Origin of the sequence: Pseudoalteromonas phenolica, from assembly GCF_044788725.1 — a bacterium.
In the GTDB taxonomy this organism is placed as follows: domain Bacteria; phylum Pseudomonadota; class Gammaproteobacteria; order Enterobacterales; family Alteromonadaceae; genus Pseudoalteromonas; species Pseudoalteromonas phenolica_C.
Genome location: NZ_CP173161.1, coordinates 1,729,426 through 1,960,111, shown reverse-complemented (window position 1 = coordinate 1,960,111; position 230,686 = coordinate 1,729,426). Strand labels below are relative to the sequence as shown.

Genomic DNA, 230,686 nt, shown 5'->3' with positions numbered 1-230,686 from the left:
CAAGAGTTAAACTTTTAGCAGCAATACATATGGGAAGCCCTAGAAAGTACCAAGTTAAGTTAACCTGGGAAAATGAGAGTAGTGAGAAATATGAAGAAATTTTTTGGCCTACTATATAGCACGTGTAACAAGCGCATAAAAAATGACGTCTAAAGCTTGGCTGGCGCTCATTCTTCGCTAATTTTAGCCAAGCTTAATCCGCAAATTATGCGGGCGTTATATGCCAAGGGAAGGTAAGTGAAATCATTCGCTATTCAATTAATTTCAGCTCTATTAATTCTGGGAGCACTGCTTCTATCAATTCCACCAGTACCTTCTGTAGATGTTGGTCATGGCTATGACTCTTTTCCTAGTCCGTCATTGTTTATTGGTTTGCTTTTATTGGTGATTTCAGCTTGTATCACTATTAAATATTTAAATTTTCCAAAGGCTTATTGGCTATTGATGCTAATTATATATGTATTGTTTTCGTTTGCTATACACGCTAGAGTTTGGTGGTAAAGGCATATAACAAGCCAATCAAGTCGGACGTATAACAGTTGGCTGCGTTCACTTCGCTCACAATTATAGCCAACTATTATTCGCCGCTTATTGGGGCGTTATACGTATCGATGTATCGGTGTAGTAATATGAAATACTTTTCAATTTTTTTGATTCTACTTTCAATTGTTGGCTGTAAATCTACTCGAAATACCATCGAATACACTGACCCTGGTTTTTATCTTAAACCAGTCTTAAAAATGAAAGTAGTACCTACTTTTTCGAACCCTGTTATCTATGAGGTTACTAGGCACAAACCCTATCAGTTAATAACTACAACTTATGAGGGCGCTGGTGGTTATGACTGGAAAGGTATTAAATCAAAGAAACGTATTGAATTAACAGAAGAACAGTACTCAAAGTTAGTTAGTAAGTTAGAGAAAACACTGGTGTTTCCGAAAGATAAAACTCTAGGAATGGATGGAGATACTTGGATGCTAGAAAGCTCTTTGTATCAATACACTGCCGTAGCGTATTGGGAGCCAGAATATCAAACAGATAAACGTGGGCTTGAAGATTTTGTAAGATTAAAAAGTTACCTTGAGCAACTAAGCAGCGATAAATAGCTGTAAAATACGTATAACAAACAGTTTAAAAGCGGACAAAATTCAGTTGGCTGGTTTCGCTCCGCTTCACATTATAGCCAACTAAATTTTGCCTTTTAACTGAGGCGTTATGCGTCACTTTAAATCGCTGTCTTTAAAACGGTTTTTACCTTGAGCCTTTTCTTCAAATCGGCTTTTAGGTACAGTGGCGTAAGTAAGTTTCAAGTTGGTCTTGGCTTTTCGTTTTTCAATTTAAGCAGTGACCAGAAAGGTCATTCACCAGTCGAACGCTTCTTTGCAATTTTGGGTTTGGTGAGTGTTTTTTAATTTTTAGTTTGGCTTATAGGTGCAGGCGCAAGCGCTTTGAAAGTGGTGTGTCAACGCATAACAAGGCGCTCAACTAGGACAAAATTAAATAAGCTCGTCGCTTCGCTCGATTTTAGCTTATTTAATTTTGCCTGTTAGCTAAGCGTTATGCGTCATTTCAATTAACTGAATCTAAATCGGTTTTTTCCTCAAGTCTTTTCTTCAAATCATCTTTTAGGTACAGTGGCGTAATCAAATTTTAAGTTGGTCTTGGCTTTTCGTTTTTCAATTTAAGCTGTGACCAGAAATGTCATTCACCAGTCGAACGCTTCTTTGCAATTTTGGTTTGGTGGGTGTTTCTATAAATAAAAGTTTAGCTCGCTGGTGCAGGCGCAAGCGCTTTGAAAGCGGTGTGTCAACGCATAACAAGGCGCTAAACTAGGACAAAATTAAATAAGCTCGTCGCTTCGCTCGATTTTAGCTTATTCAATTTTGCCTGTTAGCTAAGCGTTATAAGCACTTTGGGATATGAGTAAACTTTTTAGCATAATTTTCTTAATGACAGCATTTTCTAGTATTGCAGCTGAAAAAGTCTCTTTTGTAAGCTTATTGTCATCACCTGACAAGTATGACGGTAAATGCGTCCAAACAGTAGGCGTGATAAGCGTAGAGTTTGAAAACGGAAGTTTATATCATGATCAAGCTAGCTACATAGCAAGAGCCTATGAAAATGCTATTTCTCAACCATTTGAAGCAGCGCAGGTTGTTTACAATAGCAATAATGCAGAAGCTCATATTCAGAAGTTAGCTGATGCATATGAGGGTAAGTTGGTTAGGGTTGTAGGCAAGTTTAAAGCCTTTAACATTTCAAAACGAATAAATAGCACTAAAAGTAATTTTAGTTCAATAAGTTATATCCAAACTCTTGCGCCAAATGAAGGGGCAAGATTTGGCAATCAAGCAAGGTGCTTATAACAAGTGCCTAAACCAAAGGACGCAAAGCAGCAGGCTTGCGCTCCTTCGTCGCTAATTTTAGCCTGCTATTTTGCGCCGGTTAGGCAAGCGTTATATTTCTATTGAGTCACTGGCATGAGTATAAATCAAGAATTGCTACCACTAGCGATTGAAAACTTCAGGAGCATATTGAATTCAGGCTTTAGCTCCATATTGGCTTCATATGAATCATATGCAAAAGAAGCTGATTCAAGAGATAGAGACTTTGCCGTTTGCTTTGATGATTATTTCCATGATTGGGCGCAATCAAATTGGGAATTAATTGTTGAAAGAACTGTTTGCTCCAATGAATCCAGCTTAGTGATATACGGTTGTGGTAGTGACTATGAAGCTGCGGCACATAGCCGAGTTTTCTTTCACTCAATTGCTCCTACCCATGAAATTACTTGCAATAAAGGCCAGTTGGTGACTGATTTGTTCACTAGTGAGGGTGTTGACCTTTTAAAGTATGACTTTGAAGGTTTTGTATCTTTTAGAGATGGAATTTATGATTTAAGCCCGCCTTTTGACCATATACTTTTCACTGAAAAAGAGTTTGAGGGTTGCGAAAGGCACGTAGTTATTTCTCTAAACGGAGTGATTTGGAGTGCAGTAGAAATATAACAAGTTAATTAAACAATGGACGTAAAACAGCAGGCTTGCGCTCATTCTTCGCTTAGTTTAGCCTGCTATTTTTCGCCGTTTATTAAGGCGTTATGCGTCACTTTAAATCGCTGTCTTTAAAACGGTTTTCACCTCAAGCTTTTTTTTCAAATTAGCTTTTAGGTACAGTGACGTCATTAAGTTTTAAGTTGGTCTTGGCTTTTCTTTTTTCAATTTAAGCTGTGACCAGAAAGGTCATTCACCAGTCGAACGCTTCTTTGCAATTTTAGGTTTGGTGAGTGTTATTTAATTTTAAGTTTGGCTTATTGGTGCAGGCGCAAGCGCTTCTAAATCTGAGTGTCAACGCATAACAAGGTCGTCAACGAGGACAAAAAACTGTTGGCTGTTACGCTTCGCTTCACATTTTAGCCAACAACTTTTTTGCCGGTTACAACGGCGTTAGTTACCAACGAGGAAAACTCAGCTAATGCAGAATATTTAGGGTTAATGTCCGTGTATTTTTGGCTAGGTTGCCGTATTTCAATTTCTAGCGATTTGGGTTTGTGAAAATCGTGCTTTAGTTTCTTGTGTGGTTTGGGGTTTCTGTTTCAGAAGCCGATTTACTTGTTAAAAGCTCGCTCTGTTGCATTGTCTTCTTAGGTTTTGTCAGTCCGCTTTCTACGGCGTTGTGTGTTCCAAGTGGTTTAAGTGACAGTCGCTTTGAAGCTGCGCCTGATTTAAGTTTCTTAAAACACGTAAAGTTCGTGTTGGCAAAGCTGCAATTAACTTCAAATCAAAGCGTTAGGCTTGGCAACTAACAAAGCATTTAAGAGGGACAGTCAACGCGTGGCGAGTTTAGTTTAAATCTTGGCATCTGTGTTTACGGTGTTAAAGTGAATTTTGGTGGCAGCGCGTTGCTGCCCCTTAATGCGGCGTTAGGTTTTAACAGGAGTTTGAATGAAATTAACTGAAGAAAAACTAGATCTTATCGTGGCAAAAGGCATGGCGTTTTCTTTACGATATACAATACCACTGTTGGTTTTTAGTGAGGGAAATATTAATCCTCAAACAGCAACAGGAATTATTATACGTACAGACAAAGGTCCTGCATTAGCTACTGCACGCCACGTAATTGACGGTTACTTGGGCCTTAAAGATAAGGGACGAATTCAAATCGGCGCCATGGCGTATGTGTTAAAACACTTACCTAGCGAACGCATCAATATCTCTGAAAATGTTGATTTTGGCCTCATTTACTTGACTGATATAGATGTTCACAAAATAGGTTGGCCAGTTTTAGAACAGGAACAAATATCATTTAAGCACCCTAAGAAAATGGATTTAATTGCCTATTCGGGCTTTCCCGGTTGTTGGAAAACCGCTCATGATGAAGAGAAAGTTATGGGTTTGGGGCAATTCAAGTGTGTTGGAATGATTGAAACAGTAGAAGACGATCAGTTTTCCGTACGGTTGGATGATATGCGGTATGAACTTGAAGGAAAAAGTTCTTTAGACACAAGCTTATTTCATCCTGGAGGGATAAGTGGGGGACCTGTGTTTAGCCTGTTTGACTTTTGGAACTCAAAAATGAGAGAACCACTTTTAATAGGTTTCATTTCCGAAGGTATGGCATGGGATTATCTTGCTCAGAAACATTTTGCTGTGAACACTAAATCGGTTGAGGCGTTAATAAAAACCTAACAAAGCGTTTAAGACGGATTCCCAACGCTTGGCATTTTCAGTTTGATTCAGCTTTAGTGTTTACGGCACAATAGTTTAGGTCGGGTGGTAGCGTTGCTCACCACTTAACGCGGCGTTAGCTTTACGAAGATTATTGGAAATAAAAATGAAATTAAAAGCTTTTGTATTAGTTCTGTCTGTTTTGTTAAGTGGATGTAGTACTACATCATTGAAAAAACCGATTTCCAGCAAAAATATAGGTATCCACATTAAATACAATGCTCCCTATAAACTATGTCAAGAGTATTACGGTGCGACTGTTTTTAATAATCAAAGTAGTCGTTATGCTATTGATTCTAACTTAGAGAGCTTAACTATCAATGCGATAAGCCAAGCAATTAGCGAATCTGATAACACTCCAGTAATAATTCCAGTTGAAAAGGATCTTTCACACTCTGACCTTATGACCTTTAATTCTTGGAATGGCGAACCCACTCTAAATGCTTTTGGTGCAAGCTACCTTAAGAGGTTAGTTGAAACGCATAGCGTTGAGTATATTTTTGTGCGCTTTATATATGAGCCAATAGAGTGTGATATTAGGCTATCCAACCAGTATTCCGATTATGGTCAAGTTAACCTATATAGTTTGTCTTCATTCAACCTGTTTGATGTTAAAAATGCTAAATACCTAGGTATGGCACAACCTAAATTTGGTGAAAGTTACTTTCTAAACATGCCTAAAGATATAAATAGTCTTAGCAAAGATGAATTACTCAAAGCAGTTAAAACTCATTACAACAAGACGTTAGACTATAACTTCAGATTTCTTTCTAAATCTAAAAACAAAGTATCAACAAAAAATTAAAGCTAACAAGTGCCTAAACCAAAGGACGCAAAACAGCAGGCTTGCGCTCCTTCGTCGCTAATTTTAGCCTGCTATCTCGCGCCTGTTAGGCAAGCGTTTTACTTAAGCTAATTTTAGTGCATCAACTCCAGCATACGCAAAATCCTCCGGCCAGTGTTTATTTTTCTTATTAGTCATTTGTATCTAAATTACTTTACACTTTTTCTAATGGCTCAATTTCGTAAGCTTCATGCAGAAGTGCTATTAATTTATTACTGTCCTTAAAGCTTTGTGACGAAATTTCAGTAACGCCAATACCTGGTGTCCATGAGTTCATAACTGCGGCTCCTTTTAGATCCAAAAGGCGATCGAGGGTAATGGGTTCGCTCCGCTGTGGAATATTTAGCTGAGTTAGTTGTCGCTCTACAGCTGCCATCATAGTACCTTTTAGCATACGTGCTTCTGGCCAAACAACAGATTCGCCATCCCAAAAAGCCAGGTTCCATATGGTTCCTTCTGTTAGATGGCCATTTTGGTCAATAAACACTGCGTCATCAAAGCCTTGTTGTACAGCTTGGTGTAAGTAATAAGTCTTGCCTATTTCACCGACGTGCTTAATTTCAGCAAGTGGCCTTTCATGGTTGATTGCTGCAAGCCGTAAAGGACCTTTAGGGCCATGGGCTGGTGAACTGGTGCGGATTAATACTTTGGGCTCTATATTCATGCTATCAGCGTTAAATTCCCCCTTTGGTGAATATATTGTGATAGTTAAAGATTGATCTACAGGCCCATTCTCTATGGCCGAACAAATATATGACCGTATTAGAAAATCTGGTAGAGCTCTGCCATAGAGTTTTATTGAAGCCATACGTAGTCTGTCTAAATGAAGATCCAGCCCCTTTACCATTCTATTTCGAACCTGCAGAGCTGTGAAATGAGCAAACCCAGAAAATGCCAAATTGGTGATTTCTGAGCTAGGAATAACTTGTCCGTTTAGTATTGTTTGATCTGTGATAATTCTCGTTTTCAAAGTATTAGCTCCAAATTGAAATAATTGTCTAGAGCTAATAATATAAACCCTCACACCGGTGTTAGAGTCAAGAGGGAATAGTGAAAATAGGTGAATTGTCGAAACAAACAGGAGTGAGTATCCGTATGCTGCGTTACTACGAAGAGCAAGGGCTGCTCAAGCCTACACGTACCATTTCGGGATACAGAGATTTTGGCGAGGGAGAAGTTCGAACACTTGAAAGGATAAAACTACTTAGTGCAGCGGGTATGAAGTTAGGTACCATTTTGCTATTTCTACCCTGCGTGAGAGGTGAACGACCTGTTTTTGAACCTTGTGATGAGCTTAGAAAGCTTTTACACGAGCAAATTCGTGTGGCCGATGAGAAGGCCGCTAAACTAGCTGCTAGTCGGAAAATACTCGATAGTTTTTTGTCCGAGATTGAACAGCACTGAATGAGCACTAGTTTGGCTTCTAAGTTGAACAAGGGTTACCATTTCGTTATGCAAAATATTACAAAACCATTCAATCGACTCAGCATTGCCGCCCTTTTTTTGCTAAACACACAGAAAAAGCGGGCACAGTGTTCCACGGCTGATGGCAAGTGTTAGGTTAATATGAGAATTCAGTTTTCTTGGGCAGAAGCGCCTAATGCTAAAAGCTGGGCTTTTAACGATTTTAAAGTGAATTATCAAAAAAAGCTCAAAATTTCGCTTTTGGAAATCGTATTTTTGAGTTTTCCTTATTTCTTTTTTTCTCAAGAGCAACTCGCTCAAATCGATTATCAGGCGTTTTCAATTTTTGGTTACCTTTTGTTTGGATTGTTGCCAATTCTGTTTATTGTAGTTTGGATAATGGTTTTCTTTGATTTAGGCGAACCCAGTAAGTTTTATATCTCAGAATCAGGTGTATACACTGATTCTCGAGGGCATAAAGGTGAATATGAGTTGATATTCTTGTTGTCTGATATAGAAAGTACTCAACTCGATAAAGTAGTTTTTAATGAACACGAGTTTTATAAGCTTGAGTTTATCTTCAAGCCACTAAGAACCATAGAGGTTGATAAATATGTCACTACTTTATCTTGCGAATTTGTAGAGGAAAAGTATCAAGAGCTAGAGGAAGCCTTGTTTTATAAAGCTGATATTAAGCAAGTTTTGTCAGAAAGTGCATTTATAGATTAACCTAATATATGCTTTAACCAAAGGACGCAAAACAGCAGGCTTGCGCTCCTTCGTCGCTAATTTTAGCCTGCTATTTTGTGCCGTTTACGGCAAACGTTAGGTCTAAAGGTGATTGAGGTGACACACGGAGGGGCAGGGGCAATGTTTCCACTACTTATTTTGTTATTGGTATCTTTACCAATCAACTTGATTTGGGTCTTTCGTGGTCAAGGTAATGCTAGAAAAAGGCGCGTTATAGGTTTCTCACAAATAGCCATTTTCACTGTAGCAATAATTTTATTCTTTTCTGATGTTACTTATTTTCAAACCATTGGATTTGTGGCTACTTTTATTGTTTTAATAGCTATGTTGTTTACACCAGTAGTTTTAAAAAACAGAGTGTAATATACACCTAACAAAGCAAATTAAAGGTGCGAACAAAAAGCAGATGGCTTTGTTCGAGTTCCAGAAATTATAACCAAGTATTATTATTCGGTTAGATCGATACCTATGGAAGACCTATGATAAATTCAAATTTAGTGAGACATAATTTACAGCTTATTGAAAAATCAGTTTGGATTACTGCATTTGGCTTTTGTGCTTTAATAGCTCTAATTTTTAATTATGATATAGCCAATTTTGCAATATTAATAGGCATTGCGATGGGGCTATTGATTGGAATTGTTAGCCCTTATCTATGGAGAAAAGATTACAAATTTTTAAATCTCATAATCCCAAATTTTTTGTTAATTTTTCCTGGGATTCATTTCATAAATTCATCAGATAGCTTTAGTGTTGCATTGCAGTTCTATTCGAGTGCTATTTGTATTGTGGGATGTTACTGGTTTGCTTTTAAATCAAAATTAGTCAGATATTTAAATTAGCCTTATAACAAACTGTTGAAGTTATTTACCTTTGCTGTATCACCAAATGGCAGGACGTTTGTTGCTTAAGAAGTTAAAATGAAAACTTGAAAAATAATGATGAGAGTAGAATAAATCCGTTAGTATTTGGTCTTATTATAGGTATCGCAATTGGTTCAGGTATTGGTGTAGCTCTTGGGAGTCTATCTCTAGGTGTTATTTTCGGCATTCCTATTGCGTTTGCTTTGTTGTTAACTCAAAAGGAAGACATCAATAGAGATAAGTAGCTTAATAGTCTTCAATTAAAAATTAAACTTTATACAACAGTAGGATTTACGCGTACCTCATAATATTAGGACATTCTTGTGTTTTGTTTTTACAGATTAATTCATCTGATATGGAGAGTTAGTGAAAATATCAAGATTAAATAAGTACTTGATTCTTGCATTTCGAAAATCATTTCTTCCCTCATTCTTTCTATTAGTTTTATGTGCTGTTGCAGGTTACTTTAAGGCTTCAAGGCGAGATGGTATCGACTTGTCACCTGAGAATATTGAGCGATTAATTTATATTCTACCTGTAGCCTATTTGTGTTTTTACCTTTTTATCTTTTGCGGTACGATGTGGGATTACTACATCAAGGACGGTTTCGTTAAAGATGAAGAAATAAAGTAAAGTGTGACGAATAAATCTTGCACTGAAGTGTTCGTTTTTTCGGTAACCCGATATAAAATAACTACAAAAATATAAATCTAACGTTTTGTAAATTAAGCTAATCTGGAGCGCATATTTACAAGGTTACAAACGTTGGGGTTAAGGACAAATTTATGAAAAAAGCTTATCTATTGATACCTATCACATTTATTTTAGCTGCGTGTAACTCAACATCAGAAAATAAAGTACAAATGAAATATTTAGACTTGTCTGCAAAAGAGAAAGTTCAGCATGTGGATAATTACTGGACTCTTTTAAAAAGAGTCGAGCCTAGGTACCCAATATCTGCAGCAAAAGACGATGTTTCAGGGTGTGTTGATTTGATAGTTGGTATTGGTCAAGACGGCAAAGTTAACGGCTATAAAGTACGCTCTTCTTTTCCAAAAGGCGTTTTTGAGAATAATGCCGCGGCCGCGCTTTCGAAGTGGAAGTGGCAAGCTACAGAAAACAATAAAGAAAGTGTTCCAGTTTTAACGTCTGTACGTTTAGATTTTACAACTAGTAGAAACCCAACTGATGTTGAGTATCTAAAAAATTGCCCGAAAGTTGATAGTTAATTTTAAAAAGCTTGTAACGGAAACTTAGTTAACTGGTGCGATTTATAACACATTGTTGCAGTGTGAATTATGAAATTGCTTATAGGTATGGGCTTTAAAATAAGGAAAAACTCTCACATGCGCGAATTTATTTTTATCGTCTTTTTTATATTCTTAATCTCTGGATGTAATTTTGATATACCAGAAGCAGATAATAAATTTGGTATGCAGAATTTCGTGTCTGCTGTTTCTATGATCGAGTTACATAAAGTTAGAAACGGTGAATATCCGACAGATTTAGAACAGTTAGAATTTTTAGGTGACTGGGATGGTATTTGGCTTTCATCGGTCAAGTATGAAAAGCTACAAAATGGTTATAACCTTTATGTAGAAAGAGGCTGGACTAGTAAACCGACTTTGCATTTACCCGTAAAATTTAAGCAAGGATTAGGTATTTTAGATACAAATGTAACTTGGGTAGAGTGACAGAAAGCTCCTATAGGTGGAGCTTTCAACTTAATTACTTAGTTAGCTAAACCAAGAACTTCAAGTCTTTGTTTTGCTAGTTCATACCTTTGACGAACATCGTCAATTTGTTCAGGTGTTAATTTCTTGCCAAGTGTGCGTAGTCCACCTTCTGCATCATTATGATGTACACCAAATGCGAACTTTAAATATTCTAAAAGAAGAGGCTGTGCATCAAGGTAAGAAATTGAGTTCATGGCTTGTGATATTTGATTAGCTTCTGCCCACTGACCATTATTGACATATTCTTGCATGGTGACGCTTGCTTTTGGGAAAATACATCCAACACCTGTAATACCTCCACATGCACCAGCAAGACCTGCATGTACAGTTACGGTATCTACGCCAGCTAAAACTTTTAAGTTTTTATCTTCTAACATGAGAGTTTCGATAACCGACACATCTGTGGTAGAAATTTTTAAGGCCGTTACCTCAGGTAACGCAGCAAGTCTTTTTAAAAGCTCAGTTGAAAGTGCATGGTATCCTGCTGCATCAGGGTTGTTATAAGGCATAATAGTCACACCCGAAGCTCTAGCCGCTGAAGCTGAAAGTGCATAATACTCATACATTTCATCGTCAGAAGGGGCTACTTTAGTTTTTGGTGGCATCACCATCACGGTATCAACACCAACCTTTGCTAATTGTGTCACTATGTCTGCTAGTTCTTCTTTAGTCTCTGCAGCAGCTCCACTGATTAAAGGTACGTTGAATTCTTTGGCAACTTCTGAAAGCGCATTAAGTAAAGAAAGGCGTTGTTCATTGCTAAGATAGCTATTTTCACCAAGTGTACCTGAGCCTACGAGTCCGCCCATTCTAGTTCCGGCCTTACCTTCGACTCTTAAAATATCTGCAGCATATTTTTTTGTCGCAACTAGATCAATTTCTAGGGCGCCAGTTTCAGACTCTTTTAACCAAGTGAACACGGCTGGCATCACAGTGTAACGCCAATCTGTACTATTTGTTTCCATCGTATAACCTTTTTAATTAAAACGTACCATACAAATAAATCATATAAAATATACAAAGTGATTTTAACAGGTAAATCTCAATCGTCAAACCCTCTGTTTTATTGCTATATCAAATGCGTTAATAATTGCCTTACTTTTCTAATCATAAGAAATTGGTGAATGAACTATTAAAAGAATTTGGCTCGGTGTAACTTTAAAAAAAGTGTGTTGAGTAGATAAATATTGATTGTGTTTATAGTTATTTTATATACGATAGCGGCTTCTTAAATCACTCATTTTTAAAAGAGGAATCAAATGAGTAAAAACAAAAAACATCAACACGATCATCATCGTGGCGAGATTAAAGACAATGCGATAAAAGCGCTTGTGACGAGTGTACTTTTTAAAAGTAAAGTAGAAAAGCCGAAGAAAGGAAAGGGGAGTTTTCAACGCAACAGCAAGCATAAAGGCCGAGAGCCTTATCTTAAGGCAGCCTAAGTTTTAAGATAAGGTTTTTGGTTACAAACTCGATAAGGACTATCTATGTTTATTATTTCTTTACATTACTGCGTACCACTCAGCATCATTGATAAATATATTGCAGATCATAAGGCGTTTCTAGAAGAGCATTATGCTAATGGTAACTTTATTTTATCAGGTCGTAAAAACCCAAGAACGGGTGGGGTAATTATTTCAACGATACAAGAGCGAGAGCATTTAAATATCGTGTTAGCGCAAGATCCGTTTCATAGAGCGTCACTTGCGCATTACGACATTATAGAAATTGAGCCGACTATGTGCGCTAAACCATTAGAGTATCTTATTAAAAGCGAGAACGAAGCTAAGTGAATTGTGAGTCATTTTTATCCTAAGACGTTTATTGACTTAGGACTAACTCTACGACTTCTTTGTTAGCAACACCGCTTGATCATTAAAGGTCATGAAAGAGAATATGATATTTTGTTTGAAGCGTTAAACAAGATTATTCCAGCATTTTTGTAACTGACTTTTAGCCACTTTTATGGCCGCTTTTTGAAATTAATCTAGATGTGTCCGACTAATGATTCAAAAAGCGGTTATTATAGAAATGTATAAACTCTTCGGTAAATTGCTCGTTGCCCCACCATGAAGTAACGGCTTCTTTATAACTTTGTTTTCGCTTCACGTTTTTTAAGACTCTATTGACCTTGTTGATCACTTCTTTACCCCAAGCATTTTTCGGGCAAGCAACATAGCCAAGTGTAAACTTTGGGATATCTTTAATGTAATAACTGACAAATACATCATCTTTTATTTTATTTTTTTCGATAAAATAGTTAAGTTCAAAAGGGAAGGCAATTGTAAAATCCACCCGACGCCTTTCTACCATATGAAATAATGTCCCAAGTTCAGTACTGGCCAATAATTGGGATTTACTGTCGGTTAAATGTTTGCTGATTTTATCATCGACGACTTGCCCGTAAGAGCGCTTTTTTATCAAACTAAATGCATATTTTTGACTCGAAAGTAGCTTTTTAAGATCTATATAATTACCTTCGGCTATCTCATCTAATGTGCCCTTGCGTGCAATGACTCTATTACCCGGGTTAATGATTGTTGCTTCAGAATAAGCAACATACTCTTGTCGCTCTTTTGTTTTATATAAGGCGGGGTGGCACACATTCTTATACAATTTAATATTAGTTAATGCCCGAGTTAAAGAGGCTATAGGAAATTCATGTTTGTACTCAGGCATTTCTTTTATAATGAGTTTTAGCGCTTTTTCGACAAAGCCTGAACCTTGTTCAGTCCCTTCTTTAATAATTCCTGGGGGCCTGTGGTAGGTTTGCCAGTAGATTGTGCCTTTATCATTGTTGGCTTGTGACGCAAACGCACTGGTCGAAAAATTACCTACTAATGCAAATGATATATAAAATAGAATTTTCTTTTGCATTTAGCTTCTCTTGTAAATATTAATACAAACAGTATAGACAACTTAAACAGTTACATAGCAAAGATCTAGATTGTTCAAGGTGTAATTCTTGAGTTTTTAATAGAAAGTCATCCTATCTTCTAAGTTTTTACTGGTTTTAATCGCATTCAGCTTTTCTTTCATAACTTTATTTTTGTACTCTTAGCTGGATTAAATTTAGGAAGGAAATTCGCTATGTTGCGAACTATATTATCTGTCAGTTTAGGTCTGACTTTTAGTGTTGGTGCATTTGCCACTGAGGTAATGACACCTGAAAAGCTGTGGGAAGTAAAAAGAGTCAGTGCTTTAGGCCTTAATAAAGACAAAACTCATGTTATTTATAAAGTTACGACACCAAGCATTGAAAAAAATAGTTTTGATAGCAAAGTTTATCAAGTTTCTTTGAAAGGCGGCGATGCACAATTATTAGAAAACTATCAAGGCGTTGTGATCGACAAAAGCCTTTCACCTGATGGCACTAAAAAACTTTTTCATAAAAAAGTGCAACTTGAAGAAGTGCTTGCAACCGATCGCCATAAAGAGCTAAACAAAGCTAATGCGTATGTATTTGATGATTTAAATTACCGTCATTGGGATACGTGGAAAGATGGCAAGTTTAAGCATGTGTTCTACCAAGACCTTAAGACTGAAGAAAAAGTCGACATCATGAAAGGCATGCCTTTTGATAGTCCAACATCGCCGTTTGGTGGTGTTGCTGATTATACTTGGGGTCCAAAGGGTGAAAACATTTACTACGTAAGTAAAAAGCTAACTGGTACTGAGTATGTAAAAAGCACCAATACAGATATTTATCGTTATAACCTGAAAAGTAAAAAGACGACCAATATCACTGAAAGTAACTTAGGTTACGATAAGTACCCTGCGTTCTCTGCAAAGGGCCATTTAGCGTGGCTACAAATGGATGAAGCTGGCAACGAAGCGGATAAAAACGATATCATCGTTAAAGTTAAAAATCGCGAGTTTAACTTAACTGAGCATTGGGATGGCACAGTTAATAGTTTTAAGTGGAGTCACGATGGTAAAAGCATTTACTTTATCGCGCCTATAGATGGCACAGTTCAGCTTTTCCAAGTTGCTGTGAATACTAAAACAAAAGCACAACCAAAAATCAAACAACTTACTAAAGGTCAGTTTGACGTAAATGGCATTGTTGCTGTGTTAAAAGACAAACTCGTTGTTACCCGTAACAGTATGAATGCGGCACGTGAGATTTATCGCTTTGACCTTCGCAGCAAAAAGCTAACTGCGCTCACCAAAGAGAATGATGCTTTCTATGCGGGCCTTGATTTACCAAACGTTGAAAAGCGTATGGTTAAAACGACGGATGGTCAAGAGATGCTAACTTGGGTGATTTACCCACCTAACTTTGATAAGAAGAAGAAATATCCAACACTTCTTTATTTACAAGGGGGCCCTCAGTCAGCACTTTCACAGTTCTATTCTTTCCGTTGGAACTTCCAAGTAATGGCTTCTCAGGGTTATATTGTTGTTGCTCCTAATCGTCGTGGTATGCCAGGTCACGGTGAACAATGGAACAAAGACATCAGTAATGATTGGGGTGGTCAGGTAATGGAAGATTACCTTGCCGCAATCGATGATGTTGCGAAAGAGTCTTATGTTGATAAATCTCGAATCGGTGCTGTGGGTGCGAGTTACGGTGGTTACTCTGCGTTTTATTTAGCAGGCAACCATGAAGGTCGCTTTAAAACCTTTATTGCGCACTGTGGTATTTTCGATTTACGCAGCATGTATGGCACAACTGAAGAGCTGTTCTTCGTAAATAATGAGCTGGGCGGTGCGTATTGGGAAAATAACGCTTCTACAAATAAAGCATACGGTCAATTTAACCCAATCAATCACATTGATAAGTGGGATGCGCCTATGTTTGTGATCCACGGAGCAAAAGATTACCGTGTACCACTTGAGCAAGGTATTGCGGCATTCCAAGCTGCTAAGCTTCGCGGCCTAAAGAGCCGTTTCATGCTATTCCCAGAAGAAAACCATTGGGTACTGACACCGCAAAACGGTATTGTGTGGCAGCGTGAATTCTTCAAGTGGCTAGAAGATACACTGTAATTTAACTGTTTGAATGGTTAGCTTAGATGCCAGAGTAATGTACTCTGGCATTTTTATTTCTATGCGCGTATTTTGACAATTTAAGTGCGCCTTTACATACATCTTTGTCGCTTCATTTGAGCATTTGATTAAGGAACTAGCTTGTTTATTAAATTTTTAAAAAAGTTATTATTAGTTGCTGTTATTTTTTCTGTGTCTGGTTGCGGTGGCTCTGGTTCTAATGCCTCTGATAATAGCTACACGCCTGAGCCTACCTTACCATTTGAAGCTGGTATTCGCTCAGTTTTAGAACCAGTCGCATCTAGCTTCACTGGCGTTGAATATCCTATTCAACTTTATTTACCTAAAAATCGTATTACTGGGAAAAAATATCCTGTTATATATGTTCTGGATGCTGAGTGGCACCTAAAAAGAGTTGCAGATAGCTTAGATAGGTTAGAACTTGAGGCAATTATTATCGGTATTGAGAATTTTGTTGATGCACAATACAAACATCGAGAAGATTACTCGCAATGGCCTTTGGCACAAGACTACTTTGATTTTATCGTTAATGAATTAGCACCAAAGTTAGAGCCCAATTATCCAATAGATACATCAAAGCGAGCTATACTCGGGCATTCTTATACGGGATTATTTACAGGCCTTGCCATGATTATGGATGATCCTCAATCACCATTCTTTTCACGCCATGTGTCGTTTGATGGTAGTTTTTGGGCGCATACAGAAATAACGCCGCAGTTGATCTCTGATAGAGGTGTACTTGATGAGCGTTTAAAAAGTAAAGCCATTTTAATCGCTGCGAGAGGCCGTGTTAGTAATGGTCGCTATGTAGATTGGTTTCAAGAGATGCTTGAATATGAGCAGTTTAAAGAACTTGAAATTATAAAGCTAGAATACGATGTTGATCATATCCCTGTTGTGGAGCATGCAATGGATGACGCGATGAAAGCGTTACTCATAGATTAATACCAACTCTTAATAATGCTCAAACAGTTTGAGTGACTAAAACTGACGCGCGCTTTGTTAAAAAGGCCATATCACTGTATGGCCTTTTTAATATTTATTTAATTTGTCTTTTCTGACTTTTCTAATAATTTTTCTTTAATTAATCTCAAACCCATAACCAGTCCGCCGATGGCACCAATTAAGTGTGCTTCTATAGCGACACGCGATTGGATCAGTGCGCCTACTTCAGCGCTTGGTCCAGAATACTGCTCCCAAGCGAGTTTTCCCCAAATTCCTATAAATAATAATATGCCAGAGCGCATACCGACCTGAATATCTTTAATTGCACCCCAAACAATAACCCCATGTAACAGACCACTTAGGCCGGTATAGATTTTTATATCTGGCACAAATAACCAAATGCCCAACCCAGTCCATAAGGCTAAGAAAGCGGTATGCATATAATACTGCTGTTGTGTTCTGTGCTCTGCATGTAGCAGCCAGATAAAACCAATGCCTACAATATTTAGGAGTAAGTGGGTTAGATTGGCGTGAACAAATTGGCCCGTAAAGATGCGCCAAATTTCACCTGCTGCAATTTTGTCACGATGGAACTCTAATAAGTCATTAGTATTTAAAACCATTAATACACAGCTTAATAATGTAAGCAGAATGGGTGGCAGTATGTATTTTCTTGCTAGTGGTAGTTGGATCATCTAATCGGTATTCTTTTTTATTTTTTGCATATTCTGCCCGTTTACTCTTATCATGCAAACCAGAACTTGAAAATTAATGATAACAACTATGACATTCAAATCTCTGCCTTTCGCCTTATCTATTTGCTCATTGGCTTTATTAAGTGCCTGCTCTAGTCAAATCTCACCAAATCAAGAAGTAAGAGAGCCTGAAGCTGCCACTGGTTTTACAAAAAAGCAAAAGCAAATTGCTGATGAGTATATGATTGCTGCTGCTAACCCTTATGCAGTAAAAGCGGGTAAATTAATGCTTGATAAAGGTGGTAGTGCAATCGATGCGGCCATCGCCACACAATTAGTATTAACGCTTGTTGAACCTCAATCTTCTGGTATCGGTGGTGGTGCATTTATTTTGCATTACGATAAGTCTCAAAACTCGTTAATTTCACTTGATGGTCGCGAAACTGCACCAGGTAAGGCTACTTCTGGTTTATTCTTAGATGAAAATGGAAAAGCCGCGCCTTGGATTAAGGCCGTCGTAGGTGGACGCTCTGTTGGTGTACCCGGTATTCTTCATGCTTTTGATAAAGCGCATAAAGATCATGGCAAATTGGCATGGGCAGATTTATTTGAACCCGCAATTGAGTTAGCAGAGCAAGGATTTATTGTCTCTCCTCGTTTGAATATGTTGCTATCTAAAAAATTAAACCCAGGTTTGACTCAGCTACCTGAAGCAAAAGCGTATTTCTATCCAGATGATCAACCATTGTCTGTGGGCAGCATTCGTAAGAACCCCAAATTAGCCGCGCTATACAAGAATATATCAAAGCATGGCATTTCGGCGTTTTATACAGGTCAACATGCACAAAATATGGTTGATGCAGTGCAAACCTCTAAGATTGCCCCAGGGTTACTGTCTTTATCAGACCTAGAAAATTATCAAAGTAAATATAGAGACGCTATATGTACGTCTTATCATGCTTACAAAGTGTGCTCTATGGCACCACCGAGTAGTGGTGGCGTTGCTGTACTGCAGATTTTGAAATTACTCGAAGGTAAAAAATTAAACCAATATCAGCCTAATGACCCTAAAGCGTTGCACTTATTCACCCAAGCTTCACGATTAGCATTTGCAGACAGAAATCATTATGTGGCGGATCCAGATTTTGTGACTGTACCAACTGATGCATTACTTGATGACACATACTTAGCTGAACGCGCAAAACTTATCTCAGATAAAGATAACCACAAGGTACCTGTTGGCAAACCGCTAAACGGCGCATTAAGTTATGCCGAAGATAATAGTTACGAGTTACCTTCAACGACGCATGTTTCAATTGTAGATAAAGAAGGCAACGCTATATCTATGACCAGTTCAATTGAAATGGCCTTTGGCTCTACAGTCATGGTTGACGGCTACTTGCTAAATAATCAATTAACTGATTTTGCGTTATCTCCTAAAAAGAATGGCCAGTGGCGTGCTAACCGTGTTGAAGCTAATAAACGTCCGCGTAGTTCTATGTCGCCTGTTATGGTGTTTAATAAAGATGGCAGTTTACGCTTAGTTGTTGGCTCTCCAGGTGGCAGTCGTATTATTAATTATGTTGCGCAAACAGTGATTGGCGTGCTTGATTGGCAGCTAGATATACAGTCTGCCATTAATCTTCCTAAAGTAACTAACCGCAATAAAGTCACGACTTTAGAAAAAGGCACTGAACTTGAAAAACACCAAGATTATTTCGAAAGTTTGGGCCATAAAGTCTTTATTCGAGATTTGAACTCAGGTTTACACGGCATCGAACTGGTCGGAGGTCGCCTTGTAGGTGGCGCAGATCCTCGACGAGAGGGTATTGTGCTCGGTGAATGACGGCTAAACCCATAGGTTTAGTGATATTTTTAAGATATACTGCAAGGCTCTTTAATTATTTAGTTGTGTTAAAGCGCCTTTTTTATTTACAAGCAATTTTTTGCTTTCTTGCTTATTCACAGCTAAGTAATAATAAAATCAGCCAGACGTATCATTACAAGTAAATATGACTAAACAAACCGATCCAAATTATCTATATATTCCATACGCAGGTCCTAACCTGTTAGAAACGCCTTTACTAAACAAAGGTAGTGCATTTAGTCAATCAGAGCGTGAGAACTTTAACTTAAATGGTTTATTACCACCACGTTTCGAAACCATTGAAGAGCAAGTCGAGCGTTGTTATCAGCAGTACTCTTCATTCAGAGATAACTTAAATAAACACATTTATCTGCGTGCAATTCAAGATAACAATGAAACTCTTTACTACCGTTTAGTCCGTGATCATTTAGAAGAAATGATGCCTATCATTTATACGCCGACGGTAGGTGATGCATGTGAAAAATTCTCTGATATTTACCGCAGTTCTCGTGGTCTATTTATTTCATATGAAGAGCGTCACAATATCGATGATATTTTACGTAACGCGACAAAAGGCAAGGTAAAAGTTATTGTTGTTACCGATGGCGAGCGTATTCTTGGTTTAGGTGACCAAGGTATCGGTGGTATGGGTATTCCAATCGGTAAACTATCTCTTTATACCGTTTGTGGCGGTATTAGTCCTGCTTACACGCTACCTGTTATGCTTGACGTGGGTACTAATAACGAGAAGTTACTTGCTGATCCTATGTATATGGGCGCACGTCATAAGCGTATTAACCAAGAACAATATGACGAGTTCTTAGACTTGTTCATTAAAGCGGTTAAACGTCGCTGGCCAAACGTACTTCTTCAATTCGAAGACTTTGCTCAACCAAATGCAATGCCTTTACTTAAGCGTTATAAAGATACAATTTGTAGCTTTAATGATGATATTCAAGGTACTGCGGCGGTTACTGTAGGCTCTTTACTTGCTGCTTGCCGTGTTAAAGACGTAAAACTGAGTGACCAAAAAGTTGTGTTTGTAGGCGCTGGCTCTGCGGGCTGTGGTATTGCTGAGCAGATCATCAGTCAAATGGTGTCTGAAGGCATTTCTGATGAGCAAGCACGTAGCCAAGTGTACATGGTTGACAGATTCGGTCTACTTACTGAAGGTATGGAAGGGCTACGTGATTTCCAAGCTGCGCTTGTACAACAAAAAGATGCTTTAACTGATTGGCAGTATAGTGGTGATTTTGCCTCTTTATTAGATGTAATGCACTGTGCGAAACCAGATATTTTGATAGGAGTTTCTGGTCAGCCAGGTTTGTTCACTGAGCAAGTGATTAAAGCGATGCATGCAGGGTGTGAGCAGCCAATTATCTTCCCTTTAAGTAATCCTTCACGCCAAGTTGAAGCACATCCACAAGATGTTATCGAGTGGACGAATGGCCAAGCGATTGTTGCAACTGGTAGCCCGTTTGGTGAAGTGGAATATAACGGCGAAAAGTTCATTATTCCTCAGTGTAACAATAGCTATATTTTCCCAGGTATCGGTTTAGGTGTTATTGCAGCGAAAGCCAAGCGTATCACTGATGCTATGCTAATGGTTTCAAGTGAAATGCTTGCTGAAGCTTCACCTCGAGCAAATACGGGTAAAGGCAGTCTGTTACCTGCGCTGGTGGAGATTGAGCCATTAAGTAAGAAGATTGCGTTTGCTGTTGCGAAGAAAGCGATGGAAGAAGGCGTTGCATTAGAAATGTCTGATGAAGCTATTCTTAAAGCAATCGATAAAAACTACTGGTACCCTGAGTACCGTAATTACAAGCGTTGTAGCATTTAATACTTAGCTTGTAATATAAAAGGAGCCAGCAACTTTGCTTAATGCCAGTCAGTTAAGAATTGACTGGCATTTTCTTTTATACGGATATTTCCTTGGTTTCTTTCTAACCTCTCTTGGGTATCTCCTATCAGGAAGCCGGTCTGGTAATACAAACAATCTTAGTGTTGTCAGCAGCTCTTCATAATGTACTGGCAACTTACTCGCACTGTGGATAGGAGTGAGCATAAAAAATGCGATGATATGGCGCATACATAAACTAAAACTAAGTTGTCTGGGTATCAGGATTTCTTCCGCTTTCGTTGCATCAATCATTGCAATGCGGATTAAGTTGTAAGCTAACAGTAGTCCCCATAACTCTTGACGTACCATATCTGGCTTTTTACTTCGTAATGCATGTTTAGACTGATGCAACCCTTGTTTCATTTCTCTAAAGCCCAACTCTATTTCCCAACGCTGAGTATAGACTTCTGTTAATTCATCATATGGATAACGCATGGGATCGATTAATGAACTCAGTACACGGTAGCTTTTCCCATCAACTTTATACGTAGTGAGTCGGGCGGTTATTTGCTCTGGTAAATCTTTAAATTTACTTTTAGCTTGAGGGCTAGTATGTAAAGAGATTATTTTATCTTCATCGCTGATATGACGTTCAACTTGGTATTGTAAATCCTTGCGAGCTGGTAACATCCAATGTGTATTTTTACCTTGTCTTTGCCACTGATATAAAAGGCCTAAAGAGTAATAGCCACGGTCAAATAGCGTTAAAGAGTCATCTGGGACAGACGATAAAAGTCTTTTGGCAAGTGTCATTTCCCCTACATGGCGTGCATCAAAGCTACTATCCAGTAATAGATGGCTTGATACCTCCATCAAACTACACATCCTGATTTGAGGATAACTGCCTTCACCAAATTGATTACTGTCACTACCAAACGCAATACGATTTTCTTCGTTATCTTGAGTTCTAAAGCTCACTCCATCAACAGCTAACAAATTCAGTCCACACCACTGCTCAAAGGCATGCTTGTAAAATGCTCTTTGGGCCAACAATCGAAACGAGTGACACACTGCATCAACCCCTAAACGTTGACGGCCTTGAACCAAAGCGCTGGGCGCAACCAGTTTATTTTTCCCCGGCAGCGTAATATCTAATCGGCTTGCGATATCCCATACTGTTTCGTTACGAAATAGGCTCATACCAATGACTGACCACATTATAGCTTCTAACGGCAACCTTCTTCGACGCACGGTTGCAACTCCAGCATATTCGAACGCCTGTTCAAGTATATCGGCATCAAGGACATTCTTTAGTTTATCCAGGGTGTGTACATCATCTAAAAACGAAGTTAGGTCGTCACAGTGATTAGAAAGAGGCATAAAAAAATCCGATATTAGTTTCCTAATATCGGATTCTGAACCCTTTAAAAGATCGGTCAACTGATCTATTTGTTTCTTAACTGATCAGCATTGAGCAACTTTGCTGGCTTTTTTTATGCCTAATTTTACCAAGCCTCTATAATTACCTTAGCGATGACTTGGGGGAAATTGATGAAGTATGCGCTAGTGTTCTTGTTAGGACTATTCAGTATCGGACTTTATGGTGCGCCATTAAAAGTGAATATCGCTTCTGACTATGTGCCAAGTTCAGATAGCAGTGCTGACATGGTCACACGTTTATTAATCGATATTTCGAAAAGACTTTACCCGCAATTAGAAATAGAATTTATGCCTGCAAGTCGTATTCGAGAATGGCGTGCACTGAATATGTATCCAAATACGTGTTTATATAACAAAGTTAAAAAACCAGAGCGCGAAGCCTTGGCTTATTTCTCTGCCAGGCCAATTACGGCATTTCCTGCAAATAGACTAGTTTTAAGAGATAAAAAAGGGTTTTCTGCAGATGTTTCTTTAAATGATTTACTCAAAACAGATTTTAAAATCGCAATAACGAAAGGCCGTAGCTACGGGAAAAGCATTGATGATTTTATTAAGTCCTTTCCGCAGCTATTTGTAGTGAGTGAAGGAGAAGAGAGTGCCAAGCGTCTACGAAAAATGCTCATGCAAGGTCGCTTTGATGGCATGATCGAATATACGTCTGTCATTATCAATGAATATGTAGAGGTACTGGGTGAAAATAAAATTAGTTTTCATCGCATAATTGATCAAGCGCCGAGTGTATTTGGCTATATTGCTTGTTCAAAAACACCGCAAGGAAAACAAGCGATTAATTTATTTAATAAAAAAATGGCCGAATCTGAGGTTCAAGAACTAATAATTGAAGCGCACAGAGGTTTATTTTCACCTCATGAGCGCGACTTTATTAGTGACTCTTTGAAAATTGCCTTTTCTATTCAGCCATAATTAATCAAGTTTTTACTTTAATAGCGCATCTTCGGTCAAATCAGGCATTTTGTCGCTTGTGATGGCTTAATACCTATAAATGGAGCAGGTATGTTTAAAAAATTACTAGTCGTATCGTCTTTACTATTATCTTCAAGTTTTAATTACGCTTATGCAGAGCCAACCAGTCCACATTTAAGCGTAAAAGGGTACGCAGAGCAGCTTGTTCAGCCAGATCAAGTTGTTTTAAGTGTTGCGATTTCTCACTCCGATAAAAACATCAACAAAGCAAAAGATGAAGTTGATAATGTGATCGCGCGAGTTATTAAAGTTGCCAATACTTTTAATGTCAGCAAAAACAACATTGATGCATCGCAGCTTAATATTTATCGCCGACATGAATACAACCGAGGCACGCAACAGCAAGAGTTTACGACTTTTCAGGTAACACGTAATGTTGAGTTAAAGCTGACAGACGTTGATAAATATGCGCAATTCTTACAACAGCTTGTTGAAGCCGGCGTCAATGAGATTGGTTTTACGCAGTTTTCTTATTCAAAAGCTGATGAACTGCAAGATAAACTAAAAAAACTGGCTATCAAAGACGCTAAATCTGAAGCAAAAGAGCTTGCTAGCGAGTTCGATGCGAAATTAGACCGTGTTTATTCTGTAAATTTTGCACATTCGCCATCTATGCCAACACCATATGCAAGACAGACGATGATTGAATCAGGTCGAGTACATAAACAGGCGTATAATGTCTCTGATATCGTTATTTCTTCAGAAGTTTTCGTGACTTATTTAATTAAGCAGTGATACCAATCCTCAATAATACTCAATCATTCTGAGGGACTAAAACTGACGCTAGCGTCGTTGAAAATTTCTTATTTACGACTGCATGGACGCAGAAGGTAGAGCAATGCAGGAGCAATTGCCGAGAACAACTAAATAGCAAAATTTCGACTTGCCTATATGGATGTAGGTACCTCAGCGAGAGCAGGACGCGTTAGCGGTGCTATCGACAAGTTTTTCTCGACTCAAAATAGATCGCTTAATTAAGAGGATTGGTATAAATTTTTCGTTATAATGCGCCTTTACTATTGTAGGGCGCATTATGAGTAAAATCTTTGTTATCGGGTTACCGAGAACAGGCACGACAAGTTTATGTGCCGCATGTATTGAACTTGGTTTAACGACGGCACATACCGCTTATACAATAGAGACATTTAATAACGCACAAGTCATTGCCGACACCCCTGTATTTAATGATTATGCGTTGCTGTATCAAAAATATCCTGATGCTAAATTTATTTATTTAGAAAGAGACTTAGCGCTGTGGTTACCGTCTGTTTCTAAATTATTAACGCGCATGTCAGGCAACCTGTTCTCAGGTAAAGGTGGCTTTAACGACACCATTAAGCGCTGTTTTTTAGACTCCTTTTCGGGATTAGATGCCGAGCAGCTTGATAACTTCGAATTTCTTACTAAGTGTTACGAAACACATAAAGGCAAAGCCATTGCGTTTTTCGAGAATACTCAAGCGCAGCATTTGTTTTTGAATGTTAGCAAGCCAAACAGTTTTACAAAACTGTGTAATTTTCTAGAAGTTGATGCTGCTAGCACAGAAATTACAGACATGCCTAAGCTCAACGTGAATGGTAAAGTTACGGCTTGGAATGACTTAAAGCACCCACTTAAAATCAGCTCTACGCGCATGGGGAAAGTAGATAAAGATGCCGATTTACTCACATTTATGCAATCGGTTTAATTCATGTAAGTCCTACGCTAAAATACCCGCAGTTTATATTGATTAAGAATGTTTATGTTTGAACTGAAGTACCACACCCCGTTTAATTGGACTGAAAAAGTACTCGCTGATTTTGATACCTTTTTACAAGATCATGCTGCCGCAGAGAAAAAAGCGTCTGGCATGGCGATGTCTATGTTGGGTCATTACCCTGACAGAATTAAGCTTGTGAAAGCGATGACCGATTTAGCCATCGAAGAAATGATCCACTTTAAACAAGTGTTGAAATTATTAACAGAGCGTGGGGTTACCTTAGGTAACGACCAAAAAGACCCATATATTAAAGGTATGCGCGCTTTATTTAGACAGGGTACTGATGAATTCTTAATCGACCGTCTATTAGTGGCTGCAGTGATTGAAGCGCGAGGCCACGAACGTTTTTCTTTAGTTGCGGAAGCTTTACCAGAAGGCAAAGAGAAAGACTTTTATGTTGCCATTGCTAAATCAGAAGAAAAACATAAAAACCTGTTTGTAGAATTGGGCTACGAATACTTCGATAAAGATATTATTGATGCACGCCTAGCAGAAATACTTGAGGCGGAAGCTGAGATCTGTAAGAAGATCCCATTTACAGCGGCGCTTCATTAATCAATTTATGGCGGCTGAATAGATAAGGATTAGCGAATGAAAACCATTATTTTTGGGAACTCGGGCTCAGGAAAATCAACACTTTCAAGGCGTTTAGCGCAAGAACATTCAGCCGTACATTTAGATTTAGATACACTTGCTTGGTTGCCAACGTCACCACCAACTCGGGCACCACTTGAGTCTTCGCTCTATAAAATCAGTGAGTTTGTTCGGTCCCATTCAGATTGGGTGATTGAGGGTTGCTATAGTGACCTAATTAAACCGATCGCAGAGCAATGTCAGCATTTGGTGTTTATCGATTTAGATATTGAGACCTGTAAAGCCAATGCAAAATCGCGCCCTTGGGAGCCGCACAAATACCCATCAAAAGAAGCACAAGATGAAAATCTAGCCATGTTATTGGCTTGGATTGAAGACTATGACACCAGAGATGATGTATTTTCAAAAGCGGCTCATACAAAACTATTCGAAACTTTCACAGGTAATAAGGTGCGTTTAGAAAGTAATCAGCAAAGTAGGGCGTTTAGCTTGAAGTAGTGCGGAATAAAACCAATCTCTCAATAAAGCACTTTATGTTTAAAAAAATTCAGCGGCTTGGTGAACACTAAGCCGCTTTTTTTTGCCAACATTATCTAATACCAATCCTCAATAATACTCAATCATTTTGAGGGGCTAAAACTGACGCTAACTTCGTTGAAAATTTCTCATTTAAAGCAACGAAATAGCAAAATTCCGCCTCGTTATCGACAAGTTTTCCTTACCTAAAAATAGATCGCTTTTTTAAGAGGGATGTTATCAATGCTCTTCATAGTTCCACTTGGTAGCGCTTTTGCTGGCGTTGTTAAGCTTGCCGATATAGTAAATTACACCTATACTGTATTTATATACAGTATAGGTGTTTTAGTGCAGTATGAAAGTCATTCCTGTTAAAGCCGCAGCGGGGATCACCGGTTTTGAGTCTCCCGCAGCCGAATATAAAGAGCTCGGTTTATCACTCGATCAACTCCTTGTCAGCGATCCAAACGCCACTTTTTTGGGGCTCGCATCTGGCGACTCAATGCAAGGGATTGGTATCTTTGATGGTGACTTATTGATTGTAGATAGGGCGGCTGAGCCAAAACATCAAGATGTCATTGTCGCTAATTACAATAATGAGTTTGTGTGTAAAATCCTTGATATACACAACCGTAGTTTGCTGTCTGCATCGCCTTTTTTTAAACCTGTGTTGATCAGCGAGTGTGATGTATTTCAGCTTGAAGGTATTGTGATTGGTTCAATCAGAATGCATCGGCAAAACATGAGATTAAAACAATGTATGCGTTAATCGATGCCTCCTCATTTTATGCTTCAGCCGAAAAAGTATTCGACTTATCAATACGTAAGCGACCCGTTGTGGTGCTTTCTAACAATGATGGTTGTATTGTTGCTGCATCTCCAGAGGTTAAAAAGTTGGGAGTCCCAAAGTTTGAACCTTACTTCAAATTAAAGCCCATTTTAGATAAGCATAATGTGGTTATTCGCTCCTCAAATTATGAGTTATACGCCGACTTAAGCGACAAAATGATGTCTATTATCAACCGTTTTAGTGATCAACATTATGTATATTCCATTGATGAGTCATTTCTAAAGTTTGATGGCTATAGTGATTTGGTGAGTTCTTGGTATGAATATGGTCATCTTATTCGTCGCACAGTCTGGCGAAAAACCAAATTACCAGTGGGGGTAGGTTTTGGGCCAACACCGACACTTGCGAAAGCTGCCAATCATGCTGCTAAGAAGTTTGTAGGCGCAACAGGCGTTGCCGTTATTGACAGTGAAAAGTCTCGAAAGCACATTTTAGCCAATATGGCAGTATCGGACATTTGGGGCGTAGGGCGCCGATTAACCAAGCAACTTAAGTTATTCGGCATCGAAAGTGCGTTAGATTTAGCTAAACAAAACCCAAAAATGATGCGAAAACAATTTAGTGTTGTGCTTGAGCGAACGATATCAGAGCTTAACGGGGTATCATGTTTATCATGGGATGACGTAAAACAGCGCAAAAAAGAAGTGTTCAGCACCCGTAGTTTTGGTGAGCGCGTCGAAAATCCATTCGCACTCAAGGCATCATTGGTAACGCATTGTTCAATAGTAGCCAAAAAACTACGAAAACAAGGCTCTTTAACGAAGCGATTAATTATCTTTGCTCATAGTTCACCACATGAAGATAATTACTATAAAAGGTCGTTTATTCAGAAACTTGCTGTGCCATCGAATGATAGTACGGTATTTGCCAAACAAGTCGAATTGGTTTTCAGCCAATTATTCCAACCTGGTGTGCGATATTACAAAGCGGGTATTGGCGCCATTGAACTCGAAGACGATATGCACCAACAAATTGATATGTTTAATGTTTCTGACGATAAGCCTGAGCTTATGCAGTGTTTAGATGCAATAAATAAACGCTACGGCAGCAGTAGTTTACGCATTGCGACCGAATTACAAAGTAATCAGTGGCAAATGAAAAGGGATTGGTTATCGAGAAGGTCTACAACACGGTGGCCCGAAATCCCACTAATTAAGTGCTAATAAAAACCCTTTATTTGCGACTGCATGAATGCAAAAGATAGAGCCTGGGGGTGTAATTGCAGAGAAAGGATTTTACCTTGCTAACGATGTGTATTCATTGCCTCAAAATAGACCGCTTAGTTAAGCGTATTGGTATAAGAAAAAACTACATGAAAATATCAACTTGAAAAAACAATCTATACTCATAAAAGTAAAGTTTTACGGTGAAGGATTATGTTTAACAGGTTGATTTTGGCAATTGTAATGTTAGTTGATTCAAATGTAGCAAATAGTGCAAGCAATGAAATTTCAATTGGTATTGCAGTGAAAGAAAATAAATACATTGCAGATATAAAAGAGATTGTCACGCAGGCTTATAGCGAATTAGATAAAACCGTTATTTGGAAAAAGCTACCAACAAACCGATCTCTGAGAATGACAAATACAGGCAAACTTGATGCGGAGTTCTTAAGGGTAAACACAGTTGCTGAAGAATACAAAAACTTAATAAAGCTGGAAACACCGCTAATTTACGCAGCTATTAATTTATATTGTGAAACACCTAAAGATTGCGAAATGGCATTATTAGGTAGAATTCCTGTTGGCTATAACATCAGTTACAAAATTTATGAGCAAGTGTGTAAGAAACAAAATTTATCATGTTATGGAGTTAATACTGACGGAGATCCAAGTATTTTATTCAAGCATAACAAGTTAGCTGTAATTTTATCGAATGATCTTGAAATAGCAGCAAGCTTAGTCAATTTAGATAGAGTACTTTTTAAAAGTACAAAGTTAGAAGAAGCAACTGGGCATCATTACATAAATAAAAATCATAAAGACTTAGCTGTGAAATTAGAAGCTCAATTATCGAAAAGAATAAAACAGGTAAAAGCCAATTCGAAATCAATTGCAGACCTGGTAAAAAATAACAAAATGATAGAAGAGTTAAATTTCTAAGAGCTACTTACCAGAAAAAGACTCGATAAAAGAGCAGTAAAAGCTTAAATAAAACAAAGGCAATACCACTTTGACTTATATTTTTAGCTTATTTAACATAACGTAAATTATGCGATATTAGCTGTATATTTACTTGGGTTACTATCAAACACTTCACAACCTAAATAAATTACTTAAAATGTCCAATACTAGACGGTATCGGACATTTTAAAGCGGTGTAATCTATTGTTTAATCTTTCTTGTTATCTTAGTATGAAGAAAAATTTTTTAAGAAGTAAAAACATATGGAATTTGTTAGACCACTAGAACCCATTTTAATTATCGACGACTCAGTTGAAGCCCGTGAGTACTTAAGCAATATATTAGAAAACCTCGGGTTTGAAGAAGTATCTGGTTCTGAAGACTTCGAGTCTGCAAAACATCTCCTTGAAAAAAATCCTCCTAACTTAATTTTCCTCGATATTGAACTACCTGATACTGATGGTTCAGGCATTTTAGACTATTTAAATGATCACTATCCTAAATCACATGTGATTATGTGTTCTGGTCATAATAGTCTGGAGTGTGTACAAAATACTTGGGAATGTGGTGCTAAAGATTTTATAGAAAAACCATTTAATGCCAAAAAAGTTGATACCGTATTAAAAAGATTAGAACTGGTTACATGAATACAAAAATAAATACGCTCCTAGAAGCGCTTTCAACCGTTATCTATGACAAACAGCCACAAGTAAAGTTAGCGATCTGTAGTCTACTATGTAAAGGTCACTTATTAATTGAAGACTTACCTGGTATGGGGAAAACCACTTTATCTCATGGTTTAGCTGAAGTGTTAGGTTTAACCTATCAAAGAGTTCAATTTACCAGTGATTTACTGCCTGCTGATATAACTGGCTCAACTATATTTAATACCGATAAACAAAGCTTTGTATTTCATGAAGGACCTGTTTTTACACAAGTTTTACTGGCTGATGAAATAAATCGAGCGAGCCCAAAAACACAAAGTGCATTACTTGAAGCAATGGAAGAAAGACAAGTAACTATGGATGGTCAGACTCATCACTTACCTGAACCGTTCTTTGTAATAGCGACACAAAACCCACTTCATCAATCAGGTACACACCCCCTGCCAGAATCTCAATTAGACCGCTTTTTTATGCGTGTAAGTTTAGGTTACCCGTCTAAAGATGCTGAGAAAAAACTTATACTTGGCGACCATGGTAGAAAAACAACGCTCACACAATTGATGGAATTAGGCACCCTATCAGAATTGCAATCAGCCATTGAAAAAATGGAAATAAAAGAGCAAGTTGTTCAATACATACTAGATTTAGTGAGTTTCACTCGAGAGTCTGGGTTATTTAAAGATCCCCTATCCCCACGGGCAAGTATTGCATTGGGAACAGCTAGTAAAGCATGGGCAATGATCCACGGTAGAGACTATGTGACCCATGATGATGTGCAGGCTGTTTTTCCAGCAGTGGCTGGCCACAGGCTCAACTTAGATGCCACAGAGCAATTTAGAATAATCGACGATATATACGCACAAGTACCGGTTCAGATGTAATGATTAAACTGCCCCAACCTGCTTGGTTTGATGCTTTGTTATTAAAAAAGCATCAAGGAGACAGTATTAAACTCAAGCATGACACCATTTATGTTTCACCATCTAAATCAGGGCTGGGGTTTTTAGGGATCGCAGTCTTAAACTTTATATTAGGGATTAATTATCAAAATAATTTGATCTTAGCTGTCTCTTATTTAATGTTTGTTCTTCTACTCATGTGCTTGATATATGCTTTTAGTAATTTCAATGGCATGCAGATTGAAGTCGCAGCAATTAAAGATGATTTTGCAGATAAGCGACCATCGGTGACCTTCAAAATTGAAAATCAAAAACAACGTTACGATATTCAAATTGAGCATATTGCAACAAAAGAAAAAAGTATTTTAAAAAAAATAAAAAGTAACGAGTTTCTCGACGTGTTCTTGCCTGTAAAACGTGGTAAGCATACACTCGGTCGTTTTAAAGTTCTGACTCACTATCCGTTTGGCTTAGTTACTATTTGGAGCTATTTAATAAGCGAAAAACACGTCTATGCCTACCCAGCACAAATCGAAACAGAGCTTCCGAAAGATAGCTTCATTATTTCCGAAAAAGGCGAAAAAGCACTTGATGATCACGCTTTAGCTGAAGACTTTAATGAATTAAAAACTTATCGCGAAGGGATGAGTATACATAGGATATCTTGGAGGCATTTTGCCAAGAATAAAGAGCTCTTAGTTAAAGACTATCAATCTCCTGATAAATCAGCCAGTTATGGCTTTGATTTTGATAAAGTATCAGGCACAAAAGAAGATAAACTATCACAGCTAAGTTTTTTAGTCGTACAGGCAGAAATCGAACAACAAAGTTACGCCCTTAAATTACCAAATCGACTCATAACTTTAAGTCAAGGAAGCAGTCATAAAAAGCAATGTTTGGAGGCGCTAAGTGAAGCTTAATCAAATTGCTTGCTCTGTGATTTATCTATTACTTGCTTGGATAATGGCCAGCGACCTTGGCTTCGTTATCGTATCTTATATTACGGGTTTATTTGTAGCTTACGAGTTGAACAGAGTAATCTATAAAAAAACCATAACTAGCAGTATTATCAATGGCAGTGCTTTGGCGGGTATTGCACTGTTAATGGGGTTTGTTGGTGTAAAAAACTCAGTCGCATTTTTTGTGTCTATGATGTTACTTGCATCATTGCTCAAAATCTATCAAGCGCAAAGCGAAAGGCAGACCATGCAGGTTTTTGTGCTTAACTTTTTCACAATCCCCTGTTTATTTATTTTTTCACAAAATTTTTTTTCAGCATTGCTGGTATTTATATTGATTGGGTTTAATTTAGCCTTAATGCTGATCCATCAATATGAATTTGAACCAAAAGAAGCCATTAAAAACGCATTCAGTAAACTGGCTTTTACGATTCCAATCAGTGTACTGTTGGTGCTTTTTATTCCAAAACTACCGGCATTTTGGCAACTACCTGGACCTAACTCTGCTAAAACTGGCTTATCAGAGAACGTTGACCCGTTTGAAATATCAAAATTGTCCGAGTCAAATGAATTAGTCTTCCGAGCGATTTTTCCAAAAGAACGAAATATAGAAGGCCCCTTTTATTGGCGAGCACTTATGCATGATGAATTTGATGGTACAAGATGGAATATGTCGTCATTGCAAAGTGTTTCAGCGAATTATCAAGCTAGCGATAACTCTCATAGCTACACTATTATTGCTGAGCCCAGCCATTTAAAGTGGTTATATGCGCTCGACAAAATGACAACAGAGCAAGACTTAGTCGCTACTAATGTATTCGGCCTACCATATCGAAAGCGCCCTGTCAGTTCAGCATTTGAATACCAGGTTTACAATGTGGTTGACACTCAAGATACCAGTATTACCCGTTGGCAATACAGACAAAATATTCAATTACCAAGTGATTTAAACCCACAAGCAGTAGCACTGGCTGAGCAGTTTGATAAGCAAAGTAATGATACAGCTGGATTTATTGCTTTATTGAGAAACTATATTTTAGAACAAGGCTTTACATACACTCTTAACCCTCCTATCAGTCAGTCGAGAGACAAAATTGATGAATTTTTGTTTAATAACAAAGCGGGGTTTTGTGGGCATTATGCTTCTTCTGTGGCTATGATGATGCGAAGTGTTGGGATCCCTGCAAGATTAGTATCGGGTTACTTAGGTGGAGAACTCAACACAGAAAATAACTATTACAGTATTTATCAATATGATGCACATGCTTGGCTTGAATATTACGTGCCTAATCAAGGTTGGCTTGAGTTAGATCCAACAGCATGGGTTTCGCCTGAACGACTAAACGGTTCTTTGTCACAGCATAGTCAATTGTCTGAAGAGTTAAAAAATAACATAGGGATGACACTGATGGGCTTGTCGGATGTCGCATTAGTTAATTGGCTTCGTTTGCAACTAGAAGCATTTGATTATCAATGGACACGTTGGGTTTTAAATTTTGACGACCAGAAGCAAAGTAGTTTTCTAAAAGATATATTTGGTGAAAAAGCTAAAATGCTTTCAGGTATCGCCGTGATAATAGGCCTTAGTCTATTATTCTCATTAGTTTATTGGGTATTACAACGCAATTCACACCTACCCACTCCCTTGCCTGTTAAACTGTTACGTAAATTACAAGTTAGCGCTTTTGGAGAATTTGATAATACTAAAACGCCAGGGCAAATCATTTCGGCTATTCAATCAAAATATCCAAAGCTAGAAGCAGAACTGAGTATTTTTTTATATGAGTTCGAAAAAGTCCGATACGGAAATAAAAGTGAATTAGCAGAACTAAAGAAACACTATTTAGCATTAACAAAACAATTTAAAAACAATAAAAGAGATTAGTATGAATTCAGTATTAATTGGGGTTTTACTCATGTTAGGCCTGTCTTTGGCCAGAGTGAACGTGATTGTTGCAATGACAATCAGTGCACTTTCTGCAGGTTTGATTGCAGGTCTCGGTTTAGGAGATACATTACAAGCATTTAACAGTGGTTTATCTGGTGGTGCAGAAATCGCTTTAAGTTACGCTATGCTAGGTGCATTTGCAGTAGCCATATCAAAATCTGGCTTAACGCTCATTCTTGCAGATAAATTACTGTCGAAAGTAGACAAAGCACACTCTAAACATATGCAAACGTTAAGTATGCTGATCATGACCATCATTTTGGCATGTGCGATTGCGTCACAAAATTTGGTCCCCGTACATATCGCATTTATACCTATTCTGATCCCGCCATTGTTGGTGGTCTTTAATAAGCTACAGCTTGATAGACGTGCTATTGCTTGTATTCTAACGTTTGGACTTGCGACTTCTTATATGGTTCTCCCTTATGGCTTTGGCGGTATTTATCTTTACTCGATTTTACATAAGAACTTAGCCGAAAATGGCTTAGAAATAGTAAATACCGATGTACCTGAAGCCATGATAATTCCAGCACTAGGTATGCTAGTCGGCCTGATCATCGCCGTATTTTTTAGTTACAGAAAAGATAGGCACTATTCAGACAAAGAGTCAGAAAAATCATCGACCAAAATAAATGTCGAGAACCCTAAAAAAGTGATGATTATTGGTGGTATAGCCGTTATATGCTCGTTACTGGCACAAAATGTCAGTGGTTCAATGATCTTAGGTGGACTTGTTGGTGTGATGATTTTTAGCATATTCGGCATCGTAAAGTGGGAGCAAAGCTCTGATGTATTTAGCCAAGGTGTTGCTATGATGGCTATGATTGGCTTTATTATGATCTCAGCTCAAGGCTTCGCTTCAGTGATGAAAGCAACAGGCGATGTCGCGAGTTTGGTCAACACCACAGCTGATACAGTCGCGGGTAATAAGCCTTTAGCAGCTGCAATGATATTACTGGTAGGTTTATTGATCACAATGGGCATAGGTAGTTCGTTTTCTACAGTGCCAATTATTGCTACTTTATTCGTGCCACTTTGCCTAACTATCGGCTTTTCTCCAATGGCAACTGCTGCTTTAGTAGGCACAGCGGGCGCTTTAGGCGATGCCGGCTCCCCTGCTTCTGATTCGACCCTAGGACCTACCTCAGGACTTAATGCTGACGGTCAACATGACCATATTAAAGATTCAGTGATCCCGACATTCATCCACTTTAATATTCCATTGCTGATTTTTGGATGGATTGCAGCCATGGTCTTATAAACCAAAAATATAAAAAACAATATTAGCCGCATTCATTTCTGATGCGGCTTTTTTATGAAAAGTACGACTTTTGATATGACTAAAATAACCAAAGAAACGCTAAATGGCAGTTGAAGTTGCAGTGGTTTGAAACATCTCTTTTCAAGAAGAATAAAAAAAGGCCGCTAAACGCGGCCTAAAACACATCATGGGTAAACATGAGGGATAAGTGTGAAAACAAGATTATTCTAACTATCCCTATGTAAAATAAAACCACATTATAACGTCTAATTTAATCGTAAAAACCTGATATTAAATCGCAGGTGCAATTTCAACACGATTACGGCCATGGGCTTTTGCAAGGTAAAGCGCTTTATCAGCTCTAGCAATAAACTCATCTTTACACTGTTTAGAGCCATAAAAAGCAATACCAAAACTAGCGGTAATATTACGTATTGATTTACCCGTCTTTTTCCCTTTTACAGACAATTTTTCAATGTCTTGTCTTATACTTTGGCAAAAGTTTAATGCTTCGCTGACACTTTTAAAGTTTGCTAATATACAAAATTCCTCTCCACCAAACCTGTATGCGTTGGCTTTGTTGATACAGTGACGTGAGATTTTATTGGCAACAACTTTTAAAACGTCATCCCCTTTTTGATGACCAAAGTCATCATTAAATTGCTTAAAGTGGTCGATATCTATAAAGATCAATGTTTTGGAAATTTGTAATTCACTATTAAAAGTTTTGATATGTGCCTTTATATCATCGTCAAACTTGCCTCTGTTCAGCAGGCCTGTGAGCGGATCTGTAATAGCAGCCTCTTGTGTATTAACTAAAGCTTGCTTTAGTTCTGAAATCTCACTATAAGCGGCCTGAAGTTTGACCTGAAAAGAGTGTGCAGTTTGTTGCATAATTACTGACTCTTCGGTCAGCTTATCAACAAAATTAAGTACATTATCAAAACTACTTATATCACTTTTATCTAAAGCACTGATATCTGAGCGACATTGAAGTAAAACACTATTAAAGCTTTGAGAGCAGGCAAGCGTTGTATCAATCTCAGACTGAACATTATCTAAAGTGCCCTGAAAGTTTTCAGAAATTTGATGAAAAAGCTCTAAGTCCTTATCAGACAGGTATTTATCAAACAGATAACGGGATAATGACGCTGGGCAAGTACCGTGCTCGGCTAAAATGTTATCAAGTTCAACATTTAAAGCGAGATTACTGCCTAATACATAGCAATACCATATTGCATAATTTATGGGTGTTACAGGAATTTTATATTTTACCAGTAGCGGTATAGCTTGCTTAAGACACTGGGCAGAATGAGATAACGAGGTATTAAAATCCATAGTTGAGAGAACTCATATTGGCATTAAAAAAGTTAATGCGCTTTATTTTTATACAATGGCAAGAAAAAACTAACCCTTAAGTGCTAAATTAATTGAAAAGCGGCACTATATCAATTTAATTTTCTAGGATTATGAGAGAAAAGGATAAAGATATTAGGGACTAAATAAAAAACTAATACTTTTAACTAGTTAAATTAGAATTTTCTCTGTGCCCCTTTATTAGAAAAAACACAACCAATTGAAAAATAATAACTTTAACAAATTAGTTGATTTATAATTATTTTATTATTCACAAGACTGACCTCAGCGTTTGAACCGTTCACTAGGGTGAAATTAGGAGAAACGTGGCCAATATCTAGGTTTCCGAAAACCGGTATGTTTAGATCAGCAAACACCTCATTCAAAATAACTTCTTCACTTCCAAGTGAGTTATTCGAATACTCGAATTTATTTCTTCCGACTAAAATACAACAACACTTCGAAAAGAACCCTTTAATTTTAAGACTCAAAAGTGCACGTTTATATTGTGTTGGACTTAACTCTGCATTTTCTAAATAAACTATGATGTCTTTTGAATCGTCCTTATTCTTAAGAGACAAAAACTCTGAGCCCATCGTTAGCTGGAGTGTGTCAATACATCCACCAATTAATGAACCTTTTAGAGGCGTTTGTTCATTATTATTAATGATGATTAATTCACTCAATGTATCTAAAGAATAAGAAGACAACGGCTTAGTTTTATAATCAGGGTAATCAAATTCATGAAAAGAAGATGACTTCTGTTCAAACGAATAACCCTCTGCTGCATTAAAAAGTAAATCAAACAGTGATTTAACATAATTACAGTTTTCATTTCCTGCAATTTGCATCAAGTTAGCACTATGAATGGTATACCAGCCTACTCGACTTGTGATAGTAGTAGTCAAAGTGCTGATATCAGAGAAGCCAAAAATCCATTTAGGTTTCGATTTTGTAATCATGTCCCAATTGAGTAAAGGCAAAACCTCTAAAGCAAAATCTCCGCCCCAAGGTGGAATAACCGCATCATACTTATCGCCACATAGATATTTATTTAATGAATTAGCAATGCATTGTTTTGAAATGGATACATCAGATAAGACATTTTCATCTACATCCACGTTAAGTCCTTTTGACTTTAAAGTCTTAATGCATTCATTAAAACGCTTTTCTAAACTCAGAGGTACAGGTGATGAAAAGGTGCAAATTGCAACATTACACCCAGCTGTTAATTTTGTTGGGATCTTCATTGGTTTCCTTGTTTAATTATAACATTTATAACACTGTTCTATTTAACACACAAATAGTATGATGTGTTCCATTCATATCATATAGACACAACCGAATACAACAAAACTAGAGATTAATAATAAACAAGGTTAAGATACTTTAAATTTAATTAAGCCGTAACCCAATGAGCAGCAACTTAAAAGAAGAATTTAGTGCCTATTTTCAAGTAGAAGAAGCAAATCAAGTCAATCTGTTTGCTGTAGAAGAAAATGAAGTACCACAAACTAAACAAGCGCTAGAACTTTCCATCCCTCCACTTTTTAGATTGGCAAACGAGGTCAATGAATTAGACGTCAATGCATTAAGGCCACTTAGAAATTTAGGAGACGTTGCTTCTGAGCTTGCTGAATATTTAAAAGCACAGTCTAGAAAAATAGACCTAATAATGAGTCATATTCTCGCAACAGAACAACCCGACGACAGCAATCAATATTGTGATAGTTATGGCGGTGGCGGTCTTAAAGTAACGTGTGCTACCCCCTTCGCTGTAGGTCAAAACTTAAGAACCAAGATTTTTTTAAATCATGAAGCCTGTGCGATTTATTGTTATACACAAGTTATTGACGTTGAATATTTAGGTGAAAATCAATATCAGCACACTTTGGCTTTTGTACAAATAAGAGACGACGATCAAGAGTTAATGGTCAGAGCAAGTCTACACGCACAAACCCGCCAGCTAAAAAAGAAGCAAAATAAATAACTAGCAGACAAAAATACTGACAGTTCGAGTGTAAATGATAAAATAGAGAATTATATTTCTTTTATGTCAATCGCTAATGCAATTTACACTTTTACCAGAATGGGCCGAGCAAGATGCTGTTATGCTAACTTGGCCTCATTTAGACACTGATTGGTCTGATATTTTAGACAAAGTTGAGCCTGTTTACGTCGCTTTATGCCAGCAAATTTCACAAGTGGAAGATGTGGTAATTGTTGCCCACGATGAATCACTTAAAGCTCATATTTCGAACTTACTAAAAAACCATGAAGTTGACCTTACAAAAGTTCATTTTGTAGTTACCCCATGCAATGATACTTGGGCACGAGATCATGGCCCTATCACAACCCAAAATGCTGAGGGTAAGTTATCCATTAAAGACTTCACCTTTACAGGTTGGGGCAATAAATTTGCCGCTGAACTAGATAATAAAATCAATAAAGTACTGGTCAATGAACTTTCCAGAACAGAAAATGATTATGATGTCGTCGACATGGTACTTGAAGGTGGCGGTATTGAAATTAATGAAGCGGGTACATTATTAACAACTACCGAGTGCTTGTTAAATGATAACCGCAACCCAGAATTGTCAAAAGATGACGTTGAAGAAATCTTAAAAGATAAATTAGGCGCTAAAGATTTCTTATGGGTCGATCACGGTTATTTGGCAGGTGATGACACCGACAGTCACATCGATACCCTAGTCAGATTTGCACCGAAAAATACCTTAGTTTATGTTGGCTGCCATGATGAAAATGATGAACATTATGCTGCTTTGACTAAAATGGCTGATCAGTTACGCTCATTTCGAACACCTGCAGGTGAGGCTTATAAACTAATTGAGCTACCTTGGCCAAAAGCCATCTTTGATGATGAAGGCTGCCGTCTACCAGCAACTTACGCAAACTATTTAATCATGAATAAAACAGTACTCGTGCCTGTTTATAATGATGAAAAAGATGCACTTGCTCTTAAACAAATTCAGCTAGCTTACCCAGAGCATACCGTGATTGGGGTTGATTGTGTTCCAATCATTCATCAATTTGGTAGCTTACACTGTATTACCATGCAATTGCCGAAAGGCTTTTTAAAGAGGATTTAACATGTCTAACAAGTTAAAAGTGGGCATTGTTCAACACAGTAACTCAAGTGACGTTACAGAAAACACCAAAAAAACAGTCGCTGAAATTAGAAATGCCGCAGCGCAAGGCGTTAAGCTTATTGTGCTTCAAGAGCTTCATCGAAGTCTCTATTTTTGCCAAACAGAAGATACAGAACTGTTCGATTTAGCAGAAACAATCCCTGGACCTTCGACTGAACTGTACGGTGAGCTCGCGAAAGAGCTTAAAGTTGTTATTGTAACCTCTCTATTTGAAAAGCGTGCTACGGGTTTATATCACAATACTGCGGTTGTATTAGACACCGATGGCAGCATCGCTGGTAAATACAGAAAAATGCACATCCCTGATGATCCAGGCTTTTACGAAAAGTTCTACTTTACGCCTGGTGACTTAGGCTTTGAACCAATTGAAACGTCGGTTGGTAAATTAGGTGTATTAGTATGTTGGGATCAATGGTTCCCTGAAGCTGCACGTTTAATGGCAATGGCTGGCGCTGAGTTATTAATTTACCCGACAGCGATTGGTTGGGACCCTCGCGATGATAAAGATGAGCAAATTCGTCAACGCGACGCATGGATCATCTCACAGCGTGCACATGCTGTTGCAAATGGAGTGCCTGTTATTTCAGTGAACCGTGTAGGTCATGAAGCAGATCCATCAGGTCAAAGTGAAGGCATTCAATTTTGGGGTAACTCCTTTGTAGCAGGCCCTCAAGGTGAAATGTTAATTCATGCTGATGAGCAAGAAGAACAAACCTTAACGGTAGAAATTGATCAGGCCCGTAGTGAATCTGTTCGCCGTATTTGGCCGTATCTACGTGACCGCCGTATAGACCATTACGGTGACTTACAAAAAATTTATAGAGATTAAACAGAGGTGGTGTTAACCACCTCTATACAAATCCTCATAATTATTAAAACAAATAGGAGCTTTCATGGCGTCTGCGCATTGGCAATCTATGCCTTGGGTAAAAAATAACAAAGATAAAATTAGTTGGGGCCAGTTAACAGGCAGTGGCTTAGCACTCACCATCAGTGCAAACATTGCAGATAAAAAAACCATGACGGTTATTGTCACCCCCGACACCCCTTCTGCTTTGCGCCTTGAAACAGAGTTAGACTATTTATTACAAGAACATAAGGTGATGACTTTCCCTGACTGGGAAACACTTCCTTATGACCACTTCTCGCCACACCAAGATATTATTTCACAGCGCCTTGAAACACTGAATGCGTTAAAGCAGCAAAGTAAGACTGTTTTAATTATTCCTGTTTCGACACTCATGCTCAGAACAGCACCACCAAGTTTTATTTATGGTCAAGCGCTTAAATTTAAGTGTGGTGATACTGTTGATGCGCAACAATTAAAAGATTCATTAACAGAATCTGGTTATCGTCATGTTCAACAGGTCATGGAACACGGTGAATTTGCAGTAAGAGGCTCTATTGTAGATTTATACCCAATGGGCAGTAAAACGCCCTACCGCATTGATTTTTTCGACGACGAAATAGATTCAATTCGTTTATTCGATATTGAAACTCAGCGCTCTAGTGATACCGTCAAAGAAATTGACCTATTACCTGCCCATGAATTTCCAACTAATCCAGAAGATATTGAAAGGTTCAGAATTGCTTATCGAGCTGAGTTTGGCGCAAGCTCTGAGCAAGACTCTATCTACATGCAGGTTAGCAAGGCAAATTGGCCGGCTGGTATCGAATATTATTTACCCCTATTCTTTGAGTCACTTTCTACCATTTTTGATTATCTTCCAGAAGATACGGCAATTATGCATCTTGCAGACATAGAACATGCTGCAAAGAGTTTTTGGGATGATGTTGAAAAGCGATATGAAAACCGACGCGTTGACCCTTTAAGACCGCTATTATCGCCAGAAAAGCTCTACTTACCAGTAGAGTCGCTGTATCAACAGTTTAAACAATTCGCTCGAGTCAATTTAACTCAAGCCAATTTGCCAACAAAAGCGGGGAATACAAATTTAGATGCTGCCTTGATTGATGGCATCCGAATCGACCATAAAAAAGCCGACCCATACGATTCTATTTTGAAATTTGTTGCCGAACAAAAGAAGCAAAAAGCACGCATTTTATTTAGTGTAGAATCTGACGGTCGTCGAGAGTCACTTCTTACATTACTTAAAACAACAAATCTAAAGCTTAAGCAATTCGAGCATCTCAACGACTTTATCGCTGCCTCTAATGACGTCGGTATCATTGTCAGTCCACTCGAACAAAGTATTTCACTTTCTGGTAAGCCCAAACTTAACATAATTACTGAGCAAGAATTGCTTGGGGTTAAGGTTTCACAACGACGTCGGAGAAAGCATAAATATGAGCAAGGCCAAGATGCTTTAATTCGTAACTTAGCCGAGCTTAAAGAAGGTCAGCCCATTGTTCATTTAGATCACGGTGTGGGTAGATACCTAGGTCTGCAAACAATCGATGCAGCAGGTGTTGCAACTGAATTTGTTACCATCACCTATGCTAATGAAGCAAAACTATATGTACCGGTATCAGCTTTACACATGTTAAGCCGTTATTCTGGTGGTGAAGAAGCATCCGCACCACTTCATAAGCTAGGCTCAGATGTGTGGGAAAAAGCGAAGAGGCGCGCCGCAGAAAAAGTCAGAGACGTTGCCGCTGAATTACTTGATATCTATGCAAAACGCCAAAGTAAACCTGGCTACAAATTCAAGCTTGATGGTCAGGGTTATCGTGATTTTGCCGATAGCTTCCCATTTGAAGAAACGGACGATCAACGTAACGCCATTGAAGCTGTACTTGCAGACATGCAATCTAATCAAGCGATGGATAGATTAGTGTGTGGTGACGTAGGCTTTGGTAAAACAGAAGTGGCGATGCGTGGTGCATTTGCCGCGGTTAACGATGGGAAACAAGTTGCTGTGCTAGTACCAACCACACTACTTGCTCAACAACACTTTGAAAACTTTAAAGACCGTTTCGCAGATTTGCCTGTTGAAGTCGGTGTCTTATCGCGATTTAACAGCACAAAAGAGCAAAAAGAGACATTAGCTAAGTTAGAAAATGGCACCATTGATATCGTCATCGGCACACATAAACTGATCCAAGACAATATTAAGTTCAGTGATTTAGGCTTACTCATTGTTGACGAAGAGCACCGCTTTGGTGTGCGTCAAAAGGAGAAAATTAAACAGCTCCGTGCTGACGTTGATATTTTAACGCTGACAGCCACACCAATTCCAAGAACGCTCAATATGGCGATGAGTGGCATGCGCGACTTATCTATTATCGCTACACCACCGGCAAAACGCCTAGCTGTAAAAACATTTGTTCAAGAGCGTAATGATGAGCTAATAAGAGAAGCCATTTTGCGTGAAATTAAACGTGGTGGCCAAGTTTATTTCTTACATAACAATGTTGAAACCATTGAAAAGACCGCATTTGACATTTCAGAGCTTGTGCCTGAAGCCAGTGTCGCCATTGCCCATGGTCAAATGCGCGAACGTGAATTAGAAAACTTGATGAGTGATTTTTATCACCAAAAACATAATGTACTTGTGTGTACAACCATCATCGAAACGGGTATTGATATTCCTTCTGCAAATACAATTATCATGGATAGAGCTGACAAACTTGGTCTTGCACAACTTCATCAATTAAGAGGTCGTGTTGGCCGAAGCCACCACCAAGCTTATGCTTATCTTTTAACGAGAAATAGCCAATCTCTCAGTAAAGATGCAGTAAAACGTTTACAGGCCATAGAGTCGCTTGAAGACTTAGGCGCTGGTTTTGCGCTGGCAACTCACGATTTAGAAATTCGTGGTGCCGGTGAGCTGTTAGGAGATGATCAAAGTGGTCAAATCCAGTCTGTTGGCTTCACTCTATATATGGAAATGCTTGAACATGCTGTTCAAGCGCTACGCGATGGTAAAGAGCCAACACTTGAGAACTTGTTACAACAACAAACTGAAGTAGATCTTAAAATACCTGCACTACTACCAGATGACTATATTCCTGATGTGAATATTCGACTCAGCATGTATAAACGTATCGCCTCTATTGCAAATGCCGATGAAATCGACGAAATGAAAGTTGAGCTCATTGACCGTTTTGGACTGCTACCAGATGCAACTAAAAACTTGTTTGCTATACAGCAAATTAAACTTCAAGCGAACAAAATTGGTGTGAGTAAAATAGAAGCGAACATCAAAGGCGGCTACTTCGAGTTCAGTTCTGATACAAAAGTTAACCCAACGTTCATCATTGCTTTGATACAAAGTAATCCGTCAGTCTATAGAATGGAAGGTGCAAATAAGTTACGCTTCAATATAGAAGAAAAAAATGGCCAAGAAAGACTAAAATTAATCAGCGCCATGATAAATGATTTTGATAAAAAGGCATCTGCATGAAGCATAAGCTTTTAAAGCTCACAACATTGACGTTTTTAACTGCGTTTGCAGCCAATGCAAACGCAACTCGTTGGTTTGAAATTGAACTCATTGCTTTTGAGCAAAAACCAACGCCTGAGTTACGAGAAGATTTTAAACTTGAGCGTAAACCGATTCAGGCGCGAAAAACATTGGATATGATAGAAACAGGACTAAACAATCAAGGTCAGATCCAATGTTTGGCAGGTGAACAACAATTTGATCCTAGAGAATTAAGTCAGCAAATTGTGGCAACATCCAGTTCTTGGCAATGTGATGATGATAGAAATTATCTTGAACAAATGCAGGCCTTGCCATTAACACCCTTTGCAGAGCCGCAAGAGCATATGGATTCAATGTATTTGCTTGCTGAAGAACAGTTTCAATTTGAATCTGTTTTAAATAAATTAAAGCGAAAAGGGTTGGATCCAATTTTACATACCGGCTGGCGCTTTCCTGAAATGAGTAGCCGACGCGCGCCAAGTATTGAAATCATAGCTGGCCAAAAAATCGCTAAACCAACCAGCTATAAAGCAATTAATAACATCAGTAATGATGGTTACATTAGCCTTTTAGATAAGCCCATACAACATCAAGCGATTAACGATGAGTTCAAATGGCAAGTTGAAGGGCTAATGAAAATTCATGTCAGACATTACTTGTTCGTTACTACAGACTTAGATATCAATTTCATTGATAACGAAGGTGAATTACAACAAGCAAGAATGTCTCAATATACTCGTGTTTATAGTGGTGATATACATTACTTAGATCACCCTAGACTCGGGATAATATTTCAAATAAGAAAATATAAACATTAAGCACGAGGGGTTAATATGAAAAAACTACTACTAGTTGCAGCACTACTTACTTTAGCAGGCTGTTCGAAAGTAAATAAAGAAAACTATGACAAAATCAAAGTCGGCATGGACAAAGCTGAAGTTGAAGCAATTATAGGCTCTGCAGATTCGTGTGAAGAAAAAACATTACACACAAATTGCGTATGGGGCGGTGAAGAGAAAAACATCACTATCACACTCGTGTCAGATAAAGTGACCTTATTCTCGAGCAAAGGCTTAAAATAATTTAAATAAATTAACAGCTCACACGAAAATCCCCACAAATGTGGGGATTTTTCATTTACACTCTATATTCATAAAATCAGATGGTTAAGCCGCATCAGATATAACCCGATCTCTCCCCTGCTCTTTTGCATCGTATAATAGCTCATCTACACGTTTAAAAATGTTCTCTGTTGTTTCGCCAAAGCGATATTCAGTTACACCAATACTTGATGTTACACACAATGATTGCGCATCACTCACAGCAATAGGTGTTTCTCTTAATCGTGTAGCAATTTCGTGTGCAAGTTTTAAAGCCTGAACATTTGACTTATGTGGCAGTACTATTAAAAATTCTTCACCGCCATAACGTGAAACAATATCAGTACTTCTTACCGAATTTGATAAGACAGAGGCAGCCTCTTTCAGTACCTTATCGCCAGCAATATGACCAAATGTATCGTTGATACGCTTAAATCTATCTAGGTCAAACATAATAACAGAGAACTTTATTGCTTCAGATTTTAAGTGTTCGATCGACCGTAATAAAACACGTCTGTTTATCAATTTAGTTAATGGATCAACTGTGGATTCTCTATAGAGGTGCATCAACATTGAAAGTTGCGCTATTTGCAGCCATAAGCTAATTCCGGCGAATAGTACAAATAGCCAAGTATTATTAAACAGTGACCAAACATCACCTTGATAGAAAAGACTTTGTACAATTGCAAATGGACAAAATATAAAAGCCATCAGAATAAGGCTTCCTCTAATCGTTAGAGGAAATAATCCGACCATAGCTAAAATCAAATAAGGTAGCATGGAGAAAATAAATGGCACCTCATTGAGACTATCAAAGGTCATCATTGAAGCTAAATAAAACAATGAAGGTAAGAAAAAAGACAGTGCGACCACTTTTTTAATGAGTAAGGCTGAGCAACATTTTTTAATAAAATAAGCCATTGCGAACAGACTGGCTGACAGTACAAGTCGACTAATTAATATGGTAGTTGCTTGCTCATATTCGAAGGCGTAAAAATCATAAATTGAAAAAAAAGGCACCGAAATGGCAAAGAAAATACACATTACCCAAAGTCGTTTTCTGATATAAATAGAACGCTTTTGGGTAAAGTCGTTCGAATGATTACTTGAACTCAATAAATCTAATAATGTGTTCTGTTCAAGCCCTAGTAGTTTCAAAATCGAGCTTAACTGCCACCACCTTATATTATCACTGTTAAAGTTTACTGAACCTGTTGAATGCACCATGCCTAATACTCATATCAATATGTACTTAACATTATTAGGACGAGATTTTAGGCTGGACAAAAAAAGTACTGTTAATTTAGATCAAGTTTATTGCAGAATTTAGTTTAAACTTGGAGAGTAATAATAAGACACTATTGCTCCCAAGTTTTCATTTTTCGATAAATTGTAGAAGGGCTAAGCTCCAACATGGCCGCTGCTTTGGGGATATTGTTACCACAAATTTCAATCGCTTGTTCAATATATTCTTTTTCAACAATCCACATCGGTCTGATGTCAAAATGGCTTTGCATTGTGGTAGCTGCTTCATTTGGAGTTGTGACAGGTGACCCTGTTTGCACTTCATCAAATGAAGGGTTAGGTGTTGATAGTGCATTAGCTTGATTTGGAGGAGCTATTTGTTGGACGTTGCTATTAGTAACTGGGAAAGCAGGAAACATATGCGCGTCAATGACTTCACTATGATTCATGACTAAGGTATTGCGGATCATGTTTTCTAGCTGACGTACGTTACCTGGCCAATCATAGTTAAGCAGTTTTTGCTTTGCGTTTTCAGTTAACTTTTCAAAGAATTTGCCTTCTTCTTTTGCAATGCGTTCAAACATAGCTTGGGCTATTTGCACAACGTCCTCACCGCGGTCTCTTAGCGGTGGAAGCTGAATCGGAATTACATAAAGACGGTAATATAAGTCTTCTCTAAAACGCCCTTCTTGTACTTCTAACCAAGGGTCACGGTTTGTTGCACATACAAACCTAACATTTACTGTCTGTAAGGTTTCACTACCCACTTTTTGGAAAGTACCGGTTTGTATAAAACGGAGTAACTTACTTTGCAGTCCAAGGTCCATTTCACATAATTCATCTAGAAATAATGTACCGCCGTCCGCTTGACCAGCTGCACCTTCTCGGTTTGAGGTCGCGCCCGTAAAAGCCCCCTTGACGTGACCAAAAATTTCACTTTCTATTAAATCTTTAGGGATCGCTGCACAGTTTAATGCAACAAAAGGGGCTTGTTTTCGATCACTACACTCATGCACCGCTTTAGCACATAACTCTTTACCCGTGCCACTTTCACCTGTAATAAAAACAGTAGCTTTGGAGTTCGCCGCATTAGAAATGATTTGATAAACACTTTGCATTGCTGAAGATTTGCCTATCAACTGGCAAAAACGACCGTTTTCAAACGTTGATTGATACTCTTCAACTTTTTTGCTGAGTGTTTTTAATTTTAAACCATTGTTTACGGTGATCCTAAAACGCTCAGCGTCAATCGGCTTTTCGAGAAAATCGATAGCACCGTGACGAATTGCTTCTACAGCAAGTTCTTTACTCGCATGAGCTGTTAGTACGATAACATCCGGGCGATTTTGTTCTGGTAATTGCGCTAAGATATCCATGCCGCTCATATCAGGTAGCATGATATCCAAAATGATTAAATCAGGTTGATTAGCATCTAAATAATCTAATGCAGCTTGTCCTGTACCGGCCACAAAGGTTTTTAGCCCTGTTGGAATAAGGTAAGACTGATACAGTAATGCAAGGGACTCTGTATCTTCTACAATTAAAATACTCGCTGGCATAGCAACCTCCTGATTGCAAAATCATTTCCTATACTTTATTAAGAACCAGTAATGTTGAATCGTCAATCTCTTTTGTTAATTCAGGTAGGCATTTTTGCCAAAGTTGTGTTTGAAATTCAGTGCTTTGAAAACTCATCTCACTCAGCTTATTTTTAATAAATTCATTTGATGCACTAAACTTGTCACTATTCTCGTGAAGACCATCAGTAAAAGCGACGATGTAAGCTGACGTGGGTAAAATCAAAGATTTTGAGTTATATTGATATGAAGAGTTTAACCCTATGATAGGCTCGCTAGACTCTAATGACATCACAGTGTCGTTTAGTTTATCAATGAGTAAAAAACTAGGTTGACCGATATTGATGTATTCAAGCGTGTCGTCGACAAATTTAAACCCCAGCAAAGTGAAAATTTTGTCTTTATTAATACAAATTCCGTTAATCACTGCGTCGTTCAAATCATTCACCATGCTCGATAAATCATTTGAGTTCTTTACTAGCCCATAAATAAAGCCTTTTAATTCACTCGCAGTGTTTGCAGCAACTTCACCATGCCCCATGACATCGACCAAGAATACAAAGTGTTCACCTTTTTCTTTGTTGCTGTAATTTAGAACAAAATCTCCACTTCTTTCGTGTGTTGCACTGCCAAACACAGACAATGATTTGTGCGGATCTAACTCTATTAAGTTATTGCTGTATGCATTTTTAACTTTTGCTCTGAGTGTATCTTTTTTTCGTCTTAAAACACGTTCACAAATAAGTTTAATGTCTTCTTTATTTAGCGGCTTTATTACATAGTCGTCAATACCCACAGACACTGTTTGCTTGATCGTATCAATCGCATTATCAACAGACATCACTATGATCCCAAGGTTGGCTAAATGCTGATAACGATTTATTTGTTCAATGAATTTAGTTGCCAACATCTGATTTAAATTCAAGTCTATCAGAAGTAAGTCAACGTCATGCTTTGAGATAAAAGAATGTGCTTTATATTCACAGTCGAATGCATACACGTCATAATCATCTTTTAAATAGCACTCGATTAATTTTAAGGTTGATAGTTCGTCCTCGATTATGACGACCTTGGTTTTATCTGAAGAACTGGTGAGTGTGATTCTAAAATGGTTTTGCTCTGACTCTTCAAAATATTGATATTTCGGAAAGTAGTGATTGATCAGTGCCAAGCCCATCCCGCCTTCTCTTAACTGTCCATCATTTATCACTGCACTTCGATCGTTCTGTTCAACTTGAGCAAATTCAGCAAAAAATTGTGTATTATCAATGATTGTTAAGGCAACGCCCCCTTTTATGTTGTCTATAACTAGGGTCATTACACCATCTTCACCTTCTGAATGACGTATTAAATTAGATAGATACTCTGTTAATACAAGACCCGTATTATCAATGTCTTCATTTGATACCTTCATCTGCTTAAGATAATGATGCAATATTTCTCTCACTGACTGAATTGCTGGCCAGACTAAATTAAACCTTCTATAAAATAGTGTCGACATAGTCACCTCAGACCGCTTCAAATAGCCATTTTTGTTTCTTAATCGCGGTGATTAATTTCACTTTGAGCCATGGGAAGCGATTTAATCTATGTTCAACACTTTCTATCAATCGCGGGCCTAACGGAGGTAGAGCAAACTGGCTAACAACGACTTCAATATGCTTGAAATTGGCTTTTTTAATTTTATCGACACTGACCTGGACTTGTTCTTCATTGTTAATGCCAAGTGCCACATTCAAAATCGCCATATCTGTTGCACTTGAAATAACATGAAGCGGGATATTTTGCCGATTATTTTGCATCAAAGGTGGCATATCAAAGATGATATAAGTGAACTCCTGCTCCAGCATTAAAATCGCTTGCTGTAAAATGCCAAACTCTCTTACTTGTGCGTCTTCTTTCAACTCTTTCACCGTTAGAAAGTCAAATTGCTTTAAACGTTTTGTGTAAAGCTGACAGCTTATATCATCAAAACTCCAACCTTGGTCGTCCATCTGTTCTTCTAACCAATCAAATGACATTGGGTTATAAGAGTTTAAGTCGACTAATAACACTTTCTTGTCGATGGTTTGTAGTCTTCTTGCTAGGCAAACCGAAATTGAACTTGTGCCCTCTTCTCCAACAGGAGAAAAAACACATAAACACTTGGCTTTTTTGTCTACAATACTTTTATAGACAGCTTCAACTTCTTGATATTCTGTAGGAATTAACTTCATAGACCCACCGCTAATGCAAGTATTGTTAAGAAATCGACAATTGAACTTTTCGCTCTTTGTCCAAAATCTTGTCCTTGGTCTGGTATATATACGGTATCTCCTGCACGTAAAACAGGAATGCGCATCGAGTTAGGTTCTCGTATAAACTCTTCTAGGTCGAAACGTCTTGCCTGCTCTTTACAGCAAGAGTGATTTATCACGACAATGTTTTCGATTAAAGCACTTCCTGTCGGTCCTCCAGCTTCGGCTAATAAATCAAGTAAAGTCATAGAGTCATCAAACGAATAACGCCCGGGAGTTTTTATCGCCCCCATCACACGAACGACATTTTCTTTTTTTCGACTTAACCAATCTCTGGATTTTTCAGGAATATAAATTGTGTCTCCAGGGAGTACTTTCGGAAAAAGCGTTTCGTCTCCAGTCTCAAAATAAAGTGCAAGATCAAGTTTACTCACTCTGGCTTCATAGCCATTACGGTGCGTGATGCGAATATTTCTAATATCAGCATTACTGTTAGGACCATCAGCTGCAGATAAAATATCAATGAAATGCAGTGACTCATCAAATGCATATCGGCCTGGGGCACCAACTTGTCCCATGACATAAATTGAAGTATCTGGATCTTGTCTTACCCATTGAGATTTATTGTCTTTAGGGTCGTGCGGTAATTCTTCAACGATAATTGTATCTCCCGCTTGTATGCTAGGTAGCGGATAACTACCATCTGGACTGTTTACATAATCGTCCATACTAAAACGCTGTAAAACTTCGCCGGCTCTAAAAATCTTAATATCGTTTACATTAGCCCCTTTAGTTGGGCCACCAGCGTGAGCAAATAAATCAGTAAAATCCATTTCGTCACTCCATTCATAACGCCCTGGACTATTCACAGCGCCCATCACTTTTACCGCACGTTGTGGCGGTACTTTCAGCCAGCTTTTTTCATTGATATCAGTTTTTTCTGGTACAAATACCACATCACCTGGGTTAATTGGCGGGATTGGAGAAGTCGCTACGCCATCACTGTATGATTGCAAATCAAAGTAAATACTTTCACCCGATGGCTTCAAAATCCGTATTTGCCGTGTTTCAGCAAAACGAGTAGGTCCACCAGCATTAGCTAGAATATCTAAAAAGCCTATTTTATCAGTCGACTCATAGGCGCCAGGCTTTTGAACTTCACCCATGATATATACGGTTCTTGCCGTGGTATTCACATCTTCAACCATAATCGGCACATAGATAGTGGTCCCACCTTCTATTCTTGGTAATAAAGATTCTTCGCCCGAGTCTAAATACTGTTTTAAATCGAATATTTCAGGCTCGCCGTTACGTATAACACGGATCTTTGTTACATCCGCATAGCGCGTTACCCCTTCTGCACGCATTAATGCATCAATAATATTCATATCTTCTTTGTAAGAAAAACTGCCGGGGCTGTGTAACTCGCCAAATAGCGTTACGGCTTTTTCATTGCCTTCAGCATCACCTGATGCAGAAAGCGTTTGGGCGTCAAAATCGATTTGTACATTACCAAGCAGCGGTGAAACTGGAACAAAGACAATATCCCCCGATTTAAGCGCTGGAAGCTTATCTGGGTCGCCACTGTCTAAATATGCCTTGTAATCGAAACTAATGCTTTCGTCACCGCGACGGATCTGAAGTTTATTTAGCTGCGCACCTGGTTTTAGCCCACCGGCTTGTGAGATAACCATTTGTATATTGCCATCTTCAGGAATACTTACTTGAGAGGGCTCATTGACATAACCTAGAACGGTAACCAGTAAGTCTCTTGCTCTGATTTCTACATAAAACTGCTCAAGACCTTTGTATACTCCACTCAACTGTAATTTAATTTCATTTTCAACACGTTGAATGGTTTTACCCGCCACCGTTACCTTGCCAATTTCAGGCACATTGATTTGGCCTTTTTTATCTACCTCAAATACATCAGCGAAATCTGCTTCATTGGGCATATTCAAAAATAGTTTATTGCCGACTTCTATAATCGTCGTCTTACCTTCCGTTGAGGCTGTTTCTTCTGCAGAAGAAGGCAAAGCAATGTTCGAAGCAATAATTAAAAGCCAAAAAGGGATCAGGCTACTTAGATTAATTTTTACCATCACTACGCTCCTTAGTCAGCTCATCCGTCCAAAATGTAAGTGGTTTTAGCTGAGTTTCTGCATCAATTTGTGATTCAGCATTCAGAATATAAGCATTTACACGTCTATCTGAATGGCGGCTTACCGCGTTGTTATCGCTTTCGCTGTAAGGGGAAAGACTACCTTGTGTGACTGTGGTAATCGTTGCAGGATTAACACCATATACACTTAACCAATGCTTTACCTTTTCTGCCCGCTTAAAGGCGAGCTCATAATTATCAGAGTCAATGCCCTTCTTATCTGTATGACCGACAAGAAGTAACTCAATTTCAGGAACTAGTTTCAATAGATCAGCGGCTTGGGTAAGCCTTTTCATGTATTTAGGTGTGACTTCGAAACTATCAAATGCAAATTGATTGTCACTGTTCAACAATGATTTGATCTGTTTAATTATTTTGAGTGAATCGTCTTTGCTCGTGTCGTTATTTGCCATAGCACACCCCGTGAGCTTCAGAACACGTTCAAAGTGGTTTTGTAATAAATTCAGTTGATGGTAAAAAATTCTTAAATCAGCCTGTGCATCTGAATACATTTCAGCTGCAAGCATTCGCTTAATTCGATTAGATAACATTTCAGCTTGATATACTTGTGCGGGCATACATTTGTTAATTCCACGCACTTTCAACCAATCTAATTTCATTTGGATATGTTCATACTCGTTTGCAATGTGCATAGGTGCTGATGCATACCAGGTTTCGCTATTTGTCTCATTGTCAGGGTGATACTCTTCAGCCCAACCACCTTTGCCTTGCTCGGGCCAAGTACTACAGCCCGAAACCACTATCAGCATTAGTAAAATATACATCCATCTCATAGCAACTCTCCTGGTTTTAATTTTATCTACTCATCAATAAAATCAATGGTTAAGTCTACTCTTAGTAAGGTCATTAATTTTCTTGGTTGGCCGTTTACTTTTAGTAATTGCATATTCACGCCACGTTGCTCAATCCGCTTGAATAAGAACACCATTGCACCTATACCTGACGAATCAATAAACTCTGTCTTATTGAAATTTAGTACAATGTTGTCCTGATGTGTATTCGCAAGTGAATCAAATTGTTCTCTATATCTGTCTACAGACATACCTGAAAAGTCACTTGGTAGTTCTACAATGATTTTGTCGTCGATTACTTCTGTTGGTAGTTGCTGATACATGATAGTTATCCTCTTGTTAGGTTTATCTTTAACTATCAAGTTGAATGCCAAACTTTAAAGCATTGAAATAAAAGAATTTAAAAGGTGATGAATTTTAGTTTTCGCATATTGCAATTGGCGAAACAGTAAACAATTGCAAAATGCGAGTCACTTGTGAATTAAGAATTGGATATACGCGAAAGTCTCAATCGAAAGGGAAAAAAGCCAAGTAAGAACTTGGCTTGGATTTATATCAAAGCGACAATTTATATAGATTACTTCCCTTTCCCCATAAGCACGACTTGAATGGTTTTAACTAAAATGCTCATCTCTGTTCTGTACCAAGATGAAAAGCTAGACAATGACAGAGCATAAGCATAATCCCAGGCAATTTTTCTTCTTACACCTTCAATATTTTCATCGTAGCCGTTCATTACTTGCGCTAAACCTGAAATACCCGGTTTTAATTGATAAGTACGGTGCGTGAAGTAAGGTACGTTTTCTTCTAAGTTTTTATAAAATACTGGACGTTCAGGGCGCGGACCGATTAAAGACATTTCACCTTTTAATACATTCCATAATTGTGGTAATTCATCTAAACGTGTCTTTCTTAGAAAACGACCCACACGTGTGATCCTAGGATCGTTATCAGAAGCCCATACAGCGCCACTGCGCGCTTCTGCATCAATATACATACTTCTCAACTTATAAACGTAAATTAAGCTTACAAAGTTGTCTGTAGACTCGCCAACTCTTAGTTGTTTGTAGATGATGCCCCCTTTTGAATCTAGCTTAATGGCAATGGCTACAAGTAAAAGAATAGGTGCAGTTAGTACCAGACCAACTGAAGCGCCAATGACATCGATAATGCGCTTGGTAATTAAAATGCGTTTTTGCTCTGAGTTAATTTTTTTAGGCACACGAGACCAACTTTGTTTATAGACACCTTTATGAAATTGTACGATTCCGTATAAACCCACTAGATAACTAAACAACATATAATTCACAGAGTCGATTACAGATAGCTTAAAGCTGAACAGTCCACGGATTTTAGCTAAACCAATCAAGTTGGTTATTAGTAACCCCATTGCAGCAACCGAATATAACCCCCCTACCAATAGAGCCTGGCTGATTAAAGAAATATAAAGCACAGCGATACAAATCGGCATGACACCTCTTAGCCCTTTGCTAGAAGTAAAAATAAGTTTTTGCCACATGTTAAAAGATCCGAACTTCTTAACTAGCAAGCCAAGTTGTTGCCAGTTTCCTGCACAAATACGAACACGGCGTGTATAGTCTTTGTCTAGCGCGTCTTCTTCCATCTCAACCATGTTTATGTCTTCTGAGATTGCAATCACGTGCTCTTTATCAACTGCTTGCACCGCTTGAATGAAGTCGTCATTAATGGTGCCTTCATCGAGAGGTTTAACTAAGTGACTTTTAATTGCAAGTAAAGAGCCCGAAACACCATTGACCGCGCCAAAGATACTTTCATCTAAACGCGTTTTGTTTTGCAGTGCCCAGTAGCCGCTCTGTTCATTGTTAGCTTGGTCATATACTTGATATAAGCCTGAAACAACGGCAACTTTCTTATCTGCCATCTTGCACGCGACTTCTTGAAAAGCGTTTATACTTAGCATGGCGCTCACATCAGAAAACAGCACCACATCATAATCACTGCTGTATAAGTTAATGAGATGATTGATTGCGTTTAACTTGCCTTTATTCTCATCAAACACATCGATATGACAAAATATGTTTTGTTCAGCAAGTCTATCTAGTGCTGGGGTTGCACACGCCAATGTGTCATCGGTGCAACCATCTAGCACAAGGTGAATGGCAATTTTTTCATTCGGGTAAATTTGACTGGCGATATTGATGAGCTTGTCATAAATATAAGCTTGCTCATTATGAGCTGCCATGAATACCGCAATTTTTGGCTGATACGCTTTAATACAATCGCTTTGCAAATTGCGACGCTGTTTGTATTTTGCAACAACACTAAGTGCCAAAGGGTACACCCCATGGTGATAGATCACTAAACCGATACAGGTGATGAGAATGATATCCATGGTATTCATAACTTACTCCTAGCTTTTTATGCTTTCATATAAGTAGTCATAACGTTTTGTCATTTTTTTCGAACAACCAAGCTCTAAAGCATGTGCTCTGACCTTAGTGCCTTTTTGTAATGATAAACCTCTCTGTATAGCATCTGGCAAATAATGGGCCATATTTACATTTAGTAAAATACCACTTTGTTTGCTCACAATTTCTTTAACGCCCCCAACATCAGAAGCAATGACAGGAATGTTACAGGCCATGGCTTCAAGCAAGGTAAGCGGTAAACCTTCACGCTCTGAAAATAAACAAAAAACATCAATAGCAGAATAAAACAGCGGCATAGCATCGACTTTACCGAGCCAATGAATTCTATCTTGTAGTGACTTTTCTATACCGTATTTAGTGTAAAACTCACGTTGACTGCCATCTCCCGCAAAAACAAGGTGAACGTGGTCTGGCAAAGATTTAAGACTATCAATTAAGGCTATATGACCTTTCCCCTTCTCGACTCTTGCAGCACAGCCAACCAGTTTAATACCGCTTGGTAAACCTAAGCGACAACGAGCAAGATACTTGGAAAAAGGTCTGAAAAGCTGAGTGTCTATGCCGTTGTGCACCACATAATCCGCTTTAATAGAGGTTTGATGTGTCAGTTCAGATGCCACCGCATTGGCGTCTGTCACTATGGTGACTTTAGTCAGACTATGAACTAACTTAGTCAACAAACGTTGTTTAAAGCTATTTAAATACCAAGCATCATGCATTGTGTGAATGTGTTTAACATGTGGTCTGTGCATTTTGACCATGGCACCGTAAAATAGAGGACCAACATGATGACTATGAATAGTATCAATGCCCCACTCGTCAATGAGTTTGATGAGCTTTTTAACTGTTTGGTAAGAAATACCAGGTTGTTTATCTAAACATTCAAAATTTGAAAGCTCTTTTAACGCTGGCCACGCTGATAACGCGCGATTTGTTGAACCCTCAAGGGCAACTAAAGCCATTTTATTTGAGAACTTACTTTGCTGACACAGGGTAAGAACCATTTTCTCTAAGCCACCTACAAGTGGATGCTGAATTAGCTGTAGTACGTTATTCATAAGAACTCCTCGATGCTTCAATGATGATCTCTCGTTCAAACTCTTGATGAACTATCGGCATGACGGTCAGTACTGGTTGCTCTGTTAGATGGGCCACTGTCTTCATGTCTTTAATGCGTGTATCAAGTAGTGCATAGACAAATACAAGTGCTATGCCACAAAATAGCCCAAGGACAATACCAAGGACGACACTGATCCATAATGGGTTATTAATTGGCACGCTAGGGCTATAAGCACGTTCAATTGTCTTAACTTTATCTGGGCCTTCGTAGCGAACAAGCTGACCCGTGACCTTAGACATTTCATAACGCTCTAACATATCTTTGTAGAGATTTTGTTTTACTTCTAAATCACGTTGCAATTTGCGAAGCTTTTTATCTATGTCAGTAGTACTACTTAAACGGGCTGCAATAAGTCGAATTTGCTCGTCTAACATATCTAACTCTTGTTGGTGTTGAGCCAAACTATTCTTAGCTTCTTCGAGCGTTAATAGTTGAGAGACCAACAAGGCGTTATTTTGTTTTTCTCCATCTTGGGGCAAGGTATTGGCGATTTGCCAAAGCGAATCTAGGTCCGTTGAATCAATTGATTGGTGTTTTTCGCTTATGGTTTGCTTATGCGCTTTTAGGTTTTCAAGCTCTTTTAATTTAGCCTGTAATTTGCTGTGCTTATCGGTATAACGAGTTCTTAAAAGTGCAATTTCAGCCTCAGTACGAAGAATTTTATCTTCAATATGACCTAGAATTGGGTTTGCTTTACTCATTTTCTTTGCAAGCGTATTAAACTTGGCCTGCGCCCCACTGAGTACCACGGTTTTCATTTGCTTTTGCTGTTCAAGGCGTGACATGGTTTCCTGGTTCACACTCATCAGCTCTGGTAAAGCATCTCGGTTATCTGCTTTAAATTGTGCTAATTGATCTTCCGACTTTTCAAGCTCTGTTCTCATTAGCTCAAGTTGATCTAAAAAGAATTGCTCTGAGGTATCTAAAGACGATTTAGTGGGTGCTAGTAGTCGCTCGATAAACTTTTCAACAACAAGCTCTAGAATTGGTTTCATTTGCGCTTGGTTGTTCCATTTAAAGCTTATTTTTACAAGTTCATCACCAACGACTGAGATAGAAATTGCCTGGCCTAACTTCTGACGCATTTGCTCAACTTCTCTAATCGGTGCACCCTCAGGGACTAATTGCATTTCTTCAACAATTTCAGCTAAATTATTTCTACTCAATACCAAAGTGCGTAGTGCATCTATGCGCTCTGATAGCTCGAATGAAAAAGACAATTCATCTAGATAAGGATTTAATAGCGCTGATTCTTCAATCAGGATACTGGCGTGATTGGTATATTGCTTTTCAGCCGTTGCACTCAAGCCTATGACAATGATTGGTACTATGATAAAAGGCAGCAAAACTAACTGATAGCGTTCATACACGGCGTATAACGCTAAATACAGTAGTCTTTTAATTTGAGCTTGTGCCAATATCATACAATTCATCCGTTTTGCATTTTGCAAAGCAAAATTGAACCCGCTTGCAAAATGTCAGTTAAAAACAAAGATTTCATATCTTTGTTATGAACAGTCGCAAGAAAAGAACCAACTTTAAAAATAGAATGGAATTTTATATTTGAAAGATACTAAGGACTGCATACCAACCCACTAATAATTAATGCGCTTTAATTCAGTGGGTTGGTATGAAAGTTTTTGCACTCTGATAGAACAAATTGGGCTTTATGATCCCAGCTATGGCGTTTAACTAAATCACTCGAATGAGATTTCCAAGCGATTTGTGGGAAATGATTTATGGCAACGGCAATATCAAGTCGGTTCAAAAAACCTTCTGCAGAATTGGATATTAAAACCGCGTCTTGAAATCGTCTTACTGCAGGGAAATCGGTTGCCACAATCGGCACTCCTGCAGCTAAATACTCTTTCAGCTTTAATGGATCGCATGACTGAATTTGACCATTGTCTTTAAAAGGCAAAATTGAAGCTTGCCAGTGCTGTGAAAAACCAGCTAATTTTTTGTGGTCAATTGCTTGATGATGCGTGACATTATTCAGGCAAAGTAATTTTGAAATATCTACCTCAGCTTTACCAACCAATACAAATTGGTATTCAGGCCTTTGTCTCGCGCAGTACTCGAGTAAATCTATATCTAACCAGCTTGAAATAGAACCATAAAAGCCAATGACATTATTCTTACCTAATAATTCATTTGCTTTGGGCTTTGGCTGATTAAACAAGTTAAAATCGACACCATGTTCAAGTAGTTGTGTTTTATGTGCCGGCATCTTTCGCATCAACTTATCACTGATCACAAAGATCCTATCAGCTTTTTCAATTAATCCTTTTTCAAACGCTTCAACCATTTGGTGATCAACGCCTGCAAGCGATGAAAAATCATCACCACAATAATAAATAAGCTTGTCTTGCGGTCTTAGCTTAATTGCATTGATGGCGGTGGCGACACTTAACCAATAAATTATTGGCTCTTCGTTTGATGTATCGATTAATTGATTTATTTTGAATGAGTTAAATGCTGAACACAGTGTATTATCATGCCATGGCAACACCAATGGGTTCTGCACTTTGGGAGAATGTGATGTATCTACTTGATTTGCTTTATCATGTGTTTTGCTTGCATGAATAAACTTATCTTTTATCATCAAAGAAAGCTTTGTAACAATGCGATTCATGTCTTTTAAATTTAATCTTGGCTTTCTCATACCAATTGAATTAAACCAAATGACATCATGCTCTTTTGCAATCCGCGTAAAAAGGTGCTGTGTGCTGCTTGGGTGACTGCCCCAATCTTCAGCGAAAACGACAAAACGCATGATAACCTCCTATAAAGCTCTGATGACTTTAGCGGGATTGCCACCTGCTAGTGTGAATGGTGGTACATCCTTAGTGACAACAGAGTTAGCAGCAATAATGGCACCTTCACCAATTGTCACACCAGCGATGATGGTTGAGCCTGTACCAACCCATGCGCCTTTTTTAACTATGATGTCACCTACTTGGTCGTCGGTGTCTGGTAAACCTTGTGCGCGTAACTCACAATCAACGGGGTGACCAGGAAATCCGGCGAGAAAAATCTTCCCTGCAAAACGAACATCGTCTTCAATAATGACTTTGCTGCCAACCGAAATCGCATTTTGCCACCCAATGTCGACATTGTTACCTATACGGAGCTCTGGGGTTTGTTTAGATACCGCACGACCGCAAAATGTTGTAATACCAGACATACGTACATCGTCACCAACAGAAATCTCTAGTGGTCCAAAAATTTGCGGCATACCGCAAAATAATGAGAGTCTTTTTTTGCTACCACTTACTCGAGATTTAAACATGGGTGTGAAATAAAAGAATTGCGTTGCAGAATGCAAAAGGTTTTGCATAAAGCGATGAATAGCATAAAGGCCTTTGTGAAATAGAGGGATCACTGGGAATTCGATATGTCTAATACCAAATACAAGTTTACGAACTAATTTACCGAGTTGAGAATTATCTGTTTTAACCCAATTTTTCAATGCAATATACATAACTTACCCCTTGTCATCTTCCTCTTTCGTCAATAAACGCTCTAGTGCAATTGTTAACGAAAGTACTATGTATAAAGGCCAAGTGAAGGCTTGTGTTAAAAATGTACCTGACACCATAAAACCAAATAGTCCAGCTTGAAGAATATGAACATTAACAAGCAGCGATTCTTTGTTCTTACTTTTGCAGTACAAATTACTCCGTCTTAAACTTTTAAATATGGATACTATGAGCATCACAAAAAGTATTAGACCTACAAACCCCATTTCACCTAAAACCTGAAACCATGTACTGTGTACTGCATGATTCTTGCCATCCCAATGTGGACTATAGAAAAAATAATTTACGTAGAAATTACTGATCCCGACCCCGGTAAATGGGTTAGATAATGCCATGTTAATTGCAGCCTGCCATGCATAGATACGCCCCATCGCTGACGCATCAACGCCTTCTTCGGCTGCACCACCACTTTGTCTATCACTTATGCCTGCAACCGCTAATAAGAACAGCCCTGCTACAGCGCCTATGCCACCAAGCACAATAGGATTTTTAATTCTTTTTGAAATAAAAAATCCCATAATGGTTAATATACCCAGTAAGCCACCACGGCTTTGCGTTGCGATTATTCCCCAGCACATAAGCAACATGCCTAGTAATGCAAGGAACCTGAAAAAAGGTTTATTATTTGAGTTGAAAACTTCGCCAGCAAAAAATGCCACAGGAAAAAGTAACACTAAAGATAAGTCGTTTGGATCACCGATCTGTGAACGATATTCTCGAGATATTGTCACCCGAGTGCCTTCAATAAGACCAATACCATTAAGTTTGTTGTAAATGGCGACACCGGCTAATAGTGCGCCAGAGATCATTATACCTATACGGGTATAAGTCATAAGCTTTGCGGTATTAATGAGCCAACTAATAACGAACACCATCAAGAATACTTTTGATAAGGTGCCTGTGTACATCGACATCGCCTCTGAGCGGTTAGTTGCCATAAATACACAAACAGTGATCCAGAAAAAGAAGATGGTGAACATGGCATGACAAGTATGCCAAAAAGGTTTGAGTTTCAAGCTAATGAATAAATGCCAGACAATGCCAAGCATGGCAGCCAGAGCCAACATTTTTGGAATTTTGAAGTTATATAGAACAGGAAATGCCTCGTGGAGTCTGAAATAACTAAATAAGATAAACAGTATGACAAAGGCTGTACTTGCTTTTATTGTGCTGTAAAGAGCAAAGGGCAAAAGCAGCAAGGCAAAAACTGATATAACCCCAAACGTGGTGTACAAAACATACGTCAACATACACAACATGGCGGCAGCAGACCAATATTGTAATTTTTGATTCTTACTTTGGTTTATATCCATATTGCTACCCTCTTAGAAGATGCATGACTTGTTTACGTTGAATAAAGCCAACACTTAAAACAATCAGGCAAGCACTTGCAAAAAGTATCAATGCATACAACTGATAATGGGAAACTAGCAATGTCTGCGCCACTAACAGGCTTATCATGCAAATCAAATATTTGTATTTATAAGGTAAGGTTACCAATATTTGACTTCTGATTAAGAACATCAAACTACGGATCGTATGAACTGCAATGAGTACATAGAGCATTATGAATAAATCATAATATTTTAAACTCAAGTAGCAGCCTAAAATGGCAAGCACAGCACAAAACCCATTTATGATGGGTGCTGCCTGTGCATTGTTTTTGTAATAACAACCAAGATTGAGTAATTCAGATATAGTTTTAATAAAGAAAACAACGCATAACCAAGGTAGTATTTTTTTAGATTCTGCATATTCGTTAGGCAGCAGTAAATCAATCATAAATGGTCCTAGCGTCATCATGGTTATCACTATGAGTAGCGCATACGCTAAACCATAGAGTGGGATATCAGCTGCTTTTTGCTCATTATTTTGAAACGTATTGAATCGTTGTGGAAACCACCACAGTCTGAATGGCTCGAATGCGATAGAAGTTACAAGCGCAAATTGTGTTGCAACAAAATACATAGCGAGTGTTTCTTTGCCCTGAAACGACACTAAAAACCAGTTTTCCGCGCCATTTAAACCATAAGCGAATAAAGAAGATAAAGTAATAGAAAGAATATAAAGGCCATGTTCATTCGTTATGTTTGTTCCACCCTTTTCGTTTACAGGGATAAAGGCTCTATATTTCCAAGTTAGAAAAAAGAGAATAAACCATACAACTGCAGCGCCAGAGAACATCACGCCAACAACACCGTACCCTGCTTCTAGTAAAAGCAATGTCAAAATGGCTTGCAACACTCCTTGTGATACAGAGGTAAACATAAATGCTTTTGCTTTGCCGTGTATCCTCAATATTGCAAGTGGTAGTGCCAACACCACACTGCCCCCTAGATTTATGAATAGCAGTCTTAATGCCTCATTCGACACCTGAGTTGGTAGTAGTGTTACTAAGATATCAACAAAGAAAATTGCTAATATGAAACAGAAACAAGCGCTACAAAGTGCAATTTTTAAGCATGATTTGTAAAATCGTAAGCGCTGTGAATTATTTTTAATTGAATTGAATCTATATAACAATTCACTAAGACCAAGAGACAAAACGATACTCAACATACTGGCAATACTGACTAGGAAATTCAGCATGCCGTAATCAGATACACTCAGATAGCGAGTCATTATCGGCATCATAACCAAGCTAATGCCTTTAAGGCTCAAAATTGCCAACCCATAGTAAAGTATGTTTGTCGTCTTATTCATGATTAAGCCTGCTGTATCCAATTTGAAAGTTGCTTGGCTTGTTTAAATGCATCAAATTTTTCAAGTACACGCGCTCTAGCTGCAAGACGCATTTTAGCTCTCTGTTCTTTACTTAAATGCACATATTGATTAATTGCGCGTGTTAAAGCTTGTGTGTTACGACTTTCGACAAGATAACCCACTGAATCATCGACTATCTCAGCACACCCCATCACATCACAGGTGATCACAGGCAAAGACATAGCCATGGCTTCTTTTAGAACGACTGGACCCGTATCTTTGTCACCGTTTTCAGCAATACAAAATGGCGCTAAGAATCCATCATAATGCTTTGCCATGCATCTAATATCTTGTGGTTTTTTTGCACCTAAGAACTGAATATAGTCATTGAGTCCCATTTCATCGACTTGATACTCTAAAGCACTTCTAAGCGGCCCATCTCCCACAATGTCTAGTTTTGGTCTGATCTCAACAGGTAGGTTAGCAAGTGCACTGATCGCATAACTGAGCCCTTTTTTTTCTACTAACCGCCCAACAAAAAGAAGTTTAACTTCTTTATTAGCTTGTAGTGTGTCGGGTTGGAATATTTCAGTATCTACACCACAGTGCAGCAACTTTGCTTTGGAAGGAGAAAATCGATGTAACAATTTAAGCATGTCTTCGCATACCGCAACGCAAAAGTCACATTCATGTACTTTTGCTTCTAAATCCGCACTGTTTACATAGATATCATGACCATGACCAATTGATGACACACTGATATTGGCAAGTTTTGCTGCAACCACTCCATATGCCAAACTGTTATGCATAAAGTGACAATGAATATGCTCGATTTGGTTTACTTTTATTATTTGCGCTGCTTTAGTCGCGAAGAATAATAATGAGGTAGTGCTAATTGCACTTTGTCTCACTGATGCCTTAATGCCTTTAGCTATTAAAGCAAAAGGCAGTTCAGTGAGGTTAAATACTGTGTCTATTAGATGCGTTTTTTTTAAAACATGCACATCACAAGGCAACTCAATGTCGTTGTCACATTGCTCAAAAGTAATAACAGATACTTTATGACCTGCTCTTTGTAATGCTTTGATCTCTGTAATTACAAATGTCTCAGAAGGTACGGGAAAGCTTGGGACCATAATTGCGATATGTTTCATTTTTAAAACTCCACCATAAGATATGGTTAACTACCGCAATCTCTGTGCCGCTTAAAAAGTATCTCTAATTGCAAATAACCATCTTGATTTTGCAATTTTTTTGCATTTTGCAACGCAATATCACAAATACGACTAAAAAAGGCACTTTAAAGGCTGGAACAAAGCTTGCCGTATCTAATGCAAATATGAATTGGAGATACGATTATGCAACCAGATGTCAGTGTGATAATTCCGAATTACAATTGCTTAGAGTTTTTACCTAAAGCCATTGATTCTGTAATGATGCAAAATGGTGTTAATTGCGAAATCATTATTGTAGATGATGGTTCAACAGATGGTTCTGTAGACTGGCTTTTAAAGCAACAAGTCAGAAATCCTCAGATCCGTTTAATCACACAAGCTAATCAAGGTGTAATCGCAGCAAGAAATCGCGCGATTAAGCCTGCAAGCGCGCCATACATCGCCTTTTTAGACGCTGATGACTTTTGGTATAAAGATAAATTAGAGAAACAAATTAACTATTTAAAAGCCAACCCTAATTGCGGGTTATCTTTTACAAACTATGACCATCTCACTATGGATTATGAATACATCATTGATTGTTATGGTTATTGGCCCGAGTTTTCGAAATATAAAAATAAGAGCCAAGGCAACTATGTAAATTTAGATGACGCAGTCAACTTTCTACTTACAACTAATGTCATCGGTACGTCTTGCGTTGTAGTTAGAAAATCTACAATCTTAGAAGCAGGTGGTTTTGACCCAAGCCTCAGAAGCGCCAGCGATTGGGATTGCTGGTTGAGAATTGCCCTTATTAGCGACATTGCATATACCGCAGACAACACCATGGGCTACTTGATGAGACCTAATTCAATCACTTCTAACAGACAAAAACGCTTAGATGCCATTGAAGACATCATCAACCGAATTGGGCAACACGAAACAGTCTCTGAAAAAGCCAAAGAGCATGCTCAGGCTTGGTTATTAGAGTCATATGGTGAAATGTATCGTGAAAATCATAACTACTTAAACTCAATGAAGTTTTCACTTAAAGCATGGCGTCTATACCCACACATGAGACACATAAAACAATGCGCCCATGATTTAAAAGCGCTATGCAAGCACAGTCTAAGTTTGTCTGTTTAGATTTTTTATTCTAGCATTTATATAGATACTCAGGTATCTGAACACTAAGGAGTTATTATGGCACACATATTACTAGTAGATGATGAGCCTGAAGTACTAAACGCCATTAGTCGAGTACTAAGAAAAGATTATAAAATCAGTAAGGCCAATGGAGCACATGAAGCGCTCAAACTTATAGCTGACAACGAATTCGATATTATTTTGTCAGATATCAGAATGCCTAATATGGATGGTATCGAGTTACTGACTCAAATAAAACGAACGAACCCAGAAATTGCCAGAGTCTTACTATCAGGTTATTCGGATATGGATGCATGTCAAAAAGCCATAGAAGATGAAGTGGCAAGTATCATTTTGACAAAGCCTTGGGATAACTTTGAGTTAAAAAACATCCTCAAGATAACGCTTAAAGCTCAGCAACTTGAAATTGAAAATAATCAGTTAAAAGCCCAGCTCAGAGCGCAAATCGCGTAATATAAAATAAGCCCCTATTAAAAGGGGCTTATTACTTTTGCTTTCTAATTATCTAGATTTTAAGTCGTTGCAGTTTGTTTGCTACTGTTACCCATAACTCTTTCAACAAGCATGTAATTCACTGGTACCAACACCAAAGTGATCAAAGTAGCAAATACAATCCCAAACCCGAGTGATACTGCCATAGGGATCAAAAACTGTGCTTGAGTTTGTTGCTCGAATAACAAAGGCATCAAACCAAAAAATGTTGTGATGCTGGTTAACATTACAGGTCTAAAACGCGCAACACCCGCATGCAATACCGCCGTATCGACAGATTTGCCCTGCTGCTTTTGCTTGTTTATATAATCCACCAAGACCAATGAGTCATTTACTACCACACCAATAAGCGCCAACATACCCAATAAGCTCATAATGGTTAAATCCATGCCCATGATCCAGTGACCTATTACCGCGCCTATCATGCCAAATGGGATAACGCTCATCACAATGAGTGGCTGTATGTATGATTTAAAAGGAATAGCTAATAGCGCGTAGATGATGAAGAATACAAATATTAACGCCCAGCCAAGTGAACCAAAAGATTCTCTTTGCTCTTTCGCTTCACCTTCTAATGAGTGATTAATCCCCGGATACTGTGCAACAAGATTATCTAAATAGACTTTTAGTTCTTGCTGTAACACCGTCATATTTGTGTTGTTCTTCTCAACATCCGCCACAACATTTACTGTACGGTATCTATCAATACGATAAATCGTTGAAGGGCTCTGTCCTGGTATGAGCTCGGCAACATGATTTAGCGGTACGACTCCACCATTAGGTACTTTTATAAGTAACTCATTTAGCGTTGTCAGCTTGCTTCTTTCTTCAAGCGGCAAACGCACCATGACTCTGACATCATCTCTTCCGCGCTGAATACGTTGCACTTGCGCTCCAAAAAAAGCACTTCTAATTTGCCTTGAGATTTCCGTGCGTGTTAAGCCTAAAGCTTCGCCTTGCTCCGTTAATTCAACTCTTAATTCATCTTTACCGTCACTAAGACTATCTGAAATATCAAATATGGTTGGATAAGTAGCTAGATGTGTTTTGATCTTTTCAGCAGCCTCTTTTAACTGAGTTAAAGAGGCACCTGTTAATTGCACATCAATCGGATCGCTAGAACGGCCGATTTCGGCTCTGAAAGTAAAAGATTCAGCTCCCGGTATCACACCAATCAGTTGACGCCACTCTCTAACAAGTTGTCTTGAATCTATATCTAGATTTCTAGACTCAGGTGGCGTAATTTCAAAGCGTACACCACCAACATTACTTGCGCCGCCTCTACCTCCTGTGGTCGCTAGTATATGGATGACGATACTTTCACCTGTTTCTGGATCTATATATTTGTCTTTTAGAACTTGAGCCTTATCAGCCATTAAATCGATATATTTTGCCGTCACATCAAATGGAGTACCAGCAGGCATAGTTAAATTTGCTCTGACTGTCTCGCTCGGAATACGAGGGAAGAAAATGAATTTAGTCCACCCAGTCATAATAAGTGTCAGAATGACAAAGAACACGCCAATAAAGCCTACCAGTGTCGCTAACTTATATTTCAATGCTTTTTTGAGCACAGGTTGGTAGTTCTTTAAAATAAACTGTTCAAAACCGTCGGCAAATCTTTGCTGGAATAAGCTGAACTTAATGACGCTTTGTTTCTCATTTCTTAGTTTTAAATATTTAAGGTGTGCAGGTAAGACGAATTTAGACTCAACAAGCGACATTAATAAAACAGGGATAACAACCACAGGTATTTGTGCGAATAATGCTCCACGATTTCCCTCTATGAAGGCCAAAGGTAAGAAGGCTGCGACTGTGGTCAATACACCAAATGTAACCGGTGTAGCCACCTCTTGTGTACCGCGTATCGCTGCCATTTCGCCGCTTTCTGAAGTTTTAAGGTGGGTATAGACGTTTTCTCCAGTCACAATGGCATCATCAACGACAATCCCGAGCACAAGAATGAAACCGAATAAGCTCATTATATTAAGGCTAATGCCAAAAATCGGCATCGCGATAAACGCCCCCATAAACGAAATAGGAATGCCAATGAATACCCAAAACGCAATTGAAGGACGCAAAAATAAAGTAAGAAGCGCAAGAACTAAGATCCCCCCTTGGATGGCATTAGACGTTAAGGTTGCAATTCGATTTTTTACTATCACCGAATCGTCATCCCAATAACTCATTTCAAAGCCAACCGGAAGATTTTCCTGAGCATCACTGATGTAGTTTTTAACTTTATCAGCGACATCAATGGCACTTTGATCGCCAATGCGGTAAACCTCAATAAATGCAGCTTGTTTGCCATCGAAACGAGTTCTAACCGGTGTTTCTTCAAAGCCATCAAGGATAGTTGCAATGTCTTTTAAACGAATTATTGAGCCATCACTGTTGGTTTTGATTGCAATGTTTTCAAATTCGTTCTTTCTGTAAGCTTGTCCTTTAGAGCGAAGTAATATGTCACCACCTGATGATTTAAGATTACCTGCCGAAATATCCGTACTTGAACTGGCAATTAAATTAGAGATCTGAGCAATAGTTAAATTGTATTGTCTAAGCTTATCTTGGCTGATTTCGATGGCAATTTCGTAATTACGTACCCCATCTAGTTCAACTTGTGTCACACCAGGAATACGTAAAATGTCATCTCTGACTTGCTCAGCAAATTCTCTGGTTTCAAGCTCACTGTAATCAGAAGAAATCGTGACATTGATGACATCTCTTCTGCGCTGGGCAAGCGATACAATCGGTTTTTCTGCATCAGCAGGAAAAGTGTTAATTGCATCTACACGGCTTTTTATGTCTGCCAACATTTCTCGTGGGTCGTAGCCAGATTCAATTTCGACGGTCACACTCGCTGAGTTCTCAGAGGAGCGAGACGTGATGCGTTTGATCCCTTCTAAATCTTGAACCGACTCTTCAATACGAATAGCAATGCCTTGCTCGACATCTTCAGGGGTTGCACCACGTAAGCTCATTGAAATGCTGATGCGATCGGTTTCAAATGACGGAAAGATCTCTAAAGGAATCTTATTTGAGAGTGAAAACAAACCTGCAAATAAAATTGCAATCATTAAAAGGTTTGCCGCCACATGATTTCGCGTAAACCAAGCTATCATGTGTTTTCTCCGTTATCTGCATCACGTTCCTTTTTACTTTTATCTCGTTTTCTTTCACCTTTATTATGACCCTTGTCGTCACCAATTAGAGTAACAGGTGTGCCTGAACTAACTTGACCAAGCGGAGTTGTGATCAAGGTATCTCCGAGCTTAAGGCCATTTTGCACTAAAGTGATAGATTCGTTTTGCCAGTCATAATCAATATTAACGCGTTTTAATAAATTACCTTTTTGTAGCACATAAACATAAGTGCCTTGATAAATGGCTTCGTTAGGTATCAATAAAGCATTGTTAATCGTTTTACCTTTGATTGTCGCATTGACGTACTGACCGATTTTAATGGCATTTTTAGTTGAATCGAATGGCGATAAGATTTGAGCAACAACATAGAGCTGCTGAGAATTATTATCTATGGCGCTTTCTGTTCTTACTAACTTACCGCGCCACTTTTGCTGACCAATTAAGTTAGAAGTAAATAGCACTTCTGTGTCTACAGCATTACTTTGCCCAAATCGATTTTGCTCAGGTAAATCTATATAAGCGAGATCTCGGTTATTGATTGGTAGACGGACCTCAACATAATCTGTCGCATAGATATCAGCAAGTTGAGTATTACCATTGACGACCTGACCAACATCGACTTTCTTCGACAAAATTCGACCTGCATAAGGTGCAATGATTTTTGTACGTTCGAGAGAGAGTTTTGCTTTATCTAATTTTGCTTTGGCCGATAACACATTAGCTTGCTGAGCGGCTAGTTGGGGTTTTCTTAAAACCAGATCGTTTGCTTCTGAGCCATCACCGAGTCTTTGCCAATCAGCTAGAGCTTGTTTACTTCTGGCCTGCTCTTCTAGTAATGATTGCTCTGCATTCAGTAATGCAGCTTTGGCAATATCGACTTCAGCTTGGTAATCCCTTTGATCAATTTTTACAAGCAACTCACCTTTTTCGAAAAACCCGCCATCACGGAAACTGTCACTGATATAACTGACTTGCCCAGAGACTTGAGCAACAAGCACACTTTGAGTTCGTGGTTTCACAACTCCAAAACTGGCGATAGATACTTGAAAGTCTTGGCTTACAATTTTTTTTCCTTCAACCAAAATTTTTGCACTTGCTTGTGGGCGGCCTCTTTCATTACTTGGTTTATTATTAACGATAAGCAGTATGATCATGGCACTAATAACAACCACCAATATCGGTAGTACAGCCTTTTTTAAATTTGTTTTACGATCATTCATTATTGTACTTCCTGAGAATCGATTAGGTATTTACCACCAATTGCTTGGTAAAGAGAAAAACGATTTTGTAATAATTGGTTATTAAGAGAAATGAAATTACTTTGCGCATCAAAACTTCGCTTCTGCGCATCTAATACTGTGGTATAACTGACGAGCCCTTTTTGGTATTGCTCAAAAGATAATATCGCGGCAAGTTTGGCGTTTTCAGATGAGTGTTTTAATTTCTCAAGTCTGGCAATAAGCGTTTGCTCGTTAGCCAAACTGTTTTCAATGTCTTTAAAAGTCGAATTAACATCCTCTAAATAACTCAGCTCAAGGCTCTTTAAGGTTAGCCTTTGTTTTTCTTCATTGGCAGCAAGTCTCCCTGCATTAAAAATTGGCGCTGTAATACCAGCTAAGAAATTCCAACCGATTTGATCGAATCGGATTACATCAGAAAACTTTTCATCCGATGAATCAACACTCAAAGACAAATTAAAACTTGGGAAGCGCTGTTTGTGTGCATAAGCCAATGCTGCATCTTGGGCTAATAATTTGAACCAAGCAGATTGAATAGCCGGCTTTTGTTTGATCACCTCGCTTGGCAGACCAAGCGAATTAAGTGAGCTCAATTCTGGAAAATCAGCATCAGTAATTACATTAGCATCAGGATATTCGGCCAACAAAGTTTTGAGGTTACGTTGTAAACGCTTATTACTGTTTTGCAATTCAAATAATTTAGCTTGCTCGTTATTTAGTTCCGTTCTTGCCAAGTACACGTCGAGCGCACTGTTTAAGCCTTGTCTGTAACCCTTTTCTATAATATCAACGCTTTGTTTAGTGAGTTCTGCTCGTTCTTTTTGCAATTTGATTTGTTGTTCTGATTCAACCAAAGAGAACCAAGATTTAGATACGCTTGTGACTAAATTGATTAGCTGTTGTTCGTAGCCTGCAAGTGCTGATAGATAATTTAGATTAGCTTGACGACTATTGGCACTGAGCTTTCCCCAAACATCAAGTTCATACTTCAAATCAAAGCCGATACCATAACTTGATGATGTACTATCTTGGCTTGCTTGTTTTCTTTTGCTGTAATCGAAACTAGATGAAAGACTTGGTAAAAAGTTTGCATCTGCAATAATGAGTTGTTGCTTTGCAATGTCTAATTCTAATCGTGCTTTACGAATTGAACGATTATTGGAAATTGATTGCACTATTAGCGTGTGTAAGTGCATATTTTTATTGATTTCTTGCCAGCTGTCAGAGGCTTTTCCATCAGACTCATATTCGAACCAATTATTCGGCACGTTGTCTTGAGGTAATTTATTTGATTCGAATGTCGAATTACATCCAGCTAAAGCTGCACATATTATCAACACAAGGCATTTCTTTTGCATCTTTGAACCTATTAATTCATGTCCATTTTAAAGTCTATATTTGAAGAAATCTGTCAACAATCATCTTTACAAAGACTTACATTGAACTGTTAAGGCTGAATACGTTATAAACGCTAATTTAGTTTTGATGCTTTGATTATAGAAATAGAAGAGAATATTTTGAGAAAAGCGCGATGCGCTTTTCTGTTAAAAGATTGAAAGGTATAAAATTGAAATAATCGAGACCAGCATAGTTGAGAATGTGAGTAACATACCTGATACACGAAACTTTAAATTTTCTTTGATTTGAGAAACACCATAAGCATGAAGTACTCGTCCAATTAAAAGCGCTGTGCCAAGACAATGCACAAGAATAAAATGCCCTTTTAGTAATTCAACTGATAAAATTAATATCAAAGTGATTGGCACGTATTCAGAAAAATTAGCATGCACACGCATGGCTCTTAGCAATTCTGGGTTGTCTCCTGTACCAACACCGATTTGTAATCTTTTTCTGACTTTGATCGTTTTAAAACTTAAGAACAAAAATAATATCGCCAATAAGGCAACGTAAATTGGGGTGATCATCTTGATTCCTTTTTTTGTTGTTTTCTTTCATCGCAAGTATTCATAATTACTTGTTTTTCATTATCAGACAATGAATTCCACTTTAAAATTTCATCTAAGGTTCTAAAGCAACCAACACAAACATCATTCTGATCCAAGCAGCATTGCCGGATACAAGGTGATTCTATGTTTGAAGGTTTTTCATTGCTCATGTTTAAAAGCCTATAAAAAAGGCCCCGTATGGAGCCTTAATAATTAAACTAAATTGTTTTCTGTATGTTTCACTTCATCTTTCATTAAAAAGCTCAACAAAACAGGAACCAGGATCAGAGTAAAAATTGTTGAGACAACAAGTCCTCCAACAACGACCGCCCCTAGCCCACGATATAATTCACTCCCTGCCCCTGGCATTAATACTAGTGGTAACATGCCACCGACAGAGGTAAGCGTTGACATCATAATTGGTCTTACTCGGCTTTCAACAGATGAACGTATTGCAAGCTGCCCGTTCATTCCGCGCTCTTTTTGGTTATTTAATGCTTGGTGCACAATTAGAATCGCATTGTTTACAACCACACCTGCCAAAATTACAAAGCCAAGTAATGTGAGTACATCAAGGTTTTGAATTGGTGTGTATCGATCAAATACACTTGCCCAATGCACAGCACTTAAGCCCATAAATCCGCCTAATGTTGCCAGCGGTACTGTAACCAAAATAACCAGTGGATACTTCCAGTTTTGAAACAGGATTACCATTACCAAATAAACCACAAACATAGCTAAGAACATGCTCGAACTTAAAGTACCAAATAAGCTGCCGTCACCTAACAATGCATTTTTTAGGTCCGCTAGTTTACCCGCACTGCCCGCCATATTTACATCAACATACTGAGACATCGCACCTTGGCTTTTTAATTCGCTCACCATAGCGTTAACCGAGTTAATGGCTTGTTCAAGTGGCATACCTGCTGGTGGTGTAAATTGCAGAGTAATCGCCCTTTGTCTAGCAACGTGTTTTATTTGGTCTGCTGTCTGAGTTCGCTCTACAAGTGCAATAGACTGAAGATCGATTACAGCGGAACCAGGTGTGGCAATGGGTAATTGCATTAAAGATTCAATTGGATAATCTGATTGTTGAGCTTGCGTGACCACTTTGAGATCTTTTAGCTCTCCACCTATGGCAAAGCTGTTCATTAGTATCACACCATCACCATTTGTTTGTACAGCTAAACCCAGATCTCTTCGGGACATATTTAGTTCAGCCAAACGCTCATCTAATGGTTTAATACTTAACTCAGGGGTCGGTAAAATGAAATTAGCAGGCTCAGGAATGGTTGCATAAGGACCATAAGTACCAATCAATTTAAATAACAAGGCTGTCGCGCTTTGCGTTATTTGCTCTAAGTCATCTCCTACCAAATCAATTTGAATGGCTGACCCCGTTGTACCACCAGTGCTGAACAGAGGAAACTGAAAAGCAAAACCGATAACATCCGGCGCGTTTACGCCCATCAAAGTTTGGTTAAGGAAATCAACTGAATCGACAGTTTTGATAGGGTCTTGTGGAATAAGGCCGTGCAAAACTTGCCCACCCATTGCCACTAAGAAGTAATGATCAACTTTTGGCGCATCTATCATAGAGCCATCCATTAATTGAATAGTAGGTCTATCAGCTTCGGTTGCGCGTTCACCTTGTCTCAAATATTGCTCGGCTTGATATTTATCTTCCGTTAGCTCCCAAGCAGGACGTAGCTTTTGTTCGATTCGGTCGCCAATTTCTGATATTTGATCTAAGTTGTAGCCAGGTGGTGGTACCATAAAGCCAAATGCAAAGTTACGGTTACCTTTAGGCAAGTAATCTAATGGCGGAATTAAAATTGCGATACCAGCAAGTGTGATAACGGCAAAGCTTGAAATTACAATTAATTTACGTTTTGTTGTTTCTGTCAGATAAGTAAATATTGCACCAATTGTTTCAGGGAGTTTTGCCGCTTTTGTCTCAACCGCTTTAAACCATTTAAAGTTTATTTCTACTTGCTTAGACTCAGTACGCATTCTCAAAAAGTAGCTCCCTGCGACAGGAATAACTAAGATTGAAACAATAAAACTGATAAAAACCGCAGCCATTATGGCAAGCGAAATATCTCTGAAAAGCTGACCGGCACTATCGCTGATTGTCAAAATAGGAATAAACACCACGAGCGTTGTCATAGTTGAGGCAAATACCGCCCCAGCAACTTCTTGGGTCCCATCGACACTGGCTTTAAGAGGTCTTTTACCCATTTCAAGGTGTCTAAATATGTTTTCAATTACAACGATGGCGTTATCAACCACCATGCCTACCGCGAAAGCCATACCTGCCAAAGAGACAATATTGATAGATCGGCCAAGTGCAACTAAAACCACAACAGATGCAATAACAGAAATTGGGATAGCAATGGCAATTACGCCTATGGTTCTGAGTGAGCGTAAAAATAACAATAAAGTGAATACGGCTAACATGCCTCCAACGACAATATTGCTTTGTACAAGGTCAATGGCATTTTCTACATAAGTTGATGAATCCCATGTCAGAACTAGTTCAAATGTGCCGTTTATGCCAAGTTTTTTCGCATGTTGCTCAAGCATCCCCCCCGGTTTATTAAGTTCAGCCATTTCTGCTTTTAAGGCATTCATGGCTTCGAGCAGGTTCGCACCGCGAGTTAACTGAAAATTAAAAAATGGCATTTTTACGCCACGGGCTCTCACCCAATCAGTCATATCTTTATAATCAATGACAACCTCAGCAACATCGCTGATATACACAGGGCCATTGTTATCTCTGCGTAATACAATGTTTTTAACTTCAGACACATCACTGAAACGACCATGGGCTTTAACACGAATATCATTTTTACCATCAGGAAGTCTGCCTCCTGAGTAGCTTGTGTTGCTCAGTTGTATGGCATCAACAAGTTGGCTGTAAGTCACACCGAAGTTTGCCAGTTTAACTGGATCTACTCTGATCTGAAGCTCCTGCTCACGCGCGCCCATCATGCCGACTTTAGATATGCCTTTGATGTTTTCAAGACGAGGTCTTAATCGTCTTTCCATAAAGTCATATAATGTCGTATTGTCAAAGTTCGGATCGGTTGCAGCCAAGCCTACCCATGCAATGTAATCAACAGACATGGGATCAACGCCTTCAACCGTTGGCTGAGAGACTCCCATTGGATATGCTGGTACTTCATTAAGTTTTTGCACCACTTCAGCTTGCGCTTTATTAATGTCAGTGCCAGTTTCAAACTCTAATCTAAGTTGTGCCGCTGAGTTTTGACTAATACTGGTTAACGAAACTAAACCCGTGACATCAGAAAGCACTTTCTCTTGTTCAATAACAACATCAGATTCAATTTCTTCTGGACTAGCGTTCTCCCAAAATGTACGCACACTAACGACAACCGAGTCGACGGTTGGGGTCATTTGCACAGGGACTTTTGTGAATGCCAATATGCCTGCAAGCACTGACAGAATAACGGCAACCACAACTGAAATTGGTTGTTTAACCGCAGCTTTAACTACATTCATAAATATCCTTTTTAGTTCACATTTTCTGAAACAGACTGTGAACTGACTTGCGTGTCTGGTACAGCCACAACAGGACCTGGCATTAACCGCTCATTCCCCTCTGTCACCACTTTATCGCCATTTACTAACACGGCACTATCAATAGCAACCCAACCAGAACTATGAAACTTAACTTTTACAGGCACTGATTGCGCAGACTGCTTGTCTCCGTCAGTATTCACTTTATAAACAAAATAACTACCACCACGTTGGATTAAGGCATCTTTTGGTACCATCAATGTTGACGATTTTGCATTTGTAGCAAGCCAAGCACTGACGGACATACCAGGCATAAACCCAGGATGGCTAATTTCAGCAATGACTTTAAAAGTACGCGCTCTAGAGTCAATTTGATTGATGACTTTCACTTTATTTGAGGTCGCTAACGCACTAGCACTTTGCAATGGAACTGATAACGCCTCACTATGCTTAAGGTGAGAAAGTCGTTCAGGTACATCAAGCCATGCTTCTAGTTTATCGAAAGAAGTGACTGTAAATGCTGTATCACCTGCTGATAGCCATTGCCCTAGTTCAGCGTGACGCGCTACAACTTGGCCACTAAATGGCGCAAATAACTGTGTGTCAGAAAGCTTTACGTTTGCAAGTGTTAGGCTTGCCTTCACTGCATCCACGTTCTGCTTCGCTGCTAACATATTCGCTTTCGCAGAGTTAGCATCTGCACGGCTTCTTTCAAGCTGCTGTTTAGATACCGCATTATTTTTTTGTGAAGTTAAATAAGCTTGATAGTCACTTTGCGCTCGTTCAAATTCGGCTTCGGCGGCTTTTAAGTTTTCTTTAGCTGCAGCATGCTCTGCACGCAATTGGTCAACTTGCGCTTTAAGGCGTCTATCATCAATTTTTAGAAGTTGATCACCTTTTTTAACGTAATCGCCGTCATTGACCAACACTTGTGTAACCAAACCTGATTCACTGATGGCAATATTAGCTGTCTGGTAAGCTTTTAGCGTTCCGACTACTCGGATCTGCTCTTGCTCTTCTTTCTCTAGTACTTCGCTATAACGTACCACTTGTGCATGGACGTTTGAGATAAACATTAACGATAAAAACAAGAGCGACTTAGTCAGTCGTTTTTTTCTAAAAAATAAGTTTGCCATTAGGGTTCCTTGTAAATACACCAGTTTTGGCAACTGAACTCAGTACTGCTATGCAGCATTACATCGCTATAAATAAAAGTAGCAAATATGTGATTTGTACACTTGTACTAAGTATAGAATGAAATAAATTATTGGTTTTTTGGTGGGTTAATTTGATAACTCATTATCAAGCCTCTTTATTATTCTAATGAATGGTTAAAAAATCAACCTAATTTTCGTTTGTATTCTTTTTAAATATAGGTGTTAGAATATTAAAAACAAAAAGTTAAGTATCTGATATGGACTATTTAAATATCAACAAAGCAACATGGGATAAAAGAACGGATATTCACCTTGAGTCTTCATTCTACGATGTTAAATCTTTTATTAATGGTAAATGTAGCCTGAACCCGCTTGAGAAAGAATTACTTGGTTCTGTCGAATCTCTAGATTTACTTCACTTACAATGTCACTTTGGCCAAGACACGCTTTCACTTACTCGACTGGGAGCAAAAACAACCGGTGTTGATTTATCAACTAAAGCAATTGATGCTGCAAAGCGGCTTTCCTCTGAGCTTCGCCTCGATGCCAACTTTATTTGTGATGACATAGTTCAATTTGGCGAAAAAAATGACAAGCAATTTGACGTAGTTTATACATCTTACGGCGTCTTGTGTTGGTTACCTGACTTGAGTCAATGGGCAAAGACCATTTCAAATGCATTAAAAACTGGTGGTAAATTTGTATTGGTTGAGTTTCACCCATTGAATGATCTACTAGCAGGCTATGATTATTTTGAAAAATCGTCTGCTGATATAGAAAAAGAAGGTACTTATACTGAAAACTGCGATGGTAAAGAATCTACTATTGTAACTTGGTCACACTCTGTTAGTGATGTGATCCAAGCCCTAATTAACGCTGGACTTGAAATAAAGCAATATATTGAATCACCTTACTCCCCTTATGATTGTGAGCAAAATTTGCAGCATATAGACGGTAAAGGGTTTATAAAACACCATAAAGGTAAGTTGATCCCGAAAATTTATGCCATACAGGCTATCAAAAAATAAGAATAAAAATGAAATCAGATTTAAAAAACACAATCCAGAATTTAGGCCCTGGCATTTTAATGGCAACGGCTGCCGTTGGTGGTTCGCACTTAGTTGCTTCGACCCAAGCAGGAGCATTATTTGGCTGGCAGCTTTTCGCGTTCATTATCATTGTGAACTTATTGAAATATCCATTTTTCAAGTTTGCAGTTGCATATACGGCCAGAACAAATAAAAGCTTAGTTGAAGGCTATAAAGAACATAACACAACATTATTTTACTTGTTCACTTTGCTTAATATCATCTCGGCAGTCGTTAACACTGCTGGGGTTCTATTGCTTACAGCACTTCTGTTGCAATACGTCATACCATTCCAAGTCAGTTTGACAACTTTATCCATAGGTATTTTATTTTCGTGCTTATTGATTTTACTACTTGGGCACTACAAGGCACTTGATAAAGCAAGTAAGGTCATTATGGGATTTCTGACCTTATCGACACTTGTCGCCTTTATTGTTGCTTTATCAAATGGCCAAGTACATCCTGAACCAGCTACTCAGATTTCTCCTTTTTCAATGGCAATGCTTGGTTTTATGGTGGCATTAATGGGTTGGATGCCTGCACCAATTGAAATTTCTGCGATAAATTCTCTATGGATAAAAGCGAAACACCGCCATAAGCGCATAGATATTAAACAAACACTTTTTGATTTCAAATTAGGTTACGGGCTTACATTGCTACTCGCCCTGCTGTTTTTCTCGCTTGGAGTATTACTTCAATATGGTCAGGATAAACCAATTGAACTTGCTGGCGTTGCATTTTCTAAGCAACTTATTGATATGTATGCGCTTACGATTGGTGAATGGTCGCGTTGGTTAATTGCAACAGTGGCATTCTTGTGTATGTTTGGCACCACCATTACTGTTTTAGATGGGTATAGTCGAACATTGAATGAATCCTACACCCTTGTAAACAAGTCACCTAAGAGTCTTATGTGGGTGATTTTGATTATGCAATCTGTTTTAGGTCTCATTGTTATTTTATTTTTCAAAGCGAATATCAAAGATATGCTGATGCTTGCGATGACTCTGTCTTTTTTAACTACACCTTTTTTTGCATGGTTAAATTATCAATTGATAAAGGGCGAAGTATTCCAGTCTGAGTCCACGTTTATAAAAATTCTGACTGGCTTAGGTTTTATGTTTTTAGTTGGTATTTCTGTATTATTTGTGTTTTGGAAAGTGTTTTAAATATGTGAGGGTTAAATACCCTCACAATTATTCAAGAAAAAAATAGCCGTTAAGAAATCAACATCTATAAGGTTGAAAAGAAATTTTCTGGTTTATGACGAACTGGTTTTGTACACATCACAGTGGGCGTGCCTAAATATAAATAACCGACTATTTCATCTTTGCTATCTAGCCCTAATAACTCTTTTACCTTTTTACTTTGAGCAAAATAACCAGTTCTCCAAACCCCTGAAAGACCTTGTGCAAAAGCGGCTTGTTGCATTGCAAATACACTACAAGCAGCACTTTCAATTTGCTCTATTCTTGGCACTTTAGGGTGCTCCATGTAAGGGCTAACAGCAATAATAAGCATCGGAGCTCTTTGCGGCAGTTCTTTTGCCCTACTTATTGTTCTTTCGTCTTGTTGTTCAGCAACAGCTGCTTGATAATAAATTTCACCCAATTTATCGCGTCCATCTTCTTCGACAACAATAAATTTCCATGGCGCTAAACCGCCATGGTCTGGTACCTTCAATGCTGCTTTTTTAATTACTTCAAGTTGCTCTAAATTTGGACCAGGAAAAGACAAATTACTGTCTGATTGTCTTGTTGTAAGAAGCTCTAATGCATCCATGATAATTCTCTTTAGTAAACATACTACTAGAATAACAAGAAATCAGACTTATTCGCATCCCCAGATTAATGAAATCGTTTAAATATCCAATAATCTAAACTTACAAACCTACCCGCACCTGTGAATAACAGGCTTAATAACATAGCTAAATATATGGCTGCGAATTCAATACCGTTATTCAATATTGCAACAGAGCCTTTTTCTAGCAGGTAACTCGGAAAGCCGTGGGTCTCAATTATTTCATTTATTTTTGAAAGCCTTTGCGATACTTCACTAGAATTTTCTAGACTTTGCTGTGCAGCTTCAATATTGAACCAGCTAAGCACTTTTGCTGGACTAGAGTCACCAGAACTTGGGGCAATTGCAAACCAACCGTTATGCCAATGAACACTGGTTATGGCAACCAGCATAGTGAAAATCAATGGTATTGAAACTAAACGCGTGAATAAACCAAGCAATAATAGCCAGCCACCTAAAAACTCGGTCCACCCAGCTAAAAAAGCAAGTAAATCAGGAAAAGGTAATCCTAAGCCCCACTCTGTATTACCAAACCAAGACACTACATTTTCATCAGCAAGCAACCGAGAAAACAAAGATACATCTAAATTACCCAGATTTAATTTATTGAAGCCCGCAATAATCATTGTGGGCGCAAGGATCAGCCTAAACAGTAAGGGTGATATGAAGTCAACTGACACAAGCTTTGACTTGATGGTTTTTACATAATTAGGATCTTTAAATTGCATATGAGTTCTCTCTGCTTTTTTCTATAAGACCTAAGTAACCAACATTTAATTTCTCGTTCTTAAAATAAAAACTGCTTAATTTTGTCGTCAAGTAATTTACTGTCTAGAGGTTTGGTTAGTACATCATTCATACCCGCTTCTAAACATTTTTCTTTATCTTCTAATCCAGCATTGGCGGTCAAGGCAATAATAGGAAGTTCATTTAAATACAACTCTTGTCTGATTGCCTTTGCAGCTGTAACACCATCCATCACTGGCATCATCATATCCATCAAGACTAAATCAAATTTATCATTTGTAAGTACAGTAAGGGCTTCTTTTCCGTCGTTGACTATTGTGACTTGGTAGTCCCTCTTTTCAAGAATCGCTTTGATCACAAATTGGTTTGCAATGTTATCTTCCGCAACCAGTACTTTTAGTGACGTTTTAGGCAAGTTTGATAACTCAGCATATTCATTATTTTCATCCGGTAACTCAATTGAGGTGTATGGCACTCTGATAATAAACTCTGTACCTTCTCCCACCGTTGAATAACAAGTTATACTTCCACCCATTAGGTTCAATAACCTGCGCGTTATACTTAACCCCAATCCGACGCCCTGCTGCCGGCCTTTTTGTCTAGAGTGAAATTGCGTAAACGGCTCGAACAGTTTCGAGATATCTTCTTCGCTTATCCCTATACCTGTATCAATAACTCGGAAGATTATTTGATTGTCACTTTTGTTAAGATAGAGTTTAACGCTGCCTTCATGAGTAAACTTAAATGCATTACTCAAGAGGTTAAGCAGTATTTGCGACAACCTGACACCATCGCATTTTATTCTCTCAGGTACACTCTGATCGATTGTGCACTCAAACTCGATACCATGTTTGATAGCCTGAGTTTCAAATTGCTTAACCAAATTCTTGGTTAAGTTAATCAGATTAGTATCTGCTAGCTCAAGTTTTAGGGTACCTGATTCTATTTTGGCAAAATCTAACGTATCTGAGATCACACCTTGCAATAACCGTGTACTACTGCGCATGTAATCAATCAACTCATGTTGTTTTGAACTCGGGTTTGTGTCTTCAAGAAGCTCAAGCATGCCTAAAATGGCATTCATAGGTGTCCTAATTTCATGAGACATAACAGCCAAAAAATCTGACTTTGCGGCATTGGCTTTTTCTGCCCGCTCTTTTTCTTTTTGTAAGTCTATTTCCCGCTGTTTGGCATAACTGATGTCTCTACCTATGCCCATATACCCAATATACTTACCTTCTTCATCAAATTGTGCTTTACCACTAATACTTATCCAAAAAGTTTTGCCGTCGGGCGCTTTTGCTTCATATTCAAAGTTGTGTATTTCTTGGTGGTTATTGACGAAATTAAGAAACATGCCCCATTTCTTTTGCTGCTGTTGCTCATCGTATGAGCGAATTTCAATGGGGGTTTTTCCAATAAAGTGTTGATATGTATGAGCTTGAAACTCATCTTCAGCACTCGATATATATTCGTACCTAAGTTGGTTATCTGTTTCCCAAAACCAATCTGATGCGAGCTCTGCGAATGCTTGGAATCGTGCCTGACTGACAGTTAAAGCAGCGGTTTTTTCATTGAGAAGCCTAGATGTGTGCGCTATGTATTCAAGCTTTAAAAATGTATGGCGGAATATGGGTAAAAGCGAATGGACAAGCGTTAATTCTTTAGGTGTTAATAACGCCCTATTTTTGTAATAACAAATTATAAACCCATTTGTGTCATTAACTTTTGTGTATACCAGAAAGGCCTTTAAATCTAGTTGATTAGGTTTTGAGAAAGTGACATTCGACAGTGAAACAGGAAGCGCATCAACTTTTTTATCAATAAGATACTGAGTCTGTAAATCATGCCATAACTCATCAAGATCATTGAAAAGATCTGCTCTTAAATCACTAGTTGAGGCTAACTCATAAAACCCCTTAGCTTCATTTATAAATGCAGCAATATGGTAAACATTAAGATAATCGCTCAAACCAATTTTTAGTCTTAACAAAGCTTCATGATGGTTTTTAGAGTTGTTAATGCTATCAATAAACTCAAGTGCTTTTGACGATAAGACACTCTCCATGTACTTTCCTTCATACCTTAACTTGATACTTCTAATTTAGACCAATTACCAGAATAACTCAGCTTTTTCGTTCCTGATAATATCTATAGCTTCTAGCACTAAATTAGTAATCTTCATTATTAATAACTTATTTGCAATGCAAAATGCGAAAGTTACAGAAATTAAACTATAGTTTAACCTGATTCACACAATTATGTTGGCCTAGTTATTGATTGGTATAACTGGTGTTAGAAGGAGGCAGTTATGAGAATCGTGTGTATTGGTGGTGGTCATGGTTTATCAACCGTGTTAGAAGCCTTGAATTCTGGAAATCATCATTTAAGTGCAATCATTGCGACCACTGATAATGGTGGCAGCACAGGACGGCTTAGAGCTGATAAAAGACTGGTTGCGCTGGGCGATATAAGGCGTTGCATTGACTCTCTTGCCAATAAGAACCATCTCATGTCTGTGTTATCACAACACCGTTTTGGCTTCGAACATGATGTAAAAGGACATAGCGTTGGTAATCTCATACTAAGTGCCTTGTGTGAACTTACTCAGAGCCCAAGCAAAGCAATTCAAGAATACGCTAGATTATTAAACGTAGACCATGCTATTTACCCAATGAGTGAATCACCAGTCGATTTAATTGCAACCGCAAAAAATGGCACTCGCATCGAAGGTGAATGTGAAGTTGATGCATTAAGTGATTTACCTCAAGCACTATACCTAAGTGATAAAACTATTTCTGCAGTCCCCGAAGCTGTCCGTGATATCTACAATGCTGACATGATTTTAATTGGCCCCGGCAGTGCCTTAACAAGCGTTACCCCCCCTCTACTGGTCAATGATATTAAAAACGCGTTGTTGAACACCTCTGCATGCCGTGTTTTTATCGAAAATGTTTGTAAAGAAAACAGTGTAATGTCGAGTATTTCTCCGTGCGAACATGCCGCTTGGCTCGCTGACTTAATTGGCTATAAGTTTTTTGATTTATGTTTGAGTGTTGATGCTCTCGGCGCGATGGACACCAGAGTAGATTTTAATAATTTAAACAACAAATCAATAAGTACTCATAACAAACAACAACTTAAGTTTGTGATCGAGAGCATGATTGCGCATCCTAAAAAAGAGAAGTTACCCTCTCTAATACATTAGCCATTGCTAAGCTGAGTGTTTTTAGTTAATTCAGTTTAGGTAACGAAGTGAGTGTTTTTTTATGCACTTCACTGAGTAGTGAAATTTTAGACTCTAGATTTGCTAATTCTGGACTGCTTTTTGCTGTAGTCTCTATATCAGCAGCAATGTCCGCTAATTGGTCAGCACCGTAAGAGCGAGCACAGCTCTTTAAACTATGTGCAAGTCGCTCAATTTCGTTTTGTTGGACTGAATTTGCAGTAAGTTGCTCTACCAGCTTCGTACTTTCAGTAAGAAAAACTTGCATCAACTGAGCTAAAACGTCGACACCTACATCATCTTTTAATTGTTGTATGGTATTTGGGTTAAACATATATACGCTCCAAATGAGGTGACTATGAAATCAGTAAAGACCATTCTTTTCTTAGATTCAAGCCTTTATGGAGGTATTGAAACACATATCGTGCAATTAGTAAGGCTATTAAGAAGTCACAACCTTGATGTTGAAGTCTTGTTTTTTCAAGATCATGGGAATACACAACTCTATCGTAATTTAGATGATGCCCAATGCACTTACACATTTCTTGACGGTAAAGTCGCCTCACTATATAAGTTTTTAAAAAAGCAAAAAGCGCCTTTCAATCTTCATACCCATGGTTATAAAGCAGGCATTATCGGGCGTTTAACCTGCAAGTTATTAAGTGCTCGTTGTATCTCAACATACCATGCAGGAGAAGCAGGTACAGGCTTAGTCTATTTTTATAATTATATAGATAAACTCACCAGTTTCTTGTCAAAAAACTTTGTTGTGTCTGATAGATTATTGTCACAAGTGCACAATGCTGAAGTGCTAGATAATTTTGTTGATATAACAAATTCTATGGCCTTCGAACATAGTGAAAAATTAAGAGTCGGTTTTGTTGGCAGACTGTCTCACGAAAAAGGACCTGACAATTTTGTGGAGCTTGCTCGAAGGTTAGATAAATATCCAAGTATAAGTTTTAATGTGTTTGGTGATGGACCTATGGCAGCTGATTTACAATTATCTGAGTCCACCAATATTAAATTTCATGGCCACCAAGCCAACTCTGATTTTTGGGAGAAAATCGATGTACTTATTATCAGCTCCCGAGCAGAAGGGTTACCTATGGTGCTATTAGAAGCGATGGCTAGATCTAAATGTGTGATTAGTTTCGATGTGGGCGCTGTAGCCAAAGTTATTTCTCACAATACCAATGGATTTATATGCACTCACAATTGTATTGATGAATTAAGCGATACCCTTGTTAGTTGGTCTAATGCAGACAAAGACAAGAAGAAACAAATAACTCAAAATGCATTTCAAACGATCCAGCAAAATTTCAGCGGGTCAAAACAGTTTGAACAATTAACGCGCGCATACTTTGGCTAATATATTTGCTTATTCGATTTAAAACCTAGTTTATTAGATAAGCTTCTATTTCTTTTGCTTTTTTTGAAAAGTAATTGGCTTTATCGCTTGCACCAACTGAGCCGTAATAATTCGCTGCAATCTTATAACACTGTGCTGTTTTAGCCCAATTTTCTTGTTCAGAAAAGAAACGTACCATATCCCTTAACGCTGTTTGTAATTCTGGTTTTTGATTATCAGAAAGTAATTTCAGATATCGTATGCCCACGTAAGTTAATATTTCTAAATTTGCGAGTTTATTCTCTTCGTAAAGCGTGTAAAGAAAATTGAATTCGTTATCTAAATTGCTTGATAAATCACTATTTGAATTTTGCTTATCTGCCTCAGTCTCAAGTTCTTGTTGCAACCAATTTGCATATATCTTTTGTTCTTCTGTTTTAAAAAATGTCTTATTTGAATTTAATAGTTCTAGCGCTTCTTCATGTTGTCCAAGGTGTTTTAGAACTGTTATTTGCAAAATATTGAATTCTTCAGAGGTCTCTGGTATTTCGTGTGCTAGAAGCTCTTTTGCTGAACTTAGTTTGACTAAAGACTGTGCTTTCTTACCTAGTTGACTGAATACTGACGCCTGCCTTGCCAGAATAAACAATTGCAACCTTAGATTGTTTCTTTTTAATGCAAATTCATACGACAACTCATAGTGTTTTAACGCTTTTGAAAACTCATGATTAACTCGGTTTTTTTCTGCAAGTTGATACCAAGTTAATGCTAGTTTATTCACTTCATTATTTACTTTTTTTTCGTTAGTTACATGAGAGCATGCAACTAAAAAAATAAGTAATATGGTAATTACTATTGAATGTTTCATTGCACTTCTACCGTAAGCGCATTATTTACCTCTTTAATCCCACCTTTTAAAATTGGATTATTATTTAATGCTTGTAATGTTTTTTCAAGCTCAGACAGCACTTGTTGGCTTTGATAAATAGTCATCATCAATTGTGCTCTTTCTGTATGTACCTCTGATAACATTCCTTTTACTAAGTCTAAGTTTTGATTAATGTTACCTAAAACCAATGGCAGTTGATTATTTGTTACTCTACCGACCAGTTCATCTGGCGACTTATAGTTACTAATAACTGACTCAGAGGTGATCAATAATTTATCTACTCTAATTAAAGACTCATTTAATTTCTCAGCAATAATTGGAAGTGTTTTTAACCAAATTTCTGTTTGCTCAATGGTTTGATCTGCTTTAGTTACTATGCCGCTTTTTTCTATTGAGTCTGTGATCCGTAATAACTGCTCACTTATTTTTGCTACTCGGTCAAGTGCTCTAAATAAAGACCCTGCGTTAGGGTTATCTTCTTTTTGAAGATTGGTAAGCAGGGAATTTATATTTTCAAGAATAGAATCAAGGTCGTCTTTGGGTAATATAGCCCCATGTGAAGCTTCAAGGGCTTTTGCGGCATCACTGCTTTCATGAAGTATTAGCGCCCCTTCTCTTATTTCTGGCACATCTTCCTTACTGTAAGAGAACTCAGGCGTATAAAGTGTGAACGAGTAAACCTCATCAAATATCGGGTGCTGCTCGCTTTTTAAAATAGAATGCTTTGTTAATAGTGGAATGTATTCTGATAAGATCCAAAACTCAGCTCTGATTTTTTTTGTTTCGAAGTTAAAGTCGTATGATTCAACCCGCCCTATTTCTATACCCTTAAAATAAATTAGCGGCATAGATTTTAAACCGAGTGCATCATCAAGCTCAGTATAAAATTGTTTTTTATCTGCAAAAGTATAATTTGAACTCAATACAGAAATAACCGTAATAGCTAGAAACAAAACACCTATTGATACAAACACAATCACTGATTTATGCTCTTTCGCTAAGTTATGCTGCATAACATAAACCCGATTTAAGCTGATAAACTGAGTCAGCCAGGGTTGAAATAACCCGTCTATTAGAAAATAGGATCTGAGTTACTCCTGAACTCTTTAAGTTTTTAATCAAATTTATTTCATAGTCCGCCCAATGACTGTCGACTTCACAGATTGGTGAGTCCCAAATAATAACTTTAGGTTGAAGTATGGTTGCCCTTATTACACCTACTAGTGAAGCCATACCAATCGATAAATGATCGGTTCTTAGTTCTAACTGATTGTGTAGCCCTATTTCTTCACATTTAGATTCAATGATTTTAAGTTTGTCTTGATAACTTAAATCGTTGCAAAATTGATTAAGTGGTAAAAGTAAATTCTCTTTTAAAGTCAGATTAGAGATCAGTGCTGGCAGTTGAAAAATAGCGCCTGTTTGTTTTTTATAGTTGTAATATTGCGATTTATCCATATCAGGTAAACACACATTGTTGTATACAACACAGCCATTTTGGGGTCTGACAATGTCACAGAGCATACTAAAAAGAAGCGACTTACCAGAGCCCGATACACCTTTAATTACACAACATTCACCAGATTGAACTTCTAAGTTCAAGCCGTTAAAAACATCTCGTCCTTGCAGTTTATGATGTATTTCTCGTAATGAAAGGTTCATAACACACCTAAGTCAATTAATAGGGTCGAACTCAAAACTAAATGGACTATACAAATTATAGTTAAACTTTGACCAACTGCTTTTATATTTCTTTGCGGTACTTCTGTCGTTGCCTTATTAACTTTTAAACCGTGAAAACATGAAATGAGAGCAACTAACAACCCACATAAAACAACCTTAGCAAACATTATGATCAAATCTACAAGCGTGAGTTGGTTTAAAAGTTCACTTATAAAACGTACCAAATGCATATGATTGAACAGTGACACTGTAAGGAAACTACTTATGGTGCCAGCTAACACAAAATAGCTCATCAATAAAATAACTGAAAAAAACATGCCCAATACTCTGGGGACAACAAGATATGAAATGAGAGAAATCCCCATTGCATTAAGTGCATCCATTTCTTTTGCCACAACCATGTTGCCAAGCTCTGTGGTGATAGCAGTCCCTGAGCGCGCTAAAACAATAAAGCAAACAATAAATGGTCCACCATCACGGACAATACTGACTATCAGTATGTCGTATATCAATGCTTGTTGCCCTATAGAGGTGAGGATTGGGTAACCCTGCGCTATGATTAAAACGCTCAATACAAAAGAGATTGTAAAAATGAGAGATAAGGCTTCAAGGCCTGTGAATCTGATCTGTTTAAATAATACTTCTGCGCTGATTGATTTATGACTATGAAAATCAAAACAATCAGCGATGACATAATAGGAAAATGGAATAAACCCTAATCTGAGCATTCCCCCTCCTCTTGATGTCTTAAGTGAACTAGTTTGTTGTGAATTTACTTAAATCAACATAGTCGATTTGTTCAGGTTTTAAAAACTGCTTCGCATAATTGAGATAAACGCCAGACTTTAAAAATATCTCAAATAAATCTGGATCTAAATGATTATGCTGCGTCATTTTCGACATAATCATTAAACACTCACTGAGAGGTTTTGCATCTTTATAAGGCCTGTCAGCGGCGGTTAACGCCTCAAAGATATCAGCAATCGCCATCATTCTTGCTGGTACTGACATTTGCTCTCTCGTTAACCCCTTTGGATAACCGGTTCCATCCATCTTTTCATGATGGCCACCAGCAAACTCTGGAACACGTTTTAAATGTTTAGGAAATGGCAGAGCTTCAAGCATCGATATGGTAATATCCATGTGCTTATTGATGATGTCTCTTTCTTCGTTGGTTAACGTGCCTTTAGTGATATTTAAATTGTAGACTTCATTGTCTGACAAGATTGGCTGGACTTCGCCGTCAATTGTTATTTTAAAGCGCTCTGCAAGGTCTAATACACGTTGTTTGAAAGCATCAGACATAAACTCACCACCTAAGTTTATTTGCTTTAAAAATGACAACTCAGATTCTAGATAATCAATTTCTTGCTGATAATCATTTTCTAACTGTGCAAGCTTTTCGATACCAGGGCCTTTTGCATCAAGCTTATTTTTCAAATAAGTAATCTCTACATCTCTTTTAGCTATCTCAATCTTACTCTTTATCAGATCGATTCTATCGAAAATACACTCCAGCTTTGTCGATTTGTCCATTACGGACTCTGGGATAGCAATTTTGCCACAATCATGTAACCAGCCAGCCACTGACAATTCATGTTTATCAGCGTCGTTCATTGTAAAGTCTTTAAGTGGGCCTGTTTGATATTGATGAACGGCTTCAGCAATCATCATGGTCAATATAGGCACCCTCCTACAGTGACCACCAGTGTACGGAGACTTTTCATCAATGGCTTTTGCAATTAAGCGTGTAAAAGACTGAAACAGCTCTTCCATATTATCAATAAGCTGCCTGTTGGTGAGCGCCACAGCCGCCAAAGCACCAATTGAACTTATTAAATTTACCTGTGTTTTTGTAAAAGGCACAACTTGCCCATTTACTCTAGGATTAATAAGCTGTAAAACCCCGTTAAGTTCATCTTCGTGGTTTTCAAGTGGGATAGTTAATACGGATTGCGTGTGATAACCCGTTTTTTCATCCATTTGCCTAGCAGCCGTTAAATCATATTCAGCACACGCATAAACATCTTCAATACAAATGGGCTTTCTAGTCGCTGCCGATATTGCCACAAGTGCTTTTTCATTCGGTTTTTTATTGATAAATATAGGGATAGGTGCATACGGAATGTCTTTGTCTGAAGTGCCACCTAAATGAAGCTTTAGCGGTTTATTAATTAATGTCGCAAACCCTAAGTACTCATGCTCTATTACTGAATATATGGTCCCTCCATCACACTCTGTCAAGGCCATGGCACTTAACAATATATTTTCAAGTAAACGCTCAGTACAACGTTCTGAAGCAAGATCAGTTGCTAACTTTAATAAATGCTCTAGTGCAAGTTGACTGTCATTTACATCGATAGTATTTGGATTTTCAGCAATCGCTTGGGTCATTTTTAAACCTTATTTAGTAACATGTTTATAGCTACCATCCCAATCTTCACCCAGCTCAATCGTTCTTAGATTTTCAATTCGCTCGCAAAAAATAGAATACAGTTTTTCTTCTGGGTGATTATTCATAAGTGTAGTAAATACTAGTAATGATTCATCCCAATTTTGATTTAAATATGAAGACCATGCTTTTTTATGTAAATTAACAGTATTAATTTTTTCAGATTCTAAGTCCGGCGTTAATCCCATTGGCTCATAGATAGAGACAGCTGTTTCTTTTCCTTTCACTTTAACTCGGTCTATAGGCCTAAAAGTGATGTCTTTACAGTTTAAGTAGGTAATTTCACTTACAAGTATTTTTGCGCCGTAGTATTTAGTTATACCCTCTAATCTTGATCCTAAATTCACTGCATCGCCTATCACAGTGTAGGCTCTACGATAAACTGAACCCATATCCCCGACATTCATATCTCCAGAATTTATACCAATACCAATTTCTAGTTTTGGCATACTCAGTTTTAAAAGCTCTGTTTCTAATGCTTGAACTCTGCTCTGCATTTTAATTGCGCATAACACAGCGAGTTGTTCATGCTCATTCACTTTTAGAGGTGCATTCCAAAAAGCCATAACCATATCACCGACATATTTATCAATCGTGCCTTCATGCTCAAATATAATTTGCGTTATGGGTGTAAAATAAAGATTCAGTAACGCTTTTAGCTCAGATGCGTTTAACTGTTCTGAAATAGCAGTAAAGTTGCGAATATCTGCAAATAAAACTGTCATATATCTTTTTTCTCCAGACATAGACAGCGATTTGGGGTTATCTAACATCGATTGAATATGGGCAGGTGGAACATATTGATCAAAAATATTCTTGATTTGAATCTTTTGCTTATGTTCGTTTAGAAAACTCAAACTACCTAGCACGACTACTTGAAGGATCAACATTGCTAAAATCGAGACTTGAGGAAAATCTAAATAATGCTGACTCCAACCATAAATACTTAATGATAAAAACGAGCTGATAGAAACAAACGAGTATAAAACAATACCTGTCAGTTCAAGTGTGGGTAAAACAAAAACTCCTACCAGCCCCACAATGAGAAGCACTAAAACCACAGCGCCGTCTATCCAATCTGGTCTACTAGGTAACAACTCTGGAAAAATTAATCCTTCTAATAAATTTGCATGGACTTCAACACCTGGATATTGGACTCCTACAGGGGTTGTTCTTAAATCAGCATGACCAACTGCGGATGTACCAATAAATACAATAGATTGATCAAATAAAGTTGCATCCAATTTACTATCTAGTACATCACTTGCTGAAACATACGGAAAACTAAATGCAGGACCTCTAAATGGAATCGCCACTCTACCATAATCATCGGTTGGAATTGTTTCCATACCAAGTTTTAGTCCAGTTATCGTATAGTCATCGCCAAACTCTGTTGACTCCACTTTTATATAATCCGATAGGGTGTAAAGTCTTGCGACTTCGAGTGATAAAGAAGGATAAAACTGCCCATTGTGCTTTGCCAATAACATAGCGTATCGGACGAATCCATCTTCATCAGGCGCACTATTGATAAAACCATTTCCAAGTGCACTTTGTTGTAAAAGGTCAAGACCAGCTACATAACCTGAGAATTCTGGGGCTGGTAACGCTTCAAATGAAACATCGCTTTGAAAAACAGATTCTGGCAGCGTGCCAACTTGTAAAGTTTGATTATGCTCTAACAATAAACCTATTACAGAGTCACTTTCAGATAAAGCAGTAGAAAATGTTTTATCTGCGTCATAGTTGTCTCTAATCTCGCTAAGCGTGTTATTAAGTAGCTCATTGTTACTTTTATTGATTACCCTATCAATCGGGTTTATTTCAGGCTCAGAAAACAAAACATCGTAAGCAATGACGGATACACCAGCATCTACCAGTTTTTTATGTAACTGCGCAACGACAGAGCGACTCCATGGGAATCTGCCAAGCTTTTTAATACTCTTTTCATCGATATCAACAATAATGATTGGTAAGAAAGCGCGTTTGGGGTGCATTTTTAAAGTTGACTGAAGTCTTAAGTCATAGGCTAAGCCTTCTAGGCGCTTAAAAAAATCGCCCTGCTTACTGCCAGGAACTAAAAAAGACATATGTATTAAGATGCTTAAGATTATTATAAGAAGGCCACTAAACCATTGATACTTGTACTGTGACCAACTTGCTCTCACACTCATATGAGCGTTAATCCTTCATAGGCAAATTGTATATTAAACGGGTACTCACCTTGCTGTAACTCAGATTGTATCTTGTCAATTTGTTCATCCGTTCTATCTGGATCATGACTAACAAGAACTAAGTTTTTAACTTGAGCTTGTATGGCAAGATCTAACGCATGCTGTATTTGACTATGCCCCCAGCCTCTTTTAAATGGGTAATCTTCAGGTAAGTATTGACCATCATGAATTAAGTAGTCTGCTTTGCTGCAAAACTGAACCCACTGCTCAAAAGTGGTAGCAACAGGGTAAGGAGGAAATAACTCATTGTCAGTTGCATAAACAATCGACTTGTCATCTGCAATAATTTTATAAGCGCTTCCCCCCCCAGGATGGTTCATTCTGCAACGTGATATCTGAAAAGATTGATATTTCCAAGAATTGTTTTTTATCGGAGTAATTGAAATAGTTGCTGAAAGCTCATTTGAATTTATCGGGAAAAAGCTCCCTTTCATTTGCTTAAGAATAGCCTTTGGCTCATTTTCTTCTGTTAAGCCCGGTATAATATTTATGTTTTTTTCTGGCATATAGGCAGGTATGAAGTATGGGAAGCCTTGAATATGATCCCAATGATTATGACTAAGCAGAATACATATATCATTCGCATATTTTTGTATGTCTTTACCTAGGTTTCTAATGCCCGTTCCTGCATCTAAAATTAAAAAATCAGAGTCTTTATTTTCTAATAGTATGCTGGTCGTATTTCCGCCATATTTGACTGTACCTTTCCCAGGAGTTGGCACAGAGCCTCTTACACCATAAAAGGTTAATTTCATCAAAAAACTCCTGTTACTGCTCAGTTATTTGAATAGCGGCCACACTGATTCTTTTGTTAATAGTATCTTGTAATACGAGTAAGAAACTGTCGGTATTAATATGATACTGGACATCTTTTAGTTCAGCGACAGTGCTTATATCGAGTGCTTGGAAGCCAGAGCCATTAAACTGTAAATCTAAGGTACCCGCACTTTCAGCCAATAATAATCTCGATATATAAGAAACTTTACTCATCGAAGATTGTGAGAAGATAACCAACCTATTATTTGAATCAAAGAATGCATGCTTTATTTCAACAAAATCATCAAAATAATTACTAAATTTATAAACACCACCTGTTGCAAAACTGGCATCTAATGTTCCTAAATTATCAAGTTTTGCTATGTAGTTTTCTCCACCAGCTATTCCAAGAATATAGAAACTACCTTGCGCATCGACTAGATAGCTTTCGACAGTTAATTCAGAGCCAGCATCGGTGCCTACATCTATCACTGCAATACCTGAATCTCCAAAACTAGTAACCAAATTACCTTGTGTATCTACATTAGCTACGACAACCCTTGGTGTCGCATATGATTGAGCATCGGTTCCAATACCAAAGATCCCAGCAGCGGTTAAATGCATTTCATCTAGTTTAAAAGCGGTGTCTAAACACTCAAAGCCTGAAGGTGGTTCAAAAGCAAAATCATTAACCTTATCACCGATTTCAGAGAGTACTACCCCCACAGATTTTGTAATGCAACCATCATATACATCGGTAAGTAAAAGCTGTTCTTGGGTCGGTAAAGTCTGCAAGTCTAAAATTCGAATTGTTTCGCCTGTAAATTCTGAAGCTGATAAATAACTGGCTTCACTACCGTGTGCATAGAAATTATCGGATAAGCCTTCTGATGTAAGCTTTGCTATATATGCAGAACTTTCACCTTCATTACCAGTCAAAAACAAAGAATCATCACTATTTACCTGCAAACTCGTTGCGACTGCATCTGAATAAAAATTAAGCCTACTTAAACCTTGCTCAGCAAAAGCTTTATTCACTTCTCCAGAAAAGTCTAAACTGTAAATGTAAGGCACTCTCTCGTTCTGCCAGTTAAGCGCAAACCCAGCTAGAAGAATATCTCCATTACTTTGCTTTGCCGATGAAGTCACCCATTCTTCGGAGGACGATGAATTAAGTGTAGTTTGTCCTAGGTAACCAAAATTTGATTCAAACGCGCCAGACAAGTTAATTTTCGCCAGCCACTGACTTGCATAATAGTTGTAACCAACATGTCCATGATTATGCCCAAAAATAACTAAGCCCGATGGCGTAGATAATGTCCCATGCCCTCTTATACCATCAATTTCATAGACTGTTACACCACTAAATGGCACATTCCAGTTGTTGTCAATTACGCCATCTAGACCAACTTTCATTAACTGAACTGCATAATTGCTACTATAAATTTCTCTATTGATAGTCACATAAACAGCCCCATCGATTTCTTTTAAGTCAATTCCTTGAGCACTTAAGCTTAATAAATCTTCTGATGATGAATGTGTCGGTAATTCAGATTCAGAATAGATGTGATAACCAACACCATTAAAGCTTGTATCTAAGTTCCCCTCAAGATCGAGTTTTGCTAAAAAAAGGCTATATCTGTTAGGTGTTGAAAAGTCTCCAAGTTGAGTTAAATGATCTCCACTAATTAGCAACTGATTACTGGCCAATAATGTGACAGCTTTAATTCGATTGTCTACATTTTCACCGGCCAAATCTATTTGTAAGTAGCCTGAAGTTTGAAAATTCGTATCTAATGTAAGGTCATTCAAATTATATTTTGACAGAAAAATATCTGAGTTTTCGCTCACATTCTTCGTATTACCAAAAACCATTAATTGATCACTAGGTAATAAAATCGCGCCCGTTAGTTCACTGCCAATTTCTGCTGCTACATCTGTATTGTGGGTCACTGTATAAGCATTTACATCAAATCTAATTAAACGACCCTCTAGCAAACCGCCATTGTCTAGGTTAATTACACTAAATAAAGTATTTGACTGCAAAAACAATGATACTGATGTCGCCCTTTTACCTGTCTCTGAAACTACGATGAAATAACCATCATTGGCAAAACTCGTGTCTAATTGTCCAGACTCAGTCAATCGTAATATGAATAAATCTTGAGATGCACCTTGATCAATATAACCTGTTACATAAATCAGCTTATTGTTTTCATCATAAACCAGGTTTTGTGCAACAACATTTTGTGGTAAATCGTTTATCAAAATGCCTAAATCAGTTTCAAATACCCCTTCATTGGCAAATTGGGTATCGATATCACCAAATGGATTAACTTTTGTTATTGCTGCTCGGTGAATGTTTCGGCCTTGAATTTCATCATAATGCCCTATTCCACTTGCGATTAGATAACCACCATCAGGTAAAGCCACTGCATTACCAACTTCATGATATTCCAAAGAGGCTCTTAGATTAATTTTCGCGATCCCAGATTGCGCAAAGTCAGCATTAATGGATGCAACTTCAATAGGCTGCACTTCTTCGACATTTACTGTTAACGTTGACTGAGCACATAGTGGAGGGTCAATTAGATCACACACTTTGGTATCTAAAATATACTGAGCGTTACCATTGGTTATAATTGTTTCAATATCAGCAACTCTCACTTCACCCACATTATTAACTGAGAAAAGCGCAGCAAAATCTCCTAATAACTCAAAATTTAAATCATCTCCATCAGGATCAGAAGCGATTAGGCTTGCAATAAGTTCATCGTTAATCACTTCTGTGGTGATGTCTACCGTGCTTGCTTCAATGGTGGGCGCATAGTTTTTATTTTCAACTAGAATCGAGACTTGGGTTAATTCTGAGCTTTCCCCTTTGTTATTAAGCGCCTTGTAACTGAAGGTATCAGTTCCTACAAAGTTAAAACCCGGTGTGTAACTTATTTCTCCTGTTTGATTAGCGATTGTTACTTCACCATGTTCTGGCTGAACTTCAATATTCAATGGGTTATCGGCCAAAGGAACACCTTTAAAATCATCATTATCTAGCAAGTTAATTGTAACATCTTGATTTTTGTATGTTTCAGCACTGTCACTCACTGCAACCGGCGAATTATCAACAACAATAATTTCTATGCTTACAGTTGCCAGATTCGATAACGCACCATCATTATCCCTGAACTGGTAAGTGAAAGTGTCAGACAATGTATTTAGGTCTAGATGCTTATACAAAACTGTTCCGTCAGATAAAACCTCCAAGCTACCAAATTGAGCTGTATTAACAATTTCTACGCTCGCAGAGTTTATTGTGCCATCAATATCTGAATCATTTTGCAAAACATTTAACAGCGACTCTCCTCCTTGTTGTACTTGAAAAGAGTCATTCACAGCAATGGGAGTGCTGTTAACGCGTGTAACTGTGATTGTGACACTGGCAGGAGTCGAAACAGCTCCTTCGTTATCGGTAATGCTGTAAGTTAATGAGTCAGAACCGAAAAAGTTTTCATTTGGGGTATATATCAAACTGCTTTGATCGATTGAAAATGACGCATTTCCATTTTCAGGCGCAGTCACAATTTTGACTAAACTCAAATCTATAGAACCATCTGTATCAACATCATTATCTAAAATATGAATCTCTACAGGTGTAGATTGCTGAGTTTCAGCCATGTCATTATTTGCAACGGGTGGTTTGTTAGGCCCTGTGACATTGACATAGACTGTTGCATGATTGGATTGTGCACCATCAATATCGCTAACCACATATGTAAAGTAATCTTGCCCTCTAAAGTCACTATTACTTTTATAGGTTATTACCCCTGATGATGCATTAACTGACGCGATACCATGACTTGCTTGATCAACGATTTGAATTGAAGCAGTATCGATTTCATTATCAATATCAAAATCATTATTCAGTACATTAATTTCAATGGCTTGATTTTGACTAACAGTAACTTCATCTATCTGAGCTAATGGAGCATCGTTGATTGAATAAATATTAATTAAGACGAATGCTGAATTCTTAACACCATCATTGTTTTCTAATTCATAAACAAAATAGTCAGTACCAAAGAAGTTTTCATTGGGTATATATCTAAATGCCCCTGAGCCAGTCAATTCTAATATGCCATTTGCAGTTGTTTTTGAAATTGCTAAATTCAGTGAGTCTAGATTGTCTCCTAGATCATTGTTTAATATACCTGGTGCATCTATAGATAAGATCACATCTTCATCGACTGAAAACACATCATTTACGCTTACATGAGCGGGCTGCAAAGCTTCTGATGTAACAATAAGCGTTACTTCAGCTGTATCTACACCGCCTTTTCCATCTTCTACCTGATATGTAAAAGAGTCTTCGCCTGTAAAGTCTCTATCCGGTTCATAAGTAAATGCGCCCGTAGATAGAAGAACCAAGGTGCCATTTGTGACATCTTTTATCGGTGTTGTATTTATACTTAAATCATCACCATCAAAGTCAATATCATTAAGTAGCAAAGTATTTTCAGAATTATTAAATTCACGATTTGCAGGAACAATAAATTGATTAAATAAAGCTATTGGATCAGAGTTAATTTGCTTAATTTGAATCGTCACTGACGCTTCTGCAATGACCCCCTGCGGATTAACTATTCGATACCTGAAAGTGTCAAAGCCAAAATAATTATTGTTAGGGGTATAGATAAAATCTCCATTTTCAAATAGAGACAAGGCGCCATGCTGCGGCGAAATTACAGCTTTAGTTAAAAGTTTTATTGGTGCTAGACCATTATCACTGTCATTTTCAAGTAGATTGCCACGTAACTCATTGAACTGCTCTATTACAAATTCATCATTTTTTGCTGTAGGAGTAATAATCTCACTAGCTGGTATCAGTATATTGTTAGAAAAAGCGCTTTCACCACTTCCATCGATCCCTGTAATTAAGCCATAGTAGTTCTTGCGAGCCTCTAGCTGTTCGAAAACCTGTGAAGTCGTGGAGATTGAAAGCTGTCGTTGATTTGAAGCTGTCAAATCAAATTCGTCGATATTGTCTATTGGGCTATCAGAAAGGTAAGCATTATATCTAACCGCATTTTCTAATTGATTCCACCTCAGAGTTAATTGGCCTTCCTCCCTTAATACTTCATTTAAAATGACTTTACTTGGCAACCAATTTATCTGACGACTCTGAGCGACGGTGACATTTCCCGCTTGATCTTGTACCCATATCTGTAATTGAATTGAGCCTGGTGATTGACCAAAATTAAATGGATTTACACCCGTTTCGAAGAGTCTAAAAGGTACGCTACACGATTCTTGACAAATAATTTGAGCTTTATCACTTCCTGAAAATCCAAGCCAGATTTTTTCAATGCCTTCTTCGTCTTCTATACGACTGGCTTCAACTGTAATATTGCCTCGCACAGTTTCATTGCTCAGAGGTACCAAGATATCAGCAGTCGAGTTAATAAATTCGAGTGGGATTAAGCTTGTGGAAGAGAATAATTTTCCTGATACTTTTCTTGAATAGTCAAAACTTTGTAGCGAGTCAGAAATATTCTTTGTGGCTATTTCTTCTACTGTGCTCTTACTTTCTACACTTTGAGTTTCTTTTGCTTGCTCTGCACCACCACACCCGTTAAGAAAACTTACTAAGATGAGAATGAATGGGTATTTTGAAATATTCATGATCCCACCTACTTCTCTTTGACAACAAATAAGCCACCCGCTCTTTGGGCTGCATTTTCTATTTCATATAATTCAAAACTTCCTCTTATTTTACTCAATTGATCACTGAATTGAGCTTGAATATCACCTGCAGCAAGATTTTGGCCATGACTTGCGTAATTCACTCCGAGCTCCATCCCTTGGCTATTGATCAAGCCGTTGAATGTAGCAAACCATTCACCAGCGTTATCATTAAATGATATTTGCCCTAATGGGACTGTTCCGTTATCAAAATCGACATTAATTTTAATTTCAAAATCACTTATATTTCCCTCTGTTGATGTCAGAGAAAAATTTTCTAAATCAGTGTATTCAATGACACCTGTTCGCTCTGCTATCAAATTTTCTGTATTTTCTATTGCAAGACTATCTAGCGCTTCTTCATTAATAAAGCTGGTTTCATCTATGGCTTTTTTAATATTCTCAACAATAACTGTTTGTTCATTGCTCTGAACGGTAATATCCAGACTTGATTCTTTAGCAACTGAATCAGCTAAGTCTGCGATTTTCTCACTGACATCCTCTGATTGCTCATTAGCTTGTCCTGACAGAGATGATAACTCCACTGGCGGTTTTAATAACCGGTTTATTTCACCTGTATTTGAAATTTTCGCATAAGCATGCGAACCTTCATTGCCGAGCACAATGGGCTCAGAAAACAAACTTCCCGATATTTCAATTGAGCCATCCCATACAGCCATAAATAGCTCACCGTTTACTAATTCTACTTCATAATGTGTGCCTCTAATTCCGATACTTCCCACAGGAGTTTTGAGTTTATAATTGTTTGAGTTACCTTTTATTGTGCCTGTAATTGTTCTTAAACCACCTGAAACTAACTCCATTACCACCGAGCCACCTTGCCCGTTATTATTTAAAAAGTATTCTTCGATATTAAGAGCCGTATTTTCTTTCAATGCGAGTAAGGCACCATCAACCATTTTTAGTTGAGCTTGGCTTGCATCAGAAGTAGAAACTTGGTCAATTTTGAATACAGGCGTTCTTCTTTTTAAACTTCTGACTTGCGATGTATCTAAAGAGAGTGCGACTACTTTTCCTTTTGCTAGCAAGGTTTTTCCTGCCTGTTCTTGAGACAATCCTGCTGGAATATAAAAACTAGCAATAGCAACGAAAATAAATATGCAAGGCTTCATTTTAAAAATCATAACTTGCTCCTAGATACCACTCTGAACGATTGTATTCATAAATGGGGATTGTGCTTGTTTTCTTGTAATAGCTGTAACGAGATTGTAGACCCCAATCTGCTGTTAGCTTGTAACGCCACTCTATAGATAGATTTTTTAACTTTTCATCACGAAGAATTAAAAAGAAAGGATGTGCTTTATGATGTTCAACTGTTCGATACTGAGCATTGAATGCCAATGACTGCGATGAAGATAATTGATAGTTTAAATACAAAGATAAAGCAGTGAAATCTCTTCCAAAGTGCTCTGCAATTTCTAAATCAGCATTTTGTTTACCATATGAAATTGCAAACTTTGATAATAAGTGTTTAGAAACTAAAACAACTCCTGCGCTTGATTCAATTATTGTACTGTCCAAATTCTCATTTTGAACATTGTTTATTGAAGAAGCCTTTGCATTTAAGTCCACTGACCAATAATTTGTGAGCTTAAATTGTATGGCGGAAGTTAGCCCAACCTCTTGCTGATAAGTTGCTTCATCTAAAGACATAACAGAAGCAATGCCATTTAAGCTTAATTTGTAGGGTGATTTAGCATACTCATAACCAAATACAATATTTCCTTGTGTACGGTTATAGTGTGACAAATTTTGATGGCTTTGCTGAGCTAAACTCAAATTTAAACGCCAAGCGTCATGCTGGGTCCTATGCCACTTACCTAAAAAGTCATAGTTCAACCTTGCAAATTGATCTGATGTTTCTAGGCTATTTTCGTCCAACAATATTTCAATACCTGAAACAACAACTCTATCATCCAAAGAGCCACTATTCACATTTGAATCATCACCAAGTACAAAAGAGAGTCTTTGATTAATGTTTGAGTCTAGATTTTGTCGTTTATTCCTAACCAAAGAGAGTGTGTCATTAATATTGTTTCTCAAACTACTGGGAATATTTAAAGAAAGGAGTCGATTTAGCACCCGCTCAGCTTGGTTCAAATTATTTAGTTTAGCGTAGCTAAGTGCCAAGAAGTAATAAGATTTAAAATCATCGGGCTTTTCTGAAACTACACGTTCGAAAGCAAAAACGGCTTCATCAATTTTATTCAATTTAATACAAATTTGACCATAAATAGCATCAAATTCGGGAGTACCAGCCAATTCATCAAAATAAAGATTAGCCAGTTCAAATGCTTTATCAGCTTTTTCAGTTTGAAAAGTCTGGGTTATTTTAGATAAAGCTACAGTAGATGAAGTTGCCGAAATACTCACACCTACATAAATACAACAGTACAAATACAGAGTGTATCGCCACATAGTTGATCCTAACTTACAAATAGTTTGCGAATCAGAAGTAATCAGGTTTGAAACTACGGCAATACAAACAAGTTCACTTTCCTGCAAATTCATTTATGCCAATACTAAGCCCAATTTTGGCCGTTATATTCATTGAAGAGCAATCACGAGTAATAGCTCATAACCTTTATTTAATATTTAGGCTTAGCTTGGCCAACTAAATGAATTGGTACAATATACATTTTTAGTATAATCAAGATTGTGAGAAGGTCAGTAACTAAATTAGATACAAGCCCTTCTTATTTAAAAGAAGGGCTAAATTAGAAAGATTGAGACGGATTAAATTTTTCTTGCTACTTGAAGGGCTTCAAAAATTGCACGCTTTGCATCAATTGCAGCAGCAAGTTTTGCACCACCAATGACATGGTGATTTTCTGGTAGTGTTTCTTTATTGAATATTTCATCATTTGAAACCTGACCAATACAGGCTATCACAGTGTCAACGTCTAAATATTGCTCTTCCCCTTTAACTTTAATTTTCAAGCCTTGTTCGTCAAAGCCTAAATATTCACACTCTGATAATTGTTTAACATTATGTTGCTTCGCAACCTGTCTATGGATCCAACCTGTAGTTTTACCCAACTCTGAACCAAAGCGCCCTTCGCTTCGCTTAAGCATATAAAGTTGTCTTTGTGGACCAGTATGCTGCTGTTCAGTTTCTATACCCCATTGTGCTTTAAATTCTTCAATCGATTGCTCAGACTTTTCTTGTAGAAATGCAACCATATCAAAACCAATACCACCCGCACCTAAAATGGCAACTTTGTCTCCGATTTCAACTTCACCGCGAATAACTTCATCATAGTGATAAACGCGCTTGCCATCTTTGCATGGGAAACTCGCTACACGTGGTTTAACCCCGGATGCAAAAACAATATCATCAAAGCCATTGTCCATATCAGGTGAGTATTCACAGTTTAATTCAAGATTAATATTTAAACGCTCTACCTCTTTCAAGAAATATTTTAATGTCTTTTTAAAATCTTCTTTGCCAGGCACTTGCATCGCTAGATTAAACTGCCCACCCGCATGGCTATTACGCTCAATAATTTTTACCTTATGGCCTTTTTTAGCTAGATATATCGCCGCTGATAAACCAGCTGGACCAGCACCGACAACTAATACACTTTTTTCTTTAGACGCTTTTTCTAATGGATAGTCAAGCTCATAACAAGCTTGAGGGTTTACCAAGCATGTTGCACGTTGGCCCTTAAAAACATGATCTAAACACCCTTGGTTACAACCAATACAGACGTTAATTTGTTCTGACCTATTCTCTTTATACTTATTGAAAAATTCAGGATCTGCTAGTAATGGGCGTGCCATTGAAATAAGGTCTGACTGGTTAGCATTTAAAATGTCATTTGCAATTTCAGGCGTGTTTATTCGGTTAACTGCGATTACTGGAACATCAACCCATTGCTTCAATCTTTCTGAAGCTTCTCTGAAAGCACCCGCAGGTACCATACTTGCGATTGTTGGTACTCGTGCCTCGTGCCACCCTATCCCAGTATTGATAATATCAACACCCGCTTTCACAAGCTCTTTAGCTTGATACTCAACTTCTTCAGTCGTAGAACCATCCGGAATTAAATCCATGACAGAAAGCCTGAAGATAATCATAAACTTATCTGAAACAGCCTGTCTAACTGCTGTGACGATCTCTTTTGCCAGCCTTACTCTATTCTCTAAACTACCACCATAGCTATCTGTTCGCTTGTTGGTATGTGGGGCCATAAACTCATTAATTAAATAACCTTCAGAGCCCATTATCTCGACGCCATCATAGCCTGCTTTTTCAGCAAGCTTTGCCGACTTGGCGAAGCTTTTTATAGTCGATTTGACTTGCCCAATAGACATAGCTTTAGGCTTAAACGGAGTAATTGGTGCTTTCAAAGCACTCGGCGCAACACTAAAAGGATGATAGGCATAGCGACCTGCATGAAGTAATTGCAGACAAATCTTACCGTCATGCTTGTGGACAGCATCGGTATAGGCCTTGTGTTTTACGACATCAAATACAGAATTAAATGAAGATGCAAATGGTGTCAATTTGCCACGAATATTAGGGCTATACCCACCGGTTATGATTAAGCCAGTGCCACCTTTTGCACGCTCTTCATAAAATGCAGCCAATTTTTTTCTATTTGACCACCCTTCTTCTAAGCCCGTGTGCATCGAGCCCATAACGAGTCTATTACGCAACCTTGTATTTTTTAATTCTAATGGTGCTTCTAACATGGATTAATTTCTCAAAACTGGTCGTACCTGCTGTGACCTTAGCAATTTTTAACAAATTAGCAAAGATTATCTTGTTAAAAAGTCGAATTTTCATGTAACTGTTCGTTATATAAGCTTATAAATACTTAGTTACGTTTTAGATATAACACTCTTAAATGAACTCGGTTATTATTAAAGAAGTAAAAAAGAATAGAATTAGATAGTAAAGGTGAGCTTTGATTTATATAGGTAAATTTTTCAAGGGCCTGTGGTCCGCCATAAACTTTTCAAGAAAACTAATATTAAACTTAGTCTTCTTTGGTATTTTGATTTTAATTGTTTTATCAATACCTCAACAAGAAGCTCAGGTTCACGTTCCTGATGGCGCTGTTTTGAACCTTAATTTGAATGGTTCACTTGTTGAAGAGCTTACATATATTGATCCCGTAGACGCTGCGTTTGGTGAGTTTTTCTCTAGTAATGATCAACCAAAAGAAATTTTAATTGATGACGTCGTTAATGTCATAAACTCGGCAGCAAAAGATGATCGTATTTCTATTTTATTACTGGACTTAAAGTCTCTCCATGGCGCGCATTTGAACAAATTAAACGCCATTACTGAAGCAATTGTTGAATTCAAAGCAACTGGGAAGAAAGTGATTGCCCATGGTGCTTATTATTCACAAAGCCAATATTTATTGGCTTCATATGCTGATGAAATTTCTCTTCATCCTTATGGTGGTGTTGAGATACGCGGCTTTGCGAATTACCCTCTCTATTTTAAAGACGCATTAGATAAACTAAAAGTTACTCAACATGTGTTCCGAGTTGGCACTTATAAATCAGCAGTTGAGCCATTTATTCGTAACGACATGTCTCCTGCCGCAAAAGAAGCGAATCAGCTATGGCTTAATGAATTATGGTCACAATATAAAACTGATATTGCCTCTGCTCGTGAATTTGAAGTATCTAATTTTGATGAGAAAGCAGATCAATATTTAGAAAAAATGAAAGCCGTGAATGGTGATTATGCTCAATATGCACTGCAAAATAATTGGGTTGATTCATTGCAAACTGACCAGCAACTTCAAGCGAAACTGATTGAGCAAGTTGGCACTAATTCCTCAGGAAAGACCTTCAAAAATATCACTTTTAATAAATATCTTAAAGCACTTAATAGCCAAACAAATTTTGCCCTACCACAACAAGATAAAGTGGCTGTGATTGTTGCTAGAGGTAATATAGTAGACGGCAAACAAAAAGCGGGTCGAATTGGTGGCGATTCGACTGCTGCCCTACTTAAAAAGGCTCGCTTAAATCCTGATGTGAAAGCGGTTGTACTCAGAATAGATTCTGGTGGCGGAAGTATGTTCGCCTCTGAAGTAATACGAAATGAAGTGCTTGCTGTCAAAGAAGCGGGCAAACCAATTATTGCGTCCATGGGTTCTGTTGCTGCATCTGGAGGCTATTGGATAGCGATGTCAGCCGATGAAATCTGGGCTGCTCCAAGTACTATAACCGGGTCAATTGGTGTATTCGGAACTATTCTAACTTTTGAAAACTCACTAAATTCAATCGGTGTATATTCTGATGGTGTTGCGACAACTGAGTTAAATAATATTTCTTTATCAAGAGGTATCTCTGACAAACTTTCTCAAGTATTCCAGTTGGGCGTCGAAAATGCTTACGATAAATTTATCTCTCTTGTTGCAGCAGAGCGCGGTTTAGATAAAGAAGCTGTAGATCAGGTTGCACAAGGACGAGTTTGGACAGCAACACAAGCTAAAGAATTTGGACTAATCGACAAACTGGGAAACAAGCAAGATGCAATAGCTGCTGCTGCTACTTTAGCCCAGCTCCAAGAGTTTGATGTGATCACCATTGAGCAAACTCTGTCAGAGAAAGATCAGTTCTTAAAAGAATTATTAGGTTCAGCTATGGTAAGCACCCTTTTAGAAGCCAATAGTGATTCAGAGCATATACTTGAAAAACTATCAGTTTTATTTGGCGGTTTAGGTGCTCAGGTTGTCGAGCAACTGAATATTGTTAATGAGTTTAATGATCCTAATCACATCTATACACGCTGCTTAACTTGCGAAGTGGCCTATTAATCCTCTGTTATAAATACAAGCTTACGAATATAATAAGCCCAGATTAGTATCTGGGCTTATTTATATGAAAAGAAAAAAAATCTATATCGCCTACACAGGCGGTACAATTGGTATGAAACAATCTTCTCGCGGCTATGTGCCTGTTGCTGGTTATTTGACTGAAACCGTAAAAAATAATGCAGAGTTTACTCGAGAAGAAATGCCATTATTTGATATTCATGAATATTGCCCGTTAATTGACTCATCAGATATGTCACCTCATCATTGGCAAATAATCGCCGATGATATTAAGTCAAAATACGACCAATATGATGGCTTTGTCGTACTCCATGGCACAGATACTATGGCCTATACTGCTTCTGCATTGTCGTTTATGTTTGAAAATCTCACTAAGCCAGTTATTGTGACTGGTTCACAAATTCCGCTATCACAGTTACGTTCAGACGGCCAAGTCAATTTATTAAATGCGATGTATCTAGCTGCAAACTATCCAATTGCAGAGGTTAGTTTATTCTTTAACAATCAGCTTTTCAGAGGTAACAGAGCAACTAAAGCCCATGCCGACGGCTTTAATGCGTTTGCATCACCTAATTTATCTCCTTTAGCGCAATCTGGGATCAATATTCAGCTTATAGAAGGAAAACTTAGTCCTTATGTTGAACAAGCATTGCAAGTAACTCCTATTCAGTCTCAAAAAATCGCTATTTTATATTTGTATCCGGGTATTTCAGTCGAAATGGTAAGAAACGTCATCACCGATGATGTTAAAGGCTTAATATTACTCAGCTTTGGTGTTGGCAATGCACCACAGCAATCTGAATTTCTTGATATCTTGAAAACGGCAACCGATAAAGGGACTGTTATTGTTAACCTGACCCAATGCATTCAAGGCCAAGTGAATATGGGCGGGTATGCGACCGGTAATGCGTTATTAAATTGTGGTGTGTTGAGCGGCTACGATATGACGTTAGAAGCGTGCTTAACGAAGTTACATTATTTGTTTAGTCAAAATTTGGAATTGGAAACTGTCAGACACTTGATGCAGGATAATTTACGAGGTGAATTAACTCGATAAAAAACCGAGCTTCCTTGTGCTAGAAACAAAAAAGGTCAGCAATGCTGACCTTTTTAACTTTGATTGTTACTTTATCTGACTTTTGCGTCTATCTCGACCAAGTCAGTTAAGTGGCAAGTCTCACCAGAATGAGTCTTAATACCATGCTCTCCAAAGTAATCACGCTGTGCTTGGACTAAATGGCCATTACTCGGTGTACTTAACGTTGCAATGTAAGTTTGCGTTGAGCTAAGTACCGGGAAAGCTAAACCAGAACTAATTGCTTGACCTGTAACTTTGCGTAATGCCAATGACTCAGCTTTTAGCGTATCAATAAATTCTACACCTTCGGCAATGTCATCTAAATAGTCTGCTCTGATAATACAACCTGCACGCCATGTTTGTAGTGTTTTATTAAGGTCTACTTTCCATTGATGAGCACGTGAAGCGCCTTTTATCAAGGCTAAACCCTGACGATAACATAACAAACTAGCAAGATAGAATGCCGATTTTAATTCTTCTAAATCAATGTCGATATTTGCTGTTTGCTGAGCTGCATAAGTCATTTCTTTAGCGGCGTGCGTATCTATGGTGTTTGTCAAATGACGCGCTTGTACTGCCGCAACTAAAGAAGGTACAGCAATACCTAACTCTAACGCATTCTGTGCAGTCCAAAGACCTGTGCCTTTAGCACCCACTTTGTTATCAATTAAGTCGACTAAAGACTCTTCTTTATCCGTTTCAAGTTCTAGAATATGACTCGAAATAGATAACAAATAACTATTTAATTGACCTTCTGACCAAGATTTAAATACTTCAGCAACTTCTTTTGGTGTTCTGCCTGTACCATGGCGGAGTAATTGATACATTTCTGCAATCAATTGCATTAACGCATACTCGATACCATTGTGCACCATTTTAACAAAGTGACCTGAAGCTGATTGACCTACACGGGCAAAACATGATTCACCATTGTAGCTTGCAGCTACTTTTTCGAACCAAGGGATAATACGTTCCCAACCGCCCTCTGAACCACTGGCCATCATAGCCGGACCGTGACGGGCACCTTCAGCACCGCCAGAAATACCCATGGTCGCAAACTCAAATTTATTTTGATACTTAAGTTTGCGCGCAATACCATCTTTATAGTTACTGTTACCACAGTCAATAATGATATCGTCTTTATCAACACCCGCTTCTACTAAGTCTGAACACACCCTATCTACTAACTCACCGGCTGGAACAAGTAATAGAATTGAACGAGGTGTTTCTAGACGACGGATCATATCACCAAGGTCAGAAACAATGTGCAAGCGCTCTGCTAAACCAAGTGACTGAGCACAACTAATAAGCTCAGCACCTGCGTCGGGGTTTTTATCATAGGCAACTAATGTTAACCCCTGTTCAATGAGATTCAGTGCAAGGTTTTTACCCATTACACCCAAACCAACTAATGCAACTTGCATTAAGTTCCTCCTCGGTAACAACTAATTTGAGCAATACTTCGTAGCATATTATATGTCTTAGCTTTGTAAGATACCAATTTGCTAACGTTCAAAATCAATCTATGTACAAGATAACTTAAATTGGGGTTAAGAATTTTTGAGTGAACAAAAAAGTACAAACATTGTTCACTAAAGAATTCTTGGAATTAAATTGTACACAAAGACACCAAAATCTTGTGATTGACGCACACTGACACCGGTGTCATAATGATGTCATATAGATCATATAACTTAATCACGGTGTTAAAAAGAGTTAATCTAAATTCTTTCTACATCTAATGCGTTTTTATTCAAAAATTGAACTATTTTAGCTTCAATTTGTAAGATTACTCTCGCATACATTAATATCTACCTATCTAATAGGCCTACAGGAGAACCTGATGCTTAGACGCACAAAAATTGTAGCAACCCTTGGACCTGCAACAGACCGCGATAATAACTTAGAAAAAATCATTAAAGCCGGTGCAAACGTAGTTCGCCTAAACTTCTCACACGGTGTTGCACAAGATCATAAAGACAGAGCACAAGCTGTAAGAGAAATCGCAGCAAAACTTAATAAGCATGTTGCTATCCTTGCGGACCTTCAAGGCCCAAAAATTCGTGTTTCAACTTTCAAAGATGGTAAAGTTAATCTTGAAGTCGGTGCTAAATTCACATTAGATGCACAAATGGCTAAAGGTGAAGGTACTGTTGAAGCTGTTGGTATTGACTACAAAGAATTGCCTCAAGACGTAAAACCAGGTGATTTATTACTATTAAACGATGGTTTAATTCAACTTGTTGTTGACTCGGTAGACGGCCAACTTGTTCACACAACGGTTAAAGTTGGTGGTGTTCTTTCTAATAATAAAGGTATAAACCGCTTAGGTGGTGGTTTAACTGCACCAGCCTTTACAGCTAAAGATGAAGAAGATTTAATCACTGCTTCAGAAATCGGTGTTGACTATATTGCAGTGTCATTCCCTCGAAGTGGCGACGATATGCGTTATGTTCGTTCACTTGCAGAAAAAGCAGGTTCTAACGCGCAGCTACTTGCAAAAATCGAACGTGCGGAAGCAGTTGAAACTGTTGAAGCAATTGATGATATCGTTCTTGCATCTGACGCAGTAATGGTTGCTCGTGGTGATTTAGGTGTTGAAATTGGTGATGCTGCGCTTGTTGGTAAGCAAAAGCTGATTATTAGCCGTGCACGCTCGCTAAATCGTACTGTTGTAACAGCGACGCAAATGATGGAGTCGATGATTGATAACCCAATGCCAACACGTGCAGAAGTTATGGACGTTGCAAATGCAGTGTTAGACGGCACTGATGCAGTAATGCTGTCAGCAGAAACGGCTGCTGGTGATTACCCTGAAGAAACTGTTGCTACGATGGCACGTGTTTGTTTAGGTGCTGAGTCTCAACCTGAAGCTCACATTTCGAAACATCGTTTGGATAGCATGTTCTCAGACACATCTGAAACTTTGGCGCTATCAGCTATGTATGCAGCAAACCATTTAGATAGCGTAAAAGCAATTGTCACGCTAACAGAGTCAGGCAAAACGGCAAAATTAATGTCGCGTATTAGCTCTGGTCACCCTATTTACTCATTATCTCGTCATGCCTCTACACTTGGCCAAACAGCACTATATCGTGGTGTTTACCCAGTTTATTTCGATTCAACAAAACATGATCAGGAATGCATGATCAAAGACGCGCTTGATACATTAGTTGAGCGTGGTTCACTAGTAAAAGGTGATACAGTTATTTTGACACATGGTGACAAAATGGAAACTGTTGGTGCTACCAATACAATGAAAATTATCACTGTATAATTAAACATTCAGTTCACTAAAAAGGAGCTGTTTTAATTCAGCTCCTTTTTTTATATCCGTTGTCAAAATCAACCTATTCTTTTAATAAGAACTTTTTACAATTGGTACAAGTGCAAAAAAGAAAAATTAACTTGCAAGCGCAGCTTTAACTTTATCTCTATAACTGCGGCTTACTTTCAATTCTTGACCGTTATCTAACACCAACAAATATTCGCCACTTGTTTGAGTCACTAATTTACTGATTTGTTTTGTATTAACAATTGCAGAACGATGTACACGAACAAATAACGCAGGATCAAGTTCTTGTTCAAGTTCTTTCATTGTTTTACGAAGAATATGTGTTTTACCATCGCTACAATGTAAACACATGTAGTCACCGGCAGCGTCAACCCATTGAATAGAAGAAGTCGTTACACGAATAATTTCACCCTGCTCCTTTACAGCAAGAGATTCAGGATACTTTTTATCTTCTAACGCATCACCAGTGGCCAATTTTTTTAGGATTTCTTCACAGTTATTGCCAGTTATACCTGCAACGAAACTCGCTAGCTTTTTCTTATGAGCATTATCTTGTTGTGTTTTTAAATAACTTTGCACTTTATCCACCGCCTGTTCTAATCGGTTGTCATCAACGGGTTTTAAAATATAATCGAGAGCATGTATTTCAAAAGCCTGCACTGCGTATTGATCAAATGCCGTAACAAAAACCACTGCTGGCATTGTTCCAGGTTTTTCACTTAATGTTTTAGCAACTTCGAAACCATTCATTCCTGGCATTTGAATATCAAGAAATAGTAAGTCAATCTCGTTCTCATTACAGGCCTGAATCGCCTTCTCACCTGTAGGACATAAATCAACTACTTCAATTTGCTCAAATTCCTTTAAACGTACAGCAAGGCCTTTTCTTGCTAATGGCTCATCATCAACGATTAATGTTTTAATTCTACTCATTACCTTCTGCCTTCTCGTAAGGAACGCGAATATTAACTTTCAGCCCGTTTGGATTATTATGCGATAGCGCAAACGAGTAATTATTTTCGTATAAAGTTTTTAATCTATCTTGGGTATTTGCAATGCCAACCCCTGATGCATTCAACAACTTACCATTTTCTATTTCAGCACCTGGTCCGTTATCACCTACTTCTAATAATAATTCATTGGCGAATACTTGCGCCTTAATCTCTAATTGACCACCTTCAGTCATATGTGCGATTGCGTATTTGATTGAGTTTTCTATAAGAGGTTGCAATATTAGACTTGGTACTAATGCCTGCTTGGCATCTTCTGTAATATCAACATCAATAGATAACCGTTCATCAAATCTAACTTTCTCGATTTCTAAATAAAGGTTTAATGCATGGATCTCTTGTTCTAATGGTACTTTCTTTATTGGATCTGTATTTAGGGTATAACGCAAGAACTCACTTAAACGAGCAACCATTTGGTTTGCGTCTTTATTCTCTTCAACAAGGATCAGAGTTGATATTGCGTTCAAAGTATTAAAAAGAAAATGAGGATTTAATTGATAGCGAAGCATTTTTAATTGCGCTTCGTGCGCCATCGTATTTGCTTTCAGCGCTTTCTGGCGTTCACTTTGCAGGAGTTGATAGTATTTAATACCAAAATATAGTCCGCTCCAACATAGTACTATATAAACTGAATCTAAGCCTTGTTGAAAATAATAAAACCACTCAGTTGGGCGATATCCATGACGATATATTTCCCACAAGTTAAATTTTTGCACAACAGACCAAAGCGTGCCTGTAAAATATGATGCACTAAATACAACGACTATGAGAACCCAAGGCTTTGAGTTCCATATTTTACGATAGAGATAACGCAGCGGCACTGTCATCAAACAACCTGCATAGGCATTTAATACAATGACGAATACATATATGTCTCTCATTTCGAAGACTTTTGAGCCAATATAGTTTACAAGTGCATAGCCAATCCAACCTGCAATTTGCAAAACCCAAAAGAATCGTTGTCGATTATCGACTAAAGCTTGCCATTTCAATGGATTATATAACTCCTATTCAATACCTAAATTATACGAAATGCATCCTAACATCGCACTGCCACCAATCTCATAATTCCATCGGCTTACCGCAAAGAAAAGGGGCACAAAATTGTGCCCCTTTATACAAAATTATTAAATTTTTATGCTAGCTTATCTGAAGCTACTTTGTATTTTGGATCTTCAATCACGTTAACTTCAACTAAATCATTTGCTTTATTAAGTAGTTGAATACAGTCTTGGCTAAGGTGACGAAGATGGATAGTTTTACCAGCCTTCTTATAGCGTTCAGCTAAACTATCAATGGCCTCGATTGCACTGTGATCGGCCACACGACTATATTTAAACTCAATGATCACATCGCTTGGGTCATTAGCTACATCAAACAATTCAGCAAAGTTTTTTACTGAGCCAAAGAACAGAGGACCATGTAACTCATAAACTTTAGAGCCTTGTTCATCAATATAGTTATTCGTATAAATGTGCTTTGCATGTTCCCAAGCAAAAACAAGTGCAGATACAATCACACCAACACAAACTGCAATAGCAAGGTCCGTAATTACAGTCACACCAGATACAAGTACAATTACGAATGCATCTGTTTTAGGAATTCGTTTCATCAATCTAAAACTTGACCATTCAAAGGTGCCTAATACAACCATAAACATAACACCTACAAGTGCTGCTAACGGGATCATTTCAATTAAACTTGCCGCGAACAGAATGAAACCAAGAAGTAATACTGCGGCAGTGATCCCAGATAAGCGACTTCGACCTCCTGAGTTAATATTGATCATTGACTGTCCGATCATGGCACAGCCACCCATCGCACCAAATACACCACAGGTAACATTTGCAGCACCTTGACCAATACATTCTTTATTCGAATTACCACGTGTCTCTGTGATTTCATCAATTAAAGTTAAAGTTAAAAGTGACTCAATCAGACCAATAGCTGCTAGAACGAGCGCATAAGGGAATATAATTTTGAATGTTTCAAAATTGAATGGTACAGCTGGAATGTGGAACTCAGGGAAACCACCAGCAATTGTTGCATCTAAGTTACCTGACATATCTTTTAAGTAATCAAGTACAGTTCGTGACTCTAAATCGAAACCAATCACTAAACCCGTTACAACTAAGATGGCAGCTAAAGACGATGGTATTGCAGTTGTTAATTTAGGCAAGAAATGAATAATTGCCATAGTTAAAGCCACTAAACCTGCCATTAAATAAAGATCTGTACCTTGCATCCACTGCAACTGCCCCGCTTCATCCATAACTTTAAATTGACCAAGCTGAGCTAGGAAGATAACGATAGCAAGGCCATTAACAAAGCCAAGCATTACAGGATGCGGAACCATTCTTATAAATTTACCGAGTTTAAAAATACCCGCTAAAATTTGCAGCACGCCCATTAATAGAACTGTAGCAAACAAATACTCAACACCATGTTCAATAACTAGGCTTACCATTACAACCGCTAGCGCCCCAGTAGCACCAGAGATCATACCTGGACGTCCACCGAAAATAGAGGTAATTAAACCTACGATAAAGGCTGCATATAAGCCAACTAAAGGATCTACATGCGCAACAAATGCGAATGCAACAGCTTCCGGAACCAGTGCTAATGCAACAGTTAAACCGGACAAAATATCATTTTTAGCAGAGCTCGGTGCTTTGCCCAATAAATTGAACATTCATTTCCTCGATGTGTTAGATATATATTTTAATAATTATGAATAGAAAAGCGCTGGATTATAGCTAAATCCAGCGCTTTTAACAAACTGACTACAACTTTACAGTGTAGTAGAAATTGATGACAAACGAGTTTATAAAGGCAATGCAGTGGTTCTTTTTACACAAGTCATAGTTACATTAGAGTGTACTTCTTGTACATACTCTAAGTTTAGTAGGTTGTCGCGCACAAAGCGTTCATAGCCATCTATGCCTTTCGAAATAATACGCAACATAAAGTCCATAGTCCCTGCCATTGTGTAGCATTCTGTCACTTCATCATAGCTAAGAATAAGCTCTTCGAACTCAGCTAGATTGTTACGGCCATGGTTTGATAATCGCACATTAGCGTAGACTAACATATCAAAGCCAAGCTTTTTGTCATCTAATAACGCAACCTTTCCTTTGATATAGCCATCTTGCTCTAATTTTGCAATACGACGCCAACATGGTGATTGAGAAAGGCCAACTTTGTCTGCAATTTCAGCAGTCGATAAGCTTGCATCTTGTTGGATTAAAGCCAAAATTTGTCTGTCAACTTGATTTAAAGACATAAATATAAAGATCTCTTGTTTATACGAGAATTTTATTCTCTTTATTAGATTAAATGTTAGTTGTATTTAACCAAATCGGCCACTCATAAATGGATTATGTGCTTTCTCATATCCAATTGAAGTATTTGGCCCATGCCCAGAATATACTTCGACGTCATCCGGTAAGGTAAATAATTGTGTTTTAATAGAATGCGTTAATTGTTGGCTGTCTCCTTTTGGGAAATCTGTTCGACCCACGGAGCCTTTAAATAGTACATCACCAACAAAAACTGCTTTGTTCGCTGCTTCATAAAAAACAATGTGGCCAGGTGTATGACCAGGACAGTGACGAACTTCAAATTTTAAGCAGCCTAACTCAAATACATCGCCATCTTTTAACCAATTATCTGGGTAAAATACTTCATGAGGATCAAAGCCAAACATTTGGGATTGCATAGGCAACGCATCAAACCAAAACTTTTCTTCTTCACAAGGACCAAAAATTTTAATGTCAAGTTGTTTTGCTAATTGAACACATGCACCAACATGATCTAAATGACCGTGTGTAAGCAAAATACAACGAATATTAAGATTATTATCTGTTACATGTTTGAGCAATAACTCAGCATCTCCACCAGGGTCTAATATCGCAGTTTCCCCAGTTTCATTACATGTAATGAAACGTGTATTTTGCATGAATGCAGTGACAGGCTTGGTAACGACTTTCACTGTTTAATTCTCTACTTCTTTTGTTCAATCTTATACTGAAATAAGACTGGATACTTTAAATAGCCCGCATCATAAAATGGGGTTTTCGAATATAACCAATTCAAACGGGCTTTAGGATCAGATTCAAAAACTTTATCTTCTCTGAGTTTTTTATCAAATTCTAAGGCCAATTTAGGATTATCTTTTAACATCGAACGTGCATAAGGTACTAATGCATAATTTTCAACATACTCAGTTCTCTGGAATATTGTATTAAAATCACCCCAAGCAAAAAATGAGTCTGGTGCTTCAGGATGAAGCAAATGGGTAGCAAGTTTTCCTCTAGCTTGGTCTGTAGCTACTCTGTACCATCCATTAAGTGGTTTAACTTCAATATCTTGATAACTGAAATTCGCTTTAACTCTAAAACGTCCTTCAAAAGGCATTTTGTCGAATTCAAAATTTTCAACATCTGCTCTTTTCAATGCAGACACCGGTGAAGTATCCGACACTTTCTCGACAACGATACCTTGCAACGTTAATTTATTGACAATCTGGCTGTATGCTGGCGGCAGATAAAATGCTGTTGGTACTTTTACCTTATTCACAATCTCTTTTCGCCAAAAAATTGGAAGATTTTCATAGTATTCTGCTTCACCCAAATACTTCACTTCAGTTTGGCCAGATAAAGCACTGTTGAACTTTTTATATTTAATACCTTTGAACTTAATAAAATCCGGTTCTTGTGAATACTTACGATCTAAAACAAGTTCACTTGGTGTTGTTTGCTCAGCAACAACTGCACTTTTTAGTGTTTGATAGTGGATTGATAAAGCGTCAATGGCGCCATCAAGAAAGACATATGTACCGAGAACCCGTTGCTTATAAGGTTTTAACGAATGATTTTCTACCAATATAGTGGGGACTGTCGCTAAATCGCCCCAACCATTTGAAAACCTTGGCCCCGCAATCCAACCTGCTAAACCAGACTTAAACTCTCGCTTGTCCATGACAAAAACCAGAGGTCCAGGAACATGTTCGCTGTCTGTTAATGTCTTATGAATATGTGGCTGAAACTTATCTTCTAAAATCTTTGCTATTTTCGGTGATTCACTCGCAAAAGAAGGCGTAAAACCATACGTCACATCATATTGGTAGTCCGCGCCATCAGTTACATGTACATCAACATATAAATCAGGTTTAAATTCATTGATTACGTTGATCACTGACATCACTTCTGGGGTATCTAGTTTTGTGTAATCACGATTTAAGTTAAGGTTGTTACCATTAGTTCTGAAGCCCATTTCAACAGGGCCTCGTTGGTTAATTCGATTAAATTTACTACGACGCTCATGACCATCGACGTTTAGAATTGGAATAAAAAGAATATTAACTTTTGTCAGTATATCTCTTCTTTTACCAGTTGCTATATCTCTTAAAAGCATGAAACCTGCATCTTTGCCATCAATCTCACCCGAATGAATTCCAGCTTGGATCAAAATCGTTGGCTTGCCATTACTTTTAATCATATTTGCAGAGAATTGACCACTTTCACTGGCAACAATCATTTTGATATTTCGTCCAGCATTACTCTGCCCGATATCAATACTTGCAAATTGAGTTGGATTTGCAGCAATTAAACGATCAACAAACTTAATTGTGTCTTCGTAGCTAGGAGAAACCTCTCCACCACTGAGCTCAAAATCCGTCGTTAAAGGGCCTGAATTCTGAATTAATTGCAAACTTTTACCTTGCCAAGGCATTAATGGCGGCAGATGACCATTCACACTCAACACAGTAGATAACATAATAACGTTTGCAAACATGTAAAAGACTCATTAACAATTTATAAGTTAGATGAATTATATCAATCTTTTACAATCCAATTTAGAATGTGCGGTGATTCAACAAAAAAATGCAGCAAATGACATATTCGGCATTTTTTATCTATGAAATTAACTTGAAATAACAAAATGAAATCAATATTAATCACTGGCTGCTCGTCTGGTATCGGGTATTTTTGTGCAAAAGAACTTCATAAAATGGGCTATAAAGTCATTGCTAGTTGTCGTAAGCCTGAAGATGTCTCACGTCTTATCGGTGAAGGATTAAACTGTGTTCACCTCGATTTGGCCAATGAGCAAAGTATTGAATCAGGCTTCAATGAAGCTCTTAAGCTTTGTGACAATAAACTCGATATCCTCTTTAATAATGGTGCTTATGGCCAACCAGGCGCTGTCGAGGATTTATCGACTCAAACTTTACGGGCACAATTCGAAGTCAACTTTTTTTCTTGGCACCACCTTACTAATCTCGCAATTAAACATATGAGAAAGTCAGGAACAGGCAAAATAATTCATAATTCTTCTGTGCTTGGTTTGGTTGCGCTTCCCTATCGAGGTGCTTACAACGCAAGTAAGTTTGCGCTTGAAGGTTTAACTGATACTTTGAGAATGGAGTTAGCTGAGACTGATATTCACATCAGTTTAATTGAACCAGGACCGATTGCTTCTAAATTTAGAGAAAATGCTAAACAGGCTTTCATAACTAACATTGAGATTGAACAAAGTGCACACGCTAACAACTATCGCGCACAACTAGACCGCTTAGAAAGCCAAACATCTCCACAAAAATTTACTTTAGGTCCAGAAGCGGTGCTAGAAAAGTTACTTCATGCAATGAATGCAAATAAACCTAGGCCACGTTACTACGTCACATTTCCAACCTACTTCATGGGTGTTATGCGTCGTATTTTAAGTACAAGACTTCTAGATAAAATCTTAATCAAAAACCGCTAAAACTAAAAAAGGAGCCATAGGCTCCTTTTAAATCAATAAGTTTAAAACTTATTAAGCAGAAAGACCGTCTTTTGCTTTAGCAACTAATGCTGCGAAAGCTACTTGGTCGTATACTGCGATATCAGCTAGGATCTTACGATCGATTTCAACAGATGACTTTTTAAGGCCATTGATGAAACGGCTGTAAGATAGGCCGTTTTGACGTGCTGCAGCGTTGATACGTGCAATCCATAGTTGACGGAAAGTACGTTTCTTAGCGCGACGGTCACGGTAAGCGTATTGACCTGCTTTAGTTACAGCTTGGAACGCTACGCGGTAAACACGTGAACGTGCTCCGTAGTAACCTTTAGCTTGCTTTAATACTTTTTTGTGACGTGCACGTGCGATAACACCGCGTTTAACTCTTGCCATTTCTGATATCCTCTATTAAGCGAATGGTAACATACGATCGATTAGGCCTAGGTCATTCTTATGAACCATAGACTTAGCACGAAGGTGTAGTTTACGCTTTGAAGACTTCTTAGTCAGAATGTGACGAAGATGCGATTGTTTACGCTTATAACCGCCTGAAGCAGTCTTTTTGAAACGCTTAGCTGCGCCTCTGTGTGTTTTTAGCTTGTAAGCCATTGCAATAACTCCAAATGTATTGCGCTAATCAATGTAATAAGGCGGGTAAAACCACTTGTAGAGCCTTATTACAACCTAAATTCTGGTGAGAAATTAATCTACTTTTACAGACCAGTTGAACTAGGTAGCCAAAGCATTTGAGACCTAGTTCAAAATCGGAGCGTATTATGCCGTGTTTATGCTTTCTTAGCAATAGGTGCCATCATCATAATCATTTGGCGACCTTCAACTTTATTTGGGAAAGATTCAACTGTTGCGATATCTTCCAAATCAGTTTTAACACGTTTTAATAAATCTATACCAATTTCTTGGTGAGCCATTTCACGGCCACGGAAGCGAATAGTGATTTTAGCTTTATCACCAGCTTCTAAGAATTTTCTTAGGCTACGTAATTTAACTTGGTAATCACCGATGTCAGTACCTGGACGGAACTTAATCTCTTTGATTTGAATTTGCTTCTGCTTTTTCTTTTGTTCTTTTTGTACTTTTGCTTTTTCGAAAATGAACTTTCCGTAATCCATCACCTTACAGACTGGCGGTTCAGCATTAGGACTTATTTCTACTAAATCCACACCTAGTTCATCAGCAATAGCTTGAGCTTCTCTTAACGAAACAACACTAGGTTCTTGGCCTTCAACGCCAGTTAATCGAACTTCTCTCGCTGTAATTTCATCATTAATACGATGTTGTTTTTGAGCTGTTGGTTGCCCTTTTTTGCCGCCTCTAATGGTACGATCCTCCAAAAAATCAAAAGATAGAGCGTGTAGCATTAAGTATTGTTGTTAGCTACACGCCATAATTTTATTTACGGTTTTTAATCTCTTCGCTTACTTTTGCGATAAAGTCTTCAACCGAGAACTTGCCAAGGTCTTCACCTTTACGAGTTCTTACCGCAACCTCTTGTTGTTCGACTTCTTTATCACCAACAACAAGTAAATACGGGATACGTTTTAATGTATGCTCACGAATTTTAAAGCCAATCTTCTCATTTCTCAAGTCAGCACAAGCTCTAATTCCAAGTTTATTTAATTTTTGCACAATTTCTTGTACATAATCAGCTTGTTTATCGGTGATATTCATAATCACCACTTGCTTTGGTGCTAACCAAGTTGGGAAAAGACCCGCATATTCTTCTGTTAAGATACCGATGAAGCGCTCAATAGAACCTAAAATTGCACGGTGGATCATAACAGGCGTCTTACGCTCGTTATTTTCGGCAACATAAGTTGCACCTAAACGACCCGGTAAAGCAAAATCTAATTGCACTGTGCCACATTGCCATGCACGGTCTAAGCAGTCATATAATGTGAATTCAATTTTAGGACCGTAAAACGCACCTTCACCTGGTAGGTATTCAAATTCAATACCATTCGCTTTTAATGCATCAGCCAATGCTTTTTCTGATTTATCCCACATTTCGTCGTCACCGATACGCTTTTCTGGACGCGTTGATAACTTAACAACTATGTTTTCAAAACCGAAAGTTGAATACGTGTCATATACCATTTTGATACATGCTGACACTTCATCCATCACCTGCTCTTCGGTACAGAATACGTGCGCATCATCTTGAGTGAAACCACGTACACGCATCAAGCCGTGTAATGCACCTGATGGCTCATTACGGTGACAACAACCAAACTCAGCCATACGCAATGGCAGATCACGGTAAGATTTTAGACCTTGGTTGAAAATTTGTACGTGACCTGGGCAGTTCATAGGCTTAATAGCATATTCACGTTTTTCTGATTCAGTTGTGAACATCGCATCTGAATACTTATCCCAGTGTCCAGACTTTTCCCAAAGACCACGGTCCATCATTAATGGGCCTTTTACTTCTTCGTAGCTGTACTCACGTAACTTTTCACGAACAAAGTCTTCAAGCTCACGGTAAATGCTCCAGCCATCATTATGCCAAAATACCATGCCTGGCGCTTCTTCTTGCCAGTGCCATAAGTCTAACGCTTTACCAATTTTACGGTGATCACGCTTTTCAGCTTCTTCAAGACGCTTTAAGTATGCTTTAAGCTGTTTCTTATCGGCCCAAGCTGTACCGTAAATACGCTGTAGCATCTTGTTATCAGAGTTACCACGCCAATACGCACCAGCCACTTTCATGATCTTAAAGTGTTGGCAGAACTTCATGTTTGGCACGTGAGGACCACGACACATGTCTACGTATTCTTCGTGATGATAAAGACCTGGTTTGTCATCCTTCGAAATATTTTCGTCTAGGATTTCAATTTTGTAGGTCTCACCGCGTGCTTCAAAGGTGTCTCTTGCTTCTTGCCAAGTTACTGTTTTCTTAACAACGTCATAATTTGTTTTTGCAAGCTCAAGCATGCGCTTTTCAATTGCATCTAAATCTTCTTGTGTTAGAGAGCGATCTAAATCGATGTCGTAGTAAAAGCCATTGTCGATAGTCGGACCAATCGCCATTTTCACATCAGGGAAAAGCTGCTTTATTGCATGACCAATTAAGTGAGCACATGAATGACGGATAATTTCTAAACCGTCTTCATCTTTTGCTGTGATGATTTGTAGATTTGCATCTTCAGAGATTAAATCACATGCATCAACTCTTTCACCATTCACTCGTCCAGCGATGGTTGCTTTGGCAAGACCAGGACCGATATCTTGAGCTACTTCTAATGTTGTTACTGGATTTTCAAAAGCACGCTGACTGCCGTCAGGAAGCGTAATTACAGGCATGATAATTCCTATTTACAGTGGTGACACCTACCAAGTATCACGTGTATTAAAATTTAAAAATTGAGAACCTTTTACAACGCTTTTACGAATAAGCATTGATAAACTTATTGACTAAGTTAACTAAGGATTTTTAGTGAAGCTTATTTTGGCCTTCACAGTGACTAAATTCAAGGGAAAGACTAAAATTAACTTTGTAAATTGATGAATAATTGAAATTTTAAATGCTTGAACATGAATCAATAAAAATTGCCACGTTTAATCTGCTCAATTTTGCAGCACCCCCGTATCGTTTTTATTCTGAATTCGAAGGGTATACACAAAGTCAGTGGCAATCTAAAACTTTATTTATTTCTGAATTGTTAGCTCACATGTCACCTACCGTGGTTGCCTTCCAAGAAGTGTTTTCAGTAAATGAGCTAGAAGAGATTTGTAAAGAGCAAGGCCTGCCCTATTTCTCGGCCGTTTCAGCTGTCAAGCATGAAGCTTTAAAACCCGATGTACTGTATTCTCCGGTTGTTGCTATTGCTTCTAAATATCCAATTGAATCTTTAAATTGTCTGCTCCCCAATAAAGACTTACTTGATTATTTTGGCCATCAAACACCATTTGGTTTTAACCGCACGCCCATTAAATGCAAGATAAATTTACCTGGCATTGGTTTTGTAAGTTTTTATGTGGTCCATTTAAAATCACAGCGGCTTATCACCGATGGTAATCTATTCGAGCAAATAAATGCAGAGCCTAAACTTCGTCATTATTACGAGCAGTCATTTGCATTACTTAGAAACAGCCAAGACCGCTCATTAGAAGCTTCAATAATCATGCACGATGTTATGACCAATAATCAAAATATGCCTGTTATCGTTTTAGGTGACTTCAACCATAATCTTGAGCATGCAAGCTTGTTACCTTTTAATATTGCCAACGATCATTCGTTCAAAGATGTTCCTTCTGAAAGTGGCTTAATTGATAGCTATATACTTTCACAGCAGGCCATGCAGGGTGAAGAAAAACCTGCAACACATTTTTATCGTGGTAAAGGTAATGTATTAGATTATATTTTACTCTCACAACACTTTGATCCCGTGCAAAGTAACTGTGCTATCAAAGAATTGAGCTATTTTACATTCAATGGCCATTTATCAACACAAAGAGATGGAGAAGATATTCGATATTCAGATCATGCAGCTATCATGATTGATTTATCAGTTTAAGCTTTAGCTTTATTCGTCTCACCGTTATAATTACTAACTAGTTTCAATATATTGGAAAGATTATGAGAACATGTGGTGTTGAAATCACAGGCAGTGAAGTACTTTTATGCTTGCTGACAAAAGAAGAAGACGTTTTTGATATTCGCGATGTACGTCAAACACGCTTTACCCTTGGTCAGGTTGGCCAAAACACTGAAGAAATGCGCAAATTCCAATTTGATTTCGCAAAATTATTAGAAGATTATCAAGTTGACTCAGTTGCCATCAAACAACGAGCACCTAAGGGTAAATTTGCAGGTAGTGCGACAGGTTTTAAAATCGAAGCTGCCATTCAATTAATAAAAGATGTGGATGTCAAAATTTTATCTGCAACTGAAATTAAAGAGCAATTGAAGCGTAACCCACTACCAATCGACTTTGAAGAAACTGGGCTTAAGAAATATCAAGAGACTGCATTTGTTAATGCATACGTATACATCATGATGAAAACATACCGCCCAGAAGAGCTATAAACAATAGACTCAATAAATATCCGGCAATATCTGGCCGGATATTTATTTCACTTAAGACAGGTTTATTTATGCGTTTCATATAAAGAATCCGACACCTTTCTTAAATCAACATTATCAATATAGTCATCACTCAACGTCAAAATTGCATTTAAGTTATTTACTAACTTTTCTTTTTGTAGCTCACCTGGCTTCAATGCCGTTTGTAATAAATGTAATGCCATATCGGCCATAAGCAAACGTTGTTTTTCTTGCCAATCTTCATCTGCACGGCTTGCAGGATGTAATCTAATGGCCTCTTCAACTTGATCGTGAATCGACCAACTTAAAGTTAAAATATCTTGTCTCTGCTGCTTTTCCATAGCACACCTCTAGGATTGAAATTAGGCCGTGAATATCTTTTAAATGTGTTTTTTAATGCAAGGTTCCACAACTTTTAGCTTTGATCAAATAAATGAAATCTTCAATACGCCTTTGGTCATATCTTATAGTGAATTGTTTTGTGCTTTAGGGTTTTTTGGGTAGTAGTTTGTAGGCTGGCTCTGGCATAAATCAAATTCACGGGTGTTTTTATAAGGTAGCTTCATAAAACCCGCCACGCCAAAGTTGTCGATACACAATGCGTACTGCATGATTTCTTCTAAAAGCGCTTTAAATTGTTTTTCTTTAGATGCATCAAGCAATCGATAGTAATGGTGTATTTTCAAACGGTTTTCTACCGATTCAAAAATAATACACCCGGTGTGGTGAATTTTGTTTAGCTCAAAAACGCATTGAATGATACTTTTTGGCAACTGCAATTGCTCGTCAGGGTCTTTACCATCTTCAAAATAACTATGTGGACGGGTAATTTCTTGGCTACTGGTATCGACTACGGAGTAATTTAATTGTGGTAGTACATCAAAAATAAACGCGCCGGTACTATCTCGCTCTAACTGTATCGTTTGCCTTGCATCGAACAAACAACATTTGAACAACCCCTTTTGGCTAATACCTTGGGCGAGCATAACTGTCGCATTAACTGAGTCAGTGAATGCCTTATGCAATGTGTCATCATGCAAAATAAGACTTGATTCAATATGTAAATTCTCTTCTCGCCAATGAAAGCTTAAGCCACCTACCACCGGAAATTTTGCTAATCGACTTATCGATGCTAAAAAAGCTTTTTCGGTATCTCCGGTATCAAACAAAAACTCTTTATAATACCTGTCGAGCTGAGCATCATTCACATCGAGTAACTGTTCGTTATGATCGGCGCGACGTAAAAACTCCTTGCGAGAACTATACACTACAGTATCAGGCTCAAGTTCAAATTCATGAACCCAAAATGGGATTGTAGCTTTCGTTGTTTTATTATTTAATTCGGGCAAATAAACTTTAGCCATACTTGGCATATTGCGGATGAAGTAGTCTCCTGCTGCATCTCGTAATTTTTTGTCCTTAGACAGCATATTGTCTATGACTGTCGCAAATTCCTTTGGTAGCCCTAGGCTTGCAGCCGGAATGACACCCACACCAAAGCGGCATGATTGTGCACTGGCCAATGCATAGAGTGTTGATGCAACACCTTGTTCATCAAACCGTGGCGATGACTGCATACCTGACATTTGTTCATCACCAATAAAGTACACATCCCCCATGCGGGCATTGGTACTCGATAAATCTGCCGACATTAAGTCCATGATGTTGCTGGCAATGACTTCTCCATATTCATCAATTTGCGCATAGACAGAGCTGCCCCAATCAACCAGAGAAAACTCATCTGTATCAACATCCCAAACAATATTTGACGGTTTGATGTCACCGTGGACAATAGGTTGTGGACTTAAACCATTTTTATGACGACGCAAATCTAACAACACATTTCTGAGTTTTAACGCTAAGCTCATGATGTCTTGCACGGAGAAACGGCCTCGTTTAAGTGAGATTTTTTCTAAATCTTCTCCTTTTGCTCTGGCCATCATCAAAATGCCTTGTTTTTTTACCCGTTCAAAAGCAAAAAATTTAGGCACCATAGGATTGTTTATTTGCGATAGCATATAGGCTTCGTCTTCAAGCCTATCTCTGACACTTTGAGCAAGGGTAATTCGAGAGAATTTAAACACCCACTCCTGCCCGTCTTCACCAATACCTGCGAATACAAATCCGAAAGCACCTGAGCCAATTTCTTCAACATTGCTATAACCAAGTAACTGCAATTGTTTTTTACATATATTTAGCCACTGTCTATGCTTTTTTGCGTCATGGTGAGAGAGCAGATAAATAGATTGCTGTTCGTTGATATAGAAATTATTGATTGATTTGGCAGTCATAATTATTGTTGTTTTGATCAAAAAAGGCCGATAAATCGGCCTTTTATATTGAAGATTAAGCTTGTTCTATTTTAGCCCAAGAATCTCTTAAACCAACCGTTTGGTTGAATACAAGACCTTCTTCTTTATTGTCGCGGCAATAATAACCTAAACGCTCAAATTGGAAGCCTTGTTCAACGGCTGCTTGAGCTAAAGACGGCTCAAGTTTAGCTGATTTAATCACAGTGAGTGAGTCAGGATTAAGCGTTTCAACAAACGACTCAGCAGCGGCTGGGTTTGGTACATTGAACAATCTGTCATACTGGCGTACTTCAGCTTCAACACAGTGTGTAGCCGACACCCAGTGAATAACACCTTTTACTTTACGGCCATCAGCTGGGTTTTTGCCTAGTGTATCTGGATCATAACTACAGAAGATAGTTGTGATATTACCCTCAGCATCTTCTTCAATACGTTCAGCTTTAATAACATAAGCATTGCGTAAGCGTACTTCTTTGCCAAGTACTAGACGCTTGAACTTCTTATTCGCTTCAACGCGGAAATCTTCACGCTCAATGAATAACTCTTTCGTAAATGGTAATTCACGGGTGCCCATAGACTCTTCAGAAGGATGGTTAGGTGCAACTAATTGCTCAACTTTGCCTTCTTCGAAGTTTTCTATCACAATACGTACAGGGTCGATAACTGCCATCGCACGCGGTGCGTTATTGTTTAGGTCATCACGAATACATGCTTCTAACATGCCCATTTCAACCATGTTATCTTGCTTGGTGATACCGATACGCTTACAGAACTCACGAATTGAAGCTGGTGTGTAACCACGACGACGAAGGCCTGCGATAGTAGGCATGCGTGGGTCATCCCAACCATCAACATGGTTCTCAACAACTAAATCATTTAGCTTACGCTTTGACATAACCGTGTATTCAAGGTTTAAGCGAGAAAATTCGATCTGTTGTGGGTGACACTCTAAAGAGATGTTATCTAAAACCCAGTCATAAAGACGGCGGTTATCTTGGAACTCAAGTGTACATAGTGAATGTGTAATACCTTCTAACGCATCAGAAATACAATGCGTGAAGTCATACATAGGGTAAATGCACCACTTATCACCTGTTTGGTGGTGATGTGCAAAGCGAATACGGTAGATGATAGGATCACGAAGTACCATGAATGAGCTAGCCATATCAATCTTAGCTCTAAGAACACATTCGCCCTCTTTGAACTCACCTTTACGCATTTTTTCGAATAAAGCTAAGTTTTCTTCAACTGGCGTGTCTCTGTATGGACTATTTTTACCTGGCTCTGTTAATGTGCCTCGGTATTCACGCGCTTCATCAGGTGATAAGAAACATACATACGCCAAACCTTTTTCAATTAGTTCAACTGCGTAGCCATGAAGCTTATCGAAATAGTTTGATGAATAGCAAATTTCACCGTCCCAGTTAAAACCTAACCAAGATACATCTTCTTGAATTGACTTAACGTAGTTGATGTCTTCTTTTTCTGGGTTTGTGTCATCAAAACGTAAGTTACATAAACCTTGGTAATCTTGAGCAATGCCGAAGTTTAAACAAATAGATTTCGCATGGCCAATATGTAGAAAACCATTTGGCTCAGGTGGAAAACGTGTATGAGTAGATTGATGCTTGCCACTAGCTAAATCAGCATCAATAATATTTCGAATAAAGTTAGTTGGGCGATTTTCTGTGTCCGCCATAGATATGCATTCCTCTGAATCAAGCATTCTTATACTTGCCGCATTATTACAAAAACAAATAAGAACTAACAGATGTTAAGCCGTATTATTTAAAGAAACTGTCTTAGAAATCTAAAACCGTTCGAAAATATGACAATTGTCTTAAACATTGTCCTATCGCAATAAATCTTTCATGAAAACTCGTTAATGTTCGCCTCAGATTGACTACCAAGGATTTAAGAAAATGGCATCTAGCAGTTCTAACCGAGTTTATATTCCAACAAACGCAAGAAACAACCAATATATCTTAGCCGAGTTCAAGCCTGGTGATGAGTTTGTATCAAGCTTTGACAATATTGATAGTTGTTATGAGCGCATTGCACGAAAGTTATTTTTAGCCTGTGAAGAAAATGGCTTGTACAACGTTCACATGATTGCCAATGATAAGTTGCCTATTACACGTTTTCATGAAGAGTCATATTGCCTACAAACAGAAAAGCAAATGTTATTTTTCTATAACCCGAAATACCATGAAGCACACAAGTCATATTGGCAAAATGGCGTAAGAGCAAAGAAAGTACGCCTACTATTTTTAGCTACAGGTGATGAACTGCGTGCCAACGCAGCAAATTTTCATAAGAAAGTAATCAAAACATTACAAGATTTAAAGTCTAATTTGGGCGTTGAAGATGAGTTTAAAGTAAGAGACCACCAGCATCTTACTTATGACTTGTTTGCTAGAGTTAAGGGTCATAAAGAGACGTATGGCTATAAACTAAGAAGCCTCTATCCTAGATACGAAGCTCGCCAATGCCATATTCCAGAAAATCATACAGAAATGACCTATGTTACATTCAACATCCCGGTTACTCGTGCTTTAAAAACTCAGTTCAAGCACTTACTTGAAGATGAGCACTACACACAATTTTATACTTTTATAGAAGATAAATTCTTTAGTGCTTGCGGTTATAAACAAATAACACAGGCCGGCTTTGTTGCGGATGGGCGTCTGCCATTAGTACGAAATAGCAAGATTGATAAGTCTGCACAAAATAGCGAATTACAAAAGTTAAGCTTTGATATTTGTTCTGATGATGTGCAGTTTAAAGCGCACTGGGATAAATCTCAGTTAGTTGATACTTTGCATTTTGTAGTTGTTGCAAAGTCAAGCGACAACAAGGATATGGGATATGGCAAGTTCATGAATAATGTAGAAGCTATGATCAGAAGTTTATCTCAAACACTCGAGCTTTCTCCTCAAAAGCAAGAACTTAACGTACGCTTCTTCCAACATATTAGTTATTGCGCTTAAATATCAAAAGGTACTGTATGAATTCCACAATACAGTACCTTATTTTAATCCACAGTATATTTAGTTACGATTTCTTGGATTTTACCTAGTTCCTTTAAGCGCTTTATTGCAGTATTAAGTTTTGGTAAAAGATGCTTTTTTGACTTATTCAATCTAATTTTCAATTCACCTTCTGTATGGAGCTGGTCGAGTCTAATTGAAACGCCAAGTTTATCTGCCCAATATTTAGCTGGTAAATCTCCAATCAAAACTCGCTCCACACGTTTTTTAGATAATGCCAGAACTAACTCTTTTTCTGATTTAAAATCTATACGCGTAAAAGTATTATCATCAAAATAGTAGTAACCTAAAATAGTACCTACCTCATCTTCATATGCCATGGGTGAAAGTTTGGTTGAAGACAAGCTTGCATAATATTCTTTAATACCTAATAAACTATCTGAAAATATAAATTGTTCTCCCGCAAACTCATTAGCAAACCATGCTGGAGACACAACATCGAAATCTAACAGGCCGTTTTCCATTGCATATACCGTTCTTTTTGGAGGAAACTTGAGCTCAATGCCATGAATGTCAGCCTCTTGAAGAATTAAAGGGATTAATTCACCTAAAATTCCGGGGTTGTTTTGCTCTGGGATATAGTATGGGTACCAAGAATCAGAAGCAGCTAAATTAAAACGTAAGGCTTCTTTAGCTTGCAATGGCATTACCAAAAAAATCAAAAATAGATAAACACTAAATTTCAATTAAATACCCTATAACTAATGAACTAGTTTAAAATACTTCAATCTATCATTCACATCTTTAGTCGATGTTTCTAGTTTGTTCATATCTTGGGACATTTGCTCAAGCATTGATGTATTTTGTTGAGTCGACCTATCAAGATTACTAACAGCAGAATTAACCTCACTAATACTTGTACTTTGTTGCCTAGTCGCATCATTTAAATTTTGGGTTAGTGCATTTACTTCAGAAATATTTTCTAGAATATGTTCTAAACGTTGGTGCGAATTTTGAGAGCTACTATAACTCTCTTCAACCCTATCGATATTTTCTGATACCAGCTCTTTTATCTTCTTAGCAGCATCAGCAGAGCGTTGAGCTAATTCCCTAACTTCACTTGCTACAACAGAAAAGCCCTTACCTTGCTCTCCTGCCCTTGCCGCTTCAACAGAAGCATTAAGTGCCAGTAAGTTTGTTTGAAAAGCAATTTCATCAATCATGACAGTAATTTGAGCTATTTCTTGGCTTGAATCTCTCATGCTCTGTGTTACTTCAACAGAGCTTCTCATTACTTCCATTGCGTCTTCAGCAATTTCTTTAGAGTCGAGCATTTTGTTAGATACAATTAGACTTTGCTCGGCAGTTTCATCAACGCTAGACGCCATTTGCTCCATTGAAGCTGCAATTTCTTCTAATGCCACGGCCTGCTCTGTACTTCTTTTCGAAATATCGCTGGCAAATAATTTTTGGTCGACACAAAGAGATAAGGTGTGAGTCGCTGAATTATTAATATCTGTGAATACATTTTTAAGTTCATTCAATGACTGATTTATTGCTTCACAAATACGATTAATATCTCCCGGATAAGATGTCTCTATTTGATGGTGTAAAGAACCTTGCTTTTGTAATTCAGAACAAACTTGAATTTCATGAATTGCACTATTAAGCATATATAACATGTCATTCATATTGCTCTTTAAAAGAGCGAATTCTCCATGCATTTCGCCCTCAACCTGTTTATCAAACAGGCCCTGTTTAAGATTGGAAGTTACCCCTGAAATTTCAGAAAGTACAAATGACACTCTTTCTGTTGAAAGGTTCATAGCAGTTTTTAATTTATCTAAATGGCCTTTGTATTCCCCTACAACTCTTGAATCCAGAACCCCTTCACTTTGGTGAACTGACACTTGAACAATCTCTAAAATTGCACGCTCTAAGTTATCTAAAGATTGGTTAACGCGTTGTTTGAGGGTATTTAACCGACCAGCATAATTCTGTTTTATACGTACGGAGTATTCACCAACTTGCAGCGATTCAAATAGTTTCTCTGTATCCTCCACAAATTTATCTAAATTATTAGAAGAGGAGTTAAAAGTATTTTTTAACTGCAATAACCTGCCTTGGTAATTTCCATCTAAACGCTTGTTAAACTCGCCACGATTTTGAGCAACAAGCGCATCGGATATTTCATTTACAGCACTCTCGAGACTTTGCATACTTTCGTTAAAAGATGATTTTAACTTATACATTGAACCTTTTTGTTCAGAGGTTATTCTGCCGGAGAAATTCCCTTTTTGAAGCATACTCATGCTATGAGAAACTTCATTAATTGCCGTCTCTATGGTTACCATTGCGAAATCAACTCGGTCTCGTAACGGCCCTTTTATATTTGGTGACATCCTTGCAGAAAAGTCCCCATTACTGAGTGCTGTCATAATTTTATCTAATGCACCCATCGTATCACTTAAAGTCTGGCTGCTTTTGTTTACTCCCTCCTTTAAACTCGCCATATCTCCTTTGCAAGCGTACTTTACTCTTTGATTAAAATCGCCATGAGCAACAAATTCCATCACTGATTTAATTTCATTATTGACCTCGTTCAGTTCTTGTAAAAAATTATTAAATGAACGTGTCGCTTGACCTACCTCATCGTTAAGATCTGAGTTAATTGTTTTCGAAAAATCAAAATCTTGGTTTACTTGAGTTATGAATCCACTGAGATTTTGCAGGCCATCATTTAGACTTTTAGCGACTTTCAATGCAAAACTCACAATTAAGGAAATAATGACAATACAGCTAACCAGAGAAATAACGAGTAATGACATGGCTTTTGTTTTGGTAGATTGCGCATATTGACTAATTAATTGCGATTTTTTATCCGCAATGCCTTTAATCGACTTTATTCTACTTGTTGCATCAGCAAACCAGTTTGAATTATCACGTCCTGAAAAAACTAAATTACCGCTACTGAGTTGTTCTGAGATAAATGTACGGTATGGCAGTATTTGTTCATCAAGGTTGTTTAGCTCTGAAAATTCTGACTTAAATAATTTAGGATCAAGTAATTGCTTAATAAAATCTACTTGTTGAAGTTGGTCACCTTGAAATAAAGATAAACTAGCAAGTTGAGGTAACGAGATCTTACCGCGATTAAAAACGCCATTTAAAAGTCCACGCTCTTGACCTGCGCGCTCTTTCATCCAAAGAATGGCTATTAAGCTCTTCATACTTTTGGTCGCATGTGGGTCGTCTGTATAATTTGCAAAAGTACTTGCTGCATCAAGGGCAAACTTATTAGCTTTAGAATAAAATGCAAAAGCGCCTGATTGTTTGTCTAGTTCATCTACTTTTGATCGAACTGTTTCTAATGCTTTAAAATGCTTAAGTAAATCGTTAATAATGAGTTGAGTAGATTTAGGAAAGTCATCAAGCTGCGCTTCTGTAAGTTTGAAAAGTTGTTTTTTGGCAATATCCGCCTTTTTTCTTTGTGCGAGTACCTTTTCTTTTCCTTTGCCACCACTAGCAAGAAAGCCTGCTGTAAGGCCGCGTTCAACAGCGAAGTTGTGTGCGGTTTGGTCAAGCACACTGACCGCATTTACATAAGCTTCTAATCGAGAAGCACTTTTATAATTTAAGTACTGAGAAAAAACTAAATAAATAAAACTAACTAAAACGAAAAATGTTGGGATAACACTGAGCAGTGTAATTTTTGTTTTAATTTTTAAGTTATTAATTAAGCCATCAAACATGACCGTCAATCCATAGAGCGAAAGTATGTACTTAAAAGATAGTAAACAGCTGAGAAAATAGGAAAAAATTTGAGTAAAAAAAGGCTTTGCATGGAGCAAAGCCTTGATAATATCAATCTTTAAAGTCGAATTCCGCCATCAACTTCGACGACACGACCTGTGAAAAAGTCATTTTCAATGATGTATTTTGCAGTGTGCGCAATTTCTTCCGCTTCGCCTAAACGACCAACCGGTTTCATCTTAACCAAACGCTCTTTCGCTTCAGGTTTCATCGCATCCGTCATTTTAGTACGGATCACACCCGGTGCAATTGCACCGACACGAATACCAAAACGACCAAGTTCTTTCGCCCATGTTGTTGTCATGGCAACTACACCTGCTTTAGCAGCTGCGTAGTTGGTTTGACCCATATTACCCGCGCGAGCAACGCTCGACATATTAACAATGACACCACCTTCTCCGCTTTCGACCATTTTTGCAGCCGCTTCTCGGCCACATAGGAAAACACCAGTGAGATTAACGTCAATCACAGATTGGAATTGTGATAATTCCATTTTCGCAGTGACTACGCCATCTTTTGCTTTTAACAGCAGACCATCGCGAAGTATACCAGCGTTATTAATAAGTACATGTACAGCACCGAAATCACTGACGATGTTGTTGAAAACCGCTTCAACGTCAGCCTCAACACTGACATTAGCCACATATGTTTCAACTTTAACATCAAGCTTAGTCAGTTGCGCTTTTGCTTCAGCCAATACTTCATCTTGCATATCGATTAAAGCAAGGTTAGCGCCTAGTTCTGCCATTTGTGTCGCCATCGCAAAACCTAAGCCTTGCGCGCCACCGGTAATGACAACCGTTTTATTTTTAATGTCCATAATGCAGTCTATTTTTCACTATAAAGTTTAAAGATTGCGCTAAAGTCTTCGGCACCTTTGCCTTGATTTTGCATCAAGTTGTAAAGGTTTTTCGCCAATGCGCCCATAGGTGTTGCCGAGTTAGTTTGTTGCGCAGCTTGCTGAGCTAAACCTAAATCTTTGGCCATTAAGTCCACCATAAAGCCCGGCTTATAGCCATTTGAACTCGGAACATTCTCAAGTACATCTGGACAAGGATTATAAAGCTCTAACGTCCAGTTACGACCTGAGCTGTTAAGCATAATCTCACTCAGCACTTTTGGATCTAGACCATGGTCTATACCCATCTGTAGCGCTTCACTGGTCCCTGCCATAAGTATACTTAACAGCATATTGTTACAGATCTTCGCAACTTGCCCTGCACCAATGTCACCTGCATGATAAATATTTTTACCCATGTTAGGCAGTATCGTATTTGCCAATTCAAAACACGCCGTTGACCCACCCACAATAAAGGTTAGCGTGCCTGCTGCGGCACCTGCAACACCACCAGAGACCGGTGCATCTACGAATTTAATACCCGCTTCGCCAAGTGCTTTGCCAACAAATTGTGCTGATTCTGCATCAATTGTTGAGCAATCAATAACTAAAGTGCTTTTGTTTAAATGGTTTACTAGGCCATTTTCGCCAGTGTAAATCGCTTTAACATGCTTGCCTGCAGGTAACATACTGACAACAAAATCAGCGTTCTTGCAGACTTCTTCTACCGCGTTTACGGCAGTTGCACCGGCTTCTACAAGAGATGCGATTGCGTCTGGGCTTAAATCAAAAACGCGTACTTCGTGACCCGCTTTAACCAAGTTGATGGCCATTGGACCACCCATATTGCCTAAACCAATAAATCCAATTTTTGCCATTGTTATATTCCTTACAAACCTTGAAGTGGATGCTCTGACCAACGCGCTTTAAAAAAAGCGTTAACCGCTTCATCAGTCACACTTTGTGTATTTTCAAACTGCCAGTTTGGTGCGCCATCTTTATCGATTAATAATGCACGAACACCTTCTTGGAATTCACCAAATTCACCTGCAGCTACCGACATACCAAGCTCTAATCTAAAGCAGTCTGATAATTCCAAACCCTTTGCGCGTTTTAATTGTTCGCTGACAAGCTTTGCACTTAATGGTGAGCCATGTTGCAGTGATTTTTGTGCGCGAGATAGCCATTTGTTATCCGTTGCATCAAGAGACAAAATGGCATCAATTTGCGACTCTAAGCTGTCTTTAGTGTCAAGCTCTGCTATCACTGATTGTAGTGGTTCAATTTCGCTCGCTGGCTCGTTACTCGATTGGTTTTGTAGTGAATGCAACACCTCAGAGAGTAAGCCATGATTATACTCTGCGCTGTTTTTCCAATCTGTACCCAATAAGCTTGCTAACACCTCACCGTAAAGTTCGGCATTAACAAAATGATCTGCCAAACCAACAAATTGAGCATCTTTGGCATTGATTGACGCGCCTGTCAGGCCTAAGAATAAACCCACACCCGCTGGCATCTTATTTAAGAAATAGCTGCCACCGACATCTGGGTATAAACCAATAGTGATCTCAGGCATAGCAATACGGGCTGTTTCTGTCACAACGCGGTGACTTGCGCCTGCCATTAGACCTAAGCCGCCCCCCATGATGATACCGTTACCCCAAAGTAAGATAGGCTTTTCATAAGTGTGGATTTGATAATCAAGTGTATATTCTTCGCTGAAGAAGGTTTCAATATGCTTATTGCCATCATTCGCAGCCATTGCTTTGTATAAGCTGACTACATCACCACCGGCGCAAAACGCTTTTTCACCATGACCTTTTAAAACTACCAAAGCGATGGCATCGTCATTCGCCCATTCAGTTAACTGAGGCGCTAACAAGCGGATCATATCTAAGTTGAGTGCATTCAGTGCTTTTGGCACGTTTAAGGTGGCAAACGCCACCTTTTTGCCATTATCACAGTCAGCCAACTCAAATACGACTGGCGCATCTGCTTGGTTTAATAACTGTAATTTTGCCATTAGCCGTTCACCCAATTTGGTTTACGTTTTTCTAAGAACGCATTCACGCCTTCTTTTTGATCTTGCGTATCAAACAAGGTCACAAATAGTTCACGCTCTAGCGGCAGTGCACTGTTGATTGTGCCTGTGCGACCTTTTTGAATAAGCGCTTTACAAGCAGTCACCGCAACTGGGCTTTGATCTGCCACTTTTTCAGCTAGAGCAAGTGCGGCATTGAGTACCTCGCCAGTTTCAACCACTTCTTCCACTAGGCCAATTTGTTGTGCTTTGTCAGCTTTTAGACGTTCGCCACATAAAATCATGCGCTTAGCCCAACCTTCGCCAACAAGCCACGATAGGTTTTGCGTACCACCAGCACAAGGCAGTAAACCAACTTTAGCTTCTGGTAACGCCATTTGCGCTTGGCTTTCAGCAATACGAATATCACAAGCAAGCGCCACTTCTAGACCACCACCCATTGCAAAACCGTTGATTGCGGCAATCGAAACACCTCTGAAATCACTCAACGTTTCGAAAGCTTCACCGAATACACGAGACATATCAGCAGCAACACCTTTGTCGCCGTCTGCGAATACGTTTAAGTCAGCACCAGCTGAGAAGAATTTCTCGCCTTCACCTGTGATCACTAAAGCGTAAATTTCTTTATCTTGATTTAGTTCGATTACAAGATTCTTTAAACCGACCAAGGTATCACGTGTCCATGTATTCGCAGGCGGGTTGCTCATTGTTACTACCGCGATGTTACCCTGCTTTTCTAATTTAAGTTGTGCAGTCATTTTGGTTTCCTTATTACAATACGCTTGGCGCGCCTTCAGCTAAAATACGACGACCGATGATCACGCGCATGATCTCATTGGTGCCTTCAAGAATTTGGTGAACACGTACATCACGTACATGACGCTCTAATGGATATTCTTTGATGTAACCGTAACCACCATGAATTTGTAATGCGTCGTCACACACTTTAAAACCAACATCAGTTGCAAATCGTTTTGCCATTGCACAGTAAGTGGTTTTTTCGCTGTCGTTAGTGTCTAGTTTAAATGCCGCAAGGCGAACCATTTGACGTGCCGCAACAAGCTCAGTATTCATGTCTGCAATCTTGAACTGTAGCGCTTGGAATGCCGCAAGGGGTTTACCGAACTGTTCGCGTTCAGTCATATATTGCTTAGCTGTGTTAAGTGCTTGCTGCGCAGTGCCGATTGAACATGTTGCGATGTTAATGCGACCACCGTCTAGACCTTGCATTGCAAACTTAAAGCCCTCACCTTCAGCCCCCATTAGGTTTGCAGCAGGAATACGCACGTTTTCAAAGGTGACAAGACGTGTAGGTTGTGCATTCCAACCCATTTTCTCTTCGGCTTTACCGTATGAAATACCTTCAGCATCCGCTGGTACAACAAACGCAGAAATACCTTTCGGACCCGCTTCACCAGTACGTGCCATTACCACAAGTACGTCAGTTTCACCGGCACCCGAGATAAACATTTTAGAGCCGTTTAACACATAGCTGTCGCCATCTTTATCAGCTTTAGTTTTAAGTGACGCGGCATCAGAGCCTGAACCCGGCTCAGTTAAACAGTATGATGCTAACAACTCACCCATAACTAGTTGATCGATGTATTGTTCTTTAACGGCATCAGTACCAAAGCTTGCAATCATCCAAGTTGCCATGTTGTGGATTGTTAGCATAGCGGTTGTTGCTGTACAGCCCATAGCAAGCTGTTCAAAAATAATGCTTGAATCTAAACGTGATAAACCAAGGCCACCTGCCTCTTCTGGCGTGTATAAACCACAAAAGCCTAGTTCACCGGCTTTTTTAATCACGTCTTTAGGGAAAATATGTTCGCGATCCCACAGCGCAGCGTTTGGCGCTAGTTCACTCATTGCGAATTGATATGCTGTTTCGGCAAATGCCTGTTGATCTTCATTTAGATTAAAGTCCATAAAAGACCTCTTGTTGTCAAAGGTGAGCCGCTCATGTCGGCTCACATTGTTATTATAAAAATAGAATAAAAAGGATTAACGTAGATTTATGCTCATATTAGGGCCAGTTACGACCTCATCATCAAACCAACGTGAAGTCACCGTTTTCGTTTCTGTGTAGAAACGCACACCTTGCTTACCGTAGGTATGCTGGTCACCGTAGAAAGAGTTTTTCCAACCTGTGAATGAGAAGAAAGGCAGTGGCACAGGAATTGGAATATTAATACCTACTTGACCTACTTCGATTTGCTGTTGGAATTTACGCGCGGCTGCACCACTTGCTGTAAATAAAGACGTACCGTTACCGTATGGGTTGCGGTTAATTAGCGCAATTGCTTCGTCTAGCGTGTCAACGAATACACAGCTTAAAACTGGACCAAAGATTTCTTCTTTGTAGATTTCCATCTCTTCTGTTACATCAGTAAATAGCGTCGGGCCTACCCAGTTACCTGCTTCATAGCCTTCAACTGTATAGTCTGAACCATCGACTAAACAGGTTGCGCCTTGATCTTTACCGCTTTGAATAAGTGAAAGAATACGTTGCTTAGCTTGTGGTGTTGTTTGCGGGCCATAAGCCGCTTCAGGGTCGTTCCAAAGACCTGGACGTACGCCTTCAAAACCTTTTTTGATGTCTTCTACCCACTCTTTTGATGAGCCAACAAAAACAGCCACTGAAATACCCATACAACGCTGACCACCAGCACCTACTGACGCACCAACTAGGTTATTCACTGTTTGCGCTTTTGACGCATCAGGCATGATCACCATGTGGTTTTTCGCACCAACGCACGCTTGAACACGTTTTTTGTGCTGTGTACCTTTGCTGTAAATGTAATGGCCAACATTACAAGAGCCAACAAAAGATACGGCTTTGATTTCTGGAGCTTCTAGAATTTGGTCAACTTGGTCTTTTGTACCGTGTACAACTTGTAGTACACCTTTTGGTGCACCCGCTTCTTCGAATAGTTCAACTAAACGCATTGGCGTAAGCGGATCTTGCTCTGATGGCTTAAGTACAAAAGTGTTACCGCATACAATCGCCATTGGGAACATCCAAAGTGGGATCATAGCAGGGAAGTTAAATGGGGTAATACCAGCACACACACCTAGAGGCTGTGTGTAAGAATACGTATCAATGTTTCGGGCAACGTTTTCAACGGTTTCGCCCATCATCATTGCAGGGGCATTTGCAGCTTGCTCAACTACTTCAATACCACGCCATACATCGCCTTTTGCGTCTTCGAACGTCTTACCTAATTCATGACAGATAATGGTCGCGATTTCTTCTTGGTGCTCTTTTAAAAGCGCCGCGTATTTCATCATGATACGAGCACGCTCTGGTACTGGCACGTTGCGCCAAGTCTTAAATGCTTCTTGTGCAGAATCAATCGCTGCTTTTACTTCTTGCTCTGTCGCACAAGGTACTTTTGCAAGTACTTCTTGGTTTGCTGGATTAACAACATCAATCCATTGCTCTGATGATGATTGAGTGAATTCGCCGTTGATGTATAAAGGTACTTGGTGCATTTGCACTCCTCCCCTGGTAAATAGAATAAAGGCACCGCTGTTATATTATTTATACGGTGCCTACAACTTGGTGTGATTAAACTTCGACTGCCAGTGCAACCGCTTCACCACCACCGATACACAGTGATGCAACACCTTTTGAAAGGCCGCGATTACGTAGGGCATGAATTAGAGTAACTAGGATACGCGCACCACTTGCACCGATTGGGTGACCAAGGGCACATGCACCACCATTAACGTTAACTTTGCTTTGCTCAAGACCTAATTCTTTGATTGCTAGCATAGTCACCATGGCAAATGCTTCGTTGATTTCCCATAAATCTACGTCAGCTTTGTCCCAACCCGCTTTTTCAAGTAGCGTGTTCATTGCACCAACTGGCGCAATTGTGAACTCAGCAGGAGCTTGTGAATGAGTTGCGTGAGCAACGACTTTACAAAGTGGTGTTAAACCTTGCTTTTTAGCTTCTGATTCGCTCATCAAAATAAGTGCTGCTGCACCATCTGAGATTGAAGAAGAGTTAGCTGCGGTAATGGTGCCGTCTTTTTTGAATGCTGGACGAAGACCTGGAATTTTGTCCGGACGCGCATTACCTGGCTGCTCGTCAATGGCGACTTCAACGTCACCCTTACGCGTTTTTAAAACATGAGGAACTACTTCGTTATTAAAGCTGCCGTTGTCAATCGCTTCATTTGCTTTGCTTAGAGAGCTAAGCGCAAACTCGTCCATTTCTTCACGCGTAATGCCATAATCATCCGCAGTTGCTTGTGCAAAACAACCCATCGCTTTATTGTCGTAAGCATCTTCAAGACCATCGGCCATCATGTGGTCTTTAATTTCACCATGACCCATACGCATACCGCCACGCGCTTTAGGAATAAAATATGGTGAGTTAGTCATGCTTTCCATACCACCTGCGATTGCAGATGAAATGCTGCCCGCTTTAATTAAGTCATGAGCAAGCATGGCAGCTTTTAAACCTGAGCCACAAACCTTGTTAATTGTCGTTGCGCCAGTTGAACGCGCTAAACCTGCGTGAAGCATAGCTTGACGTGCTGGTGCTTGACCAAGACCTGCAGGTAAAACACAACCCATGATCACTTCATCAATTGATGCGTCCGTAAGCCCTGTTTCGCTCATAACGCTTTTGATTGCAGTTGCGCCAAGCTCTGTTGCGCTTGCGCCTGAAAGTGCACCCATAAAGCCACCCATAGGGGTACGTTTTGCTGCTACGATTACAACTGCTTCGTTACTCATGTTAAACTCCTGTTCACAAGCTTCTTGCTTGTTTGTTTCAAAATGATGATTTGAGCATACCTAATATTTACGTTTACGCCAACGTAAATCTAAAATCAAGTTAATTGCGTTGACTCAAACTGTAAACTTAAGTTGCACGTTTTCCTTGCCAATACTGCTAGAAACTGCGAAAAGGCGGTTTATTTAGTTAGAACTGCATTAAATATTCACACTTTTTATTAACACTCACTATTACATTCCCCAAAACGCAACTTTACCTTTACGTAAACTTCACTTATATTGGTCTAATCTGTTTTGAAGTAAGTGTTAAACAATTATGCAAGATAACCTTAACGAACCAACCTTCTCTATTAGCGAATTGGCTAAGGAATTTGACATTACCACCCGTTCTATTCGTTTTTATGAAGATCAGGGATTAATTTCGCCAGAGCGAAATGGTCAAACCCGCATTTATTCAAAACGAGACAAAGTACGTCTAAAACTTATCTTACGCGGCAAGCGTTTAGGCTTCACTCTGGCTGAAACAGGCAGATTGTTTGAACTATACGATGCCGATAAATCAAGTGCGAAACAGCTCACCACTATGTTGGCGCTAATAGAAGAAAAGAAAGCTGATTTAAGTCAACAAATGGATGACATTAAAGTGGTTCTGATGGAACTTGTTACCGCAGAACGTCGTTGTCGCGACACCCTTAAAGAGCTTGATGAGCACGAAGACTAATTAAATTTATAATAACTCTCACACAGGATAACCAAGATGAGCACTGTATCTTTATATAAAGAATTAAACTTTGGATTAGGTGAAACAGCTGACATGATCCGTGATCATGTAAATAGCTTTGCAAGTGCTGAAATTGCACCACTTGCTGAGAAAACTGATTTAGACAATGCATTCCCAAATCAACTTTGGCCACAATTCGGGGAGATGGGCTTATTAGGTATTACCGTACCTGAAGAGTTTGGTGGTGCAAATATGGGCTACCTAGAGCACGTTATTGCGATTGAAGAGATCAGCCGTGCAAGTGCCTCTATCGGTTTAAGCTATGGCGCTCACTCTAACCTGTGTGTAAACCAAATTAACCGCAACGGTAACGACGCGCAAAAACAAAAATATCTGCCTAAGCTAATTAGCGGCGAACACATTGGTGCACTTGCTATGAGTGAGCCAAATGCGGGGTCCGATGTTGTTTCTATGAAGCTAAAAGCTGAAAAGAAAGGCAATAAGTACATTCTGAACGGCAATAAAATGTGGATCACTAACGGTCCAGACGCAGATGTGTTAGTAGTTTATGCAAAGACTGACTTAGAAGCAGGTTCTAAAGGGATCACAGCCTTCATTATTGAGAAGAACTTCCCAGGTTTTTCTACAGCACAAAAGCTAGATAAATTAGGTATGCGCGGCTCAAACACCTGTGAACTGGTTTTTGAAGAATGTGAAGTACCTGAAGAAAACATTCTAGGTACCCTAAACGAAGGCGTTAAAGTGCTAATGAGTGGTCTTGATTATGAACGTGTTGTGCTTGCAGGTGGACCTCTAGGTATCATGCAAGCGTGTATGGACATTGTTGTGCCTTATATTCACGAACGTAAACAGTTCAACAAATCAATCGGTGAGTTCCAATTAATTCAAGGCAAAGTCGCTGACATGTATACGCAAATGAATGCCGCGCGTTCATACGTATACACGGTAGCAAAAGCTTGTGACCGTGGTGAAACAACGCGTAAAGATGCTGCAGGTGCCATTTTATATGCTGCGGAGCTAGCAACAAAGCTTGCACTAGATGCCATTCAAATCTTAGGTGGTAATGGTTACATCAATGAATACGCCACGGGACGTTTATTACGAGATGCCAAACTCTATGAGATTGGTGCAGGTACGTCTGAGATTCGCCGTATGCTAATTGGTCGTGAACTATTCACAGAAAGCCGCTAAGGACACACCATGACTGTTTTAAACTCATCTATTAATGTGCATGACAGTCAGTTTAAAGCAAACAGTGAAGCTATGGCTTCACTGGTTGCAGATTTAAACGACAAAGTTGCTCAACTTGCACAAGGCGGTGGTGAAGCACTTATCGCTCGTCATGAAAGTCGCGGAAAAATGTTTGTTCGTGACCGTATCAATACCCTTCTTGATGAAGGCTCTCCTTTTCTAGAAATCTCTCAATTTGCTGCGTTTGGCGTATACGAGCAAGACATTCCTTGTGCAGGTGTGGTTGCTGGTATCGGTCGAGTTCAAGGCGTTGAGTGTATGATTGTCGGTAACGATGCAACCGTAAAAGGCGGCACTTACTTCCCACTGACTGTTAAGAAACATTTACGTGCTCAAGAAATCGCAGAGCGTTGTCACCTACCTTGTATTTATTTAGTTGATTCGGGCGGCGCAAACTTACCTGAGCAAGACGAAGTATTCCCAGACAAGCTGCATTTCGGCCGTATTTTCTATAACCAAGCACGCATGTCAGCCAAAGGCATTCCGCAAATTGCCGTAGTAATGGGTTTATGTACCGCAGGTGGTGCGTATGTTCCAGCAATGGCAGATGAAAGTATCATCGTAAAAGAGCAAGGTACGATTTTCTTAGCTGGTCCTCCATTGGTAAAAGCCGCAACCGGTGAAGAAGTTTCTGCTGAAGACTTAGGCGGTGCAGATGTGCACTGTAAAACATCTGGTGTTGCCGATCACTATGCAGAAAACGACGAACATGCCCTATCGATTGCCCGTCAATGTGTTGCGCGTTTAAATCATCAACGCCCTACTTCGCCAATACTTAAAGACGTAAAACCACCACGTTACGATATTCGTGAAGTGTATGGCATTGTCGGTACGGATCTGAAAAAACCATTTGATGTACGTGAAGTAATTGCACGTATTGTTGATGATTCTCAATTTGACGAATTCAAGCGCTACTTTGGTGAAACCCTTGTTACTGGCTTTGCTGAAATCTACGGCCACCCTGTAGGGATTGTTGCCAACAACGGTATCTTATTCTCTGAGTCGGCACAAAAAGGCGCACACTTTATTCAGTTGTGTGCTCAGCGCGACATTCCTTTGCTGTTTTTACAAAACATCACTGGCTTTATGGTGGGTCAAAAATACGAAGCAGAAGGTATCGCCAAACACGGTGCCAAAATGGTAACTGCTGTATCTTGTGCTGACGTACCTAAGTTTACTGTACTAATTGGTGGCTCATACGGCGCGGGTAACTATGGTATGTGCGGTCGAGCTTACGAGCCTACCATGATGTGGATGTGGCCAAACGCGCGTATCTCAGTAATGGGCGGCGAACAAGCTGCGGGTGTACTTACGCAAGTGCGTCAAGATGGTCTTGCACGTAAAGGTTTAAGCATGACTGACGAAGAAGTGGCTGAGTTCAAAAAGCCAATCGTTGCGCAATATGAAGAGCAAGGTCATCCTTATTACGCAAGCGCACGCTTATGGGACGACGGCATCATTGACCCTGCTGATACTCGTACTGTTTTAGGTCTTGCACTTGAAGCTGCGGCTAACGCGCCTAAGCAAGAATCTAAATTTGGCATTTTCAGAATGTAAGGAGCGCACTATGTCGGTCACTTTAAATATAACAAAAACAAAAGTGGCGATTTTAGAACTAAGTCGCCCTGAAAAACATAACGCTTTTGACTCGCATGTGATCAACGAGTTGATCCAATGTATTGAGCATGCAAATAGTCTAGATATCCGTGCTTTGGTTTTAAAAACCGAAGGCAAGCACTTCTCTGCAGGTGCCGACCTTGGTTGGATGAAATCAATGGCGGAGAATAATTACGATGAAAACGTCGCAGATTCAGAGCAACTTGCAAAGTTAATGCATGTGTTGGCGACCAGCCCTCACCCAACATTGTGTTTGGTGCAAGGTGCTGCATTTGGTGGTGCACTGGGTTTAATCGCCTGTTGTGACATTGCAGTTGCGACTAGCAACGCTAAATTCTGTTTAAGTGAAGTTAAATTAGGTCTTATTCCTGCGGTTATTAGCCCGTATGTCATTAAAGCCATTGGCGAACGCCAAGCGCGTCGCTACTTTTTAACAGCCGAAGTGTTTATGGCTGCAAAAGCACTAGATATGGGCTTAATTCATGAGATTAATGATGATCTAGCTGCTGCACACGACCAGTTTGTTGAACTATTACTTAACAACGGCCCCGCTGCTGTTAAATCAGCAAAGTTATTAATTAATGAAGTGGCTAATCAAGACATCGATGCAGAATTAATTCTTCATACAGCAAAACGCATTGCTGAAATCAGAGTAAGTGAAGAAGGCCAAGAAGGCTTATCTGCATTTTTCGATAAACGTGCGCCAAATTGGCAAACCGCCGCAAAGCAATAAGGTCATTACTATGTTAAAGAAAATTCTAATTGCGAACCGTGGTGAAATTGCCTGCCGCGTTATGAAAACAGCTAAGCGCTTAGGTTTGCGCACCGTTGCCGTTTATTCCGATGCAGATGCCAATGCCCTGCATGTTAAACAGGCTGATGAAGCCTACCATATTGGTCCAGCACCGAGTAAAGATTCTTACCTAGTAGCAGATAGAGTACTAGAAGTCGCCAAGCTGGCTGGTGCTGATTGTATTCATCCGGGCTATGGTTTTTTATCTGAAAACGATATTTTTGCTCAAAAGTGTGAAGATTCAGGCATAGCTTTCTTAGGGCCACTTGCAAGCTCCATTGAGGCTATGGGTTCAAAAACTCGTGCTAAAGAGATCATGGCCGAAGCCAATGTACCGCTTGTACCAGGTTATTATGGTCAAAACCAAGATGTCGACTTTTTAACGGCAGAAGCTGAGAAAATTGGTTATCCAGTACTTATCAAAGCGGCATTTGGCGGTGGTGGTAAAGGCATGCGTGTTGTGCGTGAAGCTTCAGAGTTTGTAAGCGCGTTAGAAGGCGCAAAACGTGAAGCACTCGCGGGATTCGGTAATGACCTTGTTTTGCTAGAGCGCTACGTGGACACACCTCGTCACGTTGAAGTTCAAGTATTTGCTGACACCCATGGTAATTGTGTTTATTTAGGCGACCGCGATTGTTCTTTGCAACGTCGTCACCAAAAAGTCATTGAAGAAGCCCCTGCTCCGGGTTTGTCTGACGAACTTCGCCGCGAGATGGGTGAAGCTGCGGTGCGTTGTGCTCAGGCGATTAATTATCGTGGTGCAGGTACGGTTGAGTTTTTACTTTGTGGTGACGAATTCTTCTTTATGGAAATGAACACCCGTCTGCAAGTAGAACACCCAGTTACTGAAATGGTCACCGGCCTTGACCTTGTTGAATGGCAAATTCGTGTCGCAAGTGGTGAGGTGCTTCCTCTTAAACAAGAGCAAGTAACTTTATCGGGCCATAGTTTTGAAGCACGTATTTACGCCGAAGACCCGACTGAAAACTTTATGCCATACTCAGGCACACTGACGCACTTATCTTTCCCTGCTGAAAACCAAGGTGTACGTGTTGATACGGGTGTGCAGTCAGGCGCTGAGATCAGCCCGTTCTACGACCCTATGATTGCTAAGTTAATTGTGCATGGCGCAGATCGTAAAACTGCATTGTTAAAGCTGCACCACGCATTAGAAGAAGTGCATTTATCGGGTGTCAAATCGAACATTGCTTTCTTACATCATCTATCAGGTCACGATACTTTTGTCGCGGGCGCACCAGATACCCACTTTATAGATACACAAACTGATGTATTAACTGTTGAGCATGCCCCTGAAGAAATGATCTCAGTGATTGCAGCAGCGGCTTACTTAGCAAATAAACAAAACCAAGCGAATTTTGCTGCCACTAAATCACCTTGGCAAAATGCCTTAGGCTTCAAGCTAAACCAGTCTGCTTCTGTAGTTGTGCCATTTGACGGTTTAAACATTAAGGCACTTGTTCAAGACAATGGCTTTAAATTAACCCTTGATGGTAACGAACACACTGTTTCAGCAAATCTTAAAGGTGAATCTTTAACCATCAACCTTGATGGCCGTATTTACAAAGCCAGCGCATTGGTCAATGAAGAGCAAGTCACGGTGATGTTTAGTGCCTTTGTTCGTACTTTCGATTTACGCTCTAAACACTATATTAGTCAGCATGAACATGAAGAAGCGCCATTAGCTGCGCCGCTAAACGGCACGGTCGTTAAGCATCTAGTTGAAGTGGGTGCTGATGTTGCTAAAGGTGATGCAGTCGTGGTTATTGAAGCCATGAAGATGGAATACACGCTCAACGCCCCATTTGCAGGCACACTAACCAGTTATTGCTTTGCTGAAGGCGAATTAGTAAGCCACGGTGCCCTACTTGCCATCGTTGAAGCTGCGGAGGCATAACATGGCGTATCCAACTCAGGTCAAAATCGTTGAAGTGGGTGCCCGTGATGGCTTACAAAATGAAAGCAAAGTCACCACTGAGCAAAAGATAGCCCTGTTAAATGGGTTATCTGAAGCTGCTGTTATTCATCTTGAGGCAGGTGCCTTTGTATCGCCTAAGTGGGTGCCGCAAATGGCGGACTCGGCTGAAGTTATAAAAGGCTTATCTGTTGGCGAAAACGCGCAGCTTTCAGCGCTCACGCCAAACTTAAAAGGCGCAGAAGCCGCCCTTGAATGCGGCATTAAAGAGTTCGCTATTTTTACCGCGGCCAGCGAAGCGTTTACTCAAAAGAACATTAATTGCTCTATTGAAGAAAGTATTGAGCGCTTTAAACCTGTAGTAGAGCTAGCTCAGCAACATAACGTTAAAGTTCGCGGCTATGTCAGTTGTGTGGTTGGCTGCCCTTATCAAGGCGATGTACAACCCAAAGCAGTACTTGATGTGTGTAAACAATTGTTGGCTCTTGGCTGTTATGAAATAAGCCTAGGCGACACCATTGGCGTTGGCACACCAGGTAAAGTGAAAAAACTACTTGATTTGCTTACTAAAGAACTGCCTTTAGACAAGCTGGCTGTGCACTTTCACGATACCTACGGCCAAGCTATCGCCAATATCCACACGGCACTAGAAATGGGTATTAGTACCATAGACAGTGCCGTTGCAGGCCTAGGTGGTTGCCCTTATGCACAAGGTGCGTCAGGAAATGTTGCCACTGAAGATGTAATTTACTTACTTGAAGGGCTTGGCATAAGTACCCAAATTGATTTAGAAAGGCTTGCCAAAGCAGGTTGGGCTATCTGTGATGCCTTAAATAAGCCCCCTGCCAGCAAAGTTTCTTTAGCATTACGTGCGAAGTGCGAACAATAACAATGATAGTGGCGTGAGCATGATGCTTGCGCTCTTTTGACAAACAAAAGTTAGGAGTGGTCTTATGGCCGGTTTTGATAAAGTAGTGAATAGCTACGCCGAAGCAATGGCGGGTTTAAAAGATGGTGATACCATCATCGCCGGTGGTTTTGGTTTATGTGGGATCCCTGAAGGTTTAATTGCAGAAATTAAACGTCTACAAACCAAAGAGCTGACCGTTGTATCAAACAACTGTGGTGTTGATGACTTTGGTTTAGGTATTTTATTACAAGACCGTCAGATCAAAAAAATCATCGCCTCTTATGTTGGTGAGAATGCCCTTTTCGAGCAGCAATTACTAGACGGCATCATCGACGTTGAGTTAACACCACAAGGGACATTGGCTGAGAAAATGCGTGCTGGTGGTGCAGGTATTCCTGGTTTCTATACTGCCACAGGCTACGGTACACCAATTGCTGAAGGTAAAGAAGTAAAAGAATTCAACGGCCGCCCTTATATTCTTGAAGAATCAATCACTGGTGAATTTGCCATTGTAAAAGCATGGAAAGCAGACCGTTACGGTAACCTTGTGTTCCGCCATACGGCAATGAACTTCAATCCTATGGCTGCAACGGCGGGCAAAATTACCGTTGCTGAAGTTGAAGAAATCGTTGAGCCGGGTGAACTTGAACCAAGTCAAATTCACACACCTGGCATTTATGTAAACCGTGTTATCAAAGGCGACTTTGAAAAACGCATCGAACGCGTTACAACCAGTAAGTAAGGAGCATAACAATGGCTTTATCTCGTGAACAAGTTGCAATGCGTGTTGCGCAAGAACTTCAAGACGGTTATTACGTCAATTTAGGGATTGGTATTCCTACCCTAGTGGCTAACTATGTGCCTGATGGAATTGAAGTTATGCTGCAATCAGAAAATGGCTTATTAGGCATGGGTCCATACCCGACTGAAGACCAAGTTGATGCAGATATGATCAACGCGGGTAAAGAAACCGTGACAGCTGCGACAGGTGCCGCTATTTTTAATAGTGCCGAAAGCTTTGCCATGATCCGTGGTGGTCATGTAGACTTAACGGTTCTAGGTGCATTTGAAGTTGACCAAGAAGGTAATATCGCTTCTTGGATGATCCCAAAAAAATTAATCAAAGGCATGGGTGGCGCGATGGATTTAGTTGCCGGCGCACAAAACATCATCGTTACTATGACCCATGCCAGTAAACATGGCGACTCTAAATTATTAGAGAAATGCTCGCTACCTTTAACTGGCGTTAATTGCGTTAAGAAAATCGTAACTGACCTAGCCGTATTAGAAGTTAAAGATGGCGCATTTTATTTGCTAGAACGCGCGCCGGGTGTTACTGTTGATGAAATTATAAGCAAAACAGCGGGTAAGCTAATCGTAGATGGCGATATCCCTGAAATGCAGTTCTAATTCAGTGTCGACAATAACAACACGAATGTACCGACCTCATTCCCAGTGCTAATGCACTGAGTTACCCAAAACCCCTCAAACGAGGGGTTTTTTTTACTTTCTTATATTTTATAATTCTTCGAAATTTAATTTTGCTTTGAGAAATAAGTTTAATATGAACCAAACGTTTAAAGTTATTCCCCCTACCACTAAAGTTTTTTGTCATGAACGTGGTGAAGGTTGGACGTTGACTGGAATTACAGATATCAACGAACAAACTTCAGTAATGTTTAATGGCACACGCTACACTATTCCAGCTAGAGTGATCGTTGAAGAACTTTTACCTAACTTTGAAAAGCAAGTACAAAAGGACTAATTTTTATTTGCAAATTGTTAACTAGAGAGGAATAATAGCACCGTCTGCAAAGATAATAATGGATGCGCCACCACTTTATGGATTAAGACCCACATCAGTTTGGATTTGATGTGTCATTACTTTGTGTTTTCTATAGTTATGGAACTGTATTTTACCAATCCTCTTAATTAAGAGATCTTTTTTGAGGCAAGGAAAACTTGTCGATAGCAATGATAAGATTTTGTTGTTTAGCTATTCTAAATAAGAAAATTTTTCAACGAAGCTAGCGCCAGTTTTAGTACTTCGAATGGATTGCGTATCATTGAGAGTTGGTATTAGGATTGCACTATGTATAAATCTTTCACACTGTCGTCATTGGCGATTGCTATCTCTGCTGCTTCATTCACTGTATCTGCGAATGAATGTAAAGGTGAACTCTATGGTATCAACGCAGGTCGCGGTGAAACCGGAATTTTATTTAAAATTGATGAACAACTACAAACGGTTTCTGCAAACTCTGTTGCTAAATTTAGCTCAGCAGCTTTAGCATACGATACTCAACAAAAAAGAATCTACTATGTATCAGCACCAAGAGCACTGGATTACAAAGTAGATATCAGTCATTTAAACTTATCTAGCTCAGATAAAAAGCATTTACCTATAGCTGGCAGCCGTTTTAAATATACAAAACTTGCCTATTTTGATGCAGAAACACAAGCACATGTAGAAGTAGGACGCACCAAAGGTGTGATTGCCCTCGCCTATGATGAAGAGAATAATCGTCTTATTGGCAGCACATTTTCAGAACTGTATGAGATTGACCCGCAAACTGGTGACTATAATAAGCTTGCAGATTTAGGCACCTTAAGTGGCAAATATCGTGGTGATCTTGCTTTTTATAATGATGAATTAATTTTAGTTACCAGTACAACCGCATATAAAATCAATACATCTGACTACTCTATTGAAAAATTAGCGAAACACCATTTAACCGCTGTGACTGGTGCAACGGTTGATCATGCTGGTAACTTGATTATTAGCCGTACTAAAATCAACGATTTTGGCCATACCAATAAGTCTGAGCTTTTCAAACTTAATCCGCATTCTGGTAATACATGCTTTATTTCTGAAGTGCCAGTTAGGCTGAACGACTTGGCAACCAATACCTCCGAAACGACGGCTTGTTACACAGCGCCAATCTGTGAAACAGATCCACTGCCGAGCGTATCAATTACTCCAATTGAAGATGCTGTTACAGAAGGCGAAACTTTATCTTTTGCCATCAATCTATCAGCGACTTATTACCAAGACGTCGAAGTTGAAGTATCTACAATGGAAGGCACAGCAACTTCATCAGACTACACTTTTACATCGCAAACTCTGTCATTCCCTGCTGGTCAAACTCAGGTTTCGATTAATATTCCAACTATTGATAATACAGAATACAGCGACACGAAAGCGTTTACTGTCCAAGCAACGGCCACTGTTAATAGCCTTGGTACTGCCAGTGCCCCAGCTTTGATTTTAAATGATGATGCAGAATGTACACCTGTAGCTCACACTAAGATCAATTATCAATTTATCAGTGAAAGCGCCGGTTACGATAATGATTGGGGTATCAAAGTAAATAATCAATTCATCAAGTTACTCGATGAACATGGAGCTCAAGGTAGTTACCAACTACCGTCATCCGCAACATTTGATTACGCTCTAGCACTTAACGGTAACCCATCAAAATTAACCAACAACTTTAGATGGCATGGGCAAAATCAATATTGGGAAGACCAAAACGATGCCGACTACAACGATTTTGTCGTCAAAGTTTGGACTGAACAAATTCAAGTAGGCTGTAATTAGTCAAACTACAAGGGAGCGCATTCGCTCCCTTTTTTATAAGCTTTTCTTTTCGATTAGACTCAGATCAATGTGCTGGCTAAATAACAATCTATAATAATAAGTTGTCTATTTTATTCTTTGGTTCAAGGAGTGCCCGTGCAAACAAATAACGTCGAACAATTTCCAACTCAATCAGAAGAAATTTCTGAAGAAGCAAATAGTGAATTAGTATTTGATCTCAACGCTAAAAGCCCGCCAATGAAGTGGAATGCCGATGGCAAATACCCTTATCCCAAGAAAATGGACATTGTAGATTACGAGCGGCATAAGCACGAGCTTCAGATTGAACTATTAAAGATGCAAGGCTGGTTAAAAGAAACAAAACAGCGAATTGTCATTCTTTTCGAAGGCCGAGATGCCGCAGGTAAAGGTGGCACCATCAAGCGCTTTATGGAACACCTAAACCCTCGTGGTGCACATGTTATTGCACTCGAGAAACCCAATGCCCGCGAACGAAATCAGTGGTATTTTCAGCGTTATATTCAGCATTTGCCAACCAAAGGAGAGATCATACTATTTGACCGCTCTTGGTATAACCGCGCTGGTGTTGAAAAAGTCATGGGCTTTTGTGACGACAATGAATACCTAGAATTTATGCGCCAAACTCCTGAGTTAGAACGCATGCTGGTCAATAGCGGCATTAAATTATTCAAATATTGGTTTTCAGTCAGTCGAGAAGAACAGTTTAGACGCTTCAAGTCTCGCCAAAATGATCCATTGAAACAATGGAAGCTCAGTCCGGTTGATATGGCCTCGCTTTCAAAATGGCACGACTACAGCAAAGCTAAAGACGCCATGATGTTTCACACCCACACCAAAGATGCCCCATGGACACAGATCCGCTCAGACGATAAAAAACGTGGTCGCATAAACTGTATGAGACATTTCTTAAGCTGTTTAGATTACCCTGGTAAAGATGAAGATGTCGTAAACCAAGTTGACCCTTTGATTGTCGGCGAACCAAGTTCTTTTGATCATAAGTAAGGAGTCAAAATGGAAGAGTTAACGCAAACGGTAGAGTCTGTGTTTGAAGACAGACTGACAAAACTCGAGAAAATTATCAAAAAGAGTCAAAAGGAAGTGGAGCAAACGTCTGTTATAGCAAAAGACGCTGCCGAAAAAGCACAGCTTGCAGTAAGCCAAGCTAAAGAAGCTGAGCAAGCAGCCGAAAAAGCAATCCGCAAATTGAAATACGCGACCAAGCAATTGAAAGATGCCAAAGTCATGAAAATAGCCCAAAAGAAAGCATCTAAAAAATCAGCGATAAAACGGGCAAAGAAAATGGCGAAGAATAAGAAAGCCGATACGTCAGCGGCATAAGTTAACATAAACATGGCGCGACTAATCTAATTATGGTCGCGCTTCTCAGTCAGCTACATAGTTATTTAATCTCATTATAATGAGATAACCTTACTTCTTTGCTTTCCACATTCGATAAATTACCTTTCCTCTGCTAATAACAATAGAGTCACAGTTATTGAAAAAGGAAATTACCATGTCTGAAAATCCTGGTTCATATCGCCATTTTTTAGGTAACCCGATTGCAAAGCCACCTTGTAGAATGCTCAATGCCAGAATGTATGGTTTTTTTATCAAAGGTACTTACAGCACCATCACAGAGTTTATAAATAACACTTTAAATTCGGTGCCATCCGATAACGTTTTTTTCAAACCCCTATCAGAATATTGCTTACTTACCTTCACAGATATTGAAAATATTGCCTCTAAAGTTGAGCCGTTTAGCCAATATGGTTGGATGCAAGAGACTGACATCATTGTTTGGTTACCGATTGCTAAAGTTGATAAAACCTCAAAAAAAGCTTTGCATATTTATTGGTATCCGGCGTTTATTACCGTAAACAACATTAATGCCTTGGTGAATGGTCGAGAAACTTGGGGCTATAACAAGTATTTGTGTCGCTACACTATGCCTAGTGACTATAAACACGCTGACAATTTTGCTTTAAGCCTCGAAACCTTTCAGCCGTTTAACCCTAATACCAAAATGGACTGGCACGAATTGCTCACCATTAAACGTTTTTCAGATGGTGATTCACTGTTTAAAGAAATCATAGAAGTTGGTCAAGAAGTCGCTGAACTCATCCATGCCAGTGTCGAAGACATTCACATAAGTGCTGAGCTTATAAAACAATTTATGAGTGGCATTAAAAACCCGCAAATGGATCAAATTCTGTTTAAGCAATTTCCAGATGGTTTTGCCCATAATGCTGTTTACAGGGCTGTTGTGCATTCTCCATCAACTGTCAAAGACATTCATAAAATCGCCATGCTTAAAGACGAATACGAAGTCACCATCAATAAGCTCGATGCTTTTCCTTTTGATGACATGTTCGGAATACAAATTGGTAAACAAACAGCAATGCTGCCCTATTACGTGTGCATGGACTTTGATCAAGACGGTGCGTACGAACTTATATCAAGCAACAGCTAAAGGAGCTAAATATGGCTAAGGAAAAGATTGTTATTTTAGGCGGTGGCGTAGCCGCAATGACCTCAGCGGTTTATTTAACACAAGCTGAAAACTGGCAAGATAAATATGACATTACGGTTTATCAACTAGGTTGGCGCTTAGGTGGTAAAGGTGCCAGTGGAAGAAACCCAGAATTTGGGCAAAGAATTGAAGAGCATGGTTTACACGTGTGGTTTGGCGCTTATGTAAACTCGTTTCGCGCTATCGAAAACGTTTACAATGCATTAAATCGACCTGACAACATGCCCTTGAGTACCTGGCAAGAAGCCTTTAAACCCCATAGTTTTGTGGTACTGCAAGAGTTAATTGAAAACCAATGGCAAACTTGGCCTGTCGATTTTCCGCTTATTGAAGGTAATCCCGCCGAGGGCACCCTCGATTTACATTTTTGGCAATTACTCGAAATGCTTGCTGCTTGGCTTAAAAAATTTATCGACACCTTAGAAGACGAAGTAGCTAAAGCAAATAAACAAACCCAGTTACAAACCAAAAAGAAACGTGACCGCCATTTATTAAGTTACCTTGCCGAGCAAATAACTGATGCCTTTGATGACATTGAAGACGAAGTCAGTGAATTTTTTGATTCGACAAAAGACGATTTAAAAGAGATCTGGTCTTCGCCTAAACTGCTCTCACAGCAACTCACCCGCTTAATATCACTGCGCTCTGATGATAAAAACCTACAAAATCCAAAAGACAGATTAGTGGTGTGGTATCTGGTACGTAAATTAAAACGCTGGTTAAACAGCGAAGCACTCGACTTACTTGATGATAACCCAGTTATTCGTCGTGCATATATTTGTGCCGATCTGGGTATTGCCATGGCAACGGGCCTTATAAAAGATAAAGTGTTTTCTAAAGGGTTTGGAGCAATCAATAACATTGATTTTAAACAGTGGCTTAAAAAGAACGGCGCAAACGAGCAATACAGTGTGGAGTCTGCACCCGTTCGTGGCTTTTACGATCTGGTGTTTGGCTATGTCGATGGTGATTTCAGCAAAGGCGATGTTGAAGCCGGTGTTGCCAGTCTTGCCATGTTGCGCATTATGCTTTGTTACCACGGTGGCGTGATGTGGAAAATGCAAGCAGGAATGGGCGATGTGATTTTCTCGCCCATTTATGAATTATTAAAACAACGGGGAGTAAAGTTCGAGTTTTTCCACCAAGTTGAAGCTTTAACTCCAGCAACAAACAGTACCTCAGTCAATCTCGTCGACGAAATTGTATTAACACAACAAGTTAAACTAAAAAACCAAGAGTACCGACCTTTAGTAAACGTAAAGGGCCTTCCTTGCTGGCCCTCCACCCCGCTTTATGATCAAATTGATGATACACAAGCGGCATTATTAAAAGATAACAACATTAATCTTGAATCGTTTTGGAGTGACTGGCCTGACATTTATAAAAGTGAATTTGGTGAACCTCTACCTCGAAAAACCTTAAAACAAGGGCAAGATTTCGACAAAGTCATATTTGGTATATCTGTCGCGTCTATTGAACATATATGTCCTGAATTAATAGCGCTAGATAGTAAATTTAAACAACAAGCCACTGAGGTCAAAGCGGTCGCCACGCAAGCATTTCAAGTTTGGATGAATAAGACGGATGAGCAACTTGGCTTTAACTACATTCCACAAAGCCAAGAGCGCCCTATTCTGAGTGCATTTTCTCAACCATTTGATACTTGGGCTGCTATGTCTAATTTGCTCGATAAAGAAGATTGGCCCCTTGATAGCCCCCCTATTAATCTGGCTTATTTTTGCAGCGCCTATACCTGTGATGATTATCCGGACAAAGATGAGCACACCTTCCCCGCTCAACAAAAAGCCATTGTTAAACAAAATGCGCTTGAGAAGCTCAGCAAAGAAATGCAGCCGTTATGGCCTGAAGCCTATCATGGTGATGAATTTAACTGGAATGTGCTTTACTCTCCTAGTAATACAAATGGAATAGAGCGATTCAATGACCAATATTGGCGGGTAAACGTGGACCCATCAGAGCGGTATGTGTTGTCAGTCACTAATAGCAGTCAATACCGACTTACTACCGATGGCACCATTTTCAGTAATTTGTTTATAACTGGCGATTGGATAAAAACCGGTGTAAATGCAGGCTGTGTTGAAGCTGCAGTAATGGCTGGCATGCAAACCTCACGAGCACTTTGCGGTTTACCCAAACAAATCAGTGGCGAACATGGTTTCGAACCCGATGGTGCATAGCTTTATTTAGCATATTTATAGCAACTATTTTTATCATTGATGTAAATTATTATGTATTTGCGATAGAATTGCGGAGCAAGTAATTGATAGATTAAAAATATCATACAAAAAGTCAGCTATATTTATTTCTGGCTTTAATGAGCATTTTCGTTGAGTAACCCGATAGTCGGTTACTCACTTCGTATCAAGTAAAAACACCGAGAGTTTTCTATGAGTTTGTATACAGAATACATGGAAGAGATCCAAACGCGTAAAGCGGAACTTGGACTTAGCCCAAAACCAATCGACAGCGCAGAGCTTCTATCTGAAATCATTGCTCAAATCAAAGATACAACTAACGAGCACCGTGAAGATTCTTTAAACTTCTTCATCTACAACACATTGCCAGGCACAACGCCTGCAGCAGCTGTTAAAGCACAATTCTTAAAAGAAATCATTCTAGGTGAAGAGACAGTAGCTGAAATCACAGCTGATTTTGCATTTGAACTACTTTCACACATGAAAGGTGGTCCATCAATCGCTGTACTACTTGACCTAGCACTTGGCAACGACGAAGCAGTTGCAAAGCAAGCTGCTGATGTACTTAAAACTCAAGTATTCCTATACGATGCTGACACAACACGTTTACAAGACGCGTTTAAAGCTGGTAATGCAGTTGCTAAAGAAATTCTTGAAAGCTATGCCAATGCAGAGTTCTTCACTAAGCTTCCTAACATTCCAGAAAAGATTGAAGTTGTAACTTACATTGCAGGTGAAGGTGACATCTCTACTGACTTACTTTCTCCTGGTAACCAAGCACACTCACGTGCTGACCGTGAACTTCACGGCCAATGTATGATCACACCTGAAGCGCAACAAGAAATCGTAGCGCTTAAAGAAAAGCACCCTAATGCGAAAGTGATGCTTATCGCTGAAAAAGGTACTATGGGTGTTGGTTCTTCACGTATGTCTGGTGTGAACAACGTTGCACTTTGGGCAGGTGAGCAAGCAAGCCCGTATGTTCCATTCATCAACATTGCACCAGTTGTTGCTGGTACTAACGGTATCGCACCTATTTTCCTTACAACGGTTGATGTAACAGGTGGTATTGGTCTTGACCTTAAAAACTGGGTTAAGAAAATTGACGAAAACGGTAACGTAGTGACTGACGCTAATGGCGACCCAGTTCTAGAAGAAGCATACTCTGTAGCGACAGGTACAGTATTAACAATCGATACTAAAGCTAAAAAGCTTTACAACGGCGACAAAGAGCTAGTTGATGTGTCTTCTGCTTTCACTCCACAGAAAGTTGAATTCATGCGTGCTGGCGGTTCTTACGCAGTTGTATTCGGTAAGAAACTACAAACACTTGCTGCTGAAACATTAGGTGTTGAAGCACCAGCTGTTTATGCGCCTTCAAAAGAAATCTCTCATGAAGGTCAAGGTCTAACTGCTGTTGAGAAAATCTTTAACCGTAATGCAGTTGGCGTACAGTCTGAAACACCACTTCACGCTGGTTCAAACGTACGTGTTAAAGTTAATATCGTCGGTTCTCAAGATACAACTGGTCCTATGACTTGTCAGGAACTTGAAGCGATGGCTGCTTCAACGATTTCTCCACTTGTTGATGGTGCATACCAGTCTGGTTGTCACACTGCATCAGTTTGGGATTCAAAAGCACAGGCTAACATTCCAAAACTAATGGCGTTCATGAACAAGTTTGGCCTTATCACTGCACGTGATCCAAAAGGCGTTTACCATTCAATGACTGACGTAATCCACAAAGTATTAAACGATATTACTGTGGACGACCGTGCAATCATCATCGGTGGTGACTCTCACACGCGTATGTCTAAAGGCGTAGCATTCGGTGCTGACTCTGGTACTGTTGCACTTGCTTTAGCAACAGGTGAATCGGCAATGCCAATTCCTGATTCTGTTAAAGTAACGTTTAAAGGCAAAATGGCTAAGCACATGGACTTCCGTGACGTAGTACACGCAACGCAAGCGCAAATGCTTAAGCAATTTGGCGGTGAGAACGTGTTCCAAGGTCGTATTATCGAAGTTCACATCGGTACATTAATGGCTGACCAAGCGTTCACATTCACTGACTGGACTGCAGAAATGAAAGCAAAAGCTTCAATCTGTATTTCAAACGACGAAACGCTAATCAAGTCAATCGAACTAGCTAAGAGCCGTATCCAGATCATGATCAACAAGGGTATGGAAAATGAAGCTAAGACGCTTCAAGGTCTTATCGACTTAGCTGACGAGCGTATCGCAGGTATCAAGTCTGGTGAGCAACCAGCGCTTGCACCAGATGACAATGCTAAGTACTACGCTGAAGTAGTTGTTAACCTTGACGAAATCGTTGAGCCAATGATTGCTGACCCAGACGTAAACAACGAAGACGTTTCTCGTCGTTACACGCACGATGTAATTCGTCCAGTATCTTTCTACGATGGTAAGCCTGTAGATCTTGGTTTCGTTGGTTCTTGTATGGTTCACAAAGGTGACATGCAGATCATTGCGCAAATGCTGCGTAACCTAGAGAAACAAAACGGTTCTATCGAGTTCAAAGCACCTCTAGTTGTTGCTCCACCAACGTACAACATCGTTGATGAGCTTAAAGCTGAAGGTGATTGGGAAATTCTAGCTAAGTACGCTGGCTTTGAGTTTGATGATGCAAATCCAAAAACTGCAGCACGTACTAAGTACGAAAACATCCTATATCTAGAGCGCCCTGGATGTAACCTATGTATGGGTAACCAAGAAAAAGCAGAACCAGGTGACACTGTAATCGCAACCTCTACACGTCTATTCCAAGGCCGTGTTGTAGCAGATACTGCAGAGAAGAAAGGTGAATCACTACTTGGTTCAACACCATTAGTAGTACTTTCTACTATTCTAGGTCGCTTCCCTACTATGGCTGAATACTCAGCTGCAGTTGAAGGCATTGACCTAACAGCATTTACGCCACTTGAAGAAGAGCTAACTACTAAGTTTGGTTCTGAAAAAGCGGTACCTGTAAAAGTTGTTGAAGCTTAATTAGGTTAAACTTCTTTAATACTAAAGCGCGGTAAGTTTTACTTACCGCGCTTTTTATTGCTTTGAATTTTATTTTAATACCAATACGCTTAAGTAAGTGATCTATTTTGAAGCAAGTAAAACCTGTCGGTAGCGAGGCGAAAATTTTGCTATTTAGTTGTTCTAGATAAGAAACTTTCAACGAAGCTAACGTCAGTTTTAGTCCTTCAAAAGGATTAAGTATTATTGAGGATTGGTATTAAATGTATTCGGTAAATGACTTCGTTTAATTTCTTCAATAATCGCCATAGCAAGTGGTGATGATTGATTGGTTTTTGAAGTTATCATAGACACTGGGATTTGATAAAAATAAGTATCAGATTTGATTACTTTCATAAGCCCTTTTTCAACCCAGTAACTTGCATAATGTTCGGGTAAGTACCCGATGAATTCTCCTGATAAAATCAAATGAGCAATGCCTTCATCATGATAGGCTGTCGCAGAGTTTTTATAATTTAAATCGTCATTTCGAACTTCTTTATCGCGCATATAGTTTGAAGTAATCACTTCAGCTTTTTTCAAAAGTACATCAATATCTTGTTTAGCAGCGTTAAAAATTGGGTGACTCACACCACAATATAGGTAGTTGTTTTCATTATGAAGGGCCAAATACTCAAGCCCTCTGATATGGTGACGACTCACGCCTAAACCAATTAGAGAGCGCCCGTTTATGACTGAGGTTTCGACTTCTCTCGCCTCGCAGACATTGATATCAAACTGAATGTTTTTACTCTTTTTTCTAAGTGCTGCAATCGCTTTAGATACGCCACAACGCGGGTCACTCACCATAGTATCAATCACCGCGATACTTACCCTACCCGATAACTCATTTTTAGAACTCGCTACTGTATTTGCAAATGCTTCACATTGCTGCAAGAGTTCTAAGGATGCTTGATAAGTGACTCTTCCAGGCTCCGTTAGCTCAAAGCCACTTCGCCCTCGTTTGCATAGCTTAATACCTAAACGCACTTCTAAGTCCGATAAATGCGAACTAATAGTGGAACGCCCTATATTTAACCGTGATTCTGCTGCAGAAAGACCACCACACTCCACAATTGCCACAAATATTCTAAGTAATCTGAGATCTACATCATGTATTTGCATTAATAAGCCACTTTATAAGTTTGATAAAATCGGAATAAACATCGATTATATGTAATTTATAAAACTTCATCTACTCGTTAGTATGTGCACCATAAATATAAGAACTCAATTATTTTGGAGAACAAGATGACGTTTAGATATGGTGTAGACCGTCTAGATCTTGATACTGTAAATGGTATTGCAAATGGTTCAGTTGAAGCTGTTTTAACAAGTGAAGCTATCAATAAAATTAATACAAGCCGTCAACGCGTTGACAAAATGGCCGCATCTGACAAAACTGTTTATGGTATTAACACCGGCTTTGGTCCACTGTGTGATACGCAAATCACCCCTGCAGAAACAAACCTATTACAAAAAAATCTGCTGATCACTCACGCTGTGGGTGTTGGTAATCCAATTGCTAAATCTATCTCTAAATTAATGCTTATCACCAAAGTACATGCGTTAAGCCAAGGTTTCTCGGGTATTCGCCTTGAAACTGTTGAACGTATGCTTAAGTTTATTGAGCTTGATTTAATTCCAGTCGTACCGGAGCAAGGCTCGGTGGGTGCATCGGGCGATTTAGCACCATTATCACACTTATTCTTACCACTTTTAGGTGAAGGCGAGTTTTGGGTTGGTGATGACATTGTGCCTGCGGCAAAAGCCCTAGCTGACAATGGTTTAGAGCCAATGGATCTTCATGCTAAAGAAGGTTTAGCGCTAATTAACGGTACCCAGTTTATTTTATCCCATGGTATTACTGGCCTAACTAAGATGCGTTACCTACTTGACCTTGCCGATGTTGCAGGTGCAATGAGTATTGAAGGTATGCAAGGTAGCCAATCGCCATTTAGAGAAGAGCTACATGCAATTCGTGCCTTTGCTGGCAATGTTGAAGTCGCAACGCGCATGCGTCGTCTATTTAAAGATTCGCAAAATATGGCAGATCACACTGACTGCGACCGCGTTCAAGACCCATATTCATTGCGTTGTATTCCGCAGGTGCACGGTGCATCACGCAACGCTTACAACCACTTAAAAGAACTTGTTGAAATTGAAATGAACTCGGTCACGGATAACCCAATTGTTATTAGTGAGGAAGAAGCGATTTCAGGCGGTAGTTTCCACGGTCAACCGCTGGCAATGGCACTTGATTATGCATCAATTGCCGCTGCTGAACTGGGTAACATTTCAGACCGTCGCTGTTATTTATTACTTGAAGGCTTACACGGCCTACCGCGCCTACTGACTACATCAGGCGGCCTAAACTCAGGCATGATGATCCCACAATACACCACCGCGGCACTTGTGACAGAAAACAAATCACTGTGTTTCCCACCGTCAGCTGACAGTGTACCTACTTCTATGGGTCAGGAAGATCACGTGTCTATGGGCAGTATTTCGGGCCGTAAACTTAACCAGATTCTTGGTAATCTTGAGAAAATCTTCGCAATTGAGTTAATGTACGCAGCACAAGCCGTTGACTTTAGACGCCCTAATACGTGTTCAGATATCATAGAACAAAATCATGCGCTCATTCGTACTAAGGTTGCGAAATTAGAAGAAGACAGACTATTAAAGCCTGACATTGATGCCATGGTTGAGTTTGTTAAATCTCAGGCATTCACTGTTACGCTGAACTAAGGATAACTGACATGAACGTACAAGAATTTCAGAATATCATCAAGCAAGGTATCCCTAGCGAATTACCTGCACCGAAAGCATATCCTGCAGGCGCTAACCGCGCGCCTAAGCGTAAAGATATTTTATCGGTAGAAGAAAAGCAGCTCGCGGTGCGTAATGCGCTACGTTATTTCCCGAAAGAGTGGCATGCGGAACTCGCTGTTGAATTTGCACAAGAGCTTAAAGATTTTGGCCGTATTTATATGTACCGCTTTAAGCCAAACTATGAGCTAAAAGCACGCTCAATCTCTGATTACCCTGCAAAATGCGAGCAAGCTGCGGCGATCATGCTCATGATCGACAACAACCTTGATCCAGCAGTAGCACAGCACCCAGAGGAACTTATCACTTACGGTGGTAATGGTGCGGTATTCCAAAACTGGGCACAATACCTACTTGCCATGAAATACCTTAGCGAAATGGAAGAAGACCAAACGCTACACATGTACTCTGGTCACCCAATGGGATTATTCCCATCTTCTAAAGATGCGCCGCGTGTAGTTGTAACCAACGGTATGATGATCCCGAACTATTCAAAGCCGGATGACTGGGAAAAATTCAATGCGCTAGGTGTAACGCAATATGGCCAAATGACAGCAGGCTCATTTATGTACATTGGCCCGCAAGGTATTGTTCACGGTACAACCATTACGGTTATGAACGCATTCCGTAAAGTACTCAATAAAGGTGAATCACCAAAAGGCAAGATCTTCTTAACAGCCGGTCTTGGAGGAATGAGTGGTGCTCAGCCTAAAGCGGGTAACATTGCTAACTGTATAACTGTATGTGCTGAGGTGAACCCGAAAGCGGCGATTAAGCGTCACCAACAAGGTTGGGTAGATGAACTGGTAGATAATATGCCAGATCTAGTTGCCCGTGTACGTAAAGCACAAGAAAACGAAGAAGTGGTGTCGATTGCGTTTATTGGTAACGTTGTTGATGTATGGGAAAGCTTCTTAGCTGAAGATATTTTCATTCACTTAGGTTCAGACCAAACGTCACTTCATAACCCTTGGTCAGGCGGTTACTACCCGGTTGATATCAGCTATGAAGAATCAAACCGTTTAATTCGTGAAGAGCCAGAAGTATTTAAAGAAAAAGTACAAGCAACGCTTAAACGCCATGCTGATGCGGTAAACAAGCACACAGCAAAAGGCACCTACTTCTTTGACTATGGTAATGCGTTTTTACTTGAAGCATCACGTGCGGGCGGTGATGTCATGGCTGAAAACGGCATCGATTTCAAATACCCGTCTTATGTACAAGATATTCTTGGCCCAATGTGTTTTGACTATGGCTTTGGTCCATTCCGCTGGGTGTGTACTTCTGGTAGCCCAGAAGATTTAGATAAAACCGATGCAATTGCAGCAAAAGTGCTTGAAGAAATTATGGCGAACTCGCCTGAAGAAATTCAACAGCAGATGCAAGACAACATCACTTGGATCAAAGACGCGAAAGAAAACAAGCTAGTGGTTGGTTCACAAGCGCGTATTCTTTATGCTGACTCGGAAGGTCGTATTAAGATTGCAAATGCCTTTAACGATGCCATTGCGCGCGGTGAAATTGGCCCAGTGGTACTTGGTCGTGACCACCACGATGTATCAGGCACAGATTCACCATTCCGTGAAACGTCAAACATTTACGATGGTAGCCGTTTTACAGCAGATATGGCTATTCACAACGTAATTGGTGATGGTTTCCGTGGTGCAACTTGGGTGTCTATCCACAATGGTGGTGGCGTTGGCTGGGGCGAAGTGATCAACGGCGGTTTCGGTATGCTACTTGACGGTAGTGACGATGCTGAGCGTCGTCTTAAGTCTATGCTACTGTTTGATGTAAACAACGGTATTGCACGTCGCAGCTGGGCGCGCAACGAAGAAGCTAATTTTGCAATCAAACGCGAAATGGAACGCACTCCTAAGCTTAAAGTAACGCTTTCACAAAATGTCGAAGACGATATTTTAAATAAGCTAGACTTTTAGTTTAACTAATACTTTCTATTCGAAAGGCCGTTTCAAAATATGAAACGGCTTTTTTATATAACAACCCTCTTATACCAATTCTCTTTCAACAATCAGCTTAAGTAAGTGATCGATTTTGAGGCAAGAAAACCTTGTTGGTAGCACCGAAAATTTTGCTGTTTAATTGTTCTCGGCAATTATTCCTGCATTGCTCTACCTTCTGCATCCTAGCAGTTTTAAATAAGAAATTGTAAATGAAGCTAGTGTCATTTTTAGTCCGTCATAATGACTGAGAATTATTGAGATTTGTAAAACTGAAATTTCGAATTTACACTTCAATACGATTTTTGCCGCTTTTCTTCGCTTGATACATTTTTTCATCTGCACATCGAATCAATGTTTCTAAGCTATGGTTATTGTCACTGTAATAAGCTATGCCTAAACTCGCGCTAATATTTACCTTATTTAACTTACCTTCGCTGTCTTCAACTTGATAGCTTTTTGCTATCTCAATTACGGCCTTTTGCGCTAAGTTCACTGCACTTTTCTTATTTTCGAGGTTAGGTAAGCAAATTAAAAACTCATCTCCACCTAGTCGGCCCACTGTATCTGATTCTCTAAAAATCTTATTTAACCTAGTCGCAACTTGTTTAAGTAATTCATCACCAACACCATGACCATATGTGTCGTTAACTTGCTTAAAACCATCTAAATCTAGGAACATCACTGCTAACTCTTTTTTTGTTCGCTTTACTTGCTTGAGCGAAGATGAAAGACGCTCTTTGGTAAGCCAAACTGAGGGTAGCTTGGTTAATGGGTCATAATGCGCTATTTTTTTAAGCTCATTTTTGGTTTTCTTTAGCTCTTGAATCGTATCGTGTAACTCGGTGACATCATATTCAGTCACTAGAAATACAAAATCACCAGTGAGTGGGTGTCGACTTATACGGATGTCCACGGTGTGACGCTGCAACCCATTGTTAGTCTGCATAAGATGCTCTTCACACCCAGCTTTTTGGTTCTGAGAAGCAGTTAAACGAGCTTTTGCTTCTGATTGTTCTTTAAACCGAGTTTCAAAATCACTGTGATTGGCGACTGTATCTATGTTGCTATACCAATCAGTAAAAGCTGGGTTTTCAAAAAGTCGTTTGCCATCCATGTCGTAGCAACTTACCGCTACAGTGGTATATCGCATCGCTTCAGCAAAGAGTAAGTTTTCAGGCTGGCTACTGGTATCCATCTGCTCACTGATAAAAGCGATAATCCCGCGGTGCTTTTCTGGACCAAGTAAAACCGCAACGTGGCGCATAAGCATGAGTTTTGGCTGGCCATTTGGATATGTTGTCCAAGGGTCTTTTGTTAGCCCTTCTTGTGCTGCTTTTACAAATGTTTGCTCTGTTCGCTTGCGGGCACCTTCAGTATCACCAGACAAATCTTTATCAATCAATTGCTGAACGTCAGTTAGACCCCAAAAATTCAGTGCGTGCTTATTACCCCACCAAAAGCCATGGCGGTCTAAATCAAAAACCCAAATGATATCCGGAGAATAGTCAAAAGCATTTAGCTCGTTAGATGAGGTAATGACCGGTAAATGGTCTACAGCAACTTCTTGGTACACGAGTGGACTCTAGATAAATTTTCATAAAATCATATTACAGATAATTTTTTGGGATTTCAGCTAATAATCGCGAAACATAAAATGCTATGCAGCTAAACAAATATGTCCAAATTACAATTGCTTAACCATTATTCAACGCTTTATCGACCGCTTTAAGAAGAGATGATTTTGTTGAAGGTTTCGTGATATAACCCGTTAAACCTAGAGTCGCCCATTTACGAATAATATCTTTGTTTTTATTACCGCTTATCGCAATTATTGGTAAATTTTTGCAATGTGGAATGTTTCTCAAGTTTTTCGTTGTGTTATAACCATCTAGTTCTGGCATAAATAGATCGAGTAGAACGACTGAGAACTTTTGTTTTTTCAATAGTTTTATTGCTTCTAAACCTGTACCAACACTTGTAACTTGGTACCCTTCATCGATTAAAACTCGTGATACCATCTCTCTGTAAAATTCATTATCTTCAACAACCAATACTTTTACTGGATGTTTGTCTTCTGTTTGCTGATTAGCAACAAAATTATCTTCATGCTTTCTTGCTTGTTGCTCAGCTTTAATTTGTTGTGCAGGTTTGGACACATCATTTTCAGTTAATAGTGCTGCAAGTTCTGCGATTGAGAATCTTTTATCTTTGAGCCTAGTTTGTAAAACATCTATGCTTTCTTTTAACTGGCTCTCTAATGAGTCAATTAGTGGTGTTATATGGGCATTTTTCAATTCAGACAGTAATTGATCTTGAATTTGATTTAACCCTTTTTGTTCATCTAATGACTTTCTGGCATTTTCAAGTGTATCTGTTGCCTTCGTATGATAATCAGCAGCATCATCAATCAATGCCTTTAACTTTTCATCAATTCGCCCAAAGTGCTCTTCTCTAAGTTTATATATATCAGATACATCGTTTGTTCGATTAAGCGCATTGTGCAATATCATTTTGAATCTATAGTTTTCGTACATTGGTTTATAAATAAAATAATCATTAAATAAACCTTTTGTACAACACCTAAATGCAATTCCAGATTCTTTATTTTCACACAGAAGAATATTTTCGTGCGGATAGTTTAAAATTTCTGCTTGGGCAAATGCTTTATAGCTTTCAATGCTTTTAGCAACAGTTTCACGTGCAATAATAATGATGCTAGGCTGAGTTTTAACAATGACTTCTTCTGCATCTTGTTGATAAGTTAATGTACGAAACTCATTCACTTGTGACGATAATATCTCTATAACACCAACAAGCTCAGAAGGTTCATCACACAATACGATTACTTTTGGGCGTCTTTGTGCATGGTCAACCGCATTGCTCATTAAAAACTCTCTTTATTTAGATTTAATTATCTTTCGGTTAATGTCAGCTGTGTTTTTTGATATTACCGTCAAAAAGTCTTGTTGAGAGCAAGGCTTAAAATAGTAAAACCCCTGCACCGATTTCACACCTAATTGCCTAACAACATTTAAATCAGCTAATTCTTCCACTCCCTCAGCTACGACTTCGAGTCCGAGTTTATTTGCCATTTCACAGGTACTAGATACGATAATTTTTTTGCTTGCATCTTGAGAGCAACCATCAACAAAACATCTATCTATCTTTAGCTCATCAAATGGCAGTTCATTTAACTGCTTCATAGATGAATAGCCAGTACCAAAATCATCTATTGAGAGTTTAAAACCTTTTAACTTCAATCGAAGTAACACGTCTAAAGAGTGTTTTATATCATTAATTACATTACTTTCAGTTACTTCAAGCGTAATGGACGAAGTCGGCATACCATACTCTGAACAGATGGTGTAAAACCTTTCAGGAAGATTGACATCTTCAAGTTCATTTGCGCTGATATTGATACTAAATTGTATTCGAGAAACTGCTTTTTTGTTCTGAGACCAAAACTGCACAGTTTGAAGTAGAAGTTGAGATGATAACAAACTGGTTTTGCCCAAATTCTCCAGGAGCTCAATAAAGAAAAAAGGTGAAACAATGCCGTCTGTAGGATGTATCCAACGAGCAAGTACTTCAACGCCTAGGATCTCTTCAGTTTTACAACACACTTTTGGTTGTAAATGCCCTGTAAACTCTTCGTTTTGAAGTCCATTTAAAATCTCTTCGTTCGAATATTGATTTGTTTGATTATCCTGTTTTTGTGCCCTACTGGTTTCGCACAATGATTTGTAGAGGCTTGTCAATTTATTTGCTGATAGAGGTTTTTCAATTGAATCGAGTATTGTAAGACCATGCATCTGAGCCAGCGAGGCTGCATTTTTTAAAAACAAACTATTTTCACCGCTCAATAATGCTAGCGGTTGAGTAATGTTAAGTTCGCCGAGTTTTCTAAACATTTCAACACCATCTATTGACGGCATATTCATATCTAACAAAATAAGTGAGGCCATGTGAATCTCATCACTTTCTAACGCTTTAAAACCACAATCAAAACCGATAAAGCGACAAGGCGTTTGATTTTCGATCAATAGTTTTAGTTGAGTCAAAATTAGTTGGCTGTCATCTATTGCTAGAATTAGAGGTGAATTATCTAGCATAACCTCTCACTTATTGCTGATCCAAGTTAGTATTTTTCAGTATAGAAGCAATTTCACCTTCTGCCTCTTTGAATATAGTCAAACACTCAAATACTAATGATTTAATACTAGATTCAGTATTCTCTTGGTCAGATCCACAGGCGTCTTCTAGTGCAATTAATTTATCAGCAAGCGGGATACAGCCTATCGCTTTGGCTGAAGTCTTCGCTTGATGAGCGATATCTTTTAACAACACAGTGTCAGTCGTATCTAATCTGCTAAAAAGTTTTTTTGTATCACTGATGAAGCTTTCTAAAAACATAAGTTGTAGTTTTGTATCTGTACCAACAAACTGCGCGAGTACTTCAAAACTAAAATAAATTGGGCATTGTTTCTCTTTGCTTCCTTGGGTTGGTGATTCTTCTATTTGCTTTTCAGTAAATGAACTATCATCACTTTTTTGCTCTTTTAGCCAACGGCGTATTTTCTTACTTAAATCATGTAAAACGACGGGCTTAGATAAATAATCATTCATCCCTACTTCTAAACAGGCTTCTTTTTCACCATCTAACGCATTTGCAGTAGCAGCAATAATAGGCATGGCAGGTAGTTGGTGTTCAGCTTCAAGCGTCCTCACTTGCTTAGTAAATTCATACCCATCCATTTCTGGCATGTGGCAGTCTGTGATAATGAGCGCGAAATTAAATTGCTCCATAAGTTTTAGTGCCACTTTGCCGTTATCAGCAATCACACATTGAAAACCAAGCATAGCTAATTGACGCTTAAATAGGTCTTGATTATAAACATTGTCTTCTACAACCAAGATGAGTTGATTTATCGTTTCAGCTTGTCTAACACTAGGGACATTACTTTGAGTTATAGTCTCAGTCTCTTCATTTAATTCTCCCTCAACTAAATGCTCTAGCTTAGCGATGTGTAAAATAATTTTTGACGCATAATAAGGATAAAGAGGTAAATTACTGATATTTACACTCGATGGTTTTGGTAGCTTATCTTGATTGTTATCCAACAAAATGTAATGGCAATCACTGTCATCAATAAAAACTTCTCTACCTTCTGTAGAAAGCTGCTGAAATGATTCTGCTGTGATAATTAAATAATCAAAGCTTTGACTGTCAACCAATTGGGCATTAAAAAAGTCTTTAGGAATGATTTCACACTCAGCATTTGCAAGCATTAAATGATGCATTAAATCCAACTCAAATTTATCTTCATCCCCAACAACCGCCACCTTGATTTTGTTAACAAATGATAAGTGTTCACCTTGCCTAGAAGGCGCACTTAATGGCAGCCTGACTACAAAATTTGATCCCACGCCTTCCAAACTTTGACATTCAATTTCTCCTTTCATCATATCGACAAGTTTACTTGTGATAGACAGACCTAAACCTGTTCCACCATACTTTCTTTGAATACTATTATCAGCTTGCTCAAAAGGATTAAACAATTTATCGACTTGCTCATTAGTCATTCCTTTACCATTGTCTTTTACTCGAATACTGTAGTGACCGCTTTTTGAACTTTTTGCTATAGACACTTCGACAAATCCAGATTGGGTTGCAGTTGTTTTAGTGAATTTAAGCGCGTTACCTACAAGATTAAGTAAAATTTGCCTAATTCGAATCGGATCACCTAACTGATTTACAGACAATTCAGTTGAGAAGTAGAATGCGAGTTTAAGCTTTTTGCTGCTAGCTTGATATGCCAGTAATTCGGCAAGCTCTGTGATTAGCTCGAGCCAATTAAAGCTAACGCGCTCTAACTGCATTTTTCCTGCTTCAATCTTTGAGAAATCGAGGATGTCATTAATGATCCTAAGTAAAATGAGCGCTGAACTTTTAGCTACCTGAGTTAAATGAATTTGGTCAGGATCTAGCTTCGATTGAGACAGAATATCAAGCATACCGATTACCCCATTCATCGGCGTTCGTATTTCATGACTCATGGTTGCTAAGAAGCGAGATTTAGCTTCATTTGCTTGCTCAGCTTTTAATTTCGCAACTTGTAGCTCTTCTGAAAAATTCATATCTTTTGTGACATTAGTTTGATAAAGCAAACAATACTTTTCAGAATCAGTCGTAATATTCTTAACCAAGACCTCAAACCAAAATTCAGTATGATAAGCATCATAGCGACACTTTAAATGCATGCTGTACTCTTGCGATTGCAGCGAGCAATTTAGCATATCAATGAGTTCGTCTTTTTCAATAAGCGGTAGTCCATTAATAAAACTATAAATACTGTCGCCTGTATTAATTTCGCACCCCATAAAGGTATGATTATTTTGACCAGCATTCTGTAAAGGATCGGGGAAATGGTTTTTCATCACTATTTTGTGATTGCTATCGAGCAAAATAATAGAAGCTGGGAAGGAGTTAATCGCCTCTTGTAATAGCTTTTCAGTTGAGCGCTTAATTGATAATAGATTTTGCGTCGCTCTTCTTTCTTCTTCAGCTTCACTCATTCTTTTAAGTGCTTCTTTTCTTGCTGAATCTAATTCTTTTTGAATTTTTTGTTGTTTTTCCGCTTCATTCACTTGCAAAGTAATTTCTTTAACTACCCCTATAATAGAATGTGTCTCAGTACTTTGATTGAATTTAATATTGATTACTAAAGTAAAGTATCTGGGGGTTACTTCGTTAAGAGTTATTTGTAATTTACTTGTGTCTATAACTGCTAACTTGCGTACACTTTCTAATATATTTTTTCGTTCTTTCCTATCAAAGCGCTTAAGCAGTATTTTGAAGTTAAAAAACTCTTTGTCTAACTGTAAATTGAATAAATTTCTAAAACCTTCTGATGTATTGACTTGTTTAGAATTGATATCGACTTCAAAACTACCAATAGAAGCCAATTTCTCTGAAGAGTTCATAAATACTTGTCTAGAATTAATGCTGTCAGAAACCAGTAATGACTGTTTTCTATTTTTCTCTTGAGACCGGTAGCTTACATATAGGCCTAATAAGAAGAGTAAAAATAATGACAATATTTGCCAAATAAACTTGCTTTCTATGGTATTTAACAGCTCTGCTTTTCCTTTAGTGCTTGTAAAAACATAAGCACCTAAGTTTAGTTCGTGATCCCAAACAAAAGCATTTATTAGCTTAGAGTGATCGCCGTTCTTGTCTTCTCCTAACTTTTCTAACTGCTCGAAATATAACAAGTCATCTTGAATAAAGTAGCCTGCTCCTGATTTACTACTTACGTCAATTTGATGATCACTCGATTTTGAGACTAAGTGGTTCAGACTAATCTCATAAACTAAAAGCTGGTTACTTAAACCTTTCTCTTGTAATTTAACGCCTGCCAAAATATAGATAACACCATAGTGAGGTGTTTCTATGGCCATCGAAATAAGTCCACCTTGAAGCAATTTAGTTATATTTAACTGTATAACACTCGCTATATTAGCTTTACTTAAAAACTTTGTGGCGATGGGTTTATCGAGTGTCATTTCTTTAACGTCTAAAAAATTCGAGTTATTTCTGGTTGCTAAAGATTTAAGTAACATCTCAACCTTTGGTTCACGCCACAACTGTTTGAACCCATCGATATTATCAACTGCTTGATGATTTAATTGCCTGAGACTTTCTAACTCTGATAAATACCTTAATTGTCTTTGACTAGCATAATGCTCAACGAATAAAGCAGAAGTAATTGCAACAAACACGATGATCAGCTGGATCGTAGATGCTAGCTGAGCATTTAATAATTGTGACTTCACATTTGATAATAAACGTATTATTAAGCAAATCACGATGAAACAACCAAATCCAGATAACACAGATTTAATTAACGCAATCCGTGAACTATAGCGATATTCTTCAACCAATAGACTGGTGTCTTGCGCCATACTTTCAACCACTGAATAACTGTGCTTAATTAACTCATTTAGATAAGCTGTACTTGAATCCCACCAGCTAAACTTTGTTTCTTGCGGCTCCTCCCCATTTGCAAAAGCGTTTAATAAGTTGTCGATATATAGCTTTTTATTAATCGAATATGGGGGTAAGCTTTCTTTAACAAGCGCTTTATCAAGCAAAATATTGTGATGCGAATGAAGTTTCAGGGCATGTCTGAGCGCTTCTGATTTAATTGCTAACTGCTCTGATGTTATGAACCTTGACAACTTTGCTCTTAACTTTCCTCCTAACTCTATTGCCCGGAGTAAGGAATAAACATCTTTAATAGCCAATATTTGACCTAAATTTTGTTGGTTGATGTAATTTTGCTCAACCTGAGTTAATCGAACATATTTTAAGAGCAAATCAATGAGTACAGTGTAGCTTTTAAATATACTTTCTTTAGTTTGGTTATCTAGCTGGTTTTCTTGTCTCAGTACTCTAATGTCTTTTTCAATTCTTGTTGCGAGTTCACGAGTGGGCTCTGTTTTTGTATCTACTTTAATGCTAATTAAAGCTTCATTTGTTTCATCTAAGTATTTTTTTAATCGATTAGCATAATCATCAGATCCAACTAAGCCTGTCGACATCCCTCTTTCTCGTTGTAACGCAAAAATAAGACTATTAACACGCTTTACGTCTTCAAGGTTTAAACTGTATTGATCTAGACTTTTACTCAAAACTTTGAGTTGGTTGTAATTGTTTATTTCTACATAGAAAACAGAAATACATAGTACAGATGCCAAAAAATACAAAGAGAACTTTATGAAATAATTCACCTTTAACTCCAGAAAGAAGTATCAAAGCAAACTATAGTTTAAATAAACAAGCTGTCTAATTAGTAACCTATGAAAAAACCTATAGCGCCTCAAACTGAAGTCAAGCGAATTAACCATTTGCACTCTCTCAATATCCTGGATACTGGATCAGATCTAGATTTTGATCGTCTTACAGAATTTGTAGCTAATATATTTTGTGTCCCAATCGCCTTAATTAGCCTTGTCGACACTCAAAGACAATGGTTTAAGTCGAAAGTTGGCTTGGAAGCAAATGAGACTTCACGTGATATTTCATTTTGCGGCCATGCCATTTTAAAAGATGAAGTTTTTATTGTAGAAAACGCCCTTTTAGACGACAGGTTTTCAGACAACCCATTGGTCGTAGATGAGCCATCTATCAGGTTTTATGCTGGTGCGCCCTTGAAAACATCTAAAGGGTATAAAATTGGCACACTTTGTATCATTGATACTCAACCTCGAGAATTCAGAAAGCAAGATATTGAGATCCTTGAGAAGGTAGCTTCAGATATTGTTTCTCTTATAGAAGAAAAAGCCAAGTAATGCCTTAAGGTTTATTTAAGCTTCGGTTGTTAGATTCATTTTTTTAGCTAAGTCGAAAAAAAATGAAAACTACCAAACGTTTTATAGCGCCATTCTTTCCCATTTTGTTGTTCATTACATCATCACTGTGCGTGCTCATGTTTAGCCGCTTGCTACTTAGTGCATGGCAGAGTGAAAGACTAGGCTTTGATAATTATTTTGCATTGCTTTTAGGAGGCATAAGAATTGATTTAAGCACAGTAGCGTATTTAACACTGCCGCTTTTTCTTTTACTTATTATCTTTAAAACTATCAAAATACCCAGCTTACAAAAAATAGTTCAATTCATTGCCTCTTTCTACATCGCAACAGCACTGTGCTTTCTCGTGATGTTAGAAATTGCGACGCCTGCGTTTATATTACAATACGATATCAGACCAAATCGATTGTTTATTGAATATTTAGAGTATCCGCAAGAAGTGCTTGGCATGTTACTGTCCGGGCATAAATTAACCTTACTGATAAGTTTATTGTTTACTGTCGGTGCTTTTTACTTATCTTTTAAATATCTACCCAAATTTTGCAAAAATGCGGCAAGTAACACACCTGCTATATCCTTTTATTCAACCATTTTTTTGCTCTTTTTTGCTCTCGTCTTAGCCGCAAGAGGTACCGTTGGGCATCGACCTATCAATCCTGCTCTTGTGTATTTTTCACAAGATGCATTAGTGAACTCACTGACTTTAAATTCTGCTTACTCGGTTGCATTCGCAATTAAAAATATGCGAAACGAAAAAAGTACTGAACAACTATATGGTAAACAAGATAAGCAGACTGTTATTGAGAACATTCAGAAGGCTTCTTATAGAACAAGCTTCGTAGCAAATGAGTTCCCGACACTGGCTAAAAATGTGGCGTATCACTCAGGCCCTAAAAAAAATCTGGTTATTATCTTAGAAGAAAGTCTCGGTGCGCGATTCGTCTCTGAACTTGGTGGCAGTGGTATCACGCCTGAAATAGATAAGCTCTATAACGAAGGTTGGGCATTTGAGCACCTATATGCTACTGGAACACGTTCTGTAAGAGGTATTGAGGCTGTGGTAACTGGTTTTTTACCCTCCCCGTCTCGTGCAGTCGTCAAACTATCAAAATCGCAAAAGCATTTTTTTACACTCGCTGAGGTGCTAACACAAAATGGCTATACTACGCAGTTTCTGTACGGTGGTGAAAGTCATTTCGATAATATGAAAAGTTTCTTTTTAGGTAATGGTTTTCAAGACATCGTTGATTTTCAAAATATAAAAGAGCCTAAATTTGTTGCTTCTTGGGGAGTTTGTGATGAAGATCTATTTGCTCAAGCAGACAAAGAGCTATCAAAACTTGCCTCAACTAACAAACCATTCTTTTCTTTGATTTTTAGTTCGAGTAACCATGACCCTTTTGAGATCCCTGATAACAAAGTTTCATTACCTGACGGGCATGAAACTGATAACATTCAGCGCGATCTAGCTATTAAATATGCTGATTTCGCACTTGGTCGCTTTATAAATAAAGCCAAACAAAGCAACTACTGGCAAGATACGGTCTTTTTAATTGTCGCTGATCATAATGTTCGCGTTTTTGGAAGTGAGCCAGTTCCTATTAAGTCTTTTCATATTCCTGGGGTTATCTTAAATTCTGATTTTGATAACAAACGAGATCAAAGACTAGTAAGCCAAATCGATTTACCTGTTACCCTACTATCTTTAATTGGTGTAGACACACCAACACCGATGACTGGATTTGATTTAACAAAGACCTATCCTGTAGAGCGAGCTTTGATGCAGTACTATGATAATTTTGCCTATATTGAAAACAACCAAGCCGCTATTTTAACTCCAGGCCAACATCATAGCTTTTGGCAGTATGATAAATACAATAAAACGCAAACTTTAGTTGCACCAGATAGTTATTCAGAAAAACTGAAAGAAAAAGCATTAAGTCATGTACTATTTAGTTCGATGGCTTATCAGCAACAACTCTATCGTTTGCCAGCAAGTACACAATAATCCATTTTATTTTTCGAGAACAACTATGCTGTTTGATAACACCAATAAACCAAAGGGACTAAAGCGTTTGTTTTTAGCCCTCGGTCATTCTTTTCGCGCTTTCACTTGGTTAAGTAAAAATGAAGCCGCTTTTCGCCAAGAAATTGTATTACTGCTAACAACGCTCACTCTATTGCCTTTTTTGTCATTCAGCTCGTATGACAATTTGCTGATTATTTCGGCCACATTATTCGTGATGTTTGCAGAAATTGTGAATACTGCCATTGAGGCTGTAGTCGATAGAATTGGTCTAGAAATACATGAGCTTTCTGGTTTAGCTAAAGACTTAGGCTCAGCGTGTGTCACCATCGCTCTAGTAATACTAAGTTTAGTGTGGTTGGTCGTGCTTTATAGTAATTTTGTTGCTTAAGAAACTTTATCTAGTTAATGCGGGAAGGTCCATTATTTAAAATGGACTTTGCCGCCAACGATTTTGAGTGCTGGGGTGCCTCTGATCAGTGTTTTTCTCGCAAATTCAATATTGCACTGTGGACAATGAATTTTATCGATTGTGAAATCTTCAACTATTCGCTCTTCAAAGCATTTGACCAACGCGCCTTTGCCGCCTTTTCGATATTTAAAAAGTTGGGTTCGACATTTTGTGCAGAAAATATCAACCGTTCTTACCGGACCTTTCTTATTCGGTTTTGCCATAGCGATTATTTATAGAATACAGCCAACCAAATAGTTGGTTGCTGCTTTGAGGTTTGTTTAACTTTGTGCTTTTTGTGGGCAGGAATATTCAATGAATCACCTTGCTCTAGCGTTATACATTCACCACTTTCAAATTCAACTACACCAAAGCCTTCTAAGACCATCACCCATTCATGTTCGTCTTGGTCATACCAACCCGTCTCAGGTGAGCTGTGTCCATGAGAAACAATACGCTCAATGCGAACTGAATCAGTTTTGATCAGGTCTTCGAAAGCCTCTTCTTGAAGGTTATTAGGTAAGCTGTTTAACAAATTTTTTATCATAGTTTATTCTTTTGGTTTAGCTTTTTAATCCTCTGTCTTTTATTGAGAATTGATCAAGCCAAGTTGAATGAGTATTTACTCGCCGTCTTCCCCTTGTGGCTGTACTTCAGTTACCACTTTTTGCACTATTTTTACCCTGCCCGATTTTACCAATGCATCTCGCAAAATATATTCTATTTGCGCGTTTACACTGCGTAAGTCATCGTCGGCCCAGCGCTGAACTGCCGCTAATACATCTGGGTTTATTCTGAGTGGATAACTTTTCTTACTGGCCAAAATAATCCTCAAAAAAATTGCTAAGTCGAAGCTTAAACGACAACTTCGACTTAATTAGAAAATCAGTTATTAATAAAGGCTACCTGCATTGACCACAGGTTGCGTATTTTGCTCAGCGCATAATACCACCAGCAAGTTGCTAACCATAGCTGCTTTGCGCTCTTCGTCTAGCTCTACGATTTCTCGTTCAGACAATCGGCTTAGCGCAAGCTCTACCATACCAACAGCACCATCTACGATTTTTTGTCTTGCAGCAATAATGGCTGAGGCTTGTTGACGTTGTAACATGGCACTGGCAATTTCTGATGCATAGGCAAGGTGTGAAATTCTAGCTTCATGTACTTTTACACCTGCTTTTGCCAATCTGTCTTGAATTTCTGTCTTCAATGCTTCAGAGACTTGAATTGGGTGACTGCGCAGTGCAATTTCATCACCGTCATGTTGATCGTATGGATAAGCGCTCGACATATTTCTTAGCGCGGCTTCACTTTGAATGTTAACAAAGCTTTCGTAGTCATCTACTTCAAATACGGCTTCTGCTGTGTCATTCACTGACCACACAACCACGGTGGCAATCTCAATTGGGTTACCATGCGCATCATTAACTTTGATTTTATTACTTTCAAAGTTTCTTAATCTTAAAGAAATATTTCTGCGAATAAAGAAAGGGACTGTCCAACGTAACCCGTTTTCTTTTACTGTACCTACGTAACTACCAAACAAAGTAAGTACACGACCTTGGTTTGGCTGCACCATAAATAATCCTGTTAAACATGCCAAGCTAAGCACAGCTAGAACGACAAATATAATGCCACTCCCATTTACTGGGTTGAATTGGCTTAAACAGGCTAATGCAATTGCAATAAAAATCACGGTTGCAATATACCCGTTTGTTGAGAATCCTTTTGTTTCTTTCATTGAAAACCCCATCAATGTGATATCAAGTTGATATCACACTAGATCGAGTTTAGATTTTAAGCAAGTAGTTTGTTTCTATTTTGTTGATGTCTATTTGTAACTATTTATTTTGTTTTCAAGCAAAGCGATAGACTTATCGTTTGGAAAATCGAGTTTAAATACCTGGTATGCCTGCTCTGCCTCTTTAATTAATTGCTGCTCAAGATATGCGTTAATTAGAGACTGTGATAATTTAGGATGCTTAAAGATGTTTGCTATTTCAGCTTTAAGCGTTAACTCCTGTCGTTTGTTTTCTTGAGTTTGCGCAAGTCTATATGCGTAAAAAGCGTAAAGCCCCAAATAATTTAAGTCATATCTCGTTTTATCTTTGGCCAGCTCAATTGAAATAACCGCAGCACCGTTTGATTTGGCCTGTGTTATTAATTCGAATGTTGCTTCATCTTTAAAGGGTGTTCTTTGCTTTGGTGAAATACCTAACTTTAGTAACAAGGCTTCTGCAGCTTTGGCAACACTCATAGGGTTTTGAGCTGTTATAAGTGTTCCATCAACAGAAATATAAGGCATCATTGGGACGTTTTTAACAAATGTCGCACCACGCTCAATCAATTTTTCTTCAAGTGAAAATGGAAATTTATCAAGTAATTCTGCATTAAAAGCTTCCTCTTCGATTTGAGTAAAGCTATTAACCTTTTTGCCTGCAACAAAGAAGCGGCCATCCTTGTGCTTTAAATTAACCAGTGCAGCAGGTCCATGACATACAGCGGCGATTGGAGATTGCTGTTCGATAAACTGATTAATAAAATTTTGAGTTGCAGAGTCAAAAGGTAAGTCAAATATTGCGCCGTCTCCCCCAACAATAAATAGAGCGTCGTAGCTTTGCTTAATTGCCTGTTTTGCAGAGTGAGTATTTTGCAATTTATGAAGGGCAAGGCCTTTGAATTTTTGAATATAAGCTAGGTTGTCTTTATTGGACTTAACGACAACCTCACCGCCTTTAGGTGTGACAATGTCGAGCTTTAAGTTATGGTCATGTAAAACCAAATAAGTTTGTGCAAGCTCCTCAAGGTCGTAACTAATTTTACCTTGGGTCTTATTGCCGTAGCCGGAAATTAATAAAGCGACTTTTTTGGCAAATACATGAGGACTTATTAAGCCCAGACAAATTATGAATAGCGTTAAATATTTCATTGCTGCTTCTCCTTGTTGAAGTTAACAGCACTTTAACCAATCAGTTGTCGTGACTTTGTCGTGATTTATATTTATTTAAGTGTTTGAGGGCGTGTTACCAAAGCTTATTTGCGCAATAAAATAACCTGGCGGTTGCTCAATGCTCAATTGCCAGTTTGATTGTTCACAAATACGCTGTATCAAGTTTAAACCATGCCCTAACCCTTCACTCTGCTTGCCTTTTACGCCGCTTGCCAATGGCGAATTGATGGCATTTTGTTGAGTTTGATTTTTAAAAATAAGTTGTCGCTCATTTAAGGTGATGTCGGCATTATCGCCACTTGCGTGTCGTACCATGTTCGACAATAGATTTAGCATCAGAATGTTAACCAGATTTTGGTTACACATTACTTTCACATCCCCGTCAAAATTAAGAGTTAAATCAAGATGTTTGTCTGCTTCTGCGAGTAAAAAATCGTATTGGTTAATAATCAAAGACTCTAACTCTGCAGTTAAATTAACCACCCCTGTTTGGTTTGATTCGGAACGTGCAAGCGCCAATAAAATTGAAGTGATTTGATTGATATTAGCAACCGCCTCTGCAACTGTATCAAAATTACTTTCTGTGATTGTTTTTTCTTCTTTGCTAGCTGATAGCACGTTTTGAATAATCGCCACAGGCGTTCTGATTTCATGACTTATGTCTTTGGTAAAAGCGCGCTCTCGATCAAGCGCGGTATTCAACTGATTAAAGGCGTTTTTGGTATTGAGTGCTAATAAGCCAATTTCATTTTCAGGAAATGTATCAGGTTTAATATTGCCCGCATTTTTCTTGTTCACATCAGATGCTAACGCTTTTAAAGGTCCTGTAATCTTCTTGGCAGTCTGTAAGCTCACAACAAGTGCTATGGCAGAAATAAAACAAGCTATTACTAAAAGCCATACAAGCAGATTTGGCATATTATCTTTGCTAACTTCGAACTGCTCTACGTCAGCGAGTAAAAATAAGTGTTGTTCACCTAATTTAATGGTGGTTATATGAAGGGTTTTACCTGAACTTGTTTGATATTCCACTTTGCTGGGGTTTGATGGATACTCTTTTTGGATCTCAGTAGGTAGATCGGTAAAGTTTTCAACCAAACGCATGTAATCTGCTTTTGGAGGCAAAACCTCACCTGAACGTTTAAATTGTTCAGTTATATGAGTTGCTTCATCGTTGACTAAGCGGTTAAAAATATTATCTTCAATAGTCCAAGCATATAAAACAATCAAAAAGCTATAAATCAGCGAGATAGACAATACAGAGGTTATAATTACGAGGCTTATACTACTTGAAAGGCTTCTCATAGCTGTTTCATCTCCATGTGATGCATCTTATTCTAATATTCATTACTTGGTGATTGTTAGTCTGGTGCAACGATTTTAAAACCAATTCCGTGTACTGTTTTGATTAGCGGCTGCTCAAACGGTTTATCTATAGCATTACGAAGTGTATATATGTGACTTCGGACCGCATCGGTATCAGGCATATCATCCCCCCAGACTTTTTCAACTAATTGCCTTTTACTCAGGGCATTTGGATAAGCTTCTGCAAGTAGTTTAAGCAGTAAGAAATCAGTTTTTGAGAGTTTTATGTTCTGGCCTCCCCGGTGTACTGTTTTTTGATTAAAGTCTATTTCTAAATCACCAATACATGTCTTCTGAGACTTATGTAATTGATGCCTTCTAGCGAGTGCTAAACAGCGAACATAAACCTCTTCTAACACGTAAGGTTTTGTTAGGTAATCGTCTGTGCCGTGTGAAAAGCCATCAAGTTTTTCTTCAATACTGTCTCTTGCGGTGAGCATCAACACCGGAATATTCGAAGCAAGCTTTGATTTGATAAAATGACAAAGATTTAACCCATCTGTATCGGGTAAAGTTAAATCTAATATCACAACATCAAAATGTTCAGACTTGAGTAAGTTAGTCGCTGTTTGACCATTGCAGGCATAGTCTACGACCATGCCTTTTTGCATAAGAAAATCACACAGCTGCTCTGCTAATTGCTGATTATCTTCAACCAATAAAATGTGGTTTCTTATTTCGTTCATTTTGCTGTTTTTTTCCGAATTAATTCTAGTGTGGCCGCAATGGTCTTATCATCCATGCTTTGCGTGATGCTATTGCCTGGTTCAATTTCATAATGTGGTTGAACACCTTGTTGAGTCAATTCCCCGCTCGGCCTAACTAACAATCGAGTCGTAATATAGGCTCTCAACTCTGAATGAGGTAAGTTGAATAAATTTCCCTGCCCTGATTGATTGGCAAAACCTTGTGTTGGCTGACCGACTAAGGTTGCAAAGCCATTATCTTTTAAGGTCGTTGCCAATACGATGGCTGCTGAATAACTCATAGCGCCTGTCAGTAAATAAACCTTACCAGTAAATCTGATATCGTCACTCATTGGCGTTTCCCAATCATCCCAATCCGTGTCGACAATTTCCCCTACTTCACCTTTATAATGAAACCAACCACGGTTGTCTTTGTTGAGTTTTTCTTGCAGCCCAGAGACCAATCTAAATGGTTTATTTGCAAGGTAGCGACTTAAATAGGCAACGGTATCCGTATTACCACCGGGGTTGTTTCTAATATCAATAATAAGAGAGTGAATGTTTAACGTCTTAATTTGCTCAAAACTGTCATCAATAAAATCTTCAAACTCGCTCGGTTTTATATCAAAGTGATCTAAATACAATAAACCGATACCTTCTTCTAACTCTTTAAAGTAATGGTTTTGATTTGTTTCTCCTGAAATAACGCTCTCTGTCTTTTGCCAATCTTGGTCTTGGGTGATCTGCAGAGTTTTAGTTTTCCCCTCAACTTCTATTTCAAGTTTAAATTCATTAATAAAGCCATATACAGCCCATAAGTTAACTGGGAACCTCGCTGCAACGACCTTTTCACGAAGAAGCTGACTTTCACCACCTGTATATTTTTGCATGTCTAATACAAGGTCTTTTGTCGAAATACCATTAATCGACAAAATTTTACTTTCAGCCACAACCCCTTCAATACCTGACTGATAGTCGTTTTGTATATATAGCTCTTGCTGTGAATTGATAAATACTTCAAAAGGAAAAGGTTTCGCACCTTGTTCTTTAAGCAAGCTATATTCTTGGTAAGGCCAAATCAAAAACGCATGACCATCATTAAATTTATGGCTGAGTTGACCTACTATTTTGTAAAACTCGGTTCGCATTAAAGGCCGAGTAATTTGCGACTTGAGTACTTCAGTGTAGCTTTTTAGCTCAGAGACTTGAGTGTATTTTTCAAGGTTTGGGTGACGCTCCAGTGCGCCTTGTAATAAAGCATCAATATCTTGATGCATTTGTTCAACAGATAAATGCTCTGTAAGTATAGTCTCATCAGACAAGTCAGGCATTATCTCTAAATGACTACCTTGGCAGGCAACTAACACGGGTAGTACGCACGCTATCATCAATGACTTATTAATGGGTTTAAGAATTTGTTTGAACATCGCTTTGCTCCTTTGTGATATGTCACAAAGATATCAAAACGCTTGTGAAGGTTTTGTCGTGAAATGCGAATGATTAATTTCAGCTACAGGATAGGCACCCGCTTTACTCGCCGTGTTTGCTTGATATTAAACAAGTTTGCTTTAAGGGCTTGGAAGTCTTTGAGTTGCTTATCACTTTGTACTTGCTGCTTTAACGAAGTATAAATAATATTGGATTCTAATAAATACTCTTTAGAAAACCCGTTTTGCACGGCTTTCTCTGCTAGTTGTATAAATTGCTCAGGGTCTTTGTTATTTAACGCGATAAGCGAAGCGATAAATTGATTGGAGCCTTTAACTTCCTCTGAAGCTTCTCCCTTCGTCTTCCTTTCTTTACCGTCAACTAAATTTGCAAGAAGCAACGCTAGATGTGCATATTTACTTTGGCTATGAGCAACCCGCTCTAAATGAACAAGTGACTTATCTATTTTTCCTTGTAACTCTAAAGCACTTGCCATAAGTAGATGGGCTTCAATAAATTTTGGCTTTAAGGTCAGTAATTCAGTTAAGGTTTTTTCTGCTTTCTCATATTGTTTAGTCGCCAAAAAATACTCAGCTTGAGTCAGTAAATAAAACGCATCTTGCGGAGAAGACGCTACCAATGAATCTAAATGACGTTCACTCCAACTAAACATGTTTTTATTTAACAGAACCTGAGCCCGTATCTTTTGTACAAGCGGATTGTCTGGTTGTAGTTTATGTGCAATTTGGATCGCCTGCCACGCTCCTGAAATATCACCACGGTGATTCAGTGCGCTAGATTTGACGGCATGCGCGTTTACCCATTTGGGCGAAAGTGAAATAGCTTTGTTCGCATTTTCAATGGCGTTTTTATATTTTCCCTGCTCAATTTGCACATTCCCAAGCGCAACATAAGGCCAAGGTTGGCTGTTCGAGGCGTTAACTGCCTTTACTGCAAATTGATAGGCTTGTATTAAATCGTCTTCATTAGCACCATGTAACTTATGATTAGTTAAATACAATTCGCTTAATATTGATAAAATGGCGACTTTATTGCTGGCGTATATGATTGTGTTTTCTAGCTCACTAATCCCACTATCTATTTTGAAACTGTCTTGTAACCCCATAAAGCGAGCCACATCTAGCTCAATCGATGCATCGTGAGATGATAGGCTTATATTTGCTTTTACTGGTTGCTGTATCTTGCTTGGCTCTGTTTGCTTAAAAACACCTAAAGCAATCATCCCAAAGATGACTAATCCACTAAGTATGACACGGTGCCTAATAGAAAAATGAAATTGTGGACTTACAAGTTTGGATTGATTTAGTTGTTCATCATTTAGGCCAACTGTATGTTCTACAAGCTTAACTGATAAGTTTAAACGATACCCTAGACCTCGCTCTGCAATAATAGGCTCTAGTTTTTCTCCATTTGCCAAAACTTCCCTAAGGCGAGATACACGTTTTTTAATGGTGTCTTCTGAGACGATTTTCCCCTGCCATACATAATCCAAGAGTATGTCATGAGAAACGACATTCGGTGCGCCTTCAACCAAACACACTAATAATCGATAAGATAACTCAGGCAAAATAAGCTCTGTAGAACCTTTAAATAATTTTCGTTCTTCAAGGTTTAAAGTTAGGTTTTCTCCGACTTTATAAATTGACATCTTATTCCTTAAATACCCTTAACTAATTCTTATTATTAGATAAGTTCTTTTGTCACTGTGCGTCACCCTAACTCACTTTAAATCCCTCTTCAATTAGTTTGAAAGTCGTTAGATTAAATACGTGTTTAATTTAGGGAAATGTATGATGCGTACAAAGATACTATGTTTACTTATATTTTTTGCTTCATTTTTAAGCGTAGCAAATGAAATCAAACGCAAAGAAATAGACAAGCTACTGACTCAATATCACCAATTAGAGCAATTTAACGGTGTCGCGTTGGTCAGTCATAAAGGAAAGGTACTCTTTAATAAGGGTTATGGCAAAGCCAACTTCGAGTGGGACATTGATCATACTGCTGAAGGTAAATTCAAAATCGCTTCAATAACTAAGCAATTTACAGCCATGTTGATACTGCAACTCGTTGAGCAAAAAAAGCTAAAGCTGGATGCAAAGTTAATCGAATACTATCCAGACTACAGAGCAGATACTGGCTCGAAAATTACAATTAGACAGTTACTAAATCACACATCGGGCCTTGGCAATTTCTTTCACCTTGAAGGCTACAAAGCTGTTGAAGCAAGAAACCCTTACACACTTGACGAGTTTATCTCAAAGTTTTGTAGCGAAGATTTAAACTTCAAGCCCGGCACCCAATTCAGATATAGCAATGCGGGTTATACCATTTTAGGTAAAGTCATCGAACAAGTAACAGGCAAATCTTATAGCGAAGTTTTAACACAGCAAATCTTAAAACCGCTTAATATGAATAATTCTGGATTTAACCAACAACACTCTGTCCTAAACAATCGAGTGACTGGTTATGAACGACTATTAAATCGTTTAGAACACCCAAGTTTTATAGACATGTCAGTGCCCTTTTCTGCTGGCAGTATGTATTCAACTGCCATGGATTTGTACCTTTGGGACCGCGGCTTAGCCGAAAACAAAATATTATCTAAACCGTTAACCACAGTTTTGTATCAAGTCACTGAGCATAGAAACTATGCAGCGGGCTGGTTAGTTGATAACTACCCAGAAGAGCGATTTGGTAAACCACTCACGCGAGTTCATCATGGCGGTATGATCCCAGGTTTTAATGCCAATATCAGTCGTGTGTTAGAAGACGACACTTTAGTTGTGCTGCTTGATAATACGGGTGGTGCGCCAATGACAGCAATCACCGAAAAGGTGTTGAGTATTATCTATGACAAAGACTATGAAGAGCCTGAATTAAGGCTTTCACAAAAACTCTATAAAATGATCATAGAGCAAGGAACCTCTCCATCAATCGCTTGGTATAAAACATTGATAGCGCAACAAGAAGGGTTTAGTGAGCGTCAATTAATCAGATTTGCATATGAGCTTGTTGATGCTAACGAACAACAAGCTGCTATTGCATTTTTAACGCTAAACACAAAACTCAATCCAGAATCGCAACGAACGCAAGAAGCCCTTGAAAAGATAAAGCTGCTTTAATACCTTATTGGTGAATGAACTTATTTTTTCAGCTCATCACTTAATAGATCAATCAAGCGCCGGACTTTTGATGAAAGGTGCTTGCGACTTGGATAAACAGCATAAACATTGACTGTTGGTTGCTCATACTCTGAAAATAAGATCTCTAAATTGCCTGATTCTAAGCCACTTGATAAATAAAATTCAGGTAATCGAGTTATACCAACCCCAGCTTCAACCAATGCAGTTTCTGCTTCACCGTTATTACACTTGGCTTTGAGTTTAACATCGACAACAAATGGTTCAGCATCCCTGGGCTTAAACTCCCATTTTTCAGGATTCTTAAGATTACTATAACCAATGCAATGATGGTTAATGAGCTCTCTGGGGTGATGAGGTCGACCAAATTGAGCAAGATAAGATTTCGATGCCACCACATAGGTGGGGCACGCATAGATTTTTTTACAAATTAGGCTTGATTCATTTAATGCCGGTGTTGCTCGTATAACTAAATCGAATCCATCCGCAACAATATCAACGTGTTTATCACTCAAATCTAAATCAAGGGTGACGTTTGGATACTGTTTAATAAAACTTACTACAATGGGTTGAATATGTGAGCGATAGAGCCCTATAGGACAACTTAACTTTAAATTCCCTTTTGGCGTATCGTCTCCCTGTGTGACTAGATTGAAGGCGTCTTGTGCATCACTTATGAGCTGTATGCATTGCTGATAATAAGCCTCACCTTCAGGTGTAAGCGCCAAAGAACGTGTGGTTCTATTTAACAGCCTTACACCGAGTCTCGATTCAAGCTTATTCATTTCTTTAGAAATATGAGAATTAGAATGGCCCAATTGCTGCGCGGCACTTGCAAAGCTTCCTCGCTTAACCACTTCAACAAAAATTTCTATACCTTCAAACAGCTTATTCACAGTCATATGGAAACAGTGTAAACACAAACAAGGGATTAATAACTAAATAAAGATAATATAGACTATATTTCATTGAGTCGAGCAATGAATTGAAGACTCATCACTTAATAAATGAGGAAGAAATCATGAAAGTATTAGCATTTGCAGCAAGTAGCAGCCGTCAATCAATTAACAAACATTTGGCTCAGTACACAGCAAATCAAATTGGTAACGCAGACGTTGAATTATTAGATTTAAACGATTTTGAAATGCCAATCTATAGCTCAGATCGTGAAAATGAATCAGGTATTCCAGAACAAGCACAAACTTTTTTCAAAAAAATTGGTGAAGCAGATGCCATTGTCATTTCATTTGCTGAGCACAATGGCTCTTATACTGCGGCTTACAAAAACATTTTTGATTGGACATCAAGAATTGATATGAAAGTTTACCAAGGTAAACCAGTTATTTTGTTAGCGACTTCACCAGGTCCCGGTGGCGCGCAAAGCGTACTCGCTTCTGCAGTAGGTTCATCTCAGTTTTTTGCGATGGATGTAAAAGGCTCACTTTCTGTACCGAGTTTCTATGATAATTTCGACTTAGAAACCGGTCAGTTAACAAACCAAGAGCTTGTAGACCAAATCAAAACTATCACTGCTTTGGTTTAAAATCTTCTATGAGCTGTGTATAAACACAGCTCAATTTTAAAATTTAATCACTTTTGCTAAAAGTTGATCATAACGACCTGATTGTTTCATTCTAAGTAAAGCTTCATCAAACATCTTCAGAATATCGGCATTATTCTTATCTGCTTTCGATAACATGATGTGGCTATTTTTGCGCATGAAGGGCTGTTCGATATGCCCTATGTTTTTCACTTCTTGCTCTGAAAAATGCTGACGCAACAAATAGTAGCCAACCGCCATTTCTTGTGGGTAAATAGATACTCTGTTTTTTAACAACATACCAAATGCTTGCTCATCATTAGACACTCTGTGCATGTTGATTTGTTTCGCTCGAATAATGTTATCTAGGTCGATGCCATAACTGAAATCTTCAAGGCCAACATAGCTATACGACTTTAATGCTTCAAAGCTATCTAGTCTCGGCTTATTTTTTCTGTTGTAGAAAAATACATGCTTTTCTTCTAATACTGGCTCAGAGAAATAGAATTCACTTTCTCTAGACTCAGTTTTAAGCCATAAGCCGGTGCCATCAACTCTCCCTAATTGTGCTTGCTCCATCGCTCTCGCCCACGGGTAAAATTCAAAAGCAGCTTGATACCCGATATCTGAAAATGCCTCGGTAATTATCTCAGCAATGGCACCGTTATTCGGTAAATCACTGCCCATATAAGGCGGCCACTCTCCAACAGATAAAGTGATTTGTTTCGCTGAAACGAGAAAACTTGAAAATATAAATACTAAAGAAAGTACACAGACATATATTAACTTTTTCAATGTGACACCAATCATTATCAAACCTAAATTAACTTTAGACGATAATTATGGATAAAAAGTGGAAGTAAAACCCAGAGTCTAAATTTCTGGGTTTTAGAAAAAAGATTAAAGTCGCTTAGTTAGCACTATGGCAATGCCTAACATAACTGACGAAACCAATAAGCAGGCACTTAAGCCATAATATTGATACATAACACCAGACAATACAGTGCCAGTTAAGCGCCCTGCTGCGTTGGCCATATAATAAAAGCCCACATCCATTGATACGCCGTCACTGTCTGCACATCTCACAATCAGGTAGCTATGCAATGATGAGTTAATGGCAAATACAGCACCAAAAATTAGCAAACCACCAACAAGGATAAGTTCTGGTGAGAAACTTGAATCTAAACTCAATACTATCATTGCCGGAATCACTGCAAGGGTAGTAACCCATGACAGCGCTGATTGCTTACTTTGGGTTAACGCCATATTTCGACCAGTTACTTTGGGGGCGTTTGCCTGTACTAAACCGTATAAAATGACCCAAACAGCCATAAAAGTGCCTACAGTGCTACTTTGCCAGCCCAGTTCACTGACAAAATAAACTGGCAATGCAACCACAAACCATACGTCTCTGGCTGCAAATAAAAATAGTCTCGCAGCTGAAAGTCGATTGATTTGCGGGCTTTTTGAAAACATTTCAGTGAATTTAGGTTTTGCTTTCTTTTTACCTAAGTCTGCTTTTAATCGCCATATACTCAATAGCCAAACAAGTGTCAGCATACCTGCCATTAACCACAATGCGCCTTGAAAGCCAAATAAGGTCAATAGCAAACCACCTAAAAAGAAACCGACACCTTTTAGCGCATTTTTAGAGCCTGTTAAGATTGCAACCCACTTATACAAAACACCATCGGCGTCTTCAGGGACCAATTTTTTTATGGCACTTTTGGCGCTCATTTTATTGAGATCTTTTGCGATGCCAGATAATGCCTGAGCACACATAACATAAACAACAGTCAACCACTCTGGGTTAATTGCAAGCATAACCAATGCGAAGATTTGAATAGACAAGCCCAGATTCATAGTTTTATTCAAACCAAGTCGCGCACCTAGCCAACCACCCACTAGGTTAGTAACAACACCAAAGAATTCATAAAACAAAAACAACATGGCGACTTCAAGTGCACTGTAACCAAGCTGGTGAAAATACAACACCACCAGCATTCTGAGCGCCCCATCTGTTAATGTAAACGCCCAATAATTACTGGTGATGAGTAAATATTGTTTTATGTCATCCGAAAGTTTGGACAACATCTAGATTATCCCCACTTTTGCTCAATAACATATCGAACTAAATCTGCAGTTCGATTTGCATAACCCCATTCGTTGTCGTACCACAGATACATTTTTACTTGAGTACCATTTACGACCATGGTTGATTGCGCATCAACCACACTGCTTCTTGGATCTGTTTTATAATCAATTGACACAAGTGGACGAGTCTCAAAACCTAGAATGTCTTTTAGTTCACCTTCTGCCGCTTCTTTCATCCATTCATTGATTTCTTCAGCAGTAGTCGCACGGCTTACTTCAAATACACAATCTGTGATTGATGCATTTGCTAGCGGTACGCGAACAGCATGGCCGTTTAGTTTACCTTTCAATTCAGGGAATATATGTGTAATTGCAGTAGCTGAACCTGTCGTTGTTGGGATCAAACTCATACCACATGCTCTTGCACGACGAAGATCTTTGTGTGGCGCATCAAGAATGGTTTGAGTATTGGTGATATCGTGAATTGTGGTCATTGAACCATGCACAATACCAATTTTATCTTGTAATACTTTAATAGGTGGCGCTAAACAGTTCGTTGTACACGATGCTGCAGTCACAATGTTGTGCTTTTCAACATCAAATAAGTCATGGTTTACGCCATAAACCACATTCAGTACACCCTCTTCTTTAACTGGCGCAGTCACGACGACCTGTTTTACACCTTGATCAAAATAAGCTTGAAGTTTAGCTTTGGTCTTCATCACTCCAGAGGCTTCAATCACCAAATCACAGTTTGACCAATCAGACGCTTCAATGGTTTTATTCTGAGTAACTGAAATCGTGTGGCCATTGATTAGCATAGTATCGCCTGCGAAATCTACTTCATGGCTCCAGCGACCATGCACCGAGTCAAAATTCATTAGATGTGCCAGTGTTTCAGCATTGCCTGCTGGGTCATTGATCTGAATGATCTCAATACCTGCACTATCATATAAGGCACGCATAGTTAGGCGACCCATACGGCCAAAGCCATTAATTCCAACTTTTATACTCATGTTTACTCCCAGAAATTAAACGAAGACACATCGATTATGGTCAACTTTCTTGAAAATGTGGTTACTACTTTTAAGGAAAAACTGTTCGCCTCAAAACATATGGAAAATCATATATTCGATTTTCCATATGTTCAAGTTTATTTTTCGTTCTGGGAGATTAGAGCGGGTTATTTTAGGAAAAAACCATGTTTGAATGGATCTGAGTCTTCTAAAACGAAGTTAGAAAATGCAGTGATATATGCAGTGCCAAATACTCGTGGTATTACAGCGTTATAACCATGAAATTGTGTTTCTTTTTGAATTGTTACGTCAAAGCTACTCTCTACGATACTTTCAATGGTAATTTTGTCACCTGCATTTATTTGCTCTCTTGCATGTAGTATTGCAGCTCTTGCACTTACACCTGTCCCTGTTGGGCTTCTATCAAGCTCACCATCAGCAAATATGCACACATGTTTACTATGGCTTTCTTTGTCCTTCGTTTGAGATGACGAATAAAAAATCACGCCATACAAAAAACTTAAACTTTCATCTACTGGGTGGGAAAGCACTAAAGAGTCGTTCACTAAAGCTTTTATTTCTTCTCCAAGCTCAGATAATTTAACTGCATTTGCTTTTGACAACGAGATACCAAGCTTGTCTGCATCTACGTAAGCATAATAGGCACCACCAAAAGCAACATCAGTTGTAAAAGACCCGAGAGCAGGATGATTAATTTGGTGATCGAGTTTCACTATAAAGCTGGCAACATTATCAAAATACGCCTGTCCATTTTTATAGTAGGCAGTTACTTGCCCTGCTGGTGAATCAATTTTTAGTTCCTCTTTTTCTTTAAAGTGGCCAGCTCTTTCAGCCAATGTAGACAGTGCAATGATGGCATGACCACACATAGTGCTATACCCTTCGTTGTGAAGAAATAACACACCAAAGTCACTATCTGCTCTTTCACTTTCAGTGATTAAAGCACCATACATATCTGAGTGACCTCTTGGCTCTCCCATAATAGCCGTTCGTAAATGATCTTGATGCTCAAGACATTCAAGCCGCTTTTCAACTATGCGCTTAGATTTAAGACCAGAAAACCCACTGGTTATGACTCTTAACGGTTCACCACCAGTATGCATATCAATACACTTAATCTGCTGGTTTGCGCTTATATCAATACAAGATAAATTATTAACAAAATTAGACATAGCTGCCTCCTCGATCAAAAAATGCCAAGCAAGCTTGGCATTGGGTGAATGCGGAGCTAAAAATTTAACTCCGCAGCACGGGTATTTTCAGGGAGATTAAAAAACCATACGTGCAGTCAGTGAAACATAGCGAGCTGCTTGACGACCAGTCACCATGCCATAATCAGGGTTAAGTTCAATACCATCATCACCATAGCGAGTACGCTCTTCGTTAATGTTTAATGCACTATCAGCATTTAGCAGGTTATAAACCGTTGCCTTAAGTGATACGTCATTACCCATTAACTGCGTGTAATATGACATTGATAAGTCTACGTTTGTTACCCAAGGTAATGTACCTGCTGTACCTCGAGGAGCCGGGTTACCATTTTCGTCATAGTGAGAAGCGTGGTCATAATAACGACTGATACATGCATCCCATGGGCTGCCCTCTGCACAACTATCTACACCTTGAGGGTGAACTGAGAAGTAACTCTGCGGACGACCTGATGTTGTGCGCGCAACCAAACCGGCAACAAAATTGTCTGTAATGTTGTACGAACCAGAGAATTTAATTGAATGACGGTGATCATTCGGTAAATTACCATAGCCATGGTCCATTAAATCTGCATAGTCATACGATGTTGTCCAACCTGGATCTGCTTGGTTGTTGTCGGTCTTAACTAAACCTTCTGTATTACCATAGTTTTTCGACCATGTGTAAGACGCATTGATCCTAAAGTCATCAGTCACGTTACCATCTAATGTAAATTCAACTGCAGTATATTTTCGAACTGCATCTTGTAATGCTAATTCGTCTGCACTTAAATTGATCACATCAACCGTGCCATCACCATCAAAATCATATGACATTTCAATGGCTTCACCTGGGTTGTTCAGAACATAGTATGAGCCTTGGCCTACATTATCTGTAATACCCATTTCAGCTAATTTCTTAGCAAGTACTGGACCTACGTCTGTATCTTCTACACTGCGACCTAATTCGCGATGAACAAAACGTACACCCGCTGACATTGTGTCAAAAATCTCTTGCTGATAACCAATGGTGATTTCATCTGAATACATTGGCTTTAAGCTTGATGAAGCTATTAGACCTGGCTCAGTGATACCGCGTTGACGCCAGCGACGGTCACGCAACATATCACCACGACTTGGTGAACCATCAGCTAACAGTACTGGCGTACCATCTGCATTTACGTCGCCCATTTCATGGTACTCGAACCATTCAACTGACGCAGAGCCTTGCGTGATATTCATGTTTGCAGAAACTGGTTGGTAATAACGACCAAATGTTGCGAACACCTTAGCCGTGCCGTCACCGTGTAAGTCATAGATAGCTTGAAGACGTGGTGAGATCTGATCTTTCATGTCTACATAAGCACGGCCATCTGATACCGTGTTTTCAAATTCACTATAACGAACACCAAGATTTAAAACTAACTGCTCAGTAACTTGCCAAGTGTCATTAATGTAAAAAGCTAAAGATGTTGAATCTGAATCAACATCACGTGTTCTAACACGTCGTTCTATGAAAGAGTCACCTTCTGCCGCGCCTGAGATATCATCAACACCTGCGTTTTTGATTTCCCACCACCCCATGCCATCACCAATACCGTTTTGGCCTGAGCTAAATTTCACTTTAACCTTGTTGTAGTCGATACCGAATTGTAAAGCATGCTCATCTAAATCAAGCGTGAAATCTACACGCGCTTGCTCACGAACATACTCCTCTTCAGATACTGTTGAAGTTGTGTGTTGACTTAGTGTTGTCCAACCATTTCTAGAATCCCATACACCAGGATCGGTCGATGCAACAACATTTTCAACATTTTCTGTAACCTGACCGACAACCGCAGATACTGACATGGTATCTGTTAAGTAACCGTTATAGTTCACACTGAAAACTTTACCGCCATCTTCACCAGGTGCAGCAACACCTTTTTGATCGCCAATGACATTAGTTTGCCAATCATAAACAAAATTTGTTGTATCCCAAGTACGCTTGTTATTCATTGCTGAGAAACCAATTGAATGGTCTTCATTAATGAACCAATCTAGCTTTGTGAACCAGCGATCTTCTTCGGTAGAGGTAGAGCTGAAAGTTGTCTGTCCAGCGCCTTCACTGTCTGAACGACGTGGTGAAAATAATGCGTAAGCAAATACTTTATCTTCAATTAACGCACCCGATGCCCAAACTTGAAACTCTTTAAAATCATATTCATCACGCTGTGTATTTGTTGAAATTGTGCCATTAGACTGATAAATCGAATCATGGTTAGATTCTAGGCTTGATGGATCCCAGCGAACCTCTGCACCAAAATCAAAGTCATTTTCACCCGATTTAGATACCGCGTTTACGATACCACCCATCGCACCACCAAACTCAGGACTAACACCGCCAGTTTTGATTTGCGTTTGAGAAATCGCTTCCCAAGGTAAGCGAATTGAGCCTAAGCCTGTTTTGATTGAGGCAACATTAAGACCGTTAAAGTAATAGCCATTTTCAGCCGAAGATGCACCACCAAAGCTTGATGCACCGTTAAAGTTACTTCCACCTGGCGCTGATGTACCCGGAGCGAGAAGTGCGATGCTTTCAAAACCTGTGTTAACTGGCATCATGTTTAACTCTTCATCACTGAAAGTTACACCTGATGTTGAATTACTTAAATCGACTCGACGAATAGAGGCACCAGTCACAGCGATACGCTCAATGTCTTGGCCAGCTTGCGACATTTGTGCATCAATGATCATTGATTGACCAATGGTAACGTTTACATTTTCTTGTAGTACACTCTGGTAACCATCTTTTTCGATTGTCACATCATACGTACCGACAGGTACATTACGTAACAAGTATTCACCTTCAGCATTGGTTGTCACTGTATATTTCAAACCTTTGGTTTTGTGCTTGAACGTCAGTGTTGCACCAATAATATCTGAACCAGTTTTTGCTTCGATATGACCTTTAACAATACTACTACCATCAACTGCGAAAGTTGGTGCATGCCAGCTTAGTGCTGCAGCAATTGCAGTTGCGGCAAGGCTTTTTCTTAGATAGTTGCCTTTTTTATTATTGTAATTCATGAGTTGTCCTACTCCTGTGAGTTTTGCGTTTTTGGTAATGACGGATAACACAATACACACGTTTTATATTGTATACAATATTTTATTTTATAAATTATTAACTAGAATGTGTAACAAAATATACAATATTCACGAATAGCTAAGGTTTAAGGTACAGTCTGAGGAGTTTATAAACAGAAAATTATTTTGTAAGAAGTGTAGATTTTTCAAAAAACAAAAACAAAAAACCCCGCATTTGCGGGGTTCTAAACTAGCTCTGTGGTGATTAGCTCATCGCCATCAACATTTTTGCAGGATTTTCAAGGTAAGCCTTCCATAGATTATTGAATCGAGCAATTGTGCCACCGTCAATAACTCTGTGGTCGCCAGACCAACTGACTTGCATAATTGCACGAGAAACGACATTACCTTGTGAATCAAAACGAGGTAAGTGCTGTAATTTACCTAATGCCACAATCGCCACTTCAGGCTTATTAATAATTGGCGTTGCAGTTGTACCACCAATTGCACCTATATTCGAAATCGAAATTGTGCCGCCCTTCAAATCATCAGGCGAAACGCGTCCTTCTCTAGCTGCATCAGTTAAGCGTGTTACATCCTGGGCAACATCTACTATAGATTTACTCTGACAACCCTTAATATTTGGCACCAATAAACCAAGTTTTGAATCTACGGCCATACCAATATTGTGATCATCAAAGTAGGTGATCTCAGTGCAGTCGTCGTTTACTTGTGAGTTAACGATTGGGAACTCTTTAATCGCAAGCGAAAGTGCCTTAATAAAGAATGGCATCATGGTTAGCTTAATACCCTCTTTCGCATATTGCTCTTTAAGCTCTTTGCGAAGCGCGATCAGGTCAGTTAAGTCGATTTCATCGCTGAATGTGAAGTGTGGAATAGTCGAGACCGACGCAACCATTTGTTTTGCCATCGCTGCTTTCATGCCACGAATCGGCTCTACACGTGTGCCGCCTGAAGTAACAGCTTGAGCTGCCTGTGCAACTGGTACAGTGTTGTTTGCTGAAGCTGGTTTGGTTTCAACAACAGCTTGTTGCGAAGTCTCACCATTTACAAAGCGAGCAATGTCTTCTTTATACACGCGACCATTTTTACCAGAGCCAGGTACCAAATTAATGTCGATATCTTGCTCACGCGCTAAACGACGAACAGCTGGAGACGCAATTGCTTTACCATTTTTAGGTAACTGTGTTTTTACTGCAGTACTTTGCGTTTCAGCTTTTGCTGCTGGTTTACTTTCAGCGGCAGAAGAAGTTTGAACATTGCCATTACCACCAGCTAAACGCATTTGGAATAAAGGACTGTGAACCTGCGCAATTTCACCCTTTTGGTAATAAAGCTTTTCAACCACACCATCGTATTTAGCTGGGATCTGTACCAAGGCTTTGTCAGTCATTACGTCACACACAGCTTGGTCTTCAACTATGGTGTCACCTTCGCTGACTAACCACTCAACGATTTCGCACTCAACAATACCTTCACCAATGTCTGGCAGAATAAAGTCTTCTAAATGTGAACCTGAGGTGTCTGATGATGTTTGAGTGTCATTAGCTACTTCAGCAGGTGCTGTCCCCGCCACATCCATTGCAAAAAGTGGTTCATGCACTTTAGCAATTTCACCTTTTTTATAGTGTAACTGTGTAATAACACCATCATGCACTGCTGGAATTTGTACCAGCGCTTTGTCGGTCATTACGTCACAGATAGGTTGATCTTCTTTTACTTCATCACCGACTGAGACTAACCATTCTACAATTTCGCACTCTACAATGCCTTCACCAATGTCTGGTAAAATAAATTCTTTTGACATGACTAATCCTTAAAACTCAACCGATTTTTTAATCGCAGAGAACACTTTAAGTGCATCTGGTACATATTCTTTTTCAAGAGCCAGTGGATAAGGTGTATCTAAACCACACACTCGTAAGATCGGCGATTCTAAATGTAAGAAGCATTCTTGCTGAATAGTTGCAGCAATTTCGGCACCAAAACCATTGGTGATCGGTGCTTCGTGGCTGATGATCAAGCGACCCGTTTTAGTGACTGATTTAGCAATGGTTTCAACATCCCAGGGTAGAATGCTACGTAAATCAATAACCTCACAACTAATACCTGCTTCTTCTGCTTTTTCAGCAGCTTGCTCGATGATTTCCATCTGAGCACCCCAAGCAAGTAGTGTCACATCTGAGCCTTCTTTTACGACTTCAGCTTTACCTAGTTCAATTTCGTAATCTTCTTCAGGTACTTCACCAACTGAGGCACGATATAAACGTTTAGGTTCAAAGAAAATAACCGGGTTATCGTCTTTAATACATGCACGTAATAAACCTTTAGCTTGGTAAGGGTTACGAGGTACAACTAATTTCAAACCTGGTGTATGAGCAAAGTAAGCTTCTGGAGATTGAGAATGGTATAAACCACCGGCAATACCACCACCGTAAGGCGTTCGAATTGTTAAGTTACCCACATTGAATTCATTACCGCTGCGGTAACGGAATTTAGCAGATTCGTTCACAATCTGATCGAATGCAGGGAAGATATAATCAGCGAACTGAATTTCAGCCAGTGCCGGAGCGCCAAAAGCCGCTAAACCGTTTGCAAAACCAAGAATACCTTGTTCTGTCAGAGGTGTGTTGAATACACGGTGCTTACCGTATTTTTCTTGTAAACCTGATGTCGCACGGAACACACCGCCGAAATAACCCACATCTTCACCGAAGATACAGGCTTGCGGATGCTCTGCCATGGTAATATCTAGCGCCGAGTTAATGGCGTGTAGCATGTTCATTTTAGCCATTATTTGATTCTCCCTGCAGTAACTGGGTACGCTTCTGGATGTTGCTTGATATGTTCTTTTAATTCATCGTATTGTTTTTGAAGCGCAGGAATTGGCGTGTCGTATACATCAGAAACTAACTCTTCTAATGCTGGTTTTTGTACTTTCTCAGCAACCTTTAATGCAGCAAGAATTTCTTCACGGATCTTATCTTTTGCCGCTTCATCTTCTGCTTCGTTCAACCAGCCCTGCTTTAATAGCCAGTTTTTGAATCGCTCAATCGGGCAAGCCGCTCTGAATTCTGCTTCTTCATCTTTACTACGGTAGCCAGATGGATCATCTGATGTTGAGTGCGCACCTAAGCGATAAGCAATAGATTCAACTAGTACAGGCTCGCCCTGCTCTGCTGCAATCTTACGTGCAGCTTGCGTTGCGGCATAAACAGCCAGTGTGTCAGTACCATCAACACGAATAGTCTTAATACCATAACCGACACCGCGCGCAGCAATACCGTCGCCTTTAAATTGTTCATCTGCTGGCGTTGAAATCGCATAACCATTATTACGCGCAAAGAAAACAACCGGAGCCTTGTGCACAGCAGCCATATTTAACCCCGCGTGGAAGTCACCTTCAGATGCTGCACCTTCACCGAAATAACAAATCGTCACGTTATCGATTTCAGACGCTAGTTCACCCGTTGCAGCATCAATATGATTCAATTTTTGACCATATGCATAACCAGTCGCTTGCGGGATTTGCGTACCAAGCGGTGAAGAAATCGTCATATAATTAAGTTCGTTAGAGCCATAATGGATTGGCATCTGACGGCCTTTACCTAAATCAAGTTCATTTGAGAACATTTGATTCATAAAGTTATCTAGGCTAAAACCACGATAAGCAAGTGCTGCTTGCTCGCGATATTGGGCCATGATCATGTCATCATGTTTAAGCGCTGCAGCACTTGCAGTCACAGCAGCTTCTTCACCAAGACATTGCATGTAAAAACTAACACGACCTTGACGCTGTGCAGCCTGCATGCGTTCATCAAGTAAACGAATGAAGCGCATAGTGCTGTATATTTTTAATGCTGTTTCTTTGTCTAGCTCAGGTGCGGTTGCACCATCAAGGATCTCACCATTGTCACCGAGAATTTTTAAGGTGGGGATATTCAGTGCATGGCTATCAATAAATTCCAGCGCGTGGCTGATATTTAGAGATATGTTATTCGGGTTAATCATAACCTACCTTCTCTTGTTGTCATTATCCATTTGCATGCAAATAACTACTCAAAAGTATTTATTCGTTCGCTATGTTGTTTTATGAATAATCTGTGCGATTTATGCAATTGGTTTAAATTAAACCTATCGACACTTTACGTTAACGTAAAGTGTTATTCAACTGATCATAGATGAATAACACTTAATTTGCATAAATATTACTGGAAAGAAAAGAATACGCTATGTTATTAGCTTTTAATTCAATTACTTATATGAAGTTTTCATTAATTTGCATAGGTATAACGGTTAATAATGCACGTTGACCTAGCGCTACTTTAGCATTTGGGAAAATAATGGCTTCACCTTCAACTTCTGCAAAATACTGCTTTTCGCCGTCATTTGCTAACAACTCACCCTTTGCAAAGCCTGTGAAGTTCACTGCGCTGTCAGGGAAAGTAAAGCTAAATGCTTCTTGTGTTCTATTAATCGTTCGATACACTTCAAACAATTCAAAGTCTTCAGAATTAAACTTCTTATATTCAACCATTTCTTGGCTAATTAATGCAGTCAGAGTTTGCTTGGTTTTCTCAAAGCGCGCCATATCATTTTCACCAAAAGGCTTAACTTGACCCAGCTCTATGGTAAACGCATCTGCGCCAAATTCATTTGAAGAAAAATAACTGAATGTCGTTGCCGGTGCTGCCATCATTAATACGGTGTTAACGCCACAAGAAAGCAAGAACTGAAGTTGTGACTTCTTCCAAGGCTTGCCATTTAAAAACGGATAAACTGCAAATTTCTCGTTTTTTGAACCTCGAATAGCTGTGTGCAAATCATAGTGACAACGGTATCGACCAGTTTCAACTTCATTAAAAAAGTCAGACACATAAATTTCTAACTTTTTCGCTCTGTCTCTTTCAGCGTTTTGTACATCACCTTTACTATGTGAACCACTGAACAAACGGTTTAGGTTCTCTTCTACAAATCGCTCACCAATATTAATTGATTTTGGATTACCAAAAATAAACAGCACACGTTGCTTAAGTTCTAACTTGCCTAAGATAATGTTTTGGATCAGTTCATCACAAATTTCAATCGGTGCCGTTTCATTACCATGAACAGCACTTGATAAAACGATATCTTTTGTTGTTTTTACACTAGGTGTAAATTTAATAACGCCTGTATCAAGTACATCAACTTGCGTACCATTTGCTAGAACAAATGATGTCGGCTCTAAATGAAATTCGTTTTCGCGAGTTATCGATAAAAAGTCACCAGACTTTTTAAGTGTTTCAAGGTACATACTGTCCCCTTTTGTGAGAGTGTATAAATAAAAAAGCCATGCTTGAGCATGGCTTTTATAGAATAAATTGTTTAGCTAATTACTGAATCAACAAGCGCTTTGGCCTCTTGTTCAAGTAACGCTAAATGTGTTTCACCTTTGAAAGATTCAAGGTAAATTTTGTAAATATCTTCAGTGCCTGATGGGCGAGCTGCAAACCAGCCTGATTCAGTGACGACTTTTAAGCCACCAATGCCAGCTTTGTTACCTGGTGCTTCAGTAAGCTTTTCAACAATCTTGTCACCTGCTAGTGTATCTGCAGTGACATCTGCAGCACTAAGCGCTTTTAATTTTGCTTTTTGCGCTGCATTAGCGGGTGCATCAATACGTTTGTAAAGAGGCGCACCGAATTCGGCTTCAAGCTCTTTGTAACGTTCTGATGGTGTTTTACCGGTTACAGCTAATATTTCAGCTGCAAGTAGGCCTAAAATAAAGCCATCTTTGTCTGTATTCCAAACACTACCATCACGACGTAAGAATGACGCGCCGGCACTTTCTTCACCACCAAATGCAAGCCACTGCTCACTTAAACCTTTTACAAACCATTTGAAGCCTACTGGTACTTCAAACACCTCTTTATCAAGTGACTTAACCACTTTGTCGATCATTGCCGAAGACACTAATGTTTTACCCACTTTAATGTCTTTGGCCCAATCACGATGAGTAAGCAAATAATCAATCGCCACTGCTAAGAAATGATTTGGATTCATCAAACCATCTTTGGTTACTATGCCATGACGGTCATAGTCAGGATCGTTACCAATACCAATATCAAAGTCATCTTTTAACGCAATCAGGTTTGCCATCGCGTAAGGTGACGAACAATCCATACGGATCTTGCCATCTTTATCTAAAGGCATAAATGCAAAACGCGGATCAACTTCAGGATTTACAACGGTTAAATCCAGGCCGTACTTTTCTTTGATCACTGGCCAGAAATTAATACCAGAACCACCTAGCGGATCGATACCAATTTTTACACCTGCTTTTGCAATCGCGTCTAGATCAACAATATTAATTAAGTCATTAACATACGGTGTGATTAAATCTTCATACTTAATGAAACCTGATTGCTTAGCTTTAGCAAATGGAAATAACTCGACTTCAACTAAATCTTCTAGCAATAACTGATTAGCTCGGTCTTCAATCCACTTGGTGATATCAGTATCAGCTGGGCCCCCATTTGGTGGGTTATATTTAAAACCACCATCTTCAGGCGGGTTGTGTGAAGGTGTTACTACAATGCCATCGCTTAATTCATGTGGGAGGGCTTTGTTGTAGCAAACAACTGCATGGCTGATCACAGGTGTTGGTGTATAGTCATCATTTTCTTGTGTAATGACTTGTACTTCATTCGCTACTAACACTTCTATGGCAGAGTTAAAAGCTGCTTCAGATAATGCGTGTGTGTCTTTACCTAAAAATAACGGGCCAAAAATGTTATTTGCTTTTCGATAGTCACAAATAGCTTGCGTAATAGCCAGAATATGAGACTCATTAAACTTAACATTTAAAGAGCAGCCTCGATGGCCAGATGTACCGAATGCGACACAGTGCTCTGGGTTTTGCTCTAAGTCTGGCTCATTTAAATAATAAGCAGAAACAAGTTTAGGAATGTTAACTAGCGTATCAAGCTTTGCTGGTTTACCAGCACCTGGATGAATAGACATAATACGTCCTTATAAGTAATCTCGAATAGTTTCGGCATCTGACTCTGAGTAACCTAAACCTAAGGCTACTTCATGTAACATCATTTTCTTACGCGTTGTATTAGAGTTAGTCATGACCCAATATTCACTGTCTTCAATATTTTTAGGGTTCATACTACTGCCACTTTCTAATAAAGCTTCTTTACTTTTTGCAAAGTAAATTCTGTCTCGGCCTTTGATTTCTAGAACAGAGTCAAAGTTATCTTTATGTGTGCGGTGCAAGGCACTAAGTATAAACAAAAATCGCCCTACTACGCCTTTTTGCATAGCGAGTTCTTCTTTATTTAAAATATTAAAAACACTAGCAGCTTTAGTAGTCACTTTTGTGACAGTCGTTTCTTCTGCTTGCTCAGCTTGTTCTTCTTTTTTTTCAACGACATCATCTTCAGGTAATGCGTTGGGAGATAGTTTTAATAAACGACGAAGGATCTCAGAAGCACTTTCACCAATACTCTGTGTATTACTGGCGATATATTGATAAAGCTCGTCATCTATTTCTATTTTTTTCATGCTTTTCCTGTCATTACTGATTTTGGTGCATCTCGATGATTATATAATGAAATGCGTCAATACACTATGCCTTTGCATTTCGCGAATACACTGGCAAAATTACCGTATAATTTATCGGAGTGCAAAATGCTATTAAATTACAAACAAACAGGATCAGGTCCCGTTGTCGTGATCATGCATGGTCTGTTTGGTTCACTTGAAAACCTGAATATTATCTCTAGAACACTAAGCGAACATTTTACCGTCATAAATGTTGATTTAAGAAACCATGGCTCGTCGTTTCACGCTGAAGAAATGAATTACGCTGTTATGGCTCAAGATATCGTGGCGCTACTAGATCATCTTAAAATCGAGAAAGCACATATTATTGGTCATTCCATGGGTGGAAAAGTGGCCATGCAGGTCGCAATGCTAAATGAAGCTCTCGTTGATAAATTGATAGTACTTGATATTGCCCCGGTCACATATCACGCCCGTCACGATAAAATCATTCAAGCCCTCAATGCTGTACAAAACGAATCTATAAATAGCAGAAATGAAGCTGATGTAATTATGAAGTCATATATCGACGAAGTCGGTGTAAGACAGTTTCTTTTAAAAAGCTTGGCTAAAAGTGAAGACGGTTATCGTTGGAAGTTTAATTTATCAACAATTTCTGCACACTACTCTGAAATCATCTCTAATATTAATGAGACTCATTCTTGCCAATGTGCTACCTTATTTATCAAAGGTAATAACTCAGATTACATATTACCTGAACACCGTGAAGCAATTGTTTCTTTATTCCCAAATTCAAAAGCAAAAGTCATTCATGGTGCAGGTCATTGGCTACACGCTGAAAAACCAGAAGCAGTTAACCGCTCAATTATTGATTTTCTTCAATAATTGACGAGTTTTTCAAAAGCACTATTAAATTATGATGTTCGGTTATGGTATAGTAGCCGCCGTTTAAATATTAGTTAGAGCAAGTATGGCCAATCAATATATTCAGCAGTTTGAAACCATGGGACTGTATTTCGGTTTAGCTGGCATATTTTTCTTTATAGGAATGGCAATCAACGACGTTTTAAAGAAAGGTGATGTGCCAAAATTTGGTCGATATGTTGTTTGGCTTGTTTTGTTTTTGGGCTGTTCTGGTTTTATTGCTAAAGGACTTATACAAGTATTTTGGCAAGGCGCTGGCGTAGGATAAACATGGCCAAGTCTGAAACCGATCGTACAACAATCGATCTTTTTGAAAATGAGAAACGTCCTGGTCGACCGAAAACTAACCCTCTTCCACGTGAGGTGCAGTTAAAAGTCAATAAACGAAACCAGATCAAACGAGATAAAGCAAGAGGGTTAAAACGTGTTGAGTTCAAAGTGTCATCTGAACTCTATCAGGCGTTAAGCGATATGGCAGAAGCTCAAAATATGAGCCGAAGTGCACTTATCGAAACCATTTTGCAAGAAAAGTTAGCGAACAATAGATAGAAGGTAATGATTACATGGCAAGCGTAGGTATTTTTTTCGGTAGCGATACTGGTAACACTGAACACGTTGCTAAAATGATTCAAAAAGAGCTTGGTAAGAAGCTTGTTGATGTAAAAGACATCGCTAAAAGTAGTAAAGAAGAAATTGCTGAGTTTGATTTAATCCTATTTGGTATTCCAACTTGGTACTATGGTGAAGCGCAATGTGATTGGGATGACTTTTTCCCTGAATTAGAAGAAGTTGATTTTGAAGGTAAGCTTGTTGCTATCTTTGGTTGTGGTGACCAAGAAGACTATGCAGAGTACTTCCTTGACGCAATGGGCATGATTAACGATATCGTGACAGAGCGTGGCGCTATTGTTGTAGGTCATTGGTCTACTGAGGGGTATGATTTTGAAGCCTCTAAAGCGATGGCTGATGATAATCATTTTGTAGGTCTTGGCATCGACGAAGACCGTCAACCAGAATTAACAGAGCAACGTGTTAAAGCATGGTGTGCTCAAGTATTCGACGAAATGTGCCTAAGTGAACTTGTTGACTAATCAATAAATTTTGCACTTAGTCGCAATGCACGTTACCTTTAGTAATGAATGTCGTGCTCATTGCTAGAGTAAAATAGAATTAATAAAATTACTGAGACAGATAATGACTGATCATAACTTAGAGTTGAAGAAAGCAGGGTTAAAAGTTACTTTGCCACGTATTAAAATTTTAGAGATCTTACAGTCACCTGATAATCAACATATCAGTGCTGAAGATGTTTATAAAATTTTATTAGACAAAGGCGAAGAAATTGGCCTTGCGACCGTTTACCGAGTTTTAAACCAGTTTGATGATGCAGGTATTGTCAGTCGCCACCATTTTGAAGGCGGTAAATCTGTTTTTGAATTATCTGGTAGTACGCACCACGATCATCTAGTTTGTTTAAAATGCGGTAAAGTGGTTGAGTTTGAAGATGAGGTTATTGAAACTCGTCAAACTGAGATTGCAAATCAAAATGGCATTAAGCTGACTAACCACTCGTTATATTTATATGGTGAGTGTGAAGACTCGGATGCGTGTAAAAAGTATGCTGATGAAAATAGCTAATTTATTGTTATTAGCTATAATTCATAAAAAAGCCGACATTTGTCGGCTTTTTTTATGCTGTAATAATACAAATCTAATTATTCCAACCCTCTTAACTAAACGACCTATGCTAAGGCAGGGAAAACTTGTCAACGACAAGCCGAAAATTTTGCTATTTAGATGCTCTAAATAAGAGATTTTCAACATAGATTGAAAGTTGAGATTAAACTCAGCTGAATATGATTTTCTGTTAACCGTTTATTAGTGTTATTTAAGCTACCTGAATGTTCGAAAAAGCTGCAATTAAAAGCAAACAAACTAACAAAGCAAACGAAAGCCCAATCCACAGTTTTGCATATCGAGTTTGCTGACAAGCGTTGTAGTAACACTGCTTTGGGTTTTCAGGATCAATTAGAATAAAAGTTGCTTGTTGAGCTTTAAATGAGTTGTATAAATCAGGCCTGAAGGCAGTTTGACAACAAAAGCTCTCTTCGTTGTAAGTAAACTCCACTAGCAAACTTGATTCTGTTAAAACCTCTATTGGCCCCGCTTTGTGCTGTTTTACTTTAACTAGATTATCGACTTGTACTTGACGCCATATACGCTTTTTTAATTGCTTCTTCTGGCTTTGCCATGCAATCAAAGTTGCGAAAAACAACAGTGAAGCCGCCAACACACTCAACCAAATCATAACTGGGTCTTATAAACTAAATAAGCAGTTAATAGATCACTGAGCGCAGTACCCACCGATTTAAATAAGGTAATGTCGGTTTTAGCTCTGACTGTTTTCAACTGGTGCATTTCGCTAAGCTCAGCAATGATCTGTTCTTCTGAAAAAACACCTTCTGCAATAGGAATCAGGAGCTCCCCTGCTTCATTAAGTACGTTCTTTCTACTATCGACAAACACTTTTGAACGAACAACAGAAACTGAATCACACTCTCTAAACTGTCTATGATGGTTACCAATTAAGTCAATATGCACGCCATCTGATAGCCAATTACCATCAAACAAAGGGTTATGCGCCCCCGTGCCACAACTGATGATATCAGCCGAACTAATCGTTGCTTGATTTGACTCTCCTAGTAAAAATTCGACATCTGAATATTTCTCAGCAAGTAACGTTCGCAGACTTTCTGATTTGTCAGTGTTTCTGGCAATGATGGTTACTTTTTTAATATCACGCACACTCATATGGGCTTCAATCATATAACGCGATAAGTTACCCGAGCCAAAATACACCAAATGGGCACTATCTTGTCTTGATAGATATTGACTCGCTAGCGCAGACACTGCTGCCGTTCGCCAAAGCGTCACACTCGTCCCATCTACCAATGCCAATGGTTCACCATGAAGTCGGTCAAATAACATAATTTTCGAATATAAGCTTTTATATCCATGCTCTGCATTCGAAGGAAAATAAGTAAAAGATTTAACGCCGATAACGTCTTCATTCCATGCAGGTAAAACGGCAAAAGCATCATGATTTTCTTCAGAGTCTGATAATTCAAACACTTGTCTGGTTGGTGTGCCCGCAGGTTTTGAAAAGCCTACTCTCAGAGCATCAATAACCTTATCGAAGTTTAAGCTTGCATGAACTTGTTGCTCAGAAATTATTTTCATTTTTTTCCTTAATTAATCACAAATGTTTTAGGTGCATGGGTTAAGAATTCAAAACCACTTTCAGTGATAAGCACATCATCTTCAATTCTGATACCGCCAAAGTCAGGAATATAAACCCCAGGCTCAATAGTGATAATATTTCCTACTTCTAAGCGATAGTCAGTAACAGGGTTTATAAAAGGCACTTCATGTAATGCCAAACCAACGCCATGGCCAAGTCCTTTTCCTGCATATTGTGCGAACCCGGATTGAGCCAATACATCTAATGAAATCTGGTTTAGTTGCTGGCAATCAACGCCGGCTTTAAGGCTTTGCAAAGATTTTGATTGAGATGCCAGCACTGCGTCATACATCTGTTGTTGTTGCTTATTAGGCTCCCCATAAACGTATGTTCGAGTCATATCTGAACGGTAGCCATTTACAACAGCGCCAAAATCGACGAGCAGTAAATCACCATGATTGAGCTTTTTATCTCCCGGTTTGCCATGAGGCAATGCACTTCGCTCTGCAAACAATAAAATTGTGTCGAAACTAATACCGTCGGATCCAAGCTTTTTCATTTTGAAATCAAGCTCGGTCGCCAAATCTAATTCCGTTACACCTTTTGAAACTTGTGTTAATAAATCAGCAAGCGCTAAATCTGCAATGGCAGCGGCTTTCTTAATGGAAGCAATTTCAAAGTCATCTTTAACCATTCTGAGTTTTTCTATAGATCCATCAAACGCAGCCACATCAGTGTTAACCAGCTCGTTTGCGATTGATAACCACATACCATAATTAATGGCATTGCTTTCAAACCCAGTTTTTCCCGCCGGTAATAAACGCTTGATACAGGCGCCTAATGACTCTGAGTCTCTATCTCTACAAATAAGCGCACATCCAAAACTCTCAGATTTTGCTCGTTCAAAATAGCGATAATCCGTAATCAACCAAAGGCCTTCAGCTGAAACGATGAGATAAGCCGCATTACCACTGTAACCGGTCAAATAAAGAATGTTTTCGTAGTTAAACACCAACAAGTTATGTATGTCTTGTTCTTTTAAAACAGATAATAAACGTTGTTGACGTTGATGATATCTTGCTTGCATTTGAGTTATACCACTGTCAAATAATGGCAATAACATAACCCAAACCCTTATTGTATACAATATTCTTTTTATTTAACTTCCCATAAATGGCAAAGTATGCGAATTAAAGTTTGCTAAATTTGGAAAAATATCGACTAACTCAGAGTTGTCTAAACCGAACCATCGCGCCAAAGATGCAAAGTACTGCTCATTGGCAACTTGTGGGATCAACCTACCACCTCGGGTATCATTTGGTCCATCTAAGTGTTGTGTCATGAACGAACCGTATATTTCTCCGCCATTAACCGCACCACCCATAACGATTTGGTTGCCAGCCCAACCATGATCTGTACCATCACCATTCGACGTAAGTGTCCGGCCAAAATCACTCATTGTGAATAAGGTGACATCATCATTGGCATTGATAGATGAAATCGCCGCGTTAAATTCTGACAATGATTGAGACAATGCCCCTAATAATGCTGGATGGGTCGTGAGCTGATTATCATGTGTATCAAAACCGCCCATACTAACAAAATAAATTTGTCTCTTAGCATCAAGCGTTTGCCTAACTGATATAGATTTTGCCACAGTATGGAGTTGCTGAGATAGGCTAGTATCAGAGAAGAAAGTACTTAAGTCATCACTTGATTCAATAGCACTATTCATCGCCTCAGTATTGGTGATGGCTTTTTGCATTTTTGTTCCATACGCACTAGCTAAAGGATGGCTTGATTGCGCTAACACTCTGTTCATCAAGCTACGCACATGAGCGGCACGATTGCCATCCCCATTAATCGGGTTAATTCGACTAACACCACTTTGATGCAATGAGAATGGGGTTAAATTTACACTAGTTTGCCAAGGGTTGGTGCCCGCTAAAGAGATGTTATTCACAAATGAATTGCCCTGCTCTATACGCTCAAGTAATCTAGCGCCCCAACCGCTGTTTAAAGACACCTTTTCTCTGCCATGCATCCAAGTAGCTTGCTGGTCATTATGAGAAAATAAATGCTTAGGCAAAGGTACAGTCTCATTTTGATAATCCACTTTAGAGGTAGGCACAATCAAACTGCCGACACCAGAAACGAAGGCAAGATCTTGATTATCAAATAAGCTCTTAATCGGATCCATTGCAGGATGCAGACCTACTCCACCAGCAATATCTGTGACAGGTGAAAGCTGTAATGCGTCTGCCACAGCTAAATTTTGACGACTTGCTTCATATAAACTGCGCTGCTCACCTTCGATGGGCACAAGCATATTCAAAGAGTCATTACCACCATATAAAAATACACACACTAAGGCTTTGTGATCGTCAAAGCTATATGACAAAGATCCCTGAAATGCCTGCAATTGTAATTGCGTTAATGCTGCAACCGACGCCCCACCTTTCATGCAATAAGATAAAAATGTTCTTCTATTCATGATCTGCTCCTATTGCTGTAAAGAAAATTCAGGTGAGATTGAAATGAGGTAAACAAGATTAGAAATACGTTGATAACTGTCTCGGGTGGCGAAATATTCATCCATATCAATCAATGCTTGGCGCATTTCTTGTGACATATTACCTGCGAAAAATAGCAAATCGTATTTATCTAAAACTGCATTCAGGCCATTCATACTAATTAAGTCGTGGTCTGCTTGCATATATAAATAAAGGCTGTTTTCATTTAATTCATCGTGACGTTCAGCCACACGCCAAACGAGATCTGCATAGTGCGTGTTAATGATACCAATTAAAGCAGCGTCATTAGCGATTTGCAGTTCGGGTGCAACAAATTCGGTGCTTGCCAGTTCCCCTGGTTGAAAATCTGGTCTAAAGAAGTTGAAAACCGACGGCGATTGCAAAGGGCCCTGACCATAAGTTGAGGGTAAATTCCAAGTATAATAACGGTTGTTGAGGGTTTTAGCGTTAAACACACGCCAAAACTGTACTGTTTTCAATAAAGGTTCTTTTATTTTACCAAAATGGGCAAGCGGCGTACCAAGACCTCTTGCCTCATTGTCCAAATAAATAGCTTTAATTGTCGCCGCTAAATCTCCTCTTACTCCCTCACCGTTATCATTGAACACCGTTGCGACCCGCTCTACGTAACCTGGGCTTGGATTAGAAGTAATTAATCGTTGTATTAGCTGTCTTGAAATAAATGGTGCGACATTATCGTGATTAAACAAATTATCTAATGCTATTTCTAGACTTTGCTCCGAACTGGTATTTGCAGGAATAACCTCACCATTAAGCAATATTTTTTCAGCGCTCGAGTGATAGTCTTCAAAAGCTTGCATTGGCAAAGTGTAGTTTCTGCTTGGTCTATTCCATCTTGCACTGTAAGCGAATGTCCAACCCGTAAAGACTTTTGCAAATCCTTCAATTTCACTTTGGCCGTATGTTGGTATGATTTCACCATTTTCATTTAACTTATTCGTACCGTTTAGATTTAATTCATTCAGACCTATTGTAAACAGCTGCATGACTTCACGCGCATAATTCTCATCAGGTCGAATATTGCGTTCAGGATCTGCCTTTTCATTACCTAGGTGGCTTAGGTAAACGCCCATCACTGGTGATAAAGTTACCTGCTCTAGTAAGTCTCTATAATTTCCGAAAGCATGCTCAAGTAAAATATCATAATAAGCTGCCATACCTTCAGGCTCGCCACTAAGGGATGTGTTTAGATCGGATACAACAAAGATTTCACTAAGAGCAAAAGCAACACGCTGCCTTAACTGGTCTTGTGCGTTGATGCTTGCTTTCCACCAAGCATCAATACGATTGATTTGGTTTGGCTCATCACGGTCAGGGTAATTCTCGACAAGAGGACTGTGATAAGTAATAGGTAGATTTATTTGTTCATCTAGCCATTGTTGGTAACTTTTTCCATCGGCTAATAAAATTTCATTGTAAGTAGGTCCAAGGCTCGCTTGTTGAAGTAACCTTGATGCCTGAATTTCACTCATGGCTTTTAGCACAGAAAACTTAATCTCATCTTGAGATGAGAGACCCACTTCATTCGTCACTGTAACGACAAAATGATAATGTTCATCGAGGGCTGTTTGGTTACTGAGGGTTTCAAATTCAATATTAAGTGGATCTGAAATATCAATTAGTGGACCTGATAATTGCTGCCACTCGACCGTACTTGTTTGCATATCTTGTTCAGCAAGCTCAATTCTAAAACGAATTGTGTCGCCTTGCTTGAAACTATCTGATTCAATTTTTGTTGAGAACTGGGGTGGCTGTGCGTTAGCAGAATCATCACCTGAACCAGAATCATCACCTGAACCAGAATCATCACCTGAGCCAGAATCATCGCCTGAGCCAGAATCATCGCCTGAACCAGAATCATCGCCTGAACCAGAATCATCACCTGAACCTGAGTCACCACCTGAACCTGAGTCACCACCTGAACCTGAGTCACCACCTGAACCTGAGTCATTACCCGAGCCAGTATCATCTCCAGATTCAGATATAACTGGATTTGAGTTTTGCTCAACAGGGTCTGAACCGCCACCACATCCTGTTAATAAAACAGCAAGGAGCAGTAAATAAGCATGCTTATTCATCATTTTATTCTTTCCAATATGCTCAACAAAACTACTTTAGTACCAAACAAGAAAACATGAAATACGAACATTTAACTAAAAGCTGATATAATTTCACTATTCCTTTGTTAGATTTGAAAGTAATTTGCTCTTTAAATGGTAAAATCCACTAATAAGTACATTCGCTAGAGATTATTTTGAATACATCTACCTACATTCCGCAGAATTTCATCGATGATGTAAAAACCTACTTACCTGACAACTTAAGTATTGAATCGTTTATTGATTATTGCCAAAAACCGCTTAGACGCTCAGTTAGAGTCAATACATTTAAGATGACAGTCACTGAATTTAAACAGTATTGCTCAGCGAATAATTGGAAAATAGAAGCTGTTCCATGGTGTGATACTGGTTTTTGGCTTGAGCGAAGTGCTGAAGAGGAAGAGGCCCTTCCTCTGGGCAGCACTGATGTTCATTTGAGTGGTGGTATTTATGTACAAGAAGCCAGCTCAATGTTGCCACCTATGGCACTTGAATCAAGTTTAAAAGAAGACGACATAGTCCTAGATATGGCTGCTGCCCCCGGGTCAAAAACATCTCAAATAGCTGCAATGATGAATAACCAAGGCATTCTCGTTGCAAATGAGCTTTCATCTTCACGACTAAAAGTACTTGCTGCCAATATGAAGCGCATGGGCGTGCATAACTGTGCATTGTCTCATTTTGACGGAGCTGTCTTTGGCGATTATATGTTTGAGTGTTTTGATAACATTCAGCTTGATGCACCTTGTTCTGGTGAAGGCACAGTCAGAAAAGACGCTGATGCTTTAAAAAATTGGTCTATTGAGTCAAATATTGATATTGCCAATGTACAAAAACAACTTATCAAGAGCGCATTCTTTGCACTGAAACCCGGTGGCTCTTTAATTTACTCAACCTGTACACTCACGCCAGTTGAAAACCAAGCGGTTTGTCAGTATCTGCTTGAGCAATTTGGCGACAGTGTTGAAATCGAGCCATTAAATGCACTTTTTGAAAATGCAGACAAAGCCTGTACTCCAGAAGGCTATTTGCATGTATGGCCTCAGATTTTTGACAGTGAAGGCTTTTTCATCGCTAAATTTAAAAAATTAAAATCGTTTGATAACCCGAATTTAAAAACCAAAAAAGGCGCTTTCCCGTTTTCATCTGCTGATAAAAAGTTAACGCAAACCTTCATGTCAGCAATCAAAAAACAATTCGGGATTAAATCACTACCGGGAGAGCTGACAATTCGAGACAAAGAGCTCTGGCTTTTTCCTGAACGATTCTCTGAAATTGAAAATAAGATCAAATATTCTCGTATCGGGATCAAGTTAGGCACAACCCATAAAAATGGCGTGCGGCTTGAACATGAATTTGCAACAGCACTTGGTAAACTTGCAGAAAATAACACCTATGTACTTACCCAATCACAAGCTGCAGATTATTATCAAGGCAAAGATATTCGACTTGAAACAGTTACCAACAACACTGGTGAGGTTATTTTAACCCTTTGTGGCTCACCAATAGGCTTAGGGAAATGGCAGAAAAATAAAATCAAAAACTCGTTACCTAGAGATTTGGTTATGAATAATCGAGTTATTGAATGGTCGCGCTAGCAGTCGAAATAAGTTTTTAGACTAATTTCTTATAAGCATATATACCACTGATAATTATAGATTTTATTTTATGTTGTTTATTTGTAGTTTTTGTTAAGAGTTAACTACAATTAAATTACTTTCTTACTTCTCCCTGATTGTTAGAAAGGTGTTTTAAGTTAACGCATTGGCTCAAATGAGCCGTCCCCTAAGCCCAGAGTAACCTGTACTCTGGGTCTTTTTTTGCATTAAATATGCGAATAAAGCAATTCAATACTTAGATTACATCGCACTTTGACGACAGATCGGACGTAAGAAGCGTTGAATCGCATTCAAGCCAACAGAGGTTGAACGTACGTCTGTTGAAGATGGAAAAGGACCACCATGGTTCATTGATGCACAAACTTCAACGCCAGTAGGCATTTGATTCTCGATTAAGCGCCCTACTTTGTACTGTAGATCTTCACTTAGATCAGACGCAGACGCTAAATCACTGCCCGTGCCATGAATTGATGCTGTTAACTGACCTTCTAAAGCATCAACTAAGGTTTCTAGCTGTGCCATAGAGTCATAGGTCACCAACATAGCAGCTGGACCAAACACTTCTTCATGTAATGCTGGTGTATTCAAGTAGGTGTCGATATCTGTTTTAAAGATATGTGCATTAGCATGATACTCTTCAGATAATTCTGCCATTGCCAAAAGCTCTACACCCTCGATATCTGAGCGCTCGACCATGGCTTGTTTGAAACCATTCAGAATATTTGGGGATAATAAAGTATCAGAGCTGCTTGCAGCCACTGTTTTCTTAACACTTTCTATTAGCGCATCAGAGTTATTTGGCACTAACCAAAGACCTGGGCTAGTACAAAACTGGCCATTGCCCATCAACATTGAATTACATAAATTCGCACCAAGCTCTTCGCCATTTTGTTCTGCCATTTCTGGTAACACAAACTGCGGGTTAATACTGCCTAATTCACCATAGAATGGAATAGCTTCTTTACGTGTATTAATCGTCTCGATTAATTTACTCGCGACAGACATGGAACCCGTGAAGCCGACAGCTTTAACTGGCTCTGCTGCAACAAGTGCATGTGCCATGTCGTATTTCTTCGCTTGGATCATTGAGAATACACCTTTCGGCATATCACACTTTTCAATCGCTTTTTCAATAGCTCGGGTCATTAACTCGCTGGTTGCTGGGTGCGCAGTATGGCTCTTCATTACAACAGGGCAACCTGCAGCAAGCGCCGATGCCGTATCACCACCAAGCGTAGAGAACGCATAAGGGAAGTTTGACGCACCAAAAACAGCCACCACACCAACAGGAATAAAATCAAGTTGGGTACGAGGCTTCGCAAGAGGAGCGCGTTCAGGCTCTGCTTCGTCTAATACACTTAGGTTCACAATGCCGTTTTGGCTTTGCTCTAAATCTTGTGCAAAAGCACGTAACTGATTCATAGTACGGCCGCGCTCGCCTTGTAAACGGGCAAACGGCAAGTTTGTCTCTTCGTGAGTCACTTCAAGCAGTTGATCACCTAGGGCTTCTATTTCATCTGCAATAGCATGTAAAAATGTTGCACGCTCAATAAAAGAAGTCTTTCTATAAACTTTAAATGCTTTTTCAGCTTCATTGATCGCTGTTGCAAGCATGTCTTGGCTTGCTTCGAAAAACTGAGTATCGATTGGCTCATGGCGCTTTGGTGAAAAGGCATTAAATACTGATGCGTCCGCATCCTTTAACCATTCACCTGCGATAAAACTTGCACCGCTAATTTCCATCTTTTTCTCCTCAATGAAAAAACCAGCTACTAATTGCTGGTTTTAGTCTAGTTTAAATTTGTTATACAACTTGAAAGCCAAAAGCATACGGGTCACTATCATCCACGCTAATGTTGCTAGTGCCCGTTACTTTCGACCATCCTTTGATACTTGGTAGAATTGCTGTTTTTCCCGCTACTTCAGTAACACCTTCAATGCACCCTACGAACTGGCTTCCGATATAACTTTCGTGTACAAAATCTTCGCCTGGCTGTAATTTACCTTTGGCAAATAGCTGCGCCATTCTCGCGCTGGTGCCAGTGCCACAAGGCGATCTGTCTATGGCTTTATCACCATAGAAAACCGCATTGGCTGCACTTGATTCTGCGTGCTTTGGCTTGCCAGTCCAAAGAAGATGCGACGCGCCTTTTACGGTTGGATCTTCAGGGTGCACACACTCAAGCAACTCATTGATTGCTTTTCGAACAAGCGGGCTATATTTAAGAATTTCTGCGGCAGACCAATTTTCAATACCCGGGAAGTTTTCCTGTGGCTCGACAATAATGTAGTAGTTACCACCATAAGAAATGTCTACCGTTAACTTGCCAAGCTCTGGCACATCAACTTCAATATTTTCATAGGCTAAGAAAGCTGGCACATTGAATATTTTTACCCATTCAACTTTTCCATCAACCATAGAGTATTCAGCATTTACACGCCCTGCTGGCGTATCTAGCTTTAATTTACCGGGTACTTTTGGATGCATTTGTGCGTTTTCAAGTGCAAACGTTACTGTGCCAATGGTGCCGTGACCACACATAGGTAAACAGCCTGATGTTTCAACAAATAAAATAGCCGCATCGCCATCATCGGTTGTTGGTGGATAAATAAATGAACCTGACATCATATCGTGCCCGCGCGGTTCAAACATCAGTGATTGACGGATCCAATCAAACTCGGCAAGAAAGTGCTGACGTTTTTCACTCATTGTTTCACCCTTAAGGTAAGGGTGACCGCTAGTGATTAAGCGTACTGGGTTGCCGCAAGTGTGGCCATCGATACAAGAAAATGTCCCTTTACGCATATTAATAACCCTGCTTGGCTAAGCTAAGAACCGTATTCGTGTTCACAGCATTTTGGAGTTGATTCATAAAACTTTCATTTAATTGCGGAGCAACTACTGAATACTGAACTTGGCAATTAATGTTCATTGTCTTTCCTCTTTACCTTTTATGGTTTACATCCTACGCATATTGTATACAATGTTCAATATTCCACTGTGTATTTTTCTTTAAAAGTTTTTATCGGTCTGAAGACATATTCACGTTTATAAGATTAAACAACTGAAAGTATTAATAAAACTCACAGTTTGAAGACGAACTAAATTTTCTATACAAACTAAAAAATAGAGACATGCAATATCTTGAAATTAGGCTTTCAAGGTATTTTGGAGACAATAGATGCAAGAGAAGCAACATATTGCTGTTATCGGCGCTGGGATCATTGGGCTTTGCAATGCGAAAAGTCTGACTGATGCTGGCTTTTCAGTCACATTATTTGATGAACACGGTATTGCAGAAAAATGCTCTAAAGGTAACGCCGGTCACTTTGCTACTGAACAAGTTTTCCCACTCGCACAAGCGAGTTTATTACCAAAACTTCCTAGTATGTTGTTAAATCCAAAAGGCGCTTTAAGAATAGATTGGTTATATCTATTCAAAGCCTTACCTTGGTTCACTCGTTTCTTAATCAATATGTCTAATTCAAAATTTAGTGCGCATACCAAGGCACTTAGGCAATTAAACGAAGCCTCACTACCTGCCTATAAAACTTTATTAGGCGAAGAGAACTTCAAAAAGTTGATCCATGTAGATGGCAGCCTACTCAGCTTTGAACATGAAGATTTCAAACTGGCTGCGGCTATGGCTGAATCATTCCGAGCTAATGGCGTTGCAGTTAAACACTTAAAAGGTGATGAGGTTTTTGAACTAGAGCCAAGTCTAAGCGAAAACATTAAGCAAGCTTTATATTTTACTGAGGTTGGCCACAGCGTTGACCCATATGACTTATGCCAGGCCATTTATAAAATGTCAGAGGCTCAGGGCTTAGTATTTAAAAAAGATAAAGTTACACGAATCATCCCAAACAATAATGGGGTGATGATCGAGCTTTCATCAGGCGCCAAACATCAGTTTGCAAAAGTCGTAGTTTCGACTGGCGCTTGGAGTAAACCTTTAGCAAAACAACTTGGCTTTAAAGTACCGATAGATACCGAGCGTGGTTACCACGCCATGATTGATAATTCGACTAGCTTGCAACGTCCTGTTGCCTCAGCCGATAGACAATTTATTATTACCCCCATGAAGCAGGGACTTAGACTAGCTGGGACTGTAGAGTTTGCAGGACTAGAAGCCACTGAAAAAATGACAAGAGCAACCATGCTTTTAGATCACGCTAAAGCGCTTGTCAACGGTATCGATAAACAAACTGTTAAAACCACGTGGATGGGTCATCGCCCTTCTCTTCCTGATTCATTGCCTGTATTAAATACAGCACCCAATAATAACAATATTGTATTTGCTTTTGGTCATCAACATTTAGGTCTGACCCAAGCGGCAATTACAGCACAAATTGTCTCACAACTTTGCTTAGGTGAGAAAACTAGCATAGATTTAACCCCTTACAGAATAGACAGATTCTAGGAGCAAAATATGAAGCCATTAGGCGTTGGTACGAAAACCAAACAAGAAGCTTTAGAGTCATTACAAAATATGACTCATGACTTAAAGCCAATTAGCATCGAAGAATACCAGCAGCGTATTGAAAAAGCGCAGCGCTATATGCAAGACAACGATATTGCAGCTTTATATTTGAATGCAGGAACTAATTTAAAATACTTCACCGGTATGCAGTGGTATGCCAGTGAGCGCATGGTTGGTGCTATTTTACCAGCAAAAGGCGACGTTCAATTCATTGCGCCTTATTTCGAAATTGGCACACTATTGGACTACCAGGTCGTTGAAGGTCCAATTCACGGCTGGCAAGAAGAGCAGAGCCCTTACCAATTATTCTTAAACGTGCTTGAACAGCATGGCATTGACTCAGATGCAAAAGTTGCCATTGATGAAAGCGCGGCGTTTTTCATTTTTGATGGCATTCGCAACCTTGCTCCTTCTCTCAACCTAATTAACGGTAAAGAAATCACTGCATATTGTCGTATGCATAAATCAGACAACGAATTAAAGCTTATTCAACGTGCTATGGACATGACTTTAGAAGTACATAAAGCAACGGCGAGCATGTTGCATGAAGGGATCACCACAACAGAAGTTGAAGCCTTCATCAACGAAGCCCATAAAAAAGTGGGCGCACCATCAGGAAACTACTTCGTCATAGTACTCTTTGGTAAAGCAAGTTCATTTCCTCATGGTGTAAAAGACCCACAAACCTTGAAAGAAGGCGATGTGGTTCTGATCGATACTGGCTGTAAAGTACATGATTACCTCTCGGATATTACACGCACATTTGTATTTGGTGAGGCAACAGAGCGCCAAAGAAGTATGTGGCAACATGAGAAGAATGCTCAAGCTGCTGCATTCGAAGCGGCACAAATTGGTAATACATGTGGCGATGTAGATAAAGCGGCAAGAGATTATTTAGCGTCAGTTGATCTTGGTCCTGATTATCAAACACCAGGATGTCCTCACAGAACAGGCCACGGTATCGGCTTAGATATTCATGAATGGCCTTATCTTGTGAAGAATAACCCACAACTATTAGCCCCAGGCATGTGTTTTAGTAACGAGCCTATGCTAGTGATCCCTGATGAGTTTGGGATTCGCCTTGAAGATCATTTCTATATGACAGAAAACGGCCCTAAATGGTTTACAGAGCCAAGTCATAGCATTGATGATCCATTTGGATTAGGAAAATAGCAAAAGTTATAAAAGCATTTTAGATGTAATGTTAAGCAAACCAAAGGAAGCATTCGCTTCCTTTTTTTATTTTACGATTTACAATGCATATATGTTTTATATATGGAATATATAATGGGTATTGTAAAAATTTCAGATGAACTACACGAAGAAATTCGTACAACGTCGTCAGTTATGTCTCGCTCAATCAACTCACAAGCCGAATTTTGGATAAAAATCGGTCGCTTATGCGAAATGCATCCTGACAAAACATTTAACGATTTAATTCAACAAGAACTCATGTTACAGCGACAAAAAGAGGCGTCACTGAATGAATGAAGTAACAATCAAATCAGTGGAAGAAATTGCACTGATGCGAGAATCAGGCAAGCTGCTCGCCCAAGTGTTCAAAATGCTCGATAATTTCATCAAACCCGGTGTTTCAACGTTAGAAATTGATTCGCAAGTTGAAAACTATATCGTAAATGAATTAAAAGCACGCCCAGCTTCAAAAGGACAATACGGCTATCAGTATTGTCTAAATAGCTCAATTAACGAAGTAGTCTGCCATGGCGTACCTAGCGCATGCCAGGTTTTAAAAAGTACTGATATCGTCAATATAGACATTACCTTAGAGAAAAATGGCTTTATCACAGACTCAAGCAAAATGTATGTCATGCCAGAAGCTAAACCTGATGCCAGGGCACTGGTCAAAGTCACGACTGAAGCGATGTGGTTAGGTATAAAAACGGTAAAGCCAGGCGCAAAGCTAGGTGATATTGGATTTGCAATACAGAATTATGTCGGGAAATTTGGCTACACGGTTGTAAAAGAGTATTGCGGCCACGGTATTGGCCGAGAAATGCATGAAGAGCCAAATGTTTTACACTATGGCCGCCCTAACACTGGCCTAACTTTAAAAGAAGGCATGACTTTTACCATTGAGCCAATGATCAACCAAGGCACAGCACGCGTTAAAACTAAAAAAGATGGTTGGACTGTAGTGACTAAAGACAAAAAGCTTTCAGCACAAGCTGAACACACTATTCTTGTCACAAAAGACGGTTTTGAAGTACTCACACTTCGCGAAGAAGAACAAATTTAAGTTATTTATTTACTTCTAGCTTCTAGCTTCTAGCTTCTAGCTTCTAGCTTCTAGCTTCTAGCTATCGAAATTTAAATACAAAAAAGGCTCCCTTAGGAGCCTTTTTTAAGCAAGATTAGATTACCAACCCGCTTTTTCTTTAAGTGCAACACCGATGTCAGCTAGTGAACGAACAGTCTTAACACCTGCAGCTTCTAGTGCAGCGAACTTCTCGTCAGCTGTACCTTTACCACCAGAGATAATTGCACCAGCGTGGCCCATGCGCTTACCTGGAGGAGCTGTAACACCAGCGATGTAAGAAACAACTGGCTTAGTTACGTTGTGCTTGATGTACTCAGCAGCTTCTTCTTCAGCCGTACCACCGATCTCACCGATCATTACGATAGCTTCAGTTTGCTCGTCTTTCTCGAACATCTCAAGTACGTCGATGAAGTTAGTACCAGGGATTGGGTCACCACCGATACCAACACACGTTGATTGACCGAAACCAGCGTCAGTTGTTTGCTTAACTGCTTCATAAGTAAGCGTACCAGAACGTGATACGATACCTACTTTACCTGGCTTGTGGATGTGACCAGGCATGATACCGATCTTAGTTTCACCTGGAGTGATAACACCTGGGCAGTTAGGACCGATCATACGAACGCCAGTTTGCTCAAGCTTCTCTTTCACGTCAACCATGTCTAGTGTAGGGATACCTTCAGTGATACAAACGATCAGCTGAATGCCAGCATCGATTGCTTCTAAGATAGCATCTTTACAGAACGCTGCTGGAACGTAGATTACTGATGCAGTTGCGCCAGTAGTTTCTACAGCTTCACGTACAGTGTTGAATACAGGAAGACCTAGGTGAGTTGTACCACCTTTACCTGGAGAAACACCACCAACCATCTGTGTACCGTACTGGATAGCTTGCTCTGAGTGGAAAGTACCTTGACCACCAGTGAAACCTTGACAGATTACTTTAGTATCTTTGTTAATTAAAACAGACATTATTTGCCCTCCGCAGCAGCAACTACTTTCTCAGCAGCGTCAGTTAGAGACTCAGCTGCAATGATGTCAAGATCAGAGTTAGCAAGAACTTCACGACCTAGTTCAGAGTTAGTACCTTCAAGACGTACAACAACTGGTACGTTTACACCAACTTCTTTAACAGCACCAATGATACCTTCTGCGATCATGTCACAACGTACGATACCACCGAAGATGTTAACTAGAACTGCTTTAACATTGTCATCAGAAAGGATGATCTTGAATGCTTCAGCAACACGCTCTTTAGTAGCACCGCCACCAACATCTAGGAAGTTAGCTGGCTTACCACCGTGTAGGTTTACGATGTCCATAGTACCCATTGCAAGGCCTGCACCGTTAACCATACAACCAACGTTACCGTCTAGCGCAACGTAGTTAAGCTCGAAGCTTGCAGCGTGAGCTTCACGTGCATCTTCTTGTGAAGGATCGTGGAATTCACGGATCTTAGGCTGACGGAATAATGCGTTACCGTCTACACCGATCTTACCGTCTAGACAGTGAAGGTTACCAGCGTCTGTGATTACTAGAGGGTTGATTTCAAGAAGTGCGAAATCGTGATCGATGAACATGTTCGCAAGACCTAAGAAGATCTTAGTGAACTGTTTGATTTGTGCAGGAGTTAGACCTAGTTTGAAGCCTAGCTCACGACCTTGGTAAGCTTGAGGGCCTACTAGTGGATCGATTTCTGCTTTGTGAATTAGTTCAGGTGTTTCTTCAGCAACTTGCTCGATTTCAACACCACCTTCAGTTGAAGCCATGAACACGATTTTACGTGAAGCACGGTCTACAACAGCACCTAGGTATAATTCATTTGCAATATCAGTGCAGCTTTCTACTAAGATTTTAGCAACTGGCTGACCTTTTTCGTCTGTTTGGTAAGTAACTAAGTTTTTACCTAACCAGTTTTCTGCGAATGCGCGGATTTCGTCTTTGCTGTCAGCTAGTTTTACACCGCCAGCTTTACCACGTCCACCTGCGTGCACTTGACATTTAACAACCCACTTGTCACCACCGATTTTACCAGCAGCTTCAACTGCTTCTTGTGGTGTATCACAAGCGAAACCTTCAGATACAGGTAAACCATAGTCGGCAAAAAGTTGTTTTGCCTGATACTCATGCAAATTCATGATGCTTTATCCAATTTCTTATACTATTAAAGCTATTTATGAGTTCATAAACAGCTATCCCAAATTGCGCCCCTAGTATAGATCCCAAGGCTTAGTATGAAAACCCTAGTTAGACCAAAGCCGCAAAAAAAAAGCTGTATGATGACTCATACAGCTTAATATCTAATCAATAACGATTAAACGTCAAGAAGAAGACGTGTAGGATCTTCAAGAAGTTCCTTAATTGTTACCAAGAAGCCTACTGACTCTTTACCATCGATTTGACGGTGGTCATAAGAAAGTGCTAGGTACATCATAGGTAAAATTTCAACTTTACCGTTTACAGCCATTGGACGTTCCTGGATTTTGTGCATACCAAGAATTGAAGACTGAGGTAAGTTGATGATAGGTGTAGAAAGTAATGAACCAAATACACCACCGTTTGTGATAGTGAAGTTACCACCTGTCATATCGTCAACAGTTAGCTTGCCGTCACGACCTTTAAGCGCTAATTCACGAATACCCTTCTCGATTTCAGCCACTGAAAGCTTGTCACAGTCACGAAGTACTGGTGTAACCAAACCACGAGGAGTAGAAACCGCGATGCTAATATCAAAGTAGTTGTGATATACGATGTCATCACCGTCGATTGATGCATTCACTTCAGGGAAACGCTTAAGTGCTTCAGTTACTGCTTTCACATAGAAAGACATGAAACCTAAACGAATACCGTGACGCTTTTCGAACACTTCTTGATATTGCTTACGAAGGTCCATGATTGGTTTCATGTTAACTTCGTTGAATGTAGTAAGCATTGCCGTTGAATTCTTAGCTTCAAGAAGACGGTTTGCAATAGTCTTACGTAGACGTGTCATAGGTACACGTTTCTGTGAACGGTCACCTAAAGGCGCAGCAGGTGCAGATGCTGCCGCTGGTGCAGCAGCAGGTTTAGCCGCAGGTGCTTTAAGGAATGCATCAACGTCTTCTTTAGTGATACGGCCGCCTTTACCAGAACCTTTGATTTGTGAAGCATCAAGGCCTTTTTCAGCGATTAAACGACGAACTGAAGGTGTTAAAACGTCTGATGACTCATCAGAAGCTGGTGCAGCTTCTGCAGCAGGTGCCGCCGCTGGAGCAGACGCGCCAACAACGATGTTACCAATCACTTGTTCGCCAAGTACAGTTTCACCTTCAGCATGGATCTGCTCACCCATAACACCGTCTTCAGGTGCAACAACTTCTAGTACAACCTTGTCTGTTTCAATATCAACAAGGTTCTGGTCACGGCTTACCGCTTCACCAGGTTGAACATGCCAAGTTGCAATTGTAGCGTCTGCTACTGATTCTGGAAGTACAGGTACTTTAATTTCCACGTCTTTACCTTCTGTTGCTGCAGCAGCTACTGGTGCAGCTTGTTCGTTAGATTGTTGAGCCGGTGCAGCGGCATCGCCAGCAGCACCAATTTGAGCAATCACTTGCTCGCCTAATACAGTTGCGCCTTCTTCTTCAGAAATTGAAACAATTACACCATCTTCTGGTGCAACTACTTCAAGAACAACTTTATCAGTTTCGATATCAACTAAGTTTTGGTCGCGTGATACAGCATCACCAACTTTAACATGCCAAGTAGCGACAGTAGCGTCTGCTACTGACTCAGGAAGAACTGGAACCTTAATTTCGGTTGTCATCTCTTATCCCTTATTTCTTAATTGTTAATGCGTCAGCAACTAACGCGTTTTGTTCTTTAGTATGAGTAGACATATAACCACATGCTGGAGCAGCTGAAGCCTTACGTCCTGCGTAAGAAAGATTTGCACCTGCTGGGATTGCTTCCCAGAAGTGGTGTTGAGAACAATACCAAGCACCTTGGTTTTGTGGTTCTTCTTGACACCATACGAAATCTTTAACGTGTTGATAGCGAGACATGATATTTTCCATTTCCTGATGAGGGAATGGATATAACTGCTCAACACGAACAATCGCAACATTATTAAGTTCTAGCTTACGACGCTCTTGCAGTAGCTCGTAGTAAACTTTACCACTACAGAAAACCACTCTTTCAACATTTTCAGGATTGATATCATCAATTTCATCAATCATGTTGTGGAATACACCCTCAGAAAGCTCTTCTAAAGAAGAAACAGCTAAAGGATGACGTAAAAGTGACTTAGGTGTCATTACAATCAGTGGACGACGTAAAGGACGTACTGATTGACGACGAAGCATGGCATAAACTTGAGCCGGTGTTGAAGGAACACACACCTGCATATTATGATCAGCACATAGTTGTAGGTAACGCTCTAAACGTGCAGAACTGTGCTCTGGACCCTGACCTTCGTAGCCATGAGGAAGAAGCATAGTTAAACCACATAAACGACCCCACTTTTGCTCGCCTGAGCTTAAGAACTGGTCAAATACAACCTGAGCACCGTTTGCGAAGTCACCGAACTGAGCTTCCCAAAGTACTAATGAAGTAGGCTCTGCAGTTGCGTAACCATATTCGAACGCCAATACAGCTTCTTCAGATAACACTGAGTCGTAAACTTCAAATGCGCCTTGACCTTCACGGATATTCTGCAGAGGCAAGTAAACAGATGCATCTTCTTGGTTGTGAACAACAGCATGACGGTGGAAGAAAGTACCACGGCCAGAATCCTGACCTGTCATACGTACATCAGTACCTTCGTCAACTAATGTCGCATACGCTAAAGATTCAGCCATACCCCAGTCTAGTAATTTATCGCCGTTCGCCATTGCTTTACGGTCGTCATAAATTTTCTTAACACGAGACTGTGCTTTATGGTTTTCTGGGTAATTTGCAAGTACATTGCCCAGTTCTTTAAGCTTTTCTACTGGTAGTGATGGGTCATATGCTACGTCCCAATCATGACCAACAAATTTTGACCAATCTGATGAATGCTTAGTTTCAGATTTAACTTCTTCAACTACACACACGCCTTTATCAAGACCATTACGATATTCATCAGCTAAATTCTTAGACTCTTCAGCTGAGATTACACCTTCTGATGCTAGCTTGTCTGCATACAGCTGACGTGGCACAGGGTGCTTTTTGATCTTTTGATACATTAATGGCTGAGTTGCATTCGGCTCGTCTGCTTCGTTGTGACCATGACGACGGTAACAAACTAAGTCAATAACAACATCGCGCTTGAATTGATTACGGAAATCAAGTGCTAGCTGAGTTACAAACGCAACAGCTTCTGGATCATCAGAGTTCACGTGGAAGATTGGTGCCTGAACCATTTTAGCAATGTCGGTACAGTAATCTGTAGAACGCACATCTTCTTGCTTAGACGTTGTGAAACCTACTTGGTTGTTTACAACGATTCGAACTGTACCACCGACACCAAATGCACGTGTTTGCGATAAGTTGAATGTTTCTTGAACAACACCTTGACCAGCGATTGCAGAGTCACCGTGGATTGTAATCGGCAACGCTTTAGAGCCATTCTTACACCCTAAACGGTCAAGACGCGCTCTCACAGAACCCATAACTACAGGATTAACAATTTCAAGGTGAGATGGGTTGAATGCAAGCGCCATATGAACATCACCACCTTTGGTCGCGAAGTCAGATGAATAACCCATATGGTATTTTACGTCACCAGAACCTGCTAATTCGCCATATTTACCAGCAAACTCATCAAAAAGAACCTGTGGATTTTTACCTAGTACGTTTACAAGAACGTTTAAACGACCACGGTGAGCCATACCAATTACAGTTTCTTCTTGGCCGCTTTCACCGGCACGGTGAATCAGCTCTTTTAGCATAGGTACTAATGCATCGCCACCTTCTAGAGAGAAACGTTTTGCACCAGGAAATTTTGCACCTAAATACTTTTCAAGACCATCAGCGGCAATTAGACCTTTAAGAATTCTAAGTTTAGTTTCTTTGCTAAATTGAGGCTGTGAGAAGGTAGATTCTAAACGTTGTTGTAACCAGCGTTTTTCTTCTGTAGAAGTGATATGCATGTATTCAGCACCAACTGAACCACAATATGTAGTTTTAAGTGCTTCATACAAGTCTTTGAGTTTCATTGTCTCTTTGCCACAAGCAAAAGAGCCAACGTTAAATTCTTTATCTAAGTCAGCATTGTCTAGATCATGGTAAGACAAATCTAGATCTCTAACACGTTCACGTTGCCACAAACCTAACGGATCAAGGTTTGCATTTTGATGGCCGCGGAATCTAAACGCATTAATAAGCTGTAGTACACGTACTTGTTTAGCATCTGTAGTACCAGCTGCTGCAACAACTACTTCTCTGTGTTTGTTTTTCGCAAGTTCAGCAAATTGTGCTTTCACTTCTGAATGTTTTACATCAACATCCACACCATCAACTTTAGGAAGTTGATCAAACACCTCACGCCATTCTTCTGGCACAGAAGTCGCATCGTCTAGATACGCTTCATAAAGCTCTTCTACATAAGCTACGTTTCCGCCATATAAATGCGAAGATTCTAGCCATGCCTTCATCACACCTTCGTGCATTAATTAGCCCTTTTTATTCGCGCAGAAATTAAACTAAAACAAGATGACATCTGCAGATGTCATCTTGTGGATTTAACTATGGATTAAACCGAACGATTTAACAACATAGATTTAATCTGACCAATGGCTTTAGTTGGATTTAAGCCTTTTGGACATACGCTTACACAGTTCATGATACTGTGACAGCGGAATACGCTAAATGCATCATCTAAATCTTTCAGACGCTCTTCAGTCGCAGTATCACGGCTATCCGCTAAGAAACGGTAAGCGTGTAATAGACCTGCAGGACCGATGAACTTATCTGGATTCCACCAGAATGAAGGACAAGATGTTGAACAACAAGCACATAAAATACACTCATAAAGACCATCAAGCTTTTCACGATCTTCAACAGTTTGAAGACGCTCAATACCACCTGTTGGCTTATCATTAATTAAGAAAGGTTTAACTTTCTCGTATTGAGTGTAGAACTGAGTCATGTCGATAACAAGGTCACGAATGACTGGTAAACCTGGTAAAGGACGTAAAATTACTTTATTGCCCTTTAATGCAGATAACGGAGTAATACATGCTAGGCCGTTTTTGCCGTTCATGTTTAAACCATCAGAGCCACATACACCTTCACGGCAAGAGCGACGGAAAGAAAGTGTTGGATCTTGCTCTTTTAATAATAAAAGTGCATCCAAAACCATCATATCACGGCCTTCTTCTACCTCGAGTTTATAATCCTGCATACGTGGCGCGTTGTCCACATCAGGGTTATAACGATAAACAGAAAATTCTAATGTTGCCATCGTTAACTCCTAGTAAGTACGTGCTTTAGGTGGGAATGCTTCACGCGTAGTTGGCGCAAAGTTTACATCACGTTTAGTCATCACATCTGACTCTGGGTGATGTAATGAGTGACATAGCCAGTTTGCATCGTCACGCTCAGGGAAGTCAAAGCGAGAGTGAGCACCACGGCTTTCAGTACGGAAGTTTGCAGCTACTGCTGTAGAGTATGCAGTTTCCATAAGGTTGTCTAACTCAAGACATTCGATACGTTGTGTATTGAAGTCTGACGACTTATCGTCAAGACGCGCGTGCTTAAGACGCTCACGAATAGCTTTAAGCTGCTCAAGACCTTCAGCCATTGAGTCACCTTCACGGAATACCGAGAAGTTAAGCTGCATACACTCTTGTAAGTCTTTCTTGATTTGCGCTGGGTCTTCACCTTTACCTGGCTCAGAGTTTTCCCAACGATTAAAGCGAGCAAATGCTTCGTCAATGTTATCTTGCGTCGCATCACCTGTAGACTCGAAGTCTTTCAGGTAAGTACCTAAGAAGTTACCTGCTGCACGACCGAATACAACAAGGTCAAGTAGTGAGTTACCACCTAGGCGGTTTGCACCGTGTACAGATACACATGCGATCTCACCAACAGCGAATAAACCTTCAACGATGCGCTCGTCACCGTTTTCATTCACGTTTAGTACTTGGCCATTTACGTTAGTCGGTACACCACCCATCATGTAGTGACATGTTGGGATTACTGGAATTGGTTCTTCTGCAGGGTCAACGTGTGCGAATGTCTTAGAAAGATCACATACACCTGGAAGACGTAGGTTAAGCATTTCAGCACCAAGGTGATCAAGCTTAAGTTTGATGTGTGGACCCCAAGGACCTTCACAACCACGACCTTCACGAATTTCTGTCATCATTGCACGTGCAACAACGTCACGACCTGCTAAATCTTTAGCGTTTGGCGCATAACGTTCCATGAAGCGTTCACCGTCTTTATTTAGAAGGTAACCACCTTCACCACGACAACCTTCAGTTACAAGTGTACCTGCACCAGCAATACCCGTTGGGTGGAACTGCCACATTTCCATGTCTTGCATAGCAATGCCAGCACGAACTGCCATACCAACACCGTCACCAGTGTTAATGTGTGCATTCGTTGTAGACGCATAAATACGACCAGCACCACCTGTTGCAAGTACAACAGCTTTTGATTTGAAGTAAACAACTTCACCTGTTTCAATACAGATGGCTGTTACACCAACAACGTCACCTTTGTCATTTTTAACAAGGTCTAACGCATACCATTCAGAGAATACGTTTGTTTTGTTTTTTACGTTTTGTTGGTAAAGACAGTGAAGAAGTGCGTGACCAGTACGGTCAGCCGCTGCTGCTGTACGAGCAGCCTGTTCGCCACCGAAGTTTTTAGATTGACCACCAAATGGACGTTGGTAAACACGGCCGTTCTCGAAACGAGAGAAAGGTAGACCCATGTTCTCAAGTTCTGTGATAGCTTCAGGACCTGTCTTAGTCATGTATTCGATAGCGTCTTGGTCACCGATGTAATCAGAACCTTTAACCGTATCGTACATGTGCCATTCCCAGTTATCTTCATGAGAATTACCAAGAGCAACTGTAATACCGCCTTGCGCAGACACTGTGTGCGAACGTGTTGGGAATACTTTAGAGATCAGAGCACAGCTTTTGCCTGATTCAGAAATCGCAAGAGCAGCACGCATACCAGCACCGCCGGCGCCTACTACTACTGCATCAAATTCACGAACATTATATTTCACTTAAACACCCCATAAAACGAATAGACCAATTGCTACGTAAGCAACGGCCATAAGGTTTAATACGAAACCTAAAACTGAACGCAACGTTGATGACTTAACATAGTCTGTTAGCACTTGCCAAAGACCGATGCGAGTGTGAACCATAATGCACACTAAAGTAATAAAAGTTGCTGCTTTAACGAAAAGGTTTGAGAATAAACCTGTCCAAGCTTCATAAGTAAGTTCAGGGGTAAGGAATAAATAACCAACGATAAAGAATGCATATGCTGCAATGATTAACGCGGTAGCACGTAATGATACATAATCTTGTACACCATCACGCTTAAGAGTTGCTTGATTTAAGACCATATCCACACTCCAGCTAGAATTGCAACGATTACCCAAAGTGCAATCGCAATTTTAGCGCTGCTATTGCCCGATTCTAATTCTTCCCAGTGACCCATATCTTGGATCATGTGGCGAATACCACCAATTAGGTGATATGAAAGCGCCGCGAAGGTGCCCCATGCAATGAATTTTGCAATAAAGCCAGTGAATAGCTCTTTTACAAATTCAAACCCTTCAGGAGAAGAAAGAGACTCAGACCAAGCCCAGATAACAAAAGTTAAAGCAATGAACAATGCCACACCCGTAATACGGTGAAGAATTGATGCTTTAGCAGTTGCTGGCATAGATATAGTCGTAAGATCTAGATTTACAGGTCTTTGCTTTTTCACAGTTACTTGCCCATCTTGCCCACATAAGGAGCTTCATCTACTTGTTTTTATAAAACCATTTATACCGAATGTATAAATGACACACTCTAAGTAAACCTTTTTTGCAACAGAAACGAATTTTTGTTGTAAAAATAGGTTTACCCACAGACGACATGGTATTAAACCGCATACAGTATATAAGGCCGCGAGTGCTTTTACAATTCTTGTTTAGATTGAGAAGCTTGCGAATTAGCCAATGGTATAATATTTAAACTCGGGTAGAATATTTATTATCCATTTTTGCATAATCCTTAGAAAAATTGACTTTATACCCCAGTTTTACGTTAAAATGATCTGAATTTGCTTAACATTAGTATCACAACATAACAATCGACATTGTTATTTCATAGGAGATAAATAGATGGCAGATAAAAAAGCCACAGTCCATATTGATGGTCATGATCCAATCGAACTTCCAATTTACTCTGGCACAGCAGGTCAAGACGTAATTGACGTTCGTACCCTAGGCGCTCACGGCCACTTCACATATGACCCAGGTTTTATGTCTACTGGCTCTTGTGAGTCATCTATTACCTACATCGATGGTGGTAAAGGTGTACTACTTCACCGTGGCTACCCTATCGAACAACTAGCTGAAAACTCAAACTATATTGAGCTTTGCTACTTACTTCTTAATGGCGAGCTTCCGACAGAAGAACAACACGCAGAGTTTGCTGAAGAGATCACAACTAACACGATGCTTCATGAAAAAATTGCAGCATTCTTCCAAGGTTTCCGTGTAGATTCTCACCCAATGGCTATGCTTTGTGGTGTGGTTGGTGCGATGTCATCTTTCTACCACGATGATCTTGATATCTCAGATGCAGACCAACGTCACCGTAGTGCAGTTAAACTAATCGCTAAGCTGCCTACTATCGCGGCTATGTGTTACAAGTACAACATCGGTCAGCCATTCGTTTACCCTCGTAACGACTTAAGCTACGCTGAAAACTTCCTACATATGATGTTCTCAGTACCAGCTGAAAAGTACGAAGTAAGCCCTGTTCTTGCTAAAGCAATGGACCGTATTTTCATGCTTCACGCTGATCACGAACAAAACGCTTCAACGTCTACTGTTCGTCTAGCAGGTTCATCGGGTGCAAACCCTTATGCATGTATTGCGGCTGGTATCGCGTCACTATGGGGCCCTGCTCACGGTGGTGCAAACGAAGCATGTTTGAACATGCTAGAAGAGATCGGTTCAGTTGATCGCATTGACGAATACGTTGCTAAAGCGAAAGACAAGAACGATCCGTTCCGTCTTATGGGCTTCGGTCACCGTGTTTACAAAAACTTCGATCCGCGTGCAACAGTAATGCGTGAAACGTGTCACCAAGTACTTGAAGAATTAAACATTCAAGATCCACTACTAGACGTAGCTATGCGTCTAGAACAAATCGCCCTTGAAGACCCATACTTCATCGAGAAGAAACTATACCCTAACGTAGATTTCTACTCAGGTATCATTCTTAAAGCGATTGGTATCCCAACAAGCATGTTCACTGTGATCTTTGCTATGTCTCGTACAGTTGGTTGGATCTCACACTGGGATGAGATGCTATCTCAACCAGGTCACAAAATTGGTCGTCCTCGTCAGCTTTACACTGGCTACACACAGCGCGACTACAAAGCAAAATCAGAAAGATAATGCTTTAACATTCAAAAAAGGCCGCACTCGCGGCCTTTTTTATTGGTATAATTTACGAAATTTTACTTAATCTTTTTAGTATGTGCCCTATCTCTGAACTTAGACAACAGTTTCCTATCTTGAATTCAAAGAGTGAAGACCCTTTTATCTATCTCGATTCAGGTGCAACGAGCCAAAAACCACAACAAGTTATCGAGGCTATAGATTCTTTTTATCGCGAGCAAAATGCAAATGTACACCGAGGTTTACACACGCTAAGCGCTGAAGCCACTTCTGCATTTGAGCAAGCCCGTGAAAAAGTCGCTAATTTTTTAAATGTTCAGAGTAAAGAAATTGTTTGGACGGCTGGTGCGACAGATAGTATTAATATTATTGCTAATGGTTTTAAAGCACAACTTAACCAAGGTGAAGTAATATGCATATCTGCTTTAGAACATCACGCAAACATCGTACCTTGGCAAGAATTATGTAAAGAAAGAGGCTGTATTCTTAAAGTTTTACCTATCACAGAATCGGGCGTTTTAGATCTAAAATCATCTGTTGACTTAATTTTCGAACAGAAACCAAAAATAGTTGCTATAAGCCATGCTTCAAATGCCTTAGGGAATATTCAACCTGTAGAGAAAATTATTGAAGCTGCTCATGAAGTTGGGGCTAAAACGATTCTAGATGGCGCACAGGCCTTTATGCACCTTCGTCCAGATCTTCGTAAACTTGATTGCGACTTTTATGTGTTTTCTGCACATAAAGCATTAGGACCGACTGGATTAGGAGTTTTGTATGGTAAATATGACCAATTAAATGCACTTAATCCTTTAAGGTTCGGTGGAGAAATGATCAAAGAAGTCTCTTTTGAACAGACATCATTTCAAGATGCGCCAAGCAAGTTTGAGGCAGGTACTCCCAATATTTCAGCTGTCATTGGTTTTTCAGCTGCGCTCGATTTTTTAAATTCAATTGATTACAAAGAATTACAACAATACGAGCAAGGGCTTTATCACTACTTACTGAGTCAATTGCGCACCATTAATGGCGTTATCATTTATGGTGATACTGAAAATAACATTGGTACAATAAGCTTTAGATATAAAAATGAACACCATTTTGACTTGGCTACTTTGCTTAATGGCTATGGCGTCGCCATACGTAGTGGTCACCACTGTACACAGCCTTTAATGAAGGCGCTCGATATCGACGGTACAATCCGTGTGAGCCTGGCGTTTTATAATAATCATGACGACATTGATGCGTTTATTCAGGCATTAAAAGAGTCCATCGACTTACTTGAAATCTAATACAATGACTTATAACGAATTTAAAGAAAAACTCTCAGATTTAAAATCTTGGCAATTAATGTATCGAGAGATCATGTTACTTGGCAAAAG

At 39.1% G+C, this 230,686-nt stretch carries 195 protein-coding genes (2 of these 195 running past the window's edge); 87 read left to right on the top strand and 108 right to left on the bottom strand.

Going from position 1 to position 230,686, the window contains the following annotated elements:
- From ACH784_RS08915 to ACH784_RS08885, 7 genes are all read left to right on the top strand, one after another.
- Positions 1–119: the 3' end of a hypothetical protein gene (locus ACH784_RS08915; protein WP_404389407.1), read on the top strand. Its footprint begins 355 nt before the window's first position; 119 of the gene's 474 nt are visible here — the last part of the coding sequence; the start codon falls outside the window, past its left edge; its stop codon occupies positions 117–119.
- A gap of 118 nt (positions 120–237) precedes the next feature.
- Positions 238–501 carry a hypothetical protein gene (locus ACH784_RS08910; protein ID WP_404389405.1) on the top strand — a complete coding sequence of 88 codons (264 nt, stop codon included), beginning with the start codon at positions 238–240 and terminating at the stop codon, positions 499–501.
- A 128-nt stretch (positions 502–629) separates the two neighbouring features.
- Positions 630–1,106 carry a hypothetical protein gene (locus ACH784_RS08905; protein WP_404389403.1) on the top strand — a complete coding sequence of 159 codons (477 nt, stop codon included), beginning with the start codon at positions 630–632 and terminating at the stop codon, positions 1,104–1,106.
- An 813-nt stretch (positions 1,107–1,919) separates the two neighbouring features.
- Positions 1,920–2,366, top strand: coding sequence for a hypothetical protein (locus tag ACH784_RS08900; RefSeq protein ID WP_404389401.1), 447 nt, complete (start codon positions 1,920–1,922; stop codon positions 2,364–2,366).
- Positions 2,367–2,480: 114 nt separating this feature from the next.
- Positions 2,481–3,008: a hypothetical protein gene (locus tag ACH784_RS08895; RefSeq protein ID WP_404389399.1), complete on the top strand. Its 528-nt coding sequence runs from the start codon at positions 2,481–2,483 to the stop codon at positions 3,006–3,008.
- Positions 3,009–3,944: 936 nt separating this feature from the next.
- Positions 3,945–4,688 carry a hypothetical protein gene (locus ACH784_RS08890; RefSeq protein ID WP_404389397.1) on the top strand — a complete coding sequence of 248 codons (744 nt, stop codon included), beginning with the start codon at positions 3,945–3,947 and terminating at the stop codon, positions 4,686–4,688.
- A 145-nt stretch (positions 4,689–4,833) separates the two neighbouring features.
- Positions 4,834–5,532 carry a hypothetical protein gene (locus ACH784_RS08885; protein ID WP_404389395.1) on the top strand — a complete coding sequence of 233 codons (699 nt, stop codon included), beginning with the start codon at positions 4,834–4,836 and terminating at the stop codon, positions 5,530–5,532.
- A 193-nt stretch (positions 5,533–5,725) separates the two neighbouring features.
- On the opposite strand, the gene ACH784_RS08880 is transcribed toward ACH784_RS08885, so the two are convergent.
- Positions 5,726–6,541, bottom strand: a complete 816-nt coding sequence (locus tag ACH784_RS08880; protein ID WP_404389393.1) for an aminotransferase class IV family protein — start codon at positions 6,539–6,541, stop codon at positions 5,726–5,728.
- 95 nt (positions 6,542–6,636) lie between these two features.
- Here ACH784_RS08880 and ACH784_RS08875 point away from each other — a divergent pair, with 95 nt between their 5' ends.
- The 7 genes from ACH784_RS08875 (at position 6,637) to ACH784_RS08845 (ending at position 10,282) form a co-directional block, all read left to right on the top strand.
- On the top strand, positions 6,637–6,975 hold the full coding sequence (locus ACH784_RS08875; protein ID WP_404389391.1) for a MerR family DNA-binding transcriptional regulator: 339 nt from the start codon (positions 6,637–6,639) through the stop codon (positions 6,973–6,975).
- 228 nt (positions 6,976–7,203) lie between these two features.
- Complete coding sequence (locus ACH784_RS08870) at positions 7,204–7,704, top strand: hypothetical protein (RefSeq protein ID WP_404389389.1); 501 nt, start codon at positions 7,204–7,206, stop codon at positions 7,702–7,704.
- A 108-nt stretch (positions 7,705–7,812) separates the two neighbouring features.
- Entirely contained in the window at positions 7,813–8,088 is a 276-nt protein-coding gene (locus ACH784_RS08865; protein ID WP_404389387.1) for a hypothetical protein, read from the top strand.
- A 116-nt stretch (positions 8,089–8,204) separates the two neighbouring features.
- Positions 8,205–8,567: a hypothetical protein gene (locus ACH784_RS08860; RefSeq protein ID WP_404389385.1), complete on the top strand. Its 363-nt coding sequence runs from the start codon at positions 8,205–8,207 to the stop codon at positions 8,565–8,567.
- Positions 8,568–8,653: 86 nt separating this feature from the next.
- Complete coding sequence (locus ACH784_RS08855) at positions 8,654–8,833, top strand: hypothetical protein (RefSeq protein WP_404389383.1); 180 nt, start codon at positions 8,654–8,656, stop codon at positions 8,831–8,833.
- 540 nt (positions 8,834–9,373) lie between these two features.
- Positions 9,374–9,817 carry an energy transducer TonB gene (locus ACH784_RS08850; RefSeq protein ID WP_404389381.1) on the top strand — a complete coding sequence of 148 codons (444 nt, stop codon included), beginning with the start codon at positions 9,374–9,376 and terminating at the stop codon, positions 9,815–9,817.
- Between the two features lie 117 nt (positions 9,818–9,934).
- On the top strand, positions 9,935–10,282 hold the full coding sequence (locus tag ACH784_RS08845; protein WP_404389379.1) for a hypothetical protein: 348 nt from the start codon (positions 9,935–9,937) through the stop codon (positions 10,280–10,282).
- 38 nt (positions 10,283–10,320) lie between these two features.
- On the opposite strand, the gene ACH784_RS08840 is transcribed toward ACH784_RS08845, so the two are convergent.
- Positions 10,321–11,289, bottom strand: a complete 969-nt coding sequence (locus ACH784_RS08840) for a dihydrodipicolinate synthase family protein (protein WP_404389377.1) — start codon at positions 11,287–11,289, stop codon at positions 10,321–10,323.
- Positions 11,290–11,583: 294 nt separating this feature from the next.
- Between ACH784_RS08840 and arfA the strand changes: the two genes are divergently transcribed.
- The gene (arfA, locus tag ACH784_RS08835; protein WP_404395125.1) at positions 11,584–11,766 is read left to right on the top strand and encodes an alternative ribosome rescue factor ArfA; all 183 of its coding nucleotides are present in this window, start codon (positions 11,584–11,586) and stop codon (positions 11,764–11,766) included.
- Positions 11,767–11,811: 45 nt separating this feature from the next.
- Positions 11,812–12,117, top strand: coding sequence for a YciI family protein (locus ACH784_RS08830; protein ID WP_404395124.1), 306 nt, complete (start codon positions 11,812–11,814; stop codon positions 12,115–12,117).
- A gap of 208 nt (positions 12,118–12,325) precedes the next feature.
- On the opposite strand, the gene ACH784_RS08825 is transcribed toward ACH784_RS08830, so the two are convergent.
- Positions 12,326–13,201, bottom strand: coding sequence for a TIGR02285 family protein (locus tag ACH784_RS08825; RefSeq protein WP_404395122.1), 876 nt, complete (start codon positions 13,199–13,201; stop codon positions 12,326–12,328).
- Positions 13,202–13,414: 213 nt separating this feature from the next.
- Between ACH784_RS08825 and ACH784_RS08820 the strand changes: the two genes are divergently transcribed.
- Positions 13,415–15,316, top strand: coding sequence for a S9 family peptidase (locus tag ACH784_RS08820; protein ID WP_404395120.1), 1,902 nt, complete (start codon positions 13,415–13,417; stop codon positions 15,314–15,316).
- 141 nt (positions 15,317–15,457) lie between these two features.
- Entirely contained in the window at positions 15,458–16,282 is an 825-nt protein-coding gene (locus ACH784_RS08815) for an alpha/beta hydrolase (protein ID WP_404395118.1), read from the top strand.
- A 98-nt stretch (positions 16,283–16,380) separates the two neighbouring features.
- Here the strand turns inward: ACH784_RS08815 and rrtA are convergent, their stop codons facing one another.
- Complete coding sequence (rrtA, locus tag ACH784_RS08810; protein WP_404395116.1) at positions 16,381–16,977, bottom strand: rhombosortase; 597 nt, start codon at positions 16,975–16,977, stop codon at positions 16,381–16,383.
- A gap of 88 nt (positions 16,978–17,065) precedes the next feature.
- Between rrtA and ggt the strand changes: the two genes are divergently transcribed.
- Both ggt and ACH784_RS08800 read left to right on the top strand, forming a co-directional pair.
- Positions 17,066–18,823, top strand: coding sequence for a gamma-glutamyltransferase (gene ggt / locus ACH784_RS08805; protein WP_404395114.1), 1,758 nt, complete (start codon positions 17,066–17,068; stop codon positions 18,821–18,823).
- Between the two features lie 166 nt (positions 18,824–18,989).
- On the top strand, positions 18,990–20,684 hold the full coding sequence (locus ACH784_RS08800) for an NAD-dependent malic enzyme (RefSeq protein ID WP_404395112.1): 1,695 nt from the start codon (positions 18,990–18,992) through the stop codon (positions 20,682–20,684).
- A gap of 48 nt (positions 20,685–20,732) precedes the next feature.
- Here ACH784_RS08800 and ACH784_RS08795 read toward each other — a convergent pair whose 3' ends face one another.
- Positions 20,733–22,064, bottom strand: a complete 1,332-nt coding sequence (locus ACH784_RS08795; RefSeq protein WP_404389461.1) for an IS4 family transposase — start codon at positions 22,062–22,064, stop codon at positions 20,733–20,735.
- Between the two features lie 171 nt (positions 22,065–22,235).
- Between ACH784_RS08795 and ACH784_RS08790 the strand changes: the two genes are divergently transcribed.
- The 13 genes from ACH784_RS08790 (at position 22,236) to ACH784_RS08730 (ending at position 34,682) form a co-directional block, all read left to right on the top strand.
- The gene (locus ACH784_RS08790; protein WP_404395111.1) at positions 22,236–23,048 is read left to right on the top strand and encodes an ABC transporter substrate-binding protein; all 813 of its coding nucleotides are present in this window, start codon (positions 22,236–22,238) and stop codon (positions 23,046–23,048) included.
- A 90-nt stretch (positions 23,049–23,138) separates the two neighbouring features.
- Positions 23,139–23,843 carry an SIMPL domain-containing protein gene (locus ACH784_RS08785; protein ID WP_404395109.1) on the top strand — a complete coding sequence of 235 codons (705 nt, stop codon included), beginning with the start codon at positions 23,139–23,141 and terminating at the stop codon, positions 23,841–23,843.
- A 298-nt stretch (positions 23,844–24,141) separates the two neighbouring features.
- On the top strand, positions 24,142–24,795 hold the full coding sequence (locus ACH784_RS08780) for a sulfotransferase (RefSeq protein WP_404395107.1): 654 nt from the start codon (positions 24,142–24,144) through the stop codon (positions 24,793–24,795).
- Between the two features lie 54 nt (positions 24,796–24,849).
- On the top strand, positions 24,850–25,422 hold the full coding sequence (locus ACH784_RS08775; protein ID WP_404395106.1) for a tRNA-(ms[2]io[6]A)-hydroxylase: 573 nt from the start codon (positions 24,850–24,852) through the stop codon (positions 25,420–25,422).
- A 36-nt stretch (positions 25,423–25,458) separates the two neighbouring features.
- Complete coding sequence (locus tag ACH784_RS08770) at positions 25,459–25,959, top strand: AAA family ATPase (RefSeq protein ID WP_404395104.1); 501 nt, start codon at positions 25,459–25,461, stop codon at positions 25,957–25,959.
- A 373-nt stretch (positions 25,960–26,332) separates the two neighbouring features.
- Positions 26,333–26,746: a LexA family protein gene (locus tag ACH784_RS08765; RefSeq protein ID WP_404395102.1), complete on the top strand. Its 414-nt coding sequence runs from the start codon at positions 26,333–26,335 to the stop codon at positions 26,744–26,746.
- Complete coding sequence (locus ACH784_RS08760) at positions 26,734–27,990, top strand: Y-family DNA polymerase (RefSeq protein WP_404395101.1); 1,257 nt, start codon at positions 26,734–26,736, stop codon at positions 27,988–27,990. The genes ACH784_RS08765 and ACH784_RS08760 overlap by 13 nt, the downstream gene beginning before the upstream one ends.
- Positions 27,991–28,233: 243 nt before the next feature.
- The gene (locus ACH784_RS08755) at positions 28,234–28,929 is read left to right on the top strand and encodes a hypothetical protein (protein ID WP_404395099.1); all 696 of its coding nucleotides are present in this window, start codon (positions 28,234–28,236) and stop codon (positions 28,927–28,929) included.
- 284 nt (positions 28,930–29,213) lie between these two features.
- The gene (locus ACH784_RS08750) at positions 29,214–29,597 is read left to right on the top strand and encodes a response regulator (RefSeq protein WP_138478860.1); all 384 of its coding nucleotides are present in this window, start codon (positions 29,214–29,216) and stop codon (positions 29,595–29,597) included.
- Positions 29,594–30,496 carry an AAA family ATPase gene (locus ACH784_RS08745; RefSeq protein WP_404395098.1) on the top strand — a complete coding sequence of 301 codons (903 nt, stop codon included), beginning with the start codon at positions 29,594–29,596 and terminating at the stop codon, positions 30,494–30,496. Before ACH784_RS08750 ends, ACH784_RS08745 begins: the two co-directional genes overlap by 4 nt.
- Positions 30,497–30,531: 35 nt before the next feature.
- Positions 30,532–31,434: a DUF58 domain-containing protein gene (locus ACH784_RS08740; RefSeq protein WP_404395096.1), complete on the top strand. Its 903-nt coding sequence runs from the start codon at positions 30,532–30,534 to the stop codon at positions 31,432–31,434.
- Complete coding sequence (locus ACH784_RS08735) at positions 31,424–33,358, top strand: transglutaminaseTgpA domain-containing protein (protein WP_404395094.1); 1,935 nt, start codon at positions 31,424–31,426, stop codon at positions 33,356–33,358. The genes ACH784_RS08740 and ACH784_RS08735 overlap by 11 nt, the downstream gene beginning before the upstream one ends.
- Before the next feature lies 1 nt (position 33,359).
- The gene (locus ACH784_RS08730; RefSeq protein WP_404395092.1) at positions 33,360–34,682 is read left to right on the top strand and encodes a Na+/H+ antiporter family protein; all 1,323 of its coding nucleotides are present in this window, start codon (positions 33,360–33,362) and stop codon (positions 34,680–34,682) included.
- A gap of 291 nt (positions 34,683–34,973) precedes the next feature.
- Here ACH784_RS08730 and ACH784_RS08725 read toward each other — a convergent pair whose 3' ends face one another.
- Positions 34,974–36,020, bottom strand: a complete 1,047-nt coding sequence (locus ACH784_RS08725) for a GGDEF domain-containing protein (RefSeq protein ID WP_404395091.1) — start codon at positions 36,018–36,020, stop codon at positions 34,974–34,976.
- Between the two features lie 254 nt (positions 36,021–36,274).
- Positions 36,275–37,288, bottom strand: coding sequence for an LD-carboxypeptidase (locus ACH784_RS08720; protein ID WP_404395090.1), 1,014 nt, complete (start codon positions 37,286–37,288; stop codon positions 36,275–36,277).
- A 164-nt stretch (positions 37,289–37,452) separates the two neighbouring features.
- Between ACH784_RS08720 and ACH784_RS08715 the strand changes: the two genes are divergently transcribed.
- From ACH784_RS08715 to ACH784_RS08690, 6 genes are all read left to right on the top strand, one after another.
- A complete protein-coding gene (locus tag ACH784_RS08715) occupies positions 37,453–38,028 on the top strand; it encodes a PilZ domain-containing protein (RefSeq protein WP_404395089.1) in 576 nt (191 codons plus the stop codon).
- A gap of 76 nt (positions 38,029–38,104) precedes the next feature.
- Complete coding sequence (locus ACH784_RS08710; RefSeq protein WP_404395088.1) at positions 38,105–39,148, top strand: agmatine/peptidylarginine deiminase; 1,044 nt, start codon at positions 38,105–38,107, stop codon at positions 39,146–39,148.
- A 1-nt stretch (position 39,149) separates the two neighbouring features.
- Positions 39,150–40,037, top strand: a complete 888-nt coding sequence (locus ACH784_RS08705) for a carbon-nitrogen hydrolase (RefSeq protein ID WP_404395087.1) — start codon at positions 39,150–39,152, stop codon at positions 40,035–40,037.
- Between the two features lie 64 nt (positions 40,038–40,101).
- Positions 40,102–43,575: a transcription-repair coupling factor gene (mfd, locus tag ACH784_RS08700; RefSeq protein WP_404395085.1), complete on the top strand. Its 3,474-nt coding sequence runs from the start codon at positions 40,102–40,104 to the stop codon at positions 43,573–43,575.
- Positions 43,572–44,414, top strand: a complete 843-nt coding sequence (locus ACH784_RS08695; RefSeq protein WP_404395084.1) for a CsiV family protein — start codon at positions 43,572–43,574, stop codon at positions 44,412–44,414. Before mfd ends, ACH784_RS08695 begins: the two co-directional genes overlap by 4 nt.
- Before the next feature lie 15 nt (positions 44,415–44,429).
- A complete protein-coding gene (locus tag ACH784_RS08690) occupies positions 44,430–44,678 on the top strand; it encodes an outer membrane protein assembly factor BamE (protein ID WP_138478836.1) in 249 nt (82 codons plus the stop codon).
- An 84-nt stretch (positions 44,679–44,762) separates the two neighbouring features.
- On the opposite strand, the gene ACH784_RS08685 is transcribed toward ACH784_RS08690, so the two are convergent.
- The 15 genes from ACH784_RS08685 to ACH784_RS08615 form a co-directional block, all read right to left on the bottom strand.
- Positions 44,763–45,923 carry a GGDEF domain-containing protein gene (locus tag ACH784_RS08685; protein WP_404395082.1) on the bottom strand — a complete coding sequence of 387 codons (1,161 nt, stop codon included), beginning with the start codon at positions 45,921–45,923 and terminating at the stop codon, positions 44,763–44,765.
- A gap of 131 nt (positions 45,924–46,054) precedes the next feature.
- Positions 46,055–47,500, bottom strand: coding sequence for a sigma-54-dependent transcriptional regulator (locus ACH784_RS08680; RefSeq protein WP_404395080.1), 1,446 nt, complete (start codon positions 47,498–47,500; stop codon positions 46,055–46,057).
- Positions 47,501–47,528: 28 nt separating this feature from the next.
- Positions 47,529–49,019 (bottom strand): SpoIIE family protein phosphatase, encoded by a 1,491-nt coding sequence (locus ACH784_RS08675; RefSeq protein ID WP_404395078.1) that lies wholly within the window; start codon positions 49,017–49,019, stop codon positions 47,529–47,531.
- Positions 49,020–49,026: 7 nt separating this feature from the next.
- Positions 49,027–49,734: a tyrosine-protein kinase family protein gene (locus tag ACH784_RS08670; protein WP_404395077.1), complete on the bottom strand. Its 708-nt coding sequence runs from the start codon at positions 49,732–49,734 to the stop codon at positions 49,027–49,029.
- The gene (locus tag ACH784_RS08665; protein ID WP_404395075.1) at positions 49,731–51,857 is read right to left on the bottom strand and encodes an SLBB domain-containing protein; all 2,127 of its coding nucleotides are present in this window, start codon (positions 51,855–51,857) and stop codon (positions 49,731–49,733) included. Before ACH784_RS08665 ends, ACH784_RS08670 begins: the two co-directional genes overlap by 4 nt.
- Positions 51,844–52,710 (bottom strand): OmpA family protein, encoded by an 867-nt coding sequence (locus ACH784_RS08660; RefSeq protein ID WP_404395073.1) that lies wholly within the window; start codon positions 52,708–52,710, stop codon positions 51,844–51,846. The genes ACH784_RS08665 and ACH784_RS08660 overlap by 14 nt, the downstream gene beginning before the upstream one ends.
- 26 nt (positions 52,711–52,736) lie before the next feature.
- On the bottom strand, positions 52,737–53,051 hold the full coding sequence (locus ACH784_RS08655; RefSeq protein WP_138478822.1) for an STAS domain-containing protein: 315 nt from the start codon (positions 53,049–53,051) through the stop codon (positions 52,737–52,739).
- Between the two features lie 254 nt (positions 53,052–53,305).
- Entirely contained in the window at positions 53,306–55,111 is a 1,806-nt protein-coding gene (locus ACH784_RS08650; protein ID WP_404395071.1) for a sugar transferase, read from the bottom strand.
- A 9-nt stretch (positions 55,112–55,120) separates the two neighbouring features.
- Entirely contained in the window at positions 55,121–56,197 is a 1,077-nt protein-coding gene (locus tag ACH784_RS08645; protein ID WP_404395069.1) for a glycosyltransferase, read from the bottom strand.
- Positions 56,190–57,692 (bottom strand): GumC family protein, encoded by a 1,503-nt coding sequence (locus ACH784_RS08640; RefSeq protein WP_404395067.1) that lies wholly within the window; start codon positions 57,690–57,692, stop codon positions 56,190–56,192. The genes ACH784_RS08645 and ACH784_RS08640 overlap by 8 nt, the downstream gene beginning before the upstream one ends.
- 179 nt (positions 57,693–57,871) lie before the next feature.
- Entirely contained in the window at positions 57,872–59,035 is a 1,164-nt protein-coding gene (locus ACH784_RS08635; protein WP_404395065.1) for a glycosyltransferase family 1 protein, read from the bottom strand.
- 9 nt (positions 59,036–59,044) lie between these two features.
- A complete protein-coding gene (locus tag ACH784_RS08630) occupies positions 59,045–59,743 on the bottom strand; it encodes an acyltransferase (protein ID WP_404395063.1) in 699 nt (232 codons plus the stop codon).
- A gap of 3 nt (positions 59,744–59,746) precedes the next feature.
- Positions 59,747–61,114, bottom strand: coding sequence for an O-antigen ligase family protein (locus ACH784_RS08625; RefSeq protein WP_404395061.1), 1,368 nt, complete (start codon positions 61,112–61,114; stop codon positions 59,747–59,749).
- A 4-nt stretch (positions 61,115–61,118) separates the two neighbouring features.
- The gene (locus tag ACH784_RS08620) at positions 61,119–62,504 is read right to left on the bottom strand and encodes a lipopolysaccharide biosynthesis protein (RefSeq protein ID WP_404395060.1); all 1,386 of its coding nucleotides are present in this window, start codon (positions 62,502–62,504) and stop codon (positions 61,119–61,121) included.
- A 2-nt stretch (positions 62,505–62,506) separates the two neighbouring features.
- The gene (locus tag ACH784_RS08615) at positions 62,507–63,658 is read right to left on the bottom strand and encodes a glycosyltransferase (RefSeq protein ID WP_404395058.1); all 1,152 of its coding nucleotides are present in this window, start codon (positions 63,656–63,658) and stop codon (positions 62,507–62,509) included.
- A 204-nt stretch (positions 63,659–63,862) separates the two neighbouring features.
- On the opposite strand from ACH784_RS08615, the gene ACH784_RS08610 reads away from it, so the two are divergent.
- Both ACH784_RS08610 and ACH784_RS08605 read left to right on the top strand, forming a co-directional pair.
- Entirely contained in the window at positions 63,863–64,804 is a 942-nt protein-coding gene (locus tag ACH784_RS08610) for a glycosyltransferase family 2 protein (RefSeq protein WP_404395057.1), read from the top strand.
- A 57-nt stretch (positions 64,805–64,861) separates the two neighbouring features.
- Positions 64,862–65,278, top strand: coding sequence for a response regulator (locus ACH784_RS08605; RefSeq protein WP_138478808.1), 417 nt, complete (start codon positions 64,862–64,864; stop codon positions 65,276–65,278).
- 59 nt (positions 65,279–65,337) lie between these two features.
- Here ACH784_RS08605 and ACH784_RS08600 read toward each other — a convergent pair whose 3' ends face one another.
- The 7 genes from ACH784_RS08600 to ACH784_RS08570 form a co-directional block, all read right to left on the bottom strand.
- Entirely contained in the window at positions 65,338–68,439 is a 3,102-nt protein-coding gene (locus ACH784_RS08600; protein ID WP_404395056.1) for an efflux RND transporter permease subunit, read from the bottom strand.
- Positions 68,436–69,680 (bottom strand): efflux RND transporter periplasmic adaptor subunit, encoded by a 1,245-nt coding sequence (locus tag ACH784_RS08595; protein ID WP_404395054.1) that lies wholly within the window; start codon positions 69,678–69,680, stop codon positions 68,436–68,438. The genes ACH784_RS08600 and ACH784_RS08595 overlap by 4 nt, the downstream gene beginning before the upstream one ends.
- A complete protein-coding gene (locus tag ACH784_RS08590) occupies positions 69,680–71,056 on the bottom strand; it encodes a TolC family protein (RefSeq protein ID WP_404395052.1) in 1,377 nt (458 codons plus the stop codon). The genes ACH784_RS08595 and ACH784_RS08590 overlap by 1 nt, the downstream gene beginning before the upstream one ends.
- Positions 71,057–71,242: 186 nt before the next feature.
- Entirely contained in the window at positions 71,243–71,623 is a 381-nt protein-coding gene (locus ACH784_RS08585; protein ID WP_404395051.1) for an MAPEG family protein, read from the bottom strand.
- The gene (locus ACH784_RS08580; RefSeq protein ID WP_404395049.1) at positions 71,620–71,814 is read right to left on the bottom strand and encodes a DUF1289 domain-containing protein; all 195 of its coding nucleotides are present in this window, start codon (positions 71,812–71,814) and stop codon (positions 71,620–71,622) included. The genes ACH784_RS08585 and ACH784_RS08580 overlap by 4 nt, the downstream gene beginning before the upstream one ends.
- A gap of 43 nt (positions 71,815–71,857) precedes the next feature.
- Complete coding sequence (locus ACH784_RS08575; protein ID WP_404395048.1) at positions 71,858–75,169, bottom strand: efflux RND transporter permease subunit; 3,312 nt, start codon at positions 75,167–75,169, stop codon at positions 71,858–71,860.
- Positions 75,170–75,180: 11 nt separating this feature from the next.
- Entirely contained in the window at positions 75,181–76,323 is a 1,143-nt protein-coding gene (locus tag ACH784_RS08570) for an efflux RND transporter periplasmic adaptor subunit (RefSeq protein WP_404395046.1), read from the bottom strand.
- Positions 76,324–76,601: 278 nt separating this feature from the next.
- Here ACH784_RS08570 and ACH784_RS08565 point away from each other — a divergent pair, with 278 nt between their 5' ends.
- Entirely contained in the window at positions 76,602–77,372 is a 771-nt protein-coding gene (locus ACH784_RS08565) for a class I SAM-dependent methyltransferase (protein WP_404395044.1), read from the top strand.
- A gap of 8 nt (positions 77,373–77,380) precedes the next feature.
- Positions 77,381–78,601, top strand: a complete 1,221-nt coding sequence (locus tag ACH784_RS08560) for an NRAMP family divalent metal transporter (protein ID WP_404395042.1) — start codon at positions 77,381–77,383, stop codon at positions 78,599–78,601.
- 64 nt (positions 78,602–78,665) lie between these two features.
- Here ACH784_RS08560 and ACH784_RS08555 read toward each other — a convergent pair whose 3' ends face one another.
- The 3 genes from ACH784_RS08555 to ACH784_RS08545 all read right to left on the bottom strand — a co-directional run bounded on the left by ACH784_RS08555 (position 78,666) and on the right by ACH784_RS08545 (position 82,047).
- Positions 78,666–79,214 (bottom strand): NAD(P)H nitroreductase, encoded by a 549-nt coding sequence (locus tag ACH784_RS08555; RefSeq protein ID WP_404395040.1) that lies wholly within the window; start codon positions 79,212–79,214, stop codon positions 78,666–78,668.
- A gap of 65 nt (positions 79,215–79,279) precedes the next feature.
- Positions 79,280–79,960, bottom strand: coding sequence for a DoxX family protein (locus ACH784_RS08550; RefSeq protein WP_404395038.1), 681 nt, complete (start codon positions 79,958–79,960; stop codon positions 79,280–79,282).
- Positions 79,961–80,019: 59 nt separating this feature from the next.
- Complete coding sequence (locus ACH784_RS08545; RefSeq protein ID WP_404395037.1) at positions 80,020–82,047, bottom strand: ATP-binding protein; 2,028 nt, start codon at positions 82,045–82,047, stop codon at positions 80,020–80,022.
- 243 nt (positions 82,048–82,290) lie between these two features.
- On the opposite strand from ACH784_RS08545, the gene yvcK reads away from it, so the two are divergent.
- Positions 82,291–83,187 carry a uridine diphosphate-N-acetylglucosamine-binding protein YvcK gene (gene yvcK / locus ACH784_RS08540; RefSeq protein WP_404395036.1) on the top strand — a complete coding sequence of 299 codons (897 nt, stop codon included), beginning with the start codon at positions 82,291–82,293 and terminating at the stop codon, positions 83,185–83,187.
- 25 nt (positions 83,188–83,212) lie between these two features.
- On the opposite strand, the gene ACH784_RS08535 is transcribed toward yvcK, so the two are convergent.
- Complete coding sequence (locus ACH784_RS08535) at positions 83,213–83,539, bottom strand: Hpt domain-containing protein (protein ID WP_404395035.1); 327 nt, start codon at positions 83,537–83,539, stop codon at positions 83,213–83,215.
- Positions 83,540–83,563: 24 nt separating this feature from the next.
- Between ACH784_RS08535 and ACH784_RS08530 the strand changes: the two genes are divergently transcribed.
- On the top strand, positions 83,564–84,577 hold the full coding sequence (locus ACH784_RS08530) for a glycosyltransferase family 4 protein (protein WP_404395033.1): 1,014 nt from the start codon (positions 83,564–83,566) through the stop codon (positions 84,575–84,577).
- A gap of 25 nt (positions 84,578–84,602) precedes the next feature.
- Here ACH784_RS08530 and ACH784_RS08525 read toward each other — a convergent pair whose 3' ends face one another.
- The 11 genes from ACH784_RS08525 to ACH784_RS08475 form a co-directional block, all read right to left on the bottom strand.
- Entirely contained in the window at positions 84,603–85,424 is an 822-nt protein-coding gene (locus tag ACH784_RS08525; protein WP_404395031.1) for a hypothetical protein, read from the bottom strand.
- Positions 85,421–86,458 carry an MlaD family protein gene (locus ACH784_RS08520; RefSeq protein WP_404395029.1) on the bottom strand — a complete coding sequence of 346 codons (1,038 nt, stop codon included), beginning with the start codon at positions 86,456–86,458 and terminating at the stop codon, positions 85,421–85,423. Before ACH784_RS08520 ends, ACH784_RS08525 begins: the two co-directional genes overlap by 4 nt.
- Positions 86,448–87,107: an ATP-binding cassette domain-containing protein gene (locus ACH784_RS08515; RefSeq protein WP_404395027.1), complete on the bottom strand. Its 660-nt coding sequence runs from the start codon at positions 87,105–87,107 to the stop codon at positions 86,448–86,450. Before ACH784_RS08515 ends, ACH784_RS08520 begins: the two co-directional genes overlap by 11 nt.
- Positions 87,104–87,856 carry an ABC transporter permease gene (locus tag ACH784_RS08510; RefSeq protein ID WP_404395025.1) on the bottom strand — a complete coding sequence of 251 codons (753 nt, stop codon included), beginning with the start codon at positions 87,854–87,856 and terminating at the stop codon, positions 87,104–87,106. The genes ACH784_RS08515 and ACH784_RS08510 overlap by 4 nt, the downstream gene beginning before the upstream one ends.
- Positions 87,857–87,884: 28 nt before the next feature.
- On the bottom strand, positions 87,885–89,522 hold the full coding sequence (locus tag ACH784_RS08505; protein ID WP_404395023.1) for an HD domain-containing phosphohydrolase: 1,638 nt from the start codon (positions 89,520–89,522) through the stop codon (positions 87,885–87,887).
- Positions 89,523–89,531: 9 nt separating this feature from the next.
- Positions 89,532–91,670: a CHASE2 domain-containing protein gene (locus tag ACH784_RS08500; RefSeq protein WP_404395020.1), complete on the bottom strand. Its 2,139-nt coding sequence runs from the start codon at positions 91,668–91,670 to the stop codon at positions 89,532–89,534.
- Between the two features lie 80 nt (positions 91,671–91,750).
- Positions 91,751–92,569 carry an MBL fold metallo-hydrolase gene (locus tag ACH784_RS08495; protein ID WP_404395018.1) on the bottom strand — a complete coding sequence of 273 codons (819 nt, stop codon included), beginning with the start codon at positions 92,567–92,569 and terminating at the stop codon, positions 91,751–91,753.
- Between the two features lie 13 nt (positions 92,570–92,582).
- Entirely contained in the window at positions 92,583–98,249 is a 5,667-nt protein-coding gene (locus ACH784_RS08490) for an Ig-like domain-containing protein (RefSeq protein WP_404395016.1), read from the bottom strand.
- Between the two features lie 8 nt (positions 98,250–98,257).
- Positions 98,258–99,454: a FecR domain-containing protein gene (locus tag ACH784_RS08485; RefSeq protein ID WP_404395015.1), complete on the bottom strand. Its 1,197-nt coding sequence runs from the start codon at positions 99,452–99,454 to the stop codon at positions 98,258–98,260.
- Entirely contained in the window at positions 99,444–100,841 is a 1,398-nt protein-coding gene (locus ACH784_RS08480; protein ID WP_404395014.1) for a tetratricopeptide repeat protein, read from the bottom strand. The genes ACH784_RS08485 and ACH784_RS08480 overlap by 11 nt, the downstream gene beginning before the upstream one ends.
- Positions 100,842–101,066: 225 nt before the next feature.
- Positions 101,067–103,028 (bottom strand): FAD-dependent oxidoreductase, encoded by a 1,962-nt coding sequence (locus tag ACH784_RS08475; protein WP_404395012.1) that lies wholly within the window; start codon positions 103,026–103,028, stop codon positions 101,067–101,069.
- Between the two features lie 215 nt (positions 103,029–103,243).
- Between ACH784_RS08475 and sppA the strand changes: the two genes are divergently transcribed.
- Together sppA and ansA are read left to right on the top strand one after the other, a co-directional pair.
- Complete coding sequence (gene sppA / locus ACH784_RS08470; protein WP_404395010.1) at positions 103,244–105,118, top strand: signal peptide peptidase SppA; 1,875 nt, start codon at positions 103,244–103,246, stop codon at positions 105,116–105,118.
- A gap of 64 nt (positions 105,119–105,182) precedes the next feature.
- Positions 105,183–106,193, top strand: a complete 1,011-nt coding sequence (gene ansA, locus ACH784_RS08465) for an asparaginase (protein ID WP_404395007.1) — start codon at positions 105,183–105,185, stop codon at positions 106,191–106,193.
- 71 nt (positions 106,194–106,264) lie between these two features.
- Here the strand turns inward: ansA and gndA are convergent, their stop codons facing one another.
- On the bottom strand, positions 106,265–107,638 hold the full coding sequence (gene gndA / locus ACH784_RS08460; RefSeq protein ID WP_404395004.1) for an NADP-dependent phosphogluconate dehydrogenase: 1,374 nt from the start codon (positions 107,636–107,638) through the stop codon (positions 106,265–106,267).
- Positions 107,639–108,057: 419 nt separating this feature from the next.
- Between gndA and pyk the strand changes: the two genes are divergently transcribed.
- Positions 108,058–109,491, top strand: coding sequence for a pyruvate kinase (gene pyk / locus ACH784_RS08455; protein WP_404395002.1), 1,434 nt, complete (start codon positions 108,058–108,060; stop codon positions 109,489–109,491).
- Positions 109,492–109,617: 126 nt separating this feature from the next.
- Here pyk and ACH784_RS08450 read toward each other — a convergent pair whose 3' ends face one another.
- The 6 genes from ACH784_RS08450 to ACH784_RS08425 form a co-directional block, all read right to left on the bottom strand.
- On the bottom strand, positions 109,618–110,442 hold the full coding sequence (locus tag ACH784_RS08450) for a LytR/AlgR family response regulator transcription factor (protein WP_404395000.1): 825 nt from the start codon (positions 110,440–110,442) through the stop codon (positions 109,618–109,620).
- Positions 110,435–111,511, bottom strand: a complete 1,077-nt coding sequence (locus ACH784_RS08445; protein WP_404394997.1) for a sensor histidine kinase — start codon at positions 111,509–111,511, stop codon at positions 110,435–110,437. Before ACH784_RS08445 ends, ACH784_RS08450 begins: the two co-directional genes overlap by 8 nt.
- A gap of 143 nt (positions 111,512–111,654) precedes the next feature.
- Positions 111,655–113,211 (bottom strand): SulP family inorganic anion transporter, encoded by a 1,557-nt coding sequence (locus ACH784_RS08440; protein WP_404394995.1) that lies wholly within the window; start codon positions 113,209–113,211, stop codon positions 111,655–111,657.
- A 132-nt stretch (positions 113,212–113,343) separates the two neighbouring features.
- On the bottom strand, positions 113,344–113,802 hold the full coding sequence (locus tag ACH784_RS08435; RefSeq protein WP_058029847.1) for an Lrp/AsnC family transcriptional regulator: 459 nt from the start codon (positions 113,800–113,802) through the stop codon (positions 113,344–113,346).
- Between the two features lie 66 nt (positions 113,803–113,868).
- Entirely contained in the window at positions 113,869–114,510 is a 642-nt protein-coding gene (locus ACH784_RS08430; RefSeq protein WP_404394993.1) for an MBL fold metallo-hydrolase, read from the bottom strand.
- Between the two features lie 11 nt (positions 114,511–114,521).
- Positions 114,522–116,315 carry a M14 family metallopeptidase gene (locus ACH784_RS08425; protein WP_404394991.1) on the bottom strand — a complete coding sequence of 598 codons (1,794 nt, stop codon included), beginning with the start codon at positions 116,313–116,315 and terminating at the stop codon, positions 114,522–114,524.
- A gap of 147 nt (positions 116,316–116,462) precedes the next feature.
- On the opposite strand from ACH784_RS08425, the gene ACH784_RS08420 reads away from it, so the two are divergent.
- Positions 116,463–117,287 (top strand): SDR family oxidoreductase, encoded by an 825-nt coding sequence (locus tag ACH784_RS08420; protein ID WP_404394990.1) that lies wholly within the window; start codon positions 116,463–116,465, stop codon positions 117,285–117,287.
- Between the two features lie 51 nt (positions 117,288–117,338).
- Here ACH784_RS08420 and rplT read toward each other — a convergent pair whose 3' ends face one another.
- The 4 genes from rplT to thrS all read right to left on the bottom strand — a co-directional run bounded on the left by rplT (position 117,339) and on the right by thrS (position 120,626).
- Positions 117,339–117,698 carry a 50S ribosomal protein L20 gene (gene rplT / locus ACH784_RS08415; RefSeq protein ID WP_070985178.1) on the bottom strand — a complete coding sequence of 120 codons (360 nt, stop codon included), beginning with the start codon at positions 117,696–117,698 and terminating at the stop codon, positions 117,339–117,341.
- A 15-nt stretch (positions 117,699–117,713) separates the two neighbouring features.
- A complete protein-coding gene (rpmI, locus tag ACH784_RS08410) occupies positions 117,714–117,914 on the bottom strand; it encodes a 50S ribosomal protein L35 (protein ID WP_023398350.1) in 201 nt (66 codons plus the stop codon).
- Positions 117,915–118,090: 176 nt separating this feature from the next.
- Entirely contained in the window at positions 118,091–118,657 is a 567-nt protein-coding gene (gene infC, locus ACH784_RS08405; protein ID WP_404395228.1) for a translation initiation factor IF-3, read from the bottom strand.
- 58 nt (positions 118,658–118,715) lie between these two features.
- The gene (gene thrS, locus ACH784_RS08400) at positions 118,716–120,626 is read right to left on the bottom strand and encodes a threonine--tRNA ligase (RefSeq protein WP_404394988.1); all 1,911 of its coding nucleotides are present in this window, start codon (positions 120,624–120,626) and stop codon (positions 118,716–118,718) included.
- A 221-nt stretch (positions 120,627–120,847) separates the two neighbouring features.
- On the opposite strand from thrS, the gene ACH784_RS08395 reads away from it, so the two are divergent.
- Entirely contained in the window at positions 120,848–121,840 is a 993-nt protein-coding gene (locus tag ACH784_RS08395) for an endonuclease/exonuclease/phosphatase family protein (protein WP_404394987.1), read from the top strand.
- 62 nt (positions 121,841–121,902) lie between these two features.
- Positions 121,903–122,352 (top strand): DUF3010 family protein, encoded by a 450-nt coding sequence (locus tag ACH784_RS08390; protein ID WP_404394985.1) that lies wholly within the window; start codon positions 121,903–121,905, stop codon positions 122,350–122,352.
- A gap of 62 nt (positions 122,353–122,414) precedes the next feature.
- Here ACH784_RS08390 and ACH784_RS08385 read toward each other — a convergent pair whose 3' ends face one another.
- From ACH784_RS08385 to glnS, 3 genes are all read right to left on the bottom strand, one after another.
- Positions 122,415–122,711, bottom strand: coding sequence for a hypothetical protein (locus ACH784_RS08385; protein ID WP_404394984.1), 297 nt, complete (start codon positions 122,709–122,711; stop codon positions 122,415–122,417).
- A 123-nt stretch (positions 122,712–122,834) separates the two neighbouring features.
- Positions 122,835–124,661 (bottom strand): serine/threonine protein kinase, encoded by a 1,827-nt coding sequence (locus tag ACH784_RS08380; protein ID WP_404394982.1) that lies wholly within the window; start codon positions 124,659–124,661, stop codon positions 122,835–122,837.
- Between the two features lie 55 nt (positions 124,662–124,716).
- On the bottom strand, positions 124,717–126,381 hold the full coding sequence (glnS, locus tag ACH784_RS08375; RefSeq protein WP_404394980.1) for a glutamine--tRNA ligase: 1,665 nt from the start codon (positions 126,379–126,381) through the stop codon (positions 124,717–124,719).
- A gap of 223 nt (positions 126,382–126,604) precedes the next feature.
- Between glnS and ACH784_RS08370 the strand changes: the two genes are divergently transcribed.
- Entirely contained in the window at positions 126,605–127,672 is a 1,068-nt protein-coding gene (locus tag ACH784_RS08370) for a DUF3083 family protein (RefSeq protein WP_404394979.1), read from the top strand.
- A 44-nt stretch (positions 127,673–127,716) separates the two neighbouring features.
- Here ACH784_RS08370 and ACH784_RS08365 read toward each other — a convergent pair whose 3' ends face one another.
- From ACH784_RS08365 to ACH784_RS08325, 9 genes are all read right to left on the bottom strand, one after another.
- On the bottom strand, positions 127,717–128,418 hold the full coding sequence (locus tag ACH784_RS08365; RefSeq protein WP_404394976.1) for an ABC transporter substrate-binding protein: 702 nt from the start codon (positions 128,416–128,418) through the stop codon (positions 127,717–127,719).
- Positions 128,419–128,433: 15 nt separating this feature from the next.
- Positions 128,434–131,424 carry a methyl-accepting chemotaxis protein gene (locus ACH784_RS08360; protein ID WP_404394974.1) on the bottom strand — a complete coding sequence of 997 codons (2,991 nt, stop codon included), beginning with the start codon at positions 131,422–131,424 and terminating at the stop codon, positions 128,434–128,436.
- A 119-nt stretch (positions 131,425–131,543) separates the two neighbouring features.
- The gene (locus ACH784_RS08355) at positions 131,544–132,305 is read right to left on the bottom strand and encodes an SDR family oxidoreductase (RefSeq protein WP_404394973.1); all 762 of its coding nucleotides are present in this window, start codon (positions 132,303–132,305) and stop codon (positions 131,544–131,546) included.
- An 8-nt stretch (positions 132,306–132,313) separates the two neighbouring features.
- Complete coding sequence (gene mmsB / locus ACH784_RS08350) at positions 132,314–133,201, bottom strand: 3-hydroxyisobutyrate dehydrogenase (protein WP_404394972.1); 888 nt, start codon at positions 133,199–133,201, stop codon at positions 132,314–132,316.
- An 11-nt stretch (positions 133,202–133,212) separates the two neighbouring features.
- Positions 133,213–134,346, bottom strand: coding sequence for an enoyl-CoA hydratase/isomerase family protein (locus ACH784_RS08345; RefSeq protein ID WP_404394970.1), 1,134 nt, complete (start codon positions 134,344–134,346; stop codon positions 133,213–133,215).
- The gene (locus ACH784_RS08340) at positions 134,346–135,122 is read right to left on the bottom strand and encodes an enoyl-CoA hydratase (RefSeq protein ID WP_404394967.1); all 777 of its coding nucleotides are present in this window, start codon (positions 135,120–135,122) and stop codon (positions 134,346–134,348) included. Before ACH784_RS08340 ends, ACH784_RS08345 begins: the two co-directional genes overlap by 1 nt.
- A gap of 13 nt (positions 135,123–135,135) precedes the next feature.
- Complete coding sequence (locus tag ACH784_RS08335) at positions 135,136–136,293, bottom strand: acyl-CoA dehydrogenase family protein (RefSeq protein WP_404394965.1); 1,158 nt, start codon at positions 136,291–136,293, stop codon at positions 135,136–135,138.
- A gap of 75 nt (positions 136,294–136,368) precedes the next feature.
- The gene (locus ACH784_RS08330) at positions 136,369–137,859 is read right to left on the bottom strand and encodes a CoA-acylating methylmalonate-semialdehyde dehydrogenase (protein ID WP_349286583.1); all 1,491 of its coding nucleotides are present in this window, start codon (positions 137,857–137,859) and stop codon (positions 136,369–136,371) included.
- Between the two features lie 76 nt (positions 137,860–137,935).
- Positions 137,936–139,114, bottom strand: a complete 1,179-nt coding sequence (locus ACH784_RS08325; protein WP_404394963.1) for a thiolase family protein — start codon at positions 139,112–139,114, stop codon at positions 137,936–137,938.
- Positions 139,115–139,430: 316 nt separating this feature from the next.
- On the opposite strand from ACH784_RS08325, the gene ACH784_RS08320 reads away from it, so the two are divergent.
- The 15 genes from ACH784_RS08320 (at position 139,431) to ACH784_RS08250 (ending at position 157,737) form a co-directional block, all read left to right on the top strand.
- Positions 139,431–139,835 (top strand): MerR family DNA-binding transcriptional regulator, encoded by a 405-nt coding sequence (locus ACH784_RS08320; RefSeq protein ID WP_058029868.1) that lies wholly within the window; start codon positions 139,431–139,433, stop codon positions 139,833–139,835.
- Between the two features lie 36 nt (positions 139,836–139,871).
- The gene (locus tag ACH784_RS08315; protein WP_404394962.1) at positions 139,872–141,047 is read left to right on the top strand and encodes an isovaleryl-CoA dehydrogenase; all 1,176 of its coding nucleotides are present in this window, start codon (positions 139,872–139,874) and stop codon (positions 141,045–141,047) included.
- A gap of 9 nt (positions 141,048–141,056) precedes the next feature.
- On the top strand, positions 141,057–142,664 hold the full coding sequence (locus tag ACH784_RS08310) for a carboxyl transferase domain-containing protein (protein WP_404394961.1): 1,608 nt from the start codon (positions 141,057–141,059) through the stop codon (positions 142,662–142,664).
- Positions 142,665–142,674: 10 nt separating this feature from the next.
- Positions 142,675–143,457, top strand: coding sequence for an enoyl-CoA hydratase-related protein (locus ACH784_RS08305; protein WP_404394959.1), 783 nt, complete (start codon positions 142,675–142,677; stop codon positions 143,455–143,457).
- Positions 143,458–143,467: 10 nt separating this feature from the next.
- Positions 143,468–145,432, top strand: a complete 1,965-nt coding sequence (locus ACH784_RS08300; RefSeq protein ID WP_404394956.1) for an acetyl/propionyl/methylcrotonyl-CoA carboxylase subunit alpha — start codon at positions 143,468–143,470, stop codon at positions 145,430–145,432.
- Between the two features lies 1 nt (position 145,433).
- Positions 145,434–146,339: a hydroxymethylglutaryl-CoA lyase gene (locus ACH784_RS08295; protein ID WP_404394954.1), complete on the top strand. Its 906-nt coding sequence runs from the start codon at positions 145,434–145,436 to the stop codon at positions 146,337–146,339.
- A 64-nt stretch (positions 146,340–146,403) separates the two neighbouring features.
- Entirely contained in the window at positions 146,404–147,102 is a 699-nt protein-coding gene (locus tag ACH784_RS08290; protein WP_058029874.1) for a CoA transferase subunit A, read from the top strand.
- An 11-nt stretch (positions 147,103–147,113) separates the two neighbouring features.
- The gene (locus tag ACH784_RS08285; protein ID WP_390444501.1) at positions 147,114–147,770 is read left to right on the top strand and encodes a CoA transferase subunit B; all 657 of its coding nucleotides are present in this window, start codon (positions 147,114–147,116) and stop codon (positions 147,768–147,770) included.
- Positions 147,771–147,924: 154 nt separating this feature from the next.
- Entirely contained in the window at positions 147,925–148,125 is a 201-nt protein-coding gene (locus tag ACH784_RS08280) for a hypothetical protein (protein WP_404394952.1), read from the top strand.
- A 327-nt stretch (positions 148,126–148,452) separates the two neighbouring features.
- Complete coding sequence (locus ACH784_RS08275; protein ID WP_404394950.1) at positions 148,453–149,961, top strand: Calx-beta domain-containing protein; 1,509 nt, start codon at positions 148,453–148,455, stop codon at positions 149,959–149,961.
- 135 nt (positions 149,962–150,096) lie between these two features.
- Positions 150,097–150,984 (top strand): polyphosphate kinase 2, encoded by an 888-nt coding sequence (gene ppk2 / locus ACH784_RS08270; RefSeq protein WP_404394949.1) that lies wholly within the window; start codon positions 150,097–150,099, stop codon positions 150,982–150,984.
- A gap of 9 nt (positions 150,985–150,993) precedes the next feature.
- Positions 150,994–151,320 carry a hypothetical protein gene (locus tag ACH784_RS08265; protein ID WP_404394947.1) on the top strand — a complete coding sequence of 109 codons (327 nt, stop codon included), beginning with the start codon at positions 150,994–150,996 and terminating at the stop codon, positions 151,318–151,320.
- Between the two features lie 175 nt (positions 151,321–151,495).
- A complete protein-coding gene (locus ACH784_RS08260; protein WP_404394946.1) occupies positions 151,496–152,452 on the top strand; it encodes an acetoacetate decarboxylase in 957 nt (318 codons plus the stop codon).
- 11 nt (positions 152,453–152,463) lie between these two features.
- A complete protein-coding gene (locus tag ACH784_RS08255) occupies positions 152,464–154,710 on the top strand; it encodes an NAD(P)-binding protein (protein ID WP_404394944.1) in 2,247 nt (748 codons plus the stop codon).
- Between the two features lie 210 nt (positions 154,711–154,920).
- Entirely contained in the window at positions 154,921–157,737 is a 2,817-nt protein-coding gene (locus ACH784_RS08250; protein WP_404394942.1) for a bifunctional aconitate hydratase 2/2-methylisocitrate dehydratase, read from the top strand.
- A 222-nt stretch (positions 157,738–157,959) separates the two neighbouring features.
- Here ACH784_RS08250 and ACH784_RS08245 read toward each other — a convergent pair whose 3' ends face one another.
- Complete coding sequence (locus tag ACH784_RS08245) at positions 157,960–158,880, bottom strand: LysR family transcriptional regulator (protein WP_404394941.1); 921 nt, start codon at positions 158,878–158,880, stop codon at positions 157,960–157,962.
- A 126-nt stretch (positions 158,881–159,006) separates the two neighbouring features.
- Here ACH784_RS08245 and hutH point away from each other — a divergent pair, with 126 nt between their 5' ends.
- Together hutH and ACH784_RS08235 are read left to right on the top strand one after the other, a co-directional pair.
- Positions 159,007–160,506 carry a histidine ammonia-lyase gene (gene hutH, locus ACH784_RS08240; protein WP_404394940.1) on the top strand — a complete coding sequence of 500 codons (1,500 nt, stop codon included), beginning with the start codon at positions 159,007–159,009 and terminating at the stop codon, positions 160,504–160,506.
- 11 nt (positions 160,507–160,517) lie between these two features.
- The gene (locus ACH784_RS08235; protein WP_404394937.1) at positions 160,518–162,527 is read left to right on the top strand and encodes a urocanate hydratase; all 2,010 of its coding nucleotides are present in this window, start codon (positions 160,518–160,520) and stop codon (positions 162,525–162,527) included.
- Positions 162,528–162,834: 307 nt separating this feature from the next.
- Here ACH784_RS08235 and ACH784_RS08230 read toward each other — a convergent pair whose 3' ends face one another.
- The 4 genes from ACH784_RS08230 to ACH784_RS08215 form a co-directional block, all read right to left on the bottom strand.
- Positions 162,835–164,124: a diguanylate cyclase domain-containing protein gene (locus tag ACH784_RS08230; protein WP_404394936.1), complete on the bottom strand. Its 1,290-nt coding sequence runs from the start codon at positions 164,122–164,124 to the stop codon at positions 162,835–162,837.
- A gap of 121 nt (positions 164,125–164,245) precedes the next feature.
- Positions 164,246–165,436 carry a response regulator gene (locus ACH784_RS08225; RefSeq protein ID WP_404394934.1) on the bottom strand — a complete coding sequence of 397 codons (1,191 nt, stop codon included), beginning with the start codon at positions 165,434–165,436 and terminating at the stop codon, positions 164,246–164,248.
- A gap of 12 nt (positions 165,437–165,448) precedes the next feature.
- Positions 165,449–166,594 carry an EAL domain-containing protein gene (locus ACH784_RS08220; RefSeq protein ID WP_404394932.1) on the bottom strand — a complete coding sequence of 382 codons (1,146 nt, stop codon included), beginning with the start codon at positions 166,592–166,594 and terminating at the stop codon, positions 165,449–165,451.
- 79 nt (positions 166,595–166,673) lie between these two features.
- Entirely contained in the window at positions 166,674–171,344 is a 4,671-nt protein-coding gene (locus ACH784_RS08215) for an ATP-binding protein (protein ID WP_404394931.1), read from the bottom strand.
- Between the two features lie 69 nt (positions 171,345–171,413).
- Between ACH784_RS08215 and ACH784_RS08210 the strand changes: the two genes are divergently transcribed.
- The 3 genes from ACH784_RS08210 to ACH784_RS08200 all read left to right on the top strand — a co-directional run bounded on the left by ACH784_RS08210 (position 171,414) and on the right by ACH784_RS08200 (position 174,341).
- Positions 171,414–171,905: a GAF domain-containing protein gene (locus tag ACH784_RS08210; protein WP_404394930.1), complete on the top strand. Its 492-nt coding sequence runs from the start codon at positions 171,414–171,416 to the stop codon at positions 171,903–171,905.
- Between the two features lie 62 nt (positions 171,906–171,967).
- Positions 171,968–173,932, top strand: coding sequence for an LTA synthase family protein (locus tag ACH784_RS08205; RefSeq protein ID WP_404394928.1), 1,965 nt, complete (start codon positions 171,968–171,970; stop codon positions 173,930–173,932).
- A 25-nt stretch (positions 173,933–173,957) separates the two neighbouring features.
- The gene (locus ACH784_RS08200; RefSeq protein ID WP_404394926.1) at positions 173,958–174,341 is read left to right on the top strand and encodes a diacylglycerol kinase; all 384 of its coding nucleotides are present in this window, start codon (positions 173,958–173,960) and stop codon (positions 174,339–174,341) included.
- Positions 174,342–174,373: 32 nt separating this feature from the next.
- On the opposite strand, the gene ACH784_RS08195 is transcribed toward ACH784_RS08200, so the two are convergent.
- From ACH784_RS08195 to ACH784_RS08155, 9 genes are all read right to left on the bottom strand, one after another.
- Positions 174,374–174,625: a hypothetical protein gene (locus ACH784_RS08195; protein WP_404394925.1), complete on the bottom strand. Its 252-nt coding sequence runs from the start codon at positions 174,623–174,625 to the stop codon at positions 174,374–174,376.
- A 5-nt stretch (positions 174,626–174,630) separates the two neighbouring features.
- Positions 174,631–174,948: a cupin domain-containing protein gene (locus tag ACH784_RS08190; protein ID WP_404394924.1), complete on the bottom strand. Its 318-nt coding sequence runs from the start codon at positions 174,946–174,948 to the stop codon at positions 174,631–174,633.
- Between the two features lie 75 nt (positions 174,949–175,023).
- Positions 175,024–175,224, bottom strand: a complete 201-nt coding sequence (locus ACH784_RS08185; protein WP_404394923.1) for an Arc family DNA-binding protein — start codon at positions 175,222–175,224, stop codon at positions 175,024–175,026.
- 69 nt (positions 175,225–175,293) lie between these two features.
- Entirely contained in the window at positions 175,294–176,142 is an 849-nt protein-coding gene (locus ACH784_RS08180; RefSeq protein ID WP_404394922.1) for an SPFH domain-containing protein, read from the bottom strand.
- 90 nt (positions 176,143–176,232) lie between these two features.
- Positions 176,233–177,330 carry a type 1 glutamine amidotransferase domain-containing protein gene (locus ACH784_RS08175; RefSeq protein ID WP_404394921.1) on the bottom strand — a complete coding sequence of 366 codons (1,098 nt, stop codon included), beginning with the start codon at positions 177,328–177,330 and terminating at the stop codon, positions 176,233–176,235.
- A 75-nt stretch (positions 177,331–177,405) separates the two neighbouring features.
- Positions 177,406–178,656 (bottom strand): histidine kinase dimerization/phospho-acceptor domain-containing protein, encoded by a 1,251-nt coding sequence (locus ACH784_RS08170; RefSeq protein WP_404394920.1) that lies wholly within the window; start codon positions 178,654–178,656, stop codon positions 177,406–177,408.
- Between the two features lie 56 nt (positions 178,657–178,712).
- Positions 178,713–179,402, bottom strand: a complete 690-nt coding sequence (locus ACH784_RS08165; RefSeq protein ID WP_404394918.1) for a response regulator transcription factor — start codon at positions 179,400–179,402, stop codon at positions 178,713–178,715.
- A complete protein-coding gene (locus ACH784_RS08160) occupies positions 179,399–180,829 on the bottom strand; it encodes a S41 family peptidase (RefSeq protein WP_404394916.1) in 1,431 nt (476 codons plus the stop codon). Before ACH784_RS08160 ends, ACH784_RS08165 begins: the two co-directional genes overlap by 4 nt.
- A gap of 83 nt (positions 180,830–180,912) precedes the next feature.
- A complete protein-coding gene (locus ACH784_RS08155; RefSeq protein WP_404394914.1) occupies positions 180,913–182,499 on the bottom strand; it encodes a tetratricopeptide repeat protein in 1,587 nt (528 codons plus the stop codon).
- 142 nt (positions 182,500–182,641) lie between these two features.
- Here ACH784_RS08155 and ACH784_RS08150 point away from each other — a divergent pair, with 142 nt between their 5' ends.
- Complete coding sequence (locus tag ACH784_RS08150; RefSeq protein ID WP_404394912.1) at positions 182,642–183,976, top strand: serine hydrolase domain-containing protein; 1,335 nt, start codon at positions 182,642–182,644, stop codon at positions 183,974–183,976.
- 20 nt (positions 183,977–183,996) lie between these two features.
- Here the strand turns inward: ACH784_RS08150 and ACH784_RS08145 are convergent, their stop codons facing one another.
- Complete coding sequence (locus ACH784_RS08145; protein ID WP_404394910.1) at positions 183,997–184,896, bottom strand: LysR family transcriptional regulator; 900 nt, start codon at positions 184,894–184,896, stop codon at positions 183,997–183,999.
- A 119-nt stretch (positions 184,897–185,015) separates the two neighbouring features.
- Here ACH784_RS08145 and ACH784_RS08140 point away from each other — a divergent pair, with 119 nt between their 5' ends.
- Positions 185,016–185,537 (top strand): NADPH-dependent FMN reductase, encoded by a 522-nt coding sequence (locus ACH784_RS08140; RefSeq protein WP_404394908.1) that lies wholly within the window; start codon positions 185,016–185,018, stop codon positions 185,535–185,537.
- Between the two features lie 36 nt (positions 185,538–185,573).
- Here the strand turns inward: ACH784_RS08140 and ACH784_RS08135 are convergent, their stop codons facing one another.
- The 11 genes from ACH784_RS08135 to seqA form a co-directional block, all read right to left on the bottom strand.
- Entirely contained in the window at positions 185,574–186,329 is a 756-nt protein-coding gene (locus tag ACH784_RS08135) for a substrate-binding periplasmic protein (RefSeq protein WP_404394906.1), read from the bottom strand.
- 105 nt (positions 186,330–186,434) lie between these two features.
- Positions 186,435–187,628 carry an organoarsenical effux MFS transporter ArsJ gene (gene arsJ / locus ACH784_RS08130; protein ID WP_404394904.1) on the bottom strand — a complete coding sequence of 398 codons (1,194 nt, stop codon included), beginning with the start codon at positions 187,626–187,628 and terminating at the stop codon, positions 186,435–186,437.
- A gap of 5 nt (positions 187,629–187,633) precedes the next feature.
- Positions 187,634–188,644: an ArsJ-associated glyceraldehyde-3-phosphate dehydrogenase gene (locus tag ACH784_RS08125; protein WP_404394902.1), complete on the bottom strand. Its 1,011-nt coding sequence runs from the start codon at positions 188,642–188,644 to the stop codon at positions 187,634–187,636.
- Positions 188,645–188,811: 167 nt separating this feature from the next.
- On the bottom strand, positions 188,812–189,837 hold the full coding sequence (locus ACH784_RS08120) for a proline racemase family protein (protein WP_404394900.1): 1,026 nt from the start codon (positions 189,835–189,837) through the stop codon (positions 188,812–188,814).
- A gap of 96 nt (positions 189,838–189,933) precedes the next feature.
- Complete coding sequence (locus ACH784_RS08115) at positions 189,934–192,921, bottom strand: TonB-dependent receptor domain-containing protein (protein ID WP_404394898.1); 2,988 nt, start codon at positions 192,919–192,921, stop codon at positions 189,934–189,936.
- Between the two features lie 265 nt (positions 192,922–193,186).
- A complete protein-coding gene (locus ACH784_RS08110) occupies positions 193,187–194,749 on the bottom strand; it encodes a dihydrolipoyllysine-residue acetyltransferase (protein WP_404394896.1) in 1,563 nt (520 codons plus the stop codon).
- Positions 194,750–194,758: 9 nt separating this feature from the next.
- Positions 194,759–195,736: a transketolase C-terminal domain-containing protein gene (locus tag ACH784_RS08105; RefSeq protein ID WP_404394894.1), complete on the bottom strand. Its 978-nt coding sequence runs from the start codon at positions 195,734–195,736 to the stop codon at positions 194,759–194,761.
- A complete protein-coding gene (locus ACH784_RS08100; RefSeq protein WP_404394892.1) occupies positions 195,736–196,953 on the bottom strand; it encodes a thiamine pyrophosphate-dependent dehydrogenase E1 component subunit alpha in 1,218 nt (405 codons plus the stop codon). The genes ACH784_RS08105 and ACH784_RS08100 overlap by 1 nt, the downstream gene beginning before the upstream one ends.
- A 247-nt stretch (positions 196,954–197,200) precedes the next feature.
- On the bottom strand, positions 197,201–198,235 hold the full coding sequence (astE, locus tag ACH784_RS08095) for a succinylglutamate desuccinylase (protein WP_404394890.1): 1,035 nt from the start codon (positions 198,233–198,235) through the stop codon (positions 197,201–197,203).
- 71 nt (positions 198,236–198,306) lie between these two features.
- Positions 198,307–199,944, bottom strand: coding sequence for a phosphoglucomutase (alpha-D-glucose-1,6-bisphosphate-dependent) (gene pgm, locus ACH784_RS08090; RefSeq protein ID WP_404394888.1), 1,638 nt, complete (start codon positions 199,942–199,944; stop codon positions 198,307–198,309).
- 9 nt (positions 199,945–199,953) lie between these two features.
- Entirely contained in the window at positions 199,954–200,493 is a 540-nt protein-coding gene (gene seqA, locus ACH784_RS08085; RefSeq protein ID WP_404394886.1) for a replication initiation negative regulator SeqA, read from the bottom strand.
- A gap of 126 nt (positions 200,494–200,619) precedes the next feature.
- On the opposite strand from seqA, the gene ACH784_RS08080 reads away from it, so the two are divergent.
- From ACH784_RS08080 to fur, 5 genes are all read left to right on the top strand, one after another.
- Entirely contained in the window at positions 200,620–201,378 is a 759-nt protein-coding gene (locus ACH784_RS08080) for an alpha/beta fold hydrolase (protein WP_404394884.1), read from the top strand.
- Between the two features lie 85 nt (positions 201,379–201,463).
- The gene (locus ACH784_RS08075) at positions 201,464–201,685 is read left to right on the top strand and encodes a DUF2788 domain-containing protein (protein WP_404394882.1); all 222 of its coding nucleotides are present in this window, start codon (positions 201,464–201,466) and stop codon (positions 201,683–201,685) included.
- A 2-nt stretch (positions 201,686–201,687) separates the two neighbouring features.
- Positions 201,688–201,966: a LexA regulated protein gene (gene ybfE / locus ACH784_RS08070; RefSeq protein WP_404394880.1), complete on the top strand. Its 279-nt coding sequence runs from the start codon at positions 201,688–201,690 to the stop codon at positions 201,964–201,966.
- A 14-nt stretch (positions 201,967–201,980) separates the two neighbouring features.
- A complete protein-coding gene (gene fldA, locus ACH784_RS08065; RefSeq protein WP_058029914.1) occupies positions 201,981–202,508 on the top strand; it encodes a flavodoxin FldA in 528 nt (175 codons plus the stop codon).
- A 103-nt stretch (positions 202,509–202,611) separates the two neighbouring features.
- Positions 202,612–203,055, top strand: a complete 444-nt coding sequence (fur, locus tag ACH784_RS08060) for a ferric iron uptake transcriptional regulator (RefSeq protein WP_404394878.1) — start codon at positions 202,612–202,614, stop codon at positions 203,053–203,055.
- A 250-nt stretch (positions 203,056–203,305) separates the two neighbouring features.
- On the opposite strand, the gene ACH784_RS08055 is transcribed toward fur, so the two are convergent.
- Genes ACH784_RS08055 through ACH784_RS08035 form a run of 5 tightly spaced genes read right to left on the bottom strand, consistent with a single transcriptional unit; the run spans position 203,306 to position 209,291 of the window.
- Positions 203,306–203,725: a hypothetical protein gene (locus ACH784_RS08055; RefSeq protein ID WP_404394876.1), complete on the bottom strand. Its 420-nt coding sequence runs from the start codon at positions 203,723–203,725 to the stop codon at positions 203,306–203,308.
- Positions 203,722–204,657 (bottom strand): ornithine cyclodeaminase family protein, encoded by a 936-nt coding sequence (locus tag ACH784_RS08050; RefSeq protein ID WP_404394874.1) that lies wholly within the window; start codon positions 204,655–204,657, stop codon positions 203,722–203,724. Before ACH784_RS08050 ends, ACH784_RS08055 begins: the two co-directional genes overlap by 4 nt.
- 8 nt (positions 204,658–204,665) lie before the next feature.
- Complete coding sequence (locus ACH784_RS08045) at positions 204,666–205,781, bottom strand: M24 family metallopeptidase (RefSeq protein ID WP_404394872.1); 1,116 nt, start codon at positions 205,779–205,781, stop codon at positions 204,666–204,668.
- A 36-nt stretch (positions 205,782–205,817) separates the two neighbouring features.
- Positions 205,818–207,152 (bottom strand): DUF1501 domain-containing protein, encoded by a 1,335-nt coding sequence (locus ACH784_RS08040; protein WP_404394870.1) that lies wholly within the window; start codon positions 207,150–207,152, stop codon positions 205,818–205,820.
- 9 nt (positions 207,153–207,161) lie between these two features.
- Positions 207,162–209,291, bottom strand: coding sequence for a DUF1800 family protein (locus ACH784_RS08035; protein WP_404395226.1), 2,130 nt, complete (start codon positions 209,289–209,291; stop codon positions 207,162–207,164).
- Positions 209,292–209,467: 176 nt separating this feature from the next.
- Here ACH784_RS08035 and rsmF point away from each other — a divergent pair, with 176 nt between their 5' ends.
- On the top strand, positions 209,468–210,910 hold the full coding sequence (gene rsmF, locus ACH784_RS08030) for a 16S rRNA (cytosine(1407)-C(5))-methyltransferase RsmF (protein ID WP_404394868.1): 1,443 nt from the start codon (positions 209,468–209,470) through the stop codon (positions 210,908–210,910).
- A gap of 261 nt (positions 210,911–211,171) precedes the next feature.
- Here the strand turns inward: rsmF and ACH784_RS08025 are convergent, their stop codons facing one another.
- On the bottom strand, positions 211,172–212,674 hold the full coding sequence (locus ACH784_RS08025; protein ID WP_404394866.1) for an aldehyde dehydrogenase (NADP(+)): 1,503 nt from the start codon (positions 212,672–212,674) through the stop codon (positions 211,172–211,174).
- Between the two features lie 61 nt (positions 212,675–212,735).
- Positions 212,736–213,737 (bottom strand): 4-hydroxyproline epimerase, encoded by a 1,002-nt coding sequence (locus tag ACH784_RS08020; RefSeq protein WP_404394864.1) that lies wholly within the window; start codon positions 213,735–213,737, stop codon positions 212,736–212,738.
- Positions 213,738–214,113: 376 nt separating this feature from the next.
- On the opposite strand from ACH784_RS08020, the gene ACH784_RS08015 reads away from it, so the two are divergent.
- The 4 genes from ACH784_RS08015 (at position 214,114) to map (ending at position 217,672) form a co-directional block, all read left to right on the top strand.
- A complete protein-coding gene (locus ACH784_RS08015) occupies positions 214,114–215,355 on the top strand; it encodes an NAD(P)/FAD-dependent oxidoreductase (protein ID WP_404394862.1) in 1,242 nt (413 codons plus the stop codon).
- Positions 215,356–215,364: 9 nt separating this feature from the next.
- Complete coding sequence (locus ACH784_RS08010) at positions 215,365–216,588, top strand: M24 family metallopeptidase (protein WP_404394861.1); 1,224 nt, start codon at positions 215,365–215,367, stop codon at positions 216,586–216,588.
- A gap of 114 nt (positions 216,589–216,702) precedes the next feature.
- Entirely contained in the window at positions 216,703–216,906 is a 204-nt protein-coding gene (locus tag ACH784_RS08005) for a ParD-like family protein (protein ID WP_058029924.1), read from the top strand.
- Positions 216,899–217,672, top strand: coding sequence for a type I methionyl aminopeptidase (gene map / locus ACH784_RS08000; protein WP_404394859.1), 774 nt, complete (start codon positions 216,899–216,901; stop codon positions 217,670–217,672). Before ACH784_RS08005 ends, map begins: the two co-directional genes overlap by 8 nt.
- A gap of 120 nt (positions 217,673–217,792) precedes the next feature.
- Here map and sucD read toward each other — a convergent pair whose 3' ends face one another.
- The 8 genes from sucD to sdhC form a co-directional block, all read right to left on the bottom strand.
- Complete coding sequence (gene sucD / locus ACH784_RS07995) at positions 217,793–218,665, bottom strand: succinate--CoA ligase subunit alpha (RefSeq protein ID WP_058029926.1); 873 nt, start codon at positions 218,663–218,665, stop codon at positions 217,793–217,795.
- The gene (gene sucC, locus ACH784_RS07990) at positions 218,665–219,831 is read right to left on the bottom strand and encodes an ADP-forming succinate--CoA ligase subunit beta (protein WP_058029927.1); all 1,167 of its coding nucleotides are present in this window, start codon (positions 219,829–219,831) and stop codon (positions 218,665–218,667) included. Before sucC ends, sucD begins: the two co-directional genes overlap by 1 nt.
- A gap of 176 nt (positions 219,832–220,007) precedes the next feature.
- The gene (gene odhB, locus ACH784_RS07985) at positions 220,008–221,498 is read right to left on the bottom strand and encodes a 2-oxoglutarate dehydrogenase complex dihydrolipoyllysine-residue succinyltransferase (protein WP_404394857.1); all 1,491 of its coding nucleotides are present in this window, start codon (positions 221,496–221,498) and stop codon (positions 220,008–220,010) included.
- Between the two features lie 10 nt (positions 221,499–221,508).
- Positions 221,509–224,322 carry a 2-oxoglutarate dehydrogenase E1 component gene (locus tag ACH784_RS07980; RefSeq protein ID WP_404394855.1) on the bottom strand — a complete coding sequence of 938 codons (2,814 nt, stop codon included), beginning with the start codon at positions 224,320–224,322 and terminating at the stop codon, positions 221,509–221,511.
- Positions 224,323–224,405: 83 nt separating this feature from the next.
- Positions 224,406–225,116: a succinate dehydrogenase iron-sulfur subunit gene (locus tag ACH784_RS07975; RefSeq protein ID WP_138478605.1), complete on the bottom strand. Its 711-nt coding sequence runs from the start codon at positions 225,114–225,116 to the stop codon at positions 224,406–224,408.
- Between the two features lie 9 nt (positions 225,117–225,125).
- Positions 225,126–226,898, bottom strand: coding sequence for a succinate dehydrogenase flavoprotein subunit (gene sdhA, locus ACH784_RS07970; protein ID WP_058029931.1), 1,773 nt, complete (start codon positions 226,896–226,898; stop codon positions 225,126–225,128).
- Positions 226,899–227,246 (bottom strand): succinate dehydrogenase, hydrophobic membrane anchor protein, encoded by a 348-nt coding sequence (gene sdhD / locus ACH784_RS07965; protein ID WP_404394854.1) that lies wholly within the window; start codon positions 227,244–227,246, stop codon positions 226,899–226,901. It abuts the gene before it with no gap.
- Positions 227,237–227,614: a succinate dehydrogenase, cytochrome b556 subunit gene (sdhC, locus tag ACH784_RS07960; RefSeq protein WP_404394853.1), complete on the bottom strand. Its 378-nt coding sequence runs from the start codon at positions 227,612–227,614 to the stop codon at positions 227,237–227,239. The genes sdhD and sdhC overlap by 10 nt, the downstream gene beginning before the upstream one ends.
- A gap of 400 nt (positions 227,615–228,014) precedes the next feature.
- On the opposite strand from sdhC, the gene ACH784_RS07955 reads away from it, so the two are divergent.
- From ACH784_RS07955 to ACH784_RS07945, 3 genes are all read left to right on the top strand, one after another.
- Positions 228,015–229,301 (top strand): citrate synthase, encoded by a 1,287-nt coding sequence (locus ACH784_RS07955; RefSeq protein WP_404394852.1) that lies wholly within the window; start codon positions 228,015–228,017, stop codon positions 229,299–229,301.
- Positions 229,302–229,381: 80 nt separating this feature from the next.
- Positions 229,382–230,596: an aminotransferase class V-fold PLP-dependent enzyme gene (locus ACH784_RS07950; protein ID WP_404394850.1), complete on the top strand. Its 1,215-nt coding sequence runs from the start codon at positions 229,382–229,384 to the stop codon at positions 230,594–230,596.
- Between the two features lie 4 nt (positions 230,597–230,600).
- Positions 230,601–230,686 carry the 5' end (the start) of a SufE family protein gene (locus ACH784_RS07945; protein ID WP_404395224.1) on the top strand. It continues 319 nt past the right edge of the window, so 86 of the gene's 405 nt are visible here — the first part of the coding sequence; its start codon is at positions 230,601–230,603; its stop codon lies beyond the right edge, outside the window.

What these genes read in the sequence shown, in the direction of transcription:
- ACH784_RS08860 (WP_404389385.1), top strand. Translation starts at nt 8,205, where the DNA reads ATGATAAATTCAAATTTAGTGAGACATAATTTACAGCTTATTGAAAAA.
- ACH784_RS08335 (WP_404394965.1), bottom strand. Translation starts at nt 136,293, where the DNA reads ATGGACTTTAATCTAAATGAAGATCAACAGGCATTTGCCGAAACAGCA.
- ACH784_RS08275 (WP_404394950.1), top strand. Translation starts at nt 148,453, where the DNA reads ATGTATAAATCTTTCACACTGTCGTCATTGGCGATTGCTATCTCTGCT.
- ACH784_RS08510 (WP_404395025.1), bottom strand. Translation starts at nt 87,856, where the DNA reads ATGCTCAGATTAGGGTTTATTCCATTTTCCTATTATGTCATCGCTGAT.
- ACH784_RS08730 (WP_404395092.1), top strand. Translation starts at nt 33,360, where the DNA reads ATGAATTCAGTATTAATTGGGGTTTTACTCATGTTAGGCCTGTCTTTG.
- ACH784_RS08660 (WP_404395073.1), bottom strand. Translation starts at nt 52,710, where the DNA reads ATGAGATGGATGTATATTTTACTAATGCTGATAGTGGTTTCGGGCTGT.
- ACH784_RS08485 (WP_404395015.1), bottom strand. Translation starts at nt 99,454, where the DNA reads ATGATTTTTAAAATGAAGCCTTGCATATTTATTTTCGTTGCTATTGCT.
- ACH784_RS08165 (WP_404394918.1), bottom strand. Translation starts at nt 179,402, where the DNA reads ATGAACGAAATAAGAAACCACATTTTATTGGTTGAAGATAATCAGCAA.
- ACH784_RS08020 (WP_404394864.1), bottom strand. Translation starts at nt 213,737, where the DNA reads ATGCGTAAAGGGACATTTTCTTGTATCGATGGCCACACTTGCGGCAAC.
- ansA (WP_404395007.1), top strand. Translation starts at nt 105,183, where the DNA reads ATGAAAAGAAAAAAAATCTATATCGCCTACACAGGCGGTACAATTGGT.
- ACH784_RS08550 (WP_404395038.1), bottom strand. Translation starts at nt 79,960, where the DNA reads ATGCAATTTAAAGATCCTAATTATGTAAAAACCATCAAGTCAAAGCTT.
- ACH784_RS07975 (WP_138478605.1), bottom strand. Translation starts at nt 225,116, where the DNA reads ATGGCAACATTAGAATTTTCTGTTTATCGTTATAACCCTGATGTGGAC.
- ACH784_RS08585 (WP_404395051.1), bottom strand. Translation starts at nt 71,623, where the DNA reads ATGATCACCCCAATTTACGTTGCCTTATTGGCGATATTATTTTTGTTC.
- ACH784_RS08320 (WP_058029868.1), top strand. Translation starts at nt 139,431, where the DNA reads ATGCAAGATAACCTTAACGAACCAACCTTCTCTATTAGCGAATTGGCT.
- ACH784_RS08515 (WP_404395027.1), bottom strand. Translation starts at nt 87,107, where the DNA reads ATGAACCTTTCATTACGAGAAATACATCATAAACTGCAAGGACGAGAT.
- ACH784_RS08255 (WP_404394944.1), top strand. Translation starts at nt 152,464, where the DNA reads ATGGCTAAGGAAAAGATTGTTATTTTAGGCGGTGGCGTAGCCGCAATG.
- ACH784_RS08155 (WP_404394914.1), bottom strand. Translation starts at nt 182,499, where the DNA reads ATGTCAATTTATAAAGTCGGAGAAAACCTAACTTTAAACCTTGAAGAA.
- ACH784_RS08775 (WP_404395106.1), top strand. Translation starts at nt 24,850, where the DNA reads ATGTTTGAACTGAAGTACCACACCCCGTTTAATTGGACTGAAAAAGTA.
- ACH784_RS08325 (WP_404394963.1), bottom strand. Translation starts at nt 139,114, where the DNA reads ATGAGTAACGAAGCAGTTGTAATCGTAGCAGCAAAACGTACCCCTATG.
- ACH784_RS08105 (WP_404394894.1), bottom strand. Translation starts at nt 195,736, where the DNA reads ATGGCTAAAATGAACATGCTACACGCCATTAACTCGGCGCTAGATATT.
- ACH784_RS08140 (WP_404394908.1), top strand. Translation starts at nt 185,016, where the DNA reads ATGAAAGTATTAGCATTTGCAGCAAGTAGCAGCCGTCAATCAATTAAC.
- ACH784_RS08425 (WP_404394991.1), bottom strand. Translation starts at nt 116,315, where the DNA reads ATGTTTGCAAACGTTATTATGTTATCTACTGTGTTGAGTGTGAATGGT.
- ACH784_RS08535 (WP_404395035.1), bottom strand. Translation starts at nt 83,539, where the DNA reads ATGTTTAACCCAAATACCATACAACAATTAAAAGATGATGTAGGTGTC.
- ACH784_RS08115 (WP_404394898.1), bottom strand. Translation starts at nt 192,921, where the DNA reads ATGAATTACAATAATAAAAAAGGCAACTATCTAAGAAAAAGCCTTGCC.
- ACH784_RS08245 (WP_404394941.1), bottom strand. Translation starts at nt 158,880, where the DNA reads ATGCAAATACATGATGTAGATCTCAGATTACTTAGAATATTTGTGGCA.
- fldA (WP_058029914.1), top strand. Translation starts at nt 201,981, where the DNA reads ATGGCAAGCGTAGGTATTTTTTTCGGTAGCGATACTGGTAACACTGAA.
- ACH784_RS08530 (WP_404395033.1), top strand. Translation starts at nt 83,564, where the DNA reads ATGAAATCAGTAAAGACCATTCTTTTCTTAGATTCAAGCCTTTATGGA.
- ACH784_RS08620 (WP_404395060.1), bottom strand. Translation starts at nt 62,504, where the DNA reads ATGAATAAGACGACAAACATACTTTACTATGGGTTGGCAATTTTGAGC.
- ACH784_RS08685 (WP_404395082.1), bottom strand. Translation starts at nt 45,923, where the DNA reads ATGGTGCATTCAACAGGTTCAGTAAACTTTAACAGTGATAATATAAGG.
- ACH784_RS08395 (WP_404394987.1), top strand. Translation starts at nt 120,848, where the DNA reads ATGCTTGAACATGAATCAATAAAAATTGCCACGTTTAATCTGCTCAAT.
- ACH784_RS08575 (WP_404395048.1), bottom strand. Translation starts at nt 75,169, where the DNA reads ATGAATGTAGTTAAAGCTGCGGTTAAACAACCAATTTCAGTTGTGGTT.
- ACH784_RS08595 (WP_404395054.1), bottom strand. Translation starts at nt 69,680, where the DNA reads ATGAATGATCGTAAAACAAATTTAAAAAAGGCTGTACTACCGATATTG.
- ACH784_RS07955 (WP_404394852.1), top strand. Translation starts at nt 228,015, where the DNA reads ATGGCAGATAAAAAAGCCACAGTCCATATTGATGGTCATGATCCAATC.
- ACH784_RS08295 (WP_404394954.1), top strand. Translation starts at nt 145,434, where the DNA reads ATGGCGTATCCAACTCAGGTCAAAATCGTTGAAGTGGGTGCCCGTGAT.
- sucC (WP_058029927.1), bottom strand. Translation starts at nt 219,831, where the DNA reads ATGAATTTGCATGAGTATCAGGCAAAACAACTTTTTGCCGACTATGGT.
- ACH784_RS08600 (WP_404395056.1), bottom strand. Translation starts at nt 68,439, where the DNA reads ATGATAGCTTGGTTTACGCGAAATCATGTGGCGGCAAACCTTTTAATG.
- ACH784_RS08330 (WP_349286583.1), bottom strand. Translation starts at nt 137,859, where the DNA reads ATGCACCAAGTACCTTTATACATCAACGGCGAATTCACTCAATCATCA.
- ACH784_RS08500 (WP_404395020.1), bottom strand. Translation starts at nt 91,670, where the DNA reads ATGTCTTTTTTAGTTCCTGGCAGTAAGCAGGGCGATTTTTTTAAGCGC.
- ACH784_RS08005 (WP_058029924.1), top strand. Translation starts at nt 216,703, where the DNA reads ATGGGTATTGTAAAAATTTCAGATGAACTACACGAAGAAATTCGTACA.
- ACH784_RS08720 (WP_404395090.1), bottom strand. Translation starts at nt 37,288, where the DNA reads ATGAAGATCCCAACAAAATTAACAGCTGGGTGTAATGTTGCAATTTGC.
- ACH784_RS08490 (WP_404395016.1), bottom strand. Translation starts at nt 98,249, where the DNA reads ATGAATATTTCAAAATACCCATTCATTCTCATCTTAGTAAGTTTTCTT.
- glnS (WP_404394980.1), bottom strand. Translation starts at nt 126,381, where the DNA reads ATGGCGGACACAGAAAATCGCCCAACTAACTTTATTCGAAATATTATT.
- ACH784_RS08675 (WP_404395078.1), bottom strand. Translation starts at nt 49,019, where the DNA reads ATGTCGACACTATTTTATAGAAGGTTTAATTTAGTCTGGCCAGCAATT.
- ACH784_RS08525 (WP_404395031.1), bottom strand. Translation starts at nt 85,424, where the DNA reads ATGAAACATTCAATAGTAATTACCATATTACTTATTTTTTTAGTTGCA.
- hutH (WP_404394940.1), top strand. Translation starts at nt 159,007, where the DNA reads ATGACGTTTAGATATGGTGTAGACCGTCTAGATCTTGATACTGTAAAT.
- ACH784_RS08885 (WP_404389395.1), top strand. Translation starts at nt 4,834, where the DNA reads ATGAAATTAAAAGCTTTTGTATTAGTTCTGTCTGTTTTGTTAAGTGGA.
- ACH784_RS08590 (WP_404395052.1), bottom strand. Translation starts at nt 71,056, where the DNA reads ATGCAAAAGAAATGCCTTGTGTTGATAATATGTGCAGCTTTAGCTGGA.
- ACH784_RS08190 (WP_404394924.1), bottom strand. Translation starts at nt 174,948, where the DNA reads ATGATAAAAAATTTGTTAAACAGCTTACCTAATAACCTTCAAGAAGAG.
- ACH784_RS08340 (WP_404394967.1), bottom strand. Translation starts at nt 135,122, where the DNA reads ATGACTGCACAACTTAAATTAGAAAAGCAGGGTAACATCGCGGTAGTA.
- ACH784_RS08175 (WP_404394921.1), bottom strand. Translation starts at nt 177,330, where the DNA reads ATGAAATATTTAACGCTATTCATAATTTGTCTGGGCTTAATAAGTCCT.
- ACH784_RS08495 (WP_404395018.1), bottom strand. Translation starts at nt 92,569, where the DNA reads ATGAAATTAACCTTTTATGGTGTAAGAGGCTCTGTGCCAACTCCTGGG.
- ACH784_RS08300 (WP_404394956.1), top strand. Translation starts at nt 143,468, where the DNA reads ATGTTAAAGAAAATTCTAATTGCGAACCGTGGTGAAATTGCCTGCCGC.
- ACH784_RS08315 (WP_404394962.1), top strand. Translation starts at nt 139,872, where the DNA reads ATGAGCACTGTATCTTTATATAAAGAATTAAACTTTGGATTAGGTGAA.
- ACH784_RS08680 (WP_404395080.1), bottom strand. Translation starts at nt 47,500, where the DNA reads ATGCCAGCGAGTATTTTAATTGTAGAAGATACAGAGTCCCTTGCATTA.
- ACH784_RS08655 (WP_138478822.1), bottom strand. Translation starts at nt 53,051, where the DNA reads ATGTATCAGCAACTACCAACAGAAGTAATCGACGACAAAATCATTGTA.
- ACH784_RS08670 (WP_404395077.1), bottom strand. Translation starts at nt 49,734, where the DNA reads ATGAAGTTAATTCCTACAGAATATCAAGAAGTTGAAGCTGTCTATAAA.
- seqA (WP_404394886.1), bottom strand. Translation starts at nt 200,493, where the DNA reads ATGAAAAAAATAGAAATAGATGACGAGCTTTATCAATATATCGCCAGT.
- ACH784_RS08630 (WP_404395063.1), bottom strand. Translation starts at nt 59,743, where the DNA reads ATGTATATTGCATTGAAAAATTGGGTTAAAACAGATAATTCTCAACTC.
- ACH784_RS08710 (WP_404395088.1), top strand. Translation starts at nt 38,105, where the DNA reads ATGCAATTTACACTTTTACCAGAATGGGCCGAGCAAGATGCTGTTATG.
- ACH784_RS08100 (WP_404394892.1), bottom strand. Translation starts at nt 196,953, where the DNA reads ATGATTAACCCGAATAACATATCTCTAAATATCAGCCACGCGCTGGAA.
- ACH784_RS08285 (WP_390444501.1), top strand. Translation starts at nt 147,114, where the DNA reads ATGGCTTTATCTCGTGAACAAGTTGCAATGCGTGTTGCGCAAGAACTT.
- ACH784_RS08475 (WP_404395012.1), bottom strand. Translation starts at nt 103,028, where the DNA reads ATGTTAGAAGCACCATTAGAATTAAAAAATACAAGGTTGCGTAATAGA.
- ACH784_RS08385 (WP_404394984.1), bottom strand. Translation starts at nt 122,711, where the DNA reads ATGGAAAAGCAGCAGAGACAAGATATTTTAACTTTAAGTTGGTCGATT.
- ACH784_RS08615 (WP_404395058.1), bottom strand. Translation starts at nt 63,658, where the DNA reads ATGAAACATATCGCAATTATGGTCCCAAGCTTTCCCGTACCTTCTGAG.
- ACH784_RS08650 (WP_404395071.1), bottom strand. Translation starts at nt 55,111, where the DNA reads ATGAATACCATGGATATCATTCTCATCACCTGTATCGGTTTAGTGATC.
- ACH784_RS08305 (WP_404394959.1), top strand. Translation starts at nt 142,675, where the DNA reads ATGTCGGTCACTTTAAATATAACAAAAACAAAAGTGGCGATTTTAGAA.
- ACH784_RS08080 (WP_404394884.1), top strand. Translation starts at nt 200,620, where the DNA reads ATGCTATTAAATTACAAACAAACAGGATCAGGTCCCGTTGTCGTGATC.
- thrS (WP_404394988.1), bottom strand. Translation starts at nt 120,626, where the DNA reads ATGCCTGTAATTACGCTTCCTGACGGCAGTCAGCGTGCTTTTGAAAAT.
- ACH784_RS08825 (WP_404395122.1), bottom strand. Translation starts at nt 13,201, where the DNA reads ATGCAAAAGAAAATTCTATTTTATATATCATTTGCATTAGTAGGTAAT.
- ACH784_RS08040 (WP_404394870.1), bottom strand. Translation starts at nt 207,152, where the DNA reads ATGAATAGAAGAACATTTTTATCTTATTGCATGAAAGGTGGGGCGTCG.
- ACH784_RS08635 (WP_404395065.1), bottom strand. Translation starts at nt 59,035, where the DNA reads ATGCGTTTTGTCGTTTTCGCTGAAGATTGGGGCAGTCACCCAAGCAGC.
- ACH784_RS08225 (WP_404394934.1), bottom strand. Translation starts at nt 165,436, where the DNA reads ATGAGCAATGCGGTTGACCATGCACAAAGACGCCCAAAAGTAATCGTA.
- ACH784_RS08665 (WP_404395075.1), bottom strand. Translation starts at nt 51,857, where the DNA reads ATGGTAAAAATTAATCTAAGTAGCCTGATCCCTTTTTGGCTTTTAATT.
- ACH784_RS08690 (WP_138478836.1), top strand. Translation starts at nt 44,430, where the DNA reads ATGAAAAAACTACTACTAGTTGCAGCACTACTTACTTTAGCAGGCTGT.
- ACH784_RS08450 (WP_404395000.1), bottom strand. Translation starts at nt 110,442, where the DNA reads ATGAGTAGAATTAAAACATTAATCGTTGATGATGAGCCATTAGCAAGA.
- ACH784_RS08055 (WP_404394876.1), bottom strand. Translation starts at nt 203,725, where the DNA reads ATGATTTGGTTGAGTGTGTTGGCGGCTTCACTGTTGTTTTTCGCAACT.
- ACH784_RS08420 (WP_404394990.1), top strand. Translation starts at nt 116,463, where the DNA reads ATGAAATCAATATTAATCACTGGCTGCTCGTCTGGTATCGGGTATTTT.
- ACH784_RS08205 (WP_404394928.1), top strand. Translation starts at nt 171,968, where the DNA reads ATGAAAACTACCAAACGTTTTATAGCGCCATTCTTTCCCATTTTGTTG.
- ACH784_RS08840 (WP_404389377.1), bottom strand. Translation starts at nt 11,289, where the DNA reads ATGGAAACAAATAGTACAGATTGGCGTTACACTGTGATGCCAGCCGTG.
- yvcK (WP_404395036.1), top strand. Translation starts at nt 82,291, where the DNA reads ATGAGAATCGTGTGTATTGGTGGTGGTCATGGTTTATCAACCGTGTTA.
- map (WP_404394859.1), top strand. Translation starts at nt 216,899, where the DNA reads ATGAATGAAGTAACAATCAAATCAGTGGAAGAAATTGCACTGATGCGA.
- ACH784_RS08520 (WP_404395029.1), bottom strand. Translation starts at nt 86,458, where the DNA reads ATGCAGCATAACTTAGCGAAAGAGCATAAATCAGTGATTGTGTTTGTA.
- ACH784_RS08280 (WP_404394952.1), top strand. Translation starts at nt 147,925, where the DNA reads ATGAACCAAACGTTTAAAGTTATTCCCCCTACCACTAAAGTTTTTTGT.
- ACH784_RS08390 (WP_404394985.1), top strand. Translation starts at nt 121,903, where the DNA reads ATGAGAACATGTGGTGTTGAAATCACAGGCAGTGAAGTACTTTTATGC.
- rplT (WP_070985178.1), bottom strand. Translation starts at nt 117,698, where the DNA reads ATGGCAAGAGTTAAACGCGGTGTTATCGCACGTGCACGTCACAAAAAA.
- ACH784_RS08560 (WP_404395042.1), top strand. Translation starts at nt 77,381, where the DNA reads ATGAAATCAGATTTAAAAAACACAATCCAGAATTTAGGCCCTGGCATT.
- ACH784_RS08565 (WP_404395044.1), top strand. Translation starts at nt 76,602, where the DNA reads ATGGACTATTTAAATATCAACAAAGCAACATGGGATAAAAGAACGGAT.
- ACH784_RS08765 (WP_404395102.1), top strand. Translation starts at nt 26,333, where the DNA reads ATGAAAGTCATTCCTGTTAAAGCCGCAGCGGGGATCACCGGTTTTGAG.
- ACH784_RS08570 (WP_404395046.1), bottom strand. Translation starts at nt 76,323, where the DNA reads ATGGCAAACTTATTTTTTAGAAAAAAACGACTGACTAAGTCGCTCTTG.
- ACH784_RS07980 (WP_404394855.1), bottom strand. Translation starts at nt 224,322, where the DNA reads ATGCACGAAGGTGTGATGAAGGCATGGCTAGAATCTTCGCATTTATAT.
- ACH784_RS08160 (WP_404394916.1), bottom strand. Translation starts at nt 180,829, where the DNA reads ATGTTCAAACAAATTCTTAAACCCATTAATAAGTCATTGATGATAGCG.
- ACH784_RS08010 (WP_404394861.1), top strand. Translation starts at nt 215,365, where the DNA reads ATGAAGCCATTAGGCGTTGGTACGAAAACCAAACAAGAAGCTTTAGAG.
- ACH784_RS08625 (WP_404395061.1), bottom strand. Translation starts at nt 61,114, where the DNA reads ATGGATATAAACCAAAGTAAGAATCAAAAATTACAATATTGGTCTGCT.
- ACH784_RS08380 (WP_404394982.1), bottom strand. Translation starts at nt 124,661, where the DNA reads ATGACTGCCAAATCAATCAATAATTTCTATATCAACGAACAGCAATCT.
- ybfE (WP_404394880.1), top strand. Translation starts at nt 201,688, where the DNA reads ATGGCCAAGTCTGAAACCGATCGTACAACAATCGATCTTTTTGAAAAT.
- ACH784_RS08170 (WP_404394920.1), bottom strand. Translation starts at nt 178,656, where the DNA reads ATGAGAAGCCTTTCAAGTAGTATAAGCCTCGTAATTATAACCTCTGTA.
- arfA (WP_404395125.1), top strand. Translation starts at nt 11,584, where the DNA reads ATGAGTAAAAACAAAAAACATCAACACGATCATCATCGTGGCGAGATT.
- ACH784_RS08555 (WP_404395040.1), bottom strand. Translation starts at nt 79,214, where the DNA reads ATGGATGCATTAGAGCTTCTTACAACAAGACAATCAGACAGTAATTTG.
- ACH784_RS08715 (WP_404395089.1), top strand. Translation starts at nt 37,453, where the DNA reads ATGAGCAGCAACTTAAAAGAAGAATTTAGTGCCTATTTTCAAGTAGAA.
- pgm (WP_404394888.1), bottom strand. Translation starts at nt 199,944, where the DNA reads ATGTCTATTCATCCAGGTGCTGGTAAACCAGCAAAGCTTGATACGCTA.
- ACH784_RS08480 (WP_404395014.1), bottom strand. Translation starts at nt 100,841, where the DNA reads ATGAATTTGCAGGAAAGTGAACTTGTTTGTATTGCCGTAGTTTCAAAC.
- ACH784_RS08150 (WP_404394912.1), top strand. Translation starts at nt 182,642, where the DNA reads ATGATGCGTACAAAGATACTATGTTTACTTATATTTTTTGCTTCATTT.
- ACH784_RS08795 (WP_404389461.1), bottom strand. Translation starts at nt 22,064, where the DNA reads ATGCCTCTTTCTAATCACTGTGACGACCTAACTTCGTTTTTAGATGAT.
- ACH784_RS08580 (WP_404395049.1), bottom strand. Translation starts at nt 71,814, where the DNA reads ATGAGCAATGAAAAACCTTCAAACATAGAATCACCTTGTATCCGGCAA.
- ACH784_RS08640 (WP_404395067.1), bottom strand. Translation starts at nt 57,692, where the DNA reads ATGAATTGTATGATATTGGCACAAGCTCAAATTAAAAGACTACTGTAT.
- rpmI (WP_023398350.1), bottom strand. Translation starts at nt 117,914, where the DNA reads ATGGCTTACAAGCTAAAAACACACAGAGGCGCAGCTAAGCGTTTCAAA.
- ACH784_RS08435 (WP_058029847.1), bottom strand. Translation starts at nt 113,802, where the DNA reads ATGTCTTTAAATCAAGTTGACAGACAAATTTTGGCTTTAATCCAACAA.
- sdhD (WP_404394854.1), bottom strand. Translation starts at nt 227,246, where the DNA reads ATGGTCTTAAATCAAGCAACTCTTAAGCGTGATGGTGTACAAGATTAT.
- pyk (WP_404395002.1), top strand. Translation starts at nt 108,058, where the DNA reads ATGCTTAGACGCACAAAAATTGTAGCAACCCTTGGACCTGCAACAGAC.
- ACH784_RS08310 (WP_404394961.1), top strand. Translation starts at nt 141,057, where the DNA reads ATGACTGTTTTAAACTCATCTATTAATGTGCATGACAGTCAGTTTAAA.
- ACH784_RS08830 (WP_404395124.1), top strand. Translation starts at nt 11,812, where the DNA reads ATGTTTATTATTTCTTTACATTACTGCGTACCACTCAGCATCATTGAT.
- ACH784_RS08290 (WP_058029874.1), top strand. Translation starts at nt 146,404, where the DNA reads ATGGCCGGTTTTGATAAAGTAGTGAATAGCTACGCCGAAGCAATGGCG.
- ACH784_RS08035 (WP_404395226.1), bottom strand. Translation starts at nt 209,291, where the DNA reads ATGAATAAGCATGCTTATTTACTGCTCCTTGCTGTTTTATTAACAGGA.
- ACH784_RS08760 (WP_404395101.1), top strand. Translation starts at nt 26,734, where the DNA reads ATGTATGCGTTAATCGATGCCTCCTCATTTTATGCTTCAGCCGAAAAA.
- ACH784_RS08790 (WP_404395111.1), top strand. Translation starts at nt 22,236, where the DNA reads ATGAAGTATGCGCTAGTGTTCTTGTTAGGACTATTCAGTATCGGACTT.
- ACH784_RS08210 (WP_404394930.1), top strand. Translation starts at nt 171,414, where the DNA reads ATGAAAAAACCTATAGCGCCTCAAACTGAAGTCAAGCGAATTAACCAT.
- ACH784_RS08820 (WP_404395120.1), top strand. Translation starts at nt 13,415, where the DNA reads ATGTTGCGAACTATATTATCTGTCAGTTTAGGTCTGACTTTTAGTGTT.
- ACH784_RS08345 (WP_404394970.1), bottom strand. Translation starts at nt 134,346, where the DNA reads ATGGCAAAATTACAGTTATTAAACCAAGCAGATGCGCCAGTCGTATTT.
- ACH784_RS08370 (WP_404394979.1), top strand. Translation starts at nt 126,605, where the DNA reads ATGGCATCTAGCAGTTCTAACCGAGTTTATATTCCAACAAACGCAAGA.
- ACH784_RS08015 (WP_404394862.1), top strand. Translation starts at nt 214,114, where the DNA reads ATGCAAGAGAAGCAACATATTGCTGTTATCGGCGCTGGGATCATTGGG.
- ACH784_RS08845 (WP_404389379.1), top strand. Translation starts at nt 9,935, where the DNA reads ATGCGCGAATTTATTTTTATCGTCTTTTTTATATTCTTAATCTCTGGA.
- ACH784_RS08145 (WP_404394910.1), bottom strand. Translation starts at nt 184,896, where the DNA reads ATGACTGTGAATAAGCTGTTTGAAGGTATAGAAATTTTTGTTGAAGTG.
- ACH784_RS08355 (WP_404394973.1), bottom strand. Translation starts at nt 132,305, where the DNA reads ATGGACATTAAAAATAAAACGGTTGTCATTACCGGTGGCGCGCAAGGC.
- ACH784_RS08265 (WP_404394947.1), top strand. Translation starts at nt 150,994, where the DNA reads ATGGAAGAGTTAACGCAAACGGTAGAGTCTGTGTTTGAAGACAGACTG.
- ACH784_RS08645 (WP_404395069.1), bottom strand. Translation starts at nt 56,197, where the DNA reads ATGAATAACGTACTACAGCTAATTCAGCATCCACTTGTAGGTGGCTTA.
- ACH784_RS08545 (WP_404395037.1), bottom strand. Translation starts at nt 82,047, where the DNA reads ATGGAGAGTGTCTTATCGTCAAAAGCACTTGAGTTTATTGATAGCATT.
- ACH784_RS08110 (WP_404394896.1), bottom strand. Translation starts at nt 194,749, where the DNA reads ATGTCAAAAGAATTTATTTTACCAGACATTGGTGAAGGCATTGTAGAG.
- ACH784_RS08260 (WP_404394946.1), top strand. Translation starts at nt 151,496, where the DNA reads ATGTCTGAAAATCCTGGTTCATATCGCCATTTTTTAGGTAACCCGATT.
- ACH784_RS08075 (WP_404394882.1), top strand. Translation starts at nt 201,464, where the DNA reads ATGGCCAATCAATATATTCAGCAGTTTGAAACCATGGGACTGTATTTC.
- ACH784_RS08025 (WP_404394866.1), bottom strand. Translation starts at nt 212,674, where the DNA reads ATGGAAATTAGCGGTGCAAGTTTTATCGCAGGTGAATGGTTAAAGGAT.
- ACH784_RS08120 (WP_404394900.1), bottom strand. Translation starts at nt 189,837, where the DNA reads ATGTCTAATTTTGTTAATAATTTATCTTGTATTGATATAAGCGCAAAC.
- ACH784_RS08780 (WP_404395107.1), top strand. Translation starts at nt 24,142, where the DNA reads ATGAGTAAAATCTTTGTTATCGGGTTACCGAGAACAGGCACGACAAGT.
- ACH784_RS08250 (WP_404394942.1), top strand. Translation starts at nt 154,921, where the DNA reads ATGAGTTTGTATACAGAATACATGGAAGAGATCCAAACGCGTAAAGCG.
- mmsB (WP_404394972.1), bottom strand. Translation starts at nt 133,201, where the DNA reads ATGGCAAAAATTGGATTTATTGGTTTAGGCAATATGGGTGGTCCAATG.
- ACH784_RS08695 (WP_404395084.1), top strand. Translation starts at nt 43,572, where the DNA reads ATGAAGCATAAGCTTTTAAAGCTCACAACATTGACGTTTTTAACTGCG.
- ACH784_RS08785 (WP_404395109.1), top strand. Translation starts at nt 23,139, where the DNA reads ATGTTTAAAAAATTACTAGTCGTATCGTCTTTACTATTATCTTCAAGT.
- ACH784_RS08890 (WP_404389397.1), top strand. Translation starts at nt 3,945, where the DNA reads ATGAAATTAACTGAAGAAAAACTAGATCTTATCGTGGCAAAAGGCATG.
- fur (WP_404394878.1), top strand. Translation starts at nt 202,612, where the DNA reads ATGACTGATCATAACTTAGAGTTGAAGAAAGCAGGGTTAAAAGTTACT.
- ACH784_RS08770 (WP_404395104.1), top strand. Translation starts at nt 25,459, where the DNA reads ATGAAAACCATTATTTTTGGGAACTCGGGCTCAGGAAAATCAACACTT.
- ACH784_RS08725 (WP_404395091.1), bottom strand. Translation starts at nt 36,020, where the DNA reads ATGGATTTTAATACCTCGTTATCTCATTCTGCCCAGTGTCTTAAGCAA.
- ACH784_RS08045 (WP_404394872.1), bottom strand. Translation starts at nt 205,781, where the DNA reads ATGTTATTGCCATTATTTGACAGTGGTATAACTCAAATGCAAGCAAGA.
- ACH784_RS08200 (WP_404394926.1), top strand. Translation starts at nt 173,958, where the DNA reads ATGCTGTTTGATAACACCAATAAACCAAAGGGACTAAAGCGTTTGTTT.
- ACH784_RS08605 (WP_138478808.1), top strand. Translation starts at nt 64,862, where the DNA reads ATGGCACACATATTACTAGTAGATGATGAGCCTGAAGTACTAAACGCC.
- ACH784_RS08755 (WP_404395099.1), top strand. Translation starts at nt 28,234, where the DNA reads ATGTTAGTTGATTCAAATGTAGCAAATAGTGCAAGCAATGAAATTTCA.
- odhB (WP_404394857.1), bottom strand. Translation starts at nt 221,498, where the DNA reads ATGACAACCGAAATTAAGGTTCCAGTTCTTCCTGAGTCAGTAGCAGAC.
- ACH784_RS07950 (WP_404394850.1), top strand. Translation starts at nt 229,382, where the DNA reads ATGTGCCCTATCTCTGAACTTAGACAACAGTTTCCTATCTTGAATTCA.
- ACH784_RS08050 (WP_404394874.1), bottom strand. Translation starts at nt 204,657, where the DNA reads ATGAAAATAATTTCTGAGCAACAAGTTCATGCAAGCTTAAACTTCGAT.
- gndA (WP_404395004.1), bottom strand. Translation starts at nt 107,638, where the DNA reads ATGCAAGTTGCATTAGTTGGTTTGGGTGTAATGGGTAAAAACCTTGCA.
- ACH784_RS08905 (WP_404389403.1), top strand. Translation starts at nt 630, where the DNA reads ATGAAATACTTTTCAATTTTTTTGATTCTACTTTCAATTGTTGGCTGT.
- sucD (WP_058029926.1), bottom strand. Translation starts at nt 218,665, where the DNA reads ATGTCTGTTTTAATTAACAAAGATACTAAAGTAATCTGTCAAGGTTTC.
- ACH784_RS08850 (WP_404389381.1), top strand. Translation starts at nt 9,374, where the DNA reads ATGAAAAAAGCTTATCTATTGATACCTATCACATTTATTTTAGCTGCG.
- ACH784_RS08900 (WP_404389401.1), top strand. Translation starts at nt 1,920, where the DNA reads ATGAGTAAACTTTTTAGCATAATTTTCTTAATGACAGCATTTTCTAGT.
- ACH784_RS08800 (WP_404395112.1), top strand. Translation starts at nt 18,990, where the DNA reads ATGACTAAACAAACCGATCCAAATTATCTATATATTCCATACGCAGGT.
- ACH784_RS08505 (WP_404395023.1), bottom strand. Translation starts at nt 89,522, where the DNA reads ATGACCCAAGCGATTGCTGAAAATCCAAATACTATCGATGTAAATGAC.
- arsJ (WP_404394904.1), bottom strand. Translation starts at nt 187,628, where the DNA reads ATGTTGTCCAAACTTTCGGATGACATAAAACAATATTTACTCATCACC.
- ACH784_RS08750 (WP_138478860.1), top strand. Translation starts at nt 29,214, where the DNA reads ATGGAATTTGTTAGACCACTAGAACCCATTTTAATTATCGACGACTCA.
- ACH784_RS08195 (WP_404394925.1), bottom strand. Translation starts at nt 174,625, where the DNA reads ATGGCAAAACCGAATAAGAAAGGTCCGGTAAGAACGGTTGATATTTTC.
- ACH784_RS08895 (WP_404389399.1), top strand. Translation starts at nt 2,481, where the DNA reads ATGAGTATAAATCAAGAATTGCTACCACTAGCGATTGAAAACTTCAGG.
- ACH784_RS08610 (WP_404395057.1), top strand. Translation starts at nt 63,863, where the DNA reads ATGCAACCAGATGTCAGTGTGATAATTCCGAATTACAATTGCTTAGAG.
- mfd (WP_404395085.1), top strand. Translation starts at nt 40,102, where the DNA reads ATGGCGTCTGCGCATTGGCAATCTATGCCTTGGGTAAAAAATAACAAA.
- ggt (WP_404395114.1), top strand. Translation starts at nt 17,066, where the DNA reads ATGACATTCAAATCTCTGCCTTTCGCCTTATCTATTTGCTCATTGGCT.
- astE (WP_404394890.1), bottom strand. Translation starts at nt 198,235, where the DNA reads ATGTACCTTGAAACACTTAAAAAGTCTGGTGACTTTTTATCGATAACT.
- ACH784_RS08360 (WP_404394974.1), bottom strand. Translation starts at nt 131,424, where the DNA reads ATGTTTGATGGCTTAATTAATAACTTAAAAATTAAAACAAAAATTACA.
- ACH784_RS08745 (WP_404395098.1), top strand. Translation starts at nt 29,594, where the DNA reads ATGAATACAAAAATAAATACGCTCCTAGAAGCGCTTTCAACCGTTATC.
- ACH784_RS08440 (WP_404394995.1), bottom strand. Translation starts at nt 113,211, where the DNA reads ATGTTCAATTTATTGGGCAAAGCACCGAGCTCTGCTAAAAATGATATT.
- rrtA (WP_404395116.1), bottom strand. Translation starts at nt 16,977, where the DNA reads ATGATCCAACTACCACTAGCAAGAAAATACATACTGCCACCCATTCTG.
- ACH784_RS08705 (WP_404395087.1), top strand. Translation starts at nt 39,150, where the DNA reads ATGTCTAACAAGTTAAAAGTGGGCATTGTTCAACACAGTAACTCAAGT.
- ACH784_RS08180 (WP_404394922.1), bottom strand. Translation starts at nt 176,142, where the DNA reads ATGAAAGAAACAAAAGGATTCTCAACAAACGGGTATATTGCAACCGTG.
- ACH784_RS08235 (WP_404394937.1), top strand. Translation starts at nt 160,518, where the DNA reads ATGAACGTACAAGAATTTCAGAATATCATCAAGCAAGGTATCCCTAGC.
- ACH784_RS08125 (WP_404394902.1), bottom strand. Translation starts at nt 188,644, where the DNA reads ATGAGTATAAAAGTTGGAATTAATGGCTTTGGCCGTATGGGTCGCCTA.